Source organism: Tamlana sp. I1 (assembly GCF_015355625.1).
Classification (GTDB): domain Bacteria; phylum Bacteroidota; class Bacteroidia; order Flavobacteriales; family Flavobacteriaceae; genus Pseudotamlana.
The window spans coordinates 1-209,946 of sequence record NZ_JACLAF010000010.1 but is presented as its reverse complement, the minus strand read 5'-3'; the positions used below and the strand labels follow the sequence as shown (position 1 = coordinate 209,946).

181 protein-coding genes and 2 tRNA genes are annotated in these 209,946 nt (G+C 33.7%); 101 read left to right on the top strand and 82 right to left on the bottom strand.

The window, feature by feature from the left end:
- The first annotated feature begins 188 nt into the window (after positions 1–188).
- From H6X70_RS11125 to H6X70_RS11115, 3 genes are all read left to right on the top strand, one after another.
- A tRNA-Lys gene (locus tag H6X70_RS11125) sits at positions 189–261 on the top strand.
- A gap of 506 nt (positions 262–767) precedes the next feature.
- Positions 768–5,564 carry a RecQ family ATP-dependent DNA helicase gene (locus H6X70_RS11120; protein ID WP_194767762.1) on the top strand — a complete coding sequence of 1,599 codons (4,797 nt, stop codon included), beginning with the start codon at positions 768–770 and terminating at the stop codon, positions 5,562–5,564.
- A 201-nt stretch (positions 5,565–5,765) separates the two neighbouring features.
- Positions 5,766–6,617 (top strand): DUF2911 domain-containing protein, encoded by an 852-nt coding sequence (locus H6X70_RS11115; protein ID WP_194767761.1) that lies wholly within the window; start codon positions 5,766–5,768, stop codon positions 6,615–6,617.
- Positions 6,618–6,786: 169 nt separating this feature from the next.
- Here H6X70_RS11115 and H6X70_RS11110 read toward each other — a convergent pair whose 3' ends face one another.
- The 11 genes from H6X70_RS11110 to H6X70_RS11060 all read right to left on the bottom strand — a co-directional run bounded on the left by H6X70_RS11110 (position 6,787) and on the right by H6X70_RS11060 (position 23,796).
- Complete coding sequence (locus tag H6X70_RS11110) at positions 6,787–7,773, bottom strand: Gfo/Idh/MocA family protein (protein ID WP_194767760.1); 987 nt, start codon at positions 7,771–7,773, stop codon at positions 6,787–6,789.
- Positions 7,763–9,463, bottom strand: coding sequence for a sodium:solute symporter (locus H6X70_RS11105; protein ID WP_194767759.1), 1,701 nt, complete (start codon positions 9,461–9,463; stop codon positions 7,763–7,765). Before H6X70_RS11105 ends, H6X70_RS11110 begins: the two co-directional genes overlap by 11 nt.
- 123 nt (positions 9,464–9,586) lie before the next feature.
- A complete protein-coding gene (locus H6X70_RS11100; RefSeq protein WP_194767758.1) occupies positions 9,587–12,103 on the bottom strand; it encodes a PIG-L family deacetylase in 2,517 nt (838 codons plus the stop codon).
- 366 nt (positions 12,104–12,469) lie between these two features.
- Positions 12,470–17,722, bottom strand: a complete 5,253-nt coding sequence (locus tag H6X70_RS11095; RefSeq protein ID WP_194767757.1) for a T9SS type A sorting domain-containing protein — start codon at positions 17,720–17,722, stop codon at positions 12,470–12,472.
- 412 nt (positions 17,723–18,134) lie between these two features.
- Complete coding sequence (corA, locus tag H6X70_RS11090) at positions 18,135–19,211, bottom strand: magnesium/cobalt transporter CorA (RefSeq protein ID WP_194767756.1); 1,077 nt, start codon at positions 19,209–19,211, stop codon at positions 18,135–18,137.
- Between the two features lie 31 nt (positions 19,212–19,242).
- Positions 19,243–19,794, bottom strand: coding sequence for a mechanosensitive ion channel domain-containing protein (locus tag H6X70_RS11085; RefSeq protein WP_194767755.1), 552 nt, complete (start codon positions 19,792–19,794; stop codon positions 19,243–19,245).
- A 50-nt stretch (positions 19,795–19,844) separates the two neighbouring features.
- Complete coding sequence (locus H6X70_RS11080; protein ID WP_194767754.1) at positions 19,845–20,804, bottom strand: septum formation inhibitor Maf; 960 nt, start codon at positions 20,802–20,804, stop codon at positions 19,845–19,847.
- A 30-nt stretch (positions 20,805–20,834) separates the two neighbouring features.
- Entirely contained in the window at positions 20,835–21,428 is a 594-nt protein-coding gene (locus H6X70_RS11075; RefSeq protein WP_194767753.1) for a Maf-like protein, read from the bottom strand.
- Positions 21,425–22,345 (bottom strand): geranylgeranylglycerol-phosphate geranylgeranyltransferase, encoded by a 921-nt coding sequence (locus H6X70_RS11070; RefSeq protein ID WP_194767752.1) that lies wholly within the window; start codon positions 22,343–22,345, stop codon positions 21,425–21,427. The genes H6X70_RS11075 and H6X70_RS11070 overlap by 4 nt, the downstream gene beginning before the upstream one ends.
- A gap of 172 nt (positions 22,346–22,517) precedes the next feature.
- Positions 22,518–23,048, bottom strand: a complete 531-nt coding sequence (locus H6X70_RS11065) for a KdsC family phosphatase (RefSeq protein WP_194767751.1) — start codon at positions 23,046–23,048, stop codon at positions 22,518–22,520.
- Positions 23,029–23,796, bottom strand: coding sequence for a Rossmann-like and DUF2520 domain-containing protein (locus H6X70_RS11060; RefSeq protein WP_194767750.1), 768 nt, complete (start codon positions 23,794–23,796; stop codon positions 23,029–23,031). The genes H6X70_RS11065 and H6X70_RS11060 overlap by 20 nt, the downstream gene beginning before the upstream one ends.
- A gap of 57 nt (positions 23,797–23,853) precedes the next feature.
- Here H6X70_RS11060 and H6X70_RS11055 point away from each other — a divergent pair, with 57 nt between their 5' ends.
- From H6X70_RS11055 to H6X70_RS11045, 3 genes are all read left to right on the top strand, one after another.
- Positions 23,854–24,249 (top strand): group III truncated hemoglobin, encoded by a 396-nt coding sequence (locus tag H6X70_RS11055; RefSeq protein ID WP_194767749.1) that lies wholly within the window; start codon positions 23,854–23,856, stop codon positions 24,247–24,249.
- A gap of 307 nt (positions 24,250–24,556) precedes the next feature.
- Complete coding sequence (gene ccsA, locus H6X70_RS11050) at positions 24,557–27,841, top strand: cytochrome c biogenesis protein CcsA (protein WP_194767748.1); 3,285 nt, start codon at positions 24,557–24,559, stop codon at positions 27,839–27,841.
- Positions 27,842–27,917: 76 nt separating this feature from the next.
- Complete coding sequence (locus H6X70_RS11045) at positions 27,918–28,346, top strand: DM13 domain-containing protein (RefSeq protein WP_194767747.1); 429 nt, start codon at positions 27,918–27,920, stop codon at positions 28,344–28,346.
- On the opposite strand, the gene H6X70_RS11040 is transcribed toward H6X70_RS11045, so the two are convergent.
- Together H6X70_RS11040 and H6X70_RS11035 are read right to left on the bottom strand one after the other, a co-directional pair.
- A complete protein-coding gene (locus H6X70_RS11040; protein ID WP_194767746.1) occupies positions 28,343–29,059 on the bottom strand; it encodes a DUF3307 domain-containing protein in 717 nt (238 codons plus the stop codon). The two genes, H6X70_RS11045 and H6X70_RS11040, sit on opposite strands and share 4 nt — an antisense overlap.
- Positions 29,053–29,655 (bottom strand): transcriptional regulator, encoded by a 603-nt coding sequence (locus H6X70_RS11035; RefSeq protein ID WP_194767745.1) that lies wholly within the window; start codon positions 29,653–29,655, stop codon positions 29,053–29,055. The genes H6X70_RS11040 and H6X70_RS11035 overlap by 7 nt, the downstream gene beginning before the upstream one ends.
- Before the next feature lie 220 nt (positions 29,656–29,875).
- On the opposite strand from H6X70_RS11035, the gene mscL reads away from it, so the two are divergent.
- Both mscL and H6X70_RS11025 read left to right on the top strand, forming a co-directional pair.
- Positions 29,876–30,322, top strand: coding sequence for a large conductance mechanosensitive channel protein MscL (mscL, locus tag H6X70_RS11030; protein WP_194767744.1), 447 nt, complete (start codon positions 29,876–29,878; stop codon positions 30,320–30,322).
- 23 nt (positions 30,323–30,345) lie between these two features.
- Entirely contained in the window at positions 30,346–30,504 is a 159-nt protein-coding gene (locus H6X70_RS11025; RefSeq protein ID WP_194767743.1) for a hypothetical protein, read from the top strand.
- A gap of 2 nt (positions 30,505–30,506) precedes the next feature.
- Here H6X70_RS11025 and H6X70_RS11020 read toward each other — a convergent pair whose 3' ends face one another.
- Positions 30,507–31,163 carry an HAD family hydrolase gene (locus tag H6X70_RS11020; protein ID WP_194767742.1) on the bottom strand — a complete coding sequence of 219 codons (657 nt, stop codon included), beginning with the start codon at positions 31,161–31,163 and terminating at the stop codon, positions 30,507–30,509.
- 263 nt (positions 31,164–31,426) lie between these two features.
- Between H6X70_RS11020 and rlmF the strand changes: the two genes are divergently transcribed.
- The 3 genes from rlmF (at position 31,427) to H6X70_RS11005 (ending at position 33,569) form a co-directional block, all read left to right on the top strand.
- The gene (rlmF, locus tag H6X70_RS11015) at positions 31,427–32,302 is read left to right on the top strand and encodes a 23S rRNA (adenine(1618)-N(6))-methyltransferase RlmF (RefSeq protein ID WP_194767771.1); all 876 of its coding nucleotides are present in this window, start codon (positions 31,427–31,429) and stop codon (positions 32,300–32,302) included.
- 357 nt (positions 32,303–32,659) lie between these two features.
- Positions 32,660–33,379 carry a bacillithiol biosynthesis deacetylase BshB1 gene (gene bshB1, locus H6X70_RS11010; protein ID WP_194767741.1) on the top strand — a complete coding sequence of 240 codons (720 nt, stop codon included), beginning with the start codon at positions 32,660–32,662 and terminating at the stop codon, positions 33,377–33,379.
- Positions 33,380–33,493: 114 nt separating this feature from the next.
- A tRNA-His gene (locus H6X70_RS11005) sits at positions 33,494–33,569 on the top strand.
- Between the two features lie 59 nt (positions 33,570–33,628).
- On the opposite strand, the gene H6X70_RS11000 is transcribed toward H6X70_RS11005, so the two are convergent.
- The 5 genes from H6X70_RS11000 to H6X70_RS10980 form a co-directional block, all read right to left on the bottom strand.
- On the bottom strand, positions 33,629–34,633 hold the full coding sequence (locus H6X70_RS11000; protein ID WP_228530337.1) for a M28 family metallopeptidase: 1,005 nt from the start codon (positions 34,631–34,633) through the stop codon (positions 33,629–33,631).
- Between the two features lie 169 nt (positions 34,634–34,802).
- Positions 34,803–35,108, bottom strand: a complete 306-nt coding sequence (locus H6X70_RS10995) for a helix-turn-helix domain-containing protein (RefSeq protein WP_410529877.1) — start codon at positions 35,106–35,108, stop codon at positions 34,803–34,805.
- Between the two features lie 39 nt (positions 35,109–35,147).
- Positions 35,148–35,480, bottom strand: coding sequence for a type II toxin-antitoxin system RelE/ParE family toxin (locus H6X70_RS10990; protein ID WP_194767739.1), 333 nt, complete (start codon positions 35,478–35,480; stop codon positions 35,148–35,150).
- Between the two features lie 293 nt (positions 35,481–35,773).
- A complete protein-coding gene (locus H6X70_RS10985; RefSeq protein ID WP_194767738.1) occupies positions 35,774–36,154 on the bottom strand; it encodes an FUSC family protein in 381 nt (126 codons plus the stop codon).
- A gap of 7 nt (positions 36,155–36,161) precedes the next feature.
- Complete coding sequence (locus H6X70_RS10980; protein WP_194767737.1) at positions 36,162–36,917, bottom strand: DUF3108 domain-containing protein; 756 nt, start codon at positions 36,915–36,917, stop codon at positions 36,162–36,164.
- 293 nt (positions 36,918–37,210) lie between these two features.
- Here H6X70_RS10980 and H6X70_RS10975 point away from each other — a divergent pair, with 293 nt between their 5' ends.
- Both H6X70_RS10975 and H6X70_RS10970 read left to right on the top strand, forming a co-directional pair.
- Positions 37,211–38,350, top strand: a complete 1,140-nt coding sequence (locus H6X70_RS10975; RefSeq protein ID WP_194767736.1) for a BamA/TamA family outer membrane protein — start codon at positions 37,211–37,213, stop codon at positions 38,348–38,350.
- A gap of 155 nt (positions 38,351–38,505) precedes the next feature.
- Entirely contained in the window at positions 38,506–39,093 is a 588-nt protein-coding gene (locus H6X70_RS10970; RefSeq protein ID WP_194767735.1) for a DUF4136 domain-containing protein, read from the top strand.
- A gap of 426 nt (positions 39,094–39,519) precedes the next feature.
- Here the strand turns inward: H6X70_RS10970 and dnaN are convergent, their stop codons facing one another.
- From dnaN to H6X70_RS10945, 5 genes are all read right to left on the bottom strand, one after another.
- Positions 39,520–40,638 (bottom strand): DNA polymerase III subunit beta, encoded by a 1,119-nt coding sequence (gene dnaN / locus H6X70_RS10965; RefSeq protein WP_194767734.1) that lies wholly within the window; start codon positions 40,636–40,638, stop codon positions 39,520–39,522.
- A 174-nt stretch (positions 40,639–40,812) separates the two neighbouring features.
- On the bottom strand, positions 40,813–42,480 hold the full coding sequence (gene gldG / locus H6X70_RS10960) for a gliding motility-associated ABC transporter substrate-binding protein GldG (protein WP_194767733.1): 1,668 nt from the start codon (positions 42,478–42,480) through the stop codon (positions 40,813–40,815).
- Positions 42,473–42,958, bottom strand: a complete 486-nt coding sequence (locus tag H6X70_RS10955; RefSeq protein WP_194767732.1) for a hypothetical protein — start codon at positions 42,956–42,958, stop codon at positions 42,473–42,475. Before H6X70_RS10955 ends, gldG begins: the two co-directional genes overlap by 8 nt.
- The gene (gene gldF / locus H6X70_RS10950; RefSeq protein WP_194767731.1) at positions 42,955–43,674 is read right to left on the bottom strand and encodes a gliding motility-associated ABC transporter permease subunit GldF; all 720 of its coding nucleotides are present in this window, start codon (positions 43,672–43,674) and stop codon (positions 42,955–42,957) included. Before gldF ends, H6X70_RS10955 begins: the two co-directional genes overlap by 4 nt.
- Positions 43,675–43,842: 168 nt before the next feature.
- Positions 43,843–44,739: an S-adenosyl-l-methionine hydroxide adenosyltransferase family protein gene (locus tag H6X70_RS10945; protein ID WP_194767730.1), complete on the bottom strand. Its 897-nt coding sequence runs from the start codon at positions 44,737–44,739 to the stop codon at positions 43,843–43,845.
- 220 nt (positions 44,740–44,959) lie between these two features.
- Between H6X70_RS10945 and H6X70_RS10940 the strand changes: the two genes are divergently transcribed.
- The 6 genes from H6X70_RS10940 to H6X70_RS10915 all read left to right on the top strand — a co-directional run bounded on the left by H6X70_RS10940 (position 44,960) and on the right by H6X70_RS10915 (position 51,399).
- On the top strand, positions 44,960–45,913 hold the full coding sequence (locus H6X70_RS10940) for a PhoH family protein (protein WP_194767729.1): 954 nt from the start codon (positions 44,960–44,962) through the stop codon (positions 45,911–45,913).
- Between the two features lie 337 nt (positions 45,914–46,250).
- The gene (locus H6X70_RS10935) at positions 46,251–47,066 is read left to right on the top strand and encodes a GIY-YIG nuclease family protein (protein WP_194767728.1); all 816 of its coding nucleotides are present in this window, start codon (positions 46,251–46,253) and stop codon (positions 47,064–47,066) included.
- 163 nt (positions 47,067–47,229) lie between these two features.
- Entirely contained in the window at positions 47,230–48,303 is a 1,074-nt protein-coding gene (locus H6X70_RS10930) for a hypothetical protein (protein WP_194767727.1), read from the top strand.
- Between the two features lie 226 nt (positions 48,304–48,529).
- Positions 48,530–50,533, top strand: a complete 2,004-nt coding sequence (locus tag H6X70_RS10925; RefSeq protein WP_194767726.1) for a S41 family peptidase — start codon at positions 48,530–48,532, stop codon at positions 50,531–50,533.
- Positions 50,534–50,721: 188 nt separating this feature from the next.
- Complete coding sequence (locus tag H6X70_RS10920; protein WP_194767725.1) at positions 50,722–51,018, top strand: type II toxin-antitoxin system HigB family toxin; 297 nt, start codon at positions 50,722–50,724, stop codon at positions 51,016–51,018.
- 12 nt (positions 51,019–51,030) lie between these two features.
- The gene (locus tag H6X70_RS10915) at positions 51,031–51,399 is read left to right on the top strand and encodes a type II toxin-antitoxin system HigA family antitoxin (protein WP_194767724.1); all 369 of its coding nucleotides are present in this window, start codon (positions 51,031–51,033) and stop codon (positions 51,397–51,399) included.
- A 117-nt stretch (positions 51,400–51,516) separates the two neighbouring features.
- Here the strand turns inward: H6X70_RS10915 and H6X70_RS10910 are convergent, their stop codons facing one another.
- Positions 51,517–51,876, bottom strand: a complete 360-nt coding sequence (locus H6X70_RS10910; protein ID WP_194767723.1) for a VOC family protein — start codon at positions 51,874–51,876, stop codon at positions 51,517–51,519.
- A gap of 492 nt (positions 51,877–52,368) precedes the next feature.
- On the opposite strand from H6X70_RS10910, the gene H6X70_RS10905 reads away from it, so the two are divergent.
- From H6X70_RS10905 to cmk, 4 genes are all read left to right on the top strand, one after another.
- On the top strand, positions 52,369–53,316 hold the full coding sequence (locus H6X70_RS10905) for a phosphoribosylaminoimidazolesuccinocarboxamide synthase (protein ID WP_194767722.1): 948 nt from the start codon (positions 52,369–52,371) through the stop codon (positions 53,314–53,316).
- A 345-nt stretch (positions 53,317–53,661) separates the two neighbouring features.
- Positions 53,662–54,270: an alpha-ketoglutarate-dependent dioxygenase AlkB family protein gene (locus tag H6X70_RS10900; RefSeq protein ID WP_194767721.1), complete on the top strand. Its 609-nt coding sequence runs from the start codon at positions 53,662–53,664 to the stop codon at positions 54,268–54,270.
- Between the two features lie 227 nt (positions 54,271–54,497).
- Positions 54,498–55,517, top strand: a complete 1,020-nt coding sequence (gene porQ / locus H6X70_RS10895; protein ID WP_194767720.1) for a type IX secretion system protein PorQ — start codon at positions 54,498–54,500, stop codon at positions 55,515–55,517.
- Positions 55,518–55,764: 247 nt separating this feature from the next.
- Positions 55,765–56,448: a (d)CMP kinase gene (cmk, locus tag H6X70_RS10890; RefSeq protein ID WP_194767719.1), complete on the top strand. Its 684-nt coding sequence runs from the start codon at positions 55,765–55,767 to the stop codon at positions 56,446–56,448.
- 163 nt (positions 56,449–56,611) lie between these two features.
- Here the strand turns inward: cmk and H6X70_RS10885 are convergent, their stop codons facing one another.
- Positions 56,612–56,992 carry a LysM peptidoglycan-binding domain-containing protein gene (locus H6X70_RS10885; RefSeq protein ID WP_194767718.1) on the bottom strand — a complete coding sequence of 127 codons (381 nt, stop codon included), beginning with the start codon at positions 56,990–56,992 and terminating at the stop codon, positions 56,612–56,614.
- Between the two features lie 346 nt (positions 56,993–57,338).
- On the opposite strand from H6X70_RS10885, the gene rpsA reads away from it, so the two are divergent.
- Together rpsA and acs are read left to right on the top strand one after the other, a co-directional pair.
- Positions 57,339–59,171, top strand: coding sequence for a 30S ribosomal protein S1 (gene rpsA / locus H6X70_RS10880; protein WP_194767717.1), 1,833 nt, complete (start codon positions 57,339–57,341; stop codon positions 59,169–59,171).
- 805 nt (positions 59,172–59,976) lie between these two features.
- Positions 59,977–61,884 carry an acetate--CoA ligase gene (gene acs / locus H6X70_RS10875; RefSeq protein ID WP_194767716.1) on the top strand — a complete coding sequence of 636 codons (1,908 nt, stop codon included), beginning with the start codon at positions 59,977–59,979 and terminating at the stop codon, positions 61,882–61,884.
- A gap of 1 nt (position 61,885) precedes the next feature.
- Here acs and H6X70_RS10870 read toward each other — a convergent pair whose 3' ends face one another.
- The 3 genes from H6X70_RS10870 to H6X70_RS10860 form a co-directional block, all read right to left on the bottom strand.
- A complete protein-coding gene (locus H6X70_RS10870; protein WP_194767715.1) occupies positions 61,886–62,548 on the bottom strand; it encodes a PolC-type DNA polymerase III in 663 nt (220 codons plus the stop codon).
- Between the two features lies 1 nt (position 62,549).
- Positions 62,550–64,469 (bottom strand): DUF294 nucleotidyltransferase-like domain-containing protein, encoded by a 1,920-nt coding sequence (locus H6X70_RS10865; protein WP_194767714.1) that lies wholly within the window; start codon positions 64,467–64,469, stop codon positions 62,550–62,552.
- A gap of 125 nt (positions 64,470–64,594) precedes the next feature.
- The gene (locus H6X70_RS10860; RefSeq protein ID WP_194767713.1) at positions 64,595–65,209 is read right to left on the bottom strand and encodes a fumarylacetoacetate hydrolase family protein; all 615 of its coding nucleotides are present in this window, start codon (positions 65,207–65,209) and stop codon (positions 64,595–64,597) included.
- A gap of 227 nt (positions 65,210–65,436) precedes the next feature.
- Here H6X70_RS10860 and H6X70_RS10855 point away from each other — a divergent pair, with 227 nt between their 5' ends.
- Together H6X70_RS10855 and H6X70_RS10850 are read left to right on the top strand one after the other, a co-directional pair.
- The gene (locus tag H6X70_RS10855; protein ID WP_194767712.1) at positions 65,437–67,209 is read left to right on the top strand and encodes an ABC transporter ATP-binding protein; all 1,773 of its coding nucleotides are present in this window, start codon (positions 65,437–65,439) and stop codon (positions 67,207–67,209) included.
- Between the two features lie 5 nt (positions 67,210–67,214).
- Complete coding sequence (locus tag H6X70_RS10850) at positions 67,215–67,739, top strand: DinB family protein (protein ID WP_194767711.1); 525 nt, start codon at positions 67,215–67,217, stop codon at positions 67,737–67,739.
- Here H6X70_RS10850 and H6X70_RS10845 read toward each other — a convergent pair.
- Entirely contained in the window at positions 67,728–68,945 is a 1,218-nt protein-coding gene (locus H6X70_RS10845; protein ID WP_194767710.1) for a multidrug effflux MFS transporter, read from the bottom strand. The genes H6X70_RS10850 and H6X70_RS10845 overlap by 12 nt on opposite strands.
- Positions 68,946–69,044: 99 nt before the next feature.
- Here H6X70_RS10845 and H6X70_RS10840 point away from each other — a divergent pair, with 99 nt between their 5' ends.
- The 3 genes from H6X70_RS10840 (at position 69,045) to H6X70_RS10830 (ending at position 70,687) form a co-directional block, all read left to right on the top strand.
- Positions 69,045–69,629 (top strand): Crp/Fnr family transcriptional regulator, encoded by a 585-nt coding sequence (locus H6X70_RS10840; RefSeq protein ID WP_194767709.1) that lies wholly within the window; start codon positions 69,045–69,047, stop codon positions 69,627–69,629.
- Between the two features lie 94 nt (positions 69,630–69,723).
- Positions 69,724–70,077, top strand: coding sequence for a SnoaL-like domain-containing protein (locus tag H6X70_RS10835; RefSeq protein WP_228530336.1), 354 nt, complete (start codon positions 69,724–69,726; stop codon positions 70,075–70,077).
- Positions 70,078–70,108: 31 nt separating this feature from the next.
- On the top strand, positions 70,109–70,687 hold the full coding sequence (locus H6X70_RS10830) for a YceI family protein (protein WP_194767708.1): 579 nt from the start codon (positions 70,109–70,111) through the stop codon (positions 70,685–70,687).
- 123 nt (positions 70,688–70,810) lie between these two features.
- Here H6X70_RS10830 and H6X70_RS10825 read toward each other — a convergent pair whose 3' ends face one another.
- Both H6X70_RS10825 and H6X70_RS10820 read right to left on the bottom strand, forming a co-directional pair.
- Positions 70,811–71,113 (bottom strand): type II toxin-antitoxin system RelE/ParE family toxin, encoded by a 303-nt coding sequence (locus H6X70_RS10825; RefSeq protein WP_194767707.1) that lies wholly within the window; start codon positions 71,111–71,113, stop codon positions 70,811–70,813.
- Positions 71,097–71,330 carry a hypothetical protein gene (locus tag H6X70_RS10820; RefSeq protein ID WP_194767706.1) on the bottom strand — a complete coding sequence of 78 codons (234 nt, stop codon included), beginning with the start codon at positions 71,328–71,330 and terminating at the stop codon, positions 71,097–71,099. The genes H6X70_RS10825 and H6X70_RS10820 overlap by 17 nt, the downstream gene beginning before the upstream one ends.
- 261 nt (positions 71,331–71,591) lie before the next feature.
- On the opposite strand from H6X70_RS10820, the gene H6X70_RS10815 reads away from it, so the two are divergent.
- Positions 71,592–72,209, top strand: a complete 618-nt coding sequence (locus H6X70_RS10815; protein WP_194767705.1) for a DEAD/DEAH box helicase — start codon at positions 71,592–71,594, stop codon at positions 72,207–72,209.
- A 5-nt stretch (positions 72,210–72,214) separates the two neighbouring features.
- On the opposite strand, the gene H6X70_RS10810 is transcribed toward H6X70_RS10815, so the two are convergent.
- The 3 genes from H6X70_RS10810 to H6X70_RS10800 are packed head-to-tail and all read right to left on the bottom strand — an operon-like array spanning position 72,215 to position 75,762.
- Positions 72,215–73,756 (bottom strand): acyl-CoA carboxylase subunit beta, encoded by a 1,542-nt coding sequence (locus H6X70_RS10810; RefSeq protein WP_194767704.1) that lies wholly within the window; start codon positions 73,754–73,756, stop codon positions 72,215–72,217.
- Positions 73,757–73,775: 19 nt separating this feature from the next.
- Positions 73,776–75,218, bottom strand: coding sequence for an acetyl/propionyl/methylcrotonyl-CoA carboxylase subunit alpha (locus tag H6X70_RS10805; RefSeq protein ID WP_194767703.1), 1,443 nt, complete (start codon positions 75,216–75,218; stop codon positions 73,776–73,778).
- A 58-nt stretch (positions 75,219–75,276) separates the two neighbouring features.
- Positions 75,277–75,762 (bottom strand): acetyl-CoA carboxylase biotin carboxyl carrier protein subunit, encoded by a 486-nt coding sequence (locus tag H6X70_RS10800; protein WP_194767702.1) that lies wholly within the window; start codon positions 75,760–75,762, stop codon positions 75,277–75,279.
- Positions 75,763–76,135: 373 nt separating this feature from the next.
- Between H6X70_RS10800 and H6X70_RS10795 the strand changes: the two genes are divergently transcribed.
- The 3 genes from H6X70_RS10795 (at position 76,136) to H6X70_RS10785 (ending at position 78,735) form a co-directional block, all read left to right on the top strand.
- Positions 76,136–76,720: a YceI family protein gene (locus H6X70_RS10795; protein ID WP_194767701.1), complete on the top strand. Its 585-nt coding sequence runs from the start codon at positions 76,136–76,138 to the stop codon at positions 76,718–76,720.
- Positions 76,721–76,765: 45 nt separating this feature from the next.
- Positions 76,766–78,055 (top strand): hypothetical protein, encoded by a 1,290-nt coding sequence (locus tag H6X70_RS10790; RefSeq protein WP_194767700.1) that lies wholly within the window; start codon positions 76,766–76,768, stop codon positions 78,053–78,055.
- 98 nt (positions 78,056–78,153) lie between these two features.
- Positions 78,154–78,735, top strand: a complete 582-nt coding sequence (locus H6X70_RS10785) for a YceI family protein (RefSeq protein ID WP_194767699.1) — start codon at positions 78,154–78,156, stop codon at positions 78,733–78,735.
- A gap of 10 nt (positions 78,736–78,745) precedes the next feature.
- Here the strand turns inward: H6X70_RS10785 and H6X70_RS10780 are convergent, their stop codons facing one another.
- On the bottom strand, positions 78,746–79,303 hold the full coding sequence (locus H6X70_RS10780) for an NUDIX hydrolase (protein ID WP_194767698.1): 558 nt from the start codon (positions 79,301–79,303) through the stop codon (positions 78,746–78,748).
- 81 nt (positions 79,304–79,384) lie between these two features.
- Complete coding sequence (locus H6X70_RS10775; RefSeq protein ID WP_194767697.1) at positions 79,385–80,473, bottom strand: M42 family metallopeptidase; 1,089 nt, start codon at positions 80,471–80,473, stop codon at positions 79,385–79,387.
- A 179-nt stretch (positions 80,474–80,652) separates the two neighbouring features.
- Between H6X70_RS10775 and H6X70_RS10770 the strand changes: the two genes are divergently transcribed.
- From H6X70_RS10770 to H6X70_RS10760, 3 genes are read left to right on the top strand one after another with little or no spacing between them, the layout of a single operon-like run.
- Positions 80,653–81,330 carry a DUF4294 domain-containing protein gene (locus H6X70_RS10770; protein ID WP_194767696.1) on the top strand — a complete coding sequence of 226 codons (678 nt, stop codon included), beginning with the start codon at positions 80,653–80,655 and terminating at the stop codon, positions 81,328–81,330.
- Positions 81,331–81,957: a PAQR family membrane homeostasis protein TrhA gene (gene trhA, locus H6X70_RS10765; RefSeq protein ID WP_194767695.1), complete on the top strand. Its 627-nt coding sequence runs from the start codon at positions 81,331–81,333 to the stop codon at positions 81,955–81,957.
- Positions 81,958–81,970: 13 nt separating this feature from the next.
- The gene (locus H6X70_RS10760) at positions 81,971–82,468 is read left to right on the top strand and encodes a GNAT family N-acetyltransferase (protein ID WP_194767694.1); all 498 of its coding nucleotides are present in this window, start codon (positions 81,971–81,973) and stop codon (positions 82,466–82,468) included.
- Positions 82,469–82,546: 78 nt separating this feature from the next.
- Here H6X70_RS10760 and H6X70_RS10755 read toward each other — a convergent pair whose 3' ends face one another.
- The 5 genes from H6X70_RS10755 to H6X70_RS10735 all read right to left on the bottom strand — a co-directional run bounded on the left by H6X70_RS10755 (position 82,547) and on the right by H6X70_RS10735 (position 85,200).
- Entirely contained in the window at positions 82,547–82,834 is a 288-nt protein-coding gene (locus H6X70_RS10755; protein ID WP_194767693.1) for a type II toxin-antitoxin system RelE/ParE family toxin, read from the bottom strand.
- Positions 82,827–83,066, bottom strand: a complete 240-nt coding sequence (locus H6X70_RS10750; RefSeq protein ID WP_194767692.1) for a type II toxin-antitoxin system ParD family antitoxin — start codon at positions 83,064–83,066, stop codon at positions 82,827–82,829. The genes H6X70_RS10755 and H6X70_RS10750 overlap by 8 nt, the downstream gene beginning before the upstream one ends.
- Positions 83,067–83,287: 221 nt before the next feature.
- Positions 83,288–83,716 carry a DUF4268 domain-containing protein gene (locus tag H6X70_RS10745; RefSeq protein WP_194767691.1) on the bottom strand — a complete coding sequence of 143 codons (429 nt, stop codon included), beginning with the start codon at positions 83,714–83,716 and terminating at the stop codon, positions 83,288–83,290.
- Positions 83,717–83,746: 30 nt separating this feature from the next.
- On the bottom strand, positions 83,747–84,421 hold the full coding sequence (locus tag H6X70_RS10740; protein WP_194767690.1) for a ZIP family metal transporter: 675 nt from the start codon (positions 84,419–84,421) through the stop codon (positions 83,747–83,749).
- A gap of 47 nt (positions 84,422–84,468) precedes the next feature.
- Positions 84,469–85,200, bottom strand: a complete 732-nt coding sequence (locus H6X70_RS10735; RefSeq protein ID WP_194767689.1) for a class I SAM-dependent methyltransferase — start codon at positions 85,198–85,200, stop codon at positions 84,469–84,471.
- A gap of 249 nt (positions 85,201–85,449) precedes the next feature.
- Here H6X70_RS10735 and H6X70_RS10730 point away from each other — a divergent pair, with 249 nt between their 5' ends.
- Together H6X70_RS10730 and H6X70_RS10725 are read left to right on the top strand one after the other, a co-directional pair.
- Positions 85,450–86,610, top strand: coding sequence for a class I SAM-dependent RNA methyltransferase (locus H6X70_RS10730; RefSeq protein ID WP_194767688.1), 1,161 nt, complete (start codon positions 85,450–85,452; stop codon positions 86,608–86,610).
- Between the two features lie 464 nt (positions 86,611–87,074).
- Positions 87,075–87,542, top strand: a complete 468-nt coding sequence (locus H6X70_RS10725; RefSeq protein WP_194767687.1) for an OsmC family protein — start codon at positions 87,075–87,077, stop codon at positions 87,540–87,542.
- A gap of 160 nt (positions 87,543–87,702) precedes the next feature.
- Here the strand turns inward: H6X70_RS10725 and pheT are convergent, their stop codons facing one another.
- From pheT to H6X70_RS10700, 5 genes are all read right to left on the bottom strand, one after another.
- Entirely contained in the window at positions 87,703–90,132 is a 2,430-nt protein-coding gene (gene pheT, locus H6X70_RS10720; protein ID WP_194767686.1) for a phenylalanine--tRNA ligase subunit beta, read from the bottom strand.
- A 235-nt stretch (positions 90,133–90,367) separates the two neighbouring features.
- Complete coding sequence (locus H6X70_RS10715) at positions 90,368–91,459, bottom strand: acyltransferase family protein (RefSeq protein WP_194767685.1); 1,092 nt, start codon at positions 91,457–91,459, stop codon at positions 90,368–90,370.
- Between the two features lie 13 nt (positions 91,460–91,472).
- Positions 91,473–92,789 carry a sugar MFS transporter gene (locus H6X70_RS10710; RefSeq protein WP_194767684.1) on the bottom strand — a complete coding sequence of 439 codons (1,317 nt, stop codon included), beginning with the start codon at positions 92,787–92,789 and terminating at the stop codon, positions 91,473–91,475.
- Between the two features lie 30 nt (positions 92,790–92,819).
- A complete protein-coding gene (locus tag H6X70_RS10705; RefSeq protein ID WP_194767683.1) occupies positions 92,820–93,542 on the bottom strand; it encodes a LytR/AlgR family response regulator transcription factor in 723 nt (240 codons plus the stop codon).
- The gene (locus H6X70_RS10700) at positions 93,539–94,585 is read right to left on the bottom strand and encodes a sensor histidine kinase (RefSeq protein WP_228530335.1); all 1,047 of its coding nucleotides are present in this window, start codon (positions 94,583–94,585) and stop codon (positions 93,539–93,541) included. The genes H6X70_RS10705 and H6X70_RS10700 overlap by 4 nt, the downstream gene beginning before the upstream one ends.
- Before the next feature lie 233 nt (positions 94,586–94,818).
- Here H6X70_RS10700 and H6X70_RS10695 point away from each other — a divergent pair, with 233 nt between their 5' ends.
- The 7 genes from H6X70_RS10695 (at position 94,819) to H6X70_RS10665 (ending at position 105,266) form a co-directional block, all read left to right on the top strand.
- A complete protein-coding gene (locus H6X70_RS10695; protein ID WP_194767682.1) occupies positions 94,819–97,932 on the top strand; it encodes a SusC/RagA family TonB-linked outer membrane protein in 3,114 nt (1,037 codons plus the stop codon).
- Between the two features lie 4 nt (positions 97,933–97,936).
- Entirely contained in the window at positions 97,937–99,547 is a 1,611-nt protein-coding gene (locus H6X70_RS10690; RefSeq protein ID WP_194767681.1) for a SusD/RagB family nutrient-binding outer membrane lipoprotein, read from the top strand.
- Between the two features lie 156 nt (positions 99,548–99,703).
- Positions 99,704–101,581 (top strand): glucosamine-6-phosphate deaminase, encoded by a 1,878-nt coding sequence (gene nagB, locus H6X70_RS10685; protein WP_228530340.1) that lies wholly within the window; start codon positions 99,704–99,706, stop codon positions 101,579–101,581.
- A 7-nt stretch (positions 101,582–101,588) separates the two neighbouring features.
- Positions 101,589–102,014: a hypothetical protein gene (locus H6X70_RS10680; protein ID WP_194767679.1), complete on the top strand. Its 426-nt coding sequence runs from the start codon at positions 101,589–101,591 to the stop codon at positions 102,012–102,014.
- Positions 102,015–102,031: 17 nt separating this feature from the next.
- A complete protein-coding gene (locus H6X70_RS10675; protein ID WP_194767678.1) occupies positions 102,032–104,080 on the top strand; it encodes a beta-N-acetylhexosaminidase in 2,049 nt (682 codons plus the stop codon).
- 2 nt (positions 104,081–104,082) lie between these two features.
- A complete protein-coding gene (locus H6X70_RS10670) occupies positions 104,083–104,934 on the top strand; it encodes an N-acetylglucosamine kinase (protein ID WP_194767677.1) in 852 nt (283 codons plus the stop codon).
- A complete protein-coding gene (locus H6X70_RS10665; protein WP_194767676.1) occupies positions 104,931–105,266 on the top strand; it encodes a hypothetical protein in 336 nt (111 codons plus the stop codon). The genes H6X70_RS10670 and H6X70_RS10665 overlap by 4 nt, the downstream gene beginning before the upstream one ends.
- 7 nt (positions 105,267–105,273) lie before the next feature.
- Here H6X70_RS10665 and H6X70_RS10660 read toward each other — a convergent pair whose 3' ends face one another.
- The 6 genes from H6X70_RS10660 to tsaD form a co-directional block, all read right to left on the bottom strand.
- Positions 105,274–106,452 (bottom strand): THUMP-like domain-containing protein, encoded by a 1,179-nt coding sequence (locus H6X70_RS10660; RefSeq protein ID WP_194767675.1) that lies wholly within the window; start codon positions 106,450–106,452, stop codon positions 105,274–105,276.
- Between the two features lie 6 nt (positions 106,453–106,458).
- Positions 106,459–107,556 (bottom strand): AI-2E family transporter, encoded by a 1,098-nt coding sequence (locus H6X70_RS10655; protein WP_194767674.1) that lies wholly within the window; start codon positions 107,554–107,556, stop codon positions 106,459–106,461.
- Positions 107,557–107,648: 92 nt separating this feature from the next.
- The gene (locus tag H6X70_RS10650; RefSeq protein WP_194767673.1) at positions 107,649–108,149 is read right to left on the bottom strand and encodes a TrmH family RNA methyltransferase; all 501 of its coding nucleotides are present in this window, start codon (positions 108,147–108,149) and stop codon (positions 107,649–107,651) included.
- A 252-nt stretch (positions 108,150–108,401) separates the two neighbouring features.
- Positions 108,402–109,043 carry a DUF4159 domain-containing protein gene (locus H6X70_RS10645; protein WP_194767672.1) on the bottom strand — a complete coding sequence of 214 codons (642 nt, stop codon included), beginning with the start codon at positions 109,041–109,043 and terminating at the stop codon, positions 108,402–108,404.
- 6 nt (positions 109,044–109,049) lie between these two features.
- Complete coding sequence (locus H6X70_RS10640) at positions 109,050–109,754, bottom strand: 16S rRNA (uracil(1498)-N(3))-methyltransferase (RefSeq protein ID WP_194767671.1); 705 nt, start codon at positions 109,752–109,754, stop codon at positions 109,050–109,052.
- 17 nt (positions 109,755–109,771) lie between these two features.
- The gene (gene tsaD, locus H6X70_RS10635) at positions 109,772–110,794 is read right to left on the bottom strand and encodes a tRNA (adenosine(37)-N6)-threonylcarbamoyltransferase complex transferase subunit TsaD (protein ID WP_194767670.1); all 1,023 of its coding nucleotides are present in this window, start codon (positions 110,792–110,794) and stop codon (positions 109,772–109,774) included.
- A 378-nt stretch (positions 110,795–111,172) separates the two neighbouring features.
- Here tsaD and H6X70_RS10630 point away from each other — a divergent pair, with 378 nt between their 5' ends.
- From H6X70_RS10630 to H6X70_RS10610, 5 genes are all read left to right on the top strand, one after another.
- Positions 111,173–115,444 carry a translocation/assembly module TamB domain-containing protein gene (locus tag H6X70_RS10630; RefSeq protein ID WP_228530334.1) on the top strand — a complete coding sequence of 1,424 codons (4,272 nt, stop codon included), beginning with the start codon at positions 111,173–111,175 and terminating at the stop codon, positions 115,442–115,444.
- A 145-nt stretch (positions 115,445–115,589) separates the two neighbouring features.
- Positions 115,590–116,576: a 6-phosphofructokinase gene (gene pfkA, locus H6X70_RS10625; protein ID WP_194767668.1), complete on the top strand. Its 987-nt coding sequence runs from the start codon at positions 115,590–115,592 to the stop codon at positions 116,574–116,576.
- Positions 116,577–116,593: 17 nt separating this feature from the next.
- Positions 116,594–117,598, top strand: coding sequence for a type I glyceraldehyde-3-phosphate dehydrogenase (gene gap / locus H6X70_RS10620; protein ID WP_194767667.1), 1,005 nt, complete (start codon positions 116,594–116,596; stop codon positions 117,596–117,598).
- A gap of 85 nt (positions 117,599–117,683) precedes the next feature.
- Positions 117,684–118,544 carry a BadF/BadG/BcrA/BcrD ATPase family protein gene (locus tag H6X70_RS10615; RefSeq protein WP_194767666.1) on the top strand — a complete coding sequence of 287 codons (861 nt, stop codon included), beginning with the start codon at positions 117,684–117,686 and terminating at the stop codon, positions 118,542–118,544.
- 38 nt (positions 118,545–118,582) lie between these two features.
- The gene (locus H6X70_RS10610) at positions 118,583–119,797 is read left to right on the top strand and encodes an ABC transporter ATP-binding protein (RefSeq protein ID WP_228530339.1); all 1,215 of its coding nucleotides are present in this window, start codon (positions 118,583–118,585) and stop codon (positions 119,795–119,797) included.
- A gap of 4 nt (positions 119,798–119,801) precedes the next feature.
- Here the strand turns inward: H6X70_RS10610 and H6X70_RS10605 are convergent, their stop codons facing one another.
- Positions 119,802–120,842: a GMP reductase gene (locus H6X70_RS10605; RefSeq protein ID WP_194767767.1), complete on the bottom strand. Its 1,041-nt coding sequence runs from the start codon at positions 120,840–120,842 to the stop codon at positions 119,802–119,804.
- A gap of 188 nt (positions 120,843–121,030) precedes the next feature.
- Here H6X70_RS10605 and H6X70_RS10600 point away from each other — a divergent pair, with 188 nt between their 5' ends.
- From H6X70_RS10600 to H6X70_RS16930, 4 genes are all read left to right on the top strand, one after another.
- On the top strand, positions 121,031–122,377 hold the full coding sequence (locus H6X70_RS10600) for a response regulator (RefSeq protein ID WP_228530333.1): 1,347 nt from the start codon (positions 121,031–121,033) through the stop codon (positions 122,375–122,377).
- A 150-nt stretch (positions 122,378–122,527) separates the two neighbouring features.
- Positions 122,528–122,863 (top strand): nucleotidyltransferase family protein, encoded by a 336-nt coding sequence (locus H6X70_RS10595; protein ID WP_194767663.1) that lies wholly within the window; start codon positions 122,528–122,530, stop codon positions 122,861–122,863.
- Positions 122,832–123,161, top strand: a complete 330-nt coding sequence (locus H6X70_RS10590) for a DUF86 domain-containing protein (RefSeq protein ID WP_194767662.1) — start codon at positions 122,832–122,834, stop codon at positions 123,159–123,161. The genes H6X70_RS10595 and H6X70_RS10590 overlap by 32 nt, the downstream gene beginning before the upstream one ends.
- A gap of 180 nt (positions 123,162–123,341) precedes the next feature.
- Entirely contained in the window at positions 123,342–123,806 is a 465-nt protein-coding gene (locus H6X70_RS16930) for a hypothetical protein (protein ID WP_228530332.1), read from the top strand.
- A gap of 49 nt (positions 123,807–123,855) precedes the next feature.
- On the opposite strand, the gene H6X70_RS10580 is transcribed toward H6X70_RS16930, so the two are convergent.
- Together H6X70_RS10580 and H6X70_RS10575 are read right to left on the bottom strand one after the other, a co-directional pair.
- Positions 123,856–124,236: a RidA family protein gene (locus tag H6X70_RS10580; protein WP_194767660.1), complete on the bottom strand. Its 381-nt coding sequence runs from the start codon at positions 124,234–124,236 to the stop codon at positions 123,856–123,858.
- 41 nt (positions 124,237–124,277) lie between these two features.
- Positions 124,278–127,052: a putative LPS assembly protein LptD gene (locus H6X70_RS10575; protein WP_194767659.1), complete on the bottom strand. Its 2,775-nt coding sequence runs from the start codon at positions 127,050–127,052 to the stop codon at positions 124,278–124,280.
- A gap of 195 nt (positions 127,053–127,247) precedes the next feature.
- On the opposite strand from H6X70_RS10575, the gene H6X70_RS10570 reads away from it, so the two are divergent.
- From H6X70_RS10570 to bshA, 7 genes are all read left to right on the top strand, one after another.
- A complete protein-coding gene (locus tag H6X70_RS10570; RefSeq protein WP_194767658.1) occupies positions 127,248–128,372 on the top strand; it encodes an N-acetylmuramoyl-L-alanine amidase in 1,125 nt (374 codons plus the stop codon).
- Positions 128,373–128,423: 51 nt separating this feature from the next.
- Complete coding sequence (locus H6X70_RS10565) at positions 128,424–129,368, top strand: MlaD family protein (RefSeq protein WP_194767657.1); 945 nt, start codon at positions 128,424–128,426, stop codon at positions 129,366–129,368.
- Positions 129,369–129,378: 10 nt separating this feature from the next.
- Positions 129,379–130,686: a (Fe-S)-binding protein gene (locus tag H6X70_RS10560; protein WP_194767656.1), complete on the top strand. Its 1,308-nt coding sequence runs from the start codon at positions 129,379–129,381 to the stop codon at positions 130,684–130,686.
- A 169-nt stretch (positions 130,687–130,855) separates the two neighbouring features.
- Positions 130,856–131,647 (top strand): (Fe-S)-binding protein, encoded by a 792-nt coding sequence (locus tag H6X70_RS10555; protein WP_194767655.1) that lies wholly within the window; start codon positions 130,856–130,858, stop codon positions 131,645–131,647.
- Positions 131,648–131,695: 48 nt separating this feature from the next.
- Positions 131,696–132,181 (top strand): ABC transporter ATPase, encoded by a 486-nt coding sequence (locus H6X70_RS10550; protein WP_194767654.1) that lies wholly within the window; start codon positions 131,696–131,698, stop codon positions 132,179–132,181.
- A 305-nt stretch (positions 132,182–132,486) separates the two neighbouring features.
- The gene (locus H6X70_RS10545) at positions 132,487–135,405 is read left to right on the top strand and encodes a glycoside hydrolase family 3 N-terminal domain-containing protein (protein WP_194767653.1); all 2,919 of its coding nucleotides are present in this window, start codon (positions 132,487–132,489) and stop codon (positions 135,403–135,405) included.
- Positions 135,406–135,553: 148 nt separating this feature from the next.
- Positions 135,554–136,687, top strand: a complete 1,134-nt coding sequence (gene bshA / locus H6X70_RS10540) for an N-acetyl-alpha-D-glucosaminyl L-malate synthase BshA (protein WP_194767652.1) — start codon at positions 135,554–135,556, stop codon at positions 136,685–136,687.
- Positions 136,688–136,773: 86 nt separating this feature from the next.
- Here the strand turns inward: bshA and H6X70_RS10535 are convergent, their stop codons facing one another.
- Positions 136,774–137,742, bottom strand: coding sequence for a hypothetical protein (locus H6X70_RS10535; RefSeq protein ID WP_194767651.1), 969 nt, complete (start codon positions 137,740–137,742; stop codon positions 136,774–136,776).
- A 161-nt stretch (positions 137,743–137,903) separates the two neighbouring features.
- Complete coding sequence (locus tag H6X70_RS10530; protein WP_194767650.1) at positions 137,904–138,338, bottom strand: hypothetical protein; 435 nt, start codon at positions 138,336–138,338, stop codon at positions 137,904–137,906.
- A 311-nt stretch (positions 138,339–138,649) separates the two neighbouring features.
- Between H6X70_RS10530 and H6X70_RS10525 the strand changes: the two genes are divergently transcribed.
- On the top strand, positions 138,650–141,562 hold the full coding sequence (locus H6X70_RS10525) for an FAD-binding and (Fe-S)-binding domain-containing protein (protein WP_194767649.1): 2,913 nt from the start codon (positions 138,650–138,652) through the stop codon (positions 141,560–141,562).
- 47 nt (positions 141,563–141,609) lie between these two features.
- Here H6X70_RS10525 and H6X70_RS10520 read toward each other — a convergent pair whose 3' ends face one another.
- Positions 141,610–142,452 (bottom strand): UDP-2,3-diacylglucosamine diphosphatase, encoded by an 843-nt coding sequence (locus tag H6X70_RS10520; RefSeq protein WP_194767648.1) that lies wholly within the window; start codon positions 142,450–142,452, stop codon positions 141,610–141,612.
- A gap of 187 nt (positions 142,453–142,639) precedes the next feature.
- Between H6X70_RS10520 and aroC the strand changes: the two genes are divergently transcribed.
- The 6 genes from aroC (at position 142,640) to H6X70_RS10485 (ending at position 149,456) form a co-directional block, all read left to right on the top strand.
- Positions 142,640–143,701, top strand: a complete 1,062-nt coding sequence (aroC, locus tag H6X70_RS10515; protein ID WP_194767647.1) for a chorismate synthase — start codon at positions 142,640–142,642, stop codon at positions 143,699–143,701.
- Between the two features lie 564 nt (positions 143,702–144,265).
- Positions 144,266–145,222, top strand: coding sequence for a T9SS type A sorting domain-containing protein (locus H6X70_RS10510; RefSeq protein WP_194767646.1), 957 nt, complete (start codon positions 144,266–144,268; stop codon positions 145,220–145,222).
- 548 nt (positions 145,223–145,770) lie between these two features.
- The gene (locus tag H6X70_RS10500; protein WP_194767645.1) at positions 145,771–147,096 is read left to right on the top strand and encodes a dicarboxylate/amino acid:cation symporter; all 1,326 of its coding nucleotides are present in this window, start codon (positions 145,771–145,773) and stop codon (positions 147,094–147,096) included.
- 177 nt (positions 147,097–147,273) lie between these two features.
- Positions 147,274–147,528, top strand: coding sequence for a hypothetical protein (locus H6X70_RS10495; protein ID WP_194767644.1), 255 nt, complete (start codon positions 147,274–147,276; stop codon positions 147,526–147,528).
- Positions 147,529–147,652: 124 nt separating this feature from the next.
- A complete protein-coding gene (locus H6X70_RS10490) occupies positions 147,653–148,474 on the top strand; it encodes a sulfurtransferase (RefSeq protein ID WP_194767643.1) in 822 nt (273 codons plus the stop codon).
- Positions 148,475–148,664: 190 nt separating this feature from the next.
- Positions 148,665–149,456: a hypothetical protein gene (locus tag H6X70_RS10485; RefSeq protein ID WP_194767642.1), complete on the top strand. Its 792-nt coding sequence runs from the start codon at positions 148,665–148,667 to the stop codon at positions 149,454–149,456.
- A gap of 233 nt (positions 149,457–149,689) precedes the next feature.
- Here H6X70_RS10485 and H6X70_RS10480 read toward each other — a convergent pair whose 3' ends face one another.
- The 5 genes from H6X70_RS10480 to recG all read right to left on the bottom strand — a co-directional run bounded on the left by H6X70_RS10480 (position 149,690) and on the right by recG (position 156,521).
- Positions 149,690–150,112, bottom strand: a complete 423-nt coding sequence (locus tag H6X70_RS10480) for a thiol-disulfide oxidoreductase DCC family protein (protein WP_194767641.1) — start codon at positions 150,110–150,112, stop codon at positions 149,690–149,692.
- A 179-nt stretch (positions 150,113–150,291) separates the two neighbouring features.
- Positions 150,292–151,188: a polysaccharide lyase family 7 protein gene (locus H6X70_RS10475; RefSeq protein ID WP_194767640.1), complete on the bottom strand. Its 897-nt coding sequence runs from the start codon at positions 151,186–151,188 to the stop codon at positions 150,292–150,294.
- 74 nt (positions 151,189–151,262) lie between these two features.
- Positions 151,263–153,431, bottom strand: coding sequence for an endonuclease MutS2 (locus tag H6X70_RS10470; protein WP_194767639.1), 2,169 nt, complete (start codon positions 153,429–153,431; stop codon positions 151,263–151,265).
- A gap of 274 nt (positions 153,432–153,705) precedes the next feature.
- Positions 153,706–154,287, bottom strand: coding sequence for a tRNA-(ms[2]io[6]A)-hydroxylase (locus H6X70_RS10465; RefSeq protein WP_194767638.1), 582 nt, complete (start codon positions 154,285–154,287; stop codon positions 153,706–153,708).
- A 95-nt stretch (positions 154,288–154,382) separates the two neighbouring features.
- On the bottom strand, positions 154,383–156,521 hold the full coding sequence (gene recG, locus H6X70_RS10460) for an ATP-dependent DNA helicase RecG (RefSeq protein WP_194767637.1): 2,139 nt from the start codon (positions 156,519–156,521) through the stop codon (positions 154,383–154,385).
- A gap of 197 nt (positions 156,522–156,718) precedes the next feature.
- On the opposite strand from recG, the gene H6X70_RS10455 reads away from it, so the two are divergent.
- The 3 genes from H6X70_RS10455 (at position 156,719) to H6X70_RS10445 (ending at position 161,723) form a co-directional block, all read left to right on the top strand.
- Positions 156,719–158,407 (top strand): histidinol-phosphatase HisJ family protein, encoded by a 1,689-nt coding sequence (locus H6X70_RS10455; protein WP_194767636.1) that lies wholly within the window; start codon positions 156,719–156,721, stop codon positions 158,405–158,407.
- 162 nt (positions 158,408–158,569) lie between these two features.
- Positions 158,570–160,537 carry a M1 family metallopeptidase gene (locus H6X70_RS10450; protein ID WP_194767635.1) on the top strand — a complete coding sequence of 656 codons (1,968 nt, stop codon included), beginning with the start codon at positions 158,570–158,572 and terminating at the stop codon, positions 160,535–160,537.
- 274 nt (positions 160,538–160,811) lie between these two features.
- Entirely contained in the window at positions 160,812–161,723 is a 912-nt protein-coding gene (locus tag H6X70_RS10445; RefSeq protein WP_194767634.1) for a patatin family protein, read from the top strand.
- Here the strand turns inward: H6X70_RS10445 and H6X70_RS10440 are convergent, their stop codons facing one another.
- The gene (locus H6X70_RS10440; protein ID WP_194767633.1) at positions 161,724–162,245 is read right to left on the bottom strand and encodes a hypothetical protein; all 522 of its coding nucleotides are present in this window, start codon (positions 162,243–162,245) and stop codon (positions 161,724–161,726) included.
- A gap of 23 nt (positions 162,246–162,268) precedes the next feature.
- On the bottom strand, positions 162,269–163,828 hold the full coding sequence (locus H6X70_RS10435) for an FMN-binding glutamate synthase family protein (RefSeq protein WP_194767632.1): 1,560 nt from the start codon (positions 163,826–163,828) through the stop codon (positions 162,269–162,271).
- Between the two features lie 195 nt (positions 163,829–164,023).
- On the opposite strand from H6X70_RS10435, the gene H6X70_RS10430 reads away from it, so the two are divergent.
- From H6X70_RS10430 to H6X70_RS10420, 3 genes are all read left to right on the top strand, one after another.
- Positions 164,024–165,571 (top strand): hypothetical protein, encoded by a 1,548-nt coding sequence (locus H6X70_RS10430; protein ID WP_194767631.1) that lies wholly within the window; start codon positions 164,024–164,026, stop codon positions 165,569–165,571.
- Between the two features lie 79 nt (positions 165,572–165,650).
- The gene (locus tag H6X70_RS10425; RefSeq protein ID WP_194767630.1) at positions 165,651–167,990 is read left to right on the top strand and encodes an ATP-dependent helicase; all 2,340 of its coding nucleotides are present in this window, start codon (positions 165,651–165,653) and stop codon (positions 167,988–167,990) included.
- Positions 167,991–168,070: 80 nt separating this feature from the next.
- Positions 168,071–168,691: an L-threonylcarbamoyladenylate synthase gene (locus H6X70_RS10420; RefSeq protein ID WP_194767629.1), complete on the top strand. Its 621-nt coding sequence runs from the start codon at positions 168,071–168,073 to the stop codon at positions 168,689–168,691.
- 216 nt (positions 168,692–168,907) lie between these two features.
- Here the strand turns inward: H6X70_RS10420 and H6X70_RS10415 are convergent, their stop codons facing one another.
- The 3 genes from H6X70_RS10415 to H6X70_RS10405 form a co-directional block, all read right to left on the bottom strand.
- Positions 168,908–169,744, bottom strand: a complete 837-nt coding sequence (locus H6X70_RS10415) for a flagellar motor protein MotB (RefSeq protein ID WP_194767628.1) — start codon at positions 169,742–169,744, stop codon at positions 168,908–168,910.
- Positions 169,745–169,836: 92 nt separating this feature from the next.
- A complete protein-coding gene (locus H6X70_RS10410) occupies positions 169,837–170,826 on the bottom strand; it encodes a glycosyltransferase family 2 protein (RefSeq protein ID WP_194767627.1) in 990 nt (329 codons plus the stop codon).
- Complete coding sequence (locus H6X70_RS10405; protein ID WP_194767626.1) at positions 170,823–171,269, bottom strand: type I restriction enzyme HsdR N-terminal domain-containing protein; 447 nt, start codon at positions 171,267–171,269, stop codon at positions 170,823–170,825. Before H6X70_RS10405 ends, H6X70_RS10410 begins: the two co-directional genes overlap by 4 nt.
- 102 nt (positions 171,270–171,371) lie before the next feature.
- Between H6X70_RS10405 and holA the strand changes: the two genes are divergently transcribed.
- Together holA and H6X70_RS10395 are read left to right on the top strand one after the other, a co-directional pair.
- Entirely contained in the window at positions 171,372–172,376 is a 1,005-nt protein-coding gene (gene holA / locus H6X70_RS10400; RefSeq protein ID WP_194767625.1) for a DNA polymerase III subunit delta, read from the top strand.
- Between the two features lie 11 nt (positions 172,377–172,387).
- The gene (locus tag H6X70_RS10395; RefSeq protein ID WP_194767766.1) at positions 172,388–173,053 is read left to right on the top strand and encodes a uracil-DNA glycosylase; all 666 of its coding nucleotides are present in this window, start codon (positions 172,388–172,390) and stop codon (positions 173,051–173,053) included.
- Positions 173,054–173,154: 101 nt separating this feature from the next.
- Here the strand turns inward: H6X70_RS10395 and H6X70_RS10390 are convergent, their stop codons facing one another.
- Positions 173,155–173,331: a hypothetical protein gene (locus tag H6X70_RS10390; protein WP_194767624.1), complete on the bottom strand. Its 177-nt coding sequence runs from the start codon at positions 173,329–173,331 to the stop codon at positions 173,155–173,157.
- Positions 173,332–173,812: 481 nt separating this feature from the next.
- Here H6X70_RS10390 and H6X70_RS10385 point away from each other — a divergent pair, with 481 nt between their 5' ends.
- The 8 genes from H6X70_RS10385 to sppA are packed head-to-tail and all read left to right on the top strand — an operon-like array spanning position 173,813 to position 183,492.
- On the top strand, positions 173,813–174,652 hold the full coding sequence (locus H6X70_RS10385; protein WP_194767623.1) for a 1,4-dihydroxy-2-naphthoyl-CoA synthase: 840 nt from the start codon (positions 173,813–173,815) through the stop codon (positions 174,650–174,652).
- Positions 174,640–175,554, top strand: coding sequence for a 1,4-dihydroxy-2-naphthoate octaprenyltransferase (gene menA, locus H6X70_RS10380; protein WP_228530331.1), 915 nt, complete (start codon positions 174,640–174,642; stop codon positions 175,552–175,554). Before H6X70_RS10385 ends, menA begins: the two co-directional genes overlap by 13 nt.
- A 34-nt stretch (positions 175,555–175,588) precedes the next feature.
- Positions 175,589–176,266 (top strand): metal-dependent hydrolase, encoded by a 678-nt coding sequence (locus tag H6X70_RS10375; RefSeq protein WP_194767622.1) that lies wholly within the window; start codon positions 175,589–175,591, stop codon positions 176,264–176,266.
- 23 nt (positions 176,267–176,289) lie between these two features.
- On the top strand, positions 176,290–178,611 hold the full coding sequence (locus tag H6X70_RS10370; protein ID WP_228530330.1) for a patatin-like phospholipase family protein: 2,322 nt from the start codon (positions 176,290–176,292) through the stop codon (positions 178,609–178,611).
- 2 nt (positions 178,612–178,613) lie between these two features.
- A complete protein-coding gene (locus H6X70_RS10365; protein ID WP_194767763.1) occupies positions 178,614–179,651 on the top strand; it encodes an o-succinylbenzoate synthase in 1,038 nt (345 codons plus the stop codon).
- Between the two features lie 2 nt (positions 179,652–179,653).
- Positions 179,654–180,631 (top strand): CPBP family intramembrane glutamic endopeptidase, encoded by a 978-nt coding sequence (locus H6X70_RS10360; protein WP_194767621.1) that lies wholly within the window; start codon positions 179,654–179,656, stop codon positions 180,629–180,631.
- Positions 180,615–181,682: an AMP-binding protein gene (locus tag H6X70_RS10355; protein WP_194767620.1), complete on the top strand. Its 1,068-nt coding sequence runs from the start codon at positions 180,615–180,617 to the stop codon at positions 181,680–181,682. The genes H6X70_RS10360 and H6X70_RS10355 overlap by 17 nt, the downstream gene beginning before the upstream one ends.
- A gap of 46 nt (positions 181,683–181,728) precedes the next feature.
- Positions 181,729–183,492, top strand: coding sequence for a signal peptide peptidase SppA (sppA, locus tag H6X70_RS10350; RefSeq protein WP_194767619.1), 1,764 nt, complete (start codon positions 181,729–181,731; stop codon positions 183,490–183,492).
- A 140-nt stretch (positions 183,493–183,632) separates the two neighbouring features.
- Here sppA and H6X70_RS10345 read toward each other — a convergent pair whose 3' ends face one another.
- Positions 183,633–184,055, bottom strand: a complete 423-nt coding sequence (locus H6X70_RS10345) for a DoxX family protein (protein WP_194767618.1) — start codon at positions 184,053–184,055, stop codon at positions 183,633–183,635.
- A 57-nt stretch (positions 184,056–184,112) separates the two neighbouring features.
- On the bottom strand, positions 184,113–185,741 hold the full coding sequence (locus H6X70_RS10340; RefSeq protein WP_194767617.1) for an acyl-CoA carboxylase subunit beta: 1,629 nt from the start codon (positions 185,739–185,741) through the stop codon (positions 184,113–184,115).
- 178 nt (positions 185,742–185,919) lie between these two features.
- On the opposite strand from H6X70_RS10340, the gene H6X70_RS10335 reads away from it, so the two are divergent.
- The 4 genes from H6X70_RS10335 to H6X70_RS10320 all read left to right on the top strand — a co-directional run bounded on the left by H6X70_RS10335 (position 185,920) and on the right by H6X70_RS10320 (position 188,733).
- Positions 185,920–186,450 carry an NADPH-dependent FMN reductase gene (locus tag H6X70_RS10335; protein WP_194767616.1) on the top strand — a complete coding sequence of 177 codons (531 nt, stop codon included), beginning with the start codon at positions 185,920–185,922 and terminating at the stop codon, positions 186,448–186,450.
- Positions 186,451–186,453: 3 nt separating this feature from the next.
- Positions 186,454–186,891: a MarR family winged helix-turn-helix transcriptional regulator gene (locus H6X70_RS10330; RefSeq protein WP_194767615.1), complete on the top strand. Its 438-nt coding sequence runs from the start codon at positions 186,454–186,456 to the stop codon at positions 186,889–186,891.
- 37 nt (positions 186,892–186,928) lie between these two features.
- Positions 186,929–187,645: a pirin family protein gene (locus tag H6X70_RS10325; RefSeq protein WP_194767614.1), complete on the top strand. Its 717-nt coding sequence runs from the start codon at positions 186,929–186,931 to the stop codon at positions 187,643–187,645.
- Between the two features lie 77 nt (positions 187,646–187,722).
- Positions 187,723–188,733, top strand: coding sequence for a DUF4421 family protein (locus H6X70_RS10320; protein ID WP_194767613.1), 1,011 nt, complete (start codon positions 187,723–187,725; stop codon positions 188,731–188,733).
- A 109-nt stretch (positions 188,734–188,842) separates the two neighbouring features.
- Here H6X70_RS10320 and H6X70_RS10315 read toward each other — a convergent pair whose 3' ends face one another.
- Positions 188,843–190,027, bottom strand: a complete 1,185-nt coding sequence (locus tag H6X70_RS10315) for an MFS transporter (protein ID WP_194767612.1) — start codon at positions 190,025–190,027, stop codon at positions 188,843–188,845.
- Between the two features lie 380 nt (positions 190,028–190,407).
- Between H6X70_RS10315 and H6X70_RS10310 the strand changes: the two genes are divergently transcribed.
- From H6X70_RS10310 to H6X70_RS10295, 4 genes are all read left to right on the top strand, one after another.
- The gene (locus H6X70_RS10310) at positions 190,408–190,590 is read left to right on the top strand and encodes a CAL67264 family membrane protein (RefSeq protein ID WP_194767611.1); all 183 of its coding nucleotides are present in this window, start codon (positions 190,408–190,410) and stop codon (positions 190,588–190,590) included.
- Positions 190,591–190,592: 2 nt separating this feature from the next.
- On the top strand, positions 190,593–192,284 hold the full coding sequence (gene ettA, locus H6X70_RS10305) for an energy-dependent translational throttle protein EttA (RefSeq protein WP_194767610.1): 1,692 nt from the start codon (positions 190,593–190,595) through the stop codon (positions 192,282–192,284).
- A 513-nt stretch (positions 192,285–192,797) separates the two neighbouring features.
- Positions 192,798–193,382 (top strand): GDP-mannose pyrophosphatase NudK, encoded by a 585-nt coding sequence (gene nudK, locus H6X70_RS10300; protein ID WP_194767609.1) that lies wholly within the window; start codon positions 192,798–192,800, stop codon positions 193,380–193,382.
- Positions 193,383–193,463: 81 nt separating this feature from the next.
- The gene (locus H6X70_RS10295) at positions 193,464–194,021 is read left to right on the top strand and encodes a GNAT family N-acetyltransferase (protein WP_194767608.1); all 558 of its coding nucleotides are present in this window, start codon (positions 193,464–193,466) and stop codon (positions 194,019–194,021) included.
- Positions 194,022–194,135: 114 nt separating this feature from the next.
- On the opposite strand, the gene H6X70_RS10290 is transcribed toward H6X70_RS10295, so the two are convergent.
- The gene (locus H6X70_RS10290) at positions 194,136–195,155 is read right to left on the bottom strand and encodes a formimidoylglutamase (RefSeq protein WP_194767607.1); all 1,020 of its coding nucleotides are present in this window, start codon (positions 195,153–195,155) and stop codon (positions 194,136–194,138) included.
- Positions 195,156–195,258: 103 nt separating this feature from the next.
- Between H6X70_RS10290 and H6X70_RS10285 the strand changes: the two genes are divergently transcribed.
- Together H6X70_RS10285 and H6X70_RS10280 are read left to right on the top strand one after the other, a co-directional pair.
- The gene (locus H6X70_RS10285) at positions 195,259–196,143 is read left to right on the top strand and encodes a chromosome partitioning protein ParA (protein ID WP_194767606.1); all 885 of its coding nucleotides are present in this window, start codon (positions 195,259–195,261) and stop codon (positions 196,141–196,143) included.
- Between the two features lie 179 nt (positions 196,144–196,322).
- Entirely contained in the window at positions 196,323–196,901 is a 579-nt protein-coding gene (locus tag H6X70_RS10280) for a Crp/Fnr family transcriptional regulator (protein WP_194767605.1), read from the top strand.
- 237 nt (positions 196,902–197,138) lie between these two features.
- On the opposite strand, the gene fumC is transcribed toward H6X70_RS10280, so the two are convergent.
- Positions 197,139–198,536 (bottom strand): class II fumarate hydratase, encoded by a 1,398-nt coding sequence (gene fumC, locus H6X70_RS10275; RefSeq protein ID WP_194767604.1) that lies wholly within the window; start codon positions 198,534–198,536, stop codon positions 197,139–197,141.
- A gap of 201 nt (positions 198,537–198,737) precedes the next feature.
- On the opposite strand from fumC, the gene H6X70_RS10270 reads away from it, so the two are divergent.
- On the top strand, positions 198,738–199,379 hold the full coding sequence (locus tag H6X70_RS10270; protein WP_194767603.1) for a peroxiredoxin: 642 nt from the start codon (positions 198,738–198,740) through the stop codon (positions 199,377–199,379).
- Between the two features lie 93 nt (positions 199,380–199,472).
- Positions 199,473–199,646: a hypothetical protein gene (locus H6X70_RS10265; protein ID WP_194767602.1), complete on the top strand. Its 174-nt coding sequence runs from the start codon at positions 199,473–199,475 to the stop codon at positions 199,644–199,646.
- Positions 199,647–199,775: 129 nt separating this feature from the next.
- Here the strand turns inward: H6X70_RS10265 and arsC are convergent, their stop codons facing one another.
- The 3 genes from arsC to prfB form a co-directional block, all read right to left on the bottom strand.
- Entirely contained in the window at positions 199,776–200,117 is a 342-nt protein-coding gene (arsC, locus tag H6X70_RS10260) for an arsenate reductase (glutaredoxin) (protein WP_194767601.1), read from the bottom strand.
- Positions 200,117–200,734: an HAD family hydrolase gene (locus tag H6X70_RS10255; protein WP_194767600.1), complete on the bottom strand. Its 618-nt coding sequence runs from the start codon at positions 200,732–200,734 to the stop codon at positions 200,117–200,119. Before H6X70_RS10255 ends, arsC begins: the two co-directional genes overlap by 1 nt.
- Positions 200,731–201,841 (bottom strand): peptide chain release factor 2 gene (gene prfB, locus H6X70_RS10250; protein WP_194767599.1). Its coding sequence is split into 2 segments (ribosomal slippage): positions 200,731–201,777 and positions 201,779–201,841, totalling 1,110 coding nucleotides; the frame shifts between segments, so codons are not numbered across the junction. Before prfB ends, H6X70_RS10255 begins: the two co-directional genes overlap by 4 nt.
- 91 nt (positions 201,842–201,932) lie before the next feature.
- Here prfB and H6X70_RS10245 point away from each other — a divergent pair.
- Entirely contained in the window at positions 201,933–202,955 is a 1,023-nt protein-coding gene (locus tag H6X70_RS10245; protein WP_194767598.1) for a threonine aldolase family protein, read from the top strand.
- Between the two features lie 14 nt (positions 202,956–202,969).
- Here the strand turns inward: H6X70_RS10245 and H6X70_RS10240 are convergent, their stop codons facing one another.
- The 4 genes from H6X70_RS10240 to H6X70_RS10225 all read right to left on the bottom strand — a co-directional run bounded on the left by H6X70_RS10240 (position 202,970) and on the right by H6X70_RS10225 (position 204,767).
- Complete coding sequence (locus tag H6X70_RS10240; RefSeq protein WP_194767597.1) at positions 202,970–203,299, bottom strand: YegP family protein; 330 nt, start codon at positions 203,297–203,299, stop codon at positions 202,970–202,972.
- Positions 203,300–203,455: 156 nt separating this feature from the next.
- Positions 203,456–203,923, bottom strand: coding sequence for a nuclear transport factor 2 family protein (locus H6X70_RS10235; protein WP_194767596.1), 468 nt, complete (start codon positions 203,921–203,923; stop codon positions 203,456–203,458).
- Between the two features lie 7 nt (positions 203,924–203,930).
- Positions 203,931–204,440 (bottom strand): hypothetical protein, encoded by a 510-nt coding sequence (locus H6X70_RS10230; RefSeq protein ID WP_194767595.1) that lies wholly within the window; start codon positions 204,438–204,440, stop codon positions 203,931–203,933.
- Between the two features lie 3 nt (positions 204,441–204,443).
- Positions 204,444–204,767 (bottom strand): YbaB/EbfC family nucleoid-associated protein, encoded by a 324-nt coding sequence (locus H6X70_RS10225; RefSeq protein WP_194767594.1) that lies wholly within the window; start codon positions 204,765–204,767, stop codon positions 204,444–204,446.
- Between the two features lie 68 nt (positions 204,768–204,835).
- Here H6X70_RS10225 and H6X70_RS10220 point away from each other — a divergent pair, with 68 nt between their 5' ends.
- The 3 genes from H6X70_RS10220 (at position 204,836) to H6X70_RS10210 (ending at position 209,602) form a co-directional block, all read left to right on the top strand.
- Entirely contained in the window at positions 204,836–206,977 is a 2,142-nt protein-coding gene (locus H6X70_RS10220) for a S9 family peptidase (protein ID WP_194767593.1), read from the top strand.
- Positions 206,978–207,052: 75 nt separating this feature from the next.
- Positions 207,053–208,093 carry a PLP-dependent cysteine synthase family protein gene (locus H6X70_RS10215; protein ID WP_194767592.1) on the top strand — a complete coding sequence of 347 codons (1,041 nt, stop codon included), beginning with the start codon at positions 207,053–207,055 and terminating at the stop codon, positions 208,091–208,093.
- A gap of 249 nt (positions 208,094–208,342) precedes the next feature.
- The gene (locus H6X70_RS10210) at positions 208,343–209,602 is read left to right on the top strand and encodes an aminotransferase class I/II-fold pyridoxal phosphate-dependent enzyme (RefSeq protein WP_194767591.1); all 1,260 of its coding nucleotides are present in this window, start codon (positions 208,343–208,345) and stop codon (positions 209,600–209,602) included.
- The last annotated feature ends 344 nt before the right edge of the window (positions 209,603–209,946 follow it).

The following is a 209,946-nucleotide window of genomic DNA, read 5'->3' as shown; positions in this document are numbered from 1 at the left end:
TTTCCGAACAGAGAAGTTAAGCCCATTAGCGCCGATGGTACTGCATTTGTGGGAGAGTAGGTCGTTGCCTTTTTTGAATCCTCAACATTTATTTGTTGAGGATTTTTATTTTTATTGATTAATGGTTATTGGTTGATGGTTAGTAGTAACACCAACAACTAAAAACCAAAAACAAACAACCAGATATTGACCTGGTAGCTCAGTTGGTAGAGCATCTCCCTTTTAAGGAGAGGGTCCTGGGTTCGAGCCCCAGCCCGGTCACTTTATTATCTAAGCCTCAAACTGATGTTTGAGGCTTTTTCTTGTTTAAATCCTCATTTGATTTTTTATTCCTTTTTAATTTTATGCTAAATCATTTTTGTTAATACAACAATAGGAATTAGAGTACAAAACACTTGTATAAGCTGTAATGTTTAAGCTTTTTGCCTTTTTTACAATTAATAAATTTTAAGTATTTACTAGCTTATTCTATCAAAATCTTTCAATCCGTAAGCGTTCGGAATTGTAATCAGTTTTTATTTACTAAATTAGGTGTTAAAATACATAAACAATCAAATTCAAAATATTGACAGTTTAACTGCAACATTATGAAAATTGAGCGTACAATAGATATATTATTGTCGGAATGTTTCCAAAGGGCAATCGGTTCAATCAGTCTTGTTGCAATAGGTTAATTACAATATCTTAGCATAAATTTTATGTGTCAAAACAATTGGAGTTTATAATAAAAGAAATTATACATTTACTAGCAGTTCGAATTAAGAATAATGAATAATATCGTTTTCATAGATACAGAAGTAGATGTTAAGACCAAAAAGATCCTTGATATTGGTGCGATAACGGGGGATGGGTTAAAGCTACATTCCAAATCGATTTCAGAGTTTTTTAACTTTATTGGTGAAAACGCATATTTATGTGGTCATAACATTATTAAACACGATTTACCATATATTGAAAAGGCAGCAAATAAGGTTTTTTCAAAATTTAAGATCATTGATACCTTATATTTATCTCCTTTGTTATTTCCTGAAAATCCGTATCATGCACTTTTAAAAGATGATAAACTTCAGACTGAAGAATTAAACAACCCTTTAAACGATGCGATAAAAGCAAAAGACCTGTTTTATGATGAAATAACTGAATTTCAAGAATTGAATACAGATTTAAAGCAAATCTATTTTGCTTTATTACAGGATAAAAGAGAATTTAAATTTTTTTTTGAATTTTTAAATTATTCTACGGTTAATCATGATGTTGTTAATTTAATTAAGTCTAGGTTTTTTAATCATTTGTGTGAACATGTTAATTTATATAACTTAATTAACAAAACTCCAGCAGAATTAGCCTATTGTTTGGCTTTAATAAACATAGATAATAGATATTCAATTACCCCTCCATGGGTAATAAAGAATTATCCAGAAGTGGAGAGAGTCATGTATTTATTAAGAAATAATCCGTGTTTGCAAGGATGTTCTTATTGTAATACGGCACTTAATGCAAAAATTGGTTTAAAGAAATTTTTTGGGTTTGATTCGTTTAGAACTTATGGTGGTAAAGCATTACAGGAGAATGCCGTTAATGCAGCCATTAATAATAAGTCTATTTTAGCTGTGTTTCCAACCGGAGGGGGGAAATCGATAACTTTTCAGGTGCCTGCACTAATGAGTGGCGAAAATGTAAAAGGCTTAACGGTTGTTATTTCACCGCTTCAATCATTAATGAAAGATCAGGTTGATAATTTAGAAAATTCAAATATTACAGATGCTGTTACCATAAATGGATTACTAGACCCTATTGAAAGAGCAAAATCTTTATGGAGAGTTGAAAACGGTTCTGCTTCAATGTTATATATTTCACCAGAATCACTTAGGTCTAAATCTATCGAACGCTTACTACTTGGTAGAAATGTAGTTCGGTTTGTAATTGATGAAGCACATTGCTTTTCATCGTGGGGACAGGATTTTAGGGTTGATTACCTTTATATTGGAGATTTTATAAAAACGTTACAAGAGAAGAAAAACCTTGAAACGGGAATTCCAGTGTCTTGTTTTACGGCTACAGCAAAGCAAAATGTTATTCAGGATATAAAAGATTATTTTCAAGAAAAGCTATCATTACATTTAGAAATCTTTAGTTCAACAGCATCACGTACCAATCTTAATTATAAGGTAATCCCTAAGGATAATGAAGAAGATAAATATAATGCAGTACGTCATCTAATTGATGGAAAAAAATGTCCAGCAATTATCTATGTTTCAAGAACCCAAAGGGCTTATCAATTAGCTGAAAGACTATCAAACGACGGTTATGTTGCGAAAGCTTATCATGGAAAAATGGATAAGCAGGAAAAGTCAGAAAATCAAGATGCATTTATTCGCGGCGAAGTAGATATAATGGTTGCGACATCAGCATTTGGAATGGGAGTAGATAAAAAGGACGTAGGTATAGTTATTCATTATGAATTATCAGACTCCCTTGAAAACTATGTTCAGGAAGCTGGAAGAGCCGGAAGAGACGAGAGTATTACAGCAGATTGTTATGTTCTGTTTAACGAAGAAGACTTAAGCAAACATTTTATCTTGCTTAATCAAACTAAGTTGAATATAAAGGAGATTCAGCAAATTTGGAAAGCAATAAAGGATATCACTCGATTTCGGTCAAATGTTTCTAATTCTGCATTAGAAATTGCTCGCAAAGCTGGTTGGGATGAAAATGTAGTAGAAATTGAAACTAGAGTTACCACAGCTATCTCTGCATTAGAAGAAGCAGGATACCTTAAGCGTGGGCAAAATATGCCTCGGATTTTTGCAAACAGTATCCTGTCCAAAAATGCTCAAGAAGCCATTGATAAAATACAGACTTCTAAAAATTTCAATGAAAAGCAAAAATTACAGGCGGTTAGAATTATTAAAAAACTTTTCTCAAGTAAGAGTAGAAAACAGGATACGAGTGAAGTAGCTGAATCAAGAATTGACCATATTTCAGACCACTTAGGAATAGTAAAAGAGGAAGTTATTAATGTTGTTAATTTGTTACGTGAAGAAAAAATATTAGCAGATACAAAGGACTTAACAGCATTTATTAAACGGGGTGAAAATAAAAATCGTTCACTCAGCATTGTTAATTCAATTAGTAAAATTGAGATGTTTTTGGCCTCGCAATTTGAAGAGGAGGAAAAGTCATTTCATATTAAAGAACTTAACGAACTGGCAGAAGAATACGGATGTAAAGATGTTTCTCCAAATAAAATAAGAACCATAATTAACTTTTGGGTTATTAAAAATTGGGTTAAGAGAAAACAACACCATTTGTCAAAAAATCATTTAGCAATTGTATCCCATTATTCTCAAAAAGAATTAAAAGCTAAACTTGAAAAAAGACACGAATTAGCCCGATTTATCGTTGATGTGCTCTATTTAAAAAGCTCACAAAACGTTTTGCCAAATGAAGTTGATAAGGAACAGGTTTTAGTTGAATTTTCTGTTCATCAGCTCAAAGAAGAATATGAAAAACAAAACGCCCTATTCAAACTGAGTATCAAATTAAATGATATTGAAGACGCCTTGTTTTATTTGTCTAGAATTGATGCAATTAAGATAGAAGGAGGCTTTCTTGTGGTTTATAATAAACTTACTATTGAACGACTAGAGCAGGATAATAAGAAAAGATATAAAACTGAAGATTATAAAAAGTTGAACCAGTTTTATGAAAATAAAATACAACAGATTCACATTGTTGGTGAATATGCAAAAAAAATGATTGGAGATTATAAAGAAGCCTTACAGTTTGTTGAAGATTATTTTCAATTAAACTACGTTTCTTTTCTAAACAAATATTTTAAAGGTAGTCGTCAAAATGAGATTAAAAGAAATATTACTCCCACTAAATTTAGACAACTTTTTGGAGAGTTGTCGACTTCACAACTAGGAATAATAAAGGATAATAGTTCGCCGCACATTGCTGTAGCGGCTGGGCCTGGCAGTGGTAAAACAAGGGTTTTGGTACATAAACTTGCATCTCTTTTGTTAATGGAAGATGTAAAACATGAACAACTTTTAATGTTAACTTTTTCAAGAGCAGCTGCAACCGAATTTAAAAAACGCTTGCTAGATTTAATTGGAAATGCGGCCAATTTTATCGAAATAAAAACTTTTCATGCCTATTGCTTCGATTTACTAGGTAAGGTTGGTTCAATTGAAAAGTCGCACTCCATTATTAGTCATACTGTTGAGAAAATTAAAAATAATGATATTGAAGCTAACCGTATTACAAAAACAGTTTTAGTTATTGACGAAGCTCAGGATATGGATAGCCATGAGTTTGACCTAGTTAAAGTTTTAATGGAACAAAATGAAGATATTAGGGTTATTGCCGTAGGTGATGATGATCAAAATATCTACGAATTCAGAGGGGCAAGCTCCAAATATTTAGAGCAATTTATAACCGAGCAAAAAGCTAAAAAAGTAGAACTGATTGAAAACTATAGAAGCAAAGCAAATCTTGTTGATTTTACAAATCAGTTTGTTCGAAAAATTAAGCACCGGCTTAAAGAAACACCTATTATACCGTATTCACGCGAGACAGGATTACTAAAATTAATTAAGTATAATAGTACTCATCTTATTGAACCTGTTGTTAATAACATAGTTTCTTCAGATTTAATAGGGACCACTTGTGTGTTAACACAAACAAATTTTGAAGCCTTACAAATTGAAGGACTTTTGTTAAACCATAGGTTACCAGCAAAACTTATTCAAACTAATGAAGGTTTTAGTTTATATAATTTATTAGAAGTTAGATACTTTATTAAGCAGCTTAATTTTTCAGCAGATAAATATATTATTAGCGATGATAACTGGAAAATAGCAAAGAAAAACCTTTGGGATAAATATAAGCAAAGCTCTAAAATTGATATTTGTATCAACCTAATTAAGGACTTTGAATTAAGTAACCCCAAAAAGAAGTACCACTCAGATTTTGAGGTTTTTGTGAAGGAATCGAAACTTGAAGACTTTATCAATGCTATAGGGGAAACAATATTTGTTTCAACTATTCATAAGGCAAAAGGAAAAGAATTTGATAATGTTTTTCTAATACTTAACGGTTACAAGCTAGAAAATGAAGCGAAAAAAAGACAGCTTTATGTAGCTATGACACGAGCCAAACAAAATCTAACAATACATTTAAATGGTAATTACCTTGACGATATTTCTTGCGTAAACCTAGAGCGTATAAATGATGATGCTCAATACAAAACATCAAACTTGTTGGTTATACATTTGTCTCATAAAGATATTTGGTTAGATTATTTTATTTCGAGGCAGACTATTATAAATAATTTAATGTGCGGAGACGAATTAATAGTGAGTAACGATGGGTGTTCTGATAAAAAAGGAAATTGTGTAATAAAATTTTCAAATAATTTCAAAGTGAAAATACTCGAATTTGAGAAATCAGGATATCAATTATCAGAATCAAAAATCAACTACATACTTTACTGGCAAAAAGAAGAATTGGAACATGAAATTCTAATAGTCTTACCAGAAATTAAATTTAAAAAGTAAACAGACTAACTGTTGGAATTAATAACTATGTCAAAAGTCAATTAATAGCATCATTTTATTCGCTTAGTTTCAATAACTACGGTGTGTTAACAGTAGTTGTTTTTTCCTATTACAGCCTTATTTAAGTTTTTGTTAACAATTATCGAGTTTTTGATACGTAATTTTATACCTTATGATAACTTATAAATAAATCGAATTAATATGAAAAAATTACTATTACTTTTTATGCTTGGCGCTACAGTGTATACTGTTAATGCTCAAGTAAAAACACCACAACCAAGTCCTGCCGCTAAGTTGGAGCAAAAAGTTGGTTTAACAGATGTTACCTTAGAATATTCTAGACCAAGTGTAAAAGGCCGTACCATTTTTGGAAACCTAGTGCCTTTTAGTAAAATTTGGAGAACTGGTGCTAACAAGAACACGACCATTACGTTTAGTACAGATGCTAAAATTGATGGATATACACTAAAAGCTGGTTCTTATGCTATATTTACCGAACCAGGCGAAAGTCTTTGGAAAGTTTATTTTTATTCTGATACAGAAAACTGGGGTGTGCCACAAAAATGGGATGAAACTAAAGTTGTAGCTGTAACTTCTGTTAAAGCTCACACGGTACCTTTTAATGTAGAAACATTTACTTTAGATATTAATAGCATTACAAATGGTGGTGCTAATATTGAATTAATTTGGGAAAAAACGTATATCGCTATTCCGTTTACCGTACCAACTGATGAAGCAGTTTTAATTAGTATTAATGATGTTATGGGAGGTTCCCCTAAAGCAGCTGATTATTATGCTTCGGCTTCTTATTATTTACAAGAAGATAAAGACATTAAACAAGCTAAAAAGTGGATTGATAAAGCTGTTGAAATGACAAAAGCTAAACCACTTTTTTACTATATAAGAAAGCAGTCTTTAATTCATCACAAAGCTGGTGATACTAAAGGAGCCATTGATGCAGCTAGGAAGTCTTTAGAATTAGCCGAAATTGCAGGAAACGATGATTATGTAAAAATGAATCAAGATTCTTTGAAAGAATGGCTTGGTGAGTAAACCAACTCAGACTTTAAAATATTAGAAAACGCAGCCATATAGGTTGCGTTTTTTGTTTACTAAGAGGGTTACTTTACATTATCAATTCAGCTTCATAAAAAACATTGAAGAGGAAGTTTAAAGATTTTATTTAGAAATATTCTAGAGGAGATTTTAGGGGGTAAAGATATTAATACCTCAAATTTATAAGTTCCCGAACCTTGTCTAACGTTTTAATTAAGGTTTTACTAAACTTAAAACTCATGATCGGACTTTCAGTTTTACCTTGACGAAGCAATTCATTAAAATGAATGGTTTCGTAGTTATAACCTATAGTTTCATAATCGAAAGTAATGGTTTCTACATCATCTTCGGAATAAATAGTTACTGTTGAAGGCTGATGAAACATGGTATTAATTTTAATTTTTCCTTTTTCAAATTGAAAAATAGCTTCCGTAGGTAAATTTTCTAAAAGCGAACTTTTTAAATATGCGGTTACGCCGTCATTATATTCAAATGTCATAGAACATGATGAGTCTGCACCATTATCAAAATAAGTGGCTGTGGCAGCGATGTTTTCAGGAATTCCCAAGGTAGATAATGCGGCGAAAATAGGGTAGATGCCAATGTCTAACAAACTCCCTCCTCCTAAAGATTTATTAAATAACCGTGTGTTGTCATCAAAATCTCTGTGAAAACCAAAATCGGCTTCAAGCTTAATAATATTACCATAGGTTTTGTTTTCAATTGCTTTTAAAACATATTGATAATGCGGTAAAAAGTAAGTCCAAAGCGCTTCCATTAAAAGCACATTTTTTTCTTTGGCTCTGGCTATCATTTCACCAACTTCGTTCGCGTTCATCGCAAAAGGTTTTTCGCAAAGTACAGCGATGCCCTTTTCTAAACAGAGTAGGGTGTTTTCTTTGTGTAAAGCGTGTGGTGTGGCTATATAAACGGCATCAATATTGGGGTCGTTAGCCAATAAATCATAACTATTATAAGCTTTTGTAACGTTAAATTTTTCCGCGAAAGCGTTAGCCTTTTCTTGAGTTCGCGATGCAACGGCGTATAGTTTAGCGCCTTCAACGGTTTGCAAATCTGTTGCGAATTTATTGGCAATCTTACCAAGGCCAATAATACCCCAGTTAATGGTTTTTTGTTTTGATTTATTTGTCATTCGGATTTATAAATTGAAGGCTACACGCTAAGATAATAACGATGAAGCAGCCTACGAAATTTAACCACAGAAATGGAAGATTAATATATTCGAATTGATTTAGGAAAAATAAACCGATTACAACCAGTTGAGTGATTAATGCACTAATAAAAACGGCATTCCCTTTTACAAATTTGAAGAAAAATGCCAATAGAAAAATGCCTAATACATTACCATAAAAAATAGAACCAATAATGTTTACCAACTGAATTAAATTCTCGGCGAGATTCGCGACACAGGCAATTCCTATAGCAATAATACCCCAACCAAAAGTGAACCATTTTGAAGCTTTTACCATGTCTGCTTCTGTTTTTTCACTGGTATTACGCTTATATAAATCGATGGTTGTTGTCGAGCCTAAAGCGTTTAATTCGCTGGCAGTACTAGACATGGCGGCGCTTAAAATAACGGCTAACAATAAACCAATTAGTCCACGCGGTAAGTTGTTTAAAATGAAGTGAATAAAAACGTAGTCTTTATCGTTGCTTTCAATTTTAACACCTTCACTTTTAGAAGCTTTATCGATTAAAATTCGAGCTTCACTTCGTATCTCATCATTCACTTGATTGGCAATGGCGATGTAATTTGAAGCGTTTTCATCATTAGAAGTTATAAATGATTTTATAATTTTCTGTTTATCATTAAACACCTCTTTTTGTTCTTTCTGAAGGGTTTTAAAGTCTTCAGCATATGGCGAATTTAAAACCAATTCTGTCGCAGTAGGGTTAAAGTTGACGGGTGATTCGTTAAACTGATAAAAGACAAAAACCATAACGCCAACCAATAGAATAAAAAATTGCATGGGCACTTTTAAAATTCCGTTGAAAATTAAGCCTAATTGCATTTCTTTTACAGATTTTCCAGAAAGGTAGCGTTGAACTTGACTTTGGTCGGTTCCGAAATAGGAAAGCATTAAAAAAGTTCCCCCAATAATACCACTCCAAAAGGTGTAGCGGTTATTCAAATCGAAGGAAAAATCAAGCACTTCCATTTTGCCACTTGCTCCAGCAATGTCTAAGGCTTTTTTAAAGGTAATATCCTGAGGAAGCTTATCAACTATTAAAAAGAAAGCCACTAACATACCTATAAAAATAACCACCATTTGATGCTTTTGTGTAACGTTTACAGCACGGGTTCCGCCAGAAACGGTATAGATAATAACCAATAAACCAATAATGATATTTAGGGTTAATAAATCCCATCCCAATACCACCGATAAAATAATGGCAGGTGCAAAAATGGTAATTCCAGCTGCCAATCCGCGTTGTATAAGGAAGAGGATAGCAGCTAGGGTTCGTGTTTTTAAATCGAATCGGTTTTCTAAAAACTCGTAGGCCGTATAAACTTTAAGTCGGTGATAAAGCGGAATAAAAACCATGCAAATAACCACCATGGCAATAGGTAAGCCAAAATAGAATTGTACGAATCCCATGCCGTCATTAAAAGCTTGCCCTGGTGTTGATAAAAAGGTAATCGCACTGGCTTGTGTTGCCATAACCGATAATCCAATGGTCCACCATTTTGAAGTATTACCGCCCCGTAAATAATCTGTTACATTTTTACTGCCTTTGGTTTGCCATGTGCCATAAGCAACAATAGCGATTAATGTTGTGCAAAGTACGGTCCAATCAACCCAGCTTAAAGTTTGCATGTTTTAAAAGGATTTTGTGATGATGTAAAAAGCAATAAAGTAGAGTGCGTTGGCAATTAAAACGATTGAATATAGTTTTAGCCAAGGTTGTTTTGGTGTGTTTTCCTGATCCATAATATTGCTTTAGTTTTCTTGCGTATTGGTGTTTTCTTTTCCTAAAGATAGCATATTGGCAAACAAGCGGTATGCACCAGAAACACCAACAGGAAATTCTCTAAAAAAGCTTAATCCTGTGTAAATATAATAGCCTTTTCCGTATTTAGCAATGAGTAAACTTCCATCTTTATCCGATTCATTTTTATCGTGCATGGCTAATATAGGCGTAAATTCCTTTCCCCATGAATTCGGGAAATACAAACCACGTTCTTGGGTCCAACCTTCAAAATCTTTTTGAGTAATTTTATTTGGGTAGTTTAAAACGGGGTGTTCGGGGTTTAAAAAACGAACTTTTGCATTTTCATCTGTGACACGATCTCTGGATAAAGAAAGTGGGTAAGGTGCTATATTTTCAACTTTTAAGCCACGATTGGTATTGTATTGCACGATCATATTTCCGCCTTGAGCGACAAAATCAAACAATTGTTGTTGTTTAAACTGTAAATCGTCTAAGGTATTATATGCACGAATACCTACCACCACAGCGTCATATTTTTGCAAATTTTCAGGGCTAATCTCATCGGTTATTAAATATTCAACATGATAACCAATTTGCTCTAAACTTTCGGGAACCACATCGCCAGCACCTTGAATGTATGCGATATTTGTTCCTTTCTTTTGAATATCCAATCGCACCACTTTGGTTTCGCTAGGCAATAAAACGGTTTGTAGCGGAATATGGCTGTAATCTATTTCGATAAGTTCTTTGCTATACGCTTTATCTCCAACATAAACAATAGGACTTATAACGCCTTCACTAGCATTTTTTGGAGGTGTTAACGTGAAATTATAACTGCGCTCTTCGCCTTTATAAGCAATGGAAACCTTTTGAGATTTAGGTGAAACCATCCAATTTTCTGGGTGTTGAATTTCAACTTTACCAGTTAAATTATCGTGGCCAGCTTTTACAACCACGCTTATATGGTGTTTTTCATCGGAATTAAAAATAATCACTTTTTCGGTGATTGATGCTGAAGCTTCGGGAATGATTTCAAACGGACGAAATAATTCGCCTTTATCGGGTTTGGAATACCTTTGAATCACATCTTTTGTAAACGTGATTGGGGTATTATTTATTAATAGGTTAAATTCAATTTGATAGGCACGAGGGGTTTCTGGCAAGCCGATTAAGCTCTCATCATCAACCTTATACATGCCTAAAGTACCTTTGGTATTTAGCCAATAAGGCGTTGTAGGTTGCTGGTCTGCTTTAATTTTTAGAATCTCGTTAAAGTTGTATTTAATATTGTTTTTTAATGCGATATTTTTTGAAACGTTTACATTATTAGTGGTTTTAAATCCCACTAAAGTTATAGGTGTTTCACTTCTGTTTAATATTTCAATATTTAGTTTAATCGCTTCATTTTGTGTGGCATAATTTGTTTCTGCGGAAGCTTCTAAATATAAGCCAGCACACATTTCAATAATGTTTAAAAGCTCTTTTGTTTTTTGAACTTTCCAATGTTCATCTTCAATATTTTGAAGGAGTTTATAGGCTTCAACCAATTGCGGAATATGTTTTGAAGGATTGGTAAAATTGAAGTTTTTTTCTACTTCATATAAAATATCACCAATTTCTTTTCCGCCTTTAACGCGATTCCAAGTTGTATCAATGCCATCAAAAATATCGTCATTGTTTTTTAAAGGCTCGCCTTTTAGAAATTCAATATATTCTTGTTGCGTACCACGTTGGGTTAAATTACCAAATCCTTGGCATAAATGCTGACTCCTGGCTAAAGCAGCCACTTCGTTGTTGGATAAGCCTTTTAGTGGGTAATAAGTGCCAATATCGAAACTAATCATGTTGCTTTTATCGGCGGCATCAAATTTTTCTTGACTGCCATAAAACCAATAACTGGTATTAAAAAATAGGCGTTTTGGTTGCCATAATGTCGTTTTGTTTAATTGTTTAGGAAAAGCGGTTTTATCGTTTGCTAGTTCGAAAGCTTCAACACTAAGTAAAGCAGATCCTGTATGGTGTCCGTGGGTTGTTCCTGGCGATCGGTGATCGAATCGGTTAATAATAATGTCGGGTTGAAACGTTCTAATGGCTAAAACCACATCGCTTAAAACGTCGTCTTTATCCCAAATCTCAAAAGTTTCATCAGGATGTTTGGAGTAGCCAAAATCGTTGGCGCGTGTAAACAGTTGTTCGCCGCCATCTATACGTCTCGCAGCTAGTAGTTCTTGCGTTCGTAAAACGCCTAATAATTCTCTAATGTCTGACCCAATTAAATTTTGTCCGCCATCGCCACGTGTTAAAGACAAATAGGCCGTTCTGGCTTTTATCTGGTTAGACATGTATGCAATTAAACGTGTGTTTTCATCGTCTGGATGCGCAGCAATATAAAGTACCGAACCTAAAAAGTTTAATTTTTGAATGGATTCGTAAATTTTTGAAGATGAGTTTGTTGCTGGGGTTTGGGCGTGAAAAATTGATAGCGAAAATACCGCTATCATAAAAGAAAGTATTGTTTTATTCATGTTTGATTTTAGCTAAAAACCAAATATAGCGAAGTTATAAACTGAATACCGAGGTTTTAATGTTTCTTTAACGGTTTGGATTTAGAGGGGGTAAAGTTGCAAAGTTATATAGTTATAAGGTTATAAAGTTAAAGAGTTAAAAAGCTGCAAAGTTTGATAGCTACAGAGTTTCAAAGATACCTCGGCAAACACTGTATAAAGTAGAATTCAAAGGTTAATAATCAATAAAAAATAATAAATAGTCAATGGATTTAGGCTATTTATTGTTTGTTTTTAACTTTAATCATAGTATTCAAAAAAAATCACGGCTAGTAAAATTACCAACCGTGATTATTATATGAATAAAAATTAATTTAAAAAGATTTATTACCTTTTAATGAAACGTTTTAAAGTTTCGGTGCTTCCGTTTGTTACTTTGAGTAAGTAAATTCCAGATTGTAAGGATCTTAAATCAATTTTTTCTGCTCCAGAAGCTTGTGTATTTGAATACACAAATTGGCCTAAAGTGTTATAAATTTCAATTTTAGACGTTTGACTTCCAGATAGTTTTACAGTGATGAAATCTGTCGCTGGATTAGGGAATACCGATACAGCAAAGGCGCTATCTTCATCGGTAACTTTACCAGAAGCTTCTTTAGCTGAACCAGAAATATATTCGAATTCAATCCAATCGATATCGGCACTTTCTCCATCTGCATTGGTTGTTAATACAACGTCATTATTTCCAGCATTTAAATATACGGTTAATGATGCTCTATTAAATGCAGAACCATCTGTTTGAGGAAGCTCTAATGTTTGTGAATTCCCATTAAAACTCATGTTAACCGAAGGATTCATAGAAGCTTTTCTAGTATATCTAAGTGTAACCGTGTAGTTTCCAGCTGTTGGTGCATTAAAGTTCCAAACAATTTGTTTTCCTGCACTGTTAGACAGGTTGATGGTGTTTTGAAAATCGGCATTATCATAAGATTTTATCGCCCCATCATACGCGATTGTTCCAGCATCGGTAACTTCAATACGTGTAGGTTCTGTTGGTTCTACAATAGAACCTTCAACCGTTGCAGATGCATAGTTTGAATTAATAGAACCATTGGCTTTAATCCAATAGAAATATTCGGTATTAGCTTGGGCAGTTGCGTCTACATAACTGGTAGCAGATGCAGCCAGAGTAGCTATACGTACTCTTCCGCTTGGATTTGAATCTAAATCTCTGTACACTTCAATGCTTGTTGGAGCAAAATTGGTGTTCCAATTTAAACTTATAGACGTTTCTCCTGGAGTAGCTGTTAAGCTTATTGAATTACCAGGAGCAGAAATCGTTGCTGAAGCAGCATTAGAATTAAATGCACCATTTGTTTTAATCCAGTAATAGTACGTTGTTCCTACAGAAGCTGTATTGTCGGTGTAACTCGTAATATCAACAGAAGCGATATTTGCTAATTTAGTTCTACCAGCAGGATCGGCATCGGTGTCTCTGTATAGTTCGTAGCTTGTTGCAGTTCCTTCAACTAAAGTCCAGTTAAGGTTAATTTCAGTTTCAGTAGCAACGGCGTTAAGTGAAACTACAGGGTCTGCATCTGGTGCAGAAATCGTTGCAGATGCAGCATTAGAGTTAAATGAACCGTTAGCTTTAATCCAGTAATAGTACGTTGTACCTACAGCAGCTGTGTTGTCGGTGTAATTCGTAATATTAACAGAAGCGATATTCGTTAATTTAGTTCTACCAGCCGGATCGGTATCAGTATCTCTGTATAATTCGTAGCTTGTTGCAGTTCCTTCAACTAAAGTCCAGTTAAGGTTAATTTCAGTTTCAGTAGCAACGGCGTTAAGTGAAACAACAGGATCCTCAGGTTGTTCGATCACTAAACCGTATTCCACAGCACCTAAATCTGGTCGAGATCCGCTGTAATCAATTCCTGAAGTAGTTACACCTGCATCAATTAAATTACTGCTTGATTTTAGGTTTAAGAAACCGTTAGAAATTGGATCGGCATTTGGACCTGGGCTGGTGGATACAAAATCATTCGAGCTAACCGAAAGACTTCCATCTACATTAATAAATGCGTTAGGAGCCGAGTAGTTTCCACGAATACGATCGTTTTGTGAGTTGCCAAAAGAAACGTTGTTTTTCCAAACATGGCTTGCACCATCTCTTGTGTGGATGTTGTAATCGCCATTATTATATGAAGTATTGTTCGAGAACTCTATAGCGCCAATATTTCCGTTATCGGTAAATCCATGTTTTCCGTTATTGTAAGCGATACAACGACGTACAATGTGGTTTACTTTGTGAGCACTAGATCCTAGTTTGAATCCGTTTTTATCACCACCACCAGAAGATCCACCGGTAGTTAACGTACCGTTACTATGGGCGATACAGTCTTCAAAAGTTACTACACCAATTGGTCCTGTATCACTCTTCGTGTATAAATCCCAACCATCGTCAATATTATGGTGCGCCACACATCCACGGAAGGTGTTACCTACACCACAAGTTAATTTAGCGGCAAAACCATCAGCATCTTCATTATCAGAATCACGGTTATCGTATGCTTCACAATTTAAAATTAAGTTGTGTGAAGGCCAATCGCTAATAGAAGTTGCACTTGTATTGTATCTACTTAACTGTAAACCAGTATCGTGGTTTGATCTAAAAATACAACTTTCAATGGTGTTGTAGTTTCCAGAAAGTAGCATACCGTTGTCACCAGCTTCTTCAATAGTAATGTCTTTAAAGTGCCAGTTGTTACCATCTAAAACAATACCACGGTTTGAAGATAACTCCGACTGAGCGGCAAAGCTAAGAACAGGCATACCGTCGTATCCGAATACTTTAATTTTAGAGTTTGAAGATCCGTTTTTAGTGATTACAATGGTAGAAGAGAAGTTATATTTACCTCCTTTTACATAAATAGTACCTCCTGAAGACACGCTAGAAAGCGCAGATTCAAACGTTTTTGGTGAATTTATAGATCCAGAGTTACTTGCAGAACCGTTATTGGCCACGTAAATGGCTGAAGGGTCGATAGGTGGGTTTTCAGGATCAGGATCGTCATCTGAATCCGGAGTAGTCACTTGCGCAGCATTCGATGAATAATCATTACTAACTTTTACCCAGTAGTAGTAAGTTGTTTCGGCAGCAGCCGTATTATCGCTGTAGAATCTAGCATCTGGTGCTAAAGTTGCAATTTTTGTTCTACCAGCAGGATCAGAATCGATATCTCTATAGATTTCAAGAGCGTCAACTGTGATGTTACTAGCTGTCCAACTTAAGTTCACATTGGTGCCAGAAACAGAAGCACTTAAAGATACGATAGGATCTCCTGGAGGCGGATTAACAACATCTCCTGTGCTAAGTATCATGTAGTAAAGATTTGCGGTGTCACCTTTTGTAATGGTGTGCGAACCAGCACTTAGTTGTTGCGTTAACTCGCCGCCTGAAACATTAACATTATTGCCATCAATTTTAATGCTTCCAGACCAACCTTCGTTAAAAACAAGGGTTATAGAACCACTTGAAGCGGCATTAAAAGCAATGCTTGTACTAGACTCAATTTTTAAACACTGTGTTAGAGTTAAACCGGCGTAGTTAACCGTTCCTTTAGAATCGGAAAGGTTTCCAGAAATACTAAATACACTGCTGCTTGTTCCAGAAGTTGTGAAGTTATGCGTTGTACCTCCCGCTGGCGGTGGTGTTATTATTTCGCCATCACCGTCTGGTTTTGCAGATTGAGAATTAGATTCTACGTTACCATTGGCTTGTACCCAATAGTAGTAGGTCGTTCCGTTATTAACAGAATTATCGGTGTAGCTTGTAGCGCTAGATGATAAATCGGTTAATTTCGTTCTTCCGCTTGTGCTAGAGCTTGTGTTTCTGTAAACTGCAAAAGTTGAAGCAGATAAATTCGCTGTAGTCCAATTTAAAGTTACAGAACCATCGCCTGCATTAGCAGTAAGCGAAATACTTGGGTCGGTTGGAATTATTGGAGGCGTACCTTCGCCTTGAATGTATTGTAAAGATGTGTTATAGTTTACTAAAGCTGATTTAAGGGCACTATTTACGGCATAAGACGTATCATCTACAGAATTATTAAAAGTGAAGTTGAAATCACCACCTTCTTGTCTGCCACTATACGTCGTCACGTTAGTTTTAGCGTTTTGAGGCGAATCTGCAGTATAACTATACATTGCAGAAGAATTGTCGAAATTATTGTAAGTGTTAGAACCATAAGATGATTTTACACTACTGCTAATAGTTTGACTTTTACTTGTAACCACATAAGCATCAAAATCTGTTGTCGACCCTGAGTAATTAGAGTCTCCATAGGCAACAAAACGTTTTTGCCCAGTCATGTAATTGTTGTAAGCTTTAATGGTACCACCATCTTCTTTAGAAAAAGTTGGCATATCCGAGTAATCGTTGGAACCTTCACTTTCATCATAAACATCAGACCCTTGCATAGAAGTCAGCATAGGGTATTTACAGTTACGGAAATAGTTTCCTTCTACAAAAACCGATGATCCTTTGGTTGAGCCAACGCCATATTTAGCAATACCATCGTAGTAGTTGTTGTAAACGTGTGCGGAATAAAATCGTACGCGAGGGTGGCGCGAATCGGAATGGTCGTACCAGTTGTGGTGGTAAGTAATGTACAAACCTTCAGTCGTATTTTCGCTTAAACCTAAAAGGTTAGATTTTCCTGCATCCCAAAAGTGATTATAAGAAAAAGTAACATAAGTTGATTTTTTACAATCTAAAGCGCCATCTCCTTTTGCTTGATCGGAGTCTCCACCAGCATCACCATAGAAGAAATCACAGTTGTGTACCCAAACATATTGGTTGTTTTGCTGTAAACCAATATTATCACCCTCACCGCTATCGCAGTTCATGGTACCAATATTTCTTACTTCTATGTTGGTAGCGTTTTTAATACGAATACCCCAACCGTCAGCTGTGGCATCATCTCCTACACCTTCTAAGGTAATGTAGCTTGAGGCATTATTACTGTTTTCAATAACAATATCACCATTTTGCATATACGACATATCGGTTACTTGTCCTATAAGACGAATAATTAAAGGGCGTGTGTCTTTTCCTTTTTTAAAGCCTTCAAGAATGGTTTGTATGCCAACACAAGGGTTAGAACTAGCGCCTGTAACATCTAAGCTAATAGAGTTTTTAGTATTTTCAGTTAGGTATAAGATAACAGCGTTATCTTTTGGTGTTCCATCTGCTTTGTAAGCTCCAGGAACACGACCATTACTAAAAGCAAAACCCGTACGGTCTTGCGCCTTTACTGTTATGGTGTTTGATGTTGTACCAGAACCTTCAGAGCCATTAAATACAGGGACTACTTTTACGGTATACTGTCCTGCTTTTAATCCTAAAACATCTGCACGGTAATAGCTTCCATAACTACGAATTAGTTGTGTGTCAATTTTCCGGTTACTAATGCCTTGTCCGCTATAATATACATTATAGGAGTCGGCTCCAGAGACGGGGATCCATTTTACAGTGGCCGATTCCAGCCAACCTGTAGTTTCGTTAATTGTAACTGTCTGTGCTATAGCAAAACAAGTTGCTAAGAAGAAAGTTAACGAAAAAAGAGTTTTTTTCATGAGTTTAAATTAAATAGTTAATGTTTAGTTGTTTTTACAAATAAATCTGTATCACGTTAATACAAATATTAATGCAATCGATTACACTGGTTGATAGTTGTAATCGATTGCCTAATGTATGTTCTATCTATTTGTTTTCCAAATTAATAGCTTAAAAATGTAGTATAAAGATTAATTTTACGGGAAAACCGTAAGGATTTATCGATGAAATGCAAAATTAGTTAGTGTATTAATAAAAATTACATCAAAAAAAACAGATAATAATAAAGTTTAGGCGGTATTGTTATGGATTTCGAATATTTTGTGGAGTGTGTTTAAAATAGAAGTTTATTTCAAATAAGCATTTAAGCCTGAAAGTACGGCCTTTCTAAAAGAAATATTGTTTAAAATATGAATGTGAATTGTGTTGGTTTTACAGCCACTTTTTACGTTTGAAATAGTGTATCATCACAAATACTATAATTATCATAATTACCCAAACTACAAAATAACCGTATTTGTATTGAATCTCGGGAATGTATTGAAAATTCATCCCATAAATACCAGCAATAAAAGTAAGCGGTATAAAAATAGAAGCCATGATGGTAAGCACTTTCATAACTTCATTCATTTTATTGCTAATGGTAGTCATGTACATGTCCATTAAACTAGAAGCCATTTCTCTGTAAATATCAATACTTTCAGATACTTGTATTAAATGATCGTAGATATCACTGAAAAAAGTGATGGTTTTTTTCTCGATAAGCGGACTATCATTTTTATCGATTTTAACCAAAATTTCGCGAAGCGGAAAAATAGAGCGACGCATTTTAAAAATCTCATGTTTTAAATCGCGAATATTTTTGCTAGTATCATCATTAACGTTTCCTGAAAAGATGGCACTTTCAAAATCTTCAACTTTATCTCCTAAAGCATCAATAACTTCATAATAATGGTCTACAATGGCATCAATTAAAATGTATAACAAATAATCGGAACCCAAAGATCTGGCTCGACCTTTTCCTGCTATAATACGTTGTCTTACCGCATCAAAAACATCACCTTCAGATTCTTGAAAAGTAAGTACGTAGTTTTTCCCTAGTACAAAACTAACTTGCTCTGAAGAAATGTTTTCAGCATCCTCATCTTGAAAATAAAGCATTTTTAATACCACAAAAATGTAATCGCCATAATCATCGAGTTTAGGCCGCTGAGAAATGCTTACAATATCTTCAATAACAAGCGGGTGTAAATTAAAGTGATTTCCTAAAATTTCAATGTCTTTAACGTGGTTTAATCCGTTAAGATTAATCCAGGTTACCGAGTCGGAATGTTTAAAATTAAAACTTTCTTCTACTGAATTTAATTCTTTTACAGTACAATGCGTTTGATTGTAATCGAAGGTTTCAATAAACAGTTTTTCCTTAGAGCGATCGCCCGTATATATAGCACTACCAGGAGCATGTCCTGTCTTTTTTTTGGAATTTTTGGATCTTCTTGCTTTGCCCATAAAAAATATAATAGCTTAAATATAATAAATTTTAAACAGCATCGCCATCATCTTCATGAGTTTCGTCTATGGCGTCTTTTTTAATAAGCGTTACAGCGCGCTGAAGCATTAAATTATTAGGGTAAGTTACCAAGTCGCCATTATCAAGTCGTAAATGCAGTTGAAAGGCACGAATGTCTTCAATAATAGCAGTTATAGGAAAATCTTTATCGTGAATTTCAATTTTGTCGCCCACTTTATAAGGAAAGTTAAAAAACATAATAATGCCTGAAGTGATGTTGCTAAGTATAGACCAAATAGCAAAAAGTGCAATTCCAATTACAGCAAAAACAGAGGAGAAAATAACGGCTAAATCTTTAAAATCTGTCCCAAAAACAAAGGCTTCAATAAGAATGGCGATTAAAATTAAATTAACCGAAGCATAGCGTGATATTAAACGGGTTCTGGCTTCATTAATACCATTTTTTTTCGCAATTTTTGTAATGGCGAAGGTGATTATAAAACGTAATATTAACAATGAAAAAATAACAAACCCAGAAATAATGAGTTGTTTTTGGTAAACTTCAAGGAAATCTACAAGCATAAAATAGTGTATTAATTGAATACCAAAGATACAGTCAAAAACGCAAAATGTTATTTTAAAAGCAGCGTTTTTCTCAAATTTTCATTTTCGTTATGGTTCTGTTTCCAGTATGCCGATTTTATGGTTTTTAATCGTGTGGCTTTGGTGGTTAATAATTTTGAATTTGCTCCAAAACCACTTTTAAAAGTTTCTTCCCAGCTTAAAATTTCAAAAGGAAAATCGGGATTAAACGTGATGCTTAATGTTCTATTTAATTCAGGATAATGTAAGGTGTAATTGTTGTCTTGTAAAAATGCAGAAGCTTGGTAGGCTTTTATAGGAATATGTTTTAATCGTGTGTATTCAAATGCAGGAATTATTTTTATATCGCCCGTTGGAAGTGATTTTGGGTTAATTCGTAATTGTGTCCATAATTCATTTTCTAAAATAGCCTTATCAATTTTGAAATGGTTATCGGCTTCATTTTGAAAATAGGAGTGCGACATCACTTCAAATTGATTTCGGTTATTAAGCTGCGCATACACATGGCCGCACCATTCTTGAATAGAACTTGAAATTTTTAAAGCATGTTGTTTGTTAGAAACAGGGTAGAAGGTACTCTGCATAATGGAATACGGATAAATACCTGTGTTAAAGTTTTTAGTCGCGTTTAATTTAAGAACAGGCACATTTTCTGGATTATGTTGGTCTGCTTTAACTTGAATGTTGGGTAGAAATTCTTCAGTAACAAAAACTAAAACAGCGTGGCCTTCACGAAGTTCACCATAACGGGCTTGTTCTAATTTATACGATGAAATTTCGGCTTCGCCAGCGTACCAATAGGTTTTAAATTCGGAAGATAAGGCGGCTTTTACCTCTTTTGAATTTACTGATTTGTCTTCAGTTATTTTTTCAATTTTCTTTTCTGAAGAAAAAGCTTCAACAGCCTTTGAATCACGACAAGATAGTATTAATATGAAAGCTATGATGCTTAAAAAATACCATATTTTTTCATTTGAAAGATTTTTCATAATCGTAGATTTATTTCTAAAGTTACGAAGTTATTTTTCTTCCGCAATAGCGTTTAAAGTTTTGTAAACTAAATGGGTAGGTAACCCCATAACATTAAAATAAGAACCTTCAATTTTTGTAACGCCTATTTGTCCGATCCAATCTTGGATGCCGTAAGCCCCTGCTTTATCAAATGGTTTGTCGTTTTTTATGTAATGGTTTATTTCATCATCAGTTAGTGTTTTAAAGGTAACTTTGGTGATGTTATACAGGGTTTTTTCAAAAGTTTGGGTTGTAAAACACACCGATGTAATCACTTCATGCGTTGTATTGCTTAACGATTTTAAGATGTTAAACGCCTCTTTTTCATCGGTTGGTTTGCCTAATGCTTGATTGTTGTGCCAAACAATGGTGTCGCTAGTTATAAGAATATCTTGGGCTTGTAATTCACCTTTAAAAGGCAATGCTTTTAGTTGAGCGAGGTAATTACTAATTTCAAAATGGGTTAATCGTGGCGGATATTCTTCTTTTACGGGTTTTAATCGAATTTCGAAATCGAGTCCTAAGTTTTTAAAAAACTCTTGTCTTCTTGGCGACCCTGACGCTAATATAATGTGGTAGTTTTTTAAGGCTTTGTTAATCATGAGTTAAAAATTACAAACTTGTATAAAAGTAAGGAAAGCATTCCGAAAAGCATGACCAACTTGTACATATTACTAATATGGTGGTAGTCTTTTTTGGTAGACGCGTAGCAGCATTTAATGAAAATATAAATGAGTGGAGCGATTACAAAAAGTAAAAAGTAAATCACGGCCATTTGCTGTTTGTACAAATTTGTTGAGACGTAGTAAACAAGTGCGCCTAGCGGAATAATATTTAAGGTAATTAAAACGGTTTTTGCGCGATTTCTGCCAATAGCGATGGGTAATGTGTTCATGCCCGATTTGTAATCCCCATCAATATCTTCAATGTCTTTTGCGATTTCTCGAAGTAAATTGATAATAAAAGCAAACAAAGCATAATCTAAAATCACTTTAAAAAAGAGCATTTGTGTGGTTCGATTTTGTGGATTAATTACAGGTAATAAATCGAAAATCCCAACTATAATAATGCTTAATGCTACAAGTGCCGAAATAATAATATTACCAACTAAAAGTGTTTGTTTTAAAGTAGTTGCATACACATAAAGCAATGCTGAAATTAAAACAAATATGGTGAAAAATGGTGCTTTACCTACCCAATGCGAGACATAAAAGCCAAGGGCAACACCAATAAGATTAAAAGCAATAAAAAGGTTGTATGCTGTTTTTTCTGAAATTGATTTTCCAACAATAACTTTATTGGGTTTGTTTATTTCGTCGGTTTCAACGTCCTGTATATCGTTTATAATATTTCCTGCAGCAGCGATAAAAATGGTTGAAAGAATAAGCAATGTAATGCCAAAACCATTTAAAGCCGTTGCCACCCCAAAAGGCTCTAAAAGTGCATACTTAACCAGTAATTGCACAAGGCCAATCATGATGAGGTTTTTCCAACGGATGAGGGTTAGAAGGTTATGCATTTTTTTAGTTTGGAGTTAGGGGGTTAAGGGGTTATGTAGTTAAGGAGTTAGAAAGTTAGGAAGTTATGAAGTGATGCGGTTAAAAGTTGTTATGGAGTTAAAAAGTTAGTTTGTTAATAACCAATAACCAATAACCAATAACCAACAACCATCAACCAACAACCAAATTCAATCAATCATACTTAGCTGAAAAATTGCCACTCCATTTTCCTTGAACTTTTAAAACTTGTTCGATAACATCGCGAACGGCACCTTTGCCTCCTTTTTTATGTGAAATGTATTTTGAAATGTTTTTAATTTCAGGAACAGCATCTTGCGGACAACAAGGCAAACCAATGCCTTTCATAACGGGGTAGTCAGGGATGTCGTCGCCCATGTATAACACGTTTTCTGAAACGATATCTTTTTTGGTGAAATAATCGTCAAGCTGCTCTATTTTGTTGTGAGCCCCTAAATATATATCGGTAATGCCTAAACCTTCTAAGCGAATGCGAACACCTTCATTAGAACCTCCCGAAATAATACACACGTTAAACCCTCGGTCTACAGCTGTTTTTAATGCATAACCATCTTTAATATTCATGGTTCTTAACATTTCGCCCGTAGTTGTTACAGTTACAGATCCATCGGTTAAAACACCATCAACATCAAAAATAAAAGTTGTAATGTGTTCTAAATATTCTTTATAGCTTTTTTCTTCCATGGGTTTGTTTTATAGAATCTGTTAGTAAATTATAAATGTCTTTATGCTCTTGCTTTTTTAAAAGCTTCACATGTTTTTTTATAGTTTTTTTATCGTTGCGTTTAGCAGGCCCTGTTTGCGCCATATACGGCGACATATCTTGAACTTTTTTGGCAGTTTCTAGAATTAGTGGTTTTAGCAAATCGAATTCGGCGCCTTCACTTTCTGTAATTTCATGACCAATACGATAAAGCTGATTGGTAAAATTATTTACAAAAACTGCCGCAGCGTGTAACACACGACGTTGGTCGCTATTAACACGTTTTGTTGGGCTTCCTAAGCTTCGTGCCAATTGCTTTAAAAGCGGATAACTTTTTTTGTCGATAGTTTCAATACAAATAGGAACGTTTGCAAAATCTATTTCAGCATTCTTACTGAAAGTCTGCAAGGGATATAGCACGCCACGTTTATGTTTTTTGTCTAATTCGTAAACACCAACACCTCCGGAAGTGTGTACAACCAATCGGTTTTCAAAAGGTAATTTAGATGAAAGTTCGCCAATTACATCATCGCTAACGGCTAAAATGTAAACATCGGCTTCTTTTAAAGCATTTAAATCGTTGGTTATTTCAACCAAGTTTTTAAATGGTTTTATGGTGTCTAAATTTCTGTTATACCATTGTATTACAGAAACTTCATCGGTTTTATTAAACGCTTTAAACAAGTGTGTGGCAACGTTGCCTGCGCCAAGAATTACTACTGAAATCATACCGCTAAAATAGACAATATTAGCCTATTTAAAAACCAATTGTGCTATCTTTGTTAGATGCAGAAAAAAGATATTAAAACCAGAGAAGATGTGCATTTACTCGTGTCTTCTTTCTATGATAAAATTCGAAGTGATGAAGAGTTAGGACCGTTTTTTAACAACCTGATTAAAGATTGGCCTGCACATATTGAAAATTTAACCAACTTTTGGGAAGCGAGTTTGTTCCTAAAAACAAAATATCTAGGAAATCCTTTAGAGGCGCACATTAAAGTTGATCAGGACAATAATCATTGTATTAATGAACGCCATTTCGGACTCTGGATTAATTTGTGGTTTGAAACTATCGACGAGCTCTTCGAAGGCGATTATGCCCAAAATGCCAAGCACCGCGCTCGTAAAATGGGCACTTTTTTGTATATGAAAATATTTGAAGCTAGAGGAGGTAGGGTTTAGTCTCAGTTTACAGTCACAGTTTATAGTGAGATGATTTTTCTCTGCGAGTCTCAGTGTAGTATCATATTTACACAAAGTTGCACAGAGTAACCACAGAGTTTCACGGAGAATAAATCACAAAATCAAGCCTTTGTAAATCTCAGTAAAATAATACATTCCTCAAAATTTCACAAGAAAGACACGACGAATATAAAGGTATTAATTCCATCTACTTCTTACGGAATTAGTCTCTTTTTTTGAATACTTTAACACTTCAAAACAAACTTAAATTCTTAAATTTGCGCGACCTCAAAAATAGGTTACTATTATGCAAAAAAGACTCGCTAACATTTTCTTTTCAACTAAACTTACAGCCGTTTTATTCATAGTATTTGCAGCAGCTATGGCAGTAGGAACTTTTTTAGACGCCGGCCAAGACACATCACCAACGCCATATACACGAAATTTAATTTACAACGCATGGTGGTTTGAAGCCATTATGGTGTTTTTCGTAATTAATTTTGTTGGAAATGTTTTTAGATACAGGCTCTATAAAAAGGAAAAATGGGCGACTTTCATCTTGCATTTATCTTTTATTTTTATTCTAATTGGGGCGTTTATTACACGTTATGCTAGTTTTGAAGGTATGATGGCCATTCGTGAAGGCGCCACCGAAAACACCTTTCTTTCTCAAAAAACATATATTACAACTTACATCGATGGCGATTATAAAATTGATGGCGTGCCACAGCGTTTGCCAATTGAACGTGAAGTTGATTTTTCAGGACGTTTAAATAATCATTTTGAAATAGATACAAAATACCATAATCAACCTGTAAATATCGAATTAGAAAAGTTTATTGTTGGAGCTGAAGAAGATATCGTTCCGAATGAAAATGGCGAAGAATATTTAAAGTTAGTAGAAGCAGGAAGTAATGGACCACACAATCATTTTCTTAAAGTAGGTGAAGTACAAAGCGTTCACGGAATTCTTATTGCTTTAAATAAACCTACAGAAGGCGCCATAAATATTACCTATAAAAATGGCGATTTATCTATAAATTCTCCTTTTGAAGGCGAGTACATGACCATGGCAACCATGGCACAAGGTAAGTTGGTAAAAGATAGTTTACAACCTTTGGTTTTAAGATCAAGATATGTGATTGGAAACATGCAGATGGTATTTCCAAAGCCAGTTGTAAAAGGAGAGTTTGATGTAGTTAAAGCTTCAGAAATCCTTAAAAATAGCAGTACCGATGGAGTTAAACTTAGAGTTACCACTAACGGTGAATCTAAAAGTATTAGCATCCTTGGAAATAAGGGAAGTGGAGGTATGTTTAAACAGATAAGTGTTGGCGGATTAGATTTCGCGTTTAAATACGGTTCGAAAGTTCTAGAATTGCCTTTTTCAATAAAATTAAACGATTTTGAAGCCGAGCGCTACCCAGGAACAGAACGTGGTTTTTCGGCATATTCTAGTGAAGTTACGGTTATAGATAAAAACCAAGAAGACTTCGACTATAAAATTTACATGAATAATATTCTAGATCATGGCGGGTACCGCTTTTTTCAATCGAGTTTCGATCCTGATGAAAAAGGGACGGTACTTTCTGTAAACCATGATTATTGGGGGACTATGCTTACTTATATTGGCTATTTTATGTTGTATTTTGGATTAATGGCTATTTTGTTTAGTAAACATTCTCGATTTGGAGATTTGAAAAAGCAGTTGGAAAAAGTTAAAGCTAAAAAAGCTAAAATACTCACAGTTTTAGTGCTGTGTTTAAGTTTGACAGGTTTTGCACAAGATCATGAACATTCGGCTAATGATGGTCATAACCACTCTAAACCAACCAAAGCACAAATAGATTCTATTCTACATAGCAATATTACACCGAAAGCACACGCCGATAAATTTGGGAATTTAGTGATTCAAGATTTAAGCGGGCGAATGATGCCTGTAGATACTTATGCATCAGAAATGCTTCGTAAATTAAGTAAAAGTGATACTTATGGCGATTTTGATGCCAATCAAGTATTCCTGTCCATTCAAGAAAGTCCGATGCTTTGGTATAATGTACCAATCATTTATTTAAAGCCTAAAAAAGGTGATTCGATAAGACATCTTCTTCATATTCCAAAAGAAGAAAAGTATGTGGCTTTAGCCGATTTCTTTACAGAACGTGGCGAATATATTTTAGGCCCATTTTTAGATGAAGCTTACAAAGCACAAGTGCCTACTGGTTTTCAAAAGGAATTTAAAGAAACCGACCAACGTGTTAGTTTACTGTATAATGCTATTGAAGGGATGTCGTTAAAAATATTCCCAATTCCAGAAGATCCAAATAATAAGTGGATTTCTACTTACGATTATGCGCAGCATATGTCGGTTATAAAAGATTCGCTTTACAGTAATTTTGTTAAAAATGGTTTCAGAACCTATTTGTTTACCTTAAATGAAGCCAAAAAAACAGGCGATTTTAGTGAATCTGAAAAACTCTTAACAGCTTTTGAAAAAACACAACATCGTTACGGAGGCAAAGTCATGCTTAGTGATAAAAAGATAAATGCCGAAATACTGTATAATAAATACGATATTTTTAAGAAGTTGTTTAGTTGGTATTTATATGCAGGAACACTAATGTTTATCTTACTAATTGTTCAAATTTTTAATGATAAACGAAAATTTGTAAATGGCGCTATAAATTTTTTTAAATTCATAATAATAGGACTGTTTGTATTACATACAGCAGGATTAATAGCAAGATGGTACATTTCTGGTCACGCACCTTGGAGTGATGCTTACGAGTCTATGATTTATGTGGCATGGTCAACCATGTTATTTGGTTTAATCACAGGAATAAGTAAAGCGGGCAAAAAAGCGTCTGCTGTAAAACCTTCAGGGGTTTTAGCGACTATATCAGCTTCAATAGGTGATGTTCTTAAAAGAAAATCGTCTAACCTAACTATTGCAGCAGGAGCGTTTGTAACCGCTATGATTTTAATGATTGCACATTGGAACTGGATGGATCCTGCTATTGCTAATTTACAACCTGTTTTAAACAGTTATTGGCTTATGATTCATGTGGCGGTTATTGTAGCAAGTTACGGACCATTTACTTTGGGTATGATTTTAGGGATTGTGTCGCTATTCTTAATGATTTTTACCAATAAGGCCAATAAAGTGAAAATGGATTTAAATATTAAAGAGTTAACTATTATCACTGAAATGGCTTTAACCGTTGGATTGGTTATGCTTACCATAGGAAACTTTCTTGGTGGTATGTGGGCTAATGAAAGTTGGGGACGCTATTGGGGCTGGGATCCTAAAGAAACCTGGGCACTTATTAGTATTATGATTTATGCTTTTGTAATTCACATGCGTTTGGTGCCAGGACTACGCGGACGATGGATTTTTAACTTATTATCAATCGTTGCATTTTCTAGTATTTTAATGACGTATTTCGGAGTGAATTTCTACTTAGCTGGATTGCATAGTTATGCCAGTGGCGATCAAATTGTGAGCGTGAAATTTATAGCTATTGCCTGCGGACTTATTGCCATTTTAGGATTTTTCTCTTATCGTGGTTATTCAAAGTATTATAAAAAGTAATTTTTTATTGATGAATTGTGTAAAGTTTTTCAGTAGCTTTCGACTTATGAAGGATACTAACTTAACACAACATATTATGAAATCGTATTTTTTAATTCTTTTTAGTGCTATTTGTTTAACTGCATGTTCTTCAAGTGATGATGCATCAATTAATGAAGAAGACATGACCATGGAGGAAAACATGGATATGGAAGATGAAGCAACGTATAGCGGGAATTTTATTTCTGTAGCACACCCAACCTCGGGCGTAGCTTCTGTAAATAAAGAAAAAACGGTTTTAAAGCTTTCTAATTTTAAGTCTGATGAAGGTCCTTCATTAGAACTCTATTTAGCAACCGATGCCAACGCTAGCGAGTATATTTCCTTAGGAGCTTTAAAAGGTTTAGACGGAGAATACGAATATGATATCCCAGATAATGTAGATTTTTCAGAATATAATTATGTCATTGTTTGGTGTGTGCCTTTTGGTGTTAATTTCGGTAACGCTATTCTAGAAATGAACTAAACCAGCTTTAATACATAATTGAAGCCCAAAGCGAAAATTATCGCTAATCCGAAGCTTAACAAAGTGCCTATTAATATGTATTCTGTAAGTTTTCGGTCTTTTGCTTTCGATAAATCTCCAAATCTAAATACCGATTTTGCCGCAATTAAAAAGCCTACACCTTCCCAATGGTTGGTAACAATAAAGGCGAAAACAAACAAGCGTTCTAGAATGCCAATATAAGCGCCAGCATTTTCTAATGAAGAGGCTTCGGTAAATTCGGATAAATCCCATTTGGATATGATGGTTTTCATAATCACTGATGAAACCTTGGTTAAACAAATTAAACTGGTTATAAATAATAAGTTTTTAGCATTAAAAAGCACATTGAAACTAAATGCAAAAGGTTCGTAGATTTTTACAACCAATGCAATGATGATGAGGTGTGCTAATTGATCTAAAGCAAATAAATAACGGTTATTCACAGACGATTTAAGATGCAGTTTTATAAGATCAATAATATAATGCGAAATAGATATAATTAGTATACCTGCCCAATATTTAAAGTTGAATTGAAGTACGAGAATAAGCGCACAGAATTGCACTAATATATGCCAATATAGAAATTTCGATTTGTGTTTGTAGGTTTCTTTATGTGTTACCCAGCTATTTGGTTGTAATAGAAAATCTCCAATAAGATGAGCTAAAATTAATTTAAGTGCCAGAATTAGCATATGGTTTGTATTTGGGTTTTGTAATAATTTAGAAGTTTAAAAAGTTCGTCGAAACCAGCGCGTTTTAAGCCTTGACTAATGTTTCCTTGCGTTTTTCCTAAAGTTTTGGCTAGTTCACTCTGATTAAAATCAGGATGTTCTAAGGTTGTTTTTATTAATAAAGCCGATGTGCTCGACCAATAATTTATGGTGAGTTGCGCCAATTCTAACATGATGTTTATTGGGGTGTCAAACGTTTCAAAAGATGATTTTACTGCTAAAGTTGTTTTTTTTAACTCTTCAAAACAAACGCCCGAATTAATAAAAGCTTCTCCGTTAGATTCTGTTATTTTATCTGAAACAAACGATTTTTCGCCAATGCCAATAGCCAGCCTCACATCAATATTTTTAAATTGTTTTATGGTAGCTTTTATCAATATACAAGCCTCTAAAGCCTGTTCTGGGGCAACTTCCAATTGAAAACTATCCCCTCTAAATATTTCCCATGTCGCAGGGCTGTTTCCAAAGTGATTTAGTACCAATTTTAGTGGCTCTAACCAATTTTTTGGAGAGCTTTCTTTTGAGTTTATAATATCGCCTGTTATTATGCTTGTCATATATATGTGCACTAATCTATCTATCAAATGTATTGTTTTTTATTCAGAATAACAAAATTATAATCTTTTAAGCTAATAAATTAAAATATTAGTTTTTAAGCTAATAATGTTAAATATGTGCTTAAAAGCAGATAATAACGGTTCGTTCAAATTACTTTGTACAATGTTTAAGTAAACCAATATCTTTGCAGTTTTAAAGCTGTTTTATAAATTGAATAATATGAAGTTACTTAAAGAATTTAAGGAATTTGCGGTAAAAGGAAACATGATGGATATGGCCGTGGGCATTATAATTGGCGCATCATTTAATAAAGTTATCGATGTTTTAGTGAAAAAAGTATTTTTACCACCGCTTTCTCTATTAACGGAAGGCGTTAATTTTCAGCATAAAAAAATCATTCTTAAAGATGCTGTTTTAGATGCTTCAGATGCAATTTTAAAAGAAGAAGTGGCTATTGGTTACGGTGCATTAGGCGAAGCAATGATCGATTTTCTAATTGTTGGTTTTACGGTTTTTATTGTCGTTAAATTTATGAATAAGCTAAGAAATAAAGCACAGGATACCAAAGATAAAACAGTGGCAACCCCAAAGGATATTGAGTTGTTATCTAAACTCACATCGCTTATGGAAGAGCAAAACAGTTTATTAAAAACTAAAAAACAATAAGTTTCACAAATTAACGAAGTATTATGGCAAAAACAGGTCGCGAGAAAAACACAAAAAATAAAGCGAAGCATTCTAAGTTAATGGATAGAAAGCAAAATAAAAAGAAGGCAGAAGAGGCTGCTAGAAAGGCACGATTAAAAGCCATTATCCAAAAAGTGAACGCGCAAAAAGAAACCGAATAAGTTTAAAAATAGGAAAGCATTTTTTTATAGGTAATCTCTTTAAAATCTGAAACCACCAAATCTGCTTGGCTATAATCTTGGTTTTTAGAATGAAAACTATCAAAGCCAACACAGAAAATGTCGGCGCTTTTTGCCGCTTTAATGCCGTTGGTAGAATCTTCAATAACAAAACACTCTTCCTTTTTAAACCCTGTAGCTTCAGCAGCTTTAATAAAAATTTCAGGATGAGGTTTCGATTCTTTTAAATCGCCACCACTTAATTTTGCAGTAAAATATTGGTTTAAATCAAATCTATCGAAAATTTGATTGATGCTGGTCATAGATGCCGAAGACCCTAGAACAAGTGTTAATCCGTTACTGTGATAATCTTTTATTAAATCTAAAACGCCGTCAATTAAGCCTAAGGTAGAATTGTAATCAAAAAATTGTTTAAAGTGCTTGCGTTTCAATTGCACCAAAGTTTCTGGTGGGTGACTTAACTCAAAATGGTCGCAAAGTTTTTTACAAATATTTATGGTAGATTGCCCAGTAAACGATTCGTAAAGGTCTGAAGACACGCTAATACCAACTTCATCAAACATATTATGATAGGCTTGATTATGCATAGGTTCGCTATCTATAATCACCCCGTCCATATCAAAAATAACTGCTTTTAACATATTTAAATTTTTTACGAATATAGTAAGATTTTGCAGCTTACTAAGTGCAGAATTTGATAATTAAAATTGAAACAATTTATGCTTAGTTTGCTTCTAATTGAGTTTTATTATAGTGATAAAACATGTTTTTAAAGAAGGAATTTCAGTATTTTGAAATTAAAAATCACAAAAAACAGAAATAGAACAACTTAGATGCAAAATTATTTTGACCTTTGTAGTTTAGAGCTACAAGATTACAAGTTCATCATTTAAACTGAAAAGCCATCAAAACACATTCAAATTTTCATCCGAAGAATAAACATAAATCAGGTTACGATTTAGAATCTTTAAAGTCGGTTTTCCCTGAATTGGAACCTTATGTTTTTGAAAACAAATACAATAAACAAACGGTAGATTTCGCAAACCCAAAAGCGGTTAAAGCTTTAAACAAAGCATTGTTACAAAAGTATTATAACATAAAATACTGGGATTTCCCCGAACGAAATTTATGTCCGCCTATTCCAGGTCGTGTAGATTATATTCATCATGTTGCCCAGCTCTTGGAAGCTTCAAACATAAAAAAAGACATTAAGGTTTTAGATATTGGTACAGGCGCCAGTTGCATTTACCCATTATTGGGGCATGCTGAATATAACTGGCATTTTGTAGGTACCGATATTGATAAAAAATCGCTATCAAACGCGCAACACATCATCAATAAAAACAAATTAAACGACTTTATTTCATTAAGACAGCAAACGGATGCGGCTTTGATATTTAAAGGAATTTTAAATGAAGAGGATCAATTTTCGGTAGCTATTTGTAATCCTCCATTTTTTAAATCGGAAGCAGACGCTTTAGAAGCCACTGCGAGAAAATTGAAAGGATTAAAAGCGGAAGGCGACCAAGTGGTTCGAAACTTTGCAGGCACCCAAAATGAATTATGGTACAAAGGCGGGGAGAAGGCTTTTATTCATAATTACCTTTATGAAAGTTCGCTGTATAAAACGCAGTGTAAGTGGTTTACAACTTTGGTTTCTAAAAAAGATTTGGTAAAAGGCATGCAAGTGTCTTTAAAAAAACTTGGCGTTAAGGAAGTGAAAATCATACCAATGGGACAGGGCAATAAATTGTCTCGCATTGTGGCATGGAGGTTTTAATGATTTTATAAAACAAGATTAGAGTCTATAATTAAATTGAAATTCAACATTATTATTTTAAGATTGTTTTTTATGGCCTATCGAAAATTTATCGTAAAATTTGAAGTGAAAACACCGTGAAATTTCAGGCTGTTTGAGCTAAACCGATTTTTATAATTTTCTAGAAATTTTCAAAGCGAGTTCCTGAAATTTAGGTGTCGAATGAAAAATTTAGATAAATATTCGTCAGCCTAGATTTTTTTGGTTCGTTTTTTTATCAATGAAAAAAATGAACAGCAATATTATTGAGGACAAACATGAATTGAAGCCATGAAAATTTCTTAATTTGTAAATCTTTCTGAAAATAAAATTAAATAGATGAAATTAGATATTCTAGCCATTGGCGCGCATCCAGACGATGTAGAATTAGGTTGTGGTGCCACCATAGCTAAAGAAGTTGCAAATGGTAAAAAAGTTGGGATTTTAGATTTAACTCGTGGTGAATTAGGCACACGAGGTACTGCGGAAACAAGAAAAACAGAAGCGGCAGATGCTGCTGAAATTTTAGGAGTTTCGGTTAGAGAAAATTTAGGATTTGCTGATGCTTTTTTTGTTAATGATAAATCACATCAATTAGAAATCATTAAAATACTTCGAAAATACCAACCAGAAATCGTGTTGTGCAACGCGATTGACGATAGGCATATCGACCATGGAAAAGGAAGTAAATTAGTTAGCGATGCTTGTTTTTTAAGTGGTTTAATTAAAATTGAAACTGCTTTAGAAGATGGTGTTTTACAAAACCAATGGCGCCCTAAACATGTTTATCATTACATACAATGGAAAAATTTAGAACCAGATTTTGTTGTGGATGTTTCTGGCTTTATAGAAAAAAAAATGGACGCTGTTTTAGCGTATAAAACCCAGTTTTATGATGCCACAAGCAAAGCACCCGAAACACCAATATCTAGCAAAAATTTTACAGATAGTATAATTTATCGTGCTCGCGATTTAGGACGCTTAATAGGTGTAGAGCATGCCGAAGGTTTTAATGTGGAACGCTATGCCGCTGTTAGTAGTTTGTTCGATTTAAAGTAGTTAGCTTTTTGGTTGAAAATATTTTTAATTTTTGTGTAAAATTTTGAAAAAAGTCTTTGTAGATAACACTTAAAACGTTTACATTTGCACACGCATTACAAAATGCAGTTACACGGTGGTTGTAGCTCAGTTGGTTAGAGCATTGGTTTGTGGTACCAAGGGTCGCCGGTTCGAATCCGGTCTTCCACCCAAAAGTAAAAGCCTTTCAAGAAATTGAAAGGCTTTTTTTGTGGTTTTAAATGATTGAAATTAATCTAATTTTACACGATTTTCTCTATTAGCAAGCTCCCAAGCGGTATAGAACACAAGACGTGTACGGGTTTCTAAAAATTCGTAATTAATTTTATCTGGGGTATCGCTAGGTCTATGATAATCGGCGTGTGTGCCGTTAAAATAGAAAATTACAGGAATATTGTTTTTAGCAAAATTATAATGGTCTGAACGGTAATAGAAACGGTTTGGGTCGTTTTCATCGTTGTAAGTGTAATCCAAATCTAGGTTCACATATTTTTTGTTTACAGCTTCCGATACTTCGTGTAATTCTTTACTTAGTTTGTCTGAACCTATTAAGTACAAGTAGTTTTTTTTGCCTTCGTGTTTTTGGTCAACTCGGCCAATCATATCGATGTTTAAATCGGTAACTGTATTTTTTAAAGGGAAAATAGGCTCCACATCGGTATAATATTTAGAACCTTGTAAGCCAATTTCTTCCGCAGTAACATGTAGGAATAGAATAGTTCGTTTTGGTCCGTGACCAGCTTTTTCGGCAGCCTTAAAAGCTTTGGCTATTTCTAAAATAGCTACAGTTCCAGAGCCATCATCATCAGCACCATTATTAATTTCTCCATTTGAAGACACGCCTATATGATCTAAATGTGCAGAAATAATAAGTACTTCATCTGGCTTTTCAGAACCTTTTATATAAGCAACAACATTTTCAGAATCTTTTGTTCCTGATGGAAGGAAAGATGAAGGCACTTTTTGAAAATAATTGCCTTCTCCAAGGGGTGACGAAATTTCATTAGCAATGTAGAAGTTTTTTAGAAACTCAACAGCCTTCTTTTGTCCAGGTTCGCCTGTACCGCGTCCTTCAAATTCATCGGAAGCATAAATGTATAGGTTTTTCTTTAAAGCCTCGGCTGTAATTGTTTTTGCATAGACTTCAGGGTTGTCGTTATTTTTCTTTTTGTTTTGTGAAGAGATGCATGACGTAAATAAAACGGCCATACAGAGGAAGGCGATTACATTTTTCAAAGTGTATAGAATTTATAATTGATATGCTATATTACAAAATTGTATGTATTGAAAGTTGATTTTCAACCTATTTTAACAGTGAATAGCCGACTGTTTTTATAAAATGCATTTATAATAATAAGTTTAATCTGTTACAGATTTTACTATTATATACAATTGCCTTGATTATTTATGCTAGATTAAATTCCGATTCATCCATTTCAACACTAAATCGAACGTTTGCTTTCAATGCACTAAATACTTTTAAAATAGTTTCGATGGTTACGTTTTTGGTGTTTCTTTCCAATTTGGATATTTGTGATTTTTGAACCCCTATTAATTCTCCGAGCTGTTCTTGAGTTAAATTGCGTTCTTTTCGGACAGATTTTATCATATCTCCAAGCACTTCCATTCGTAAATCAAATTCGTATTTGTCACGTTCTGGTGTTCCAACTTCACCAATGTCCTTGGCCTTCATTTGGTCAAGTGTCATCATTTTCATTTTTTTATTTTTCATTGCTATAATCTTAAAAGTTTATTCATTAAAATATTCAGATCTAACTTTCAATGCCTTTTCTATTTCTGATTTTGGAACCTTGCTTACCTTTTTTATCATTCCATGAGTAGATAGCACAAGCGTTTCGGTTTTATCAGTTTTATCCCAAAAAGCAAAGAGTCTGTATTGAATTCCTTGATAAAGTGTTCTAAATTCCCAAATGTCCTCAGTTAGTTTCTTAAATAGCTTTGGATTATTTTCAAGTTTTGCTTTATCCAAATTGAAGTAGATTTTCTTTTTCGCTTTGGCATCCAATTTGGACATAAACTCAATAGCTTGTTCAAGAAAAACAACTTCAAATTTAGGTTTCATACAGTTTATTTGTCGTTATATTTTAGCAAAGATAACTAAAAGTTGAATTATATGGATACTTTTGTAGCTTCATCAGTAGTATACAATACATTTATGTAAATGGAAAGTTACGTGTTTATAACCGAGTATTTGCCATAGGATAATTTGGATATAGCGTATAAGCAACTCACATTGATAAAGTTAAAACAGCATTTTATATTCAATGCTGGAAATGTTTTATGGATAGACTTTTAAAATGAGTTCTTCAGCTAGGATAGAATCGTGACTTGTTATTAAATAAAAAAAATCTCCAACTATTCCTCCATATCAATTTCAACACCTTCCAATTCAGAATCATCAATTTCGATATCATCTAGTTCAAGACCTTCTAATTCTTCAATCGATTCTTCTTCAAGTTTGGTTTCTGTGGCTTCTAAAGTTTCGGTGTTGGCAACTTCAGTTTTGGTGAATGCAGCTTTGTAGGTTGCTAAAATTAAAGCCAAAGCCGTGAGTAGTATAGAAAATTGAATACTTTTTTTTATTTCGCCTGTTTTTTTTGATAAAAAGTAAGCGGCAATTCCGAATATTAATGCAGGAATTCCAGGAAAAATAGCTAGGTTAGATAGTGGTAAAACCGCAAAAATAACCGTTAAAACTGCTAAAACAAGGGCTAGTATGGTAAAAAGTTTTTTCATTTTATGTTTAGTTTTTAAGTCCTGAAGCCGATTTAATTTTTAATTCGCCATTACCAACAGGAATTTTAAATTTTCCGTAAACAGGAATTTTATTGGCATCGGCCGTAAAATATAAGGTGCCTTTTACTGCGTTCGACTGTGACGAGCCTAAAGCGATTTTATGACATTTTTTGCTCCCTAAAGCCGTAGAAATAGTTTCGGTTCCTAAATATTTTATTTGTGCTTTCGCTTCTTCACGATCAAAAATAATGTTGAATGATTTTGATGTTCCAACAGCCATGGTTTCAAAATCTAATAATCTGATGCTGTATAGCGTAGAAATCACATCCTTAGTATTCGCACCAATGCTTACCGTTTTGTTTTCAACATTATTATTACGTTTTTTCTGAACCGTTTTTACCGTATGGCTTTTATGGCTATAGGTGTATTTCATGTTTTTGTAATAACCACCTTCATTAATATCACGGTTATACAAATAAGGGGTAAGGGTTTTAGGATTTACGTAGCTTTCGTATAAATCTCTAATTTTGAAAAAATTATCCCATTTGCTGTATGTGGTTGCCGTACATTTTAATCGTAATAAAGTGGCTTTCGATGTTTTTACAGGACTTGTTTCCATGGTTACTTCGGCCAAATCGGTTAAGATGCCAGACATGTTATAAGATGCTGTAAACGTAAGTTTTTCATGTGCTCCAATGGCGTCATTTTGAGCATAAGTAAACACAGAAATCAATAAAATAAGCAAGAAAGTTAAACGAGGCATATAGAATGGGTTAAATTTTAAATGATAACGTTACTGTTTGTTTTTATTGTGCCGAAAATACAATGCTTCTTATTATTATGCTAATTTTTAAAACAAATATTGAAGGGGTTTGGTTATGCTATTATTCATAAATGCGTGGTTTTAAATGTCTGTTAGTTTTTGTTTTATTATTTTTATGATGATGTATAATTTGATGTTTTTAAATAACTTATTCTGATTCATTAATAGTAATAGGAAATATGGTTTTATAAAATAAATATCTAATTAGTACATTTACATATAAATCGATTGTAATGAAGCATTGTTACTCTTATTTCATCTTTTTCTGTTTATTTTTTGTTTTATCTGTACAGGCACAAAAAAAGCATAAATATGTTTTTAAAGATTCATTAGATAATAAATTAGATTTTAGTGATTTTTTATTGAATCCACAGGGGTTTATCCCTTTTGCTCAACCTATTACAGAACCGGCTTTAGGTGATTTTGGAATAATGGGAGGTCCTATTTTTATAAAGCCCAATAAGCATCCCACTAAAAACTATACACCACCAAATATTACCGCTATTTTTGGAGGCTATTCCGCAAATAAATCTTGGGGAGCAGGCATTTATCATTTAGGTTTTAATACCAAACATAAATTTAAGTACACATTTGCTACAGGCCATGGGTCTATAAATATGGATTTCTATAGAAATGTATTAAATCAAGGTGAAAAGGAATTTGAATTTAATTTTAAATCGACTCCCGTTGTATTAACTTTTATGAAGCAGCTTTGGGATACTAAATTTTATGCGGGTCTTGAATATGCTTATATGCATAGTGAGATTACCCCAGAATTTGAATTTCAAAACCTACCAGATTTTGTTAAAGAAAAAGACATATCTAGCACATTAAGTAGTCCGGCATTAGTTCTGGAATACGATAGTCGCGATTCTATGTTTACACCAGATTCGGGGAGCTTTTTTAATTCAACATACCACATAAATGAGCAATGGACAGGAAGTGATTATAATTTCCAGGATCTTAGGATTTCAGCGCTTCAATTTATTAAAGTGAAGCACAATTGGGTTAGCGGATTTCGCTTACAGTTGGAATTTCAAAGTAATGATGGCCCATTTTATTTAGAACCAGCGGTAGAATTAAGAGGGGTGCCAAAAGCGAGATACCAAGGGAAATCTACTTATTTATTTGAAACAGAACAACGATACGATTTTACTATGCGTTGGAGCGCTGTAGGTTTTGCAGGAATGGCTAAAGCAGTAAAGGAAAATGAGAACTTCGCCAATGCTAATTTAGTTTACAACTATGGTTCTGGTTTTAGATATTTAATAGCTCGTAAATTTAAATTAAGAGTGGGCATGGATGTGGCCTGGTCGAATAATGATTTTGGTTATTACATCGTTTTTGGTTCATCTTGGAATCAGAGAAATTAACAGTTATTTATTAAATTTTTCAAATTTCAGTTTGCTTTAATTATTTATATTTACTGAGCTTTTAAGCAATATAAAACGCTACTAATTAAAAAACATAAAAAAGAAAAGACTTTGTCTTTAATATTAATTAATAATAACTAGTTAAATTTTGAAATATGAAATCAAGAATGAAATTTTTAAGTATTCCGTTTATTGCACTATTACTATCGGTATCTGCTTTTGCTCAGGTTAAAAGTGATTATGATAAATCTATCGATTTTACAAAATATAAAACCTACTCGTTTGCAGGTTGGGAAAAAGATAGCGACAAAATTTTAACCGATTTTGACAAGAAAAGAATCACCGATGCGATGAAATCTCAATTTGATAGTCGAGGATTGAAATTAGTGCAAACAGGTGGTGATGCTGCAGTAACCTTATATATTGTGGTTAACAATAAAACAAGCACTACAGCTTATACCGATTTTAATGGCGGTATGGGTTACGGAATGGGCCGATGGGGCTGGGGTTATGGTATGGGTATGGGAACTGGAATGGTTTCTGCTACGACAACCTATAATGAAGACGATTATAAAGAAGGAACCTTTGTAGTGGATATGTACGACGAGGGTTCAAAGAAACTTGTTTGGCAAGGTGTTATCACTTCTGTAGTTAATGAAAAGCCAAAGAAACGTGAAAAAACAATTCCTAGAAAAATAAAGAAGTTAATGAAATCTTACCCTGTTAAGCCTATTAAAAAATAGGGTATAGGATAAAACTTATTTTGTAAAAAGGAGGCTGTTTGAAAAGTATACTTGATGTCCTATTTAGCCTGTCGAAATATTTTTAACTGATTGCTAATCAATATCGGTTTCGACAAGCTTAATCTGATAAATCAAATTTAACTGACTTTTCAGACAGCCTCTTTTTTGTGATTAATTTTGATGAGATTTTACGCTTTTTTAATCATGAAGAGCTTTCGGTAACGCTTTTGTCAAGTTAAAGTATTCAATAGTTTTGTGATATGATACCAATCAATAGTTTAAAATTTAATCATTGTGTTATGTTGTAATTGGTATCAAAGCTATATCCGTATGAGAATGTCATAAAAAAAACAGCATCAAAAAATTGATACTGTTTAATATATTTTTCACCTGAATATTTTCAGAAATTTTACTAGAATAGATAGATTAGCTGTTTAACATCACAGGCATAACCAACATGGTTACTTGTTCACCTTCGTCAAGTCCGTCAATAGGCGTTAAAATTCCAGCTCTATTTGGCATGCTCATCTCTAATTGTACTTCATCAGCATTTAGATTGTTTAACATTTCAGTTAAAAAACGGGAGTTGAAACCAATTTGCATATCATCACCTTGATAATCGCAGGTTAAACGCTCTTCAGCTTTGTTGCTATAATCGATGTCTTCCGCAGAAATATTAAGTTCGGCTCCTGCAATTTTTAATCGAATTTGGTGTGTTGTTTTGTTTGAGAAAATACTAACACGACGCACAGAGTTTAAAAACTGATTTCTGTTAATTACTAATTTGTTAGGATTTTCTTTAGGAATAACCGCTTCGTAATTAGGATATTTTCCATCAATTAAACGGCAAATTAATTCTGAATTTTCAAAAGTAAATTTGGCGTTAGACTCGTTATATTCAATCGTTACATCATCTTCGCTAGCTGCTAAAATACCTTTTAAAAGATTTAAAGGTTTCTTAGGCATGATAAATTCTGCCACTTGATTGGCTTTAATATCTTCGCGTGTATATTTTACTAATTTATGCGCATCGGTAGCAACAAAAGTTAAACCTTCGGTTGAAAACTGAAAGAATACACCGCTCATAACAGGGCGTAAATCGTCGTTTCCAGCAGCAAATATGGTTTTACTAATAGCGGTTGCTAAAACATCGCCAATAACTACTGTTTTGCTCGGGTCTTCTAGTGCTACAGCTTTAGGAAACTCTTTTCCATCAGCGTAAGCTAAAGCATATTTACCATGATTTGAGCTAATTTCAACCGTGTTATTATCTTCAACAACAAAAGTTAAGGGCTGCTCAGGAAATGTTTTTAAAGTATCTAATAACAAACGTGCAGGAATGGCAACGCTACCCGTGCTATCGCTTTCAACTTCTAATTTAGAAGCCATGGTGGTTTCTAAATCGCTTGCCGAAATTGTAAGCTGGCTATGGTCTAACTCAAATAAGAAATTATCTAAAATTGGTAAGGTGTTCGAACTGTTAATTACACCACCTAAAACCTGTAATTGTTTTAATAAATAAGTACTTGATACTATAAACTTCATGAGAAAATATTATGATTTTTCTAAGACTCGTGCCGTAAAGAGATTTTTGTTTTTCCAATTAAAATGGACTAAAAGCACTCTTTATTTTATCTAACTAGCTTAGTTTTAATTGTAATTATGCTTCATACAAATATATTCTAAACACCTTATATTTGGAAACAAACTTATTAACATTTAGGCAGCGTATTTTTTCTTTCTGAAGTAATTAAAACCAATACCAAAAAGCGCGAGTAAAACCAACGGAAGTACAATGTTTACAAGTTGCCACTTGGTTTTTTCTGATGCAATTTTTTGCTGATTTAAAAACGCAACTGCTATTTCTCTAGAACGAATGTTTATAAGTCCGCTATCGTCTAATAAATAATTAACGGCATTCAGTAAAAATTCTTTGTTTCCGTAGGTTTGTCCGGTCCATCTGTCGAATCCTAATTCTTGTGGTGCATTTTTAACAACATCATTTTTTATAATATCACCATCGGCAATCACAATCATTTTGGTTGGACTGCTTTTATCTTTTTCATTCGAAAGTTTAAACGGTTTAATTCGATTGCTATAAACCGAGTTAAATTCGCCTTCTAATAAAACTGCTAAGGTTTGGTTTCCAGCGTTGAAAACATCTGGGTTTTGTTCCTTAGTCACCACGCTTAAACTTACCACACGCGGCGTGCCTTCTAATTTTGTTAAAGGCGCAGTTTCTAATAAAATGGTTTTTTTAATGTTGTTTTTAAGGGTGTCAATTTGATTCGCGAAATCGAATTTTACCAAATTTAGATTATTAACAATAGGGTGGTGGCTACTCGTGCCCGCCAGCGGCGAATAGGGCCATTGTAAATGTTGAAACTGCGACTGACTCCCTTCGCCAATGGCTAGAGTAATAGGTGCAGAATACAGGGTGCTAACCATTTCGGGGTTGACACGAACACCGTACTGAAAAAAGAAATCGGTAAGATTTAAATCTCTAGAAATGGCAACATTAGTACCGTTAGCATTGTATAAGCTGTCTTTTTCCATCGCAACAGCATCAATTAACCACAGGCTTTTTCCGCCATTCATGGTGAATTGATCCAGTACAAGTTTTTCCTTCTCCGTAAAAGCTTCAGTAGGTTTTGCCGAAATAATTAAATCGAATTTTGTTAAATCTTGAAGCGTTTTTTGCGGGTTTTTTGAAACACTATCTAAAGTAAAAGGTGCAATAAAATAGTATTCGCCAATTTTTCTAACAAAATCGGCAATGTATTTGTCTTCCAGTTGTTTGTTGCCCTTTAAAATAGCGATTTTTCGTTTTTTAGGTGTAGTAAGTTTGCTAAATCCATCCGCGAAAGCGTACTCTAAATGCTGCACAGAATTGGTTACTAGTTCCTGTTGGGAAGCACCTATTTTATTTTTTACTAAGGGAATAATAACTGTTTTTTCTTTATAACTTGCTAGCGCCCAAGGGAAAATTAAGGCTTGCGAAGATTTTCCGTTTTCGGTAACATTCAATTGCATTGGTGTTAAACCACGTTGCGTTAATTGCTGAATATTGCGTTCTCGAGTGGCATCTTCTTCAATAGGATTAATAAAGTTGAAAATGATATTGTTGTTTTCGGCAGCAAACTCTTCAAGCAATTGCTGGGTTTCTTTTTTTAGGCGTCTAAATTCCGAAGGAAAACCATCGCCCTCTAGAAAGACATCAATAATAATTGGCGATTCAAGGTCTTTAACGGTGTTAATAGCCGAAGTGCTTAACGTATAGCGTTTATCGGATGTTAAGTCAAATCGTTTAAAAACTTTACTGCCAATTAGGTTTATCGCTATTAAAACGATAAGGCTTATTAATATGTGTTTTGTGTTTTTATTCAAAAGTTTTTTCTAATTGATAGGTTCTTAAACTGGTTACTTTATCATTTTTAAAATCAAGTTCAATACATTCTTGACTGTTATTAAAAGCTCCAGGTTTAAAACCTAAATTATAATTCCATTTATCTTGCGAATTAGCCTTAATGGCATCATCCCAACCAAACCATTCGCTTTTTCCTAAAAGGGATTTTACTTCGTTTTTGTTTTTGCCAATAAGCAAACTATCCTGTACCATATTGTCTAGCATTTCAAAACGGAGTTCAGGTTGGTCTGCCCATGCTTCGGCATTGAAATATTTTTCGTGATGGTAACTGCTAAATATGTTTAAAACAGGATAAAACAAATAAAAATAGGCGATAGGTGCTAACACTAAACTAATTAAAAAAGTGAGCCATTTGCGTTTGTCTATGGTGTTCATGAATAGCCAAACAAGCACAAAAACGATACACATTGAAATGATAAAAATAGGTGTTAAAATCATGCGTTGGCTTTATTCAAATTTAATTTGGTTAGCATTAAAAAGAAGATTGTTATGCTTAAAAAATATAATATATCGCGCGTGTCTAAAACCCCGCGGCTCATGCTTTTAAAATGCGCGCTCATGCCAAGTTGTTCTGTAAACGGACTAGAAATGATATCGGCAAGACCTTCAAAACCAATGTAAAACAGAAAACAAATAAAAACTGCAGAAATAAAAGCCACGATTTGATTGTCTGAAAGCGTTGAAGCAAACACGCCAATTGCCGTGTATGCAGCCACTAAAAATAGAAGTCCGAAATACGAACCTAAAGTGCTACCCATATCTAAATTACCTTCAGGATTTCCTAATTGATACACTGTATAAACGTAAAGTAGCGTTGGTAAAAGCGCAATTAATATTAAAATAAAAGCACCAAAATATTTACCCAAAACAATGTTGAAAAGCGAGATGGGTTTAGTAAGCAGTAATTCTAAAGTACCTTGTTTTTTTTCATCTGAAAAACTACGCATAGTCACCGCGGGAATTAAGAAAATAAGAATCCAAGGCGCTAATAAGAAAAACGACGATAAATCGGCAAAACCATAATCTAAAATATTGAATTCGCCTTTAAAAACCCATAAAAATAGTCCGTTTAGTACGATAAATATACCAATGACTAAATAGCCGATGGGCGATGCAAAAAATGAATTTATTTCTTTTCTTAAAATGGCGAACATTTAGTTTTGGTTATTGGTTATTGGTTATTGGTTATTGGTTGTTAGTTGTTTGTTTTTGGCTCCGGTCTCCTGTCATCTGTCTCCTGTCATTTTTTTCATCCGTCTCCCGTCTCCCGTCTCCGGTCCCCCGTCTTCTGTCTCCCGTCTTCTGTCTTCATCCATCCATTATTATTCGTAATCGGAAATTTTATGAATATTATGCGGCAATTCAGTAGCATCCGAATTAATAGGATCTGGAATAAATTTCACACTTACTGTATCCATTAAACCTAGTCCTAAAAGGGATGCGGCACTACCAACAGTTTCGTTATTACTTTTATAAATTGCAATTTCTAAAAAATTCCCCGAATTAAAAAGCACTAACCTTTTGCCTTCATCATTTCGTTTGTTTTCAGGAATATCAAAATTAACGATATCGCTGTATTTCTGATTAATTTTATTGAATTTATAGTTTCTAGCAGCAATCTCATAAGCACGGCCTTTTTGTATGTTTTCAAAAAAGTTACGCTTAATATTGGTTATCACATTACCGTAATTATCAATATAAATAACGCTACCCATAATTTGGGTTTTATCGTCATTTACATAAGGCACAATGTTTTTAATAGGTTTAATTTCAGGAATGCTTTTCCCAATAACATCAAGCGTTCCACCACGAGCAATGTGGCAAGCTACTTTTACAAAAACATCCAATACAGGAAAATTGGTGCTAATTTTATCGTGAATGTTTATCTCAACAATTTTTTCTGGTGCAATTTCCGAACAAATCATACTCATAATACCATTGTTGGCACAAATAAAATAATGATCGTCTAGCTTAATGGCAATGTGCTTATTTTCAGGGTTTATCTCAGAGTCAATTCCAATAATATGTATGGTGCCTTTCGGGAAACTGCTGTAGGCATTTTGTATAATATAGGCGGCTTCCGGGATGTTAAAAGGCGAAATAGAATGCGAGATATCAACAATGGTTACATCAGATAATTCGCTGTAAATCGCGCCTCGTGTAGCCCCTGCAAAATAATCTTTTTCTCCAAAATCGGTTGTTAATGTAATAATTGCCATTGGCAAAATTGTTGGTGTTTTTTTAGTGTTTTGTCACTCAAATGCCCTTAATTTCGAGTTTCACAAATATGTGATACAAACCTACATAAATTTTCGTTTTCGTTTTTATATTTTAAATTAAAAATGTAGCTTACACCAACTTATTCCTTGAAATAAGAATTTATAAAACTAATCATTTGGTCTGATAGTATTTAATTGGAACAAAATTAAATTTACGCCTTTGAACGAAATAATCATCGAACTTGAAGAGATTTCTCCAAAAGAGTTTTTTGGAGCACAAAACACCAATATTGAACTTTTAAAAAAATATTTCCCAAAACTAAAAATTGTAGCGCGTGGCACAAAAATTAAAGCCTTTGGCGATGAAGAATTGCTAGAAGAATTTGATAGGCGTATTACCATGCTTTTAAAACATTTCGCAAAATATAACAAGCTAGACGAAAATGTTATCGAGCGTGTGTTAACCAGCCAGAGTAGCGACGATTATTCCACCTCCGAAAAAAGCGGCGAAGTAATAGTGCACGGCGTAAGCGGCAGGCTTATAAAAGCGCAAACAGCAAACCAACGTAAAATGGTCGAGCTTATGCGTAAAAACGATATGGTTTTTGCCATCGGACCAGCAGGAACCGGAAAAACCTATACGGGCGTAGCCTTGGCGGTTCAAGCCTTAAAAAACAAGGAAGTTAAGCGTATCATTTTAACCCGTCCAGCGGTAGAAGCAGGAGAGAATTTAGGATTCCTTCCGGGCGATTTAAAAGAAAAATTAGACCCTTACATGCAACCTTTATACGATGCGTTAAGGGATATGATTGCTCCCGAAAAACTCGCGCATTATATCGAAAATGGTACTATTCAAATCGCGCCTCTGGCCTTTATGCGCGGTCGAACCTTAGATAATGCCTTCGTGATTTTAGATGAAGGACAAAACACCACCCACGCCCAAATGAAAATGTTTTTAACCCGTATGGGAAAAAACGCCAAGTTTCTATTAACGGGCGATCCTGGTCAAATCGATTTGCCGCGCCGTACCATTTCCGGACTTAAAGAAGCTTTACTCATCTTAAAAAATGTGGAAGGTGTAGGCATGATTTTCCTAGACGATAAAGATGTTATTCGTCATAAACTCGTTAAAAAAGTGATTGAAGCTTATAAAAGCATAGAAAACGCAGACTAAAAATGGCATAATTTTTTTCAGGAGCAGAAACCTGCTTTCCGTTATATCTTTTTCGCCCTTTAAGAGGCAAAAAAGGATGCCACTACAATCAGGGCTAGGGGGCAGGAGCACAAAGTTAAAGACCTGAAAAACCATGATGCTTGGTTGATAACATTAAAATATTAAAAATATGAAATATGAAAGATGACGGTTGTGTAAAACATACCATCATCTTTTTTTAAGATTAGCCCTAAAATTGTTATTGATTTTAATTTTTGGGTTGAATTAAAAAAATTATAGGAGTATATGGTTGATATGCTCTTGTTGTGTGTAATACCCGAAAAACCTCGAAATCTGAATGAACTCTATTAAATTAAACGACATTTTAAAATTAGAAAATCTAAACAATACCAAAATCAGATTTAATTTAATGTTTGGAGGGAATTGGAATCCAATTGAAATGTTTAAGAATAATGAAATGGACACTATTCTTGGCGGACATTATTGGAATTACAACAAAATGAAATCTTATAAAACAGGACAGGTCACTGTCGGCTTTATTCGCATTAAAAACAATGAAAACCTTTGGCTTTTATTTCATATTGGGAGAATAACAAAAGATTTGAATGTTCAGAACGGAATTGGATACGAATACGAAACATTGAAAGAATATGAGAAATATTTTGGTCGAATAATAGTAAGATTTAAGAACAAATCTCAAAATATGGTTAGAAAAGCAACTTCAGTAATTAACGACTGCGAAATTGCTCAAATTTTACCAGATATTTTTGATAATGATATTTTTCCAGGTTATGATAAAGTAAATATATCATGGAACGAACTTTCACGAGTAATTACAAAAGATACTTGGAAAACAGCATTACGAAACCAAAAAGGAGTTTACTTAATAACAGATATTTCTAACGGAAAAATGTATGTTGGTTCAGCTTACGGAGATGAAATGATTTTAAATCGTTGGAAATCCTATGTTAAAATTGGAAATGGAGGAAATAAAGAACTCAAAAATTTAGAGTTTAACCATATTAAACAATTCTTCCGATTTTCAATTTTAGATATATTCAAATCTACCACCGAAAACGAAGTAATAATTGAACGAGAAAGTTGGTGGAAAGAAACCTTATTAAGTAGAAAATTTGGGTATAATGCCAATTAAGTACGAAAAAGTACTTCACACAACAATATGTATAATTAATTGCTTTGGTCAGTCATTACTTGGCAAATTCCTTCGGAATTTTCTCGCTCTCAGTTTTGTTTGTTAAATTAGTCCCGAAATACGCAACTAAATTATACATGTAGCCGTTACCAAAAATTAAAAAATGAAAAAAACAGGTATTATAATATTCAGTCTTTTTTCATTAACAGTCTTAGGGCAAGAAATTGATTCCACAAAAGTAGATGAAATTGAAATCTATGAAAAAATAATGTACGGGATGAATTCTGGGCTTTTTAAAAACCAAAAGTATTATTCAGAATTAGATGAAAACTATAAGCTTCCTTGGGTAGAGAAAAAATATACTAATAAACAATTGGAGAGTGCATTAGATACATTAGCTATAAACTCAAAAATTAAAATTATAGACGATCCTTTTTCTGACCTTGTTATAGAATTTGATTCTTATTTTCCTTCTTATATAAAAGGAGGACTATCAAATATTTTTAAACTATTAATTCTCAATAATCAAATTAAAGATCAAAATCTTAAAAATATTCAAATAAAAAAGGATGGTAGTGTAACCTTTGGTTCAAAATTTTCATCTGGTTTTAAAGATGGTAAATCATATTCTAATGATTGGAAGACTATTACTAAATCTTTCAAAATAAGTTCCAAAGAGAATAAGGAAAATTTAAAAGGAAAAATTAAATTTAAAAGTAGTTTTATCCTGGATTACCATTATGTTAAAATTAATAAGTTAAATAAAGGTCAATCTTTAAAAATAGGAAGCCTAGATTTTAAAGTTATAGATTTTTATGAAAACAAAGTCATTTTAGATTTCAAACAGAATACGGAAGAAATTAATTTTTCTTTTGTTAATATTGATGATTATGGAAATAGAATATCACAAATACCATATTTCAATTTTGAAAAACTAAAAAATGATGATAAAAGTATTCCTTCTGATGCTACTTCAATTCCAGAGGGGGGTATGGCGGTTTCTAAAGTTAATTATGATATATTTAAAGCTGACCCAAATTTGTCTTTTTATGATTATAAAAAGATTGTTCGACCTATATTTATAGAGATTTTAAACTCAAAACAACCAAAAGAAAAAGCAGCCAAAGTATGGGGAAATAAGTACAGAGCATTTTCATCATCTGATGTAATGCTTAATTTCATCTTGTTCTATCCTAAGAATCATATAGAGAAGGAATTTGAATTAACTATAGAATGAATCTATTGCAATAATGGCTATAATTAATACGGTTTTTGGTCCTAATTCTAGGGTTAGGAATGTTTATTAAGTTCAACAAATTTTTTGATCAGGCTTTAGTACATAAAAGAAAAAACAAAATATAAAGATTTAGCTAAGTGCTTATCGGAAAATAAGTACTTTTATTTTCGCGAACTAATTTAAGTCCAAACCTAAATTCTAAATTCAAACAAACAACACCAATCACATGAAACCAAAACAACATCTAGATTTTAAAATTTTGAAACTAGCAATTTTGCCACTAGTACTTTTGTTTTTAGGAGGTGGAGTAGAAGCGCAAACAGAAAATGGTGTAAAGAAAATATCAGGAAAACTAGATTACAAAAGTTATTTGATTCCTAAATACTACCATAGCCCAACCTTTGCCTTAATGGATTTTTCCTATGCTATAAAAGGCGATGCCGATAGTTTATTTGTTCCTATGAAAAGTCAGATTTTAGGACGCTCTACAAGTCCTATTTATCCGTCACCTACAACTTTCGAAATAGATTTACCCATCCAACCAAATGGGAGGTTCGTCAATTTTGATAAGAAAAACAGCTCCAAACAAGGGGTGCAAGTTTTTTATACGCAAATAGGACTGAATATGTATGGTGATTCCTATTTAGATCAATTAGAACAAAACGGGTATCAATCGGTAACATTAAATTCTGAAACGGAACAAATTTCAGAGGGTACCCTTTTAATTTATGCTTCAGACAATAAGCAAGTATTCCCTAAAAATTGGGGTAAGGATAAAAAAATGTTTACCGATGATGATCAAGTAACCAATCTGGAAACAGGCTATACTCTGGCGACTATAAAAGGTGATGGTTCTATTCAATTTAGTCGTGACTCTAATGGTGTTATGGATTTGTTGGAACCAACTGCCAAAAACGATGCCCCAGATTTTTCTGAAATGGGCTTAGTTGAAGCTTATAATGCACTTATCGATCTCCTAAAAGAACGCTATGCTTATACAAAAAAGAGAAACCTGGATTGGGAAAAAATTAGAGCCAAGTATCAGGATGAGATTAAAGACGCGGAAAAAAGAAAGGATACCGGAGATTATTTTATTGCTATAAAAGACCTATCTATTTCACTTAAAGATGCCCATGTACAAACATCCAGCTATGATATGGCCTTAGTGAGTAAGTACTATAAAAAACTGGGGGAACTTTGGGGCGGTTCGCTTGGTGTGTCTGTAGTCGAACTTTCAGATGGTCGTTTTGTAGTTACAACGATAGCAGAAAACTCACCTGCTAAAAAAGCGGGTTGGGTAGTAGGTACCGAAATCGTAAGTGTTAATGGAAAGACACCAGCAGAGCATATGGAGGATATCCCCATAAACACCAGTAAAGGCACGGATGAATCTATTGCTTTAGAACGTATAAACTTCTTTTTCAATTTCCCGATAGGCACCAATGTTGCCGTAGCGTATAAGAATCCTAATCAAACGAAACCTCAAAAGGTGCAATTAGTTACTCAGGATGCTGACAGTTTCACTTATTCTGAAAAATCTTGCGACAGTAATGAGTCTGACTTACAAATTAGTTATAAGTTTTTCAACGAGGGCAATATTGGCTACATCCGATGGAAAAATTTTGAGGAAATACCTGTAACTTTGGCGACCTACGAGGGTTTTTTATCAAAAGTAAATGATAGAAAAGGCATAATTATAGATTTAAGAGGTAATTCAGGAGGTCTTCTTATTTTGATGTATACGATGACTTCTTATTTTTTTTCAGAGCAAAATCCTGCACCGCTTAATTGGTTAGATTTGTATAATTACGATCCGAAACAGCACGAATTTATAAAGGCAGGGAGTAATAATATGAAAATCTATTCACCTAAGTCTAATCTTTATTATTCTGGTAAAATTGTTGTTTTGGTTGATGATAAATCGGCTAGTGCTGCCGAATACTTTTCACAATATTTACAATCTCAAAACAGAGCCACCGTTATAGCAGAACATGGTACAGAAGGCGCCGGTGGTATTTTAGCGGTGGTAACATTACCTAAAAAACAGGTGTTTACTTACACAGGTGGTCAAACCTATTTTGCAAATACCAAAGAAGTTAATTTAGAAGGAAAAGGTGTGACACCAGATATTCGCGTACCAATCACCTTAGAAAATGAATTAAAAAAACAACAATGTGAAGACGTAGTGCTTCAAACCGCTATTGAATTTTTGACTTCGGATAAAGAATAAATAGATTAATTTGTTAACTGCGTAGTATTAAAGCATCAATACCCAAATACATTAGATTGAGTTAGTGTAAGTGGTTTTATCAGAAACAAAGTTTAATTGGATTATATAACATCGTTACGCGTTACTTAAACAACAAAAAAAGTTCTTTATTCGAGAACTTTTTTTACATTTGCATTAGAATTTTATTTATGAAAAGAATAATTGCAAAGAGAACATTAAGAGTGTTTTGGGAAAAGCATGCTGACTCTGAACAATATTTGAAAACCTGGTATGAAACAGCTAAAAACTCAAATTGGACATCTCCTAATGATGTTAAGCAAACCTACATAAATGCCAGTATATTAAAAGATAGTCGAATCGTTTTCAACATAAAAGGAAATTCTTATAGATTGATTGTGAAATTTAATTTTGACAGGCAATGGGCATTTATAAGATTTGTTGGTACGCATTCCGAATACGATAAAATAGATGCCGACACCATTTAATAAATTAAGATCATGAAAATAAAACCTATAAAAACGGAGCAAGATTACGATAAAGCTCTAGAAAGACTTGAAGTTATATTTGATGCTGCTCCTGATACAAAAGAGGGAGATGAAGCTGAAATATTATCAATGCTTATTGATAATTATGAAAATCAATATTATCCTATTGAAGCTCCAGACCCTATTGAAGCCATAAAAATTAGAATGGAAGAAATGAATCTAAAACAAAAAGACTTAGTTGGCATCATTGGAGGAAAAAGTAGAGTTTCAGAAATTTTGAATAAAAAGAAAAAACTGACTGTTGAGATGATTAGAGAATTGGAGCGCGTTTTACATATTTCAGCTTCAGTTTTGGTAAATAATTATCAGCTTTCAAAATAAAACAACTTTTTACGGGTTAAAGAATTGAATACTATAGATTTATTGGCTTAAATTGTTAGTGAGTGGTTTTATCAGAAACAAAATTAATTCTTATTCAATAGCGTCGTTCACTTCAATTCAATAGCCATTTATATCTTGAAAATAGACTTGTTTTATGCCGTCTTTTCTAATATAATCTTTCTTTGGTGTATCGAGCCAATCGGAATATTCGATGTTTAAAGTTTCTAAATGTTTGATAAAAGCATTGATGTCGGGAGTAGCTAATGCAAAATGAACAGCTTTATTGACTTTTATTTCAGCATCTGAGCGGGGAATTAAATGTATTTGTTTGCCTTCACTCAGTAATAACCATCTTGTTTTTGATTTTGAAGCTGTGTTTTCAATCTCTTTAAGCTGAAGTACTTTTTTATAAAAATCAACAGATTTATCAACATTTTTAACAGAAAGCGCAATATGATTTAATGAAAAAGTAAGCATTTTTTTCAAAGTTTTAATTAAATAGGTTTAAGTAAACTTATAAAAGTTACATAATGTATAAAGTTAGTTTTAATTTTTGTGAAACTCGTTATTAAATATGGATTCAGGATAATAATCAGCACCTCAAAAGGAAATTTTTCAGGAGCTGTGTAAAACAATGCTTTTCCTCGTCTCATAGTTATAAACTAGTTGAAAAATTTGTGCTTCAAAACGGCTTACACCAAAAATTATTGAATAAAATCTACGTTTTTTAAGGCTTTTGTTGGTTTCATACGTTAATCAAGATGTAATAGTCTAAATTCAAATGATAGAATTAATATATTTTACTTTATTTTGCGCAATATTTTCATTGGACTTTTTAGCTGTACTTTCGTTAAGAAATGAAGCGTTTAAAAAGAGTATTGAGTGAAATATATTGAAGAAACAAGGTAACGCTAGGAACGGCTTAACGCATTAACGAGCATCTAGCACAAGACTATAAATCTATTTAAAATGAGTAACACAATAATTGATACCAATTTCAATTTTCCAGGACAAAAGAGTCTTTACAAAGGGAAAGTAAGAGCCGTGTATAATATTAACGATGAAGAATTGGTTATGGTAGCAACCGATAGACTTTCAGCTTTCGATGTTGTAATGCCAAAAGGGATTCCTTACAAAGGGCAAATTCTAAATCAAATAGCAACCAAAATGATGGCGGCTACAGAGGATTTAGTTCCTAACTGGTTAACTGCAACACCAGACCCAAATGTGGCGGTTGGTCATTTATGCGAACCTTTTAAAGTAGAAATGGTAATTCGGGGTTATATGTCGGGGCATGCAGCGCGCGAGTACAAAGCCGGAAAACGCATGCTTTGCGGAGTGCCAATGCCAGAAGGGCTAAAAGAAAACGATGCTTTTCCAGAACCTATTATTACGCCTGCAACCAAAGCAGAAATGGGCGATCATGATGAAGATATTTCTCGTGAAGATATTTTGAAAAAGGGAATCGTTTCAGAAGCAGATTATATTGTATTAGAAGATTATACCCGTAAATTATTTCAACGTGGTTCTGAAATTGCCGCATCAAGAGGTTTAATTTTAGTAGATACTAAATATGAATTTGGAAAAACTAAAGACGGACAAATAGTGTTAATTGATGAAATTCATACGCCAGATTCATCACGTTATTTTTATGCTGAAGGGTATCAAGAACGTCAAGATAAAGGCGAAGCGCAAAAACAATTAAGTAAAGAGTTTGTACGCCAATGGTTAATTTCAAACGGTTTTCAAGGTTTAGAAGGACAAAAAGTTCCATTTATGAGCGATGAATACATTCAATCGGTTAGCGAGCGCTATATCGAACTTTACGAAAACATAACAGGCGAAACTTTTGTAAAAGCCGATGTAAGTAATATTCAAGAGCGTATTGAGGCTAATGTTTTAGCCTATTTAAAATAAGCGTTTAGCGCGTTTATTGTTCTAAATTTATAGAATAAGAGGCCATCTTAAAAGTAAATTAAGTTTGATTTTTCAGCATATCGAAACCGCTATTGTTTAGCAATCAATTAAAAATATTTCGACAAGCTGAAAATGACATCAAGGATACTTTTCAGATAGCCTCTTTTTTGTTTAATCAATAGACATATAAAGCTTAGTACTGTATCCTGTTTTTAGGTTGCTTTTAGTTTCTCTTTCTCACTTTTATAATTGTATTTTGAGGTTTTTTTTCTTGAATTTTTAAGTGTTTTCATAACCTAAGATTTATAACTTTTTGGATATTTGTAAATAGCTCAAATTTTATACATGGACTTATTTAATAATATACCAAACCCCAATATTCTACCTTTTGATGGCGAAGTAAATTATTATGGTCCTGTGATGAATTTAGAAAAATCACAGCATTATTTCGAGCAATTATTACATGATATTCAATGGGAAAACGACAAAGCCATCATTTTTGGAAAACTAATTGTTACCAAACGAAAAGTAGCTTGGTATGGCGATAAACCCTTTGATTATACTTATTCTAAAACTACAAAATCGGCTTTACCATGGACACCAGAACTTTTGGAGCTAAAGGCCCTTATAGAACATAAAACAGGTGAAACGTTTAATTCTTGCTTACTAAATCTTTATCACAGTGGCGCAGAGGGGATGGCTTGGCATAGTGATGGTGAAAAAGATTTGAAAAAAAATGGAGCAATTGCTTCCTTAAGTTTTGGAGCAGAACGTAAATTCATGTTTAAACATAAAGAAATTAAACAAACGGTTTCGGTTATTTTAGAAAAAGGAAGTTTATTGGTTATGAAAGGCAGCACACAAACCAATTGGCTACACCGTTTACCTCCAACCAAAAAAGTAATAAGTCCTAGAATTAATTTAACTTTTAGAACGATAGAGACTAAACCATGAGTATAAAAACGGATTAGAACTTATGTTTATTTAAAATAAATGATACATGCTGTCGTTTTAAGACTGACTTCCTAAACAATAACTTTAAATGGGTTTATTTTACGGTTGTCATTCTTGCGAAAGCAGGGTTTTAAATAAAAAATTTAATTTGAATGTATTTACAAGTCAATTCAACTGAATTATATTAAGATTTTGAAGAAATTTTTTATTTCCTTTGTATCCTAAATATGCTAAAAAAAATTATCCCGTTTTTTTGTTTGCTCATTGGTGTTTCTGCAACAGCTCAAGTTGGAGGCGAATCTACGTACCAATTCCTAAACTTGGTGTCTTCACCACGTCAGGCGGCATTAGGGGGTAAAGTGCTAACAAATGTCGATTACGATGTTACACAGCCATTTTTTAATCCAGCAACTATTAATGTTGAAATGGATAATCAATTAGCAGTAAATTACACCAGTTATTTAGGCGGAATTAGTTACGGTACTGCTGCTTATGCATATACTTTCGATAGACGAACACAAACTTTTCATGCAGGTGTAACTTATATTAATTACGGTACTTTTGATGGTTATGATGAAGATGGAAATTCTACAGGAACCTTTTCAGGAAACGAAACCGCTTTATCTTTAGGTTATGCGCTTCAATTGGGGCGCTCCGATTTTTATTTCGGAACGAATGCTAAGTTGATTTCTTCAAAATTAGAACAGTATAATTCTTTTGGAGTGGCAGTCGACATGGGACTTATCTATATTAATGAAGACATGGATTTAAATGCCGCATTCGTAATTAGAAACCTAGGAACACAAATAACAACCTACGCCGATGTTTACGAGCGTTTGCCTTTCGAAATGGCATTAGGGGTTTCTCAAAAACTAGAAAATGTTCCCATTCGTTGGCATGTTACATTAGAAAATTTGCAAAAATGGCCAATTTCTTCGCCTAATCCAGCAAGAACAACAAGCGATTTAGAAGGTAATGAAACTTCCGAAAAGGTTGGGTTTTTAGGGCAGGTGATTCGTCATACCATCGTAGGAGTTGAATTATTTCCAGATAGCGGCTTCAACATTCGTTTGGGTTATAACTTTAGAAGGGGAGAGGAATTGCGAATAGTAGATCAACGTAATTTTTCAGGACTTTCCGCAGGGCTTTCCATTAAAATGAATAAAATGCGCTTTAGTTATACCTATGCTAAATATACAAGCGCCGCAAATTCAAACTTTTTTGGTTTGCAAATAGATTTACAATAGAAAAGTACTTAAAGTTATAAGTTATGAATAAGTTTTATCAAAAAATCCTTGAATACAATTTAGTTTTTAGAACTTTCACTTAGAAACTTAGAAACTTAGAAACTTAGAAACTTAGAAACTTAGAAACTTAGAAACTTAGAAACTTAGAAACTTAGAAACTTAGAAACTTAGAAACTTAGAAACTTAGAAACTCTATAACCATATAACTCTATAACTTCATAACTTTTAAACCTCACAACACATTTTAATGAAAAAAATCACCATTGCCATAGACGGGTTTTCGTCAACAGGAAAAAGTACAGTCGCAAAACAATTAGCCAAACATTTGGGTTATGTTTATGTTGATACGGGCGCTATGTATCGTGCTGTTGCATTTTATGCGATGCAAAATGGTTTGATTGATAAAGAAAATTTTAATGTTGAAGAATTAATTTCTCAACTTCCAAATATCGAAATTACTTTTAAATTTAATGAAGCTTTAGGTTTTGCTGAAGTTTATTTAAATGATGAAAATATTGAAAAAGACATAAGAACCTTAGAAGTTTCTGCTTTTGTAAGTACGGTGGCATCGGTTTCCGAAGTGCGTAAAAAATTAGTAGAACAGCAGCAAAAATTAGGAAAAAATAAAGCGGTAGTTATGGACGGTCGCGATATAGGAACCGTCGTTTTTCCGAATGCCGAACTTAAAATATTTATGACTGCTTCCGCAGAAACTAGAGCGGAAAGACGTTATAATGAACTTGTTGATAAAGGTGATCAAGTAACTTTTGAAGCTGTTCTTAAAAATGTTCAAGAACGCGATCACTTAGATACTACACGAGAAGATTCCCCTTTGGTAATGGCTGAAGATGCTATTGAATTTGATAATTCAAATTTATCAAGAGATGAGCAATTTGAGAAGTTACTTGCCTTAGTGGAGGCTAAATTGTAATCTGTTGTTACGTAGAGTATCACAGAGCTTTCACCGAGTCTCGCAGATGGATAATACTTTGTGTAACTCTGTACGTTCTCTGAGAATCTTCGTGTTACAACAAAAAAAAACGAACCTTTAAACATTTAAAGATTCGTTTTATATAGCTTGTAAATTTGTGATGTTACAAATTAGGAATAATTAATTCCTGACCAGGATGAATTAAATCTGGATTTTTTAAAATATCAGAGTTTGCTTTAAAGATGTCTTGGTATTTTGAAGCTTTCCCATAATACTGCACAGCAATTTTCCCTAAAGTTTCACCGCTTTTAACCACATGCCTGTGATAAACGCTAGTGTCTGCAACCGTAATATTAGCTTTAATATCTGCTGGGTTTTCACCACCAATGGCTTTTATTTTATCCCATAATAAGTTTTTTTCATATTGCGTTGCAGCTTCACCTTTAACTTTTAAAACGCCTGCGTCTTCAACTACGTCTCCATTTTTAATGTGTAACGATTCACCTAAATCTAGTACGGGTTGGTATTTTTCTTTTGTTGTCATGATTAATTAATTATTGTAATAAGTTAAAAATTTGTTTTCAAGTACAACAAGGTAAGAAAATAATCAGATATAAAGGATACAATTTAAACGAGAAATTATGAGGTATTTTGGTTGTTTTCAAACCATTTCAGTTCAACTATAATTTATTTTCTCATTTCTAGGTATTTAGCTCAATATTATGTATTTTTGCACTCCTTTTAGCGAATCGGTGGAAAGATAAAAGGAATGAAACTAAAATTTATATAACACTTCTGTGTGTTATTCGCTTAAATCTTCCAAAACATACAGAATACAAAACATAATGTAATTTGTTGTAAATCATAAAATTACATTATCACACATTAAAATGGCGGAAAACGCAAAACAAGCTGAAGTTGAGGCAACTGAAGCAAAAACTGTAGAAGCTCCACAAGTATCTGAAGCTAAAGCAAACCCTGAAAAATTCTTAAAAGAATTCAACTGGCACAACTACCAAGAAGGTATTGATGAAGTTGATGATTTACAATTAAAAGAATTTGAAAAATTAGTAGCTGAAAATTTCGTTGACACTTTAGATGACGAAGTTGTAGAAGGAACTGTAGTACATATTACAGATCGTGATGCTATTATCGACATCAACGCAAAGTCTGAAGGTGTTATTTCTTTAAACGAATTTCGTTACAATCCTAACTTAGCAGTTGGTGATAAAGTAGAAGTATTAATTGATGTTCGTGAAGACGCAACAGGTCAATTAGTATTATCTCACAGAAAAGCACGTGTAATTAAAGCATGGGATCGTGTTAACGCGGCTCATGAATCAGGTGAAATCGTTAATGGTTTTGTTAAATGCAGAACTAAAGGTGGTATGATTGTAGATGTTTTCGGAATTGAAGCATTCTTACCAGGTTCTCAAATTGACGTGAAACCAATTAGAGATTACGACCAGTACGTAAATAAAACAATGGAATTCAAAGTTGTTAAAATCAACCACGAATTTAAAAACGTTGTTGTTTCTCATAAAGCACTTATCGAGGCTGATATTGAAGAACAAAAGAAAGAAATTATTGGTCAATTAGAAAAAGGTCAAGTATTAGAAGGTGTTGTTAAAAACATTACTTCTTACGGTGTATTCATCGATCTTGGTGGAGTTGACGGATTAGTTCATATTACAGATTTATCTTGGTCTAGAATCAACCATCCAAATGAGATTGTTGAGTTAGATCAAAAATTAAATGTTGTAATCCTTGATTTTGATGAAAACAAATCAAGAATCCAATTAGGTCTTAAACAATTATCTAAACACCCATGGGAAGCTTTAGCTGATACTGTAAAAGTAGGAGATAAAGTAAAAGGTAAAGTAGTTGTAATCGCTGATTACGGTGCATTTATCGAGGTTGCTGATGGTGTTGAAGGATTAATTCACGTTTCTGAAATGTCTTGGTCTACACATTTACGTTCTGCTCAAGATTTCGTTTCTGTAGGTGATGAAGTTGAAGCAGTAATCTTAACTTTAGATAGAGAAGATCGTAAAATGTCTCTTGGTATTAAGCAATTAACTGCTGATCCATGGACTGATATTACTGGAAAATATCCTGTAGGTTCTAAACACACTGGTATTGTACGTAACTTTACAAACTTTGGTGTTTTTGTTGAATTAGAAGAAGGTATCGACGGATTAATTTACATCTCTGATTTATCTTGGACTAAGAAAATTAAGCACCCATCTGAATTCTGCGCTGTAGGCGATAAATTAGATGTTGTGGTATTAGAATTAGATGTTGAAGGACGTAAATTATCTTTAGGTCACAAACAAACAACAGTTAACCCTTGGGATAAGTATGAAACTGAGTTCGCTTTAGGAACAGTTCATACTGCTGAAATTTCTGAAATCGTTGACAAAGGTGCTACTATCGAATTTAACGAAGATATCGTTGCATTTGTACCAGCACGTCACTTAGAGAAAGAAGATGGAAGCAAACTTAAGAAAGGTGAATCTGCTGAATTCAAAATTATCGAATTTAACAAAGAGTTTAAACGTGTAGTAGCGTCTCATACAGCCATTTTTAAAGCTGAAGAAGTTGCAAACGTAAAAGCTGCTGTTAAGAAAGCTGCTAGTGCTGCTGCCGAAGCAAAACCAACTTTAGGTGATGCTAACGACGCTTTACAAGCGCTTAAAGATAAAATGGACGGGAAAGCATAATTGCTAATTCCTGTGTAAACAGGAATCTTATTCATACATAATCTAAAGCCTCTCGTGTAATCGAGAGGCTTTTTTAGTGCTTAAAATAAAGATATTAGTGCTTCAAAGTAGGGGAAAAGGCAATATTTAAATGGTGTTGTATTTATATCTGTGAAAACCCATCAATTCTCGATAGTTGTACGTAACACTCTAAATACATTAATTTTAATAGTCAAGAAGTGAAGCAGAAGTTCTTTTAAAACAAAATATAAATAGGAGTTATAAATTTTGAAGTTATCTAGTTGTCAGGTTGAGCTTGTCGAAACCGCCGTACCACTTCCATAAAACCTTTCAGCATCCAAACATATCTCAATTTTTTTTCAACAGAAAATAGCATTATTGAAAAAAATAATTGGTTTTAACATTCTAAATACTATATTAGCAGAAATTATGTCATTTTTTGATGTTATAATCGAAAATACATGGTGTTTTTTGCCGAATTAACCACTCGTATTAAACAAAAGCACCACCAACTAAACTAAACTTTATAATAACATTTAGTAAAATGAATGCCTTTCCCTTTTCAGGTTAAGGCATTCACTTCACTTCAAAATTCACCGGATTTTCAATAATAATTTTACTGCTTAACAAAACTAAGTTAGAGAAGCTGCGATTAGTCTTTTATAGTTTAATTACAAAGGTTAAGCTACAGAAACGTGTATTCCGTAGAAAAAACTTAGAAAGTTCGCAGGAAATTGATAATTTAGGAACACCAAACTTTAAGAAACTAAAATTTATGTTTTCACATAAAAATTAAAAAGACATTATGAGTAATTATCATATCAAACATTTAGAAGAATACTACCAAGTTTATCGTAAATCCATTAGAGAACCTGAAAATTTCTGGGAAGAAGTTGCCGAAGAGCATTTTATGTGGCGTAAAAAGTGGGATAAGGTTTTAAGTTGGGATTTTAGCAAACCAGAAATTAAATGGTTTGAAGGCGCACAACTTAATATTACCGAAAATTGTATAGACAGGCACTTATCGACTAGAGGCGATAAAACCGCCATTCTTTTTGAACCCAATAGCCCCGATGAACCTGCAGAGCATATTACATACAAACAATTATACGCACGTGTAAATAAATTCGCCAATGTTTTGAAAGCTAAAGGCATTAAAAAAGGCGATCGCGTTTGTATTTATTTACCCATGATTCCTGAATTAGCAATTTCGGTATTGGCCTGTGCTAGAATTGGCGCAATTCATTCGGTGGTTTTTGCAGGATTTTCTTCTACAGCATTATCAACCCGAATTAACGATAGCGATTGTAAAATGGTAATTACAAGCGATGGATCCTACCGTGGAGCTAAAACCATCGATTTAAAAGGCATTGTAGATGATGCTTTGGAAGATTGTCCGGGAGTAAATTCTGTTTTAGTGGCAAAACGTATTCATTCCGATATTTCAATGAAAGAAGGAAGAGACGAATGGTTGCAACCGCTTCTAGATGAAGCATCAGACGTATGTAAAGCTGAAATTATGAATGCTGAAGATCCGTTGTTTATTTTATACACATCAGGTTCTACCGGAAAACCTAAAGGTATGGTACATACCACAGGCGGTTATATGGTTTATACAGCTTACACGTTTAAAAATGTGTTTCAATACAGAGAAAATGATATTTATTGGTGTACTGCCGACATTGGTTGGATTACAGGACACAGTTACATTGTTTATGGTCCGCTAGCAAATGGTGCGACTTCTGTAATGTTTGAAGGTGTTCCTAGTTATCCTGATTTCGGTCGTTTTTGGGAGATTATCGATAAGCATAAAATCACACAATTTTATACCGCGCCAACTGCCATTCGTGCTTTAGCAAAAGAAGGGGTTGATTTGGTTGAAAAACACGATTTATCGTCATTGAAAGTTTTAGGATCTGTTGGCGAGCCAATTAATGAGGAAGCTTGGCATTGGTATAATGATAATGTTGGTAAAAAGAATAGTCCGATTGTAGATACCTGGTGGCAAACCGAAACAGGCGGAATCATGATTTCGCCAATTCCATTCGTTACCCCAACCAAACCAACTTATGCAACATTACCGTTTATAGGGATTCAGCCAGCACTTATGGATGAAAACGGCGAGGAGCTAAAAGGCAATCAAGTTGATGGACGTTTGTGTATTAAGTTTCCTTGGCCAAGTATGGCACGCACTATTTGGGGCAACCATACCCGTTATAAAGAGACTTATTTTTCTGCTTTCGAAAACAAATATTTCACTGGTGATGGCGCTTTACGTGATGAGGTAGGGTATTACCGAATTACAGGACGTGTAGACGATGTTATTATTGTATCTGGTCATAATTTAGGAACCGCTCCAATTGAAGATGCCATTAACGAGCACCCTGCAGTTTCAGAATCTGCTGTTGTAGGTTTCCCCCATGATATTAAAGGCAATGCACTTTATGGCTATGTGATTTTAAAAGATACAGGCGAAAGTCGCGACCAGAATAATGTGCGTAAAGAAATTAATCAAATGATTACCGAGCACATTGGCCCAATTGCTAAGCTAGATAAAATACAGTTTACTTCTGGTTTACCTAAAACCCGTTCGGGAAAAATTATGCGTCGTATTTTACGAAAAATTGCTTGTAAAGATGTTAGTAATTTAGGGGACACAAGTACCTTGTTAAATCCAGAAGTGGTACAAGATATTATAGATAATGCCTTATAAATTATTTAGGCAGTAAATAGCCCCAATTTAGATGCTTTTTTTTGTCTAAACGGGCTAATATTTTTAAAAACACCAAAGCCGTAATAAGCGCATCGCCAGTGGCGGTGTGCCTATCTACCATAGGAACATTCAGCTCGTTACACAAATAATCTAAAGTGTATGCGGGCTGTTCTTCTCTATAAATAACATGAATGGATTTTTTGTAAAGGACGCCCGTGTCTATAAATTCATTTTTTAATTTTCCTAAGCCGTGCCTTTGAAGCATTTCGTTAATCATACCCCGATCAAAATTAGCATGATGGGCAATTAAAACATCGTTTTTAATGTAAGCCAGAAAGGTTTTAAGAGCTTCTAATTCATTTATTTTATCAATGGTACTGCTTTTTAATATGCCGTGAATTTTTACAGATTCGGCTTTAAAAACATCTTGCTGAAGGTAAAGTTCTAGGGTTTTGTTAACATCGATAACTTTATTGGTAAAGGAGACAGCGCCAATGGATAAAACGCGGTCTTCTTTAATGCTAAAACCTGTTGTTTCGGTATCAAAAGCAATAAATCTGGTGTCGTTAATATTACTTTTACTTTTTGTTTTAAAATGTTCCAGATAATCTAGCCAAAACTGTGGGTAATCTTGCTTTTTTTTTGAAAACCAATTGAATTTCATATTACATGAAGTTTTTTAAATCGAAACGTAATTTTAATACTTCCTGAATGGCATGAACAGGTTTTAAACAGCGTCTTAATTTTAATTGTTCCTCTTTAGTTAAGGTTTTTAATTCGATGTATTTTCCAGAATTATTATGAAGGATGCCTTGCTTGGTTTTAAATTTTGTTAATGCTTTGAAGGCATAAGAACAAGATTGATACAGTTCTTTATTATTAGGATCTAAGTTTGCCAATTCTTCAAAACGCTCGGAGGTATTATTAATGCCTTTTATTTTGTTTTTTAAGGTAAGCAATCGTGCCGCATCAACCAAAGGCATAATGGTTCGGCTTTTAATGTTGAAAAGGTCTTTTTGATCACTGTTTTTTTCAACAGCAAATTGATTGAAAAAACCTAATGGCGACGGACTCTTCACCGCATCGCGACCTAAATATTTAAAAAATAACGAAGTTTGATCTAAAGTTTCAAAAATAGAATCGGTTAAATCGCTTGCAAATTCAGGGTTGCCATAAATGTGATTAAAATCGAAAAATATGGAAGATAATAAAACAGCCTTTTCATCAGGATGCAAAATCCAATCGTTAAATTGGTTTTTCCACTGTGTGATGGATAAACACCATTTGGGGTTGCTTGCCATCATATCGGCTTCGCAATATTCAAAACCAATTTTATTCAAAGATTTAGTAACTAGTTTTGCTAGTTCTAGGAAGTAAGTTTGAGTTTCTTCGTATTTTTCTTCAGAAACATTTTCAAAAATAATCGCGTTATCCTGGTCTGTAAATAGTAATTGTTCTTTCCTGCCTTGACTTCCCAAAGCAATCCATGAAAATTTTACAGGGGGATGGGTAGGCATTTTTTTTAAGGCAATTTCAATAGCGCGCACTGTAACGGCATCGTTAATTTGTGAAATTAATTTCACAATATGTCCCACAGGAATGTTTTGTTCTAAATAATTTTTAAGTAAGCTGTTGGCTTTTAATCGTGCTGCGCGTAGTTTTTTAGTACGATTGGCGCGTGTAATTTCTTTTAAAATAACTGTTGGATTGTTGCCTAAAGTCGCTAAAACATCATGATGTGTAAGTACGCCAATAAGTTTAGAGTTTGCCGTGCCATCTTTGGTAATGCATAAATGTCCAATGTGATGTTTCAGCATAATAAGTTGCCCATCGGCCACCGTTAAATTCTTTTTACTCGTGATTACAGGCGTATTCATAATATTTGTCACCTGAGTTTCAATAGGAAAACGGCCTGTGGCAATTTTGTTTTTAATATCTGAATTGGTAATGATACCAACCGGATTTTCAGCATCGTCAATAACAATAATACAGCCAATTTTATGAAGACTCATTTTTATGGCAGCCTCTTTTAGAGACGAGTCTAAATGACAAGTTACAGGGTTTTTAGTGTAATTGGCGGTTTGAAAATTTACAATATCATGCGAACTATTAGGTAAATAATCTACAAATATTTTACCGCTTTCTTCGGCAGTGTACGGGTCGTAGGCATTGGTTGCAAAGGCCGTAATTAAAAACTTGTAAACGCTAGCATTGTTGTGGGTTACTGCCGTAAAAGTTTTAATAGGAATGGCATAAACTATAGATTCTTCGTTGGCTGTAGCCGAAAGTTTGTAGTTTTCATTCGCAATTAGTGGCCTAACACCAAAAACATCACCAGCATCGCTAATATTGATGATTTCTTGAGTCTGCTCTTTTGTGGTATGAATTAATTTCACACCACCATTTCTAACCATATAAAAATGCGGTTTTGCAGGATCGCCTTTTTCAAATAATGTATCGCCTTTTTCTAAATAAATAATGGAGACTTCTTTTGAGATTTCAAATAAATCCGGAGTATTTAAAAGGTTAAAAGGCGGGTATTTTACTAAAAAATCGAAAACGCGTTCTGCAATAGAGTTTTTCATAAGGTTTTAGTTGAACTTTTATAGGAGAAAAACGGTTGTGTGTTTTGAAAAGGCTGTTCTCGATACAATTTTCTATCGAAAATCACTCGAACTGACTTTTCAAAACACACAACAGATAAAAGGGATTATATAAGTTTAAAATCTAATAATAATTCACCTTCAATTGAAGCTTGCAAGTGGTCGCCTTTAAAGTTTTGTCCAGCGCCAGAAGCAGGTGTTCCTGTGAAAATTAAATCGCCAGGCTCTAAAGTCATATATTTAGAAACGAAAGAAATAATTTCAACAAAATTATAAATCATATCCGTAGTGTTTCCTGCTTGTTTTTCTTCACCATTAATGACTAGGTTGAAGTTAATATCATTCAAATCAGAAAAATTAGAAACCGGTTTAAAACCAGCTACAGGCGAAGCACCATCAAATCCTTTTGCTAAAGCCCAAGGGCCTTTGTTTTCTCTGCTTGCGCCAAGCACATCTTTAGCCGTATAATCGATACCTATACCAATTTCGCTAATGTAAGAGGCCGCATCGGCTTCCGAAATATCTTTACCTTGTTTGCCTATTTTAGCAACCAACTCAACTTCATAAATAAGTTGCTCAGTAATTTTTGGAAAAACAATATCCGCATTGTTTTCAACTAAAGTACTTTCAGCCTTTAAAAAAATAAGTTGATGTCCCGTTTTAAGCGCTGCAATTTCACTTTTGTCGTTTACGTAGTTTTTACCAATTCCAATTATTTTCATGATTGTTTTAATTAATTTTTTAGACTTTAAAAGTAGTGAATTAAGCTATTTTTAAAACTAATTTTATATTATTTTTTTGTCAGTTCTTGTTATCATTCGGTAGTTTCTAATTGTGGTAGTAGGCTGTTTCTTCATCTAGGAAACACTAATCTTTTGTGTAACTGAAATTTAGAAGATGAAATAAATTTTCAATAAAAAAACATACCTTGCTATACTCAAAAATAGTTATGAAACATTTTCAAGAAACACCTTCAAAAACCAATAAAAAAACGCCTAAAGTCACCATGGCACAAGCTTTTAAAACCATTATTTGGCCTAGGCGAAATTTGGTTTTTATAGGTTTAGTTTTAATTGTTATTCGAAGTTTGGCTGGGCTTATTTTACCATGGCAAAGTAAAGTGCTTTTAGATGATGTGGTGCCAAGTAAAGATCCTTCGCAACTGTATACTTTAATAGCCATTGTTTTGGTGGCTATTTTGGTGCAGGCGCTTACTTCTTATGCGTTAACTCAAATTTTAAGCGTTCAGGCGCAGTATTTAATTAGCGAATTACGTGCTAAAGTTCAGAAAAAAGTACTCTCGTTGCCCATTAGTTTTTTTGATAACAATAAAACAGGCGGTTTGGTATCGCGTATTATGAGTGATGTTGAAGGGGTTCGAAATTTAATTGGCACTGGTTTAGTGCAATTGGTTGGCGGAACATTTACGGCCATTGTATCGTTAATTATCTTGATAAAACTAAACGCATGGATGACACTTTTTGTGTTCGTGCCACTGTCTATTTTTGGCTATATCGCTTTGCGCGCCTTTAAATATATTCGTCCGATTTTTAGAGTACGCGGAAAAATAAATGCTGAAGTAAAAGGCCGTTTAACCGAAACTTTAGCAGGCGTTCGTGTGATTAAAGCTTTTAATGCTGAAGAACAAGAGAATCAAATTTTTGAAAAAGGGGTTGATAAATTATTTCAAAATGTGAAGAAAAGTTTAACCGCAACCTCTATAATGACCAGCTCATCAACTTTTTTAATAGGTGTGGCTACCACAGGTATTATGGGCATTGGAGGGTATTATATGATGCAAGATGAAATGACTATGGGTGATTTTCTATTTTTCACTTTGGTACTTGGTTTTATGATTGCGCCCATTGTACAAATGAGTAATATTGGAAGTCAGTTAACCGAAGCTTTAGCAGGTTTGGATAGAACCGAAGAGCTGATGAATATGACTGCGGAAGAAGACAACGTAAACAGAACCATTCAACTTAACAATTTGAAAGGCGATATTGTTTTTGAAGATGTGTCTTTTTCATATGAAGAAGATAAAGAAGTGCTTCATAACATCAGTTTTAAAGCACCAGCGGGCTCTGTAACGGCTTTGGTTGGGAGTTCGGGTTCAGGAAAATCGACTATTGCAGGCTTATCGGCAACCTTTTTAACTCCAAAATCCGGACGTGTTTTTATTGATGATGAAGACTTATCCAAAGTAAAATTACAGAGCTACCGAAAGTATTTGGGCGTGGTTTTACAAGACGAATTTTTATTTGAAGGCAGCATTAGAGAAAACATCCTATTTCCAAGGCCAAATGCTACCGAAGACGAATTACAAAACGCTGTAAAAGCCGCCTATGTTAACGAATTTACCGACCGTTTTGATGATGGTTTAGAAACATTAATCGGCGAAAGAGGCGTGAAGCTATCGGGAGGTCAGAGACAGCGATTAGCTATTGCTCGCGCTATTTTAGCCAATCCGAAAATTATTATTTTAGATGAAGCCACTTCAAATTTAGATACAGAAAGTGAAGCTTTAATTCAGAAAAGTTTAAATGAATTGGTTAAAGATAGAACCACGATTGTAATTGCACACCGATTGAGTACCATTAGAAAAGCAGACCAGATTTTAGTAATTGAAGCTGGAAACATTATAGAACGTGGGACTCACGACGAACTGATTGCCAATAACGGAAGATATTTTGATTTATACACCTACCAAGCTAAAATTTAATGTTTATGAAAGTAACCGAATTAAAATCAACTGAATACCACCCGTATTACAAAACCTATATTGTTGAAGCACCCACAGATTTTACTTTATTAGAAGGTTTTTCAAAAGGAAAAGAAGCTGTTTTGGCTTTTTTCAAAAGCATTCCTAATACTAAATTAGATTATGCTTACCAACCAGGAAAATGGACGATTAAAGAGGTGTTTCAGCATATTATTGATAACGAACGGGTGTTTATTTACAGATGTTTACGCCTTTCAAGACAGGATAAAACACCGTTGCCGGGTTACCATCAAGATGATTATATAGCACCTTCAAAAGCCAGCTTAAAATCTATTGAAGCTTTAATTGAAGAATATGAAGCTGTACGCCAGAATTCAATCGTTTTTATAAAAAGTTTATCAGATTCAGATTTAAAACAGATAGGCACGGTAAGCGATCATGACATGTCTGCACGCGCAGCTGCATTCATCATTTTAGGTCATGAAAAGCATCATATAAGCGTTTTAAAAAGCCGTTATTTAAGCCGCTGATTTGGCTAGAATTAATTGTTTTTTACGTTTCATAATCATAAAAATAATTAATGATAATACGCCAAAAATTGAGAATCCTATGAAAAGGGGTAACACGGAATGTTTTACAAATCCGCCAATGTAATTCGCAATGGGTACCGCCATAACGGTAGACGCAAAACCATTAATTGCAGCACCGATACCAGCAATATGACCAAGCGGTTGCATGGCGATGGCTCTTAAATTTCCAAAAAGGAAACCAACGGCAAAAAACTGCAAAGCAAAAAAGCTTAGTAAAACATAAATGCTTGGGTTGTTTCCAGACCAAAATAAAATCACATAAAGCACCGAAACAATAGCATAGGCTGCCGTGGCAACATGTGCAATGCGCCACATGCCAAATTTTACAACCAAACGGCTGTTAAAAAAAGTGGCCAGACCAATAGAAATGGCTAAACTCGCAAAAATATAGGGGAACATTTCAGCGAGATGGTATTGCTCCTGAAATATTTGTTGAGCTGTACTTAAATACACCATAAACGAGCCTGTAATAAAGCCTGAAACTACTGTAAACGCTACCGCTTCTTTTTGTTTAAAAAATTCTTTAGTTCCATTAATAAAAAGGTTTGTCGAGAATTTTATACGCTGTTCTTTAGGTAAAGTTTCAGGTTGCCTAATCCAAAACCAAATCATTATTAAAACCCCAAAAATAAGGTTGAAATAAAAAATGGCTTCCCAACTAAAGGCATACATTAATAACTGCCCCAATGTTGGTGCTACTACAGGAACGAGAATAAAAAACATGACCACTATCGATACTATTTTCGCCATATAATCGCCTTCAAAGGAATCGCGAATCATGGAAAGTGATAAACTTCTAGGCGAGGATAAACCTACGCCTTGAAAAATCCGACCAATAATCATAATTTCAAAATTATCGGTAGTAACGCAAACAATACTTGCTATAATAAAAACTAAAAAGCCAACAAAAACAATGGGTTTTCTTCCGAAGCTATCCGATAAAGGTCCGAAAAGGAGTTGTCCGAAACCAATACCAAGGAAAATCATGGTAATTAATAATTGATTTTTAGAGGTGTCTTGAATGGCAAAATGCTGACTTATTTCTGGCAACGCAGGCAGTAACGCATCTATAGATAAGGCAACTATAGACATTAATGAAGCCATTAAGGCTACAAATTCAAACTTAAAATGTTCGTTTTTTTGCATGCTTCAAAAGTAATTCAATTAAATCAGGCTTTAAACCTCTTAACTATATTTTAATCCAATGATATTATTGTTAAATTTGATATCAATTAAAACCTTCAAATGAAAATACAGCCACTTTTAGATTACATTCGAAATTTTGTAGAATTAACCGAAAAAGAAGAAGCTTTTTTAACTTCAAAAGTAAGTTATAGAAAATATTTAAAGGGGCAGTTTGTTATTCAGCAAGGCGATGTTTGTAAATATGAATGTTTTGTAATTTCGGGGTGTACTAAAACCTATTTTGTAGACGAAGAAGGGCAGGAGCACATCATTATGTTTTCGGTTGAAAATTGGTGGACTTCCGATATTGGTAGTTTTATCACCCAAACCCCAGCCGATCTTAATGTGCAATGTCTAGAAAACACCGAATTAATCATGTTTTCTCATGATGATATTGAGGATTTATATGCCGAAATTCCTAAATTAGAACGTTTATTCAGACTTATCGTAGAACGTGCCTTAGTCGCTTCACAAAAACGAATTATTCGAAATTTTAGTCTTTCAGCAAAAGATAGATATCTGTTTTTTAGAAATCAATATCCATTAATAGAGCAACGTATTCCGCAGTACATGATTGCTTCATACCTTGGAATTACTAAAGAATTTCTAAGTAAAATTAAAAGTCAGCTTATTCTAGAACAGTAAATGTTAATCTAGATTAACATCATTTAATAATCTACTTCATTTTATAGTTCAGTCTTCTTGCCGAAATTTGTACCATCATAATTCATTAACTGTGATGCACGAATTAATCGAAAAAATAAGTGAAGTAAACGACCTTATTCTTCAAGGTAAATCCTTAGAAGCCTTTGAAATGTTTTATCACGATGATGTGATTATTCAAGAAAATGACAATCCAGAATGCATTGGAAAATGTCTAAATAGAAAACGCGAAGAAGCTTTTTTTGAATCGATTACCGAGTTTCGTTGTGCCAAACCATTAAAAGTAACGGTAGGCGAAAACATCACCATGGTCGAGTGGCATTATGATTATACCCATAAAGATTGGGGCGTTAAAAACTACAATCAAGTGGCAGTTCAAGAATGGAAAGACGGAAAAATTATTAAAGAACGCTTTTATTACGGATCATAAATCAAATTAAAAACAAGTAAAATAATTAAACATGAAAAACACAATTAAAAAATTAGCAGTAATCGCTTTAGTTACTGTTTTTGCATCATCATTTACAACTATTGGTGGAGAAAAAAAAGCAGTTAAAACCGAGGCTAGCAAAGTGGTTTGGAAAGGCTATAAAGTAACAGGTTCTCACGAAGGTACGATTGCTATTAAATCGGGAACTTTAGAGTTTGACAAAGATAAATTAGTAGGTGGTGAGTTTGTTATGGATATGACGACTTTATCGAGCACAGATTTAGAAGGAGAATACAAAGGAAAACTAGATGGGCACTTAAAATCGGATGATTTTTTTGGTGTTGAAAAATTTCCAACCTCAACTCTAGTCTTTAAAAAAGTAAAAGCATCAGGTAAAAATGCTTACCATGTTACAGGTGATTTAACCATTAAAGGTAAAACACATGCTATTGATTTTACCATTTCTATTTACGGAAATAAAGCAACAGCATCATTAAAAATTGATAGAACAAAATATGATATCCGTTACGGTTCGGCTAGTTTCTTTGATGATTTAAAAGATAAAGCCATTTACGATGAATTTGATATCGTAGCAGATTTAGAATTTTAATTTCTTTTGAAAAAGGAAGATTAATAGCGTTTTAAGGCACTCATTTTTGGGTGCCTTTTTACTTTGTTTATTTTCTGAATTGTTTTGTATGTTTATTAGAGATATTAACCTTGTGTAGTGGCTTTATATCTTTTTCTTTTTCGGATTTTTTCTGTTTGAAAATAATGAGATAATCTCGACTGAATTTTTATTAACACGGTAATATAAATTGTTGTGCTTTTCAACAACAGCTTTTCTAATATTTTTTTTCTCGATGGATTCAGGAAAAATTTCGGGCATTTTAGATATCAAATCAATAGTGTGATTTAATTTAGCGGCAAATTTTCGTAGTTCTTTTTCGGTCCAAATTTTTTCAAGAAACTCAATAGTCTCTTTTAATTCAGAAATAGCGTGGTCTGTCCAAAGGATTTTATAACCACTTTTCATATATGGTCTTCACGGTAGAGTGAGAAGTTAATTTTCCGTCATCAGCATCTTGAATTCCTTTTTCAATAGAATTTTTTTCGCTTTCAGAAATTTCATTCCACCAATCGGTTCTTTCCTTTTCTTTTAATATCATTAATTTATCAATTAATGATTGGTCATTCAATGTTGACAACCATTGTATTAATTCAATTTTTTTATTTTCTATGCTTAAACCCATAATATCAAATTTACAAATTAAATGGTATGATTCAATTTATGAACGTGAATTTTAACTTTTAATCAACTTTTTCAATTTCAATTAAGAGGAATTTATACTACGATAATTTCAATAGACAATACATTTAAAGAATTTTAATTTGAATATTTTAAGTTTGATTCCTAACATAAGGAAAACCTTATGAATCCCCATAGAAATGTGTATAAGTTTTTCTTAGCCGTTAATAATCCTATCTTTGCATTTCTATAAATAATAAGCTTTATGTCATTTAAAAAACTCATTGAACCTTTAAGAAATTCGTTAGAAAGCAAAGGTTTTAATGAACCCTTACCGCTTCAAAAACTAATATTATCTAAAATTAAAGGCGGCGCAAGCATGTTTGTTATGGCTCCAAAAGGTTCGGGGAAAACAACGAGTATAGTGCTTAGTGTGATTCAGAAATTAAATGGAAAAGCTTTTGAAGACGCGCCAAGAGCGTTAATTTTTGTAAAAGACAAACAAGCTGCTTTAGACTTAGAACTCGAATTTAACGCCTTTTCACGTGGTACCGATTTACGGGTATATTGTGCTTATGATGAGAAAAATATAGATCACCAACGAGATGAAATTTATGATGGGGTTGATGTTGTTATTGCGACACCAAAACGTTTAAATAAGATTTTTTATTTAAATGGTATTAACTTAAACAAGCTTCAAATGTGTATTGTTGAAGATGCCGAATTTTTATTTGGAAACCAAAATTTTGCTGAAGTAACCCGTACTCCCGAAAGTATAGAACGTTGTCAATATTTAGTTTTCGGCGAACATTTTGATAGCCGTTTTGAGCGTTGGCAAGATGGTTTTATGTTTAACGCGCAGGTTGTCAAGTTTAAAGGGTAGTCTTTTTACAATGGTATATTCCCGTGTTTGCGTTTAGGCGTATTTACTTCTTTGTTTTCTAGCATAGCGAAAGCCTTTATTAGTTTTCTTCGGGTGTTTTTTGGAAGAATGACTTCATCTATAAAACCACGTTTTGCAGCTTCATACGGATTTGCAAACTTTTCGGCGTATTCTTTTTCTTTTTCAGCAAGTTTCTCCGAAGGATTTTCAGCTTTCAATAGTTCTTTTTTGAAAATAATTTCACTTGCTCCTTTGGCGCCCATAACGGCAATTTCGGCACCAGGCCAAGCGAAATTTAAATCGGCTCCAATATGTTTAGAATTCATCACATCGTAAGCACCGCCATAGGCTTTTCTGGTAATTACGGTTATTCTAGGTACTGTGGCTTCACTAAAAGCATATAATAATTTGGCGCCGTGCGTAATTATGGCATTCCACTCTTGATCGGTTCCAGGTAAGAAACCAGGAACATCGACTAAAACTAATAAAGGGATATTAAAACAATCGCAAAAGCGGGTGAATCGTGCTGCTTTTCTAGAGCTTTTCACCCCTAAAACACCTGCAAAGGACATGGGCTGATTGGCGACAATACCAATGCTTCTTCCGCCCAATCGAGCAAAACCAACAATAATACTTTCGGCGTAATCTTTATGAATTTCGTAAAACGAATCGGTATCAATAATCCCCTTAATAACCGCATGCATGTCGTAGGGTTTATTGGGGTTTTCTGGAACGATGTCCGATAACACATCACGAACTTCATCATGCAATTCGCAATCTGTTTTTTTTGTAGTCTCTGTGTTGTTTTGAGGCAGATAACTTAGTAGTTTTTTTATGTCTTCCAAACATTCTACGTCGTTAATAGATGTTTTATGAGCTACCCCCGATTTGGATGCGTGGGTATTCGCGCCTCCTAAATCTTCGCTGCTTACAGTTTCATTCGTTACGGTTTTAACCACTGAAGGCCCTGTAACAAACATGTAGCTCGAGTTTTCTACCATTAGGGTAAAATCGGTTATTGCTGGCGAATACACCGCACCACCAGCGCAAGGTCCCATAATGGCCGATATTTGCGGAATCACGCCCGAAGCTTGCACATTTCGGTAAAATATATCGGCATAGCCACCAAGCGAGCGTACGCCTTCTTGAATTCTAGCGCCACCAGAATCGTTAAGTCCAATAATAGGCGCGCCTATTTTTATGGCCATGTCCATGATTTTACAAATTTTTTCGGCATGAGTTTCCGATAATGCGCCTCCAAAAACGGTGAAATCTTGGGCGTAAACATACACAAGTCTGCCATCAATAGTGCCGTATCCTGTAACTACACCATCGCCGTAATAGATTTCGTCTTGCATGCCAAAATCGGTGGTGCGGTGGGTAACTAAAGCGCCGATTTCTTCAAATGAGGTTTCATCTAACAAATATTGAATGCGCTCTCTAGCGGTTAATTTTTGCTTTTCATGTTGCTTGTCAATACGTGTTTGTCCGCCGCCCAATTGCGACAAAGCCTTAAGTTCTTCAAGTTTTTTTATTTTCGAGCTCATGGATTTGTGTTTTTAATGCTTATGAATTAGGAAGTCTTAATACTTTTTGGTCTTCAAGATATTGTTTTACAGCAATTAAAGCTGCTAATTGGGCTTCATCATTAAATGCGTTTTGTAGTAATTCTTTACTGAAATGCTTTTTAACAAATTGGGTGTCGAAATTTCCAGATTTAAAAGCCTCATGTTTGCAAACAAATTTTCCAAAAGCCAATGTGGTTTCTACGCCCTTAACCTGATAATTATCAATGGCTTTAATCATAAGTTGAATGGCTTCTTCGCGTGTTTCCCCGTAGGTAATTAATTTGGCAAGCATGGGATCATAATAAATAGGAATGTCCATGCCTTCTTCAAAACCATTATCTACGCGAATGCCTTTTCCTGTCGGGATTTTATAGGTTTCCAAATGCCCTACGCTAGGCAGGAAATCGTTTAAAGGGTCTTCAGCATACACACGTAATTCTAAAGCATGCCCTCGAATTTTTAAATCTTCTTGTTGTATTTGAAGCGGTTCATTTCTGGCTACTTTTATTTGAAGTTCAACCAAATCAACTCCAGAAATTAATTCGGTTACAGGATGTTCTACCTGTAATCTGGTGTTCATTTCTAAAAAATAGAAATTATGTTGGTTGTCCAATAAAAACTCAACGGTTCCGGCACCGACATAATCACAAGATTTAGCCACTTTTATGGCTGCTTCACCCATTTTTTCTCGTAAACTAGGCGTTAAAACGGAAGAAGGCGCTTCTTCAATAACTTTTTGATGTCTGCGTTGTATGCTGCATTCACGTTCAAAAAAATGGAGTATATGCCCATGATTATCGGCCATAATTTGAATTTCAATATGTCGGGGAGATGTTACATATTTTTCAATAAAAACAGAGCCATCTCCAAAAGCCGAAGTAGCTTCACTAATGGCGCGTTGCATTTGCGATTCTAATTCGCTTTCCTTTTCAACCACACGCATGCCTTTACCACCACCGCCGGCCGAAGCTTTTATAAGAATTGGAAAGCCTATTTTTTTTGCAATATTTATGGCTTTATTCACATCGGTTATGGCTTCACCAATGCCTGGGACCATGGGGATGTTATAGGCTTTAACAGCTTCTTTGGCAGCTAATTTACTGCCCATAATTTTTATGGCTTTTGATTTCGGACCAACAAAAATAATATGATTTGTTTCGCACAATTCAGCGAAAGCTGCATTTTCACTTAAAAAACCATAGCCAGGATGAATGGCATCGACTTGAAGTTTTTTTGCAACTTCAATAATTTTATCGCCTCTTAAATAGGACTGACTAGAAGGTGCTTCGCCAATACAAATGGCCTGATCGGCAAACTTAACATGTGGTGCGTTTCTATCGACTTCCGAAAAAACAGCAACCGATTTTATGCCCATTTTTTTGGCGGTTTTCATCACTCTAATGGCAATTTCTCCTCGATTTGCGACTAATAGTTTATTCATTGAAATATTTTTTAAAGAAATGATCGCTTAAATAGTTAATTAGATTTAGAAAACCTATTTATTCAAATTCAATTAATAATTGACCTTTTTCAACAGCGTCACTTTTTTTAATTAAAATGGATTTTATAATGCCTGCTCTGGGTGAAACAATACTGTTTTCCATTTTCATGGCTTCTAAAATAAGTAGGGGAGTATCTTCTTTAACTTCTTGGCCAATTTTCACATTAATTTCAAGAATTAAGCCGGGCATGGGCGCTTTTATAGTATCAATTTGAGGGGTGGTTTTGGAAGTAAAGCCCATGTTTTTAATGCGTACATCTAAGTCATCTTTAATTTCAACACGGTAACTCTGGTTATTTATTTTTATGTGATAGGTTTTATTTTGAAAATCGGAATGAGCAACTTCAGCATGAAAAGCCGTGTTGTTTTGCAGAATATGATAGTTTTTTTTGGAAGTTTTAACCAAATCTAGTTTAGAAATGGCGTTGGGTGATATTTCAAAAGACTCTCCATTATTAACTGTTACCGTATAAATTTCGCTCATAGTTAAAAAAATGATATTAGTAAATATATGAATTTTACGAAGGAAAATCAATGAATATATCTGCTCACTTTGTAAACCAATTATTAGTAAGTCAATGCGTTGTGAAGCATTATGATTATTAGGTTTATAATCCTTTTTGTTTAACACAACGTTAATACATTATGTGTGTAACATCTGAATTTTAAAAATTTTTTTGTGATTAAAATCTTAAAAAATTAATTAATCCAATTCCCTAATTCTTAACCCTTAAAATCAACATATTACAAATTAAGTAGGCTTTTTTTGTATTATCAATAATCCAACATGATAAAAATCATATTGTATTGTTGATAATACATTGAACTTTGTAACATAATTAAAAACAAAAAGAATAATGAAAACTAAAAATACATCATTTAAAAGCATTTTCACTTTTGTAGCTCTTTTATTTATCACAGTTAATTTAACTCAAGCACAGGAATTAACATTAGTAAATAAAGATTCGTCTTTAAAAATTTATGGCACATCCAATTTACACGATTGGGAGGAAAATGCTGAAAAGCAATCAGGAACAATTAAGTTTAGTGATATCGAAAATGGTAAAATTGAAGCTTTATCTATACAAATCGAGGCCGAAAGTTTAAAAAGTGGCAAAGGTGGTATGGATAAAAACACTTATAAGGCTTTAAAAACAGATAAACATAAAAATATTCTTTTCCAATTAACTAAAGTTGAAACTGTTGAAGCTAAAGGAAATGGTGTTTTTAACGTGAAAGCTGTGGGCGATTTAACCATTGCAGGTAGTAAAAAAAGCATTGCCATGGCATTTAGTACAACCATTAAAGATGGACTTGTAACCTTGATGGGTGAACAGAAAATTAAAATGACCGACTTTAAAGTAGATCCTCCAAAAGCATTATTTGGAACCATTACTACTGGCGACGATTTGACTATTAAATTCACAACAAAATTTAAATAATAACAAACAACAAGTATAATTACAAACAATTAAAAAAGAATGATTATGAAATCAATTATTAAAAATGTAATGTTGACTGTGGCGGTTTTATCTGGCCTTAGTTTTTATGCTCAAAACAACCGACATATCGATAATTTTAGATCACCTGATAAATCTGGAATTAACGTTTTTGAAGCCCCAAAAGATACGGTTTCAACATTTGACAAAGTGAAAGTTAGAGTAGGTGGTGCTTCTACTTTACAGTTTCAATCATTAAGCCATTCAAATAATGGAGGCGCAGGTAATGAATTAGCAGAATTAGGTGCTAATTTTAACTTAGCAACAGCAAACTTAGATTTAGATGTGGCACTTGCAGATGGTGTTAGAATGCACTTAAGAACGTATTTATCTTCACGTCATCACCCAGAACCATACGTAAAAGGTGGGTACTTTCAAATTGATAAATTAGACTTTATTAGTAAAGGTCTTTTAGAAAATGTCATGAAGTATACTACCCTTAAAGTAGGGCATATGGAAAACAACTATGGTGATGCGCATTTTAGAAGAAGTGATAATGCACAAACTTTATTTAATCCATTTGTTGGAAACTTAATAATGGATTCGTTTACAACCGAAGTTGGTGCCGAACTTTACTACCAAAGAAATGGCTTTTTAGTGATGGCTGGTTTTGCAAACGGAAAATTGAATCAATCTGTTGAGAAAAAAGCAAACGGAACTACAGGAGGTGCTGCTTTTTTAGGAAAATTGGGTTACGATAAACAATTAAATAAAGATTTAAGAGTACGATTAACTGGTTCGATTTATACTACAGGATATACACCTAGTTTGTATTTATATTCTGCAGACAGAGCAGGTTCTAGATACTACCACGTTATGGAAGCTCCAGGTTCATCTGGGTTTAGATCAGGACGTTTTGTTCCAAACTTTAAACACAGTGTAACGGCAGTTATGTTTAATCCATTTGTTAGATATAAAGGTTTTGAGTTTTTTGGAACAATTGAAAGAGCTTCAGGAGGAACAAATTATGATAGTGCAGGAGAATTTTTACCAGAAGAATTAACTGGTGTTGCCGATCAACTGTCGGGTGAGTTATTATACCGATTTGGAAAGAATGAGAACTTCTATGTTGGCGGACGTTACAATACAGTAAACTCTGAATATGATGGAATTGACGACATCACTATTGAAAGAGTACAAGCTGGTGGTGGTTGGTTTATGACTAAAAATATCTTAATGAAAGCTGAGTATGTGAGTCAAAACTATGAAGGTGCTACAGGTCGTTTAGACGGTGGTAAATTCAACGGATTTATGTTAGAAGCTGCCATTAGTTTCTAAGAATCAAATAAATATATAAAAGTCTCAAAGTCTAGGAATTTAAATTCATTCTTATGCTTTGAGACTTTTTTTAAACTTGAAAAGTAAATATTATAGTCATGAAAAAGGTATTATTTTTAGTTTTAATGTGTACCGTATTTGGTTTTACAACTAGAGATACTAACGTAGAAAGTACAGCTTTTAAAGTTGCGCCAGAAAGCACCTTATCTGTTGTTGGAACCAGTAATGTAAAAGGTTTTGAATGTGATTATAATTTTATTGAATTTAAATCGCCTATTCCTGTTTATTATCATATTGAAGGCCATAAAATAAAGTTTACAAATTCTGCTTTAGTTTTAAATAATATAAATTTTGATTGTGGCGGAAAAGGAATTAATAGAGATTTTAAAGACATTATAAAAACTAAGAAGCATCCGCATATACGATTAATTTTAAAAGAAATTGAAAATTATAAAAAGCAAAATAATGTTCAGGTTGTTGTAGATATTACCATGGCTGGGGTAACCAATACTTATAAGGTTCCCATTGTTTTTAATAAAACAGAAAAACTTGAAGTTATTGGGAACTTAAACTTACTTTTAGACGATTTTAATATTGAAACTCCATCTAAACTATTTGGTTTGGTTAAGATTGATAACCATGTTGAAATTGCTTTTAAATTGTTTTTAGAAGAAGTTTAAATGAAATCTCTTAAACTGAAAGTTGATTTCTTATGGCTTTTGAAACCAATTCGTAATACGCTTTATTTGAAGCCACAAAATGATTATTGGCATCATTTATGTTTTCAATAAGCGCATCAAATTCTTTTAAAGGGACTAACTTTAAAGCATCAACTTCTTCTTCCTGAGGAATTAAATTTGAAAATGGTACGTTTAATTTTGAAATAAATGTATTGTGAAACTCGTTATCAGTAATGCCATTTTCATAGGTTTGAAAACATTCAAAAACACCTATTTCAATGAGCTCATTTTCAGAAATAGAAACCTTAATTTCTTCAAAAGTTTCTCTAATGGCACCTTGTTTTACGGTTTCGCCTGCATCAATATGTCCTGCAACAGACACATCCCACATAAGTGGACAAATGGCTTTTTTTGCCGAACGCTGCGATAGTAAAACCTCGCCATTTTCAGTATAAAACCAAATGTGCGCAGTATGGTGGTACAAGCCTTTTTGGTGGATTACCGATTTGAGTTCGGAAACGCCTAGAAGGTTTCCATTTTTATCGGCTATGTCGATTAATTCGTCCATAATTTCAAATAAAAAAACGCCATAACAAGAATTTTAAGGTTTTCAAAATCGTGTTATGACGTTTAAAATTAAAGTTATTTATTATTCAAAATAACTAAAGGTTTCGCCACCTTTAATATTTAGTAAGGTTTCGTAAATTAATTTAATAACGTTTTCAACATCGTCTCTGTGTACCATTTCAACAGTGGTATGCATGTAACGAAGTGGTAACGAAATTAATGCTGAAGCAACGCCACCATTGCTATAAGCAAAAGCATCGGTATCTGTTCCAGTAGCTCTAGATAGGGCAGAGCGTTGGAAAGGTATTTTCTTAGTCTCGGCAGTATCGGTAATTAAATCACGCAATTTTTGTTGCACAGCAGGGGCGTAAGCTACCACAGGACCTTTACCAATTTGTAAATCGCCTTGTGTTTTCATTTCAATCATTGGCGTGCTCGTATCGTGAGTTACATCGGTAACAATAGCTGCGTTAGGTTTTATAGTTTGGGTAATCATTTCGGCACCACGTAAACCAATTTCTTCTTGTACAGAATTAGTAATGTAGAGTCCGAATGGTAATGTTTTTTTGTTCTCCTTTAATAAACGAGCTACTTCGGCAATCATAAAACCGCCCATACGATTATCTAAGGCACGACAAACAAACTTATCGCCGTTTAGTATATGGAATTCATCTGGATAAGTAATTACACATCCTACGTGAACGCCTAATTTTTCAACTTCTTCTTTGTCTTTTGCGCCAACATCAATAGTAATATTATCTGGTTTTGGAGCCTGCTCGTTCGATTTATCTCTAGTGTGAATTGCTGGCCAGCCAAAAACACCTTTTACATAACCGTTTTTGGTGTGAATATTTACAATTTTACTAGGCGCAATTTGGTGGTCGCTTCCGCCATTTCTTATCACGTAAATTAATCCGTTATCCGAAATATAATTAACATACCATGATATTTCATCGGCATGTCCTTCAATAACTACTTTGTATTTTGCATCTGGATTTATAACACCAACTGCAGTTCCGTAAGTGTCTGTAATAAAAGTGTCTACGTATGGTTTTAAGTAATCCATCCATAGTTTTTGTCCGTTCCACTCATAGCCAGTAGGGGCTGCATTATTCAAATATTTTTTTAAAAAGTCCATCGACTTTTTGTTTAGAATGCTCTTGTTTGCCATTTAAAAAAGTTTTGCACTAAAGTAATAATATTAATAGAAATCTAAATGAATAAATAACATATTGTGGCTGTGATTTTTGTTAAAATAGCTTAAAATAAAGTGAGATACTGTAAAGTGGACGTTTGAGGTGCGAAGAAATTCTTTAACTTTGAAAAGTAAAATTGTCCCATAAATAATAAATGAATTTTTTAAAATATATATTGGTTTTATTTCCAGTTTTAGTATTCTCTCAAACTAAAGAAACAGAACAGGATACCACAGCCATTGAATATCTTATTATTGAAGGAGATTCTGTGCCAAGACAATCTATTAATTTAGATGAAGTGGTGCTTTTGGGAAAACTAAAATTTGACAATCGCGAAGAACGTATTCGTTACTTAATTTTAAGACGAAAAACTTTAAAGGTATATCCGTATGCTAAAATGGCGGCAGAACGTTTAGATTCTATGAACGTTCATTTAAAAACACTGAAGAGAAACCGACAAAAAAAGCGTTACACAAAACATATTCAAAAGTATATCGAAGGCGAGTTTTCCGATGAGTTAAAAAAGCTAACACGCACCGAAGGGCAAATTTTAGTTAAATTAATAGACCGACAAACAGGAACAACAGCCTTCGATTTGGTTAAAGAATTGCGTAGCGGCTGGCGTGCTTTTTGGTACAACACTACGGCAAGTATGTTTAGCATTTCTTTAAAACGAAAGTTTGATCCTGTAAATGTTAAGGAAGATTATTTAATTGAAGATATTTTACAACGCAGTTTTCAAAACGGATTATTAGTTCCGCAAAAATCTGCAGTAGAATTTAATTACTACGACTTAACCAATAAATGGGTGCACCAAAAAACGCCAGAATAAATGGTTGAACAAACGCCTTTTGAAGAAAAACTAAACGCCTTTTCTCATGCTTTAGGCGTTGTATTTGGTATTGTAGCTTTAGTGTTATTAATACAGCACGATTCTGGAAAAAGCGACTGGAGTCTTTTTAGCGTTATTGTTTACGGCCTTTCTATCATCATTTTATTTAGCGCTTCTACACTTTACCACAGCATTAAATACGGTCCCTGGAAACAGTTTTTTAGAATTATAGATCACATTTGTATTTACCTTTTAATTGCAGGCACATACACGCCTGTGACTTTAATTGCCTTACACCAAAGTTTAGGTTGGCCACTGTTTTATACCGTTTGGGGTATTGCCTTTGTGGGTATGATATTAAAATTGTTTTTTACAGGCCGATTTGAAGTCATTTCTACCTTATTATATGTGGTTATGGGCTGGCTTATTATTTTTGATATTTCAAATTTATCGCAAAGCATAGGTAGCGATGGTATTTGGCTGTTATGCGCAGGAGGTTTGTGTTATATGTTTGGTATTATTTTTTATGCCGTTCAAAAAATACCATACCACCACCTTATTTGGCATTTGTTTGTCTTAGCTGGTGCTATATGTCATTTTTTAATGATTTTCTACTATGTTATTTAAAGCTTCATTTTAAATGGTTGAATTTAAGCTTGCAGATACAGTTTCAGATTATTTAGAAATAGAACGTTTAGCAGCTGTTATTTGGCGTGAACACTATATTCCTATCGTTGGAAAACCCCAAGTTGATTATATGCTTGAAAAATTTCAATCGGCCAATGCTGTTGAAAATCAAATAGCTGATGGTTTTGACTATTTTATAATTTTTTATGAAGAAACAGCCATTGGTTATCTGGCCATAAAACCAGAAGAAAATGCCTTGTTTTTAAGTAAAATATATGTTTTAAGCGATTTTCGAGGAAAAAAAATAGGCAAAAAAGCCATTGTATTTGTTGAAGAAAAAGCTAATGAATTTCAGCTTAATAAAATACGATTAACCGTGAATATAAATAATACCAGCGCCATAAATGCCTATGAAAAGTTAGGTTTTAAAAACAACGGCGCTTTAGTTGCCGATATCGGAAAGGGTTTTATTATGGATGATTTTGAGATGGTTAGGGTGGTGGTTGGTTAGTGGTTAATGGTTTTTGGTTTTTGGTTGCTGGTTTTTGGTTAAAAACATAAGTTTTTTGTGAGCAAACCTAAAATTTTATTACAGGATTTCATTTAAGTCTTGGCTCCCTACAATTGCCATTATATCTATAGTGTCCCCATTAATTTTAAAATAAATACTGTCTGAACCACATACACAACGTCTGTAACCCGTTTTTATATATTCAACCGATTCAAAAGAATAGGGCCTTTGGGAAATAATATCAAAATATTCAAAAAATGATTCAAAATATTTTTCAGCCTGAGTTAATCCGAATTTTTTAACGCCGTAGTGGTGAATTCTTATTAAATCATTTTTAGCTTCATTGCTTAATCTGTATTTAGCCATTCAATAAAGACTTTGATTGGGCTAAAATTTCATTTTTATTGTCACTTGTAAATCCGCTTTTTTCAGCTTTGTCAAGTTTGGCTCGAACCCAATCAATTTGGATTTGTTGTTTTCTGGCCTGTCTAATTAAATCGTTTACTATTTCGCTTTTACTAGAATACTCTTTTTTCTCTACAAGATCTTTTAACCACTCATCGTTCGGCTCTGTAAATGATATACTTTGTCTGGACATAATCTTAACATTTGATGCAAATATACACCAATTACGCATCATTTTAAAGTTGGTGTCAAAGAAAAGTATTCAGTTTTTGGTTTTTGGTTGCTGGTTTTTGGTTGAAAGATGGTTAATTCATGTAAGAGTTTAACCGAATGTTTTCAATTTTGGGTTTGTGATATTTTAAGAGTTACTAATTAAACAATTACACGTTTAAACAAATAAACAAATCACCCCAATTACCCTTCAATAATATCTTTATATTCTTCAAAAAAGGCTTCAAATAAGCTCATTTTTTCATTAAAAAACACCATTACATCTTGCCAAGTCGCTTTGTTATGAATGGATACTTTTTGTTCTAAAGGCACATAAACTCTAGAGATTTCCTTATAACTTTCTAAAATATATTCTTCTTCAAAAATAGCATCGGGAAGGTATTCATCTAAAAGAATAGATTTTAAAGCCAATAATTTTTCCCAATATTTAATGCGATGTTCTAGATCGTCTTCTAAATCTAAAATCACTGAAGCTGTTTTATTATCAAAGTGAAACTTAAAATTAAAACCTTTTAATTTCGTGTTGTATAAAATCCATTTCCGTGGAAACGATTTACCGAAACTGGTCCAAAATTCTTGTTTTAATAATCGAGATTCTTCTTTAGAGAACATGTTTTTTTATTGGGTTTCAAATGGTTTTACTTAAATCATATAAGCAATGCCAACGCCTAAAATAATGGCTATAAACTTTGATAAATTAAATTTGTGTCCGTCGCCACTTTCAAATAAAATGGTTGTTGAAATGTGGAAAAATATACCAATTACAATGGCATTCATCATATCGGCGTATTCGCCAATAAAGCTTGAGTTATGTGAAATATAAGTACCTAGGGGTGTCATTAATGCAAAAATGAGTAGAAAAGCACCAATTTGAGTTTTGCTGTAATTTGATTGCATTAAAAACAAAGTAATTACAGTTGCGATCGGGATTTTATGCACTAAAACGCCGTAAACCATATCGTTGTGGTCGTGTATTGAAAACCCTTCTAATAAACTATGAATACATAAACTAACAAAAAGTGTCCATGGAAATGTTGAATTTCCTTTATGAATATGAACATGCCCGTGTTCGGCTCCTTTCGAGAATAACTCTAAGGTAATTTGAAGCAAAATACCGCCCATAATTAATAAGCCAGCAAGTTTGGTGTCCAAATGATGATAAACTTCTGGTAACAACTCGAAAAGAGTTAGGGCTAATAAAAAAGCACCACTAAAAGAGAGTAGGAGTTTGGTGTTCCAGGATTTTTGTTTTTTACTAAGTAAGGCTATAATAAAGCCTAAAATAACTGCCAGTATGGGAAATAAAAATTTATTCATTCAATAAAACACGTAAGCGTGCGTAAAATTAAATGTGGAACATCCACTTATTTAAAAATCATGACTAATCGTTCTGATGTTTTAGCATTAAATTTATTCAATTTATAGTCGCCAAAAACATCCAATAAAAACACGTCGGCTGCTTCAAAAAGCGCTTCAAAATCGGCTAAAGTAAAGGCACGAACACGTTCTTGAAAATTGTAAACTTTTTCATCGACTGTAAAGGTAATATCTTTTATAATATATCCATTTTCAACAAAACGTTTTAGATAAAAATCAATGCCATCAACGGTTTTGGTTTCTTCAGGAATTAAATTATCTATAACAAACTCACTGTTCATAAAATCGATAACCCCAAAACCAAACTCGTTTAAATCGGATTTAATCGCTTTTATGGTTTCTAAATTATCGGCATCATTTTCAAAATAACCAAAACTAGTAAACAGATTAAAAACGGCGTCAAACTGCTTGTGGTACGGTTTGCACATATCATGTTCTGCGAAATGCAAGCGGTGGTTTTCAAATTGTTTGGCGAATTTAATGCTGTTAGCGCTTAAATCTACGCCTGTAACATCGTAGCCAATTTTATTAAGATAACGGGCATGGCGCCCTTTTCCGCAGGCTAAATCTAAAATTTTTCCGTGTTCTGGAAGGTTTAAATAGTCGGTCAGGGTGTCCATAAAGGCATGGGCCTCGCTATCGTCTCTGTCTTTGTATAAAATGTGGTAAAATGGCGTGTCAAACCAAGAGGTGAACCAATTTGCTGTATCGTTTGTCATAAACATATCCTGTGTAAACAGGAATCTCTTTTTGTTTTTGGGTTAGCTCGAGAACTTTTGCGGACTAAGTTTTTGTGTTTCCTTATTAAAAAAGGATGCTGAAACTTTCAAATTATTTAGGGGCGAATGCCATAAATAAAAGACGTCATTTTTAGTCCTTAACCCGAATTATCAATAAACTTTACGTTTGCCACAAAATTACATTATTTTTGCAATCTATTAGGCGTAAAAAGCCAACAGACTTAAAAAATGGGAGAAAATTTCAATATGGTTGCCAAAACATTATTTGGCTTTGAAGATTTATTAGAAAGAGAATTAACGCAATTGGGTGCACAATATGTGAAAAAAGGCGTGCGAAACGTGTCTTTTTCAGGCGATAAAGGTTTTATGTATAAAGCCAATTTAGCTTTGCGTACCGCAGTTAAAATTTTAAAACCCATTCATGCTTTTAACGTTAAAAATGAAAAGGATTTATACGATAAAATCTATGCAATGGATTGGTCGAAATACCTTAAACCCACAGGTACTTTAGCGGTTGATGCTACGATTCATTCCGATTTGTTTTCACATTCCTTATACATTGCTCAAAAAACCAAAGATGCCATTGTAGACAAATTTAGAGACACCGATGGACAGCGTCCGAATGTCGATTTAAAATTCCCAGACTTAAAAATAAACGTGCATATTGATAGAAACCGTTGTACGATTTCCTTAGACTCGTCGGGCGATTCGTTACATAAACGCGGTTATAAAACAGCAACCAACATTGCACCTATAAATGAAGTTTTAGCAGCAGGATTAATTATGTTATCAGGTTGGGATGGTCAAACCGATTTTATGGACCCGATGTGTGGTTCTGGAACCATGCTTATTGAAGCTGCTATGATTGCGTGTAATATTCCGCCAAACTTAATGCGTAAAGAGTTTGCTTTTGAACGTTGGGAAGATTGGGATGTGGAATTATTTGAAAAAATTGAAGAATCTCTGTTAGGAAAGACACGCGACTTTCATCATAAAATAATAGGTTACGATAAAGCGCCAAGTGCAGTTGCTAAAGCTAAAGAAAACGTGAAAAACGCCCAATTAGAAGATTTTATAGAAGTAAAACACGAAGACTTCTTTAAAACTCAAAAAGGTGGCGACGAAAAATTACACATGGTATTTAATCCGCCATATGGCGAACGTTTAAATATCGACATGGAGCAGTTTTACGCTAATATTGGAGATACCTTAAAACAGAATTACCCAGGAACCGATGCTTGGTTTATTACCTCAAACCTTGATGCACTTAAGTTTGTAGGCTTACGTCCTTCGCGAAAAATACAATTATTTAATGCTAAACTAGAATCGCGTTTGGTTAAATATGTGATGTATGAAGGAAGTAAGAAGGGGAAGTATATGAATAAGTAGATTGTTGTTTATACGTTTATACGTTGAATTGTTTAATCGTGTATTTGTGGATAGGTTTAGTTGTTTTTACGTTTAACCGTGTGTTTGTAATTAGTTTATAACATTGTAACTTTTTAACCCTATAACTATTTAGTTGTTTATACGTTGAATTGTTTAATCGTGTATTTGTGGATAGGTTTAATTGTTTTTACGTTTAACCGTGTATTTGTAATTAGTTTATAACATTGTAACTTTTTAACCCTATAACTTTTTAGTTTTTATTCATTTAACTGTTTAATCTAGTGCTTTGGGTAAGCTGTAACCTTATAAATAAAAACCAACTCAATTGAAAAAGGCTTCGACATGCGCTGCCTGACTTATCGGAGCTCTAATGTATTTTGTAAATAACTGAATAATAAACTCTTAGTTGTATATTTCTAAGGGATAAGGGCAAACAGCTAAAAACCAAAAACCAATAACACCCCATGACCTCCAACCATATTTTTAAAGCGCTTGTAAATTGGAATTTATCTGAAGGAGAAACTACGAAAACATCAAGAGGGTTTAGTAGAAATCATTCAGTGAAAATCACCAATAAAGCAGATTTAAAAGTATCGGCAGCAAAGGCTTTTCATGGTGATGAAGCATGTTATAATCCGGAAGATCTTTTGCTTTCCGCATTGGTGTCCTGCCACATGATGTCTTATTTATATGTTTGTGCCCAACATAAAATTGAAGTTTTAGCCTACTCTGACGAGGCTGAAGCTGTTTTAGAAGTTGAATCGAGTGGAAAAGGAAGTTTTAAAAGTGTTGTTTTAAATCCTGTAGTTCGAATAAAAGATGCTTCGCAAAAGGAACTTGCTTTGCGTTTACATGAAAAGGCAAACAAATTATGTTTTATTGCCAATTCTTGTAATTTCCCGATTTCGCATCGCGCGGAAGTTGTTTTTTGAAAAAGGGATTTTTTGTTGATTCGTTTAAGCGTTTAACTGCTTAATCGTGTATTCGTTTAGGTATAACTGTGTAACCTTATAACTATTAAACTTTTCAACGGTATGTTCGTTTAGTTGTGGAAACGATTAAACACCTCCACAACTAAACGAATAAATATTTTTACCTCAATTCTGCTCCCAGTTGTGTTTCAAAACTGTTTTGAAGCTTCTTCATTATTTTATCAATTTGCTTGTCGTTAAGCGTTTTGTTTTCATCTAATAAAGTGAAACTAACGGCGTAACTTTTTTTACCTGCTGGCAGATTTTTACCTTGATACACATCAAATAAATTAACGTCTTTAAGGATTTGTTTTTCACTTTGTTTTGCAAGCTTGTAAATCGCTTCAAATGTTACGTTTTCATCTAATAACAAAGCGAAATCGCGACGTACTTCCTGAAATTTAGGAATGGCCTTAAACTTGATTTTATTGTGTTTTACCACTTCTAAAATCGCATCCCAGTTAAAATCGGCGTAAATTACTTCTTGTGAAATATCGAAATGCTTCAGAATTTGTTTTTTAACAATACCAAAATCAACCAACTTATTTTTTCCTAAGCTGATGGTTAATCCTTCTGAAAATAAATCGTTTGCAATTGGGGTTTCTTTTATTCTAGAAATACCTAAACGCTCTAAAATGCCAATAATAAGCCCTTTCATTAAAAAGAAATCACTTCTTTTACTTGGAGCGTGCCATTTTTCGGCACTTTGGTTTCCAGTTACAAAAAGCGATAAATGCTTAAATTCTTCACGTTTATCATCGCCGTAACCATGGTAGGTTTTTCCGAATTCGAAAAATTTTAAATCGCCTCGTTTTCTGTTGATGTTAAATGAAATAGATTCTAATCCAGAAAACAATAATGATTGTCTTAATACCGATAAATCGCCACTTAAAGGATTTAGCATGCTAATGTTATGTTCCTCCTTTAATTGCTCGCTTAAAGCCACATAATTAGGTGTGGTTAACGAGTTTGAAAGAATCTCGTAAAACCCTTGAGACGCTAATTGATTACCTATAATATTCTGGATTTTATAATCTTCAAAGCGAGAGGTTGTTGAAATTGAAGCGTTTAATTTCTCGGTTGTTTTTATGTTATTGTAACCGTAAACACGAAGAATTTCTTCAATAATATCAGCTTCACGCTGCACATCATTTCGGTATGCAGGTACGGTTAAACCTAAGCCAGTTTCGGTAACATTGTTTATTTTAATTTCTAATGAAGATAAAATACGTTTTATGACTTCCTTCGGAATTTCTTCACCAATCAATTTTTTAGCATTGTCGAAACTTAAACGCACTTCAAAATCTTTAACTTTAGTTGGGTAGAAATCTACAATATCACTAGTTATTTCACCGCCAGCAAGTTCTTGAATAAGAAGCGCTGCACGTTTTAAAGCATATTCGGTGATATTTGGGTCGATACCACGTTCAAATCTGAATGACGCATCGGTATTTAAAGCATGACGTTTTGCTGTTTTACGAACGCTAACAGGGTTGAAATAAGCACTTTCTAAAAAGATGCTTGTCGTTCCTTCTGAAACACCAGAATGTGCGCCACCAAAAACCCCAGCAATACACATAGGTTTTTCTGCATCGCAAATCATTAAATCATCTTCATGTAATTCACGTTCCACACCATCTAAAGTCACAAATTTGGTGCCTTCAGGAAGTGTTTTTACTTCAATTTTATTGCCTGTAATTTTAGCAGCATCAAAAGCGTGTAGGGGCTGACCTAAATCGTGAAGCACATAATTAGTTGCATCAACAATATTGTTTATCGGACTTAAACCAATGGCTTTTAAGCGGTTTTGTAACCAAGACGGCGATGGTTTTACTTTTATTCCAGAAATGGTTAAACCGCAGTAACGTGGCGCCAAATCTTTATTTAGTACATCGACATCTATTTTTAAGATGCGACTATCTACTCCAAAAGCACTAACCGATGGGGTAATTAATTCAACGTTAATATCTTTTTGTGCTAAACCAGCTTTTAAATCTCTAGCCGTTCCAAGGTGACTCATGGCATCGGCGCGATTTGGTGTTAATCCAATTTCAAAAACTTGGTCGTTTTCAATATCAAATAACTCGGCAACAGCGGTTCCTACTACTACATTTTCATCTAAAACAAGAATACCATCATGCGATTTTCCTAAGCCTAATTCGTCTTCGGCACAAATCATTCCATGACTTGATTCGCCTCTAATTTTTCCTTTTTTAATGGTCCATGCTTCGCCTTCTTCAGTATAAAGCGTTGTGCCAATAGTGGCAACAGGCACTTTTTGCCCAGCAGCAACATTAGGTGCTCCACAAACAATTTGAATAGGTTCAGCTTCACCAATATTTACCGTAGTTACTTTTAACTTATCGGCATTAGGGTGTTTTTCGCAGGTTAATACCTCGCCAACAACAACGCCTTCTAATCCGCCTTTTACAGATTGAAACGCATCAAGCCCTTCAACTTCAAGTCCTAAATCGGTAAGTAATTCGCTAGTTTGTTCTGGTGTCCAATCTGTTTTTATAAATTGTTTCAACCAATTGTATGAAATCTTCATAAATGTCTATCCTAAATTAAAGGCTGCAAAGATAAAATATTGAAGCAAGCATTCAAACAAAGCGTTACGATTTAAAACTATTATTTTTAAAAGGTGGAAAATGTGCTCTTCTCCGCTCGAACACCCTAATAAAAAATTTTAGATTTTACCTTAAATTTAAAAGGTAACGGTCTTTGGAGCGTAGATTATAAGTATTTTTATATCAACACTCTATGTTGTCGTCTTCGCTTCCTACTTAAACCTTTATAAATATCTTTTTCTGAAACATAATATACCCTAGAAGCACATAAAAAGCAACCACAACAAGTGCGTAAAATAACGAAGCGAGTTTAGCACTAATAAGTTCAGGGAAAAATAAGGTTTGGTAAAGCCATGAATGGATATTGTGGTTTTCTCCCAGTTTAATGGTATACATGATTTTAGAGATGAAACTCGATAGAAAATAAATGGTAATGGCATTGGTGCCCACGTATTTAAAAAGCGTCCCAAATTGGTAGTGTTTAATGTCTTTAAGATAATAAATAATAGCCAAAAATAAAGTGCCCCAACCACTGGTTACCAATACAAAACTACTGCTCCAAATGGCTTTGTTTATTGGAAAAATGATATTGAATAGATAGCCAGAAACAAGTAAAATGCCTGCGATTCCAAAAAGTGTTTTTATATGTTTAAGACTGTCTAAAACCTTTCCGATTAAAACACCAATAAGACAAGACACTATGGATGGAATGGTGCTAATCAAGCCTTCTGGATCGTAATCTGGTTGCCACATATGGCTTCCTAAAATAGTAGAATCGATGTAATTTGCCCAATTGTTTGGAGCTCTGTTGAAGGTTGGAGCTATACCGTTTTCAAAAGGCACAAAACCTAAAAACAACCAATAGGCCAATAAAATGGTTATGCTAATGCCCAATAAAACTTTCCAATTGAAATTAAGGTAAAGTACAGAAGCGATAAAAAAAACGATACCAATACGCTGTAAAACCCCTGGAATTCGTACGGTTTCTAAATCGACTATAAAAGGTAAAAGTGGCGTAAAAATGTTAAGGAATAACCCTAAACCAATAAGTTTTAAACTTCGTACGGCAATTTTTTTATAAGTTGAAGTTGAATTGGGTTTGTTTTTATAGGCAAAATAAATAGAGATGCCTACAATGTATAAAAAGAACGGAAAAATTAAATCGGTAGGGGTTAACCCATGCCATTCGGCGTGCAATAAAGGCGCATAGACATGCCCCCAGTCTCCAGGAGTGTTTACCAAAATCATGGCAATAATGGTTATGCCTCTTAAAATATCAACGGATTCTATGCGCTTTTTTGCTGTCATTTTGAAATGGTATTTAAGATTTTTTTAATCCTACTTTATGTCCTAGAAAGGCATAGTAAAGAATAATGAGGTAACATGGTAATAAAATCCAATAGCCTGAATTTGCAGAAGTCACTGTTGCTTCAGCTTCACTTACGCCATTAAGAATTAAATCGGCTTTAAAAATATCTACCAGTTTCCCATATAAAACGGGCAGGATAGCGCCACCAGAAATGGCCATAATAAGTAGGGCAGAGCCTGTTTTTGTGAATTTCCCTAAACCTGTTAATGCTAAAGGCCAAATGGCAGGCCAAACTAAAGCGTTTGCAATACCAAGAGCTGCAACAAAAAACACCGATGTAAATCCTGTTGTAAACACAATACAAAAAGATAAGATAACTCCTAAAATAGCACTGGCTTTTAAGGCCATAGACTGACTTACGTATTTCGGAATTAAAAACACACCTAAGGCATAAGTACCCACCATAAACATAAGCGTGTATAGGGTGAAATATTTCGCCTGTTCTACAGGAATATCTAAGGCAATACCATAAGAAATAATGGTGTCTCCGGCAATTACCTCAACGCCTACATAAAGGAATAAAGCTAAAACGCCCAACCATAAATGCGGAAAATGAAAAATACTAGATTTTGTTTTTTCGCCAGTTTCAGAAGGCTTTAAAGGTTCTGCTTCAACATTTGGTAAAGGTGCTTTTAAGATTAAAACTCCCAATAAAAATAGCACAATAGCCATAGCGATATATGGTGTAACTACGCTATCGGCCATGGTGTTTAATAAAGTGTCTTTTTCGGCAGCATCAACAAGGGTTAGTTTGTCTTTAATTTCATCGATTCCCGATAATAATATCGCTCCAAAAATCACAGATCCTAAAGCACCAGCAACTTTGTTGGCAATACCCATAATAGCGATGCGTTTTGCAGCACTATCAATTGGTCCTAAAATGGTAATGTATGGGTTTGATGCTGTTTGTAATAAGGTCATACCCGCACCTTGAATAAAAATAGCGGTTAAAAACATCCAATAGGTTCTAGCTTCGGCAGCAGGAATAAAGACTAAGGCGCCTAATGCCATAATAATTAAGCCAACAGACATGCCTTTTTTATAGCCAATTTTATTGATGATGTATGAGGCAGGCAGTGCCATAACCACGAAAGAAATATAGGAGGCAGAAGCGACTAAATACGATTGCGCATCGGTAAGCTCGTTAATGGTTTTCATGAAGGGGATAAGGGCACCGTTAATCCAGGTTACAAATCCGAAGATGAAAAAGAGTCCAGCTATAATCATTATCGGGACTAAGCTGTTTTTGTTTTGTTGGTTATTAGTCATGGTTAAGTTTTTAAATTTTATTTATTTATGTTAGTTTTCTTTATCGTCGTTTATATTAAAAATGCGCTCTTTAGCTTGTTTGGTGTAATTGCGCCCTATGGGGATTTTCCGATTTGAAATTTCAACAGTATTGCCTTCTAAAGCACTTATTTTATTAATGGAAACCGTGTAAGAGCGATGAATACGCATGAAATTTGATTGGGGTAATTCTTCAGTAATGGCAGAAAGTGATTTATGCACCACATAATCGCCAATTTTGGTAATTACTTTGATGTAATCCTTTAAACTTTCAATGTATAGAATGTCGTTTAAATTGATTTTGAGTAACTTCTTATTAACTTTTAAAAAGATATGTGGTTCTTGTTGCAGGCTTGCATCCGCGGAAGCGCTATTTACATAAACCTGCTGATAGATTTTATTCATTGTTTTTAGAAAGCGATTAAACGGAATGGGTTTAACCAAATAATCTAAAATATTGAGTTCGAAACTTTTTACAGCATATTCACGATACGCCGTGGTAATAACGATTAAAGGCTTGTAACTTAGGTTTTCAATAAAGGTAAAACCCGTCATTTGTGGCATATTAATATCCAGAAAGATAACGTCTATCTTTTCTTGTTCTAAAACACGGTAAGCTTTTAGCGGGTTATTGAAGGTTTCAACAATTTCGACATGATCAAAATTCTTCAAATGATTTTCAATCACTGTTATTGCTAAAGGTTCGTCGTCAATAATTAGGCATTTAATCTTCATGAAATCGGGATTTTTAAATACAGTTTATAAATATCACCTTCAATTTTAGAGTCTAAAACAAAGTTTTTCGAAAACATCAAATATAAGCGTCGTTTAGCATTTTCATTACCTATACCTCGGTTTTCTTCATAGGGTAAATTGGGGTTAAAATTATTTATTAGGGTTACTTCCAAATAGCCTGTGTTTAATACTTCAAAGCTCATTTTTAACTTTAGTTTATCGCAGCCTTTCATGCCGTGTTTAAAGCAGTTTTCAACAAAGGAAAGGAGTAATAATGGCGGTACATAAACATCTTCAAGATTGCCTGTAATGTCCATTTCAACTTCCACGCGATCATCAAATCGTAAACGTTCAATATCGATATAGTTGTTAATATGACTTATTTCATTTAATAAATTGGTTTTAGAGCCATCAATATCATAAAGCACATATTGCATTAATTCTGATAGTTTTATAACGAGTTTTGGAGCGTTATCGGACTTTTGAAGCGTTAATGCGTATAAATTGTTAAGTGTATTGAAGAAGAAATGTGGCTGAATTTGTGTTCGCAAATATTTAAGTTCGGTGCTTAATTGAAGTTTGGCTAAGTTTTCGTTTTTCTTTTTTTCTAAAAACCATTCTACTACAAATTTTATGGCGGTTACAAACGAAATCACATACAATTCGCCTATAATCACATCTACAATATAATTAATGTCGAAAAAACTGGAAGGCAAGTTAGATTCTGGAAAAATTTCTTCGGTTACTAAGGTGTAATTTAATCCGGTTCTAACAATATAAACCAGAATTAAGATTAACACCATAATCGATAAATAGGTTTTATACTTTTTGCGAAGGATGAATTTCGGGATTAAATAAAAGATGTTCCCATATACTATAATAATATGGATGGTAAATTCTACTACATTAGATTTGAAGGAATATAGATAATCATCAAAATAGCTTCCCCACCTTAAAACATTTAAAGTAAAGTACACCAACCAAAACATAACATGGTATCTGATAGGGATGGTTGTAGACGGAAATTTTTTATCTGATGACAAAATGATTCTTAGGTTTTTGCGAGTTTTGGTGAAAAAACGCTATTAATATTCAACAATTTTAGTGATATATTCATTAACTAGCAATAAAATAGTAAATAGTTTATTTAGCGAAAATCACTTATCGAATATTAAATGTTGTCTGTGTGTAAAATGCTGTCGTTTATATAAATTTTTTTAAAACTATTTTAATAATAGATAGTTTGGCTAAACTAATAAAACAAAATAATCAAATTATGAAACAAAACTTACAAAAACTACTCTTGTTTTCTTTCCTAGTCTTGGCTGTTCAAATATCATTTGGACAAGAGCGGGTAATTAAGGGAACAGTAACTTCGAAAGCAGATGGTATTCCGCTACCTGGAGTTAATGTAATAGTACAAGGAACAACTCATGGTACACAAACAGATTTTGATGGAAATTATTCGCTTACAGCAAATGCTGGCGATGTTATAAGTTTTTCTTATTTAGGAATGACCGATGTTTTGGTTACTGTTGGCCAATCGGACACGATTAATGCACAACTAGTTGAAGATGCCGAGCAACTTAATGAAGTTGTTGTAACGGCTTTAGGTATTAAAAAGGAGAAAAAAGCACTTACATATTCTGCACAAGAGGTTGGAGGCGACGAATTAACCCGCGTTAAGCAAACCAACCCTATTAATAGTTTATCTGGTAAATCTGCCGGATTAACTATTACAAGAAGTTCTTCAGGATTAGGTGGTGCTACTAAAGTGGTATTAAGGGGTAATTCATCTACGTCAAATAACGATCCTTTATATGTTATTGATGGAATTCCTATGTTAAATAGTGGTAATGGCTCTAACGGTAATGAACCTGGAACCGATATTTTTGGTAGTCAAACAGGTAACCGTGATGGTGGTGATGCTATGTCGTTAATTAACCCAGACGATGTAGAGAGTATGACTGTTTTAAAAGGAGCATCAGCTTCGGCGCTTTACGGAAGTCAAGGTGCAAACGGGGTGATTTTAATCACCACTAAAAAAGGAAAAGACGGTGCATTGGCCGTAAATTTCAACTCTAGTTTTACTGTAGATAATGTAGTTTCATTACCAAAATTACAATCTGAATACCAAAGTAAATCTGTAGGACAACCTGTTGCTCAAAACGGAAATGTTTCAGACCCAATGTCTTGGGGCGCTAAAACAAGTGGTTTAACTAACGAGGCTAGAGATTTTTTCCAAATGGGATATACCTCAATTAATGCCTTGTCTTTAACTGCAGGTAATGCTAAAGCACAAACGTATTTCTCTTATGCCAATACGGTTGGCGATGGTGTTATTCCAGGGAATACCCTTATAAAAAACAATATTACATTAAGAGAAACGGCTAAGTTTTTAAAAGATAAAATTGATGTTTCTGCAAGCATTAACTTATCAGATCAACGTATTGGTAACCGTCCAACAAATGGTTTATACGCCAACCCATTAACTGCCGTATATTTAAATCCAGTGGGAATTAGTAGAGATACTTATAAAAATAAATATGAGTATTTTGATAAAGATTTAAACCAAATGGATCAGTACGCAACATCTTTTGCTGAAAATATTCAACAAAATCCATATTGGTTAATTAACCGTAGCCCGAGTAAAGATATAGCACAACGTGTATTAGCAAACGTATCTGTAAAATATAATATTACCGATGCCTTCTCTTTACAATCTAGAGCGAGTTTTGATAAATCATTCTACACCTACGAGAAGAAACAATATGCAGGAACAGATATTGCTAACTCAGGATCAAACGGACGTTATATTCTTGAAAAAACAGAGAATACACAACAGTACATCGATTTAATTGCGAGTTATACTAAAGATTTTTCAGATGACTTTACGTTCACAGGACTTTTAGGAACTAGTTTAACAAAATATAAAATTGGAGATCAAACGTTTTTAGATTCTGGTCGTGATGGAAAAGGACTTAATTACCCTAACTTCTTTGCTATTCAAAATTTTGAAAATACTAATAATATTCGCCAAGGTGTTTCTGATAGAGAAGTACAATCTGTGTTCGGATCTGCTAACTTTGGGTTTAAAGACATGTTGTTTTTAGATGTTACGGGTCGTACCGACTGGTCTTCAACTTTAGCAAATACCGATAGTTACTCATTCTTTTATCCTTCAGTAGGTTTAACAGCTGTTTTAACTGAAATGTTTGATATGGGCGATGGAGTTTCTTTTGCGAAAATTAGAGGATCTTATGCGGAAGTAGGTAAAGATATTCCAGTAGGCGCAACATCACCTTTATATTATATTAATCAAACTAACACCAATATTTCAATTGTGCCATTTGCACCAATTGAAGGTGAAACATTAAAGCCTGAAAGACAAAAAGGTTATGAAATTGGTACAGAATGGCGTTTCTTCCAAAGCCGTTTAGGGTTAGATTTTACGTATTATAACTCTAAAACTTACGATCAGATATTTTTCATTAGAGCTGAACCTAATTTACATGGTTATTCTCAGAACATCGTTAATGCAGGTGAAATTTCTAATGCAGGTTACGAGATTGTTTTAAATGCTAAACCTGTTGTTACAGATAAGTTCTCATGGAGTACTGCATTTAACTATGCACAAAATGATAACAAAGTGGTGTCTGTTCACCCTTCATTAGAAGGAGGAGAAGCTATAATTACGGCACCTGGAGTAAACGGTTATGGGTATTCATTAATTGAAGGTGAAGACTTTGGTAGTATTAAAGCACGATCTCTAATTAGAGATGAAAACGGAGTGCCAGTAGTAACTTCAACAGTTGAAAATAATGGGTCAATTAGTTATGCATTACAATCTACCGAATTTGAAACTGTTGCTCACGCACAACCAGATTTTACATTAGGATGGAATAACGATTTCGAATTTGGAAACTTCCACTTAAACTTTCTTGTAGATGGTAAGTTTGGAGGACAGGTTATGAGTGTAACCGAGGCAATTAACGACCAATATGGTGTGTCTCAAAACTCTGCCAATATAAGAAATACTAATAATGGAATGGTAAATGTAGTTGATCAAAATGGTGTTGATGCACAAATTACAGCGCAAGATTATTACAATGCCGTTGGGGGCCGTGCAGGTATGTTGGGTGAATATGTTTACGATGCTACAAACGTAAGTTTACGTGAATTATCAGTAGGTTACAAATTACAATTGCAAGACAGCGCCATTGAAAATGTTAACTTCTCATTAATAGCTAACAACCTTTTCTTTTTCTATAAAAAGGCACCATTCGACCCAAACATCACTTCTAGTACAGGTATGGGATTACAAGGGGTGGATATTTATAACCAACCGTCTACTAGAAGTATCGGGTTAAACATTAACATAAATTTCTAAGAAAATGAAAAATATTATAAAATATACTTTGGCAGCAGTTGCAGCCATAAGTTTATCAAACTGTACTGGAGATTTTGAAGAAATCAATACCAATAGGTATGGATATTCTGATGAAGAATTAACACAACAAAACAATCATATAGGATCTGGGTTTTCAACAATGTTCGATAATATTATTAGAACAAATCCAGGTTGGAACTACCAATTACAACAAAACCTTAATGCCGATATCTTTTCAGGGTATATGGCTTCACCAACACCTTTTGCAGGTAATATTAATAACCAAACGTATAGTTTAGTTGATGGTTGGAACGGTTTTATATGGAACGATGCTTACGATGGGAATGACGGAAATGGAGTTATTCCATTTGGACAACGTATAAATGATATTGTAGAAGCTTCAGGGAATGCTAATAGTATGTTATTCATTTATTTAGCAAACACGATTAAAGTTATGGGGATGCATCGTGTATCTGATATTTTTGGTCCAATACGTTACTCTAAATATGGTGATTATGAGACCACAGGGGAATACGACTCTCAGGAAGTAGCTTATAAAACATTTTTTAAAGAATTAGATGAAGCAGTTGATGGACTAGAAGCTTTTGAGGGCAACTTACAGTTTGTTCCTTTTGATAAATCTAATTTTTCTAAAGCAGAAGTAGGAAAAGCGAATATAGCAAGGTGGCGTGGTTTTGCTAATGCTTTACGCTTACGTTTAGCGATAAGAGTGTCTAAAGTAGATCCTGTTTTAGCAAAAACTGAAGGGGAGAAATCCTTATCAAGTAATGCCGGATTCTTAGAAAACGGCGATATGCGTGTTGGTATGAATGGTTTTTCTCATCCGCTAATGGAAATTAGTAATGGTTGGGGCGATATTGCCATGAGTGCAGAAATGGAATCTATTTTAAAAGGTTTTAACGACCCTAGAATTTCAAGTTATTTTTCGGCTCCTGCTGATGTTACTTTAGGTAACTTTAAAGGTGTTCGTCAAGGTATTAAAATTGATGCAAAATCAGAATATGGTTCACATTCCTTATTAGGTCCTTTTATTGCTGAACCAACAAAAATCTGGATGACTCAAGCTGAAGTACATTTCTTAAAAGCCGAAGCCGCTTTAAGAGGTTGGGCAGGAGCAGGTGATGCAAAAGCGAACTATGAGGCTGGAGTAAGAGCGGCATTCAATCTTGCAAGTGCTAGTAATGTTGATGCTTATTTAGCCGATACAACGAGTACCCCAGCCGATTATGTTGATGCTAATAATCCTGCAAATAATTATGCGTATCCTAGCGATGTTAAAATTGCTTATAATGCAGCAGGAACACTAGAAGAACAATTAGAGCAAATTATCACCCAAAAATGGATTGCCATGTTTCCTGATGGACAAGAGGCTTGGAGTGAATTTAGACGTACAGGTTACCCAAGAAAATTTCCTGTAGTAGTAAATAATAGTGGTGGTACAATTGATACGGACATACAAATACGTCGTATTAATTTCGTACAAGCCGAAAAAGACGTAAATGGTGCAAACGTAGATATTGCTGTAGGATATTTAAAAGGACCAGATACTGGTGGTACAAGATTATGGTGGGACACTGGACTGCCTAATTTTTAATTGTGGTTTTAATTAATCAGTTAGTTTAGTTTGTTGATATGCAGGCGGAAAACTTCGGTTTTTCGTCTGCTTAAACAAAAATGTTATTTAAAAGAAAAAAACAAGTTTATCGTGAAAATTGCAAATCATAAAAATATAACATACACCAAAGCAGGTATGTTTGAAGAAACCCGATTCGAAAAAATACACAATGTTATTTTTACGGAATCGAATGCAGCTTCTGTGCTTGTAGCCAAAGAAATTGCAGATTTAATTCGAGAGAAAGAAGCCCAAAACAAACCATGTGTTTTAGGTTTAGCCACAGGTTCGTCACCTATTAAAGTATACGAAGAATTGGTGCGTATGCATAGGGAAGAAGGATTGAGTTTTGCAAACGTCATTACTTTTAACCTAGATGAGTATTATCCTATGGATAAAGGTAACATACAGAGTTACTTCTATTTTATGCATGAGCATTTGTTCAATCATATCGATATTTTACCAGAAAATATAAACATTCCTGATGGTCTGGTAAGCACCGAAGATTTATATCAATATTGCATTGATTACGAGATGAAAATAAAGGCTGTTGGTGGTTTAGATTTTCAATTATTAGGTATTGGTCGTACCGGTCATATTGGTTTTAACGAACCAGGGTCACATTACAATTCTGGAACCAGAAGCATTACTTTAGATCATATTACACGCGTAGATGCAGCGCCATCTTTTTTAGGTATTGAAAACGTGCCTAGAAAAGCCATTACCATGGGAATAGGTACAGTTTTAGCAGCCAAGAGAATTGTATTATTAGCTTGGGGAGGAAACAAGGCTGAAATACTTAAAGCGACTATTGAAGGTGAGATAACTCCAGAAGTTCCAGCAACCTATTTACAAAATCATACCAATACAACTTTTGTTATTGATGAAGCTGCTGCTTCAGAATTAACGCGCGTAAAAACGCCTTGGTTAGTCACCAATTGTGTTTGGGATGACGATTTAAAACTTAAAGCTGTTGTTTGGTTAAGCGAATTAACCGGAAAACCATTTTTAAAGTTAACAGACAAAGATTATAATAATAATGGGATGTCTGGTTTACTTACTGAAGAAGGTACTGCTTACGATTTAAACATAAAAATGTTTAATAAACTACAGCATACCATTACAGGTTGGCCAGGTGGAAAACCAAACGCCGATGATTCTAACCGACCAGAACGTGCAAGCATTCCTAAGAAACGCGTGATTATTTTTAGTCCGCATCCCGATGATGATGTCATTTCAATGGGAGGCACTTTCGATAGGTTAGTCGAACAAGGACATGAAGTACACGTAGCCTATCAAACCTCTGGAAATATTGCTGTTTCTGATGAAGAAGCTTTAAAATTTGCTGAAATCACAAAATCACTTTGTCCAGAATGTGAAGAAACACAAAGCATTATTAACTTCCTTAAAATTAAAACCGATAACGATATTGATTCTGTTGAGGTGCGTCAATTAAAAGGATTAATAAGGCGTAGCGAATCTTTAGGAGCTACAAGATATTTCGGATTAAAAGATGAAAATGTACATTTTTTAGATTTACCTTTTTACGAAACTGGCACAATTAAAAAGAATAATTTGTCGGAAGAAGATATTCAAATCATGTGCGATTTAATTGATACGATAAAACCACACCAAATTTATGCTGCGGGCGATTTAGCAGACCCACATGGCACACATAAAGTTTGTTTAGATTCTTTGTTTGAAGCTTTAAAAATATTAAAACCAAAACCTTACATGAACGATTGCTGGGTTTGGTTGTATCGTGGAGCTTGGCATGAGTGGGAATCATACCAAATTGAAATGGCTGTTCCTATGAGTCCAGATCAAGTATTAAGAAAGCGTCATGCTATATTTTATCACCAATCACAAAAAGATGGGGTGATGTTTCAAGGTGGCGATTCTAGAGAATTCTGGGTTCGTGCAGAAGATAGAAACCGTTTAACAGCCAAAAAGTATAACGACTTAGGTTTAGCAGATTATGCAGCTATTGAAGCCTTCAAACGTTATCATTTTTAAAAAGAATATGAAAGGATCAATCTTAATAATTTTAGCATTATTCTATTTCAGCTGTAAAAAGAAAGCTTCAGAAATTAGTATCTCAGGAACTTGGAAAATGGTTTATGCTGAAATTATTGAGAACGATTCTATCAAAATAAAAGATTTAAAAAATACAGCATTCATAAAAATTATTAACGATTCGCATTTTGCTTTTTTCAATCAGGAAATTAATAAAAGTGATCGTTTTTATGGCGGTGGAGGAACCTACAGTTTAGTAGGAAACGATTATGTAGAAACGCTAAGTTTTACATCAGTAGAAAACATTAGAAACCATAAGTTTCCTTTTAAAATTCAAATGAAAGGGGACACGTTAATTCAAACGGGTTTAGAACAAATAAAAGAGGCAGGCATTAATAGAATTATAACCGAAAAGTATATAAAAATTAATTGAGCCTTAAATACAATACCATGAAAAAAATTATACTATTCATATTAATCATAAACTTAACAGGGCCACTTGCATTTGCGCAAAAGGCAATAGCTGATAAGTATGATTTAATGCCTTGGCCAAAAGAAATTAGAGAAAACCAGTCTAAATTTGTTATAGACAGCAACCTTACCATCTCGATTCATCCAGAGAATTCAGAACGGGTGCATCATGGCGCAGTTCAGTTTTTAAGACGCTTAACCGATAGAACAGGCGTATTTTTAAATGAAGGTTTTCCCGTGAAAAACAAAAAAGGAAGCATTCAAATTCATTTTGATGAAATCTCAAAACTTAACATACAAAACGACGAATCCTATACTTTAGAGGTATCGAATGCAACCATTCACATAAAAGCTAAAACCGATGTTGGCGCCCTTCGTGGTTTAGCAACATTGTTACAATTAACAGCACATAATGCTTCAGAATATTTCTTTCAAGGCGTAAAAATTACCGATGCTCCAAGATTTGTTTGGAGAGGATTAATGATTGATGTGTCTAGGCATTTTCATTCGGTAGAAGTACTTAAACGCAATTTAGACGCTATGGCTTCAGTAAAAATGAATGTGTTTCATTGGCATTTAACCGACGATCAAGGCATTCGGTTTGAATCGAAAACCTATCCTAAATTAACAGAATTAGCTTCAGATGGTTTATTCTACACCCACGAACAGATTAAAGATGTAGTTGCATACGCAGGGCGTTTAGGCATTCGCGTTATTCCTGAAATTGATGTGCCTGGGCATGCTACGGCTTTCTTAACAGCATATCCAGAATTAGGAAGTAAAGATGATTACACCTATAGCATCGAACGTTTTTCTGGTGTTTTCGACCCTACTTTAAATCCAACAAAAGATATTACTTATACCTTTTTAGAAAATTTATTTAAAGAAATAACACCGTTGTTTCCAGATGATTATTTCCATATCGGAGGCGATGAAAATGAAGGTAAACATTGGGATGAAAATGAAGAGATTCAAAAGTTTAAGCAAAAACATAACTTAAAAACAAATCACGATTTACAGACATATTTTAATGTAAAGCTTGAAAAAATTCTAAATAAATTAGGCAAACGCCTTATGGGCTGGGATGAAATTATGACACCCGATATGCCGACTACGGCAGTAATTCATGCGTGGCGTGGTGAGAACGAAGGTTTAACCAAAGGGGGAGCATTAATTGAGGCTGCAAAACAAGGTTATCAAACAGTCCTATCCAACGGTTATTATATTGATAGGATGCAGTCTATTGCCTACCATTATGGCGTAGACCCGATTGGCGATGTAAAATTAACTAAACAGGAACGTGCCAATGTTTTAGGGGGCGAAGCTACTATGTGGAGCGAGTTAACCACCTCGGTAACCATAGACTCTAGAATTTGGCCACGAACAGCTGCTATTGCCGAACGTTTTTGGTCGCCTAAATCGGTTAACGACTTAGATAATATGAAAAAACGTCTAGAAACCGTGTCGGTTAACCTAGAAGAATTAGGCATTACACATATTAAAAATCAAGCGGTGATTTTAAGAAGTATGACGAATAATCAGGATATTTCATCATTACTTACGCTAACCAAAATTTGTGAGCCTTTAAAAATATATGCTAGAAATGAAGATGGTATAGAGTATAAAACTTATTCATCATTTAATTTATTTGCCGATGCATGTATTGCCGATGCTGCCGATGCTTATGGTTTTAATAAAGCGGTTTCAAATTTTGTAAAGGATTCTAAAAAATACAGCAACACCGTTTTAGAGTATTTAAAACCTTGGTCTCAAAATTATCAGGCATTCTCTCAGCTTGAAAAAAATCCGAAAATAAATGCATTAGAGCCTTTATCTAAAAATGTGGCTGAGGTTTCTAAATTGCTGTTAGAAGCCATACAAACAAAAAATATTACTGCTAAAAACCTTCAAACCCTTAAAAACACCATAGAATTATTAAAAGCACCTGTGGTTGATGTTGAGGTAGCTCTTATTGATGCTTTAAATGATTTATCTCATTATTGTGAGTCAAACTATTTAAAAAAATAATTATGGTTTTAATAGCAGATAGTGGCTCTACAAAATGCGATTGGATTCTTTGCGATGCCTTAAATACAGAGCCAATTCAGATAAAAACAAAGGGCTTAAACCCAGCGATTTTAACTAAAAAGCAGTTCGAGAAAGTTTTATCTAAAAGTGATGAATTAAATCGTATTAAAGATACGGTTACCGATATTAAATTTTTTGGCGCTGGCTGTGGTACAAAGCGTAATCAGAAAAAAGTGAATGCTATTTTAGAATCCTTTTTTCAAAATGCGATAGCCTATTCTAATGAAGATACTATGGCTGCCGTTATGGCTACTACGCAAGATCCAGCGGTAGTTTGTATTTTAGGTACAGGCTCCAATTGTTGTTATTTTGATGGAAAAAACATCCATTTAAAAACCCCATCTATGGGATATTTGCTTATGGATGAAGGTAGCGGAAATTACTTCGGAAAGGAACTCCTTAAAGCGTATTATTACGATACCATGCCTAAAGAATTACAAGTTTTATTTGCTGAATCTTTTAATTTAAAGGAAAAAGAGGTAATAAAACACTTGTATAAATCGAATACACCTAATAAATATTTGGCATCGTTTGCGCCCTTTTTATTAGCGCATAAAAATCATCCATTCTTTAAGGACATGCTATTAAAAGGTATGGGCGTTTTTATAGAAAATCACGTTTTAAAATACAGAGAAACCTTAAAACATGTGCCCATTCACTTTGTGGGTTCTATCGCTTTTTTTGCTCAAGATTATATAAAACAAGCGCTTAAAACAAGAGGCATTCAGGCGGGTAGCTTTGTTAAAAGTCCAATAGATAATATTATTAAGCAACAAATAGATTTTTTAAAATGAATGCATTAACCATGAATTTTGAAAAGAAACCTCAAGTGAAACGTTTTGCTTTTGAAGCTTCAAAAATTGAAACAATGCCAAATTTGGCTTTGTATCATAAATTTATAAATTGGGTGAGTGGCGAATTTGAATTGTATTTACAGGACTTCTCGAAGAATTTTGTTGTTTTTTTTCCTTCGGGAAGTTTATGTATTCAATGTGTTAAATCTGATGCTAATTTTATTCAGTTTCAAATAGATGTTAAATGTCAAAATAAACTTTACGGGACTCGAATTTTCAATCAAACTATCGAGGTCTTAAATCAAGTTTATAAATTGGAATTGCATCATTAAATGAGGTTTAAATTTTAGAACCTACTATAACTATTTTGTCGTTATTTAAATTGGTCGTAAAAAACAAATAGTTATCGCCACCATCCTTTATTTTAAGTTTTTTACGGATTTGCTGTACGGTTTCAGGGAAGTTTCGTGTGCTAATATTGGCTTTTGTTATGCCTAAAGTTTTTAATTCCTTTTTGTTGTATGAAAGCACTTTTTCAATTTTAAAGCATCTTCCAGGGAAATCGATTAAAGTAGAATTTGTGTATAAATGAGAATGTTTATGAAGTTTAAAAACCTTCAATTGTTTTGAAATACTATCAAAAGCCCCTGCTTTTAAAACCGAAGCATTGGGTTCGTATAAATAGATGAGTGGTTGGCTGTATTCCGATTCGGCAGCTTTTTCAGCATTTAAACTCAGACTAAAATAGTCGTTGTTCTTGCTCTTCAGATTAACAGTTTCAATGTTTATTTCACCATCAAATGTTTCATCTAAAACCCATAGTAATTCTCTCACTTCGTTATTTACAGCAACTATATGAATGGTTTTCACATATTTTAACTCATTAATACCAATGCTTAAATCTAATAGCGGCGAAGTTTTAATTAAAATGTTACGGGTGTGTTTAAAGAGTAACTCTAAATTTTGTGGCACATTAGGCAGGCAGTCGTTTAAAAAAAACACCTTGCCTTTACTGTCATGACGTCGCGAGGGATCGATATAAATCCAATCGTAAAAATTGTTGGTGGTTTGTAAATTGGCCAAACCATCGCCTTTTAAGCACTTAACATTTTCAATATTTAATTGCTTGTAATTATGCGACACAGTTTCAGAAAGCGATTCGTTAATTTCGCAATGTGTTACATTTTTAAAGCGTTTTGAAAAGTAAAAACAATCTACTCCAAAACCGCCCGTTAAATCGATTATTGAATCTCCTGTTAGGAGCTCCGATTTATATTTGGCTGTAATTTCAGAAGAGGTTTGTTCGATGTTTAATTTATTAGGAAAACAAATGTTTTCAGATTGAAACCAAGTTGGTAATTTATTTTCACAACGGTTTTTAGCTTCAATCTGCTCGATAATTTCCTTAATATCTACATCTGGAAACGAGGCCCCTTTAAGTAAAAGCGAAGGGATATTTGCTTTTAAATTAGCCTTAATAAAACTCTGAACTTCAGTATTTAAAATGCTGTAATTCAAAGGGCTCTATAGGTTTTGGGTAATTCGTTTTACTATTTTGTTTTCAGAGAGATATTCTTTTAAAATTACTTTTATAGAGGTGTATGCTGGAATGGCAATTATTAATCCGATAACGCCAAATAATACGCCTGTAATTAAAATAACTAAAAATATTTCAAGCGGATGTGATTTCACGCTTTTAGAGAAAATAACAGGTTGGCTCACAAAATTGTCTATAAGTTGTCCGATTATAAAGACGATAAAAACCCATGTCGTTTTTGGTAAAACAACCATAGTGAATGATTGTCCGATATTACTAGTCAAAGTTAAAATAATCATTAATAAAACGCTAATAAGCGGACCTATATAAGGGATCAAGTTTAGTAAAGCGCATAAAAAGGCAATAACAATGGCGTTTTCAACTCCAATTATAAGTAAACCTATAGTGTAAATAATAAATAGAATAGAAATTTGAAAAATTAGGCCAACAAAGTAGCGGGATAGTAAGCTTTTAATTTTTTCAGATGAGTTTTTAAAGTGTTTTTCGCTACGTTCTGGCACAAAAATTAAAAGGGTGTTTTCTAGTAGTTTTCGGTCTTTTAAGAAGAAAAAGCAAATAAAAAGTATTGAAAAAACTGCTATACTAAAACTTCCTAAACCACTAATTAAAGAGTTTAAAACTTGTGGTATAAATGAAAAATCTAGCTTTTCAAGAAATTTGGCACCTTTAAAAGTCTCTGAAACTTCCTCCTGATGCAGATTGAAATTTAAAATGAAATGATTGTAAATCTGTTCAACATTGCCTTCAATTTTATTAACATCAAGCAACGATAAGTTTTGGCCTTGCTCAACAACCAGTGGTATAAACAAACCGGCAAGCCCAACCATGAATCCTAAAAGGATAAAAAGTGTGATTACCGAAGCTATATTGTCGTTTAACTTTAGCTTTTTCTCAAAAAAGTTAACCATTGGCCGGCAAATTAAAGAGGTAACTGCTGCAATAGTAACATACGCAATTACAGAGCGTATTTGATAAAGTAGATATAAAAGTAGCGTTACACTAACAATGGTAACAACGGCTTTTAATATACCATTGGCAATAGTTTTCGATTTTAAATGATGCATAAAATGAAGATTAGATAAGTAAAACTAATCAATTAAAATAACATACAAAAAGGCGGTTAATTAATTAAGTTGAATATTTTAATTAGTTGCGTTTAAAGCAGTTGTTTAGTAGCTTCATAAAGGATAATGTTTGTAGCTTGAACCACGTTCATACTACTATTTTGGCCATACATATCGATATGAATCACAAAATCTGATTGCGTTAAAAGTGCTTCAGAAACACCAAAATTTTCATCACCAATAATAAGGGCTAATGGCTTTTCTTTTAAAAAATGAAAGTTATGAATGGGACAGCTTTCTTTAGTAATTTCAATAGAAATGATTTGATAATCTTTGTTTTTTAAGTCTTCTACAACCTTTGAAGCCGATTCGCAAATTTCATAAGGGACCACTTTTTCGGTAGCTCTAGAGGTTTTTGCCATTTTTCTACCCAACGTAATATGTTGTCCACACAAAATTAATTTTTCAATACCAAAAGCATCAGAAATTCTAAATAAACTCCCAATATTTGGTGCATTTGTCACATTATCACAAACTAATACAATCGGGAATTTACGTTTTTCGAAGTTGGTATTGTAATGGTTAAGTTGCATGGTTTGTTTTAGTATTGGGTTTTCAGTTCTCAGTTCTCAGTTTTCAGTTTTCAGTCTCAGTTTTCAGTCTCAGTTTTCAGTCTCAGTTTGCAGTTAATTATTTTGAAATATATTCAGTTTTCTAGAGTATTAGATTACGAAATTTTATTTTTGTCTACCGTCTACCGTCTACCGTCTACCGTCTACCGTCTACCGTCTACCGTCTACCGTCTACCGTCTACCGTCTACCGTCTACCGTCTACTGTCTACCGTCTAATTCTCAAAAGCATATTTCACAATATTAGCACCCATTTGTAGCGCCTTTTCTCGAATAGCTTTAGGGTCGTTATGTACTTCGGGGTCTTCCCAGCCATCGCCTAAATCACTTTCAAAAGTGAATAACAAAATTAATCGGTCGTCATTAAAAATTCCAAAAGCTTGCGGGCGATTACCATCATGTTCATGAATTTTTGGTAAGCCGTTTGGGAATTTATAAGGGCTGTTAAAAATAGGATGATTGGTAGGTAATTCAATTAAATCTTTATCTGGAAACACTTTTTTTAAGGCTTTCTCCAAATAAGGTTTCATACCATAATTATCATCAATATGTAAAAAACCTCCTGAAAGTAAGTAATTTCCAAGGTTTTCGGCATCCTCGTCATTAAAAAACACGTTGCCGTGCCCCGTCATGTGCAAAAAAGGATATTGAAAAATATCAAGACTTCCAGCTTCAACCGTTTCGGGTTTTGGGTTTATTTTCGTGTTAATATGGCTATTACAAAAGGTTATTAAATTAGGTAAGGCTGTAGGGTTACTGTACCAATCGCCGCCGCCTTTATATTTTAAAATCGCTAAATCTTGAGAAAATGCGCTACATGTTAAAAGTGAAAAAGCGAAAATTAAAATAAACCTCATATTAAATTATTCGTTGGTAAAGGCTACAGAATGGCAAGCTACAATGGCAGCAGTTTCTGTGCGTAATCTGGTTTCTCCCAAAGTTACAGGAATAAAATTACTTTCAAGGGCCTGTTCTATTTCTTTAGCCGAAAAATCGCCTTCGGGACCTATTAAAATGGTAACATCTGTTTTTTGTTTCAGGGCTTGTTTTAAAGATTTTTTATCGGTTTCCTCGCAATGCGCAATAAATAAATCGCCTTGAAAATCTTGTTTTAAAAAGTCTTTCAAATTAACGGCATCATTTAGCTTTGGCAAATAGCAACTTAAAGATTGTTTCATGGCCGATTGTAAAATACGATCAAAACGCTCTGGTTTTATCGTTTTTCGCTCGCTATGATCGCAAATAATAGGGGTAATGCTTTCTATGCCTATTTCGGTAGCTTTTTCTAAAAACCATTCGTAACGATCGTTCATTTTTGTGGGAGCCACCGCAAGATGTAAATTGTAATCGCGTTTAGCTTGTAGGGTTTTAGAAATAATTTTGACTGTACATTTGTTTAGATTTGGTATGGTAATTTCTGCAGTAAACAACCAACCATTGCCATTGGTAATATGTAAAATATCGCCAGCAGTTTTTCGTAGCACTTTTACAATGTGTTTACTTTCAGTTTTATCTAAAGTAAACTGTGTTGTGGTTTCATTTATTTCTGGGTAGTAGAAAAGCTGCATGTATTTTATTTCAATAATTATATTTTTAATCGTGCCGAGGCCACAACATCTTGCTTGGCAAAATTGCCTTCTAAATATTTAAGATAGCCAACAATAGCAATCATAGCTGCATTATCGGTAGTGAATTCAAATTTAGGCACATAAGTTGTCCAACCAAATTTTTGTTCGCCATCTTTTAAAGCTTGTCGGATTCCAGAATTTGCAGAAACTCCACCGCCAATAGCAATATGCTTAATACCAGTTTCTTTAGAAGCTAATTTTAGTTTATCTATTAAAATACCAATTATAGTGTATTGAATGGAGGCACAAATATCGTTTAGGTTTTCTTCAATAAAATTAGGATTTGCTTTTACTTCACGTTGAATAAAATACAGAATGGCTGTTTTAAAACCAGAAAAACTAAAGTTTAAGCCATCGACTTTGGGCTTCGTGAATTGAAAAGCTTTGGGGTTTCCTAATTTGGCACGTTTGTCAATTTCTGGACCAGCAGGATAACCTAGGCCTAAAATTTTTCCACTTTTATCAAAAGCTTCACCAACGGCATCATCAATAGTTTCGCCAATAACAGTCATGTCAAAATAGCTATCAACCTTCACAATTTGGGTGTGTCCGCCAGAAATAGTCATCGCTAAAAACGGAAAAGGTGGTTTATTATAACCTTCTTCATCTATAAAATGGGCTAAAATATGCCCCTGCATGTGGTTAACATCAATTAAAGGTATATTTAATCCGTAAGCTAAAGACTTAGCAAAAGAAGTTCCAACCAATAAGCTTCCCATTAATCCAGGTCCTTTTGTAAATGCAATAGCATGAAGTTGTTCTTTAGTAATATTGGCTTTTTTAAGGGCTTGATGTATTACAGGAACAATGTTTTGTTGATGCGCTCTAGAAGCTAATTCTGGAACGACGCCACCAAATTCTTCGTGTATTTTTTGGTTGGCTACCACATTGCTTAAAATTTTCCCGTTTACGAGTACAGATGCTGCAGTATCGTCGCATGAAGACTCAATTCCTAGTATATATATATTTTCTGAAGACATTAATTTATATTAGGCACAATAATTGTTAATTTTGACAACAAATAGACATCCTTAAAAAGGATTTATTCGTAGGTACAAAACTACTCATTTATTTTTTTAATAAAAGCGTAAAAAGGTTTATATCATTATCAATAATTTTAAATTTATTATGAGATATTAGCTGCGTAAATGCCGTTTATCCTTAATAATGTTATAATTTTAACAGCTATCAAGAAATTTCTAAAAATACTATCAAAAATAGCGGGTATTATTCTGCTGTTGTTCATCATTTTGGTGCTGATTCTCTCTATTCCATTTGTACAAACACGCCTTGGGAATTACGCTACCGAAAAATTAAACAAACAATATAAAACGCATATTTTCATTAATAAACTTAGTATGCAGCTTAACGGCGATATTGAGTTGAAGAAAATTTACATAGAAGATTATAAAAAGGACACTTTAATTAGTGTTGAAGAATTAAACACATCGGTTTTAAGTTTTAGAAATTTAATACAAGGCAATTTAGTATTCGGCGATATCGATGTTGAAGGACTAGCCTTTAATGTGAAGACTTATAAAGATGAAACCGAAACTAATTTAGATGTTTTTGTTCATAAATTTGAAAGTGATAACCCCGAAAAAGTAAAAAGTAACTTTTTATTATCGTCTAGCGATATTTCAATATACAACTCCATTTTTAGTTTTACTGATGAAAATAGAGACAACCCAAGATTACTGTTTCTAAAGGATTTAAATATAAATGCTACAAATCTTTTAATTGATGGCAGTGATGTAAGTACGCGAATAAATACCCTGTCTTTTGAAGATAGTAGAGGCTTGGTGGTTAAGAATATGATGACCAATTTCGCATACACCTTAACCGATATGACCTTTGATAACCTTCAAATTAAAACAGCAAATTCTATTTTAAAAGGCACTTTGCGATTTGATTACAAGCGTGAAGATTTACAGTTTTTTACAGATAAGGTTTTAATTTCAGCAAAATTTACAAATTCTGATATTTTGTTAGACGAGTTGAATGTTTTATATAATGAGTTCGGGCATAATCTTCATGCAAAATTTGATGTGGAATTATCGGGTACTTTGAACGATTTGCAAATGACAAATTTGAACTTATCTACTAGCTCTAGAACAAAAGTTAACGGAAACATTTTATTTAAAAACCTGTTTAATAAAGAGCCCGATAATTTTTATATGAACGGGTATTTTTCCAATTTGTCTTCAACCTATAGCGAACTAAATCATTTGCTTCCTAATATTTTAGGGCGTGCAATCCCTTCGACTTTTGATAGGGTTGGGAAATTTAATATTCGCGGAAATACAGTTATTACTTCAAAAAAAGTAGTCGCCGATATAAGGGTAAATACCGATATAGGTATTGTTGATTCAAACCTTGAAATCGATAAAATTAACGATATCGATAATGGTGCCTATAAAGGAAATATCATTTTTGAAAACTTCGATTTTGGCTCCTTTTTAAACAACCCGAAAGTTGGTATTGGCTCATTAAATTTTGATGTTAACGGAAAAGGATTTACCCCCGAAAAAATCGATACTCAAGTTAAAGGCGATGTGTTTCAGGTAGAATTTAATAATTACAATTACAGTGGCATTAAAGTCGCAGGTAATGTGATGAATAATATTTTCGACGGAAGCCTAATTGTTAACGATCAAAATTTAAAACTTAATTTTTTAGGGTTGGTAGATTTTTCTGAAAAGGTTAAAAAATACGATTTCGAAGCGGTTGTTGATTATGCCGATTTAAACACTTTAAATTTTATAAAAAGAGATAGCATTTCTATTCTAAAAAGTAGAGTAAATATGAATATGAATGCTGGAAGTTTTGATGATGCTTACGGTAAAATAACCTTTAGAAACACGGTTTATACTAATGAAAATGATAGTTATTCTTTTGATAAATTTGAAGTAACTTCTAGATTTGAAAATGAAGAACGTTATGTTTCTTTTAATTCCCCAGACATTATTCAAGGCGATTTTAATGGCCGATTTTTCTTAAAAGATTTAAAGAAAATATTTAAAAACTCCATTGGTTACGTTTACTCTAATTATTTACGAGATGAAGTCGCGCTAGATCAGCATATAGATTTTAATTTCAGAATTTATAATAAAATAGTTGAAGTGCTTTACCCCGAAGTTAAACTTGCTACAAACACTTTTATTCGCGGTCATGTAGAGAGCGACGAGAGCAAATTTAAACTCACTTTCAGGTCGCCAAAAATTGAATACAAAGATTACTTTATAAATAATGTTGAAATACAAGCCGATAACGGCAACCCTCTATTTGATACCTATTTGGAAGCCGATAGCTTAAATACAAAGTATTACAGTTTGTCTAAATTCAGTTTATTAAATGTTACGGTTAATGATACACTTTTTATGCGTACCGAAATTGTTGGTGGTAAGCGTAATGATGATACATATAATTTGAATTTTTATCATACTATAAACGACATCAACGAATCGGTTGTGGGCTTTAAAAAATCCGATTTTACAATTAAGAATCACAAATGGAATATTAATGAAAGAAATGACAAATTCCATAAAATCATTTTCGATAAAAAATTAGCACATTTTGATATCGAGAAGTTTGTTGTAAACCACGGTAATGAAGTCATTAATTTGTCTGGTTTTGTTAAAGATTCTACGCAAAAAGATATTAAACTCAATTTTGCAAACATCAACTTAGATAAGGTGCTTCCCGAATTAGATAGTTTAAAATTTGAAGGTCGTGTTAATGGTAAGTTGGAAATTTTACAGCAAAATGGGAGTTACATACCAAGTTCTGCTATTGTAATTAACGATTTAAAAATTAATGAATTTAATTTAGGGTCTTTTGATGCTGAAATTACAGGAAACGAATCGCTAACCCATTATAATGTCGATGCTACAATAAAAAACGATTTAGAGAAATCTTTTCACGCCCAAGGCGGTATAAATATTATAGGAAAACAAACGAATATAGATGTCGATCTAGATTTTGAAGATTTCGATTTAAATCCTTTAAATGCGCTGTTGTATACCGTTTTATCTGATATTCGAGGAAATGCTACTGGTAAAGTTAATATTGTTGGTAATTTAAAGCGTCCAGATTTTAATGGTGAATTAATCTTAAATAACGCAGGCTTAGGAGTACCGTATTTAAATGTAGATTACGATTTTGCTGAAGGGTCTTCACTTACTTTAAAAAATCAAACATTTAATTTTAATAAAATTGATATAACAGATAGTAAATATGGTTCAGGAGGCCAATTAAACGGTTTTATTAAACATGTTAATTTTTCCAAATGGAATTTGGGTTTAGATATTAATACGCCACGATTAGTGGTTTTAGATACCAAAGAATCTGAAGATGCCTTGTATTTCGGAACAGGTTTTATAGGTGGTCGTGCTAGCATTTATGGGCCAACCGAGCAACTCGTTATAAAAGTTACGGGTGAAACAAAAAAAGGAACGGTGTTTAATATCCCGCTAAGTGATTCGGAATCATTTGGCGATAATTCATATATGCACTTTATTACTAAAGAAGAAAAATTAGCTAAAGAACAAGGTATAGAATTAGTATTTAAGGAAATAACAGGACTTGAACTAGATTTTGATTTAGATGTTACTGAAGATGCTGAAGTCCAGCTTATCATCGATAAAAGTACAGGACATTCATTAAAAGGACGTGGTCGTGGCGGATTATTAGTTGAAATTAACACCAACGGAAAATTTAATATGTGGGGTGATTTTTCCGTATTCGAAGGGGTTTATAATTTTGCTTATGGTGGTTTGGTTCAAAAGGAATTTATCGTACAACCCGGTGGAACCATTGCTTGGGAAGGCGACCCATTAAAAGCTCAAATAGATATGTCGGCCATATATAAAACACGAGCTAATCCTTCTCCTTTATTAGATACACCAATTAGTAGAAGTATTCCTGTCGAGTTACATATTGCTTTGGTTGGAGATTTGGAACAGCCAGAACCAGAATTTAGTTTCGAATTTCCAAATGTGAATTCAACCGTAAAATCAGAGTTAAATTACCGATTACAATCTAAAGAAGATAAACAAAATCAGGCGTTATATTTATTATCCACGTCATCATTTTCTAGCGGATTAAATGATCTTAGTTTTTCAGGAACCATTGCAGAGCGACTTAACGGTATCATTAATGGTATTTTTACAGGAGGCGATAGTAAATTAAATATAGGCTTAAATTATGAAGCTGGGCAAACAACGCCAGATTACCAATCGGAAGATCGGGTTGGGGTAACCTTACAAACTCAAATTACCGACCGCGTGGTTATTAATGGTAAAGTAGGGGTGCCAGTAGGCGGAAGCGGTGCTACGCAATCTGTGGTTGCTGGCGATGTTGAAATAGCCTTTTTATTAAATGATGAAGGCAATTTAACAGCCAATGTATTTAATAGAGAAAATAGTATTCGAAATTTCGGAGAAAAAATAGGCTACACGCAAGGTATAGGAATTGCATATAGTGTCGATTTTGACACCTTCAAAGAACTGATTTATAAAATTCTTAAAAGCTCAAAATCAGAACCCCTTCAAACTGATGAAAATCTAGATTCAAAAGAAGAAAAAGCGCTACCAAATTACATTTCAGTCAAAGAAAAAACCGATAAATAGCTTACTTTTTATGGTCATTTTTAGATTATTAGAATTTTTTTATCAACTAAAACGTTGTAGTTTTAGTTGTCGTTGTAAAATATGATTTATGTTATAGAAATATGGTTTTAGTTTACTAATTTTACAACACTAAATAACAAAACTAATGCCCGAAACAATAAAAAAAATAGCGGTTTTAACCTCTGGAGGTGATTCTCCAGGAATGAATGCAGCAGTGCGTTCGGTGGTTAGAACTTGTGCCTACCATAATGTAGAATGTCTTGGAGTTTACCGAGGCTACGAAGGTCTTATAGAAGGAGATTTTAAAGAATTTAATGCTAGAAGCGTTAAAGGAATTATCAATAAAGGAGGAACCGTATTAAAATCAGCTCGATCTAAAGAATTTAGAACGGTTGAAGGTCGTAAAAAAGCTTTTAAGAATTTAAAAGATGCCAATGTTGACGGATTAGTAGTTATTGGTGGAGATGGTTCTTTTACAGGAGCACTTATTTTTAATCAAGAATTTAATTTTCCAGTAATGGGAATTCCAGGAACTATCGATAATGATATTTTTGGAACCTCACATACTATAGGTTTCGATACAGCTTTAAATACTGTAGTTGATGCGATTGATAAAATTAGAGATACAGCGAGTTCGCACAACCGACTTTTCTTTGTAGAGGTTATGGGGCGCGATGTTGGTCATATTGCATTAAATTGTGGTATTGCTGGTGGTGCTGAAGAGATTTTAATTCCTGAAGAAGATTTAGGTTTAGATCGTCTGGTTGAATCTTTAAATAAAAGTAGAAAATCAGGAAAAACGTCTAGTATTGTTATAGTTGCTGAAGGTGATAAAATAGGTAAAAATATTTTTGAGCTTAAAGATTACGTTGATGAAAACATGGAAGGCTACGATGTAAGAGTATCGGTTCTTGGTCATATGCAACGAGGTGGTGCACCTTCTTGTTTCGATCGCGTTCTAGCAAGTAGAATGGGCGTTAAAGCTGTAGAAGCTATGTTAGATGGTGAAAGCAATTACATGGTAGGCTTGAAGAATGGAAAAATGGAATTAACACCATTAGATAGTGCCATAAAAGGTAAAACAAAAATAAATTTAGAATTATTGCGTGTCTCAGATATCATGAGCACTTAACATTTATAAACACGATTATGTCAAAATTAAAAATTGGAATTAACGGATTTGGTAGAATAGGTAGAATTGCTTTTAGAGTAGCAGCTTCAAGACCAGATATTCAAATAGTAGGTATTAATGACCTATTAGATGTTGAGCATTTAGCTTATTTACTAAAGTATGATTCTGTACACGGAAGATTTAACGGTACTGTTGATATTAACAATGGTAACTTAGTAGTAAACGGAAATGAAATTAGAATTACAGCAGAACGTAACCCAGAAGATTTAAAATGGGATGCTGTAGGCGCAGAAGTTGTTTTAGATTGTACTGGTATCTTCACAACTTTAGATAAAGCTCAAGCACACATTAAAGCTGGTGCTAAAAAAGTAGCTATTTCTGCACCATCTGCTGATGCACCAATGTTTGTAATGGGTGTAAATCACGATAAAATTACTGCTGCCGATACTATCGTATCTAACGCATCTTGTACGACTAACTGTTTAGCACCTTTAGCTAAAGTTATTAACGATAACTTCGGAATTATCGAAGGTTTAATGACAACTGTTCACGCTACAACAGCAACTCAAATGACTGTTGATGGTCCTTCAAGAAAAGACTGGAGAGGTGGTAGATCTGCATTAGCTAATATCATTCCTTCTTCAACTGGAGCTGCAAAAGCAGTAGGAAAAGTAATTCCTGAATTAAACGGTAAATTAACAGGTATGGCATTTAGAGTACCAACTCAAGATGTATCTGTTGTAGATTTAACTGTTAGAACTGAAAAATCTGCATCTTGGGATGAAGTTAAAGCGGTTTTAAAGAAAGCTTCAGAAAACGAATTAAACGGAGTTTTAGGTTACACTGAAGAGGCTGTAGTATCTCAAGATTTCGTTTCAGAAACTCAAACTAGTGTTTTTGATGCTGAAGCAAGTATTGCTTTAAATGATAATTTCTTTAAATTAGTATCTTGGTACGATAATGAGTTTGGTTACTCAACTAAATTAGTTGATTTAGCACAACACATCGCATCTGTAAAATAATTTATATTAAACTAATACAACTCCACAGAGTTTTGTGTTTAAAACACAGTGATCTGTGGAGTTTTTTTATCTCTAAACTAAACTTATGATTTTAATTGTTGATAGTGGTTCTACAAAATCCGATTGGATTGCAGTTGATAATAATGGAAACCAATTATTAGAAAAAATTCGAACTAAAGGTCTTAACCCGGCTATACTTCCCGAGAAGAAACTCGAAAAAATAATTAAAAAAAATAAAGACTTAAAAAAGAATAGAGATAGTGTTACCCATATTTTTTTCTATGGAGCAGGCTGCGGTACCGAAAAACCAAGACTTTTATTAAAAAGTGTGCTTCAAAAAATATTTGTAAATGCAGAAGTAGAAGTAAACGAAGATACTTTAGCTGCTGTTTACGCCACAATTAGCAATCCTACTGAAGCTGCTGTTGTTTGTATAATGGGAACAGGGTCTAACTGCAGTTACTACGATGGTGAAAAACTTCATCAACGTATAAATTCTTTAGGTTATATATTAATGGACGATGCTTCTGGAAACTATTACGGTAAACAATTAATAAGAGATTATTATTTTGATCACATGCCAGAAACCGTGAAGCTAGCCTTTGGTTCAAAATATAATTTAGAGTCCGATTACATCAAATACAATATTTACAAACAACCTAATGCGAATGCTTATTTAGCAAATTTTGCCGAGTTTATGTTTTTAAATAAAGATTCTGAATACATTGTAAATTTAATTAAAGATGGTATCAGACTTTTTGCTAAAAATATGATCATGCAGTATAAGGAAGAACTTAAAACCGTTCCTGTTCATTTTGCTGGATCTATCGCATTTTTTGCTCAAGACGAAATTCATGCTGTAGCAGAAGAAATGGGCTTTAAAGTTGGTAATTTTGAACGTAGACCTATAGAAGGCTTAGTGCCATTTCACACAAAAAATTTGTAATTTCCCTATTTAGGTAATTATCTTATTTCAATATTTTGATGAAACATATCGCGCTTTATATTTCTAATAAAGATGATAAGCATCAACTTATTGATAAAATTCTTAATGGTGAACTTATTGAAAGTTTAGCAGATTTAAAAGCCATGCTTTTTTCTGAAATTACCCTTAATAAATTCATTCAAGAAGAAATGCGTCATGGTCATTTTGATGTTGAAACAAGCACAAAAAATAGTTTGCAGTTTTCCTCGGAAGGCGAACGAAAAAAAGCACTGCTAAATCATATCATTGCTCAAAATCCGGAATGTATTATTGTGGATAATGTGTTTGATAGTTTAGATGCCGCTTCACAAGTTGCTATTGTAAAAGCTTTCTCGTATTTAAGTGAAATGGTTTCAATAGTTCAAATTTCAACCAGAAAACGAGATATTTTACCTTTTATTTCTGAAATTTATCAAATACAGAATAAGCAATTTGTAAAAGTTGAAGATTTACAAAAAACTTCAAAAAAGAAAGTCTTCATTAATGCTTTACCAAAACCAGAACACCTGGTTGAAGCTCGTTTTGATTCTTTGGTAAAATTCAACCATGTTAAAATTCATTACGGAGATCGAGCTATTTTAAATGAAATTTGTTGGGAAATTAAACCTGGCGAATTTTGGCAACTCATGGGGCCTAATGGTTCGGGAAAAAGTACGCTTATTACCTTAATTACAGGTGATAATCCTAAAGCATACGGACAAAATATTGTGTTGTTTGGTATGCAAAAAGGGCAGGGGGAAAGCGTTTGGGAGATAAAAAATAATATCGGACATTTTTCTGCTGAAGTATTACGAGGTTTTCGAAGATTAGATTCGGTTGAAAAAATGCTATTATCAGGTTTTTATGATTCCATCGGACTGTATAAATTCCCAACCGAGCGACAACGTTTTATAGCTCATGATTGGTTGCGTATGTTGGGGTTGTTTGAGGTTAAAGACAAAGACTTTTTATCTTTGTCCATAGGGCATCAACGTTTGGTTTTAATTGCAAGAGCCATGGTGAAACATCCGCCTTTACTTATTTTAGATGAACCTACAAATGGTCTAGACGACTCTGATGCCGAAATATTTTCGGAGCTAGTCAATAAAATAGCTTCCGAAAGTAAAACAGCGATTTTATATGTGTCACACCGAAAGGAAGAAGGCCTTTTAAACCCCGATTATGTTTTCAAATTAACGCCACATAAAACAGGTTCTACAGGCGAAATTATTTAAAGACTTAATTCGTATACACCCTGTTTTCTTGTTCATTAACACGAATAAACGTAGTGCGTTTGGTGAGTTCTTTCAACCTTGAAGCGCCAACATAGGTGCATGTACTTCGTAAACCACCTAAAATATCTTGTAGAGTATTTTCAACAGCACCTTTATAGGGTACTTCAACCGTTTTGCCTTCACTAGCTCTATATTCAGCAACGCCGCCTACATGTTTTTCCATCGCGGTTGCAGAACTCATTCCGTAGAATTTTCTATAAGCTTGACCATTTTTTTCAATAATTTCGCCGCCGCTTTCATCATGGCCAGCTAACATACCACCAAGCATAACAAAATCTGCTCCAGCTCCAAAAGCCTTGGCAATATCGCCTGGCGTGGAGCAACCACCATCACTTATAATTTGGCCTCCTAAGCCATGAGCTGCATCGGCACATTCAATAATAGCGGAAAGTTGCGGATAACCAACACCGGTTTTTACACGCGTTGTACAAACCGAGCCAGGGCCTATGCCAACTTTTACAATATCGGCACCAGAAATAAGTAATTCTTCAACCATTTCGCCAGTAACCACATTGCCTGCAATAATTACTTTTTCAGGAAATTGAGCTCTGGTCTTTCTTACAAATTCAGTAAAATGTTCAGAATAGCCATTGGCAACATCAATACAAATAAAATTTAAATTCGGGTTAATTTTAAAGATTTCAATAAGCTTCTGGATGTCGTTTTCACTAGTTCCTGTGCTTACCGCAATATTGTTTTCTATGTTTTTTGGTGGATTTGTTAAAAAGGCAGTCCATTCTTTTATAGAATAATGTTTATGAATGGCCGTGAATATATTTTTATTCGATAAGGCTCTGGCCATTTCAAAAGTCCCTACAGTATCCATATTTGCTGCAATAATTGGGATTCCAGACCAGGTAACTGGGCTGTGTAGAAATTTAAAATCACGTTCTAAACTAACTTCAGATCTACTTTTTAGAGTCGACCTTTTTGGTCTTATCATCACATCTTTAAAACCTAATTTAATATCATACTCAATTCTCATAAATTCTCTTGTATTAATTTCTTTGCCAAAACTAAAAATAATGAAATTTAGCATAAAAAGGTCTTTTGTAAGCCATTATTAGTTTTGTTAATTTAGTATATTAGAGATATGTTTGCTAAAAGCGATGCTCCATGAGGTTAGTCCCAAAATTCATTAAATCCATTAAGAAAAAATACAAATTATCATTCTTGATTTTTTTAAGTATCGTATCAATTCTTAGTATTGGATTTCTTTTTTTAGAGAAAAAAATATACACAGATTGTGCTGCAGGATTTTTATTTGTTCTTGCTGTACTTCAGGTATTTGGCTTGCAATATTTTTTTAAAAATCAGCTAAAAAATGATGTGGTTAGAGCAAATTTAAAATTGCGTATTGATGAATTGAAGCGCAATTTAGAAACTGCCGAAATTGTTGCCGATCAAAAATCCATTTATTTAGCGAATATGAGTTACGAAATTCGTACGCCGTTAAGTACCGTTTTAGGTATGCTAAATATGTTGAAACAAGCCGATTTAGACACCGATCAAATGGCTGAAGTAGAAATAGCCGAGTATTCTTCACTACACATCTTGCAATTGGTAAATATGATAGCCGATAATGCTTTGGTTGAACGCGGAAATTTAAAATTGAATTTGAAATCGGTTGATTTAAAAGCCGATTTATTAAAACTTTTTAAAGTTTTTGAATACCAAGCTTTAGAGAAAGGCTTAGGTTTTGAATATAAATTTTTATCAGAAGAAAAAGGGAAATTTTTAGTTTTAGCCGATTCTTCTAAAATACAGCAAGTGCTTATTAACTTAATAAATAACGCTATAAAGTTTACAAATTCGGGGACAGTTTCTGTAATTGTCGATCAAACCATTGCAGATAATGATGATTTATTTTTAACTTTTTATGTTAAAGACACAGGCGTAGGTATGCGTCCCGATGAAGTACACTATATTTTTAATAACCATGACGATGTATCTCAATCGGTTTTATATCGTGATTATCGTGGTGGAGGTATGGGGCTTTCAATTTCGCATCAACTTGTTGAATTTATGGGAGGCGAACTTCAGCTTGAAAGTAAAGAAAATGAAGGCTCGGCGTTCTATTTTGGATTACAACTGAAGAAGACTTTAAATGTAAAAACAGATGTAATAGAAAGCAAACCTGTATTACGAAATAAGTTAGATGTATTAGTTGCGGAAGACAGCAGAACAAATCAAAAAGTTATTAAAGCATTATTAGAGAAACAAGGTGCCGATTGTACTTTTGTTAAAAATGGTTTAGAAGCTGTTGAACTTTATAAAATTTTAGATTTCGACTTAATATTTATGGATATTTATATGCCAGATATGGATGGTTATGAAGCAACAAAACTTATAAAAGAAACAAACAAATACATAACAAATAAAACGCCAATAATAGCAGTTTCAGCAAGTGCTTTTGAAGAAGATATTATAAGAGCTAAAGAATCTGGAATTGATGATTTTCTAGCCAAACCTATTGAAATTTCAAAACTTAAAGCACTTTTGATAAAGTATTCAAAATGAGTAAATAAATAACAGTGTTTATTGCTTTTAGTTTTGATTAAGCTGGATTATAAAAGATTATATCGAATGCCTGATAATTGAAAATTGTAAGTTAATGATAGCTGGATGGGAGCTAATGAAACTTGAAAAAAAATAAAGTATATTAGCATTATGAACTTAAAAGAATCTATAAAATATAAAGTTGCAGATTTTTTAATATTATGCAAAACACATAATGTTAAGAGTTTATATGCATTTGGCTCTTCTATTACTGATGAATTCGACGAAAATACCAGTGACATTGATTTGTTAATTGAAATAGATAATGACGACCCAATAGAACGAGGAGAAAGTCTTATGAGTATTTGGGATAAATTTGAACATTTTTTTCAAAGAAAAGTAGATTTACTAACCAACGCTTCGATAAAAAATCCTGTTCTAAAAAATAATATTGACTCGACCAAAATATTAATCTATGATGGACAAAAGCAAGAAATATCTATCTGATATATTAATGGCTATAGATTTAATAGAAAAATTTACAGTTGATATCTCTGACTACAACTCATATCAAGATGATTTAAAAACACAAAGTGCTGTAGAAAGACAATTAGTCATCATTGGTGAAGCATTAAACAAATTCAAAAAAGAAAAGCCAAGTTTTGAAATCGAGAATGCTAAACAGATAATTGGATTTAGAAACAGATTGGTTCATGCATATGACAGTATAGATAACACGATTGTCTGGGCAATTCTAAACCGTCATATAACAAAATTAAAAGAAGAAATTCAAACGATTAAATAATTGCTTTTAGAACCCGAAAATCATTGAATCTATAAAAAAAATAAGAAATCAAAAACCGCTGACTTTTGTAATTATTTGTCCATTGACCAATGTAAAGAAATTGAAAAATCTTCTCTTGAAACAGAAAATGGATAATTAATTTATTGCTATAGTTTATGTAAAAATACGATATCTGTCATTTTGAGAAAAACATTAACCATACTATTAATTCTTCCATTTGTATTTTTTTCTTGTAAGTTCGAAAAAAAATATTCAGACTACAACGAAACCGACTTTTATGAAGTTCAAGGAATAATTGATAATATAACACCGAATAGGAACCCTTTTGATAGTCCGAGATTAAAAAATGTAAAATACACTTATTTTTTAGATCGGTCAATTCCTAAAAAAGGGATTGAAAAAAACCTCGACATGATGGAAATAAATAATGGCTTCTATTTTAAATCTATAGAAAATGGTTATCCTATTATAATTTTCATTCACAAGAATGATGAAAATATTAGTTTTTGTGGGCCAATTGGCACCCTAGATAGCTTAAATTCAAAGGAAAAGGAGTTTCTAACCAAACACTTTAAACATAAGTTGGAAATGGTAAAAAAGGAAACACCCGATTATATTAATAAGGCATTAATTAAAGGTGAATAAAGACAAAAGGAACTCTAAAATATTCTCTATTAATTCGGCATTAAAAAGTTTACTTCACAGCAATCACGCTTATTTCAACGTTAACATCTTTTGGTAATCGTGCTACTTGAACGGTTTCACGAGCAGGAGCAGATTCGTCATCAAAAAAGCTGCCGTAAACAGTATTAATTTTTTGAAAGTCGTCCATATTACTTATAAATATAGAAGTCTTAATCACGTTACTAAAAGTCATATTTGCAGCATTTAAAATGGCCTCAACATTTTGCATAACCTGAGTCGTTTCTGCTTCAATGTTATCCAAAACCAGTTCTCCAGACTTAGGGTTTATTGCAATTTGCCCTGATGTATATAGCGTATTTCCAGTTAAAATAGCTTGATTATAAGGCCCAATAGGAGCAGGGGCATTTGGAGTTGTAATGATTGTTTTCATTTTAAAACGTTTTTAATTTAACGCATCAACCTTCAAAATAATTATAAAGTAATATCGCGCTGACGTCGCTTTTCGTATTTAAGATCTTTTAAAAGACTCGATTTTATTCCAATAAAGAAATTCCATGATTTGTACGGACCAAAAGGTGTCCAGCTAAAGTTCATTCGCCAGCTTAATAAATCGCGTTCAAAACGTAATTGTGTTGCTGTAAAACCAAGATTTTTAAAATCGTATCCCGATGATGCACCAACCGTCCATTTATCTGTTAATTGGATGTCTCCCGAGAACATAAGGGAATTTGATGATATTTCGTTTTGCCTTCGAGAATTCGCATAATTTATCGCATAAGCAAGCCTTAAGCTCCAAGGGATTTTATGATGGTAAAATTCGCTTGGAGTATCGTCTTCATCATCATCGTCATAATCCCGCATTTGTTCGTTTACATAATCTTCAGAAACTCCAAATAAATCATCGTCACGACCACCACCTTGTAAGTTTTCTTCAAGGTTTTCTTTGCTTAAGCCACTTTTGTCAACCTTATTACCTTTATTAGATAAAGACCAGCTAGCTGTTAAATTTCCGCTAGTTAACCTAAATAAGCTACCTCCATTATCAATATTAAACTTATCAATTCTAACATTGTTATTGTCTAAGGCATACGGGTCTAAAGTCGCGCCAAAGTTTATGTTTAATTGGTTTTTAAATAATTGTGTTCCGCCACTCATACGAATAGGGCTCCAGTTTAAAGAATCGCCAGCGACGTTATATGCTGTTGAGAAATTTAAATTATTAAGTAAAACAATTTTTTTAGCTTCCGTAGCCGTACTATCCTTATCACGTACTTTGGCTTCAAAATTATTTGAAAGCGAAAGCCCTACGGCGCTAGAAAAGGTTTTATTCGGGGTTCCAAAAATACCGCCTTCAAATCGTGTGTATTCTACATCGGCGGTAGTATTTCCATCGGCATCTATAACCTCATAAGTATCGTAATATTTACTGAAAGATGGATTTATGTTATAACTCACCGAAGGTCTCATAACATGTCGTATGGCTTTTATTTTGCGGTCTTCACCCTCTTTTTCAAAATTAAACATACCATAAATGGTCGTTCCCATACTTGTGCTAAAATTATAAGTTCTAAAAGAATCGAAGCCATTTACGGTTTCGGTAACAACTTCATCTTCAACTGGGTCATAATGTTTGTTTATGGTTTTAAAAGTCCAAACTTCATTATAACTGGTGTTGGCACTTACACTAAAATGCTTAAATACTTTAAAGTTTGTAGTAAGCGGAATGGTGTGTTTAAAGCCAGCTTTAGCATCGTCAAACATTTGTTTTTTGAAAAATAAAGAATCGGTAGTTTCAATTCTGTTTTCAGCACGAAGGTTATATTGTAAATTTATATTTTCAATAATTCCTTTTTTAGAACCAGATTTTGATGCAAAAGGATACATTCTACCAATACTACCTTGAAATGTTGGTAGCGTCATATTTATCGCTTGCGTTTGTGTGTTTTGCGAATGTGTTGCTGTAACACTATAGTTTACTTGTGGTTGCCCTTGAAAAGTTTTAGAATATGAAACCGAAGACGATAAGGTGTTATTTAAACGGTTACTTATATTGACTTGGTTATTTGATAATTGATAATACTGACTACTACCTAAGTTAACCGAAGCCGAAAATCGTGAACTAGGATTGGCTTTAGAGTCTTGACTATGCGACCAACGCAAGTTATAAATGGTGCTTCTTGCGTAGTCTGGGAATCCACGTTCGCTAATAATTTGGTTTTCGTATCTAAAGCCAAAATTACCTCTAAAACGGTAACGTTTTGCGTAGGAACTCTCAAATCGTAATCCGTAACTACCATTAGTATAGTAGTCTCCTAAAAGCGTTAAATCGATATAATCGCTAATGGCAAAATAATACCCACCATTTTGTAAAAAGTATCCACGGTCGTTTTGTTCACCAAAAGTAGGAATGATAACCCCAGAGGTTTGGGTTTCCGTTTGCGGGAAAAACCCAAAAGGTAAACCCACCGGAGTAGGTACATCATAAATAAAAATATTGGCGAGACCGGTTACAATTTTTTTCCCAGGAACAATTTTAGCTTTTCGCAATTTTATGTAGTAATCTGGGTCTTCAAGATCTTTTGCTGTGGTATATTTAGCGTCTTTTACAAAGTAAACGGAATCGTTTTCTTTTTTAGTGATATTTGCTATTACAGTACCTTCACCTTGTGCCGTTTTAGAATTGTAAATAAGCGCTTTTTGCGATTCGGTATTAAATACAATAGAATCTGGCTCTACAACATTACTACCTTGTGTAAAAACAGGTTTTTGGGTATACCCTTCAATACTATCGGTTACTCCTTTGGCATATACCGTATTGTTGTTATAATCAATAGTAATATCGCCCGCTGTAATATTCATATCGCCGTAAACTATTTTGGCGTTATTATAGAGGTATAACTTATGTTCTTTCTGGTTAAATTTGGTATAATCGTCGGCATGATAATTAACAATGTTTTCTAAAAGTTCTTTTTTAGGCTTAATAGAATCTGTTAAAATGGAATCCTGACTTTTTTCTGAAAGTTCGGTAGTAGCAAGACTGTCAGATTTAACCACTAAACTATCTTTAATAGGAGGGATGCTAACCTTTCGGTTAATTTTCGTTTCCTTTTTAGGTAGGTCTTGTGCAAAGCTAAATGTGTTAATAAACACTGTAAAACTTAATGCAAAAAGTATTTTAAAGTGGTTTGTACGCAACGCTTTTAAATGTATTTTTGTAAAAGTATGGCTCGGTTTTTGAAAAGCCAAAATTACATATATTTTTTTGGGATTGATTTAATATTCACTTAAAAATTAAAATTTTAAATTTTACGCAATAGGCACGAGTTTTAAATGGTGAATTTTAACTAATAAAACTAAATAAAACACTTTCAATAGAGTTTATTAAGTAAAATAAATTTATGTTATGTTTTATAGCGCCATAAAAAAAATAGGATTTACCACATGAAAACGCATAAAATTATATTTTTCGTATCCATTATAATTGTATTAACATGCTCCTCGTTTGTTAGTTTTAAATCCAACGATCTTTCTAAAAAGTTCGTTGTGGTTTTAGATGCCGGACATGGTGGACACGATCCAGGCAACATGGGTAACGGTTATAAAGAGAAGGATATTGCCTTAAACGTTGTTTTAGAAGTGGGGAGATTGCTTGAAAAGAACGCCGATATTAAAGTGATTTACACTAGAAAAAAAGATAAATTTATCGATTTGTTCGTGCGTGGTAAAATAGCTAATGAGGCTAATGCCGATTTATTTGTATCGGTACATTGTAATGCGCACCATTCTTCAGCACATGGAACCGAAACTTTCGTTTTAGGAACCCATAGAAATAATACCAATTTTGAAGTGGCTAAACGAGAAAACTCTGTAATTTTTATGGAGGATGATTATAAAAGCAATTATGCAGGTTTCGATCCGAACTCACCAGAATCGGTGATGAGTATCTTGCTTAGCCAAGAGGAGTATTTAGACCAAAGTATTATGTTAGCGAGCCTAATTCAAAAAGCGTTCACCAACAACTTAAAGCGAAAAGATAGAGGCGTTAAACAAGCAGGATTTATCGTTTTACATCAAACGGTAATGCCTAGCGTTTTGGTTGAAACGGGGTTTTTAAGCTATAAAAAGGAAGGCGCGTATTTAAATTCTTCAAAAGGGCAAAAACAAATTTCAGAAGCTATTTATAATGCTATTATCGAATACAAAAAGAGTTTAGATAAAAACGTTCATGAATATCCTATTGTTGAAGAGTTTTCACCAGAAACAACATCAACTTCACCTTCAACCGAAGCAGCAACTGCATCAAACGTTATTTTTAAGGTTCAAATTGCAGCAAGTTCCAAATTTTTAGAAAACAAATCCTATAACTTTAATGGTTTAAATTCTATTTCTAATATAAAATCAGGCAATCTCTACAAGTATTTTTATGGAAACACTTCAAGTTATGAAGACGTTAAAAGGCTTGAAGCAGAAGCAAAGAAAAGGGGGTACCCCTCTAGTTTTATTGTTGCTTTTAAAGATGGTAAAAAAATTGCTTTAGACGCTGCTTTAAAATCAATAAGTAATTAAGGTAGTTCTTTTTAAATTTATATTAAATTTGCCTTAATAAATACAATCATTTTGCAGATATCAAGAGAAGTAAAAACAGGCGTACTCGTTATTTTAGGAATCATCCTATTTATTTTTGGGTTTAATTTTTTAAAAGGGCAAAATCTGCTCGAATCTTCCAAAACATATTATACCGAATTTAAAAATGTAGAAGGCTTAGTGTCGTCTACACCCGTTACAATAAGCGGATTAAACGTTGGGAAAGTCACAGATATTAGTTTTAAAAACGACGGTTCTGGGAAATTAGTGGTAACTCTTATGATCGATACCGACTTTAAATTTTCAGAAAATAGTGTGGCCCAACTTTACGATACAGGTCTTATTGGAGGAAAAGCGGTTGCTATCGTACCAGCTTTTGATGGTGCTGCAGTTGCTAAAGATGGCGCCTATTTAAAGAGTAACATAAAAGAAGGTATTCTAGATTTGGTTGGTGAAAAACTAACGCCAATTCAAGAAAGTGCTGAAAAAATGATAGTAAGTGCCGATATCTTATTAAACAATTTAAACGATGTTTTTGATGATGAAGCAAAGGCAAATCTTAAAAAAAGTATTGCCGAGCTAAGTTCAACCATTGGTTCGTTTAAAAAAACATCTCAGTCTTTAAATCATGTTATTGTTAGTAATCAAGAGCATCTAGATAGCATTTTAGTAAATGCCGATAAAATTACAGGCAATCTAGCTGTGGTTACAAATAAATTGTCTGAATCTAACTTAGATCATATCCTTAAAAATTTAGAATCGACGCTTAAAAACTTCGATAATATTATTGGAGCCATACAGAACGGAGAAGGTAGTATGGGGAAACTTATAAAAGAAGATGCCTTATACAATAACCTTGAAGCTGCTTCAAGTGAACTAGAGGAGCTTATTAGAGATATCAAATTACATCCAAACAGATATACTCGAATCTTATCTAAAAAAGAAATTCCTTACGAAGAGAACCCAGAATCTAACTAATTAAATAACCATGCAGTTTCTACCAAATATTATATTCGCTGTTATACTTATTTTAGGGGTTGGCTATTTTGTAAAAAATGTAAAAAAACTTACTAGAAATATAAAGTTAGGGCAGGATGTCGATGTTAGCGATAATAAATCCCAACGTTTTAAAAACATGGCTCGCGTTGCCTTGGGGCAAAGCAAAATGGTGCGTCGTCCGGTTTCAGGATTTTTACATATTATTGTTTATGTAGGCTTCATCATTATAAATATAGAAGTTTTAGAAATTATAATCGATGGCCTATTAGGCACCCATCGTATATTTTCATCAATAGGTGCTCCTTATGGTTTTCTTATTGGATTTTTCGAAATTTTGGCAGCTTTAGTTTTCGTTTCGGTTACTGTTTTCTGGATTAGGAGAAACATCATTAAACTGGCACGTTTCTGGAAAAGCGAAATGAAAGGTTGGCCAAAAAGCGACGGAAATATCATCCTTTATTTTGAAATGGTGCTTATGACGCTGTTTTTGGTTATGAATGCTACCGATGTGCATTTTCAAGCCATGAACACAGGAAATGTTATCAGTCAATATATAGCCCCTTTATTTAGCGGGTTACCAGAAACAACATTGCATGTTATCGAAAGAGGAGCGTGGTGGCTGCACATTATAGGTATTTTAATATTTTTAAACTACTTATATTTTTCTAAGCACCTTCATATTTTATTGGCCTTTCCTAACACTTATTACGGGAAACTAAAACCTAAAGGCGAATTTAATAACCTTGAAGCCGTAACCAAAGAAGTAAAAATGATGATGGATCCAAATGCCGATCCATTTGCAGCAGCTCCAGAAGGAGCAGAAGACGAAGTTCCTGCAAAATTTGGAGCCAGCGACGTACAAGATTTAAACTGGGTACAACTTTTGGGCGCATATACCTGTACCGAGTGCGGTAGATGCACCTCTTCATGCCCTGCAAATTTAACAGGCAAAAAATTGTCGCCTCGAAAAATCATGATGGATACCCGAGACCGTTTAGAAGAGGTAGGCAAAAACATCGATGCTAATAAAGGCGAGTTTAAAGACGATGGAAAACAACTTTTAGGCGATTACATTACCGCCGAAGAGCTTTGGGCATGTACCACATGTAATGCCTGTGTAGAAGAATGTCCAGTGAGTATCGATCCTTTGTCAATCATTTTAGAAATGCGTCGTTATTTGGTTATGGAGCAATCCGCAGCACCAACCGAGCTTAATAATATGATGTCGAATATCGAGAACAATGGCGCACCATGGCCATACAATCAAATGGACCGATTAAACTGGAAAAACGAATAAAAAAGTAATTTGGGCGTTACCCGAAAAGGGTCGGGCTTTCCGCTATATCTTTTTTGCTTTTAATGGCAAAAAAGGATGCCGCTACAATCCCTAACGCACACGCAACATAAAACAATAATCCTGCAATATTTTAAAATACAGCAGGTTTAAACTTTTAAACCAATAACAAATGAGCGATTTACTCAAAGTACCAACCATGGCAGACTGCATGGCTCAAGGAAAACAACCAGAAATATTATTTTGGGTAGGTTCTGCGGGTAGTTTTGATGATAGAGCCAAAAAAATAACAAAAGCTTTCGTTAAAATATTAAACAAAGCCAATGTCGATTTTGCTGTATTAGGTACCGAAGAAAGCTGTACAGGAGATGTTGCAAAACGAGCCGGAAACGAGTTTTTGTTTCAAATGCAAGCCGTTACCAATATCGAAATATTAAACGCTTACGAAGTAAAAAAAATAGTAACCTGCGATCCACATTCATTTAATTGTTTAAAAAATGAATACCCAAGCTTAGGTGGGAAATATGAAGTTATTCATCACACGCAGTTTATAAACAACCTAATCGCTTCCGGACAATTAAAAGTGGAAGGCGATTTATATAAAGGCAAAAAAATAACGTTTCACGACCCTTGTTATTTAGGTCGTGCTAATAATGAATACGATGCGCCTAGAAACATTTTAAGCCAAACAAAGGCTAACATTGTAGAAATGAAAAGGCATAAGCGTACTGCTTTATGCTGTGGTGCAGGCGGCGCACAAATGTTTAAAGAACCCGAAAAAGGCGACAAAGATGTTAATGTGCTTAGAACTGAAGATGCCCTAGAAACACAACCAGATGTTATTGCAACAGGGTGCCCGTATTGCAATACCATGATGACCGATGGCGTTAAAGTAAAAGAAAAAGAAAGCGAAGTAAAAGTTCTGGATGTTGCAGAATTAATTGCTAACGCTTTAGGTTTGTAATCATTTTTATACGGATATCTGCATCAAATAAATTTTAATTCAAAAAAAATGCTAGTAGATTTTAATACATTACCAGAAGAGTCAAGAGTTTGGATTTATCAAGCTAATCGTTCATTTTCCGAAGAAGAAATTGAAGAAATTCAGTCTAAATTAAATGTTTTTATAGAAAACTGGGCAGCTCACGGTAGTGATCTACAAGCAGGTTACACCATTAAATATAAGCGCTTTATAGTGATTGGTTTAGATCAAACAGCTAATAAAGCCACAGGATGTTCAATCGATAGTTCAGTGAATTTCATTCAGCAACTAGAAAAAGATTACAACGTCGATTTAATGGATAAAATGAATGTATCTTACAAACAAGGCGAGTATGTGGCTTATAAATCCCTTACCGATTTCAGAAAAATGGCAAAAGATAAAGCCGTTTCAAAAAACACCATTGTTTTCAATAATTTAGTGACTACCGTTGCCGAATTTAATGAAAGTTGGGAGGTTCCTGCAAGCGATAGCTGGCACAGTCGTTTTATTAAATAAGTGTCTTCCATTAAAGCTGTTTTATATTCCTGTTATTTGGTTAAATATTTGTCAGTAGATGCCGCAAGTGTTTTGTCTGTTACAGTTTTACCAACAGATAATGATGGTGATTAATTAAGCGTCTCTCTATAATAGAAGATTTTCAAAATTTGTGAATGTAAACGGGTAAAAAACCAAAGTTATGTTCACAACCTTCTTTATAATTCTATCATAAAGTTTTTTTATCTTCTTTTTAAAAGTGGTATTTTGGCATGGTTATTAATGTACACGAATTACGACTAATCCCTTATTAATTACTCCGTTTTATGCGTCATATTTTTTTATTAAGTTTCTTTTGTATTGCAACTCTTTTTAGTTTTGGTCAAAACACCCCCAATCCACTATTAGCAAAAGACGTAAATGCTCAAAAAAAATGGGTAGATAGTATTTATAATTCCATGTCTTTGGCCGAAAAAGTTGGTCAATTATATATGGTTCAAGTCATGTCCAATCAAAGTGAAGCTTCAAAGAAAAAAGTAATTAACGATATTAAAAAACATCATATTGGTGGTATTATATATTCCCTAGGAGGGCCTTATAGACAAGCTAAATTAGATAATGAATTACAAGCTTTAGCTAAGGTGCCAATGCTTATTGGAATGGATGCAGAATGGGGGTTAAGCATGCGTTTAGATTCTACTTATGCCTTTCCTTGGAATATGACTTTAGGTGCCATTAAAGATAATAAATTAGTAGAACGCGCAGGAAAACATATTGGTGAACATTGTAAACGTTTAGGGGTGCATTTTAATTTTGCTCCAGTTGTAGATATCAATACGAACCCTAAAAACCCGATTATTGGGAACCGTTCTTTCGGTGAAGATCGGGATAACGTAACCGAAAAAGCCGAAGCTTTTATGAAAGGGATGCAAGGCGCAGGGGTTTTGGCGAATGCGAAACATTTTCCTGGTCATGGTGATACTTCTCAAGATTCACATAAAACCTTACCAACCATTAATTTTGATGAAAAACGCATTGATTCTGTTGAATTATATCCTTATAAAAAATTAATTAAAGAAAATCTTTCTAGCGTGATGGTGGCGCATTTAAATGTGCCAAGTCTAGAGCCCGAAGCAGGATTGCCCTCGTCACTTTCAAAACATATTGTAACTGATATTTTAAAGAATAAATTAGGATTTAAAGGGCTTATTTTTACCGATGCTTTAACCATGAAAGGAGCTGCCGATTTCAGTGAAACTGGCGATATCGATTTGGCAGCATTTTTAGCCGGAAATGATGTGATGCTCATGTCTGAAAACGTTGGTATTGGTGTTTCTAAATTGATGAATGCTTATAAAAAAGGAAAGATAACTGAAGCACGTTTGGAACATTCGGTTAAAAAAATTCTTCAAGCAAAATATAAAGTAGGCTTAAATCATTACAAACCTATTTCTTTAACGAATCTTTCTAAGGATTTAAACCGCCTAGAGGATGATATTCTTTATGAAGAACTCCTTGAAAATGCAATTACCATTGTTAAAAATGATAATGATTTACTACCTCTTAAAGAATTAGAAACCAAGTCTATCGCTTATGTAGCTATGGGAGACGATTCTGGTTCAGCCTTTTTTAATGAACTTAAAAAATACACTAAAGTACACGCCATTTCAGGGTCCACATTAGGGGAACTTGAAGGAAAATTACAGGCTTATAATACGGTGGTAATCGGTTTTCACCGTTCAAATAAAAACCCATGGAAAGCTTACGAGTTTAGTGAAGCGGAATTGATTTGGATTGAAGAAATCGCTAAAAATCATACTGTTATATTAGATGTTTTTGTAAAACCTTATGCGCTAGCAGATTTAAAAAGTATATTAAATATAGAAGGCATTGTTGTAAGCTATCAAAATAGTGAAATTGCTCAGCAAAAGTCGGCTCAAATAATTTTTGGAGCCTTGGCTTCAAAGGGAATGTTACCTGTTACAGTTGGTTATTATTTTCCAATGAATACAGGTATTCTAACACCAAATATTAAAAGATTGGGATATACCATTCCAGAACGTGTTGGCGTAAATTCTAAAAAATTAATGAAAATTGATTCTATTGCCAATTATGCTGTTGCTAAAAAAATGACACCTGGAATTCAAATGCTTGTTGCAAGAAAAGGAAAAGTTATTTATTCTAAAAACTTTGGAAAGCACACTTATGAAGGCAAAGAAAAAGTAGCTTTTGATGATATTTATGATGTGGCTTCGTTAACTAAAATTTTAGCCACATTACCCTTAGTTATGGAGCTTGAAGAACAAGGTTTAATAAGTTTAGATTCTAAACTTTCGGAATTATTACCAGAATATATAGGTTCCAATAAAGAAGATGTTACCATTAAAACCATGCTGTCTCATTATGCGCGTTTAAAGCCATGGGAGCCTTTTTATTATCACACCTTAGATCCTGCAACGAAACATCCTAGTGCTACCTATTATAGAAAAGAAAAAGTAGACAATTTCACGGTTGAAGTTGCAAAAAACCTTTATATGCGTGCTGATTATCAGGATTCTATTCCTGAAATCATTAAAAACTCAGAACTGTTAAGTCGGCTAAGATACCGTTACAGTGATTTTCCATATTACATTTTAAAGAAATTTATTGAGCAACATTACGACAGAACACTAGACCAGTTAACAAAATCACATTTTTACGACCCTTTAGGAGCAAACCATACCATGTATAATCCTTATCACAGTATAAGCAGTAAGAAAATTGTACCTACCGAGGTTGATGATTATTATAGATACCAAACGGTTCATGGTTATGTTCATGATATGGGAGCAGCTATGCAAAATGGGGTAGGCGGACATGCTGGAGTTTTTAGCAATGCCAATGATGTGGCGAAAATTATGCAAATGTATTTGCAAAAAGGATTTTATGGCGGGAAAAGGTATTTTAAAGCAGAAACTATTGATAAGTTTAATACACGCTATTTCCTTGATAAAGGTAACCGAAGGGCTATAGGATTCGATAAACCAGAGCCGGGAGGCGGTGGTCCAACCTGTGGATGTGTGTCTATGAGTAGTTTTGGACACTCTGGTTTTACAGGAACTTACACATGGGCAGACCCGGATAAGGAAATTGTTTATGTGTTTTTAGCAAACCGAACGTATCCAAGTGCGGCCATAAACTTATTATTGCGAGCAGATATTAGAACCAATATTCAGAGTTTGATATACGAAGCCATAGAAGATTAAAACCTATAATAGAGCCGAGATTAATTTATTATTTGTAAAACAGAACTTGATATAACAAGTTTTTTTTATTTTATATCCATTTCTAAGTATTTAAAGTTTTCAGTAAAACATTAAGTACTTTTAACTTTAGACACTTAAAACTTATTAAATGAAAATAGGGATTGTTTGTTATCCAACTTTTGGAGGTAGTGGCGTAGTGGCTACAGAATTAGGTTTAGAACTTTCTAAACGAGGTCATGAAATACATTTTATTACCTATAATCAGCCTGTGCGTTTAGAGTTACTAAGTAATAATGTGCATTATCACGAAGTAACCGTTCCAGAATATCCGTTATTTCATTACCAACCATACGAGCTTGCTTTGTCAAGCAAATTGGTTGATATGGTTAAATTGCATAAAATAGAGATCTTACATGTACATTATGCTATTCCTCATGCTTATGCAGCTTATATGGCGCAAAAAATGTTGCAAGAAGATGGTATTTACGTACCAATTGTAACTACACTACATGGTACCGACATTACTTTAGTTGGTAGCCACCCGTTTTATAAACCAGCAGTCACCTTTAGTATTAATAAATCAGATGCGGTTACCGCAGTTTCAGAGAGTTTAAAAGAAGACACTTTACGTTTATTTGATATTAAAAATGAAATCAATGTAGTGCCTAACTTTATAGATTTAGTTAAACATAATGCCCATAAATTAGCTGATTGTCAGCGTGGAATGATGGCAAAGGATGATGAAAAAATAATCACACACATTAGTAATTTGCGACCAGTAAAACGTGTGCAGGATGTGATTAGTATTTTCTATAATATTCAAAAGGAAATTCCAGCTAAACTGATGTTTATTGGTGAAGGCCCTGATAAAGAAGCTGTAGAGCTACGTTGCCAGGAATTAGGTATTTCAGACAAGGTGATTTTCTTCGGAAAAAGTAATGAAATTGATAAAATTTTATGTTTTAGCGATTTATTTCTATTGCCTTCACAAACAGAAAGTTTTGGATTAGCTGCTCTAGAAGCTATGGCCTCTGGTGTTCCTGTAATTTCGAGTAATACAGGTGGTATACCAGAAGTTAACATTCATGGTAAATCTGGATTTTTAAGTAATGTTGGCGATGTTGAAGATATGAGCAAAAATGCCTTATACATCTTGAGTGATGAAGATCGATTAAATATATTTAAACTAAACGCAAGAAAAGAAGCAATGAAATTTGGTTTGCAAGCTATTGTACCCAAATATGAAGCTATTTATGAGGAGACATTAGCCAAAAGTTTATGACTACAATAACTATTTTTCTAGAAGAATTTATATAAAAAAAAGCGTCAAATTTTGACGCTTTTTTTATGCTTAGTTATTAGATGATATTAATAATCAGAAACATTAGATACTTCAAATACTTTTGAAGCTTCTCCGTTTTTAAGTTTATAGCTAACTTGTCTCGTACCGTTTGCGGTAGGAAAACGTTGCCCTAATGTTGTTTCAATTAAAGAAAATTCATCTTGACCTTTATAGCCTTCATTTATTTTAGAATTTTCGCTAGTAGGAGGGAAATAAATAGGAACCATAGATTTTTTCTTTAGGGTAGAAAAACCTAATACACTTCCATAACCATCATTAGATTTAGTGTAAACCACAAGTTCTGGAGAACCATCAGAATCTAAATCTTCAACTTCAGCATCAACAACATGACCTTTAAATGTTGCTTTTTGTGGGTTACCGTGGTTTTCATCTAAACCAAAAGCTAGAACTGTTAATTCTGTTTGGCCACCTTTTTCAACCGATTTTACATTAAATCCAATATCTTGGAGATTTAGTATTTTGGTGAAAGCAGTTTTATCGACTTGTGAAGCATCTAATGCGCCATCAATTTTACTGTATTCACCAGCAAATGTTGCACCTCCAGAGCAATAAAAATAAAGTGCTGAATCGTCTGAAGCATTTTCAGTTGCGATAGTTAATTTACCTGCGTTAAATGTAAAAAGTACAGTTTTTCCATCTACAGCAGTATAATAGGTATTATTACTTTTTTTGTGTGCTTTAGTGTCGAATGTACAGGTAGGCTTTTTTTTGTCGGCTCTAGAACGAACACGAATATTAATTTCGTTTTCATTTAATTGGCTCACATTTACTCCAATCCAATCATAACCTTCATTTCGTTTGCTATATTCTGCAGTTGCGTAGTTTCCAGCAATGTCTTGCGAGCTTGCGGCTTCAGTTTTTGTTGCTGTTGGTTCATTTGATTGTTCGGAATTTGTATTCTCCTTTTTATTATCCTTACAGCTAGTTAAGGTAATTAAGGTTAAAAAAAGAATCAAGAATTTGTTTGTACTCATGTTTTTTGATTTTAAGTTTATGGATTGAATTTCAATTAAATATAATAAAAAATCAGATATCATTTAGCTTGTATGATGTTTTAAATAAATATCAGTAATTCATATAGCAAAAAAATGCCCTGAGAAAATCTCAAGGCATTGTATATAAAAATATAAATGTTTTATAGCTTCATTGTAACCCCAATTCCTGGAGATAAACCAGCAACGTTTCCGCCAGCAAGTTCTATGTACACACCCCATTTATCATTCCAGAACCAACGGCCACCAACTTGTAATCCAAAATCAATATCACTACTATGAGCATCACCGTCACCCGTCCAAATAGAGTAACCTGCGTTAGCACCACCGTAAACATCCCATGCTTCAGCAGTAATACCGAATAAATTATCGAAATAATAATTAGCTTTAACGCCTAAGTTTACCCAATCAAAATCTAAACTAGTTCCAACACCAGGAGCAATAGTAATGTTTTTACTAACAGGGATTTCATAATTAAGACCTACAAGTCCAAAGTTTAATTCTTTTCTAGCTTGGCTAGTTACATTTTGAGCTGCAAATAATAGAGCTAAAGCAAATAATAAAGTTATTTTTTTCATAATTTATAGTGTATAAGTTTAAAACAAATATAGGGATATTTTTAAAACGGTATAGAGTATTTTAGACAGAACGCAAATTTTTGCCTTAAACGGCTTACGTGTTTATTTCTGGGTAATCTTACAAATTTGTATGATGTTGGTTATCAGTTAATATTATAAAATCGTGGAGAAATTCAAATTTTAGTGTTTTGAAATATTTAATAAGTTCGTTTAAAATATGAATATATATAGTATATTCCTCGTCCGTTAGGATAAGTTTTCAGCAGCGGGAATATTGAATGAATTAGCGGTATATCAAATTTTATAAACAAATGGAATTAAAGATTTTAAAATCTAAATTATCAGGAGAACTGTTTTATGATGATTTAATAAAAGCTATTTATGCGACCGATGCATCAGTGTATCGAAGACTTCCACAGGCGGTTGCGTACCCAAAAACCATAGAAGACATAAAATTACTAATTCAGTTTGCTAAGGAAAATGCAACGACTTTAATTCCTAGAACCGCTGGAACATCTTTAGCGGGACAATGTGTTGGAGAAGGTATTGTTGTTGATGTTTCGAAGCATTTTGCAAATATTATAAGTGTAGATGAAACGGCAAAAACGGTAACAGTTCAACCAGGTGTTGTAAAAGATGAACTAAATTTATTTTTAAAACCTTATAAATTATTCTTCTCTCCAGATACATCAACCTCTAACCGTTGTATGATTGGCGGTATGGTAGGCAATAACTCCTCGGGAACAACGTCTATTCAATACGGAGTGACACGCGATAAAGTTGTAGCATTGAAAACGATTTTAAGTAATGGCGATGAAGCTGTTTTTAGCGATTTAACTCCGAACCAATTTAAAGAAAAGTTAGCTTTACAATCTTTAGAAGGTACTATTTATAATACCATATATAATGAGTTACAAAGTGATACTGTAAAAAAACAGATTCACGATAATTTCCCAAAACCAGAAATACATAGAAGAAATACAGGTTACGCCTTAGATAAATTAATTGATTCTGAAGTGTTTTCAGGATCGAACAAACCTTTTAATCTATGTAATTTATTATCGGGAAGTGAAGGCACATTAGCTTTTACTACTGAAATTACTTTAAAATTAGACCCTTTACCACCAACAGAACGTATTATGGTGGCTGCACATTTTAAAAGTATTGAAGATGCTTTGGTAGACACTACAACATGTATGGCGCACCATTTATATATGTGCGAAATGATGGACAAAATCATTTTAGATTGCACCAAAAACAATTTAAAACAGCAGGAAAACCGACAATTTATTGTTGGTGATCCAGAAGCTATTTTAATGTGTGAACTTAAAGCAGACACGATTGAAGTCGTAAAAATTTTGGCAGAAGCTTTGGTTAAATCACTTGAAAAAGAAGGCTTAAGTTATGCTAATGTAGTGCTTTTTGATGAAGATATCGATAAAGCTATTGAGCTAAGAAAAGCCGGATTGGGGTTATTGGGAAATATTATTGGAGATAAAAAATCGGCGGCATGTATTGAAGATACCGCAGTCGCTTTATCAGATTTTGCTAATTACATCAATGAATTTACAGCGATTATGGATGGTTACAATCAAAAAGCCATTTATTACGCTCATGCCGGCGCAGGCGAATTGCATTTAAGGCCTGTTTTAAATTTAAAAGTAAGTGAAGATGTCAAACTTTTCAGGAAAATAACCACCGATGTGGCACATTTGGTTAAAAAATATGGCGGTTCCATGTCTGGAGAACACGGCGATGGTATTGTTCGAGCCGAGTTTATTCCGTTAATGATTGGTCAGGAAAATTATGATATTGTAAGACGTATTAAAACTGTTTTCGATCCAGAAAATATATTTAATCAAGGTAAAATAGTAGATGCCTTTCCAATGGATGAAAAACTGCGTTATGTTTCAGACCGAAAGGAACCTGAAATTAAAACCTTAATGAATTTTTCCCATTCAGAAGGTATTTTGCGTCAAGCAGAAAAATGTAACGGCAGTGGCGATTGCAGAAAATCTCCAGAAATGGGAGGGACCATGTGTCCAAGTTACAGAGCGACACGAAACGAAAAGGATGTTACCCGTGCGCGCGCCAATGCCTTGCGTGAATTTTTAACCAATACCAAAGAAGGCGAGAACCCTTTTAATCATAAAGAGCTTAAAGAAGTGCTTGATTTGTGCTTAAGTTGTAAAGCTTGTTTAAATGAGTGCCCAAGCACGGTAGATATTGCTGTTATGAAAGCTGAATTTTTATACCAATACCAAAAAGTTAACGGTACCGATTTACGCACTAAATTATTTGCCTATAATAATAAGGTGAATACTTTAGCTTCTAACTTTTCAGGCATTACTAATTTCTTTTTTGAAAATAAAACCACTTCCAGTTTAATCAAGAAAGCATTTGGAATTGCGCCAGACCGCAGTATGCCTTTATTGTCATCCAAAAGTTTAAACAGTCATATTAAAGCCTTTAAAAAGGAAACGATTAAAACCAATTACATTAAAACCGTTTATTTATTTGTTGATGAGTTTACCAATTTTTTAGAAACTTCGATAGGTTTAGATGCCATTGCCTTATTGCAAGCTTTAAATTATGATGTGAAATATGTTAAACATACCGAATCGGGTCGTGCTTTTATATCTAAAGGTTTTTTAGATCAGGCTAAAACTTGTGCCATAACAAATGTGGCAGCTTTTAAAGGTTTAATTTCAGAAGAAACCCCGTTAATAGGTATAGAACCTTCAGCTATTTATACGTTTAAAGATGAATATTTAATGTTGGCAGACGATGTTGAAGCAGCAAAAGAAATTGCAAAACATTCCTATATTATTGAAGATTTTCTGCTTTCAGAACTTGAAAAAGGTAACATTTCAGAAAAACAATTTAAATCAGATTCAAAAGTTGTAAAAATACATGCGCACTGCCATCAAAAAGCATTGAGCAATCAAATGTCTACTTTTAAATTATTAAATCTTCCGCAAAATTATAAAGCCACCATTATTCCAAGCGGCTGTTGTGGTATGGCTGGAAGTTTTGGTTTCGAAAAAGAACATTACGAAGTGAGCATGAACGTAGGCGAACAAACTTTACTTCCTGCAGTTAGAAAGGCTTCAAAAGACACAATTATAGCAGCCAATGGTACCAGTTGCAGGCATCAAATAAAAGATGGCGCACAACGCGAAGCCAAACACCCAGTTACTATTTTAAGAGAAGCATTGGTTTAATAATTAATAGTTTTCAACTGAAAATAGAGGCAAACCTTCAAAATAAGCTATTCATTTGAATTTTGTGGTAATATGGTAATGGCAGCAATTAAGTCTTTAATTTCCATTTCGGCAAAATCATCATGAACAATAAAAGGTGCTAATTTATCCTGACTAAAATTGTAAATTTTCCATCGTTTAAATTGATATTCTAGAGCCGTAAAATTTTCAACCCAATCGCCAGAATTCAAATACATGGTTTTGCCTTGTTTGTTTTCAATATATGTCATTTTTGGCTGATGAATATGTCCGCAAATCACATAGTCGTAACTGTTTTCAATAGCAATTTCAGCAATTACTTTTTCAAAATCGTTAATATATTTTACAGCGCCTTTTACACCGTTTTTCACCTTTTTAGATAAGGAATACCGTTCTTTCCCGCGTTTTTCTAAATACCAATTCACCATTTTGTTAAGTAGGGTAAGCAAATCGTAACCATAGCCCCCTAGTTTCGCTAACCATTTGGCATTTTGAATAGAAATATCGAATACATCACCATGAAAAAACCAAGCTTTTTTGCCATCGAGTTCTAAAACCAATTTGTCAACAATTGAAATATTTCCAATGGTGGTATTGCTAAATTTCCGAAGCATTTCATCATGATTTCCCGTAATGTAAATCACTTCAACACCATTGGCTGCCATAGACATGATTTTTTTAATGACTTTTAAATGTGGTTTTGGGAAATACCGTTTACTAAATTGCCATATATCAATAATATCGCCATTAAGAATGAGTTTTTTAGGCGCAATACTGTTTAGGTAGGTGAGTAAATGTTTGGCATGACAACCGTAAGTGCCCAAATGCACATCGGAAATGACTGCAATTTCAATTTTTCGTTTAATTTTCAAAGGCTTGACTTTTAGAATTACATAAATTAAACGCTTAAGTATGAATTGAATATTAAGACATAATTATCTAAATATGAGTCTATTGTTATTATATTGTTAAGTGCGGTTTTGTAAATAATTGTTGGCATAGTGGATTTTAGTTTTCGTATTTCTAAGAATAGATTTACTTTAGCAAAAAAAATATATTATGGCTGGTAATTCCTTCGGAAAACTATTTAATTTAACCACTTACGGCGAATCTCACGGACCTGCTTTAGGCGGTGTTATAGACGGCTGTCCTGCTGGAATCGAATTAGATTTAGATGCAATTCAAAATGAATTAGATAGACGTAAACCAGGGCAATCTGCCATTGTTACACAACGTAAAGAACCAGATACCGTAAAGTTTCATTCAGGGATTTTTGAGGGGGTAACTACAGGAACTTCCATTGGTTTTGTTATTGAAAATACCAACCAAAAATCTCACGATTATTCGCATATAAAAGATAGTTACAGGCCAAGTCACGCCGATTACACTTACGATAAAAAATACGGCATTCGTGATTATCGTGGTGGCGGACGCAGTTCTGCGCGCGAAACGGCATGTCGAGTAGTTGCTGGGGCCATAGCCAAACAAATGCTTAAAAATATTGAGTTTACAGCTTATGTTTCGGGCGTTGGTACTATGAAACTGGATAAACCATACAACGAATTAGATCTTACAAAAATAGAATCTAATATTGTGCGTTGTCCAGATCAAGATATGGCAGCTAAAATGGAAACTTATATTAAAGAAGTCCGCGGAAAAGGAGATACCGTTGGTGGAATTGTAAGTTGTGTGATTAAAAATGTACCTGTTGGTTTAGGTGAGCCGGTTTTCGATAAATTACATGCCGAATTAGGTAAAGCCATGCTGTCTATAAACGCTGTAAAAGGTTTTGAGTACGGTAGTGGTTTTGAGGGAAGCACCATGTACGGAAGCGATCACAACGATAAATTTAATAACGACGGAACTACTAAAACAAACTTTTCTGGAGGTATTCAAGGCGGAATAAGTAACGGTATGGATATCTATTTTAACGTGGCTTTTAAACCTGTGGCAACCCTTATTCAGAAATACGAAACGATTGATAAAGAAGGAAACACTGTTGAAATGCAAGGCAAAGGACGTCACGATCCATGTGTTGTACCACGTGCAGTGCCTATCGTAGAAGCCATGGCGGCCTTAGTTATTGCCGATTTCTTTTTAATAAATAAAATGTATCATTAGTAGCTATTTCCCGCTTTACACTATATCTTTTTTGTACTGAACTTGTTTCAGTATCTTATTATGTGAGTAGCATACAATTTAATTAAAGCTTTAAATTGAAATATAAGCTTAAGCACAAAAAAGGATGCCGTTTCAATCGGGGCTAGGCTTGTTTGTTAAAATATTTCTTTAAAAATGTTTTGTTTTTTGTCACGTTGAGTGCAGTCGAAACGTTTTTTTATTAAACATTCTGCCTCCCAATGAATTTAAGTGCTCGAAAGTTTAGTTAAAATATATTAATTATAAATAATTTGCCAGGAATACACGTATAAAAAATTAGTGAATTCGTGGCATTTTTATGCTTTCAACTGTAGAAAATAAACTTTAATCTTTTTGTTAGAAAATATTTTGGTGTATTTGAACGAAATATAACTTAATACGATTTTTCTTTGATTTTCTAGAATTATATTCGCCGTTCATATGTAGGATTTTGAAATATGATTTTTAGTTATGAGAGAAAAATATATTCTTTTTTGTTTTTTATTAGTTTCTTGTTTTAGTTTCTCACAAGAGTTAAATGTTGCTTTGGATCTGCAAAATATTAGTTGTGAGGGAGCTTGTGATGGTGAGATAATTGTTTTTGCTGAAAATGGCGTGCCTCCTTATGAATACAGTTTGAATTATAGTTCGTATCCTTTTTTTCAGCATAGCGAAATTTTTAGTGATTTATGTCCAGGGCATTATGAAATATTTGTTAGAGACTCTAATGGTTTAGAGGCTTTTTTAAATGTTGATATTTCAGAACCTGCTGTTTTAGAACCTGTAATAGACGTTTTGGCATCAGGGAATTCCCCAAGCGGAATTCTTAATATGTCTGCATCAGGAGGGACCGCTCCTTACAATTACACGATCAATGGAGGGAGTTTTATTAGTAATCATTTGGTATCAGATTTAGAACCAAAAACATACGCGGTTATTGTATTAGACGACAATGGCTGTTCTGTAACTAAAACTGTAACCGTAAATCAAGTTGATTTTGATAACTCGGTTATTGTAAACGGAAATGTACTAATAGCAAATTCAGATGCCGACAGTTATCAGTGGATTAACGTTACCACACAAAAACCGATTGATGGAGAAACCAATCATATATTTAACGCTACCGATGAAGGAGAATATCGCGTAGAAATGGAGGTGACAATTCCAGTTGTTACAAGTAAAAGCTATCAAAAGGAGAGTCAATTAAGGTCAACTCAAACTGTTACGGTTTCTTCGCCTTCGTACCAAATAAGTAATGTGTTAGCTGTGGCTCCGGATGAAACTCTTGAGCCTATAATAATCTTTCCAAACCCAGCTGAATCCTATATAAAACTGCCTACTTCTTTAATTGGTAAAGATTATATAATATTTTCAACATTAGGAAAAGTCGTTAATTCAGGTGAAATTAAAAGAGAACTGCTTTCTATTGAAAGCTTAGTTCAAGGCATGTATTATTTAAAAATTAAAGGTGTTATTCAAGTATCTAAATTTATTAAACGCTAAGGGACTTTCGTAGTTTTCGTTAAAATCCCAAATAATATATAAGATTTGCGCACTTTGCGTAATCTGTTAAATAATTTGCCGCGAGTACACGAATAAAAAATTAGTGAATTCGTGGTGTGTTTTAAAATTTAATTGGTTGAAAATAATGTCTTTATGTTTTTTTTTTGAGCTGAAGCTAGATTTTTATTCCGTTACAGAACTCCAATTTTCTCCTCTTTTAATCCTATGAATTTGGGTATCGGAAACTCCAAAACGTTTGGCAATCATATTAATTCTGGTTCTCTTATTTTTTAATTGCCGTTTAATGATTTTTACTTTTCCTTCGCTTAACTTTCCATTATTCTTTCCAATAGTCTCTTATTCATTTTCGCTTTTTTTCAAATGTTAGATTGTTATAGATATATGCAATATGTTGCGATTTAGTAAATTCATAGTATTTATATAAAATCTAAAACCTAAAATGCCCCAATCTATAGAAATATACTATTTAGAATTCCAAAAAAATTAAAAATACTTATCTTGCTCACTACTTAGAAAGAACATAGCAAATGAAGAAACTAGCATTACATTGGAAGATTATAATAGGCATGGTTTTAGGAGTCATTTTTGGCTTCATAATGAATTCTATAAATGGAGGAAAGGGGTTTGTATCAGATTGGATAGCGCCTTTTGGAACCATTTTCATCAATTTGCTTAAGCTTATTGCAGTGCCTTTAATTCTAGCGTCTTTAATTAAAGGAATTTCAGATTTAAAAGATATTTCCAAAATAAAATCTATGGGCTTGCGCACCATTTCCATTTATATTTCTACAACTTTAGTGGCCATTATTATTGGGTTAAGCATAGTAAATTTGGTTAAACCTGGTGATGGTATGCCACAAGATACTATTGAAAAAATTAAATTAAAATATGAAAATGATGCCGGAGTTACCGATAAACTCATGAAAGCGCATGCCCAAAAAGATGCAGGACCATTACAGGCTTTAATTGATATTTTTCCAAGCAATATTTTTAAATCATTTACAGAAGCTTCCATGCTTCAAATCATCTTTTTTGCCTTATTTGTTGGTATTTGTCTGCTTTTAATTGGTGAAAAGAAAGCAAAACCATTAGTAGATTTCTTCGATTCTTTAAACGATGTGGTAATGAAAATGGTAGATTTAATCATGTTATTTGCACCTTATGCTGTTTTTGCTTTATTAGCCAATGTTATTGTGGCTTTCGATGATGTTGAAATACTTCTTAAGCTTCTTTTATATTCACTTTGTGTTATTGGCGGACTGGTATTAATGATTTGTTTTTATCTGCTTTTAGTTGGCGTCTACGTAAAGAAATCACCTATGTGGTTTTTAAAACAAATAAGTCCGGCGCAATTGTTAGCATTTTCAACCAGCAGTAGTGCGGCAACCTTGCCTGTAACCATGGAACGTGTTGAAGAACATTTGGGAGTCGATAAAGAAGTTTCTGGATTTGTGCTGCCTGTTGGGGCTACCGTAAATATGGATGGAACCAGTCTATATCAAGGGATTGCAGCGGTTTTTATCATGCAAGTTATTTGGCCAGAAGGGCTAACGTTTACCAATCAGTTGGTTATTATTGTTACCGCTTTATTGGCTTCCATTGGTAGTGCTGCCGTGCCAAGTGCTGGACTAGTTATGTTGGTTATTGTATTAGAATCGATTGGTTTTCCTGCGGAATTATTACCTATTGGAATTGCCTTAATTTTTGCTGTTGATAGGCCTTTAGATATGTTAAGAACTGTGGTAAATGTAACTGGTGATGCTACCGTTTCTATGATGGTTGCCAAATCTTTAGGAAAATTACATGAGCCAAAACCTGAAGAATGGGATGATAATTATGAAGCAGTTAGATGATTTTGAAAGTTAAAAGTTAGAAATTAAAAGTGGAAAGTTGGGAGTAAGCGATAAGCGTTATGTTTTATACTGTATGCTATAAGTTGAAAACTAGTGACGAATAACTCATAAAACGTAGTGTTTTTTGACTGTTTAAAGGGAAAACAAAACACGATTGCCTTAATATTTTTAAAGTAAATGGAAACAAATGAGAAGTTAAGAGAGCAGATTTTTGATATAATAAAGAATCAACTAAAGGATAATACTCCTCCAGAAACAAAAGAAACATTTGATAGGTTGAAAAAGGAAGGTTTTGATGATTTTCAATCAAGACAACTGATTGGACAATGTTTAGCTGTTGAATTATTTGAAGTAATGAAAAACGGTAAACCGTATAATAATAAGAGATATGTTAAGAATTTATTAGCTCTACCTAAGGAACCATTTGAATAATAAATTACTTTATGCAGGAGGCAATATGCTAAAAACCAACAACCAACAACCAACAACAAATAACAAATAACTAGTAATCAATATCCAACACCCCTTCAATAATAAATAATCAATTTAAACGCTCATGTCCAATAAATTAACATTAACCGAACCTGTTGTTTCTGTTTCATGGTTGTCTAAGCATATAGAGGCACCAAACCTTGTGGTTCTAGACGGAACCATTGCTAAAGTATTTAATGATGCTTCAGAACAAATTCCGAATGCGCGTTTTTTTGATATTAAACAAAAATTCAGCAATATTGAAGATGCCTTTCCAAGCGCGTTTCCTTCCGCAGAACAATTTCAAAAAGAAGCCCGTATTTTAGGGGTAAACACCGATAGTGCTATTGTGGTTTACGACGACAAAGGGATTTACTCAAGCGCCCGTGTTTGGTGGTTGTTTAAGGCTTTCGGGTTTAATAATATTGCAATTTTGAATGGTGGATTTCCAGCTTGGAATAAAGCGCAGTATCCAATAGAAAAAGCTTCAAGTTATAACGGAGAATTAGGCGATTTTACAGCAAATCTTCAACTCAATTACATGTTGTTTTTTAAGGATGTGGAACAGGCTTCAAAAGAGAAAACTCATACCATTATTGATGCGCGTTCTGCTGGACGCTTTAATTGTGAAGTACCAGAACCTCGTGAAGGTTTACGCATGGGCACCATACCAAATTCGGTAAATTTACCTTTTACAGATTTACTTGAAGATGGTATTTTAAAGTCAAAAACTGAGCTAGAATCTGCATTTAAACCCCTTGCTGAAAAGGAGGATCCTATTATTTTTTCATGTGGATCAGGAATCACAGCTTGTGTCTTAGCTCTTGCTGCTGAAATTTCAGGCTACAAAAATATTCGCGTTTATGATGGCTCATGGACCGAGTGGGGGAGTTTGGTTGACCAATAAAGGTTAATCGTTGTTATTTAAAGCGTTACGTGTTTTAAGGGACTAGGAAATCATTTTTTGACTTTTTTGTTTTTCTATTGTAAATATTGATTAGGTAATTTCTAATAATTTTAGGGGTTAATATTTTGTGTGATGTTGTTGGCTTTTTTATATATTACGCTTCATTTTAAAATTAACCCAAATTAATTACATGAAAAATCCTACTTTTTTAAAATTAGCCCTTGCCTTTGTGCTGTCTTTTTATGCGGCAGGTTACGCACAAGAAACCGCAGCAAAATCATTATTAAAATCTTACATTGAAGCAGCCAACAACTTGCATCACACCCAAGATCCTGAGTCTGTTTTATCGTTATTCGGAACCAATTATCAAAATAACACAGCCTTTGTGGGTTTAACAGGTGTTTTAAACAGAACATCTACTAATTACACGCAATTACAAGAAAAGTTAGAAAATGATTTAAAAAATCAGAATTATAACTTCACCATGTCTTTAAAAGAAACGGTTTACGAATCTCAAAAAGAGCGTGGCGGTACTGTTTCTGCATTAATAAACTTTGAGTCTAAAATAGATGGTAAACTTGCAGAAAAAGGCACCATTTTAATGAATATTATTGCCACTAAAACAGATGGTGATTGGAAAATTACTCAAAACAACACTGTTAGAGTATCTGAACAAAGTGATATAGGAAACTGTGTTTGTAACTTATTTACTAAAGGAGAGTCTTTCTTTACTGCTGAAACGTATTACCCTTCTGGAGTGAAATACGAAAGAGAATATAAAAGTTACAGAATTGGTAACAAAGACGGAAAACTTGTTATTGTAAATAGAGGAAACAGTTCTAAATCTTATACTTGGGAAGAAAACGGAGACGTTCTTGATGGTGCTCTTAAAATTGGATCTGCTAAAACTCCAGATCAAGCTATACAAACTGTTTTATCTCGCGTTTACGGAGAGACTTGTACCAAGATTAACTTTAACTAATGTTGATGTAGTTTCAATATTGCATTAGAGTAAAAAACTCAGAATTAAATTAATTCTGAGTTTTTTTTGTTTTTATTAATACTGAAATTCCTTTTTATCATTGAGCTTGTTGTAACACCTTTCTTTAATTCTTTTTTGATAGGATGAAAACTGTTGCATTAGAGTTTCTAGCTAAAAAGAGGGAATTAAATTCTGTGTCGTTGAAAACTTATTATCAATTTAAATTAAAAAGGTTAATCCAAAAACTTAGACCTCAATTCGGACGTAGGAATCATACAGGATTCTTTTTTACCATACCATTTGTAGCGGTTTTTGGCAATGAAATCGTAAACCCAATTTCTTATAAAAGCGGGAATAATTAAAAAAACACCTAAACTATTGGTTGGAAACCCTAGTTTTAAAGCGACTTTTAAGGCTGCGGTACTTTTGTAGCTTATAGTATCTTTTTCAGGATGGTATAAAAGAATAGAGTCTATTTGGGTGGTGTCAATTTTAAATTTTTCAATAATAGCTTTTCCTGTGTCGCTTTGTAGTGCTGTAAACATAAAAAGGTCTTTTTTATCATGCTTGATAACGTATTGCACACTGCTGTTACAAAGGTTACAAACGCCATCAAAAAGAATTAATTTTTTATGTTTTGGAAGATTAAGATGCATTTAAAAGCTTATTTACCGTAATAATACCCAATTTTTAGCTTTTTCCTCGTATTTGTAAATCAATATTTTTTAAATCTTACTCTACTTGAATTTAGAAGGGTAAAACATAGAGCCAAGTCTTAACTCTTACATCTAAAAGTTTACGGTCTTTAAAACTTTAAGTATTATAAAAATACCTTTTAAAAATGTTCCGTCTTTACTTTGTATAAAATAACTTGAGCTGTTTTTTCGTAATCGGCATTCCAACCATAATAATTTCCTGTTTTAAAGTAATTATCGTGACCATAACCATTACCTACATAATCATAAATTAAAGTATAATCGATGTTAATATTTTTGGCTTCGCAAACTAGAGCATAATAGAATTTACCATTTTCAATTTTAATTTTAAAAGTAAAAATGTCGTTACCCACATACCCCACATTAATTTTATCATCAAAAGCACTGGTCCAAGGTTCGCCGCTATCAGGTTTGGTGTAATAGTCTATTTGAATTTCGCCACTGTTCCAGCGTATTTTAACTGTAGCAGGTGCGCCTTCAAAACCAGGGGTTTCAATACCGTGAATTTGCGCCACAATAGTTCTGCCATTGCCTTCTACATAGTCTACTTTTATTGTAGACTCTAAAATGTGAGTCCCTGAACTCATTGGCCAGTTATCGCTAGTGGTTTGGTTGCCTTTCCAAAACTCTCGAAGCTCTGTACGGCAATATTTTTCATTTAATGGATACTCGCCAGAAGTGGTAAATCCTGTAAATCTGGTGAAAAAGGTGTAGCTACCATCGTCATTTTTATAAAAGTACTCCGATTCAGCAGCGGTTAATTTGTTGTTTTCTATGGCCTCATAAAATATAGAAGTCGCTTTGCCATTTCCTCTATTAATAGGAACAGATAAATACCAGTTTTTCCAGATGATGTTACTTTCTTCTTCTTCAGGTTCGGTTTCAGTCTCAGTCTCAGTCTCAGTCTCAGTTTCTGTTTCGGGTTGTTCTACTGTGTGATCAGCTTCTTCATTGGTTGTGCTGCAATTGAACAATACCGAGCTGCATAATAAGAATATAAATAGGAGATGTTTCATGAGGCTATCTTTATAATTGGTTAACCAATTTTTTGTGTAAAAATAAGTAAAAATTTAAGATGATAAATTTTATCCTATTTTTTAACAGCTTCAACCAATTCCAATTGATCGATACTCACGTTAGTCGTAAACATACCATAATTTACAACAGCTTTATTTTTTTCAATTTTATCTACGGTACCAATGGCACGGCCATCTTCCATACGCACACGATCTCCAAGTCTAATAATAGCCTTTGGTTTCGGGGTTTCAATAGCCTTTTGTTTTTCTACTTTTTTCTTTTCACGAATAACTTCAACCTTCTTTTCAACTTCTTTTTTTACTTGAATTTCTTTGGCTTTGGCTTTCTTTTTCTCCTTAATGGTAACTTTTTTGCGTTTCGAGTTTTCGATTTGAACCAGCTTAAAAAGCTCGTCCATTAAGGTCTTTTTCTGTTTGTTGTTGAAATATTTTTCAGCAATATCATTCACTTTTTGTCCTAAGTAAATTAAACGCTGATTGCTGTCATATAATTCTTGATAACTCTCTAATTTAAGTTGAATTTTAGCATTTATTTCTTCTAATTTATCCGCTTCTTCAATCTTTTTCTTTTCGTTTTCTTTTAAAGATTGCCCTGTTTTTTCAAGCCTAGAGCGCTCTTTTTGAAGTTTAGCAATCGTAGCATCAAAACGCACTTTACTGCGCTCAATTTTCTTTTTAGCACGATTAATTAAGCCATAAGGAATACCATTTTTTTGTGCGACTTCAAAAGTAAAACTACTTCCGGCTTGACCGATAACCAATTTAAAAAGAGGCTCTAAGGTGCGTTCATCAAAAAGCATATTAGCGTTAAGCATGCATGGCATTTCGTTGGCTAGAATTTTTAAATTGGAGTAGTGGGTGGTTATAATCCCGAATGCTTCACGGTGGTAAAATTCTTCTAAAAAAGTTTCAGCTAAAGCACCACCAAGTTCTGGGTCGGAACCGGTTCCAAATTCATCAATTAAAAAAAGCGTGTTTTTATTACATTTTTTCAAGAAATAATTCATCTGCTTTAACCTGTAACTGTAGGTACTAAGGTGATTTTCAATGGATTGATTGTCGCCTATATCGCTTAAAACTCTATCGAATAAACAAACTTTACTGCGTTCGTGAACAGGAATTAACAGCCCACTTTGAAGCATGACTTGTAGTAAACCAACGGTTTTTAAAGTGATACTTTTTCCGCCGGCATTGGGGCCAGAAATGACAATAATCCGGCTGCCTTCTTTTAATTCAATAGTTTGAGGAAATGTTTTTTCTTTCTTTTCTAAATTATTCAAATACAAAATAGGGTGGAAAGCATCGCGTAAATACATGCTTCTTTCTTCGGAAAATTCAGGAAGAATCGCTTGCATGGAATTGGCGTATTTCGCTTTCGCGGAAATAACATCCATGTCGATTAAGAAATTTTGATAATCCTGTAAAAGTGGTAAAAACGGACGAATATAATTGGTTACTTCTTTTAAAATACGAATGATTTCCTCGTGTTCTTCATATTCTAAATTATTAAGTTCTCTTGTGTGTTGTAAGGTGGTTTCGGGTTCGATGTAAACAATGCTTCCTGTTTTACTGCCACCCATTATAGCGCCTTTAACCTTACGGCGGTACATGGCTTTTACAGCCAAAACGCGTTTGTTATCTACCACAGATTCTCTAATATCATCTAAATATTCAAGGCTATGGTACATGTTTAATGCCGCGCTAAAACTGGCGTTTATTTTGCCTTTAATGCGGTTAATCGATTGGCGTAATTCTAAAAGTAAAGGTGAAGCATTATCTTTTATATCGCCAAAACGATCTACAATAGTATCTACTTTTTCTATAAGCAATTTGGTAACTTCGATATGCGACCCAAATTGATATAAATTTTGGTAATATTCTTCAAACTTTTTTAAGAAAACCAGAATATCATTCACGGTGGTAGACATGGCTACAATTTTCTTTAAACCATGAACTTCTAAAAAGGTGTTTTCAATATTTAAAAGTTTTAATTCTTTGGTTATGGCATCGAAACCATGATTTGGTATGCGGTTTTCGTTTTGAAACGAAGACACATATTCATTAGTTAACTGCAGAGCAAAAAGAAGTTCTTCCTTTTTTTTATAGGGCGAAATTGCCAACGCTTTTTCATGACCTAAAGCCGTAATACAATGGTCGCTAACCTGTTGTAAAACCGTTTGAAATTCTAAATCCTGTAATGTTTTTTCGTGAATATGAATCATGCGTAATTATAACCTCTGTGATTTAAGGATTGCAAAGTTAATCAATCCGTTTGAGATGGTTTTAATGAAATTAAATCGTTTTAAAGTGTTAATTAACAGGGGGCTGAGTGGAATTAACAAAGCCCTAACAATTTTGAGGTTAAATAATTAATACCTTGAAACACGGCAAAAGTGTCATCAATCAAAAATTTAATCAATTTAAGGGTGGTTGTGTTTTACAATGACCCTTTTATTTTTTTTGAAGTTTGATAAAGTACAAATCTAAATGTTAGGCTTACCCATGAATAGTCTCACTTTTTCCGTAGTTTTTAATAACTTCAGCTTCAAAATCGATGAGCTCTTTCCAGCGTTTTTCAACATCGACACCTTGGCCATATTGGCGTGCGAATTTTAAAAAAGTGGTGTAATGCCCAGCTTCACTAATCATTAAATCATGATAGAATTTAGATAGTTCGGGGTCTTTAATTCGTTTAGAAAGGAGTTTAAAACGTTCGCAGCTACGGGCTTCAATCATGGCAGAAAATAAAAGTCTGTCTACCATAGATTGCACACGGTTTCCGCCTTTATTCATAAATTTATAAAGCTCGTTTACATAGCTGTCTTTGCGTTCACGGCCTAGAGTATAACCGCGTTTTTTAATAATATCGTGTACCATTTGAAAATGCTCTAGTTCTTCTTTGGCAAGTTCTAAAAGTTCGGTAACTAAATCGGTATGTTCAGAATTTAAAGTGATGATGGTAATGGCGTTTGTAGCAGCTTTTTGCTCGCACCACGCATGATCTGTTAGAATTTCTTCAATGTTAGATTCTACAATATTTACCCATCTTGGGTCTGTTGCTAATTTTAAACCGAGCATGTTTTATATTTTTTGTAAAAGTAGGTATTTTAATTTTTTGTTCTCTTCCGCGAAAGCGTGAATCTAATACAATTCTGTATTCAACAAAATGAAAATTAACTAATGTAATTCCAAATATTTTTAAACTTAGTAAGTTGCTTGTAGGTGTTTAAAATGACTTGGTTTTCGGGAAGTGAAAGTGTAGGGTCTATTTTTAATATGTTTTTAGCGTGTAATCTTGCATGTTGCAGGATGTTGTTGTCTTTAATAATATCGGCTATTTTAAGGTTTAACACACCGCTTTGTTGGGTTCCCATGATGTCTCCAGGACCTCGTAAACGCAAATCGACTTCGGCAATTTCAAAACCATCATTGGTTCGCACCATTGTTTCCATTCGGGTTTTACTATCGGCACTTAGTTTGTGGCCCGTCATTAAAATGCAGTAACTCTGTTCTGCGCCGCGACCAACACGACCACGTAATTGGTGTAATTGCGATAAACCAAAGCGTTCGGCGCTTTCAATAATCATTACCGAGGCATTTGGTACGTTAACACCAACTTCAATAACGGTTGTAGCGACCATGATTTGCGTTTCACCTTTAATGAAACGCTGCATTTCAAATTCTTTATCGGCAGGTTTCATTTGTCCGTGAACAATTGAAATTTGATATTTAGGCATGGGGAAATCTCTTGCGATACTTTCATAACCATCCATTAAATCTTTATAATCCATTTTCTCGCTTTCTTGAATAAGCGGATAAACGATATAAATTTGTCGGGCTTTATCAATTTCATCACGAACAAATCGAAATACATTTAAACGGTTTTTATCGAAGCGATGTACCGTTTTTATAGCCTTTCTTCCTGGTGGTAATTCATCAATAATCGAGATGTCTAAATCGCCATAAACCGACATGGCTAAAGTTCGCGGAATAGGGGTAGCGGTCATAACCAAAACGTGGGGTGGGATGGAGGAAGCACTTCGGGAGGATTGAGGAGGGCTTGTCGGTCCTTTGCGCCATAATTTGCTTCTTTGAGCAACTCCAAATCGGTGTTGTTCATCTATAATGGCGAGTCCTAAATTATGAAATTTCACCTTGTCTTCAAGCAGCGCGTGGGTGCCAATTAGAATCTGTAATTCGCCATTTTCTAAAGCTTCATGAATTTTTCGTCGTTCTGAAGTTTTAGTTGAGCCAGTCAATATTGAAATACTGATATTCAGTTTTTTAGATAGTTCGAGTAATCCGTTATAGTGCTGGACTGACAAAATTTCAGTAGGCGCCATTAAGCAAGCTTGAAAACCGTTGTCAAGTGCCATGAGCATTGACATGAACGCCACAATGGTCTTTCCAGAACCCACATCACCTTGTAAAAGCCGGTTCATTTGTGCATTGCTGCCTAAATCGGCTCGAATTTCTTTTAAAACACGTTTCTGTGCACCTGTTAATTCAAAGGGTAATTGCTCTTTAAAAAAGGTGTTAAAATAGTTTCCAACTTTATCAAAAGGCAGTCCTTTTATCTTCGATTTATGAATTAAATTTTTAATAATTAATTGCAGCTGGATATAAAATAATTCTTCAAATTTTAGTCGAAATTGTGCTCTTGCAAGCAGCTCTGGACTCTTCGGGAAATGCACATTAAAAAGTGCCGATTGTTTACTTATTAATTTTAATTCCGAACGTAAATTATCCGATAAACTTTCTGCAAATCTTCCGCCAGTTTCAATAAATAATTGCTGCATTATTTTGCTAATAACACGATTGCTAATGCCGCGATTTCCTAATTTTTCGGTGGAAGGATAAATGGGTTGCATGGCAGAACGTAGATTTTTTTCATGTTCTTCTTGCAATTCCATTTCGGGGTGTGCCATGCTGAATTTATTTCCAAAGGCATTACATTTTCCAAATGCTACATATTTTTTATTTAATATTAAACTGTCTCGAATCCATTTTTGTCCGCGAAACCAAACCAATTCCATGGTTCCTGTATCATCTTGAAAGGTTGCTACTAAGCGTTTTCCGCGTTTTTGAGCCACTTCTTTAAAGGAGGTTATCTTGCCAATAACCTGAACATCAGCATTGTTTTGCTGTAATTCGTTTATCTTATAGTATCGCGTTCTGTCAATATATCTGTTTGGAAATAAGTTGATTAAATCTTGATAAGTAAAAATGCCAAGCTCCTTGCGTAATAAATCGGCTCGACTAGAGCCCACGCCTTTTAAGTAATCGATGGGAGTTTGTAGGTTTACAGACATAAACAGCGAATTTAAACATTTCAAATAAAAATAAAACCATTATTGAATTCATAATAAGAGCTTTGTTTTTGAAAATTATTATGATTTTTAATAATTCTGATTAAAATTTATTTAAATCCTTTAAGTTTTAGCGTATAATTCTATTTCAATAGTTAAATTTGGTCATTCTTAAAATATTTTTTAAAGTCTATTAATTGATGAGAAAGCTCAACGAATTTATATGGGAAACGCATGGTATTCATGCAGGTACCGAACAAGATCATGTTAAACATGGTATCGATAAATTGGAAGATATTATCGATAAGGCTATCGAAGCCGGCAACCCAAGTATTACTTTTATTATTCATTCACCACGTTTAACCAATTTTAGATACACTGCTGAAAGAGACACCAATGTGAAGTTTATTCGTGGCAACAGATCTTATTTAAACTACCCAAAACGTATTGCGAATTTACGTGTAAAATATGCTGGGCAGATAAATATTAAATTTGGTGTCGAGCTTGAATGGATGGGGCCTGAGCTTGGTTTACAGTGGAGTAGATCTAAAATATTTCAAGCCGAAGATGCCGATTATGTGATTGGTTCTGTGCATTTTGCACCCGAAGGATTGCCGTATGATGGCTCTAAGGAAGAAGCTTTAGAATTATTAAAATTAAGAGGCAGTTTAGAGGCTTATTGGGATGGTTATTTCAATGAAATGATCCAAATGATTGAAAGTTTTGGCGATATGATTCAGATTATTGGTCATATTGACTTGCCAAAATTAAATGTGGACATGCCTGAGGCTTTGGTTAATTTTGAAACCAGTTCGCATCCTTTAGCTAATAAATTCAGAACCCTTTTAGAATTAATTGCCGACCGTAATTTGTCTCTAGACGTAAATATGGCGGGGAAATTTAAAGGCGTTGGTGTATATCCGGTTCAAAGTATTTTACGTCGTGCAAACGAGCTTCAAATCCCTGTCTGTGTTGGAACCGATACGCATCATGTACGTTATTATGGGCTGAATTATAAGGAGAGTTTAGAATATATTCAAGAAGCAGGTTACGAAAGTTATGTGAGTTATTCGAAGTTAATTCCTGAGAATCGTACTATCTATGATGATCATGAATTAAAAGTAAAATATACCGTTCTAAATAAAGGAATTGAGTTATTAAATCAACGTTTAGATCATACTGAAAGACGTATTATTCCAGATTTTTCGTTTGGTGGCTCGTTTTCAGAATTTACAGATTTATATAAGAATTCAACAGGAATGGGCGATTATAACGCCATTCGCATAAGAAAATGGGGTAAATCTATAACGGTAACGAATCAAATTCCTGAACTGCCTAAAAACAAAGTTAATGGTTTGTTTTCAGAGCATTTAGATCAACCAGGGGTGATTTCATCTTTATTTAACACTTTGGCTTCCGAAGGCATAAATGTTGAAACTGCGCGTTTAAAATCGAATAAAAACGGTACTGCTGTTGCTTTTTTATCGTTAAGCGAGGCTAATGGAAACGTAAAAAGTGCCATTGATTTTATAAACGGAACCGATGCCGGAACCTTTAGTAAACTTATTTATAAAGAAAACGCCGAATTGCCAAACTATTACCGCGAAGGGGTGTATTTATTGGAAATGGATGGTGTGGCTTTAAATTTAGCTTTAAGTGAAAAAGTAATTCTTACCAAGCACAATAATGCGCCAGGAGTATTGCTAATTTTACTTTCAGCTTTAGCGTCAAAACATATAAATATTATCGACTTAAGACTGGGAAGTCTTAATGCTACTGGGTATTCTGCCTTAGCAGTAAATGGTGATAGCAATGTAATTCGAAATTTATTATCAAAATTAGGCGATCAATATTACGAAGCCAATTTGATTGAATTTCATAGTATGTAAGCTTTCAAAAACATAAAATAGTTGAAACACTTTCTTTTGGTTGAAAAATTAAAAGGAAGTGTTTTTTGTTTATGATGGAGTTATTAGCAAATATTAAGTTGCCGATTTTATTAAAACCTAGAATTTTATGTATTTTGGGTGAACTTTTGATGTCTCAAATTTATGTATAGAATACTGCTTTCTTTTTTTCTGTTTTTTTCATGTTTAACCCAGGCCCAGCAAACCGATTACGTCGATTTTAAAAAAGCAACAGCAAACATTAGTTTTGGCGATTTGTTAAGCAAAGAGGTAAAAGGCACTATTACTTATGAATTTGAGATTTTAAGAGATGTAGACTCCGTTTTTGTTGATGCAAAAAGGGTTAAAGATATTAGCTATGTTTTAGATGATGAGTTTAAAGGACAAAAATATAATGGCGAACAACTTATTGTAAAGCATAAATTTAAGGCAAATTCTAAGCATAAATTAGTGATTACATGGCGGTCAATGCCTGAAAAAGCCCTCTATTTTATAGATTGGGAATACATTGCAGGTAATAGGCAAATCTGGACACAAGGCCAAGGGAAATACACGAGTAGCTGGATGCCTAGTTTCGATGATATGAACGAAAAAGTCATTTTTAATTTAAACATTACTTTCGATAAATCATATGAAGTTATTGCTAATGGAAACCTGGTTGATAAATCTGTAAATGGCGATAATGTAACTTGGCATTACGCCATGAAAAAACCCATGTCTAGCTATTTGGTAGCCTTAGCAATTGGGAGGTACTCCAAAAAAACGGCTTATTCTCAAAATGGAGTTTTTCTAGACATGTATTATTATCCTGCCGATTCGGATAAATTTGAACCTACTTATCGGTATACCAAACAAATTTTCGACTTTTTAGAAAATGAAATTGGCGTGCGATATCCTTGGGAAAACTACAAGCAAATTCCTGTAAAAGATTTTTTATACGCCGGTATGGAAAACACCAGTGCTACGATTTTTTCGGATGCTTTTTTGATTGACAAAGTGGCTTTTGTTGATAAAAATTATGTAAATGTAAATGCGCACGAACTTGCACACCAATGGTTTGGCGATTTAGTAACCGAAACTTCTGGAACCCACCATTGGCTTCAAGAAGGATTTGCAACTTATTACGCCTTGTTAGCAGAACGCGACGTTTTTGGCGACGCGTATTACCAATACCGACTTTACGAATATGCTCAGGAATTATTAGATCAAGACAGGGCAGGAGCAAGCACAGCGCTTTTAAATCCGAAATCGAGCAGCACCACATTTTATAAAAAAGGAGCTTGGGCTCTAACCATACTTAGGGAGCAAGTGGGCGACGCTGCTTTTAAATTGGGCGTTAAAAACTATCTAAGAAAACATCAGTTTAAAAATGTTGAAACCGATGATTTTATTCGTGAAGTTGAAAAAACTAGTGGTAAAAATTTATCTGAGTTTGTTGAAACTTGGTTAAAATCAGATGTGTATCATTACCAGTTAATTGAAGCATATTTAATTCGGAATTTTAAAGATTACAAAGCATTTTTGAAATTAAATTGCGAGCAGTCAAAATCGAAATGTCAAGATTATTTAAAATCATCAAACAATCCGTTTATTAATGCTGAAGTTATTAGGTTGCTTCAAGGGAATATTACCAAGTCTGTTTTCAAATTAAAAACAATTAAAGAACGCCAAGCTATTGCACAATCGTTATACAATATTCCTTCGGAATTAAAATCAGATTACGAGTCGCTACTTCAAGATGAATCCTATGAAACTATTGAAGCTGCATTGTTTAGTTTGTGGCAAAATTTCCCGAATGATAATAAATTATATTTAAAACAAACCAAAGGCATTCAGGGGTTTAATGATAAAAATGTACGTATACTGTGGTTGACTTTAGCTTTAATTACTGAAGATTTCGAACCCGAAAATAATGCCCGTTATTTTGAAGAATTAACAGATTATACAAACCCTATATATGGTTTTGAAATTCGACAAAAAGCCTTTGCGTATTTAAATCAAATTCAGGCTTGTAACGAAAAATGTAAAACGAATTTAAAGCAAGCAGCAATGCATCATAATTGGCAGTTTTCAAAATTTGCAAAACAACTATTGAAGGTTGAACAGAATTAGAAAAGTCAGTGGTATTTCAACCTATAATGTGTATTGATTTATTGGGGTAATCTCAATGTCAGTTCGAGTGATTTTCAATAGAAAATTGTATCGAGAACGGTTTTGAAAGTTGGATTTTTTTATAGTTACCAATTTTATTTGAATTAGTCAGTGGTTCATGTTTCAACTGAATTTATCCATAAAATGCACAATCAAAACACCTTCAACACTAATAATTAAAAGTTAGTATGATTTTTAAGTTCAGAATTTTATATTTACAAATAAACAGATTAATTTGAAAGCACTAGTAATTTCGGGAGGAGGTAGTAAAGGCGCTTACGCAGGGGGCGTTGCCGAGTATTTAATTAAGGAAGAAAAACGGAATTACGACATGTTTCTAGGAACATCTACAGGGAGTTTGTTAATACCGCATTTAGCTGCTGGAAAAATAGACGAAATTCACGAAGTCTTTACCAATGTTAAACAAAGCAATATTTTTAGTGTAAACCCTTTTGTAGTGCGTAAAAAGGGAGACAGGGAATTCGTGTCAATAGATTTTATAAACTCACTCTGGCAATTCATTAAAATGAAGCGCACATTTGGTGAAAGTAAAGCCTTAAGAAAGTATTTAAAAAAGCATTTTACGGTTGAATATTACAATTACATTAGAGCAACTAAAGAAGATGTGGTTGTAACTGTTTCAAATTTGTCTAAAAACATTGTGGAATACAAATCGATAAAAGATTTTAGTTACGATGAGTTTTGCGACTGGATTTGGATTTCCTGTAACTATATTCCATTTATGTCTTTAGTGAAAAAAGATGGCTTTGAATATGGCGATGGTGCCTTTGGTTGCGTTGTTCCTATTCGTGAAGCCATTCTTCGTGGCGCGACAGAAGTAGATGCCATTATTTTAGAATCTGAAAACATGCAATACAACAAAGTTTTAGGAAAAAACCCGTATTCTTTAATGTTGAATCTTTTCGGGCATTTATTAGATCAGGTTGAACGAAGCGATATTATTATTGGCAAATTAGCAGCTAAAAACAGGGATGTAAAACTGAATTTATATTACACACCGTCTAGACTCACTGAAAATTCACTTATTTTCAATAAAAAATTAATGACCGATTGGTGGGATAAAGGTTATGAATATGCAAAGGCGAAATGCCACGAAGCACGTTCAAACGAATTTCGTATAGACTAATTACCAAATAGAAGAAACTTCATCTTTTATAAACGAAAGTGCTGCATCACTTGGTGATGGACGATCCATCATTTCGGTTAAAACCACTTCTCTAAGTTTGTTTGCAGAATCTGTTTTTTCAGACATTGCAGCTTTTCTAATCAGTTGAATGGTAGCGTTTTTTGAGGTAGTTACAATATTCCAACATTTGTCGCTTATATAAATTTGTTGCGATAAATTATGTTCAAATTCTTGTTCAATATTATTTATAAGTAAACGCTCGTAATCTTCTTTGTTAGAGGATATTGGTGCGGTTCTTATAAGTAGTTTTGAAGGTGAAATACGCTCTAAAAAAAGCGCCATACGTTCGTAGGCTTGAAGGCGTAAAGGCATCGCGTTAACTTGCAAATCTTTCTTTAATAAAAAGCGTCGTCTGCCATCTTCATTTTTGGTGTGCTCCTTAAAAAAATAATAGGCTATACAACCTGTAATTAAAGAAGGGATCGTAAATAAAAGCAGGTCAATAATTCGCGTAGAATCCATAAATAGTGTTGGTTTTAGTTCTTTTAATTTGGATAATTGCCCAAATATAAACAATCTTTTAAATCTTGCATGCCTTTAAATGGCACAGGGGTTTTGTGATACATATAAGTAGCATCCAACTCTTTTGAAAGGTAATGGTCGTCAACATTCATTTGAATATCGCTCATTTTAAACTGACAAGGATGTTCGTAACCTGCGGCGTGTGTAATTTCAATAAATTCTTTTCTGAAGGTTTTAAAATATTGCGCTAAACGTTCCGATTTTAATGTAGGGTCAATACCGTTTTGCAACCATTTACTTTGGGTGGCAATTCCAGTTGGGCAGCGGTTGGTATGACATATTTGCGACTGAATACAGCCAATACTCATCATGGCTTCTCTAGCCACATTTATACAATCGGCGCCCATAGCAAACGCCATGGCTGCTTTCGCAGGAAAACCTAAACGGCCACTACCTATAAATACGATTTGTTCCGATAAGCCTTTATCTTTAAACAAGCGGTATAAATCGCTAAAACCATAAACCCATGGTAGCGATACATGGTCTGCAAAACTTGGTGGTGCTGCTCCTGTACCGCCTTCACCGCCATCAACGGTAATAAAATCGGGGCCTTTGCCTGTGCTCGCCATGATATCGGCAAGTTCTTCCCATTGATCTAATTTACCAATAGCAGCTTTTATTCCAACTGGTAATCCTGTGGCATCGGCTATTTTTTCAATAAAATCTACCATTTCAGGAATGGTTGAAAAAGCCGTATGATTTGGTGGTGAAAGCACGTCTTTACCAATTTCAACGCCTCTAATTTCAGCAATTTCTTGGCTTATTTTTGCGCCTGGCAACACACCGCCTTTCCCTGGTTTTGCACCTTGAGAAAGCTTAACTTCAATAGCACGAATAAATGGATTTTTTTCAACCAAATTGACTAATTTCTCCATCGAAAAACCGCCAGTTGCACTTCGAACTCCAAAATATGCTGTTCCAAAATGAAAAATAACATCGCCACCATGACTGTGGTGTGGCGATAATCCGCCTTCTCCTGTATTGTGGTAAGCACCTGCAATTTTAACGCCTTTATTTAAGGATTCTACGGCTTTCGCTGATAGAGAACCAAAACTCATAGCCGAAACATTTATAACAGAAGCAGGTCTAAACGGTCTTTTTCTTTTATGAAATTCACCCATAACCTTAGCGCAAGGAAGAAAGGAATGGTCGATGGTATTCGGATGGTTTTCTGGAAGTTTATAAGGAATCATCGCATTATTAATAAATATATGCTGATGCTGATAAATATCGCGGTCTGTTCCAAAACCTTCGTAGTTGTTTTCTTTTTTTGCAGAAGCATAAATCCATCCGCGTTCAATTCTATTAAAAGGCAACTCTTCTCGGTTGTTTGCAACAAAATATTGACGCATTTCAGGGCCTATACTTTCCATTAAATATCTTAAATGTCCAATAATGGGAAAATTATGACTTATAGTATGTTTTTTTTGAAAAAACACATCACGAATGGCTACTATAGCTAAGATTATTAAAATCCAGCCCCACCACGTAATGTTGGAAATAAAATGTATTTGTGTATTCATATTTATGAGTTTAAAATCGCTAATAACAGGCTTGAAATTTTTGCGATAATTAATGTTTTTAGAAAAAAATTATGGTTTAAATTTATAAGATTCGGAAATAAAAAAAGTGTAACCTCTCCTTATTTATAAGTTTTACAAGTTAAAGATATTTAAATTTTTTGTTAAACATATAAGCCGAATATATATCTTTATATTATGAAAATTAATTTAAAACGAGTATTAATTGTAATACTTCTAATAGGTGTTGTGGTAATAGCAGCTATTCCTGTTTCCAATTACTTTATAAAGGAAAAAATAAAAACCACTTTAAATAACTTACCAGAACATATAAAACTAGAGGTAGATGATTTTTCAGTAAGTGTCCTATCTGGAACTTTAGTTTTTAATAACATTAATTTTTTAATAAATAGTAAAACTACCAATGAAAAGGATTTGGGTATTAACCTAAGTAATCTTCTAATTGAAAATGTAGGGTATAAGGAGTTCTTGCTTAACGATAAAATTGTTATAGATAGCATAATCTTAAACACACCTGAAATCACTTATTATAAACGAGAAAAAGCAGAAACTGATTCTGAAAAAAAGGGTGATTCACTTGCTAAAACTCCTGTAATACAAGTTGGCTTTTTGGCAATTAATAACGGAAATGTAAAAGTTGTAGATAAGGCTAATGATTCGTTACTGTTTAAGGCAGAACGTTTTTCGTTAAATTTAAATGAGGTTACAAACAAAGTTCATGATAATTACAAAACGCCTATTTCGTTTACTAGTTTTGATTTTATAGCAGAAGGCATCGAATGCCTAGTTGGTGAATATGAAAAACTTAATGTAGGAGATATTCGAGTTAATAACCAAACAGCTAAGATTAATTCACTAGAAGTAAAAACGAAATATTCGAAAAAAGAATTATCTAAAATCATAAGAAGGGAACGTGATTATTACGATTTGAATATTGATTCGCTTTCTTTTGATGATTTAGATGTAGGTTTTAAAAACGACACCTTATTTTATTTGAATTCTGAAAAATTAACGATTTATAATCCCGATTTTGAAGTGTATAGAGATAAGTTGGTGGTAGATAATCATAGTGAAAAACCAATGTATAGTAAGATGTTAAGGGATTTGAAATTCAATCTAAACGTCGATAATCTCGAAATTATTAATGGTGAAATAGTTTATGAAGAACGCGTTAATCACCATATTGTTCCTGGACGTATTTTCTTCAAAGAATTTAATGCTAATATGACTAAAATTAGTAATACTTATCCTGAAGGTGGGCAAACAACCATAACAACCCATTCTATGTTTATGGGTATTAGTCCGTTGAAGACCCATTGGGAATTTGATGTTAAAAACAAACATGATCGATTTCTTTTTAAAGCTGAATTAGGTAGGTTTCATGCATCAAAAATGAATGAGTTTATGGAGCCTAATTTAAACGTGAGGTTAGAAGGTACACTTAAGAAAACATATTTTACTATTGATGGAAATTCACACGCATCTTCTATAGATTTACTGGTTGATTACGATGGGCTTACCGTGGATATTTTAAATAAACACAGTAGGGGAATTAATAAAGCGTTGTCTGCTGTTGCCAATTTATTTGTATCTAAAACTACCGAAAAAGGTAATTCTGTTTTTGCAGAAGGCAAGAAGCATAGTATTCAGCGTGATCGCACAAAATCGGTATTCAATTATATTTGGATTAATGTAAAAGCAGGACTACTACACGCTAAAAAGTAATTTGTTCATAATTATTAGCTATTTCACCTCGTAAAAAGGCCAACAATGGTTATTTTCACGTCGTAAAATTGATGATGATTTGGAAAAATATTTAAGCCAGTTAAACGACGCTCAATTAGAGCCTACGATTCAAATAGACGGACCCATGATTGTTATTGCAGGCGCTGGTTCTGGAAAAACAAGAGTGCTTACTTACCGTATTGCTTACATGATGAGCAAAGGTATAGATCCGTTTAATATTTTGTCGCTTACCTTTACAAATAAAGCGGCAAAAGAAATGAAAGAGCGTATTGCAACTATTGTAGGCGCTAGTGAAGCAAAGAATTTATGGATGGGAACATTCCACTCCATATTTGCTAAAATATTACGTATTGAATCCGATAAATTAGGCTACCCAAGCAACTTCACCATTTACGATTCTCAAGATTCCGATAAATTAATTGGTGCTATTATTAGAGAAATGCAGCTTGATAAAGATATTTATAAAGCAAAACAAGTACGTTCTCGAATATCATCATATAAAAATAGTTTAATAACCGTACGTGCTTATTTTCAAAATCCAGAGCTTAAGGAAGCCGATGCTATGGCACGCCGACCTAGAATGGGCGATATCTATAAAGAGTATGTAGATAGATGTTTTAAAGCTGGTGCGATGGATTTTGATGATTTATTGTTAAAAACCAATGAATTGTTAACGCGATTTCCTGAGGTTTTAATGAAATATCAAAACCGATTTAAATACATTTTGGTTGATGAGTATCAAGATACCAACCACTCGCAGTATTTGATTGTTAGAGCTTTAGCCGATAAATTTCAAAATATATGTGTTGTAGGTGATGATGCGCAAAGTATTTATGCCTTCCGTGGGGCAAACATTAGTAATATTTTGAATTTCCAAAAGGATTATGATGATGTGAAAATGTTCCGATTGGAACAAAATTACCGATCAACAAAAAATATTGTAAACGCTGCAAATTCTATCATTGATAAAAACCAAACCAAGCTTGAAAAAATTGTTTGGACAGCCAATGATGAAGGCGGAAAAATAAAAGTACACCGTTCGTTAACCGATGGTGATGAAGGACGCTATGTAGCAAGCACCATTCTAGAAAATAAAACCAGCCAAGGCTTAAATAACAGCGATTTTGCCATTTTGTACCGTACAAATTCACAGTCTCGTGCCATGGAGGAAGCTTTGCGTAAACGTGATATACCTTACAGAATTTATGGTGGTTTGTCGTTTTATCAGCGCAAAGAAATTAAAGATGTGCTCTCGTATTTACGTTTAATTGTAAATCCTGCCGATGAGGAAGCATTAAAACGTATTATAAATTTTCCACCCCGAGGTATTGGTCAAACAACGGTAGATAGGTTAGTGGTCGCTGCAAATGGTTATAAGCGTACTATTTTTGAAGTGATGAAAAATATCGATAAAACCGATATTAAAATTAATTCAGGGACGCGAAATAAACTTAAGGATTTTGTGACTTTAATTGAAACTTATCAAGTTTTAAACCAAACGGCCGATGTTTTTGAATTAGCCGAACATGTTACAAGAACCAGTGGATTGATTAAAGAATTTGGTAAAGATACCTCGCCAGAAGGAGTTACAAGAGTTGAAAATATTGAAGAACTCATTAATGGTATGAAGGATTTTGTTGAAGGGCAAATAGAAATTGCTGATGCTACAGGTTCTTTATCGGAGTTTTTAGAAGATGTGGCACTTTCAAGCGATTTAGATAATGATAGTGAAGATGATGATCAAGTAGCATTAATGACGATTCACTTGGCTAAAGGTTTAGAGTTTCCTAATGTTTTTATTGTAGGACTTGAAGAAGATTTGTTTCCAAGTGCGATGAGTATGAATACACGAAGCGAACTCGAAGAAGAACGCCGTTTGTTTTATGTGGCTTTAACACGTGCTGAAAAACAAGCTTACTTAACTTATGCTTTATCTAGGTACCGTTGGGGGAAATTAGTAGATGCTGATCCTAGTCGTTTTATTGAAGAAATAGACGAGCAGTATTTGGAAATATTAACACCTACTGAAGAAAGACGCATCAACCCAATGCTTTCTGCTGATATTTTTGGGGATGTCCCTGCAAATAAAATTCGTTACAAACCAGCAAAACAACCTACTTTTAGTAAAAACAAAACCGCTAAAAAGGAGCCAGAAAAATACCTAGCACCAACACCTAAAAACTTAAAGCCTGTTGCTAAAACAGAAACAAGCGGTAGTGTAAATTTATTTGATGTTAAATTAGCCGTTGGTAATACGGTGAAACACATTAGATTTGGTACTGGTGAAGTTTTAAAGATTGAAGGCACAGGAGCCGATGTAAAAGCTGAAATTAAATTCCAACATGGTGGCGTTAAAAAGCTTTTATTACGATTTGCTAAATTAGAGGTTATCGGGTAAAATGACTGTTTTATAGTACGTTGACTTTTATAGTCCGATATTTAATATTTACTTTGTGAAAGAACCTATCATAAAATGTCATGGCTGATTTTATTAGAATATACGAGGAAAACCCTAATCCAAGGGAGATTGATAAGGCTGTTAAAGTATTAAAACAGGGCGGACTTATTATTTATCCAACCGATACGGTTTATGGTTTAGGTTGTGACATTACTAATTTAAAGGCCTTAGAGCGTGTAGCTCGTATTAAAGGTGTAAAGCTTGAAAAAGCTAATTTTTCGTTTGTTTGTCATGATTTAAGTGATTTAAGCGATTACGTTAAGCAAATTGACACAGCTACTTTTAAAATCTTAAAACGAGCACTTCCAGGGCCGTATACTTTTATTCTTCCAGGCGCCAAATCTTTACCCAATCCGTTTAAAAAAAGAAAAACTGTGGGGATTAGAGTTCCCGATAACAGTATTGCTTTGGAGATTGTAAAACGTTTAGGGAACCCCATTATCTCAACATCAATTCATGATGAGGATGAAGTTTTAGAGTACACCACAGACCCAGAACTTATTTTAGAAAAATGGGATAACTTGGTGGATTTGGTAATTGATGGAGGTTACGGCGATAATGAAGCTTCAACGGTTATCGATTTATCTGAAGACGAACCTGTGATTATTAGAGAGGGCAAAGGGAGTTTGGAGATATTTTAATTCCTAAGAAAACAGAAGCGCTTTACTAATTCTATACGCTATACTTTTTAATTTGAGACTTGGTTTGCTATGAGGCCCGCGTTAAGGATTGAACGGTATGTTTGAGCTCGCCGACCTTAGGAGGCAGCGAGTAGTGAAAGCCTGACCCTTTTGGGTAACGCCATAAAAAAAGCCCAACCTTTCAGTTGAGCTTTTAAAACATATTATTAAAAGGGTTTATTTTCCTTCTTGTAAGTTTTTCATTTCTTTTTCAATCATGTCGTAAAACTGATCGATTTTAGGTAATACAACAATACGTGTACGACGGTTTGTAGCTCTGTTTTCAGCAGTGTCATTGTCAACTAATGGTTTGAAAGAACTACGTCCTGCAGCGATTAATTGTGCTGGGTTAACATCTAGAGAAACTAAAACTCTAACTACAGATGTTGCACGTTTTACACTTAAATCCCAGTTGTCTAATAATGGTGGTTTGCTGTAAGGTACGCTATCTGTGTAACCTTCAACCATACATTCGAAATCTGGTTTGCTGTTTACTACTTTTGCAACTTTAGCAAGAACTTCTTTAGCTCTAGAGGTTACATTGTAGCTTCCGCTTTGGAATAATAATTTATCGGCGATTGAAATAAATACCACACCTTTTTCTACATTAACTTCGATATCTGGATCATTAATACCTACTTCACGTTTTAAACTTGTAACTAAAGCTAAAGTAACGCTGTCTTTTTGAGTTAAAGCATCTTGTAAACGGCTAATTTTAAGTTCTTTTTCTTTGATGCTTTCTAATGTTTTTTCAACATTACTTGCACCTTTAGAAGATAAAATAGTTAAGTTGTCGTTGCTTTTACGTAAATCGGCTACTTGCTCTTCTAAAGCAGATGCTCTAGCGGTTGCAGATGCTCTGTCTTCTAAACAAGAGTTAAGTTTAACGGTTGCAGAATTAAGCAAATCTTGTGTTTCTTTTTGTTTTGCTTGAAGATCTGTAAATTGTTTTTTTGATACACATGAGCTTAGTAGTAACATTGCTGATACACTAAGTAGTAAGATTTTTTTCATAATAACTTTAGGATTAACTTTCAATAATGATTAAACAAAAATATATAAAATTCGGCGGACAATAGCAATTTAACAAAACTTTCACTAAAGATTTATAAACCACTATACTTCTTTTTGTTAAGTAGGTAGTAGTTCAACACAATAGATTTTATCGTGTAGTGCTTTACGTTGCGTTTTGTTGATTTTCTTTTAGCTAGTAACCGTTTTAATTGTATGTAATAACTAAAATGTGCTTTAATTATTGCTAAGCAATGTTTTGGTTTCAGCTCAAAAAGAAATTTTAGACCTGCAATGCCGTCAAGGCATAGTCGAACAATTATTATGCCAAATAAAAAATCTTTAGAATTTTTTGTGAGCATAAATAAACTGTTTCTAAAATTTAAATACGTCTTTTTAGGATTTAGTGTTGTTAAAGTTGCGCCTCCTACATGATATACTTTTGAAAGTCCTACGTATTTAACAGTATGACCATGGTTTTTTGCCCGCCAACATAAGTCGATTTCTTCCATGTGAGCGAAAAAATATTCATCTAGACCTTCTAACTCCTTATAAACGGCACTTCTTATAAATAAACAAGCTCCGGAAGCCCAAAAAATGTTAATGGAATTGTTGTACTGATTTAAATCTTCTTCAATAGTGTTAAAAATACGTCCTCTACAATAAGGATAAGCATATTTGTCGATAAAACCACCGCCAGCACCAGCGTATTCAAAATACGTTTTCTTTTTAAAATCTAATATTTTAGGTTGAATAATGGCCGTTTCTTTTTCGCTTTTAAAGGTTTCAATAATAGGTGTTAGCCAATTTTTAGTGACTTCAATATCGCTGTTTAGTAAGCAAAAAGCATCGGCTTCAATGTGTTTTAAGGCATCATTATAACCTTTGGCATAACCGCCGTTTTCTGTATTTTGAATAATTTTTACTGAAGGAAATGTGCGTTTCACAAAAGCAACAGAATCATCGGTTGAAGCATTATCGGCAACGTAAACAGTTGCTTCTTCAGAATATTTTATAACGGAAGGTAAGAACTGCTCTAGCAAGTTCACGCCGTTCCAATTTAATATAACTACTGCTATTTTCATGATTTATAATCTGGAATATCCTTTAAGAAATTATAACGTTCGTTTTCAAAATCCATTTGGCAATAATAATGGTTTAGTCCATTTGTAACCATTAAAAAGGTGGCATTTAATTCTAAATTATAGCGTGCAATTTGATCGAAAGTACTTTGGTCGATATTAATTTTAGGGGCTTTACACTCCACAATTAAATGAATACTTCCATCTGGGTTAAAAATCACAATATCATAGCGCTTTTTTAATGCATTAATAGTGAGTTCTTTTTCAATATTAATCAACGATTTTGGGTAGCCTTTAACTTGAATTAAAAATTGTATACAATGCTGTCGCACCCATTCTTCGGGTTGTAAAATCACAAATTTTTTACGAATGGGATCAAAAATAGATACTTTATTTTCGCTATTTTTGAATCGAAACGAATATTCTGGAAAATTAAGCGCTTGCAATATGTTTTTGTTTAATTTTCAAAGTTAAGCCACATTATACAAATACCAAATATCCTGACTAAATTGTTGGGTTTTGATATTTTAATCTGAAATTTTTTTGATTTGGACGAAGTTAAACAATTGGTAACCGATATTAAAAGCGGGAAATTGAAACCTATCTATTTTTTAATGGGGGAAGAACCTTATTATATAGATAAAATATCCGATTTTATTGAAAAAACGGTGCTCTCTGAAGAAGAACGCGGTTTTAATCAAATGGTACTTTATGGAAGAGATGTAACGGTAGAGGATGTTGTAGGCCAAGCAAAACGCTTTCCGATGATGGCAGAACATCAAGTGGTTATTGTAAAGGAAGCTCAGGATTTATCGCGAACTATTGAAAAATTCGCTGGTTATGCTGATAACCCACAGCCTACAACGGTTTTAGTTATCAATTATAAATACAAAAAGTTAGATAAACGTAAAGCACTTTATAAAACCTTAAAAAAGGCTGGCGTTGTATTTGAAAGTAAAAAACTTTATGAAAACCAAGTTCCCGATTGGATTAGACGTGTTTTAGCGTCAAAAAAGTATGGTATTTCGCCAAAAGCAGCTCAAATGCTTGTGGAGTTTCTAGGAACCGATTTAAGTAAAATAAATAATGAGTTGGAAAAACTCCAAATTATTTTGCCAAGTGGCACCGAAATCACCCCAGAACATATTGAAGAAAACATTGGTATAAGTAAGGATTATAATAATTTTGAGTTGCGAAATGCAATAGGCGAGCGTAACGAAATTAAAGTCTATAAGATTATTAAGTACTTTGCTGAAAACCCGAAAGACAATCCTATGGTAGTTACAGTGTCTTTGTTATTTGCCTTCTTCTCGCAATTGTTACATTTTCATGGATTGAATGATAAATCACCTAGAAATGTGGCGCAAGCTTTAAAAGTAAACCCATATTTTGTAAAAGATTATATTACAGCGGCTAAAAATTTCCCAATGCGAAAAGTTAGCGGCATAGTTGCTACGCTAAGAGAATTTGATGTAAAAAGTAAAGGTGTAGGGTCAAATGCGGTACCTCAAGGTGATTTATTAAGGGAATTAATGGTTAGAATTTTAAATTAATTCAGAAAATGATGCTTACTAATATTCATAAAAGCTGGAAGCCTTATATAGAAACAGAATTTGAAAAACCATATTTCAAAGATTTAACGACTTTTATTAAACAGGAATACGAACAGCATGAATGTTTTCCTCCTAAACATCAAATTTTTAATGCTTTAAATAATTGTCATTTTAATGATGTAAATGTTGTTGTTATTGGTCAAGACCCATATCATGGCTTTGGTCAAGCCAATGGTTTATGTTTTTCTGTGAATGACGGTATAAAACATCCCCCTTCATTAGTTAATATTTTTAAAGAAATTGAAAATGATTTAGGAGTACCGTATCCTATAAGTGGTAATCTAGAACGTTGGGCAAAACAAGGGGTTTTGCTTTTAAACGCGACTTTAACTGTGCGAGCGCATGAGGCAGGTAGTCATCAAAAAAAAGGCTGGGAAACGTTTACCGATGCTGTTATAAAAGCAGTCAGTGCTAATAGGGAACAAGTCGTATTCTTGCTCTGGGGCGGATTTGCTAAAAAGAAAATAAAGCTAATTGATACAGAAAAACATAAAGTATTAACTTCGGGACATCCATCGCCACTTAGTGCTAATAGAGGCTATTGGTTTGGCAATAATAATTTTAGAGAAGCCAATAAATACCTTGAAGCTAAAGGAAAAGCTACAATAGAGTGGTAATAAAATTGAGGCTTTAAGTTTAATCGTAGAGTTTAAACTTAAACTCATGAAATAGTTCTTAATTTTAAATTAAGAACTATTTCATGAATACTAGTTAAAATTTAACTTCCTGTAGGAGCAAGTCTTGTAGACAATGATTTTACAGGAACTTCAGTTCTTAAAATAATAGGTTTTTTGTTCTTTTCGGAAGTTCTAATTATCTTATTTGAACTAAACTTTAGTAGTAGTAAGTTTAAAACAACTAATGAGGAAATAATTAGAGTAATTGTTACTATCATATACACTTGGTTTTTAAGTCCTTACAAAGTACGAAATATTTTCCTAAAAAAAAGAAAAATAGATTGTTAATAAGTTTTGTTTGTGCAAAAATACTCAATAAAGGACTACATGACAATACGTAGTACTACCTATATTCAATTTTTTAATAGTATCTAAAATTGTAGTTAAAATATTAATAAAATCATAAAAAATTAACTTTATTTTGAGGATTGCATGCCTGTAAAAAGGTTTAATTTCTTGAGTAATTTAATTGTCAGATAACCAACATTAAGAAATCCATATTAAATATTACTAAAACTAAGTTTCTTCATAAACTTAGTAAACTAACTTAAACTTTACAATCCTCCATTGTATTCAGATATAAGTGTTTATTCTTTGAACGATTGAAAATATTAAATTAAGTAAACAAGAAAGTCATTTTTAAGAATTGAATCAAGGGATTTAAGGAAATAAAAATTATTTTTGACTAAAATTTTTAGAATGGAAGAACCAAAGTGGGTTACAGTTAAAGAATACGAAGATATCACCTATAAAAAGTGTAACGGTGTTGCACGAATAGCGTTTAACAGACCAAATGTTAGAAATGCTTTCCGACCAAAAACAACAAGTGAATTATATGATGCATTTTATGATGCAAATGAGGATGTTAATATAGGTGTCGTTTTGTTGTCTGCCGAAGGGCCTTCAACAAAAGATGGTGTTTATTCCTTTTGTAGCGGCGGTGATCAAAAAGCACGTGGTCATCAAGGTTATGTAGGTGAAGATGGTTATCATCGTTTAAACATATTAGAGGTTCAGCGTTTAATACGTTTTATGCCTAAAGCAGTTATTGCGGTTGTTCCTGGTTGGGCAGTTGGCGGTGGCCATAGTTTACATGTTGTTTGCGATTTAACTTTAGCAAGTAAAGAACACGCAATTTTTAAGCAAACAGATGCCGATGTAACAAGTTTTGATGGAGGGTATGGGTCTGCGTATCTAGCTAAAATGGTTGGGCAGAAGAAAGCACGCGAAATCTTTTTCCTAGGAAGAAATTATTCCGCGCAAGAAGCTTTTGATATGGGGATGGTAAATGCCGTAATACCGCATGAAGAATTGGAAAGTACAGCCTATGAATGGGCGCAAGAAATATTAGCAAAATCACCAACATCTATTAAGATGCTTAAATTCGCTATGAATTTAACCGATGATGGTATGGTTGGGCAACAAGTTTTTGCTGGAGAAGCTACACGTTTAGCGTATATGACCGAAGAAGCAAAAGAGGGTCGTAATGCGTTTTTAGAAAAGCGTAAGCCTAATTTTGACAAAAAATGGATTCCATAATGGGGAACTTTTCCACGTGGATTTCAGCCATGCGTTTAAGAACGTTGCCTTTATCGGTTTCAGGAATTATTCTAGCATCATGTTTAGCACAATATAAAGGCGTTTTTAATTGGTCTATTTGTATTCTAGCCATTTTAACAACACTGAGTTTACAAATACTTTCAAATTTAGCAAACGATTATGGCGATGGTGTAAAAGGTACCGATAATGATGATCGAATAGGCCCTCAACGTGCCATTCAGTCTGGAAAAATAACACCAAAACAATTATACAAAGCCATTGTAATTAATGTGGTAATAGCATTGGTTTTAGCAATTCTGTTAATCTACCAATCTTTTGGAGCAGAGCATTTTTTATTAGCGCTTTTGTTTTTTGCTTTAGGGATTGCATCTATTGTTGCAGCCATTCGTTATACTGTTGGAAGTAATGCTTTTGGTTATAGAGGCTTGGGGGATGTTTTTGTTTTTATATTTTTTGGTTTAGTTAGCGTTATAGGTTGTTATGTTTTATATGCAAAAACCATCGATTTTATTACGGTTTTGCCTGCTATTACTATCGGGCTTTTAAGTACGGGTGTTTTAAACTTAAACAATATGCGTGATAGAATTTCTGATGAAAAATCGAATAAAATAACCTTAGCTGTTATTTTAGGAAGTAAAAAAGTTAAAACATATCATAGCATCCTAATAATCACATCAATTATTTTATCAGGTTTATTCGGAGTTTTATATTATAATTCACCATTTAATTTAATTTTTATTTTGGCTTTTATTCCTTTATTAATTCATTTAAAAACCGTTAATAATAATACCGATTTAAAATTATTGGATCCTGAATTAAAGAAATTAGCATTATCAACGGTTTTGTTAGCATTGTTAATGGGAATTGGACTTTTATTCTAGATTTTTTGTACTTTAATCTTTTAAATTTTATAAGATGAAAATAACATTTTACGGACACGCAAGTTTAGGGATTCAAGTGGATGATGTGCATATTCTTGTAGATCCTTTTATTACAGCAAACCCAAAGGCTTCGGCTATTGATATTGAGCAACTTAAAGCCGATTATATTTTGGTTACTCATGCACATCAGGATCATATTGTTGATGTTGAAGCTATAGCGAAACATACAGGAGCCGTTGTGGTTTCAAATTTTGAAATTGTTTCACATTTTGAAAAACTAGGTATTGAAGGCCACCCAATGAACCATGGCGGTACATGGGATTTTGAATTTGGTTCCGTAAAATATGTTAACGCGATTCATACATCATCTTTTCCTGATGGCAGTTATGGCGGACAACCTGGAGGTTTTGTAATTGAAGGCGAGCGTAAAAATATTTATATTGCTGGAGACACGGCTTTAACTTACGATATGAAGTTAATACCGCTTCAAACAAAATTGGATTTGGCCATATTACCAATTGGTGATAATTTCACTATGGGTATTGATGACGCCATTTTAGCAAGTGATTTTGTTGAATGCGATAAGGTTTTAGGATATCACTATGATACTTTTGGTTACATAGAAATAGACCATGAAGTTGCTAAACGAAAATTCTTCGAAAAAAATAAAGACTTAATGCTTCTCGAAATCGGAGACTTTATAGAGTTATAACAGAATAAAACAAAGTCTTATACATGCCTCAAAAAATAAAATTTGCCTTATTAATTATACTATTGGTAATTCTCCAAATGCCTTTAAATGCACAGGATAAAAAACCAAAAGTAGCCTTAGTTTTAAGTGGAGGCGGTGCTAAAGGAGTGGCGCATATTCCTGTTTTACAGAAATTAGATTCTTTAGGCATTGTACCAGATTTGGTGGTTGGAACAAGTATGGGAAGTGTGGTTGGTGGTTTATACGCCATGGGCTATTCAGGAAACGAAATTGCGACCATTTTAAATAAACTTAATTGGACAAACTTATTAGGGGGCAGGGTTACTTTAGCAAAAGTTGGAAATGAAGAAAAAAGTGAATTTGATAATTACTTAATAGATTTAAACTGGGTTAACAACAAACCAACTATAAGTACAGGCTTGCTTAATGATCAAAATTTACGAGAACTTCTCGCATTACTCACCTATCCAGTCTATGGTGTTCATGATTTTGACAATTTATCAATCCCATACCGAGCGATAGCAACCGATATCGTTCATGGTAACGAAGTGGTTTTAAAAGAAGGCTCGTTACTTACAGCCATGCGTGCTAGCATGTCTATCCCTTCTGTTTTTAAACCTGTAGACTATAAAGAAACCTTATTAGTTGATGGGGGGATTTTAAATAATTTCCCAACCGATGTTGCTAAAAATTTGGGTGCCGATATTATTATTGGTAGTGATGTAGGGGGAGGTCTAAAAACAAAAGAGCAGTTGACTAGTATTTCAACAATTTTGTTTCAAACAAGTATGTTGGTTAGTAGTATTAAAAATCCTGAAAATAGGGCCTTATGTGATGTTTTGATTGATCATACACCAAATTTAACCTATTCAACAGGCGATTTTAATAGAAGTAATGCAATTTATGAAGAAGGTAAATTAGCAACAAATGCGCAAACTGAAGCGCTTGAAAAATTAGCCGAAAAATTAAAAAACTTTAAGCAACGCGAACATAAAATTCCTGAAGTGCCAGAGGAATTTACCTTAGATACTATTGTTTATAAACACATTAGTAAAGGCAACTTAAATTTAGTAAAATCGCGAACAGATTTTCAAACAAAAACAAAATATACGCCCAAAAATATTGTTGCTGGCGTGGATAGAGCCATGGGGACCAATTTGTTTAATCAAATTGTTGTAGTGCCTAAGGTTAAAGATAGCGTTTTGGGTCTTGAATTTAATGGAGTTGAAAACTCTAAAAACCAGGTCAAATTAGCGCTACATTACGATACCTATAGAGGCTTGGGAGCTATAGTAAATTATACAGGACGAAATTTAATAGGAGCTGCTTCAAGAACTTTAATGACTTTAGATGTTGCCGAACAACCCAAACTCCTTATTCAGCATCAAAAAATATATGGCGAACGACACATGTGGTGGTGGCGCGCCGAAATGCTTTGGTTAAAGCTTAAGCAAAAAGTATATTCTGATGGATATGGTTTTGATGGTATTAATAATAACTCGTTGCAATTTGAGTATGAATTCAACCGAAATATTATACCCAATAAAAGTTATTTTGGTTTCTCAGCTATGTCTAAGAGATTAAAATTAGATCCTAAAATACCGATTTCAAAAGATACTGATACGCTAATTTTAGATCACTATAAATTTAATAATGTTTTAGTTGATGTGCATTTTAATTATAACAGTTTTGAAGAAGTTTTTTATTGTAAACGTGGTACTTTGGTGCATGCTGCCATAGAGCAATCTTTAGTTCAAAATGTTGATGAAGGTTATAAAAATTCATCTGAAAAAATTGATGCTAGTACAAACAGTTACACCAATGCTATTGTTAGGTACGAAAGACGTTTTCCTTTAAAACAGTCCTTAACAGCGATTATAGGAGCCAATGGCGCATTTACTTTTGAGCAGGCAAGGAAAGCTAATGAGGTTAGTTTTGAAGAATATGGCTATGGAGGCAAATTTTTTATTGGTGGCGATTTAAATAGAGGGATGAATAACACCTTTGTTTTTAATGGTTTAAATGAAGATGAATTACCTGCCACACAGTTTATGGAGTTAAGTCTAGGCTTGCAATACAACCCAATTAATAAGGTCTATGTTAAACCTCACGTTAGCATGGCTAGTGTAGGATTTAAAGGGTTTAGTGATTTTACTAAAACAGCCTTATCTCCTAAAGGCAATTGGTCTGATGGCGAAGATCCTAGTGCGTTATTTTCAGCAGGCTCAACTTTTTCATATAGGTCGTTATTTGGACCAATTAATTTAGATGTTTCTTGGGTGAATGATTTAAACCAATTTAGAGTGTTTTTAGGTATTGGTTTTCAATTTGGTAGATATAATTAATGATGTTGAAAGCGAAGTGTCATAAATATATTTTAGATTTTAAACAACCTAGCGGAACCTCACGAGGCGTACTAAAACAGAAAGAAACCTGGTTTATTATATTAGAAAATGATGGTAAACAAGGGGTAGGCGAATGTGGTGTTTTTCGAGGATTAAGCATTGATGATGTTCCCAATTACGAAGAAACCTTAAAATGGACTTGCGCCAACATACATTTGGGTTTAGAGGCTTTGTTAGATGAGCTTATCGCATTTCCATCCATTCAATTCGGGTTAGAAATGGCTTTTCAATCTTTAGAGGCTCAAAATAAATTTGAATTATTTCCTTCAGAATTTACTCAAGGAAAAGCTAATATTTCAATTAATGGCTTAATTTGGATGGGGAGTGAAAGCTTCATGAAACAACAAATTAAAGATAAAATTGAAGCAGGCTTCACATGTATTAAAATGAAAATTGGAGCGATTGATTTTCAAACGGAAATTAATCTTATAAAATCTATTCGAAAAGAATTTACTTCAAAAGATATCGAATTAAGAGTAGATGCTAATGGTGCTTTTAAGCCTTCAGAAGCCCTAGAAAAACTAAAAGTATTATCAGATTACGATTTACATTCCATCGAACAGCCTATTAAACAAGGACAAATTGATGCGATGGCTAACTTATGTGATGAAACACCATTGCCTATTGCTTTAGATGAAGAATTAATTGGGGTGTTTTCAGTAACAAATAAAGTTAAATTACTACAAACTATAAATCCGCAATACATTATTTTAAAACCAAGTTTAGTTGGTGGTTTCCGCGGAAGCGATACATGGATAAATAGTGCAGAAAACCAAAATATAGGCTGGTGGATAACAAGTGCTTTAGAAAGTAATATTGGTTTGAATGCGATTGCACAATACACTTTTTTGAAGCAAAGTAATCTACCTCAAGGCCTGGGTACAGGGGCTTTGTTTACTAATAATTTTGAGAGTCCGTTAGAAGTTAAAAACGGTGCTTTGGGGTATAATAAAAAAACAAACTGGAATTTTAATTTATAAAAATGTATATAGAACAAGCGTTTAAAGGATTACATGAGTGGTGGCGTTATATTATAGGACTGGTTATAATTTTTTGTTCTTGGCAAATTGTAGGTATGTTTCCTTTGGCCTTAGCAATTGTGTATAAATCGTTTCAAACAGGCGAGAGCGCTATGGTAAGTACCATTCCTGAAATGATGGATTTATTAGGGAGTAACCTGTTTTTATTTGTAATGTTAATCTCTTTTGCTTTCGGATTGCTTGGTGTTTTTGCTACAGCAAAAGGATTACATAAGTTACCTATTACAAACTTAACTACGGCTCGAAAAAAAATAGATTGGAAGCGTTTTTGGTTCACCTTTATACTTTGGGGGGCTGTTTCTACAGTCTTTATTTTTGTTGATTATTTTCTAACTCCAGAAGATTATTTATGGAATTTCAAATGGCAACCTTTTTTAATCCTTTGTGCCATTGCTATTGTTTTGATTCCTTTACAAACTAGTTTTGAAGAATATTTTTTTAGAGGCTATTTAATGCAGGGTTTTGGCATTATTTTCAAAAATAAATGGTTACCCTTGATGATTACTTCTGTGACCTTTGGATTAATGCATTTAGCAAATCCTGAAGTTGAACAATTGGGGTATATTATTATGGTTTATTATATAGGAACGGGATTATTTCTAGGTATAATTACTTTAATGGATGATGGTTTAGAACTCGCTTTGGGCTTTCATGCAGCCAATAATTTGTTTACTGCACTTTTAGTTTCAGCCGATTGGACAGCCTTTCAAACGCATTCAATTTTTAAAGATTTATCAGACCCAAATGAAATGGGTTTAATGGAAATATTTGTTCCCGTTTTTGTTGTGTTTCCAATATTACTTTTTGTATTTTCAAAAAAATATAAATGGACCGATTGGAAAGGGAAATTATTAGGAAAAATAGAGGCTCCAGAGCCCATAAATAATATAAATTTAAAGAATTATGACACCGAATTATAGAAACGTACACGTTAAGTTTAAATTAGATAATGTAAGTTATAAGTACGACGATTTAATGGAAGTTGCTTACAGTTACATAAAAGAAGGTTTGCCTTTTCAGCAAGAACTGGGTAGTTTTTTATTAAATTGGTTAGACCAACATGATTATGTTGTCGTGAAAACTTCGGGGTCTACAGGGAAACCAAAAGACTTAAAAATTAAAAAGCAGGCTATGGTAAATTCTGCTTTAGCAACAGGCGATTTTTTTAACTTAAAACCAGGGTATAAAGTATTACATTGTTTGCCTTCAAATTTTATTGCAGGTAAAATGACTATCGTAAGAGCCATTATTTTAGGTTTAGAATTGGATTTAGTTCAGCCATCTTCATTTCCTCGAATTGATTACGAAAAAGACTATGATTTCTGTGCATTTACACCAATGCAACTTAAAAACTTTGCTAAAGATTTAAATACCATTAAGGCTGTAATTGTTGGAGGCGGTATGGTTTCAAGTCATATTGTAGATTTAATTAAAGATAAAAAACCAGCTGTTTACGAGACTTACGGCATGACCGAAACCGTTTCGCATATTGCTGTTAGAAAACTAAATCATTTAGAAGGCATACAAAACCCATCCGATTTTAAAACGCTTCCAAACGTTTCAATTTCTACTGATGATCGAGGCTGCTTAGTGATTGAAGCGCCTGCTATTTCAGATAAAAAAATTGTAACTAACGATTTGGTTAAAATTCATTCTGAAGATAGTTTTGAATGGTTAGGGCGTTTTGATAATGTAGTAAATTCAGGAGGTATTAAGTTATTTCCAGAGCAAATTGAACGTAAATTACAAGGAAAGATTACTGAAGATTTCTTTATTACTTCAAAACCAGACGACACTCTAGGCGAGAAACTAGTTTTAGTTATACAAAGTGAAGCTAATACCATAGATCCTGAAATTTTTAAAGGTTTAGATAAATATGAAAAACCTAGAGAAATTATACCTGTAGCTAAATTTGTTGAAACATCTTCAGGGAAAATTCACCGCAAACGTACACTCGATTTAGTAAAATAAGCTGTAACATATTCATTGTTTTTTATACCTATAGTAAATTTATATTATGACTTTTTTTAAACGCGTATTGTCAACCATCACTGGTATTATCATATTTTGTATTCTTTTTGTTGTTGGATTATTAGCAATAGGAGCCATTATAGGAGCGACTTCAAGTGAAACGGTACAGGTAAAGCCAAATTCGTTGTTAGAATTAAAATTAGATTTTCCTATTAAAGATTACGCGGGGAAAATTGAATTTAAAGAGTATGCTTTTCTAAATGAAGCTAAAAAAAATGGTCTATTTAATATTATTGATGCTATAAATTATGCAGCTACAGACGATAATATAAAAGGAATTTCAATTGATAATAATTTTGTAAACGCAGGAATCACACAGGTTAAAGCCTTACGTGGTGCCTTATTGAAATTTAAGGAATCTGGAAAATTTGTTGTGGCTTACGCCGATGTGTTTTCGCAAAAAGATTATTATTTAAGTTCGGTTGCCGATACCATTTATATTAATCCTGCGGGTATGATGGAATTTAAAGGCTTGTATTCCGAACGCTTGTATTTCAAAGATTTTCAAGATAAATCGGGAGTTAAAATGGAAGTCGTGCGCTTAGGAAAATATAAAAGTGCTGTGGAACCGTTTTTAGCTAATGAAATGAGCGATAATAATAGAGAGCAAATTTCTGTGTACCTAAATGCCCTTTGGAAAGAAATTAAACAGGATATTTCTAGGAGCAGAAATGTTTCGGTTGAAAGATTAAATATAATCGCCGATAGCTTATTTGCAAGAAATCCGAAATTAGCTAAAGCTTCTGGTCTTGTGGATCAGGTGGTGTATCATGATGAATATATAAATGGTATTAGAAAAGCCATTGGGATTGAGGCAAAGGATAAATTAAACACGGTTACTATTGAAGATTACTCGTATTATGCATCTTCAAAAATTAAAGATTATTCAACCAAAAATAAAATTGCAGTCATTTATGCGCAAGGCAATATTATTTATGGCGAAGGCGATGAAAATAATGTAGGCCAGGGGTCGATGAATGCTTCTTTAAAGAAGGCTCGAGAAGATGAAAAAGTTAAGGCGGTTGTTTTAAGAATTAATTCACCTGGCGGATCGGCCTTGGCGAGCGAACTTATTTGGAGAGAAATAGAACTTACCAAAAAGGTTAAACCTGTAATCGTTTCTATGGGAGATTTAGCAGCTTCCGGAGGATATTATATTGCAAGTAATGCGACTAAAATTATTGCAGAACCAACTACAATTACAGGAAGTATAGGTGTTTTTGGTATGCTACCAAATGGCAAAGAATTGTCGGAAAAAATGGGAATTAACGCAGAGCAAGTTACCACCAATAAAAATGCGGTAACATATAGCTTTTTTGAACCTTTAAATGAAGAGCAACGCGCTTTTATAAAAGAAGGGATTGTAGATATTTATGATTTATTTTCTAAAAGAGTTTCAGACGGAAGACACTTAACCAGAGATCAAGTTGAAGAAATTGCTCAAGGTCGTGTTTGGACAGGGGCTGATGCGATTGGAATTGGTTTGGTTGATGAACTAGGAGGTTTAGATTTAGCTTTAAAACGTGCTGCTGAAGCCGCAAACATTGAAGACTATAGAGTAAATGAGTTTCCAGTTTTTGAAAAAGATTTGGATAAAATTTTAAGTCAATTCGGATTAGTAAAAGCTAAGGAAACCATTTTAGAAGAAGAGCTAGGTACAGAAAACTATAAAATGCTTAAAGAAATAAAAGCCTTAACCAATAAAAAAGGTGTGCAATTATTATTTCCTTTTAGCACAGAGATAAAGTAAAAAAATAAGCTAAAACTAGATGGGTAATTCTAAGTTTTAGCTTATTTGATCGTAAGTTAAATTCTATTTTAAACTCACGTTATGTGATGTTTTACTGTTTTTATCTGATATTCTAATAGCGAATATTCATAACTATAGTGTTATTGCTGCATTTTAAAATAGTAATCTGCAGAGCGTTTCCCAGACCCATATACTAAAAAGAAGGTACAAACTAAAAGTGTTGAAATTGCTAATATTAAGTTGTTTGTATTCATTTCTCCGGTGAAATTAATAAGAATGGCTCCTATTAAAATTGGGAGTTGCGCTATAATCGCCCAACGGGTTAGTAGTCCGAAAGCAATTAATATGCCGCCAATAAAATGTGCGGGAGCAACATAATGTACAGCAATCATACCACCAGCAAAATTTTGAATAGGTTCAAAAAGCTGCATAAGCATTTCGGTGTTGGCCATAAAATTGATGCCTTTTATAAAAAGGAAAACACCCAACGCGATACGAACCAAATCTAAGGGTAAATACGTGTGTGCATTTGCCCATTTGTTTAATGATTTTATTGTTTCCATGACTGAAATTATTGATTTTCAGTCATTAAGTTACAAAATATTGAGCAGATTTAAAAATTAAACTTGTAGGACACCTAAATTAAAAGGCTTTTCGATAGGAGCGTGGTTGGCCGCTTCAATACCCATACTAATCCAAGTTCTAGTGTCTAAAGGATTAATAATACCATCGGTCCAAAGTCTAGCAGCTGCATAGTATGGTGAAACCTGATTGTCGTAACGGTCTTTTATTTTATTGAATAATTCAGCTTCCTTTTCAGGGGTGATTTTTTCTCCAGATTTTTCTAATGATGCTTTTTCAATTTGTAATAATACTTTAGCAGCAGAGTTTCCACTCATTACGGCAAGTTCTGCGCTAGGCCAAGCAACTATCAATCTAGGGTCGTAGGCTTTTCCACACATGGCATAATTTCCTGCACCATAGCTATTCCCTATAATTATTGTGAATTTTGGAACCACAGAATTACTCACTGCATTCACCATTTTAGCGCCATCTTTAATTATGCCGCTATGTTCACTTTTACTGCCTACCATAAAGCCAGTGACATCTTGTAAAAACACTAATGGTATTTTCTTTTGATTGCAATTAGCAATAAAACGGGTGGCTTTATCGGCGCTATCATTATAAATAACACCTCCAAATTGCATTTCGCCTTTTTTAGTTTTCACTAATTTTCTCTGATTCGCAACAATACCAACAGCCCAGCCGTCAATTCTGGCGTAGCAAGTGATAATGGTTTGTCCGTAGCCAGCTTTGTATTCATCGAATTCCGAATGATCAACCAAACGTTTAATCACTTCATACATATCGTATTGATCGGCTCTAGATTTTGGAATTATTCCAAATAGATCTTCAGGATTTTTAGTAGGTTTCTTAGCTTCAATACGGTTGAACCCCGCTTTATCATAATCGCCAATTTTTCCAACAATATTTTTAATAGTTGTTAAAGCATCTTCATCATCTTTAGCTTTATAATCGGTAACTCCAGAAATTTCACAATGGGTGGTTGCACCTCCTAAAGTTTCATTATCAATCGATTCGCCAATAGCGGCTTTAACTAAATAACTTCCAGCTAAAAAAATACTTCCTGTTTTATCAACAATAATTGATTCATCGCTCATAATAGGTAAGTAAGCGCCTCCTGCGACACAACTTCCCATAACGGCAGCAATTTGCGTAATGCCCATGCTGCTCATAATCGCATTATTTCTAAATATTCGTCCGAAATGCTCCTTATCAGGGAAAATTTCATCCTGTAAAGGCAAATACACGCCTGCAGAATCTACTAAATAAATGATTGGGAGTTTATTTTCGATAGCAATTTCTTGAGCCCGCAGATTCTTTTTCCCTGTAATAGGGAACCAAGCGCCTGCCTTAACTGTGGCATCGTTGGCTACAACGACACATTGTTTGCCTTGAATGTATCCTATTTTAACAACAACGCCTCCAGAAGGGCATCCGCCGTGTTCTTTATACATGTCTTCTCCAGCAAAAGCACCAATCTCAATAGATTTTGCTTTCTTATCAAGTAAAAAGTTGATACGTTCTCTGGCCGTCATCTTTCCTTTGCTATGAAGTTTTTCAATACCTTTTTTTCCTCCGCCAAGGCTAACCTTTACAAAACGTTGGTGTAGGTCTGAAAGCAAGAGCTTATTGTGATCTTCGTTTTTATTGAAGTTGATATCCATGTATTTTTATTTTGATGCTAAAGTACAAAAGTAGCCGTTGTTTTGAAATCTGTTAAAGTAAAATGTTTGTGATGCGTTAATTATTAAAGTTAACAAAATCACAAATAATATTACATGGAAATATATTCCTTGGAATATATTTTATTTTTGACTATCTTTGATGAATAAAATTAAGCATATGAAAAAGATAATAGCCTTTGCAGGCAGTAATAGTAAAGCATCAATAAATAAACAATTGGTGGTTTATGCTAGTAGTTTATTGGAGAATGTAGATGTAAATATTCTAGATTTAAATGATTTTGAATTACCTCTTTTTGGAGTGGATTTAGAAAAAGAGCAGGGGATTCCTCAAAAAGCACACGATTTTTTAGAATTAATAAAAAACGCAGATGGCATAATGTTGTCTCTGGCAGAACATAATGGCGCGTATTCAACTGTGTTTAAAAATTTATTCGATTGGATGTCTAGAATTCAAAGTAAAACATTTTTTGGAAAACCCATGCTATTAATGGCGACATCGCCAGGTGGAAGAGGAGGTAAGTCAGTTTTAGAAATTGCCGAAAACAGATTTCCGTTTCATGAAGCGAAAATTACAGATGTATTTTCTTTACCATTCTTTTCAAAGAATTTTTCAGATGAAAAAATAAGTGATAATACTTTAAATGACGAGTTAGTGAAGAAAGTAACTAATTTCCAAGAAGCATTATAGATTATGGGTGACATTTCAAAAGATATCAATTCGACGTTTCCTAACCAAAAAGTGAAAGCTTTGTTGAATATTATTTACACGGCAAACTGGATTAATAGTCAGCAGAACGATTTTTTTAAACCTTTTGGAATATCGCCGCAACAGTTCAATATTTTAAGAATTTTAAGAGGAGCTGGCAAGCCCATTAATGTACAAACCATTAAAGAACGCATGGTTGAACGTGCTCCAAATGCTACTAGATTAATGGATAAATTATGCGCTAAGCGCTTGATAAACCGGTTGCCATGTCCTGGTGATAGGCGTGTGGTTCATATAGAAATAACAAAATCTGGATTAAAGTTACTTGAAGACATTTCAAAAGATTTTAAGGAAGATTTATTAGAAAATCTAACAAAAGAAGAAGCCCAGCAGTTGAGTGATTTGTTGGATAAAATAAGATAGAAACTAAATTTAGTTTTAAAAAAAAAACACGAAAAAAATGAAAACATTAGTTCATAAAGCAGATAGTAGAGGCTTTGCCAACCACGGCTGGTTACAAGCTAATCATTCATTTAGTTTTGCAAGTTGGTACGACGCAGATAAAGTGAATTTTGGAGCATTACGCGTTTTAAATGACGATATAATTGCCCCAAAAATGGGTTTTGGAACGCATCCGCATGATAATATGGAAATTATTACCATTCCTTTAAAAGGTGAATTAAAGCACAGAGATTCTATGCATAATTCTTGGGAATCGGTGTTTCCAGGAGAAGTGCAGGTAATGTCAGCTGGAAAAGGCATTCAACATTCCGAAATCAACGGTTCGCAAGAGGAGCATTTAAGTTTATTTCAAATTTGGATTATGCCTAACAAACAAAATGTTGAACCGCGTTACGATCAAAAGAAATTTGAAGCAAATGATAGAAAAAACAAACTTCAAACATTAGTTTCTTCATTAGATGAAGATTTTGAAGGTTCATTAAAGATTCATCAAGATGCTAAATTATCGCGAATTGATTTAGATGAAAACACATCGTTTCAATACGATTTAAAATCTGAAAATCACGGTGTTTATTTGATGCTAATTCACGGCAATATTACTGTTGAAGATTCAGAATTAAATACAAGGGATGCCATTGGGGTAAGTAAAACAAAATCATTTAACATTGAAGCTAAAGAAACTTCTGCACTTTTATTTATTGAAGTGCCCATGTAAATTAAATTAAAATGAATTTTTTTCGTTTATAATTATGGTACATTTACATAGTAAGATATTTTAGGTGTCTATTTTTTATGATTAATAAACTTATCATTGCGTTTTTGCTAGTTTCAAATGCTGTTTTTGGGCAACGGCCAGGCTCACAGCTTTCAGATACTTTAAATTTGATTGAGTTTGTAGATAAGCACTTTATAGACCATGATATTGATAATTATTCACTTCGACTGTTCACCAATTATAAGAGTAAAAGTTTTAGAATACGTAGTGGCGACTATATGGCCAGTTATACTCCAAATAATAGATATGGTTTAGGTGTTGGTTTTGCAAATAGTAAATTGCTAATCGATATTGCTTTTAACATCAAAGGAAATGAAGACGAAGTGACAAAGCGTTTTGATATGCAAGGAACGACCTTTGTTGGAAAAAAAAATTATCTCAACTTTTATTTACAAACTTATAAGGGATTTACTGTAAAAAATAACTTTGGAGCCCCGAGTGTTTTTCGAGATGATATCAAATCGATAACGGTAGGTTTTAATACCTTACATACTTTTTCAGATATCGAATATTCCTATGGAATGCTAAAGGCTGGATTATACCGTTTAGATAAGAAAGTATATATCAAAGGAGGGGTAGGTGGCTTTTGTTTTTATGATTATTTCTCTGCTGAAGGTAATGTTTTACCAGAAAACAGTGATGTCTATTTTAATGAAGATGCTCGTATTAAACGGTATAATAGTGGCTCCATCGGGGTTTTAGGAGGTGTGTTATCAATAATTAAATTGACAGATAACATGTTATTTGCATGTAATATAATGCCAGGTGTAGGTGGTGTTTATAAACATGAAACCTTAGAGAATAACGATAGCAAAACTTCAGGTGATTTTCTCTTAAAAACCGATTATACCATGGCATTGGGGTATAATTCATCTCGTTTTTATATAAGCCTTATATACGGTGGAGGTGTTTATGTTTCTGATTTGGGTAATGATAATCATTATGCTTTTAATTTAACAAAAGCTAAATTTGCAATAGGTTATAAATTATCACGGACTACAAAAAGTAGCAAAAGCACTCAATATTAGTACGACCGTTTGAAAATTTTCTGGTTGACACATAGATTTTGTCGATTTTTTTAAATGCTAATCAATATGTGTTTTAAAAACTCGCCCTGACACATTATTTTAATTAAAATTATAAAGCATTATCTGTTTTAAATTGGGACAAAATCACTTGTTTTTTTCTTAATACAACTATTAAAATAGCGATTAGTACTCCGGTAGCAGCCATTGCAGCACCCACCCAATCGGCAGAAGTATATGCATAACCATGAGCTATGGGGATACCAGCGAAAAATGCGCCAGAAGCATTACCAATATTAAAAGCACTCTGGTTGAGCGAAGACCCTAAAGTTTCAGAGCCTTTTGATGCATTAATTATGGCAACTTGAATTGGGGTTGATAAGCAAAATGTAACTGTACCAATTATAAACGTCATAACCAAAACCATAACTTTGTCGGATGCTAAAACGGTGTTTAACGACAAGCAAATAACCATGCAAACTAGCGTGATGATTATAGCATTGATTGGAGAAAATTTTTCGGCTAATTTGGCTCCAATAAAATTTCCAATGACCATGCCTAGTCCAGCCAAAATCATGGCAACGGAAACCATTTCAGTAGGATGTCCGGCCACATCGGTTATTAATGGAGCAATGTAACTGTACCAAGCAAAAAAACCGCCAGTACCTATGGTGGTTAATAATATGATAAGCCAAAGCTCTAAACGTTTAAAAATTCGAAATTCTTTAATAAAATTTGACTCGGAAGATTTTCTTAAAAGAGGCATCCAAAATTGAAGACTTAAAACAGTTAAAACACCAACAATTCCTACCATAAAAAAGGATACGTGCCAGGTGAAATGTTTTCCAAGGTAAGTACCCAAAGGCACGCCTAAAAGGTTGGCAAAGGTTAAACCGCTAAACATAATGGCAATACCTTGAGCTGCTTTTCCTGGTTTGGATAGTTTTCCTGCTACTACAGCGCCTATTCCGAAAAAGGCACCATGTGGTAATCCTGATAAAAAACGCAACAAGAGAAAGGAGTTATATCCTGTAGCAAACGCCGATAGGGTATTAAAAACTGTAAACCATAGCATTAAAACCAAAAGCACTTTATTTGCCGGCCACTTACTGCCAAGGCCCGTTAGAATAGGGGCACCAACAACCACGCCTATGGCGTAAGCCGAAATAAAATGACCTGCTTTGGGAATGCTAATATCGAATGCTATTGCGATATCCGGTAAAATGCCCATAATAACAAACTCGGTTAAACCAATTCCGAATCCGCCAATGGCTAACGATAACAAGGCTTTATTCATAATAAAATTGCTGCTTTTAAAAGCTGCAAATGTATGCAGACTTATTAATAGAAAATCAGCTTTACACGATAAAAAATGAATTTAAAAGTCTTTAATTAAGTGACGGTCTTATTTAAAAATATGAAAATAACTGATGGTTTAAATTCATAAAAGTGAGTAATTAACTTATTTTATTGCAATTGTTTATGTGGAACTGTTAAAATATAATGTTCTATAAGCTTTAAATTTCTACTAAAAACACGATATTTGTGTTTGAATTTTGCGCAAAGGATAGAAGTGGCATCCTTTTTAAATTTTTTCTATTTAAAAAGATATAACGGATAGCCTGACGCTTTTTATTTTTTTTTAAAAGCGGTGCGCCCTAATAGAAATGATAAATTATGGCAATGAATAAAAATACGGTTTTAGCTTGGGCAACAACCATTATGATATTAGTAGGATTGGGTTTAATTGCGCTTGGAGCATTTAGATATGATGATGTTGCTGGCTGGGGATTTGCTTCGGTTGGATTAGGTTTTTTCGCTATTGCTTGGGTTTTTAACGCATTAAAAGGTAGAGTATAATTATGAGTGACGATAAGAAAATTATTTTTTCAATGTCTGGTTTAACTAAGACATTTCCAAGTGCCAATACACCGGTGCTTAAGAATATTTATTTAAGTTTTTTCTACGGTGCCAAAATTGGGATTTTGGGTCTTAATGGTTCTGGAAAATCTACACTTTTAAAAATTATTGCTGGTGTTGATAAAAATTATCAAGGTGATGTGGTTTTCTCTCAAGACTATTCGGTAGGTTATTTAGAGCAAGAACCAAAACTTGATGATGACAAAACGGTTATGGAAGTAGTTCGTGAAGGCGCTGCAGAAACTGTAGCTATTCTTGATGAATACAATAAAATTAACGATATGTTTGGCTTGGAAGAAGTGTATTCTGATGCCGATAAAATGGAAAAACTAATGAACCGCCAAGCGGTGCTTCAAGATCAAATTGATGCTGCGGATGCTTGGGAATTAGACACCAAATTAGAAATTGCTATGGATGCGTTAAGAACGCCAGATGGTGATAAGAAAATTGGAGTTTTATCTGGTGGTGAAAAACGCCGTGTTGCTTTGTGTCGTTTGCTGTTACAAGAACCAGATGTGTTGCTTTTAGATGAGCCAACCAACCACTTGGATGCCGAATCGGTACATTGGTTAGAGCATCATTTAGCGCAATATAAAGGGACAGTAATTGCCGTAACGCACGATAGATACTTTTTGGATAATGTTGCGGGATGGATTTTAGAATTGGATCGTGGTGAAGGCATTCCTTGGAAAGGAAATTATTCATCTTGGTTAGATCAAAAATCAAAACGTATGGCTCAGGAAGGGAAAACTGCTTCTAAACGCCAAAAAACATTAGAACGCGAGCTAGAATGGGTGCGACAAGGTGCAAAAGGGCGTCAAACCAAACAAAAGGCACGTTTAAAAAATTATGATAAGTTAATGAGTCAAGACCAAAAACAACTTGACGAAAAACTTGAAATCTACATACCTAACGGTCCGCGTTTAGGAACCAATGTGATTGAAGCCAAAGGTGTTGCTAAAGCTTATGATGACAAATTGTTGTACGACAATTTAAACTTTAATCTGCCACAAGCAGGAATTGTTGGTATTATTGGGCCTAATGGTGCTGGTAAAACCACTATTTTTAGAATGATTATGGGCGAAGAAACGCCAGACAAAGGTGAGTTTGAAGTTGGTGAAACTGCTAAAATCGCTTATGTAGATCAGAGTCATTCCAACATTGATCCAGAGAAAACCATTTGGCAAAACTTTAGTGACGAGCAAGAATTGGTGATGATGGGAGGAAAACAAGTAAATTCTAGAGCTTATTTAAGTCGTTTTAATTTCTCTGGTAGCGAGCAAAATAAAAAGGTAAGTTTACTTTCTGGAGGAGAGCGTAACCGCTTGCATTTGGCAATGACTTTAAAGGAAGAAGGCAACGTGTTGCTTTTAGATGAGCCTACCAATGATTTGGATGTGAATACTTTACGTGCTTTAGAGGAAGGTTTGGAAAACTTTGCAGGTTGTGCTGTAGTGATATCGCACGACAGATGGTTTTTAGATAGAATTTGCACACACATTTTAGCTTTTGAAGGCGACTCGCAAGTATATTTCTTTGAGGGTTCTTTCTCTGATTACGAAGAAAACAAGAAAAAGCGTCTTGGTGGCGATTTAATGCCGAAACGTATAAAATACAGAAAATTAGTAAGATAGTATATTGGAAACGCTCACTGCAAAGTGGGCGTTTTTTTAATGGTCTCCACCGTACATGTGGCCTTCGGTGAAATCGCGATACGGTGAATCTTCGTCGATTTGATTGTCCATAAAATCAGTCATACTTTCTAATCGCTCATTTTCTTTTTTGAGCATATACGATTTTCTAACGCCTAAGAATAGCAAGAAACCGAAGACAGCAACTATAAATATTAGTATACTTAAGATATTCGATTTCGAAATTATAGGGAGTGATGTTAAACTAGATAAAAGTAGATTTAAAACCATAAGCAATACAGTTAATAGATTATAAGCTACTCAAATATAATGTAATTAATTCATAATTAGAATAATAGAGCTTGGTTTCTGTAGTGTTTTTTTAGCATTTTGTAAAATATATGATTTATTCATTTTATTATATTTTCATTTATATTATCGAAAAAATTGATGGTATTTATTGTCAGAATTAAAAAATTAGGAATACAAATTTTAAGTTTTAAATAGTATTAAACTATGAGCGCCCAACATTTAAAAAACATTAAAAGCACCTTGCTTTCAGATAATTATTATATTCTTAAAAAATTTAGTTTCGATTATTTGATGTCTAACGGACAATGGGTTAATCAGGCTAGAGAAGTATATAATCGTGGAGACGGTGCTGGAATCTTGCTTTATAATAAAACAAAAAAGACGGTAATTTTAACGAAGCAATTTAGAATGCCAACCTATTTAAATGAAAATAATGATGGTTTTCTAGTTGAAATTTGCGCAGGCATGTTAGATAAGGATAATCCTGAAGCTTGTATAATAAGAGAAACCGAAGAAGAAGTGGGTTACCGTTTAAAAGAGGTTAAAAAAGTTTTTGAAGCGTATTCGTCGCCAGGAGTTATGACTGAAAAAATGCACTTTTTTATTGGTGAATATAGCGACGACATGAAAGTAAGCGATGGTGGTGGTTTGGATGAAGAACACGAAGATATTGAAGTTCTAGAACTTCCATTTACGGAAGCCGTAGCTATGTTAAACAGTGGAAAAATTAACGATACACGAACTATTGTGCTTTTGCAATATGCCCAAATTCATAACTTAATGGATTAATTTTATTGAAAATATTAGAAGAAATTCAATAGCTATTTGTCACCCTGAATTTATTTCAGGAGGGCATCATAAAATGTCGTAGTGAATACAAATTACCTATTTACATCGCAACGCCTAGGTTTTAGAAACTGGGTAAAAAATGACTTGACTGCATTTGCTAAAATGAATGCAGATGAGTCTGTTATGAAGTATTTTCCGAAACCCTTAACTAAAAATGAGACTGTCAATTTTATTGAACGACTTCAAAATCATTATTTAAAATATGGTTACAATTATTTTGCTGTTGAAATTTTAGAAACGGGAGAATTTATTGGCTTTATAGGATTAGCTTACCAAGATTATGAAACTAATTTCACACCTGCAACCGATATTGGTTGGCGTTTAATAAAAAGTGCTTGGGGAAAAGGTTTTGCCACAGAAGGGGCAAACCGTTGTCTTGAATATGCTTTTATTACGTTGAATTTGGACAAAATTATTGCAACCTGTACCGAGAATAATAGTAAATCTGAACAGGTTATGATAAAAATTGGCATGAACAAATTAACAACATTTAAGCATCCAAAGTTAAAAGCGTATCCACATTTAGAAAACTGTTTGTGTTATGAAATATCTAAAAATGAGTGGATTAAGTATTATTAAGAGTAAAACTTTTGTGTTTTCGCTAGTTGTTTTCGATATAGTTTCGATGAAAAATCGAAATCACTCGAACTGTCATTTAGTTTATTGTTAATCCTAATAAGTAAAATGGTTAAGTTAATTATTTTGCGCTTTAATAAAATCGGTTATTAAATAGGAGAGTAGTTTGCCTATTTGGTTGGGATTTTTTTTTGTTGGTGATGCTTCACAAAGGTGTAAATAAACCACTTGGTCTTGTTTTGCAAAATGATTAAGAAAATGCCTTGTTTTAGTAACGCTAAACCCGCTTGGGGTCATGGCACTGCTTGGTATGTTTTCAATGGCATCGCAGTCTATTTCGATACCAAATTTATCCTCGCAAATAAATTTGGAAGCGCGATTTAATTCTTTTTTAAATTTTAATTCTTGACGAACTTCTAAAGCTTCAAAAGTTGTGAAATCTATGTTTTTGGAGTTGTTTAATGTATTGAAGATTTTGTCTGACGTATAATTTTCATGTAAACCAAAAATAAAGTAATTATCTAGAAACCCTTCCGCGGAAGCGTAACTAAAACCATTACCGCTGTGACGCCCTTCTTGAGCTCTAAAATCGGAATGTGCGTCTAGGTTAATAATGTTAATGGCTTTCCCTAAAGCTAAACATGAGCCTTTTATATTTCCGTATGCGTTGTTGTGACCGCCACCAATAATAATTGGTTTTTTGCCTGCTAAAACAATTTGATAAATAAGATGATTAACATGTTTGTCTATTTTTTCAACTAAGTCTCTGGCTTTAAACACATCTTTCTTTTTAGATTGATTTAATTTTTCGAGTTCTGCTAATTCTGAAGAAAAATCGAGATGTCCTAAAATTAAAACCTGCTCTGCTTTAGTAAATGCGTTGCTTTGAATGTTTAGTAAAACTTTTAAGGTGGCGTTCCAAGTTTTTGAAGCGCCCGTATTGCCGTAATTAGCAAATACACCAACATCTTCGGGTAAACCAATTATTACAAAAGCAACATCCAAAATTTTAAGTTGCTCGTATATATTTGTAATGCGGGGTAATAGTTTTACCTGTTGCCCAAACTTGGATTCACCCAAGCGTTTGTTTAACAATTTGTTACGTGCAATCGTGTTAAATAAAACCAGTTTATCCATAAATAAATATTGAGTATTAAAAATACATTTTTATTTATTTAAAGCATTAAAAAAACTAAATATTAAAAATTACGTTAAATTTATCACATTAAAACAAGTAATTATGGAAGACAAAAAAAATAGTTCTGGACTAAAAATTGCATTAGGTATTGCCATCGTTTTATTTTTAGGAACAGCATTTTACACTATGAACCTTTACAAAAAGTCTAATGATGACAAAAAGGAGTTAGTGGCTCAAAAGCAATTAGTAATGAATGATTTAAACGCTATGGCTAAGCAATATGATGAAGCTATTAGTGAAAATGATGTTGCTAATAACAATTTAATTGAAGCGCGTGCACGTATTCAAGGGTTGATTGATTCTTTATCAATCTCTGAAACAAACGTAAAAAGTTTATGGCGTTACAAGCAGAAGTATGTGAGTTTACAAAAAGAAATGGATGCGATATTAGCGCAAAATGATTCTTTACGCATCGAAAACTCGTATTTAGCGACATCTTTAGATAGTACGCGCGTTCGTTTAGAGCAACGTACAGTGTTTACAGATTCTTTATTAGTTCAAAACAATGCTTTAGCTGAAGTTGTTGAAAATGCATCGATTTTAAATACATTGGATTTAAAAGGATCTGGGGTTATTGAAAGAACTTCAGGGAAAGTAATTCCAACTGAAAGAGCTAGAAGAGCTGATAAAATTAGAGTTTGTTTTACAGTAGCTAAAAACACTTTAGTACAAGCAGGAGATCAAGAACTATATGTTCAAGTTATCGGACCAGATAATAACACACTAGGGTTAAACGAGCAAGTACAATTTGGACAAGAAATTATAAATTATAGCATTATTAGTAAATTTAATTACGAAGTTGCTAACCTAAACATTTGCGAATTTGTAGCACTAAATGAAGGCGAAGATTTTGAAAAAGGACGTTACGTTGTGAAAGTTTATAATACGAAGAACTTAGTTTCAACTACCGAGTTTACTTTAAAATAGGTAACCTCAAATACACTTAAAGTTAAAAACCTCGAACTATGTTTGAGGTTTTTTTATATATGCACTTTAGCGCTTAGTTTTCCGAAATGGGTATGATGCGTTTAAGAACTGCATATTTTTACATATATTTATGCTACTTTATTCAATGAAGCGCACAAGTGAATTTAAACATGAGCACCATGAATCCTAATTTGGTTTTTTTAAACTCTTTTTTAGATGTTTCTGAAGAGACTTATGCACGTTTACTAAATATATCAGAATTAAAAGATTTTAAGTCTGGCACTCAAATTTGTAAAACAGGGGAGGTGCCAACAAAAGTATATTTGTTAGTTTCGGGTATGATGCGCGCTTACTTAAGTTCGGAAGAAGGTAAGGAATTTACAAAAAGCTTTTTTATGCCTTTCAGTTTTGTGGGGTCGTTTACTGGATTAATTCAAAAAAAACCATCAAAATTGATTTATGAAACCTTATCGGATTGTAAGGTTTACGAATTAAATTTTTCAGATTTTAGAGAGCTGTGTCAAGACGATTTAAATATTAGTAATTTGTATAATCGTGTATTAGAGCATATTTTTATTAAATATGAAGAACGTCAATTGGAGTTAATTTCTATGGATGCTACTGAGCGTTATTTAAAACTTCGAAAAAAAATGCCAGACTTAGAGCATTTAATTCCTCAATATCAAATTGCCAGTTACTTAAGTATATCGCCTGTTCAATTAAGTAGAATACGAAAAAAATTAAAGGAATCTAATTAGTAAAATTTACTGTTTATCTGATTGTGTAAGAATGGATAAATGTTAAATTTTAAGTTTTTGTTAACAATATTAACAAATGTTAATACAAGAATCAATGGATAGTTTTATATTTGGATCAACCATTAAGGTTTTACCTTAAACTAACAAACTAATTAACCAACCAATAATTTTTTACCAACCAAAAAAAAACAGGTAATTCTCATTACCTGTTTTTTTATTCTAAAGTTTTTAGTAGGTTTATTTTAAACTTCCTACCATATCTTCTGGTTTTACCCAAGCATCATAATCTTCAGCAGATACATAGCCTAAACGAATGGCTTCTTCTTTTAAAGTTGTACCATTTTTATGCGCTGTATTAGCTATTTCAGCAGCTTTATAATACCCTATTTTTGGGTTTAATGCTGTTACTAACATTAATGAGTTATTCAATAATTTTGTGATCACTTCTTGGTTTGGCTCTATTCCAACCGCACAATTTTCATCGAAACTCACACAGGCATCGCCAATTAATTGTGCCGATTGTAGTACGTTTGCAGCCATAACAGGTTTAAAAACGTTTAGTTCGTAGTGACCTTGTAAACCACCAACCGAAACAGCAACATCGTTACCCATTACTTGAGCGCAAACCATAGTCATTGCTTCACATTGGGTTGGGTTAACTTTTCCTGGCATAATTGAGCTTCCTGGTTCGTTTGCAGGAATAATGATTTCACCAATACCAGAACGTGGTCCAGAAGCCATCATTCTAACATCGTTAGCAATTTTATTTAATGATACTGCTAATTGCTTTAAAGCACCATGTGTTTCAACTAAAGCATCATGTGCCGCTAAAGCTTCAAATTTATTAGGAGCGGTTACAAACGGTAATTTGGTGAATTCAGCAATATATTCAGCAACAAGTTCACTGTACCCTTTAGGTGTGTTTAAACCCGTACCAACGGCAGTTCCTCCAAGCGCTAACTCGCTTAAGTGGGATAAGGTGTTTTCTAAAGCTTTAATACCATAATCTAGTTGTGCTACATAACCCGAAATTTCTTGTCCTAAAGTTAAAGGCGTTGCATCCATTAAATGGGTTCTACCAATTTTAACAACATTATTAAAAGCTTTTGCTTTGTTGTTTAAAGTGTTTCTTAATTGTTTCACTCCAGGAATGGTAGTTTCTACAATTTTTTTATAAGCAGCAATATGCATTCCAGTTGGGAAAGTATCGTTAGATGATTGTGATTTGTTTACATCATCATTTGGCTGGATGGTTTTTTCACCTTCACCAATAACTTTTCCTGCTAATTGGTGTGCACGGTTTGCAATAACTTCATTAACGTTCATGTTACTTTGCGTTCCAGATCCTGTTTGCCAAATAACTAAAGGAAACTGGTCGTCGTGTTTACCTTCTAAAATTTCATCACAGACTTGCGAAATTAAATCACGCTTTTCAGCATCCATAACGCCTAATTTACAATTGGTATGTGCGGCCGCCTTTTTCAAGTATGCAAAACCGTAAACAATTTCTAAAGGCATTGAAGCCGAAGGACCAATTTTAAAGTTGTTTCTAGAGCGTTCTGTTTGTGCGCCCCAAAGTTTATCGGCAGGTACTTTTACCTCGCCCATAGTGTCTTTTTCTATTCTGTAACTCATCGTAAAATTATTTATTTGAAAAGCTGTAAAGTTAAGCTATTTAGTCCTTTTTTTGATTGTGAATTCTGTAAGATTTTATACTTATTTTTAACAATTATATAACGGTTATCTGTCGTAGAAAGCTTATAAAATCGGTATCTTAGCTAGTCAAGATTACTTAATTAAGGAAAGTGATTTAAAAACTAAACTAAATACATTATTATGGCAACAATTAGACTAGGAGATGAAGCTCCAAATTTTACAGCACAATCTACAGAAGGCACTATTAATTTTCATGAATGGTTAGGCGATGGATGGGGCATTTTATTTTCGCATCCAGCAGATTATACGCCAGTTTGTACAACAGAATTAGGCACAGTAGCCAAGTATAAGGCAGCCTTTGATAAGCGCAATGTAAAAGTTGTGGCATTGAGTGTTGATGGCTTAGAATCTCATAAAGGATGGATTAAAGATATTAATGAAACCCAAAAAACAACGGTGAATTTTCCAATTATTGCAGATGAAGACAGAAAAGTTTCTGAATTATACGATATGATTCACCCTAATGCAGATAGCAAGCATACGGTACGTTCTGTTTTTGTTATTGGATCGGATAAAACAGTAAAGTTGATGATTACTTATCCGGCTTCAACGGGTAGGAATTTTGATGAACTATTACGGGTTATTGATTCTCTTCAATTAACGGCTTATCATAAAGTGGCAACACCTGCCAATTGGAATAATGGTGACGATTGTGTTGTTGTTCCTAGCGTAGATTCAGCAGATATAAAAAAGATTTTTCCTAAAGGATTTAAAGAAATTAAGCCGTATTTAAGAATGACACCACAGCCTAATATAGATTAGTTAATAATTCTGTTAATAAAATTTATTTTGATATTGCATAAACCTTAGCTTTACTTTATATTTGCCAAAGAATTATAACCGACACTTTATATTATGTTTGATTTTGATCAATATTTAGGCTTTTTAGCATTTTTAACCATATTAACAATAGGATTTTGGTTAATGATTTTTTTAGTAACTTTCATTGTTCCTTATTGGATTGGTGGTTCTATCATTGAAAAAATTCAAGAAATTAGAGCAGAAAAGAAAGCAAAACGAGAAGCTTAAAACATAAGTTTATTATACTAAAAAAGAGGTTAATTTTCATTAACCTCTTTTTTTATGTCTAATAGTTTTGAGTAGAATAGAACACTTTTAATAATCAAAAGTGTACTGGTTTAAAAACAATCGGTCTGTTTAAATAATCTCTTCAATTTGTTCTGGCGGCCTTCCTATTACGGCTTTGTTACCATTTATAACAATTGGACGTTCTATTAATTTCGGGTTTTCAACCATTGCGGTTATAATTTCAGAATCGCTTAAATCTTTGTTTTTAAAGTCGCTTTTCCAAATGGCTTCGTTTTTTCTCACCAATTCAATGGGTTTAATGTTTAGAAGCGCTATTATTTTTTTAAGTTCTTCAGCGGAAGGTATATCTTGTAAATAGTTAACAATTTCAAAATCTTTTCCAGAAGCTTCAAGAATTTGTAATCCGCAGCGCGATTTACTACATCTGTTATTGTGATATATTTTAATCATTATAATTGAATGTTATAGGTTTTTAATTGGGTGATAAGTTGTTCGGGGGAGACAAAATGGATACCATGAATCCCTATTTGATTTGCAGCTTCAATATTTCGCAAATTATCATCAATGAAAATAGCATTTTCAGCTCTAATATTAAAACGGTTTAAGGTAAGTTGATAAATGGCATCAAAAGGTTTTCGTGTTTTTTCTTCTCCTGAAACTAAAATACCTTCAAACCATTGCAAAAAATCAAATTTATTCAAAGCAATAGGGAAGGTTTCGGCACTCCAATTGGTTAATGCTACAACTTTATATTGCTTAGTGTCTATTAGTTTTTTAAGAATTTCTACCGTTCCATGTATGGCGTCGCCTAGCATTTTTTCCCATTGGCCGTAAAACTGACGGATTTCAAATTCGTATTCCGGAAAAAGTGCAATACGATCTTGAGTGGCTTGTGCTAACGGATAACCGGCATCTTGATTTTCGTTCCAATCGCTTGTGCAAATAGTATCTAAAAACCATCTCATCTTTTCATGATTTCCTTTGAAAACCTCTAAAAAAACATATTCCGGATTCCAGTCGATTAACACCCCTCCAAGATCGAATATAATGGTGTCTATTTTGTTCATAATTGATTGTCGTCTTCTACTTTTTGTCCCATCATCATAAGATACGATTTCAAGAATTCTTCAATATTGCCATCCATAACAGCATCTACATTTCCTGTTTCGTGAGCAGTACGTACATCTTTAACCAATTTATAAGGATGCATCACATAATTTCGAATTTGAGATCCCCATTCAATTTTCATCTTTCCAGCCTCAATATCTTCACGTTGTGCTAGTTGCTTTTGTAACTCAATTTCGTATAACTGCGATTTAAGCATTTGCATGGCGCGTGAGCGGTTATCGTGCTGTGATCGTGTTTCGGAACACTGAATTTGAATTCCTGTAGGCTTGTGTAAAAGCTGAACTTTAGTTTCAACCTTATTTACATTTTGTCCTCCTGCACCGCTGGAACGTGCTGTTGTAATTTCGATATCAGCAGGGTTAATTTCAATTTCAATGGTATCATCAACTAACGGGTAAACGTAAACTGAAGCAAAACTGGTATGGCGTTTAGCATTACTGTCAAAAGGCGAAATACGCACCAAACGGTGTACACCATTTTCTCCTTTTAGCCAACCAAAAGCAAAATCGCCCTCAAGCTCTAAAGTCACTGTTTTTATTCCAGCAACATCGCCTTCTTGAAAGTTAAGCTCTTTAACTTTAATGCCATTTTTTTCGGCGTACATTAAATACATACGCATTAGCATACTAGCCCAGTCGCAACTTTCTGTTCCCCCGGCTCCAGCAGTTATTTGAAGCACGGCACTTAAGCTATCACCTTCTTCAGAAAGCATGTTTCTAAATTCTATATCTTCAAGAAAACTTGCTGTTTTAGTATATTGATTTTGAACTTCTTCTGCAGTGTATTCGCCTTCTTTGTAGAATTCATAAAGAATATCTAACTCTTCAATTAAAGTTTTTGAAGTTTTATAATCTTGAACCCATTTTTTCTTAACACGAAGGGATTTCATGGTCGCTTCGGCAGCTTTTGGGTCGTTCCAAAAGTTTGGATCGAAGGTTTGTTCTTCCTCGTTTTGTATCTCTATAAGTTTGGCATCTATGTCAAAGATAGTGCCTAAGTTTGTCGAGGCGGGTATTAAGATCTTTAATTTGATCGGATGTTATCATGTGTATTTACTTTTGAACAAAAATAGGATTTAATCGGGCAGGAGAAAACAATTCTAATCATAATTTTATAGATTTACCTTTTGTGTAAATTATGATTATAGACCTAAGAAGCGATACGGTAACTAAGCCAACAAAAGGAATGTTGGACGCCATGATGCATGCCCAAGTTGGCGACGATGTTTTTAGAGAAGACCCAACGGTAAATGAATTGGAAAGTAAAATGGCCGCTATGTTTGGTAAAGAATCCGCCTTATTTTTTCCTAGCGGCACCATGGCCAATCAAACGGCCATAAAATTACATACAAATCCTGGAGAGCAAGTTATTTGCGATAAATATGCCCATATTTATAATTACGAATCTGGAGGTGCTTCATTTAATAGTGGTGTTTCTTGTAAATTAATTGATGGTAAACGGGGTATGTTTACCGCCGAACAAGTTAAAGAGGCGATTAATCCAGACGATTATTATTACAGTAAAACCAGTTTGGTTGAAGTTGAAAACACCACGAATAAAGGTGGTGGCGCTTGTTGGGATTTTAACGAGATTTTAAAAATCAGGAAGGTTTGCGATGAAAATAACTTAGGCTTTCATTTAGATGGCGCCCGATTATGGAATGCTCTTATAGAAACAAAACAAACCACACTACAATACGGTAAGGTTTTCGATACCATTTCGGTGTGTTTAAGTAAAGGCTTAGGTTGTCCTGTTGGCTCAGTTTTGGTTGGCGATGCGAAAATTATGAAGGATGCATTACGCATTCGAAAAATATTTGGAGGTAACATGAGGCAAGCAGGATATCTGGCAGCTGCAGGAATTTATGCTCTAGATAACCATGTAGAGCGATTAAAAGAAGATCATAAAAAGGCTAAAGAAATAGGGGAGCTCCTTTCAGATTTATCAGTAGTTAAATCTGTTGAACCAATAGAAACTAATATTGTTATTTTTGAATTAAATGACGATGTAGATGATAAGAAATTTGTTGAAAATCTAGCCGGTAAAGAGATTTTTATAATACCTATGGGAGGGAAAAAACTTCGCATGGTAACACATTTAAATTATAATGCTACCATGCATGAAAAGTTTTTAACTATTTTAAAATCAAATAGTTTTTAGTATTTATTGAAACATTAAACTGTTTTGTCTTCAGTTTCTGCAGAAGGTGCATTGGTTTTCACAGACTCAATTCCTTTTTCCATTCCTGCTTCAGAAGCATACATTTGGCTAGTACCTATAATTTGCCCGTTAGCTGCTTTTAAATTAAAGTGAAATTTTCCGTTAGCAGCTGTTTTACGCTCAAATTTAGAATCGTCTGCACAGTTTGTTTTAACCGATTCAATACCATTTTTAGCACCAGATGTATCGGCATAAGCTTGACTTGCTAATATAATTTGACTGTTTTTTGCTTTTAAGTGAAAGTAATACTTTTCGTTAGCTTCGCTTTGAAATAATTCGAACATGATTTTTATGTTTAAGATTAGAAACTAAAAATAAAAGAATTATATGAATTTCACTACTTTCATAACATGAAATTTATGTTAAAGCCATGTTACAATTTTTGATTTTATGTGTTTACAGGTTGAAAGGGTGAAATCTTCAGGTAAACAGTAAATAAATCAGTTTTTTCCTAGAAAAGCATCCAGTTTTTTATTTGTTGTTTGTTGTATTTTGTTTTTCATAAACGAAGTCCATCCCAAAAGATACCCCGGAAAACCCATAGCTTGTTTAGTCCATGTCCACAAATTAAAAGTATCAATGTGTTCAATAATTTTCCCGTCTTTAAATTTAAAATGAGCATTTACTTTATTAATAACATTTCTTTTTTTTGCACCATAAACATATTCAGCAATCCAATTTGCTTTTCCTGTTTCTTCGGTAGCTTCAATACCGTTAAAAGTGATTTTAGTTTTCGATTTTTTTTGAGCGAGTAACATCTTCCACATTGCTACGGCTCTTTGACCTTTTAATACTCCGAAAACAGGATCTTGAAATACAATATCTTCATGATAACAAGCTGTCATAGCTTTAGCGTTTCCTGCAGCAAAAGCGGTGTAGAATTCAGTTATGAGGGCTTGGTTGGTCATGGGTAAGCTATCTTCTTTTTAATCTGGTTGAGTCGCTAATTGTTGGGTTGAAAACATTAAGGCTTTTATTCATTTTTACAGAGAGTTCTTTTGCTTGTGCAATAGCTTTTTCTTTGCTTTTTAGTTCATTAATTAGTATTTTATTTTGGTGATTACTGTCTAACAAACAAATACGATAAATCAACTTTTTAGAGGAAAATTCCAGGCCGGTTCTACTGTAACCTTTATTTTTTTGATTGAATTCTAAAATGCAGATATCTGTAAATTTGTTATATGTTTTCCAAACGCCCTTTTTAATTCCGAAAAAACTAAAATAATTTTTATAGATATTATTAGTCATGTCAATTAAAATCCCAACGTATGAAAAGCTGAATAATATTCCCAAAAGGATTAATAAGATTGAGAAAAAACTTTTTTCAATAATAAAAGCTATTCCTGTGAGAATTAATATATAACCAATGTATACAAAAACGTCTGGAAAAAAATTATAAATTTTATTATTGAAAATTTTATTCATATTTTACTTAAACATATCCATCCCAGGGATATTTGGCATCCCTTCTTTAGCAACGGCAGCCAATTCAGCTTCATTTACGTTGGTTGCTTTTTCAATGGCTTTATTTAAAGTTAGAATTAAATAATCTTCCAATTGTTCTTTATCATTAAGCAATTCATCAGCAATATCAATAGATTTAATGGTTCTATTGGCTGTTAATGTAATTTTTAACAGTCCATCACTGCTAGATTCGTCAATTAACACCGTGTTTAATCGCTTTTTTGTGTCTTCTACTTTTTGTTGGGTTTCTTTAAGTTTTCCCATCATATTCATCATATCTCCAAACATAATTCTTGGTTTTTATTTTAAACAAAATTATTAAAAATAGACTAACTTTAGTACTTATAAAATATAATATGAAAAATCAGCTCTTTATTATAACCTTAAGCATTATTTTTGCGCACTCTTGTAAAGATAATGATAAGATGACAGAAAAAACAGCCCTTGCTCAAGCGCCAATAGCTAATAAAAAAGCACATACTTTAAGTATACATAACGACGATAGGATTGATAATTACTACTGGTTAAACGATCGAGAAAACCCGGAAGTGATTGATTATCTTAACAAAGAAAATGCGTATACCAAAGCGATGATGGCGCATACGGAAGATTTTCAGAAAACCTTATTTGAAGAAATGAAATCTAGAATTAAGGAAGTCGACACTACAGTTCCTTATAAATTGAATGGCTATTGGTACATTACTAAATATGAAACAGGGAAAGATTATCCTATTTACGTTCGTAAAAAAGAAAGTTTAGATGCTGAAGAAGAAGTTTTATTCGATTGTAATAAAATGGCTGAAGATGAAGCGTATTTTAGTTTAGGAGGCATTTCTATTAGTCCAGACAATACTTTAGCAGCCTTTTCAACCGATTTAGTGAGTAGAAGACAATACACCATTCAAATTAAAAATTTGGTGACTGGCGAGATTTATCCAGATAAAATTATAAACACCACAGGAAGTGCAACATGGGCGAATGATAATAAAACCTTGTACTACACCATGAAGGACGAAGTAACACTGCGATCTCATAAAATATTCAAACATAAATTACATTCCGATAGTTCAAGTGATACTGAGGTTTTTTATGAAGCAGATGAAACCTTCAACACTTTTGTTTACAAGACAAAATCTAAAAAATATATCATCATTGGTTCTTCAAGCACCTTGTCATCAGAATACCGTTTTTTAAATGCTGATGACCCTGATGGAAGTTTTAAAATATTTCAAAAGCGTACGGATGATCTAGAATATAGCATTGCACATTATGAGGATTCATTTTACATTATTTCGAATACTGATGGTGCTACAAATTTTAAAATTTCAAAAACAAAAGAAACCAATACAGCACTTGAAAATTGGGTTGATGTGTTGCCATATAGAGAAGATGTTTTAATTGAAGATCTTGAGATTTTTAAAAACTATTTGGTTGTTAACGAGCGTGAAAATGGCTTAAATAAATTACGTATAATTAACTGGAATGGTAAAGAAGATTATTATTTACCATTTAAAAGTGAAACTTATACCGCTTATATCGGGAATAATCCTGATTTCGATAGTGATACGCTACGTTTTGGTTATAATTCTTTAACATCGCCAAGCTCGGTTATCGATTATAATTTTACAACTAAACAAAGTGAAATTAAAAAAGAGCAAGAAGTTCTTGGCGGGAATTTTAATAAGGAAAATTACGAGTCGAAACGTATATGGGCAACCGCTAGAGATGGTGTAAAAATCCCTATGTCTATTGTTTATAGAAAAGGTATAAAATTAGATGGCAGCAATCCGTTGTTACAGTATGCTTATGGTTCTTATGGTTCTACTATCGACCCGTCATTTTCAACCATAAGATTAAGTTTGTTGGATCGTGGTTTTATATACGCGATAGCACATATAAGAGGTGGGGAGTACCTTGGGAGAGATTGGTACGAAAATGGAAAATTACTAACCAAAAAGAATACGTTTACAGATTTTATAGATTGTTCAAAATATTTAATCGAACAAAAATATACTTCAAACAAACATTTGTATGCTTATGGAGGTTCTGCAGGAGGTTTGCTAATGGGTGCCATAATTAATATGAATCCTGAATTATATCATGGAGTTTTAGCAGCAGTACCTTTTGTAGATGTGGTTACCACGATGTTAGATGACACCATTCCATTAACAACAGGAGAGTATGACGAATGGGGGAATCCGAACAAAGTCGAGTATTACAACTACATGAAGTCGTATTCACCTTACGATAACGTTGAAGCTAAAGATTATCCTAATATGTTAGTTACTACAGGTTTACATGATTCTCAAGTTCAGTATTGGGAACCAGCAAAATGGGTTGCTAAACTTAGAGACTTGAAAACAGATTCTAATTTATTGTTATTGCATACAGACATGGATTCAGGGCATGGCGGGGCTTCAGGGCGATTTGAGAGCTTAAAAGAAGTGGCTTTAGAGTACGCCTTTTTATTAGAATTGGAAGGAAATCATGGTCAGTAGAAAAAATTGTTTTATTTTTGTACGGTTTTAAACTTATTATCCATTAATATGGATGTCGGTTTATAAAAAGCATTTATGGAACAAAGAAATCAAGTTTTTGAAAATGTATTAGATTTGGTAGGTAATACACCACTTGTCAAACTTAATAGGATTACTTCTAAGTTTAAAGGTGACTTTTACGCGAAAGTTGAAGCTTTTAACCCAGGACACTCATCAAAAGATAGAATTGCACTTTACATTATAGAACAAGCCGAAAAGAAAGGCATCCTTTCTCCTGGCGATACTATTATAGAAACCACATCGGGTAATACAGGATTTAGTATTGCTATGGTAAGTATTATTAAGGGATACGATTGTGTATTAGCTGTAAGCTCTAAATCGTCGCCAGATAAAATAGATATGCTTAAAACCATGGGCGCTAAAGTTTATGTGTGTCCAGCCCATGTAAGTGCAGACGATCCACGTTCTTATTATGAAGTGGCCAAGCGTTTACACAATGAAATGAAAGGTTCTGTTTATATTAACCAATATTTCAATCAGCTAAATATCGATGCACATTACCACTCTACTGGTCCAGAAATTTGGAATCAAACAGAAGGTAAGGTCACGCATTTAGTAGCTTGTAGTGGAACAGGAGGTACCATTTCTGGTACCGCTAAATATTTAAAGGAGCAAAACCCGAATATAAAAGTTATTGGTGTTGATGCTTTTGGTTCTGTGATTAAAAAATATCACGAAACTAGAGAATTCGACGAAAAAGAAATTTATCCATACAGAATTGAAGGTTTAGGGAAAAATTTAATTCCTGGTGCTACAGATTTTGATGTTATCGATGAGTTTGTAAAGGTTACTGATGAGGAAAGTGCGCACACAGCCCGAGAGATTGCTAGAACAGAAGGCATGTTTGTAGGCTACACTTCTGGAGCTGCTATGCAAGCTATTAAGCAGTTGGGAGAAGAAGGCGAATTTAAGGAAAACGATAAAGTAGTTATTATATTCCCAGATCATGGCGCAAGATACATGAGTAAGGTTTATAGTGATAAATGGATGAACGATCAAGGCTTTTTTGATAGTGTAAATGCCGCTGCCGCAGAGAACATTCAATACATAAAATAAGCACAAATTATACTTTAAAAAGAGCTGGCCTTTTACTTAAAAAGTAAAAAAGTAGCTCTTTTTTTATTTTATAAATAATTGAGCGTTAAAAATTATGTTCAAAGCATATAAATATTTAATTTTGCATCAATAATTTTCAGACAAAATTCACACCTTTTTATACGATAACGCATATTATATCGTGTTTGACGAGCGCATAAGGGAGTGATTTTAATGTCTTAACTTCAATAGCAATAAGATTTATAATAAATGAGAGATTTATTTGATAAGATTTATAAGGATAAAGGACCTCTAGGAAAATGGGCGTCTCAAGCTGAAGGATACTTTGTATTTCCTAAATTAGAAGGTGAAATTTCTAATCGTATGAAGTTTCAGGGGAAAGATGTAATTACTTGGAGTATTAACGATTATCTAGGTTTAGCAAATCATCCAGAAGTTAGAAAAGTAGATGCAGAAGCTGCAGCTCAATACGGTTCTGCATATCCAATGGGAGCTAGAATGATGTCTGGTCATACCGATTTGCATGAAAAACTTCAAAATGAATTGGCTTCATTTGTTAAGAAAGAAGCAGCTTATCTTTTAAATTTTGGTTACCAAGGTATGGTTTCTACCATTGATGCTTTGGTTTCAAAAGACGATATTATTGTTTACGATGTTGATGCTCACGCGTGTATTATTGACGGTGTGCGTTTACACATGGGTAAACGTTTTACTTATAAGCACAATGATGTTGATAGTTTAGAGAAAAATTTAGAGCGAGCTACGAAAATGGCCGAGCAAACAGGTGGAGGAATTTTAGTGATTTCTGAGGGTGTTTTTGGTATGCGTGGGGAGCAAGGGCGTTTAAAAGAGATAGTTGCTCTTAAAAAGAAATTTAATTTCAGATTATTTGTTGATGACGCTCATGGTTTTGGTACTTTAGGAGCTACTGGAGCAGGAGCAGGGGAAGAGCAAGGCGTGCAAGCAGATATCGATGTGTATTTTGCAACTTTCGCAAAGTCGCTAGCAAGTACAGGAGCTTTTATTGCTGGAGATCAAGAAATAATTGATTATTTAAAATATAATTTACGTTCTCAAATGTTTGCTAAATCATTGCAAATGCAATTGGTTGTTGGGGCACTTAAGCGATTAGAAATGCTTAAAACTATGCCTGAATTAAAAAACAAATTATGGGAGAATGTTAACGCATTACAATCTGGTTTAAAAGATCGTGGTTTCGATATTGGGACAACACAAAGTTGTGTAACACCTGTTTATTTAAAAGGAAGTATTCCTGAAGCTATGGCATTAGTTCGCGATTTACGTGAAAATTATGGTATATTTTGTTCTATCGTAGTTTATCCTGTAATCCCTAAAGGTTTAATTTTATTAAGATTAATTCCTACAGCAACACATACTTTAGAGGATGTTGCTGAAACTTTAGATGCTTTTGATGCAATTCGCGAGCGTTTATTAAATGGAACTTATAAGCGCTTATCTGCAGCTGTAATGGCAGCAATGGGTGAGTAGTGAAATAAAAATATAAATTTCATAAAAAATCCGATTCAATTTTGAATCGGTTTTTTTTTTGTGGCACATTCAGAAAACGTCGCATCCCTTGTAAATACAAGTGTTTTTACGTAAATTTAAGTACATAAAAACCCCGAAAAAGGCTGATTAGAGCCAAAAACGGGGTTTTCTTATTCTTACGTTTATGAAAATACAGACCTGTCTGCCGACAGGCAGGAAATTAGTGAATTTCAGCATGAGTTTTCATTTTTATCTTCTACAGAAAACTTTAATACTTATTACTCCCGATTTTTAGAGAGTGATTTAGGAAAAATTTACAGTGCCATTCCTTGGAATTCTTTAGT

Bases quoted from the DNA above. Each gene is read 5' to 3' on its own strand.
- H6X70_RS11120 (WP_194767762.1), top strand. From the start codon at position 768: ATGAATAATATCGTTTTCATAGATACAGAAGTAGATGTTAAGACCAAA.
- H6X70_RS11115 (WP_194767761.1), top strand. From the start codon at position 5,766: ATGAAAAAATTACTATTACTTTTTATGCTTGGCGCTACAGTGTATACT.
- H6X70_RS11110 (WP_194767760.1), bottom strand. From the start codon at position 7,773: ATGACAAATAAATCAAAACAAAAAACCATTAACTGGGGTATTATTGGC.
- H6X70_RS11105 (WP_194767759.1), bottom strand. From the start codon at position 9,463: ATGCAAACTTTAAGCTGGGTTGATTGGACCGTACTTTGCACAACATTA.
- H6X70_RS11100 (WP_194767758.1), bottom strand. From the start codon at position 12,103: ATGAATAAAACAATACTTTCTTTTATGATAGCGGTATTTTCGCTATCA.
- H6X70_RS11095 (WP_194767757.1), bottom strand. From the start codon at position 17,722: ATGAAAAAAACTCTTTTTTCGTTAACTTTCTTCTTAGCAACTTGTTTT.
- corA (WP_194767756.1), bottom strand. From the start codon at position 19,211: ATGGGCAAAGCAAGAAGATCCAAAAATTCCAAAAAAAAGACAGGACAT.
- H6X70_RS11085 (WP_194767755.1), bottom strand. From the start codon at position 19,794: ATGCTTGTAGATTTCCTTGAAGTTTACCAAAAACAACTCATTATTTCT.
- H6X70_RS11080 (WP_194767754.1), bottom strand. From the start codon at position 20,804: ATGAAAAATCTTTCAAATGAAAAAATATGGTATTTTTTAAGCATCATA.
- H6X70_RS11075 (WP_194767753.1), bottom strand. From the start codon at position 21,428: ATGATTAACAAAGCCTTAAAAAACTACCACATTATATTAGCGTCAGGG.
- H6X70_RS11070 (WP_194767752.1), bottom strand. From the start codon at position 22,345: ATGCATAACCTTCTAACCCTCATCCGTTGGAAAAACCTCATCATGATT.
- H6X70_RS11065 (WP_194767751.1), bottom strand. From the start codon at position 23,048: ATGGAAGAAAAAAGCTATAAAGAATATTTAGAACACATTACAACTTTT.
- H6X70_RS11060 (WP_194767750.1), bottom strand. From the start codon at position 23,796: ATGATTTCAGTAGTAATTCTTGGCGCAGGCAACGTTGCCACACACTTG.
- H6X70_RS11055 (WP_194767749.1), top strand. From the start codon at position 23,854: ATGCAGAAAAAAGATATTAAAACCAGAGAAGATGTGCATTTACTCGTG.
- ccsA (WP_194767748.1), top strand. From the start codon at position 24,557: ATGCAAAAAAGACTCGCTAACATTTTCTTTTCAACTAAACTTACAGCC.
- H6X70_RS11045 (WP_194767747.1), top strand. From the start codon at position 27,918: ATGAAATCGTATTTTTTAATTCTTTTTAGTGCTATTTGTTTAACTGCA.
- H6X70_RS11040 (WP_194767746.1), bottom strand. From the start codon at position 29,059: ATGCTAATTCTGGCACTTAAATTAATTTTAGCTCATCTTATTGGAGAT.
- H6X70_RS11035 (WP_194767745.1), bottom strand. From the start codon at position 29,655: ATGACAAGCATAATAACAGGCGATATTATAAACTCAAAAGAAAGCTCT.
- mscL (WP_194767744.1), top strand. From the start codon at position 29,876: ATGAAGTTACTTAAAGAATTTAAGGAATTTGCGGTAAAAGGAAACATG.
- H6X70_RS11025 (WP_194767743.1), top strand. From the start codon at position 30,346: ATGGCAAAAACAGGTCGCGAGAAAAACACAAAAAATAAAGCGAAGCAT.
- H6X70_RS11020 (WP_194767742.1), bottom strand. From the start codon at position 31,163: ATGTTAAAAGCAGTTATTTTTGATATGGACGGGGTGATTATAGATAGC.
- bshB1 (WP_194767741.1), top strand. From the start codon at position 32,660: ATGAAATTAGATATTCTAGCCATTGGCGCGCATCCAGACGATGTAGAA.
- H6X70_RS10995 (WP_410529877.1), bottom strand. From the start codon at position 35,108: ATGATGACACTTGACCAAATGAAGGCCAAGGACATTGGTGAAGTTGGA.
- H6X70_RS10990 (WP_194767739.1), bottom strand. From the start codon at position 35,480: ATGAAACCTAAATTTGAAGTTGTTTTTCTTGAACAAGCTATTGAGTTT.
- H6X70_RS10985 (WP_194767738.1), bottom strand. From the start codon at position 36,154: ATGAAAAAACTTTTTACCATACTAGCCCTTGTTTTAGCAGTTTTAACG.
- H6X70_RS10980 (WP_194767737.1), bottom strand. From the start codon at position 36,917: ATGCCTCGTTTAACTTTCTTGCTTATTTTATTGATTTCTGTGTTTACT.
- H6X70_RS10975 (WP_194767736.1), top strand. From the start codon at position 37,211: ATGAAGCATTGTTACTCTTATTTCATCTTTTTCTGTTTATTTTTTGTT.
- H6X70_RS10970 (WP_194767735.1), top strand. From the start codon at position 38,506: ATGAAATCAAGAATGAAATTTTTAAGTATTCCGTTTATTGCACTATTA.
- dnaN (WP_194767734.1), bottom strand. From the start codon at position 40,638: ATGAAGTTTATAGTATCAAGTACTTATTTATTAAAACAATTACAGGTT.
- H6X70_RS10955 (WP_194767732.1), bottom strand. From the start codon at position 42,958: ATGATTTTAACACCTATTTTTATCATTTCAATGTGTATCGTTTTTGTG.
- gldF (WP_194767731.1), bottom strand. From the start codon at position 43,674: ATGTTCGCCATTTTAAGAAAAGAAATAAATTCATTTTTTGCATCGCCC.
- H6X70_RS10945 (WP_194767730.1), bottom strand. From the start codon at position 44,739: ATGGCAATTATTACATTAACAACCGATTTTGGAGAAAAAGATTATTTT.
- H6X70_RS10935 (WP_194767728.1), top strand. From the start codon at position 46,251: ATGAACTCTATTAAATTAAACGACATTTTAAAATTAGAAAATCTAAAC.
- H6X70_RS10930 (WP_194767727.1), top strand. From the start codon at position 47,230: ATGAAAAAAACAGGTATTATAATATTCAGTCTTTTTTCATTAACAGTC.
- H6X70_RS10925 (WP_194767726.1), top strand. From the start codon at position 48,530: ATGAAACCAAAACAACATCTAGATTTTAAAATTTTGAAACTAGCAATT.
- H6X70_RS10920 (WP_194767725.1), top strand. From the start codon at position 50,722: ATGAAAAGAATAATTGCAAAGAGAACATTAAGAGTGTTTTGGGAAAAG.
- H6X70_RS10915 (WP_194767724.1), top strand. From the start codon at position 51,031: ATGAAAATAAAACCTATAAAAACGGAGCAAGATTACGATAAAGCTCTA.
- H6X70_RS10910 (WP_194767723.1), bottom strand. From the start codon at position 51,876: ATGCTTACTTTTTCATTAAATCATATTGCGCTTTCTGTTAAAAATGTT.
- H6X70_RS10905 (WP_194767722.1), top strand. From the start codon at position 52,369: ATGAGTAACACAATAATTGATACCAATTTCAATTTTCCAGGACAAAAG.
- H6X70_RS10900 (WP_194767721.1), top strand. From the start codon at position 53,662: ATGGACTTATTTAATAATATACCAAACCCCAATATTCTACCTTTTGAT.
- porQ (WP_194767720.1), top strand. From the start codon at position 54,498: ATGCTAAAAAAAATTATCCCGTTTTTTTGTTTGCTCATTGGTGTTTCT.
- cmk (WP_194767719.1), top strand. From the start codon at position 55,765: ATGAAAAAAATCACCATTGCCATAGACGGGTTTTCGTCAACAGGAAAA.
- H6X70_RS10885 (WP_194767718.1), bottom strand. From the start codon at position 56,992: ATGACAACAAAAGAAAAATACCAACCCGTACTAGATTTAGGTGAATCG.
- rpsA (WP_194767717.1), top strand. From the start codon at position 57,339: ATGGCGGAAAACGCAAAACAAGCTGAAGTTGAGGCAACTGAAGCAAAA.
- acs (WP_194767716.1), top strand. From the start codon at position 59,977: ATGAGTAATTATCATATCAAACATTTAGAAGAATACTACCAAGTTTAT.
- H6X70_RS10870 (WP_194767715.1), bottom strand. From the start codon at position 62,548: ATGAAATTCAATTGGTTTTCAAAAAAAAAGCAAGATTACCCACAGTTT.
- H6X70_RS10865 (WP_194767714.1), bottom strand. From the start codon at position 64,469: ATGAAAAACTCTATTGCAGAACGCGTTTTCGATTTTTTAGTAAAATAC.
- H6X70_RS10860 (WP_194767713.1), bottom strand. From the start codon at position 65,209: ATGAAAATAATTGGAATTGGTAAAAACTACGTAAACGACAAAAGTGAA.
- H6X70_RS10855 (WP_194767712.1), top strand. From the start codon at position 65,437: ATGAAACATTTTCAAGAAACACCTTCAAAAACCAATAAAAAAACGCCT.
- H6X70_RS10850 (WP_194767711.1), top strand. From the start codon at position 67,215: ATGAAAGTAACCGAATTAAAATCAACTGAATACCACCCGTATTACAAA.
- H6X70_RS10845 (WP_194767710.1), bottom strand. From the start codon at position 68,945: ATGCAAAAAAACGAACATTTTAAGTTTGAATTTGTAGCCTTAATGGCT.
- H6X70_RS10840 (WP_194767709.1), top strand. From the start codon at position 69,045: ATGAAAATACAGCCACTTTTAGATTACATTCGAAATTTTGTAGAATTA.
- H6X70_RS10835 (WP_228530336.1), top strand. From the start codon at position 69,724: ATGCACGAATTAATCGAAAAAATAAGTGAAGTAAACGACCTTATTCTT.
- H6X70_RS10830 (WP_194767708.1), top strand. From the start codon at position 70,109: ATGAAAAACACAATTAAAAAATTAGCAGTAATCGCTTTAGTTACTGTT.
- H6X70_RS10825 (WP_194767707.1), bottom strand. From the start codon at position 71,113: ATGAAAAGTGGTTATAAAATCCTTTGGACAGACCACGCTATTTCTGAA.
- H6X70_RS10820 (WP_194767706.1), bottom strand. From the start codon at position 71,330: ATGGGTTTAAGCATAGAAAATAAAAAAATTGAATTAATACAATGGTTG.
- H6X70_RS10815 (WP_194767705.1), top strand. From the start codon at position 71,592: ATGTCATTTAAAAAACTCATTGAACCTTTAAGAAATTCGTTAGAAAGC.
- H6X70_RS10810 (WP_194767704.1), bottom strand. From the start codon at position 73,756: ATGAGCTCGAAAATAAAAAAACTTGAAGAACTTAAGGCTTTGTCGCAA.
- H6X70_RS10805 (WP_194767703.1), bottom strand. From the start codon at position 75,218: ATGAATAAACTATTAGTCGCAAATCGAGGAGAAATTGCCATTAGAGTG.
- H6X70_RS10800 (WP_194767702.1), bottom strand. From the start codon at position 75,762: ATGAGCGAAATTTATACGGTAACAGTTAATAATGGAGAGTCTTTTGAA.
- H6X70_RS10795 (WP_194767701.1), top strand. From the start codon at position 76,136: ATGAAAACTAAAAATACATCATTTAAAAGCATTTTCACTTTTGTAGCT.
- H6X70_RS10790 (WP_194767700.1), top strand. From the start codon at position 76,766: ATGAAATCAATTATTAAAAATGTAATGTTGACTGTGGCGGTTTTATCT.
- H6X70_RS10785 (WP_194767699.1), top strand. From the start codon at position 78,154: ATGAAAAAGGTATTATTTTTAGTTTTAATGTGTACCGTATTTGGTTTT.
- H6X70_RS10780 (WP_194767698.1), bottom strand. From the start codon at position 79,303: ATGGACGAATTAATCGACATAGCCGATAAAAATGGAAACCTTCTAGGC.
- H6X70_RS10775 (WP_194767697.1), bottom strand. From the start codon at position 80,473: ATGGCAAACAAGAGCATTCTAAACAAAAAGTCGATGGACTTTTTAAAA.
- H6X70_RS10770 (WP_194767696.1), top strand. From the start codon at position 80,653: ATGAATTTTTTAAAATATATATTGGTTTTATTTCCAGTTTTAGTATTC.
- trhA (WP_194767695.1), top strand. From the start codon at position 81,331: ATGGTTGAACAAACGCCTTTTGAAGAAAAACTAAACGCCTTTTCTCAT.
- H6X70_RS10760 (WP_194767694.1), top strand. From the start codon at position 81,971: ATGGTTGAATTTAAGCTTGCAGATACAGTTTCAGATTATTTAGAAATA.
- H6X70_RS10755 (WP_194767693.1), bottom strand. From the start codon at position 82,834: ATGGCTAAATACAGATTAAGCAATGAAGCTAAAAATGATTTAATAAGA.
- H6X70_RS10750 (WP_194767692.1), bottom strand. From the start codon at position 83,066: ATGTCCAGACAAAGTATATCATTTACAGAGCCGAACGATGAGTGGTTA.
- H6X70_RS10745 (WP_194767691.1), bottom strand. From the start codon at position 83,716: ATGTTCTCTAAAGAAGAATCTCGATTATTAAAACAAGAATTTTGGACC.
- H6X70_RS10740 (WP_194767690.1), bottom strand. From the start codon at position 84,421: ATGAATAAATTTTTATTTCCCATACTGGCAGTTATTTTAGGCTTTATT.
- H6X70_RS10735 (WP_194767689.1), bottom strand. From the start codon at position 85,200: ATGACAAACGATACAGCAAATTGGTTCACCTCTTGGTTTGACACGCCA.
- H6X70_RS10730 (WP_194767688.1), top strand. From the start codon at position 85,450: ATGGGAGAAAATTTCAATATGGTTGCCAAAACATTATTTGGCTTTGAA.
- H6X70_RS10725 (WP_194767687.1), top strand. From the start codon at position 87,075: ATGACCTCCAACCATATTTTTAAAGCGCTTGTAAATTGGAATTTATCT.
- pheT (WP_194767686.1), bottom strand. From the start codon at position 90,132: ATGAAGATTTCATACAATTGGTTGAAACAATTTATAAAAACAGATTGG.
- H6X70_RS10715 (WP_194767685.1), bottom strand. From the start codon at position 91,459: ATGACAGCAAAAAAGCGCATAGAATCCGTTGATATTTTAAGAGGCATA.
- H6X70_RS10710 (WP_194767684.1), bottom strand. From the start codon at position 92,789: ATGACTAATAACCAACAAAACAAAAACAGCTTAGTCCCGATAATGATT.
- H6X70_RS10705 (WP_194767683.1), bottom strand. From the start codon at position 93,542: ATGAAGATTAAATGCCTAATTATTGACGACGAACCTTTAGCAATAACA.
- H6X70_RS10695 (WP_194767682.1), top strand. From the start codon at position 94,819: ATGAAACAAAACTTACAAAAACTACTCTTGTTTTCTTTCCTAGTCTTG.
- H6X70_RS10690 (WP_194767681.1), top strand. From the start codon at position 97,937: ATGAAAAATATTATAAAATATACTTTGGCAGCAGTTGCAGCCATAAGT.
- nagB (WP_228530340.1), top strand. From the start codon at position 99,704: ATGTTTGAAGAAACCCGATTCGAAAAAATACACAATGTTATTTTTACG.
- H6X70_RS10680 (WP_194767679.1), top strand. From the start codon at position 101,589: ATGAAAGGATCAATCTTAATAATTTTAGCATTATTCTATTTCAGCTGT.
- H6X70_RS10675 (WP_194767678.1), top strand. From the start codon at position 102,032: ATGAAAAAAATTATACTATTCATATTAATCATAAACTTAACAGGGCCA.
- H6X70_RS10670 (WP_194767677.1), top strand. From the start codon at position 104,083: ATGGTTTTAATAGCAGATAGTGGCTCTACAAAATGCGATTGGATTCTT.
- H6X70_RS10665 (WP_194767676.1), top strand. From the start codon at position 104,931: ATGAATGCATTAACCATGAATTTTGAAAAGAAACCTCAAGTGAAACGT.
- H6X70_RS10655 (WP_194767674.1), bottom strand. From the start codon at position 107,556: ATGCATCATTTAAAATCGAAAACTATTGCCAATGGTATATTAAAAGCC.
- H6X70_RS10650 (WP_194767673.1), bottom strand. From the start codon at position 108,149: ATGCAACTTAACCATTACAATACCAACTTCGAAAAACGTAAATTCCCG.
- H6X70_RS10645 (WP_194767672.1), bottom strand. From the start codon at position 109,043: ATGAGGTTTATTTTAATTTTCGCTTTTTCACTTTTAACATGTAGCGCA.
- H6X70_RS10640 (WP_194767671.1), bottom strand. From the start codon at position 109,754: ATGCAGCTTTTCTACTACCCAGAAATAAATGAAACCACAACACAGTTT.
- tsaD (WP_194767670.1), bottom strand. From the start codon at position 110,794: ATGTCTTCAGAAAATATATATATACTAGGAATTGAGTCTTCATGCGAC.
- H6X70_RS10630 (WP_228530334.1), top strand. From the start codon at position 111,173: ATGCAGCTTAACGGCGATATTGAGTTGAAGAAAATTTACATAGAAGAT.
- pfkA (WP_194767668.1), top strand. From the start codon at position 115,590: ATGCCCGAAACAATAAAAAAAATAGCGGTTTTAACCTCTGGAGGTGAT.
- gap (WP_194767667.1), top strand. From the start codon at position 116,594: ATGTCAAAATTAAAAATTGGAATTAACGGATTTGGTAGAATAGGTAGA.
- H6X70_RS10615 (WP_194767666.1), top strand. From the start codon at position 117,684: ATGATTTTAATTGTTGATAGTGGTTCTACAAAATCCGATTGGATTGCA.
- H6X70_RS10610 (WP_228530339.1), top strand. From the start codon at position 118,583: ATGAAACATATCGCGCTTTATATTTCTAATAAAGATGATAAGCATCAA.
- H6X70_RS10605 (WP_194767767.1), bottom strand. From the start codon at position 120,842: ATGAGAATTGAGTATGATATTAAATTAGGTTTTAAAGATGTGATGATA.
- H6X70_RS10595 (WP_194767663.1), top strand. From the start codon at position 122,528: ATGAACTTAAAAGAATCTATAAAATATAAAGTTGCAGATTTTTTAATA.
- H6X70_RS10590 (WP_194767662.1), top strand. From the start codon at position 122,832: ATGATGGACAAAAGCAAGAAATATCTATCTGATATATTAATGGCTATA.
- H6X70_RS10580 (WP_194767660.1), bottom strand. From the start codon at position 124,236: ATGAAAACAATCATTACAACTCCAAATGCCCCTGCTCCTATTGGGCCT.
- H6X70_RS10570 (WP_194767658.1), top strand. From the start codon at position 127,248: ATGAAAACGCATAAAATTATATTTTTCGTATCCATTATAATTGTATTA.
- H6X70_RS10560 (WP_194767656.1), top strand. From the start codon at position 129,379: ATGCAGTTTCTACCAAATATTATATTCGCTGTTATACTTATTTTAGGG.
- H6X70_RS10555 (WP_194767655.1), top strand. From the start codon at position 130,856: ATGAGCGATTTACTCAAAGTACCAACCATGGCAGACTGCATGGCTCAA.
- H6X70_RS10550 (WP_194767654.1), top strand. From the start codon at position 131,696: ATGCTAGTAGATTTTAATACATTACCAGAAGAGTCAAGAGTTTGGATT.
- H6X70_RS10545 (WP_194767653.1), top strand. From the start codon at position 132,487: ATGCGTCATATTTTTTTATTAAGTTTCTTTTGTATTGCAACTCTTTTT.
- bshA (WP_194767652.1), top strand. From the start codon at position 135,554: ATGAAAATAGGGATTGTTTGTTATCCAACTTTTGGAGGTAGTGGCGTA.
- H6X70_RS10535 (WP_194767651.1), bottom strand. From the start codon at position 137,742: ATGAGTACAAACAAATTCTTGATTCTTTTTTTAACCTTAATTACCTTA.
- H6X70_RS10530 (WP_194767650.1), bottom strand. From the start codon at position 138,338: ATGAAAAAAATAACTTTATTATTTGCTTTAGCTCTATTATTTGCAGCT.
- H6X70_RS10525 (WP_194767649.1), top strand. From the start codon at position 138,650: ATGGAATTAAAGATTTTAAAATCTAAATTATCAGGAGAACTGTTTTAT.
- aroC (WP_194767647.1), top strand. From the start codon at position 142,640: ATGGCTGGTAATTCCTTCGGAAAACTATTTAATTTAACCACTTACGGC.
- H6X70_RS10500 (WP_194767645.1), top strand. From the start codon at position 145,771: ATGAAGAAACTAGCATTACATTGGAAGATTATAATAGGCATGGTTTTA.
- H6X70_RS10495 (WP_194767644.1), top strand. From the start codon at position 147,274: ATGGAAACAAATGAGAAGTTAAGAGAGCAGATTTTTGATATAATAAAG.
- H6X70_RS10490 (WP_194767643.1), top strand. From the start codon at position 147,653: ATGTCCAATAAATTAACATTAACCGAACCTGTTGTTTCTGTTTCATGG.
- H6X70_RS10485 (WP_194767642.1), top strand. From the start codon at position 148,665: ATGAAAAATCCTACTTTTTTAAAATTAGCCCTTGCCTTTGTGCTGTCT.
- H6X70_RS10480 (WP_194767641.1), bottom strand. From the start codon at position 150,112: ATGCATCTTAATCTTCCAAAACATAAAAAATTAATTCTTTTTGATGGC.
- H6X70_RS10475 (WP_194767640.1), bottom strand. From the start codon at position 151,188: ATGAAACATCTCCTATTTATATTCTTATTATGCAGCTCGGTATTGTTC.
- H6X70_RS10470 (WP_194767639.1), bottom strand. From the start codon at position 153,431: ATGATTCATATTCACGAAAAAACATTACAGGATTTAGAATTTCAAACG.
- H6X70_RS10465 (WP_194767638.1), bottom strand. From the start codon at position 154,287: ATGCTCGGTTTAAAATTAGCAACAGACCCAAGATGGGTAAATATTGTA.
- recG (WP_194767637.1), bottom strand. From the start codon at position 156,521: ATGTCTGTAAACCTACAAACTCCCATCGATTACTTAAAAGGCGTGGGC.
- H6X70_RS10455 (WP_194767636.1), top strand. From the start codon at position 156,719: ATGAGAAAGCTCAACGAATTTATATGGGAAACGCATGGTATTCATGCA.
- H6X70_RS10450 (WP_194767635.1), top strand. From the start codon at position 158,570: ATGTATAGAATACTGCTTTCTTTTTTTCTGTTTTTTTCATGTTTAACC.
- H6X70_RS10440 (WP_194767633.1), bottom strand. From the start codon at position 162,245: ATGGATTCTACGCGAATTATTGACCTGCTTTTATTTACGATCCCTTCT.
- H6X70_RS10435 (WP_194767632.1), bottom strand. From the start codon at position 163,828: ATGAATACACAAATACATTTTATTTCCAACATTACGTGGTGGGGCTGG.
- H6X70_RS10430 (WP_194767631.1), top strand. From the start codon at position 164,024: ATGAAAATTAATTTAAAACGAGTATTAATTGTAATACTTCTAATAGGT.
- H6X70_RS10420 (WP_194767629.1), top strand. From the start codon at position 168,071: ATGGCTGATTTTATTAGAATATACGAGGAAAACCCTAATCCAAGGGAG.
- H6X70_RS10415 (WP_194767628.1), bottom strand. From the start codon at position 169,744: ATGAAAAAAATCTTACTACTTAGTGTATCAGCAATGTTACTACTAAGC.
- H6X70_RS10410 (WP_194767627.1), bottom strand. From the start codon at position 170,826: ATGAAAATAGCAGTAGTTATATTAAATTGGAACGGCGTGAACTTGCTA.
- H6X70_RS10395 (WP_194767766.1), top strand. From the start codon at position 172,388: ATGCTTACTAATATTCATAAAAGCTGGAAGCCTTATATAGAAACAGAA.
- H6X70_RS10390 (WP_194767624.1), bottom strand. From the start codon at position 173,331: ATGATAGTAACAATTACTCTAATTATTTCCTCATTAGTTGTTTTAAAC.
- H6X70_RS10385 (WP_194767623.1), top strand. From the start codon at position 173,813: ATGGAAGAACCAAAGTGGGTTACAGTTAAAGAATACGAAGATATCACC.
- menA (WP_228530331.1), top strand. From the start codon at position 174,640: ATGGATTCCATAATGGGGAACTTTTCCACGTGGATTTCAGCCATGCGT.
- H6X70_RS10375 (WP_194767622.1), top strand. From the start codon at position 175,589: ATGAAAATAACATTTTACGGACACGCAAGTTTAGGGATTCAAGTGGAT.
- H6X70_RS10370 (WP_228530330.1), top strand. From the start codon at position 176,290: ATGCCTCAAAAAATAAAATTTGCCTTATTAATTATACTATTGGTAATT.
- H6X70_RS10365 (WP_194767763.1), top strand. From the start codon at position 178,614: ATGTTGAAAGCGAAGTGTCATAAATATATTTTAGATTTTAAACAACCT.
- H6X70_RS10360 (WP_194767621.1), top strand. From the start codon at position 179,654: ATGTATATAGAACAAGCGTTTAAAGGATTACATGAGTGGTGGCGTTAT.
- H6X70_RS10355 (WP_194767620.1), top strand. From the start codon at position 180,615: ATGACACCGAATTATAGAAACGTACACGTTAAGTTTAAATTAGATAAT.
- sppA (WP_194767619.1), top strand. From the start codon at position 181,729: ATGACTTTTTTTAAACGCGTATTGTCAACCATCACTGGTATTATCATA.
- H6X70_RS10345 (WP_194767618.1), bottom strand. From the start codon at position 184,055: ATGGAAACAATAAAATCATTAAACAAATGGGCAAATGCACACACGTAT.
- H6X70_RS10340 (WP_194767617.1), bottom strand. From the start codon at position 185,741: ATGGATATCAACTTCAATAAAAACGAAGATCACAATAAGCTCTTGCTT.
- H6X70_RS10335 (WP_194767616.1), top strand. From the start codon at position 185,920: ATGAAAAAGATAATAGCCTTTGCAGGCAGTAATAGTAAAGCATCAATA.
- H6X70_RS10330 (WP_194767615.1), top strand. From the start codon at position 186,454: ATGGGTGACATTTCAAAAGATATCAATTCGACGTTTCCTAACCAAAAA.
- H6X70_RS10325 (WP_194767614.1), top strand. From the start codon at position 186,929: ATGAAAACATTAGTTCATAAAGCAGATAGTAGAGGCTTTGCCAACCAC.
- H6X70_RS10320 (WP_194767613.1), top strand. From the start codon at position 187,723: ATGATTAATAAACTTATCATTGCGTTTTTGCTAGTTTCAAATGCTGTT.
- H6X70_RS10315 (WP_194767612.1), bottom strand. From the start codon at position 190,027: ATGAATAAAGCCTTGTTATCGTTAGCCATTGGCGGATTCGGAATTGGT.
- H6X70_RS10310 (WP_194767611.1), top strand. From the start codon at position 190,408: ATGGCAATGAATAAAAATACGGTTTTAGCTTGGGCAACAACCATTATG.
- ettA (WP_194767610.1), top strand. From the start codon at position 190,593: ATGAGTGACGATAAGAAAATTATTTTTTCAATGTCTGGTTTAACTAAG.
- nudK (WP_194767609.1), top strand. From the start codon at position 192,798: ATGAGCGCCCAACATTTAAAAAACATTAAAAGCACCTTGCTTTCAGAT.
- H6X70_RS10290 (WP_194767607.1), bottom strand. From the start codon at position 195,155: ATGGATAAACTGGTTTTATTTAACACGATTGCACGTAACAAATTGTTA.
- H6X70_RS10285 (WP_194767606.1), top strand. From the start codon at position 195,259: ATGGAAGACAAAAAAAATAGTTCTGGACTAAAAATTGCATTAGGTATT.
- H6X70_RS10280 (WP_194767605.1), top strand. From the start codon at position 196,323: ATGAATCCTAATTTGGTTTTTTTAAACTCTTTTTTAGATGTTTCTGAA.
- fumC (WP_194767604.1), bottom strand. From the start codon at position 198,536: ATGAGTTACAGAATAGAAAAAGACACTATGGGCGAGGTAAAAGTACCT.
- H6X70_RS10270 (WP_194767603.1), top strand. From the start codon at position 198,738: ATGGCAACAATTAGACTAGGAGATGAAGCTCCAAATTTTACAGCACAA.
- H6X70_RS10265 (WP_194767602.1), top strand. From the start codon at position 199,473: ATGTTTGATTTTGATCAATATTTAGGCTTTTTAGCATTTTTAACCATA.
- arsC (WP_194767601.1), bottom strand. From the start codon at position 200,117: ATGATTAAAATATATCACAATAACAGATGTAGTAAATCGCGCTGCGGA.
- H6X70_RS10255 (WP_194767600.1), bottom strand. From the start codon at position 200,734: ATGAACAAAATAGACACCATTATATTCGATCTTGGAGGGGTGTTAATC.
- H6X70_RS10245 (WP_194767598.1), top strand. From the start codon at position 201,933: ATGATTATAGACCTAAGAAGCGATACGGTAACTAAGCCAACAAAAGGA.
- H6X70_RS10240 (WP_194767597.1), bottom strand. From the start codon at position 203,299: ATGTTCGAATTATTTCAAAGCGAAGCTAACGAAAAGTATTACTTTCAC.
- H6X70_RS10235 (WP_194767596.1), bottom strand. From the start codon at position 203,923: ATGACCAACCAAGCCCTCATAACTGAATTCTACACCGCTTTTGCTGCA.
- H6X70_RS10230 (WP_194767595.1), bottom strand. From the start codon at position 204,440: ATGAATAAAATTTTCAATAATAAAATTTATAATTTTTTTCCAGACGTT.
- H6X70_RS10225 (WP_194767594.1), bottom strand. From the start codon at position 204,767: ATGTTTGGAGATATGATGAATATGATGGGAAAACTTAAAGAAACCCAA.
- H6X70_RS10220 (WP_194767593.1), top strand. From the start codon at position 204,836: ATGAAAAATCAGCTCTTTATTATAACCTTAAGCATTATTTTTGCGCAC.
- H6X70_RS10215 (WP_194767592.1), top strand. From the start codon at position 207,053: ATGGAACAAAGAAATCAAGTTTTTGAAAATGTATTAGATTTGGTAGGT.
- H6X70_RS10210 (WP_194767591.1), top strand. From the start codon at position 208,343: ATGAGAGATTTATTTGATAAGATTTATAAGGATAAAGGACCTCTAGGA.